Origin of the sequence: Chryseobacterium sp. CCNWLW53 (genome assembly GCF_037083525.1) — a bacterium.
Lineage (GTDB): Bacteria > Bacteroidota > Bacteroidia > Flavobacteriales > Weeksellaceae > Chryseobacterium > Chryseobacterium lathyri.
Window position 1 is genome coordinate 1 of sequence record NZ_JBAOJR010000001.1, and the last position, 230,686, is coordinate 230,686.

Here is a 230,686-nt window from a genome sequence, read left to right on the forward strand (position 1 = left end):
TTAACCGGACTGCAAAGATACAAAAAAAATTAAAACCCACAACTTTTATTTATTAAAATATTGCTAAGCTTTTTCTCCTGATTCCTGTAAGCTTTTTTAAATACTTATCGCTTATCTAAAAGCTCTTCTGCGCTACTGTTCCACTCTCGTTTTTCAGTGCGGCAAAGATAACAACTTAATATCACGCAAAACAAACTTATTTAACATAAAATTTACATACATTTTACATTGGGGATAAGTATTAATACAGTATTTTGATTATTAAGACTTTATGCACATACTGTAGTTATCCACAATCGTCGTTGAGAAAAAAATAAGAAAGTTTGGTTTAGAAAAAACGTTTAACTAATACCTTATATAGAGAGTATCCAATCAGACATCCTATAGTATCTGCTACTATATCTAAAGATTCCATGGATCTGCCTAAGCCCATTTCTTCCTGGAAGATTTCAGTAAGGAAAGCATATATAAGGATGATCTGAAAGAAATATGAAAATTTAATTTTGTGAAAAGTGGCAATGAAACAGAAACCCAACATTGCAAATATGCTCACATGCAAAACTTTATCAATACCGTCGAACATGAACCAGTATTCGTTATTTTCTTCGCCTGGTTTTAGGAGCATATAAGTAAGAAATGCCCAATAAATGGGCAAAATCTTACTAAATATTTTTGAAACCTTATCCAATGATTGCCTGGTATTCTTCTGCAGTAAGCAGTTCTGAATGATCTGCACCATCAGCAATTTCTAATTTAATGATCCATCCGTTTCCATAAGGGTCTGTATTTAACAGCTCAGGCTGATCTTCCAACTCTGAATTAAACTCAATAACTTTTCCGGCAATAGGCAGGAATAAATCTGAAACAGTTTTCACTGCTTCTACACTTCCGAAAACAGCCGCCCCTTCAAGATCATCATCTACAGTATCTACATCTACGTATACGATATCGCCCAATTCTCCCTGTGCAAAGTCTGTAATACCGATTGTAGCAACATTACCTTCAATCTTGATCCATTCGTGATCTTTAGTGTACTTTAATTCTGATGGTGTATTCATTTTAATTTTTATTTTGTACAAATGTATTCAAAATAATAAAAGGTTCAAAGAGGTAATGAATATCTTAATTAAATTTTGGAGACAAAATAAAAAATCGCTACTGAATCAACGATTGACTATTGTATAACAATTATTTTTTTTATTGCTTTTAACTCATCCATTTCTTTCATGAGCTTATCATTATTCTCCTGAAGTTTTTTAAGCTGCTTATTTTGCTCAATCGTATACAGCGTAAGTTCTTCGATTTTCTGAAGAAGCTTAATCTGAAAGTCTCCAATATTCACTCCTTCTTTTTCCATCTGTGCTGCTGATGCAATTTCAGGAAGGTGCTTTTTCTCTTTAATGTGCTTTTCTACCTCATCTAATTCCGGCAGCTTATACTCTTCATCAAAAACAAAATCAGCTGTTGATGTTAGGGTTACTTTTACTTCTTTTGCATCAAAGATATTGCATAGACCAAGCTATTCCAAAAAACGTGAATTAAAACTAAAATCCCCTTCTTTTACAGAAAGGGATTTTTATTTTAGTAATTATATATTAATTTTTTTCTTAGAAACCACCACCTGAGTCTCCAAATGTAAATGTTGCAGACAGACCGGCCCTAATGGTAGACAATGGAAATGCCGTTGATATTTTGTATTTGGAAGTCATCTGCTCATAGAATACTCTCAGGTTCAGATTTTCTGAAACGTTATAATCTGCAGAAAGCTTTATATTCATGAGTTTCTGTCCTCCGGTGATCTGTGAATCATTCAACAGGATATTCATGATGGAAGTTTTGCTGTCTCTCAGTGAAATATCTCCTCTGATGTTCAGGTCACTTCCTTTCCCCCTAGATCCTCTCGTATTGGCCATACCAAGTCTGAAGTTTTTAACGATATATCCAAGTCTTACTACATATTCCGTATTGGAGTCTTCAGTAAGAGTATGGTTGACCAATCCTAATAGCATCATCCTGTTTCTATTATACTGAAGTCCAAACTGCATATTGTTTCTCATGGTAACATCTATACCGATAAGTGGCGAGAAAGACTCCACATAACCAACCTGAGAGAATGTAAACGGATTGATGTAATCATTATTGACATCAAATGCATTTCCACCGGAAAGCCTGTTAAAGTAATCTATACTTGACTGGATACCGGTTGCCGTATAGGTCGCGGTATATCCGTGCAGGATATCAAATTTAGAGAACTGACCATTAATGATCGGAATGTTTCTTAAACCTGAATAGGTAATCTTCCAGTTTGGAATCGGAAGACCTGCTTTTTTAGCATTTCCCATCTGCCTAACAGATTTGCCTTCAACTGCCGCCCGGAATGCAGGGATCAATACATAAGCATTGGCAATACTATAATGATCTGCAAAGCCATCGCTGTTCAGTACTTCTCCTAATCCCATCTGCTGGGAAAGGATCATTGCATTTTCCCTGATTGCCTGATAAACGGCCTGGGTCTCTTTGAATGACGTTTTAAGAAGTACCACAGAGTTAGAATAAGTTACCTGATCATTCGCAAATGCATAATCATGATTTGCTGTTCCAAGGTTATTTCGGTTATTAAATCCAGACTGTGAAAAGTTTCTGTTGTAATTATGCAGTGCACTAAGATCAATTCTGAAATCATTGATAGGAACGATCTGTAAATTGGCCCTTAATTCTTTTGTTGACATTTTCACATAAGGATCGGTCATATAAGGGGAATCACTTACCCATCCATTTTCCAGCACGGTTCTTCTGATATCAGCCTGTGATCCGAAAAGGAATCCAATCGTAGGACCTCCTAATGTCTGGCCATACCCATACATATTTGGTGCTGAAAGTAAACCTGGAAGTACCGTTCCGTTATTTTCAGAATAATTAATATCTAACTGTTTGAACGATGTTAGTGCGAAAGCTGCGCTCTGCAGTATTGTCAGTTTATTTTTGAATTTATAGCTCTTATATCTATATCTTTTTTTCTCCCACTGCTGTGTATATGCGTTGTTCAATGAGTCAATTTCCTGTTTACGCTTCTGCAGTTTTGCAGAAATGTTTTTGAAATATTTAAACTGCCCGAAGAACTTCGGAATATCTGCAGTAGCCGTAGCCTGAATCACGTTTGTATTCTGACCTACGGAACCTAGGCTTCCTTCAGGACTTGAAAGAAGTGCGGTAGATCTTGCATTCCAGTTATATGTAAGTCCATACCCAACTTCTGCATCGATGAAATCTAAATACGGAAGGTACTGGAACGGCAGTTTGTAGTTTAGCTGTACTCTGTGATTGTACAATACCGGTCTACCTGCTCTGAATACATTTCCAAAGATAGATTTGTCACTCATGCCATTTACATCTACATTATCATTGAGGGTTCTTGTTGCGGAATTGATTTCTAACTTTAATGATTTTGTAAAGTTGAATCCTAAACCGTACTGCCACCCGAAGAAGAAGTTTCTGTTTTTGATCGCAGCAAAACTATCACCGGTATTTCCACTTAAGATTGCTTCTACATTTCTAAATTCAAGCTCATTGTAATTTCTGTCTACTTCAGTTCTGAAAGACAATCTTGTAGGAACCGGGTTGAAATTGAATTCTTTGATCCATCTCAGATATTTTGTAGATTTCGCCGTATCGCTAATCATTTTGTTGAATGGCTTAATTACCCACGGTTTGAAAGTATAGTTGTAATCAACATAACCTCTCAGATATTGTCTATAGTTTCTTGAAGTATAAATATCTCTGTAATAATCGTCATTATAAACTGCCGTTACGGAAACGTTCTCAATATCATAGAATTTAGGTTTCTTATTTGGATTTACCCTTTCCTTATGCATATTGACAACGCCAATACTTCTTTGCTGTGTATAAGTTCTTGCTACTTTTTTAAGCTGCTCCTTGTTAGCTGCCTTGCTGAATTCCACATCGGTATCAAGAGGGTTATATTTCGGATCCTCGATAGTTTGTGAGTAGGAATAGTTTAAAGGAATTTTCATCCCGCTTTTTTCAGGAAGGAATTTATCTACGTTTACAGCAGTATTAATACTGAATGCAGACTGTGTAGACTGGTTTCTTTCTGCCGGCTTTGAATCTATATTACCGAAACCTACGGATGTATAAGATGCACTCGTATTTACAGTAGCAAAATCTCCAAGGTTAAAGTTCAGACTTGCGTTACCTGCATATCCTCCATCATTTTCAATTTCAGAAAGACGGATCTCATTTACCCAAAGAATTCTGGTAATAGAGTTTGAACGGCTTGTATTTCTTACCCCAATCATAATGGTAGTAATATTTCCTAAACTTGGACGTCCTTTGATATAAATTCTTTTTGACTCATCTCCAAAATTAGGATCCATGATTCTGTCTACAATGTTAGATGAACTCTTATCTCTTCGAATTTTGGCATCTACAAAGTTTTGGATTTCCAGATCCACATTGTTTTCAACAGGCCAGATTTCAAAAGGTGTAGTTGCTGTCCTAGGCGTTAGCAACATTTGAGATTCATACTCATAATAGTTGTCCGTAGCATCACTTCCGAAACGGATGAAGAATTTAGATTCAGAATCGATACCCTGATATCTGTCTGTCGGGTCCTGAGCATGTACAAAAAGTTTTAGTTTTTTATATCTTCTCATATCCAGAGTAGTATTCTTGAAAACTCCTCTTGCTTCTCCGGCAAGACCGTCTATCTTCATGTAAAGTGAAGCTTCATTCTGTCTCTGTGCTCCCGCATTTCCACTCAACACCTGTCTGTCAATTCCCGGAGGCAATACATAAGGAGGCTGGTTAAGGGCATTCTCTTCAATATTTACACTTCCTACTTCGAAGTTATTATTTTGTGCTATACCTACCCCTTCCTGTTGTGAAGATACTGTAGGGCTGGCAATCTGATTTGGATATCTTCTCCAGTCTGATCTTACAAGATCCATTGTCCCGAATCTTAAAGTTGAAGTCTGCTCAAAACCTGCAAGCATTAGTCTCGCGAATCTTACATTGTTAAGCACTGATGCACTTCGTTCTCCTTCCGCATCAGTTTCTGCATATTTCGAAACAGGAATTCTGAACAGGTACCATTTCACGTCAGAAGACTGTCCGTTCTGAAAAGTGGCCTTTACAGTTTTTACATCTACGATATTGTTCTGTCCTAGGGCAAGACTCGGCTTATCTAATTTTACAACATATTCATTGTAGCTTTCTGTCTGGTCAAGGTTATAATCTTTGTTGATATCTTCTGCGTCCGGAGTCTGTGAAGCCACTTCCAATGAATTAGCCTGAGAGTTTCCTTCCGGGTTTCTGAAATATTTATATCTCTGAACAAGTGATGCCGCCTGATTACCTGTAAATTTATCTGACATGAAGAATACGAAATCATCCACAGCAGGGTCAACTAAATTGGTAACCGGGTTAACAAATGTATTTCCGAATCTCATAGATTCTTGATCTGAGCTTAAACCATCATATCCTAAATCCTGAGATCTTCTGTCATCACCTTCACTTGAAAACGCATAAAGAATTGGCGGCTGTTTCGGTTGTACTCCCCAATTGGAAGTTGTAGTAGTAGAGGGTGCTCCCGGAGTAGGAAGACCATTTTCATACTGCATTTTGCCGTCTTTCAGGATATCTTCAGAAACGTTCCCTAACTGAAGTAAAAGTCTCGCTCTATCACCTAAGACAGTTCCATCCGCATAAGGATCCATCATCCAGAATTCAACATATTCTATATTTGAATTAACGAAATTGGAAACACTGATGGGTCTCATAATTCCCGCCCATCTGGAAGCCGCTGTTTCGGAACCCGGATTAACGTTGTATGGACCTTTTTCCTGAGGATAGTAAGAAATATCTAAAGTATTGGTGAAGGTCTGCTCCCCCGCAACAAAATCTCTGTTATTATAAATTTCGGAATACTGAACTCTTCTGGATGCGTGGTTGGAAACAGACTGCGCTGTAATTCCTGCCGGTGCTCTTCCTCCTACTCCCCAGAATCTCGGATCAATATTATACCATGATAAAAGTCCTCTTCCATAACCGCTTGTCACAGCGTCATCACTAGGAGCTCCGTTAAATGGTGCCGCCAAGTTTTTCTCTGGTCTTGAAGCCAAGCTCCATGCAGTGGGTTCTTTTAAGGATATTTTAGACGTTGTCTGTTCGAAATCGTCTACATAAGATTGATCATTTGTTCCTTTATTCAATCCCGGAAGAAGATATGCCCCTTCCATTTTAAAGTTCAGGTTCGATGGAGCTTCTGTATTTACAAATGGGATCTTATCTGTAAGCCTTGTCAGGAAAGGAACCTGATTGTTGTACATCATGTTGATCCCGGCCATTGTGTTATTAACAGCTTCCTGCCCGTAGTTTACTTTCTGAGTAAGCGGAGATTCGGAATAATTAACAACTGTACCCCCTATTATAAAGTTCTCATTGAATCTTCTTTCCAGGTTTAATCCCAAGAATCTTTTTCTCTGGGTATTAAAGGTAAGCTGGTTTTCTAATGAGATATTGATAGCCTGTCCGGACTGCTTAACATTTTCATTGATGATGGTTACTGTTCCGAGCATATAATCCACAGTGTAGTCTACCCCTTCTGTCAGCTGAACACCATTCGCCGAAACTTTTACAGATCCCTGCGGAACGTTTACAGCACCAAGAGAAATCCCCTGCCCCTGTGTTCCTTTGTACCGTCCTTCTATGGTATATCTCTGGGCAAGATTGCTGGAAGATGCTACCTGCTTCTGCTGTCTGTAGAGATCTGTGAAAACAAACTGCGGATCATTCCCGACCTGTCCCTGCATAAAGCTTCCGAAAGGCTGTACTTTGGTAAAGATAATCCTACCTGTTTCCGGCCTGATCGTAATTCCGTTAACAAAGTCAAAGATACCGTCTCCCAATATACCGCTGCTGGCCTGGATGTCACCATTCATGTTGAGACGGTCCCAGTTAAGCAATTTCAGTAAATTTTTGTCCTGGACACTGGTTCCGGGAAGATAATTCACTTTACCACCGGTCTTCGGATCTCTGTAGAATACATTAAGAATAAAGCCGTCTTGCGCTACCTGCCCTGCATCTAAAGAATAGATGTTTTTCATCATCAGGTCCCACATTGGAGATTCTGTATTTACTTTATTGTTTACCCTAAGAACTTTCGTTACCAATACAGGACTTTCTTCGGAGAATTCCCCTACTTTATAAACTTTATTGGTACCATCCGTAAAGGAATAGGAAACGGCTAAAAGCTGATTCTCGTTCAGCTTTTGGTTCAATGAAATATATCCTAACTGAGGCTGTAATGTATATTCATTAGCATTCAGCCTTCTTGCTTTTGTATTAAAAATAAACTGTTCTCCGTTATCGTAAGGCTGCGCACTTCCCGGGAACATCTGCCCCTGAAAGGTTGTCGCATAATTTTTACCAGCTTCTCTTGGACCTATTGCTGCATTAATAGATGGGTATAATCCATTCTGAGAGTTGTCCGGCAATCCTGAAGCACCTTCTCCCAAATCTCGGATACCAATAATACTTTTCTGATATGCCAGGTTACTGTTCCCCTGGTCTAGTACCCAGACTTCCAGCCTGGTAATATTTACCGTGGAGTTGATCTGTGGATAATTGGCCAGTGCATTATCATAACGGTCCAGGAAGTAATGTCCCAGGAAAAAGTGTTGGTTGTCTTCGTAGTCAATAGCGTTGACTTTAAAGTTATTCATAACGCCTCCACCCTGTACTACAATATTACGGGCTTCCCCCTGTTGCTGGGAAAGAACTACTGTTCCATAGGTTTTCCCTAACTGGAATTCTGTTTTTACCCCGAATAATGACTGCGAGCCTCGGATAAGACTGGTAGAAAGCGGCATATTAACGTTACCGAATTCTATTCTTTTAATAATTTTATCTTCTCCTCCTGCACTGGGTTTGTCTACTTCACCAAGACCTTTAGTCTGAAGGTCTTTCCAGTTTCCTTTTGCCTGCCATACAAGATTCATCCTGTTTTCGAATGCAAAACCACTCTGGGTATCGTAATTGGCTTTCAACTGGAGATTCTCTCCTACTTTACCCAATAATCCAAGCTGTATCCTCTGGTCTATATCAAAGGTAAAACTGGTCCTGTTCTGTGGCAGGATCAGTGGATTATCTATTTTTTGGTACAGTCCGGCAAAATCTAAAGAGGCATATCCTGAAGGAATGATCTCTATTTTATTACTTCCGAAAATAGTTTCAAACAGCCTGTTGTTGATCATCAAAGATGGAATAAGACCTTTCTTACGGGCGTCCGTTCTATCTCTTCTGTAAAGGAGACTGTACTTATCGGATTTTTCTTTGTAGTAAGCTTTAGACTGCGTTGCGAGCATAAATTCTTTATACTCTTCCGGAGACATGGCTGTAGGAGGACCTGTATAGGTATTTCCTATTTTAGGATATACATAGTACATCCCTGTTTTTATGTCATAAAAGGCCTCATACCTTGTAGGGTCAGCCAGTTGATAATCTTTCTTTATGATCGCAGTATCACGTACCTGTTGTGCAAAGGCACTTACTGACATACACAGGAACGACAGGAACAAAAATATTTTCAGATGCTTATTATTCGCCACCAAATGTTAAATGTTTTTTAAAATTTGTTTTACCAATTCTTCTACGGAGATCTCAGGATTCTGCTTCATCATCCTGTCTGCGATCTTCTCGCTCATTCGTTTCGGAATCCCTAAAACTTCTAATGCAGATAACGATTCTTCCTTGACTTTATTATCCACAAAAGAAGAAATATTTTCTTCTCCAATACTGAATTTTTGGACTTTATCCTTTAAATCTACAATAATTCTTTCTGCAGTTTTGGCACCTATTCCTTTGGCTTTTTGAATCAGTGCACTGTTCTTGGAGAGAATGGCTGAAGCGATCTCCTCAAGGCTCAAGGTGGAAAGGAGGATAAGGGCAGAAACAGCTCCTACTCCGTTAACACTTATTAACAGATTGAACATGTCTTTTTCTGAACGAGTGTTAAATCCAAAGAGAAGATGAGCATCTTCCCGTATGATCTGCTGAGTAAATAAGAATGCCGGCTTATTCAGGGCCAGAGCCTGGGAGGTCATCAAACTGATACCTACATAGTAACCAACTCCTTGTACATTGATTACTGCGTAAGTGGGTGTAAGTTCTTGAACACTGCCTTGTAAGGAAAATATCATTATTAATTTTTAAAACTCCCAAATATAGCAATTTAAACTAATTAATATTTTCATTTCACGTGCGAATGATTTTTAACTTAAATTTTGATCGTAAATTCAAGGAATTAATATAAAAACAAAAGACTCCAAAATAGGAGCCTTCTGTTATTTTTATGATTATCAAACTGCCATTTATGGCGGCCTCAGCATTTAGCTATTTTTTTTCAGAGTTTTTCTTTTCTCTTCTCTGGGCATCAAGAACCGCCACAGTAGCTAAGTTTACAATTTCATCTACGCTTGAACGCATCTGTAAAACGTGTACAGGTTGCTTTAATCCCATCAAGATTGGTCCGATCACCTGTGCCACTTTCATTCCTCTGATGATCTTGTAAGAAAGATTGGCACTTTCAAGATTCGGGAAAACGAAAGTATTGGCAGGCGTTGTTCCTAATTTTGAGAAAGGATAATCGCTTAAATGATCTGCATTCATGGCAAAATCCGGCTGGATCTCGCCATCAACAACCATTTTTGGGTATTTCTCGTGGAGAATGCTTACTGCTTTGGCTACTTTTTTGGAAGTGTCAGAAATTGCGGCAAAGTTTTCGAAACCAAGCATGGCAATTCTAGGCTCTATTGCAAAAGATTTCACTGTGATTTCAGCCATTTTAGCAATATTCACAAGATCTTCCGCTGTAGGATTCTGATTGATGGATGTGTCAGCGAAGAAGATAGGTTTCTTTTCTGAAAGGATCATCATCATTGCTGCTATTTTGTCTACTCCTTTATCTTTTTCAATAACTTCTAAAACAGGACGGAGCACTGAAGTATAGTTTTTAGAGAAACCAACGATAAGGCCATCTGTATCTCCATGTCTCAGCATTAGCGGACCGAAATAATCTCTCTGACGCACATATCTTTTCGCTTTGTACTCATTCATCCCTTTTCTCTGACGAAGTTTCCAAAGAGTTTCTCTGTACTTTTTCCTGTTTTCTTTCTGATCGTCATCACTTGGATCTATAATCGGAATATCCAGGGTGATACCGAAACGTTCCATTTGCTCTTTGATGTATTTTTTATCTCCTAACAGACTTGGGAAAGCAATCCCTTCTTCGTAAAGAATCTGTGCGGCTTTCAATACATTATATTCTTCAGCGTTACCTAAAGTAATTCTCTTTGGATTCGATTTAGCACGGCTCTGCATCATTCTTACCAGCTTTTCATCTCTTCCCATTCTGTCCAGCAGCTGGTTTTCGTATTCTTCGAAGTCTTCGATGGTTTTTCTGGCAATACCACTTTCAATGGCTGCTTTTGCTACAGCGCTGGATACTTTCGTAATTAACCTGTTATCAAACGGCTTTGGAATAAAGTATTCTCTTCCAAATTGCAGGTTCTGAACATTATAAGCCAATATTACAGCTTCCGGTACAGGTTCTTTTGCAAGATCTGCGATAGCGTGTACAGCTGCCAGCTTCATCTCTTCGTTGATTCCTTTTGCCTGAACATCTAATGCTCCACGGAAAATATAAGGGAATCCCAATACATTGTTCACCTGGTTAGGATAATCACTTCTACCTGTTGCCATGATCACATCTTTACGGGTTTCAAGGGCAAGGTCGTAAGCAATTTCAGGATCCGGGTTTGCCAAAGCAAAAACGATAGGATTCTCATTCATGCTGGAAAGCATTTCCGGAGTCATTACGTTTCCTTTTGACAGACCGATGAAAACATCTGAACCTTTTACGGCATCTTCAAGTGTTTCGATATCTGTATTGGCAATAAAGTCAATTTTTTCAGGCGTAAGGTTTTCTCTTTTATGATTGATCACTCCTTTACTGTCACACATTAAAACATTTTCTCTTTTCAGACCCAGAGAAATATATAGATTGGTACATGCAATGGCTGCGGCTCCTGCTCCATTTACTACCATTCTCACTTCTCCGATATTTTTGCTAGCGATCTGAAGAGCATTAATCAATGCAGCAGCTGAAATAATTGCCGTTCCATGCTGGTCATCGTGCATTAAAGGAATATCCAGTTCTTCTTTAAGCTTCTGTTCGATATAGAACGCTTCAGGAGCTTTAATATCTTCAAGGTTGATTCCTCCGAATGTAGGAGCAATACCTTTTACAATCTGAATGAATTTATCCGGATCTTTTTCATCGATCTCAATATCAAAAACGTTGATATCTGCAAAGATCTTGAACAAAAGACCTTTTCCTTCCATTACCGGTTTTGAAGCTTCAGCTCCAATATCTCCAAGTCCTAATACAGCTGTTCCGTTGGAAATTACAGCTACCAGGTTTCCTTTACCTGTGTAGTCGTACACAGTTTCCGGTTTATCATGGATCTCCATACAAGGAACCGCCACCCCCGGTGAGTACGCCAATGACAGATCTCTTTGAGACGAGTGCGGTTTTGAAGGGATAACTTCGATCTTTCCTTTAGGTTCGGCTTTATGATAATCTAACGCGGCCTGATTAAAGTTCTTTTCGTCGCGGTGGGTTTTACTTGACATAGAATTTTGTTTTTTATTAAAGTATATACTTAATATGGTAGTCTACTAAACTTTCGATAGGTTTCTGGACAACGTGGCCCACATGTAAATGAAATTCTGCCGCAACAGAGCGGAGGGTACTTTCATAATAATAAGCGATAGAGCCGATGAAATTGATCTCGGCTTCTTTTGATTCCTGATATGGAATTACCTGGTATTCAAAGAAATTTTTCATTTCTTCGTACACCATATTTTTAAAGTAAGGATGTTCCTTTCTTTCGATGACAAATTTGTTGAAATCCGCCAACCAGGCATTAGGTCGCGGGCTGTGATACATGTTTTTCAATGCATCTTCAATCTTCAATCCATAGTTCTGTTCGAATTCTGTATGAAGATCTGCCGGCAATTTTTTCATAAAGTATCTGCGCACGAGCTGTTTCCCGATAGCACTTCCGCTTCCTTCGTCTCCCATAAGAAAACCCAGAGAAGGTAGTTCTATTTTAAGGTTTTTCCCGTCGAAATAGCAAGAGTTTGATCCTGTACCTAAAATACATACCACAGCTGGCTTTCCGCTATATGCGGCATAAGCTGCGGCCATAAGATCTTCTTTCACAACGATTTCTGCTTTTGTAAATATCCTTTTAAGCTCTTCTTCAATAGTTTCGCAGTTTTTTTTCACACCGCAGCCTGAGCCATAGAAGAAGATCTTGGTTATGGAATTTTTGACTAATATAAGGCTGCTGTTCTTTTCTATTTCAGGAACAATAAGTTCTCTGTTGATAAAATTGGGATTAAAGCCGATGGTTTCTGTTTTTAAAAACACTTTTTTGAAATCATCCAGTATCACCCAATCTGATTTGGTAGACCCACTATCAACAATAGCAACCATATTTTACATTTTAGTTTAAGGATGCTAAATTATGAATTTATCTTCAAATAGCGTTTAAAAACAGACTGGAAGCTTCTAATGTTTTATATCAGCTTTTTGGTTATCAAATTTGATGAGCCAGTCTTCAATTTCATCTTCCAGATAAGAGCTCTGAAGCATGATGGCGTTGATAAAATCATCAGGCACAGGTTCATTGGTAGAGTTTTCTAGGTTCCACAATTCGTCTGTCATATTTTCATATTCTGAATACACTCTTTTGAAGCGGGAATTTTCTCTCTCAAGAGCTTCAATATTTTTTTGCTGAAGCTGGAATTTTCTGTATTTGTTTTGACTTTTCATACAAATATTGTTATAATTTGGGTCGTAAAAATTATGGTAGTATGCGTTATACCGCACATTACAAGATAGAAAAAACCATCAACACAAGAAGTTGAAAATGAATTTATTATCAGGTTATAATTACATCATTCTGAATATTAAATTTAGAAATTATTTTGGTTCAAAAAAATAATTTAACAACTTTTTTCAATGTTTAACATATGCTTACCAAATTATTTTTGGCCGAAACTTTCAGATTCCTTTTAGACATCAATGTTGCTATCGCTTTTAATTTTTTTTTGAAATGATAAAAAGAAATTTCCCATTCATTATTAATAATTATAACTAATGAATATCAGACGCATGACTTTTATAACTATGTATGATACCGGAAATTAAACCGCCATATATTTCACTGAAAAAACCAATTTATTAAATCAATATTTTATTTTAAAATATTCTTTTATTCTTCCATTATTGACATATAGTTATAAATTTGCACCTCATATATATTGAATGAGAGAATTACTAATACGCCAGAAACAGGTTTTGTTCTTCATTATTGCCGGGGGGCTCAGTGCTATTGTAGAGATTGGAAGTTTCAAAGCATTCAGTACTTACCTTCCGCATGTTTTCGCCAGAGAAACCAATTTTCATGGCATTCATTATCCTTTAAGTAATATTTTCTCTACATGCTGTGGAATCATCAGCAACTATTTCCTAAGCATCTGGTTTGTCTTTGAAAGAGGAAAGCATTCCAAAAGAAAAGAGTTTGCTTATTTTATGGGAGTATCCTTCATTTCAACTTTATTAAGCTTAGGCTTTTTCCAGATTTTTTACAGCTTTATATTTAAGGACAATATCAATTTATTTTTTTATACCTTAAGCCCTGAAATGATCAGTAAGATTGCAGCAATCCTCCTGGTTTCCATACTTAATTATTCAGTGAAAAAGAAAGTAATTTTTAACGGTTAAGCAGTGACAAAAATTTTAAATTATCTCTGGAGATTATGGCTGCTGCTGCTGGCGTTTGTTTTAACGGTCACATTGGGAATCCCTGTCTATATCTTATCCTTTAATAAAAAGCATTACAAATATGCTTACAAATTTATCCGGATCTGGTGTTTTGGAATGTTTTACGGCATGGGTTTGAGGTATGATCTCACCAATCTTTCTGACCAGAAAAAAGACAAAAGTAAACCGTACGTTTTCATTTCGAACCATACTTCCATTATGGATATTATGCTTGCCTGCATCCTGATGCCCCATCATCCGATCTGTTTTGTAGGCAAAAAAGAACTTGTAAAAATTCCCATCTTCGGTACCATATATAAAAGGATATGTGTGATGGTAGACAGAGGCAGCGCAAGAAGCCGTGCAGATGTTTACAGAAGATGTGCAGAAAAGATGGAAGAAGGAAATAGTATTGCGATATTCCCAGAAGGCGGCGTTCCGGACGATACTTCTGTTATTCTTGATGAATTTAAAGACGGAGCATTTACTTTATCTTCCAAACATCACTCTCCAATTGCAGTGTACACTTTTGTAGGATTGAAAGAAATATTTCCTTTCGATAGTGCAAAAGGTTACCCGGGAAAAGTAAAAGTATATTTCAACGGAATCATGGAACCATCAGATTCTCCGAGAGATCTGAAAACAAAAGCTTACAAAGAGATAAAAAAAACATTGCTGGAACATTCTATTTAAAAGAAATAGTTATATTTGTTTGCGAAATTTTTAACAAACATGTCAAATTATTCTAAACAAACCAATTGGGGACAGTTTATTCCCTTGGTTACTGTGTTTTTTTTCTGGGGATTTGTTGCAGCAAGTAATGACATTCTCATACCAGTTTTCCAAAAAGCCTTTAAATTGACCCAAACTGAAAGTATGCTCGTACAGATTTGCTTTTATGTGGCGTACACCGTGGGCTCTTTAATTTATATGGCTGTTTCAAAAGGTTTGAAACAGGATCTTATTAATAAAATAGGTTACAAAAATGGCCTTATCTTGGGTCTTCTTATTTCGGCCTCAGGAACTTTACTGTTCTATCCGGCAGCAAATCTGGCATCGTTTCCGTTGATGATCTCCGGTTTGTTCATTGTTGGACTCGGTTTCTCATTACAACAGATTGTAGCGAATCCACTAGCTATTGAAGTGGGACCATCTGAAACAGGATCTCAGAGACTTACCATGGCGGGAGGAATCAATAACCTGGGAACAACTATAGGACCGCTTCTCGTATCATTTGCGATTTTTGGTGCTGCATCTGCAGCTAATACAGAAGCAAGTATCGAAAGCGTAAAGGTCCCTTATCTTATGCTGGGAGTTGCATTTGTGCTGGTGGCCATCATGCTTAAGTTCTCCTCTCTTCCTGCAATCACTCCTACTATTATAGAGGATACTGACGATGTGATTCCGGGAGATCACAAAACATCCGCTTTTCAATACCCTCAGTTGGTAATGGGTATGATCGCAATTTTTGTATATGTAGGCGTAGAAGTTTCTACAGCAAGTAACCTTCCTGCTTATATGGAAAAAAGCTTAGGTTTTGAAACCAAAGATGTAGCGCCTTATATTTCCTTATACTGGGCTTCATTAATGATAGGCCGTTGGACGGGTGCAGTAGAAGCATTTGACCTGAGTGCCGGATTCAAAAAGATTCTAAGATTCCTTGCCCCTTATCTTGCATTCGGTGTATTCTTATTAGTGAATGCAATTGCTAAGCATGACCTTTCACCTTTCTATGTATACGGTGCTGTTATTATTGTGATGATCATCTGTGACATTATGAGTAAAGGAAACCCGGCGAGAATGCTTTTGATTTTCTCTGTAGCAGGTATAGCCGCCTTACTGATAGGAATGTTTACAACAGGGATGGTATCAGTATACGCTTTTACCAGTGTAGGATTATTCTGTTCTACCCTCTGGCCTTGTATTTTTGCTCTTGCAATCAACGGTCTCGGAAAGCACACCAACCAAGGTTCAGGCTATCTGATCATGATGATCATGGGTGGTGGTATTGTAAGCTTTATCCAGGGATATATTGCAGATAAAACCAATATTCACTTCAGCTATATCGTAGGTGTTGTGTGTTTTGCTTATCTTGCATTCTATGCAATCCGTGTAACGGGGATCTTAAAATCCCAGGGTATTGATCTGGATAAAATCTCTAAAGGCAGTGGTCACTAATACAACAAAAATAATATATAAAAAGAGATTTTGGGCAGGTGTATTACTTGCCCAATTTCTTTTGTTCTATGGCTTCTCAAAGTCCGGAACAACGATCTATTTCTTTGAACGTTTTTTCGAATTTCAGAAAAATATCCATCAAATACTTTTCAGCTGGATTCCTTTTTCTTTCGGAGATCTTATCTATATTCTCTTGGGAATTTTTCTTTTATACTGTCTTGCTTTATGTTTTAAAAAGAAAAGCAGAAACGGGGCTATTTTGAAGCTTCTGGCTACCATTAATATCTTTTACTTCATCTACCAGGTCTTTTGGGGAATGCTTTATTTTCAGACTCCTGTCATTAAAAAACTTTCCAGCCAAAAAGAACCTGAAATTGGTAAAGCAAAAACATTAGCCCTACGCTATCTGGAAAAATGCAAAGCTACCCGACAATCCGTTCAGGAAGATAAAAACGGAATATTCATTATTACCGATCTTACCTCTATCCAGACAGAAATTTTGCATCAGCAAGCCCGGCTTCCGAAATATATTTCGGATAAAAGTGCTCCACAGATCAATGCTTTTAAACCAAGTCTTTTCAAAAGTGTGATGAATTTCACAGGAATACTGGGATATTATAACCCTTTTACAGCAGAGGCCCAATATAATGCAGAACTTCCCCATACTCTTATCCCGTTTACTTCTGCACATGAAAGTTCTCACCAGCTTGGTTTTGCCAGAGAGCAGGAAGCCAATTTCATAGGCTATCTGATTGGTGTGAATTCCAAAAATACAGATTTAAGGTACAGTACTGAATATTTTACGTTAAAAAGTCTTTTAAGGTTTATTGTTGAGGAAGACCCCGAATTTGTAAAATCAGTCCTTAAACAATATTCTCCGGCAATGAAAAGAGACCGGATGTACGAAAGGAGTTTTATTTTCAGACATCAGGGGTGGTTGGATGATTTTTTCGGGTTTACGAATAATTTGTTTTTAAAAAGCAACCAGCAAGAAGGTGCTGTTACTTATTCTTACTTCATTGATCTCTTGTTGAATTACGAAAAGTAATAAACAAACAAAAGAATCGTATCAGGCGATACGATTCTAAAAACACAAATGATGAAAAAAAATTTATTACCTTGACTTGTTCCCTCATTCAAGGCGATGTAAAAGTACAATATATTTTATAAATACAAAAACATTTCCATTGTTTTTTAAAACTTTAAGAAAACTTTATGATTTTTTAAGTTTTTTTGTGTTCAACCTTGAAAATTAGAACCTTAACAAAAATTATGATTCAGTAATCAATCAACATAAAAAGCTAAAATAGACTAATAAAAATTCACAAAACTAAACATTTGTTTAAAAATAAAGCATTCATGTTTTTGCGGTTTTTTTATAGCCATAAAATTAGAGTTATTTAATAATATTATTGAAGATTCAACTTATTTTTAATCTAGCAACAAGAAAACATTAGCACGTATCATTTTACTTTATGGTCAAACTATAATAAATAAAAAGTAAAATTAAATTTAGAAACTAAAATGAATATTTCTGTAAAATAATTATACATGATGATGAGTAAAGCGCGGATATAATCCTTACTCTGAAAAATGAGAGAAATGGAGTAAAAACCTGTTAAAACAAAAAGCAATTGAAAATTATAACTTACCTGAGTTGATAAAAAGCTGATATGAAAAACAACTAATCTTCTAAAGTACAGATACGTTCGATAATCAGAGGCGAAACATTTTTTTCTTTAACAAATTATTGATATTCAAATTAAATCCACCAAAACATCCTTATATCTCACCCTTAATAGAAAAAAAATTTGTTTTTTTAAAACATCTGCGTATTTTAGTTAAAAATATTACTATGATTTTCGACAAGCTAATTAACTATCTAAAACTTGATAAACAGGAGTTTTCTTTTCAGTTCAATTCTCATCCAAACTATCCTTCTGCGTTGGCTTTTAGTGATACGCTTAACTTTATGGGCGTAAAAAATGATGCTTATGAACTTGATAAGGAATATTGGGATGAGCTGCCGGAAGAGTTTATCGCGATCGTAGATAATTCCTTTTCTCTGGTAAAGAAATCGGGAGCCAGTTATTCGGTTTATTCTGAAAAAGCCAAAACACTCAATAAAGAAGAACTTCATAAAAAATCAACAGATTTCGTCCTACTTTTTGAAAAAACTGAAAATGCAGAAAATAAGACAGCCTTTGATTTTAAACCTCTTTTATATGTTGTTTTCGCCATCATTCTTGGCTACTCTTTTTTCACTCAAACGATATACGAGGCTCTTTTTAATATTCTTTCCCTGGCAGGTGTCTATATTTCTCTGGAGATCTTCAACCAGAAATTCGGAAATACTTCTACAGTAATCGGAAGTATTTGTGGAGATACCTCTGCCAAACAGACTACCAATTCATGTGACAAGATCATCAAGCAGGATAAAACAAGTATTTTGGGTTTAAAATTCTCAGATTTTTCTCTGATCTACTTCACAGGGCTTGCCATACTGGGGCTTTTCTTACCGGCAACAGCTTATATTGTAAAAGGATTTACACTTGTTTCCGTATTGGCCATTGCCTATTCATTATACATCCAGGCTTTTGTAGAAAAGGCTTTCTGCAGAGTATGTCTTCTGATTATTTCAATCTTGTTAGGGCAATTAGTACTTAGCATTCTGTTTTTTCAAAGTACACCGTTTAGTGTGGGAATTCTATTATTAACAGCTGTTCTGTGGATCCTTGTTTTCTCTGCTGTTTTATATTTCAGCAACATTCTTTCTCAAAAAGAAAGTCTTCAGAAATCAAATGCTAAAAACCTTAGATTTAAAAGAAATTATGAACTTTTCAAAAGCCAGCTTTTAGAAAATGAAAAAATAGAATTCCAGGATACGGAGACTTTTGTATTAGGAAATAAAAACTCTAAACTTCGTCTTTCTATTGTATCCAATCCTTATTGTGGTTTTTGTAAAGACGGCCATAAGATCATGGAAGGGCTTCTTGAAAAATATCCTGATGACATTTCTGTACAGATCCGTTTCAACTACTCTACGGAAAGAGCTGATGAGAAATACACCAAATTACTTTCAGCTTTTAAACATATTTATCACAACAAGCCTGAAAAAGAATTTTTGAAAGCTGTTGAAGAATGGTTTGAAACAAAAGATGAAAACAAGATCGTCTCTTTATCGGGATCATCTACAACAGAAGATTTAACGCCATTTATTGAAATGACCAAGGATAACAGCAACAACGATCTGAACTTCACTCCTATTTTCATTCTCAACGGGCACCAGTTTCCAGACAAATATGACCGTGAAGATATTTGGTTCTTTGTTGATGAATTAATGGAAGATGAGGACTTTCAATAAATCTTTCCGGAATTGAAAAATTCACTATCTTAGGAAAAAATAAAAGCGAATTCCAAGAGCGGAAAATAAATAACTTAGTAACCTATGAAAAGCTTAAAGAAAATCTCAAGAGAGGGCTTAAAAACCATTAAAGGAGGACTTAGACAATGTCCTCTGGATGGAAATTGTGGTGGAGATCAATGCTGTGCAAACGGTGTATGCAGATCCATAGCCGGAGCTGGTCCTAATACATATTATTGTACTCCCCCTACATTGATTGATGTTACGCCGTAAACAGGTTAATAACTTTCAACCTTAAACAAGGTTCAATAATATGAAAAATCTAAAAAAACTGTCAAGAGAAAACTTGAGAATACTTCGAGGAGGTATCACAGAGATTAGCCAAATGATTAATTAGTACAACAATGAATAAAGTAAAAATGTCGTCATATGTGGCGACATTTTATAATGAGTATAAATTTTGAAGAAATTTCCCTTTTATAAACAGCCGGATGCTAAAGACTGCGGACCAACCTGCCTTAGAATAGTAAGTAAATATTACGGCAGGAGTATCTCTCTGCAGCAGATCCGTACACTTTCTGAAACCACCCGTGAAGGAAGCAGCCTTTTGGGGCTGAGTGATGCATCCGAAAACTTAGGATTCCGTTCCCTTGGAGTCCAGATCGATTTTAATACCCTTGCAGAAGAAGTACCGTTCCCATGTATTGTCCATTGGAATAAGAACCACTTCGTTGTTGTCTATAAAATTGATAAAAATAATAAAGTCTATATTTCAGATCCGAGTTACGGACTGATTACCTATACCCGCGAAGAATTTATTAAATTATGGATTGGGGAAAATGCCAACGAAAACACAGAAGAAGGTATTGCCCTTATTCTTGAAACAACGCCCGCATTTTTTCAGACAGAGTTTGACACAACGGAAAGTAAAGCCAGCTTCTCTTTCCTTTCGAAATACCTGCTTAAGTACAAGTCACTTGTTATACAGCTTGCCGTAGGTCTTTTGGCTGGAAGTTTACTTTCGCTTATATTTCCGTTTCTTACCCAAAGTATCGTAGATGTCGGAATACAGAACCAGGATCTCAACTTTATTTATGTTGTGCTTCTTGCTCAAATTATGTTATTCCTGGGAAGAATGGGTATTGAGGTGATCCGAAGCTGGATCCTCCTTCATCTTTCCGCAAGGATTAATATTTCGATCATCTCAGATTTCTTTATCAAGCTGATGAAGCTTCCTATAAGCTTTTTCGATACGAGAATGACGGGGGATATTATGCAGAGGATTAATGACCACCACAGAATAGAACAGCTTTTGACGAGTTCCTCGTTAAATACCCTGTTTTCACTTGTCAATCTTATCATCTTCAGTATTGTACTGTTGTTCTACGATTATAGACTTTTTATCGTTTATCTTGTAGGAGCAGCATTATATATTGGATGGATCAGTTTCTTTCTTAATAAGAGAAAAGAACTGGATTATAAAAGATTCTCTCAGGTTTCACAGGAACAGAGTAAAGTAATCGAACTGATCAATGGTATGCAGGAGATTAAAATGCATAACGCGGAAAAGCAGAAGCGTTGGGATTGGGAATTTTTACAGGTAAAGCTGTTTAAAATCAGGATAAAATCCCTATCTCTGGAACAATGGCAGTCTGTAGGAGGAAATTTCATCAACCAGATGAAAGATATTCTGGTAAGTTTCCTTTCTGCAAAACTGGTTCTGAGTGGCAATCTTACCTTGGGAATGATGCTCTCGGTGCAATATATCATTGGACAGCTGAACAGCCCATTATTGCAGCTTATCGATTTTATCAAACAGACTCAGGATGCAAAAATCTCATTGGAAAGATTGGGTGAGATTCACGACAAAGAAGATGAAGAAGACAAAAATGAACAGTATGCGGGTGAAATTCCGGAGAAAGACATTGATGTCAGCAATATATCATTCAGGTACATTGGATCTGATGTTCCTGTATTTGAAGATCTCACCCTTACAATTCCCTACCAGAAAACTACAGCTATTGTAGGGGCCAGCGGAAGTGGTAAAACCACACTTCTGAAGCTTTTGATGAAATTTTACGAACCTAATTCGGGAGAAATTAAACTTGGAAATACCCAGTTAAGAAATATTTCCCCAAGATTTTGGAGAGATCATTGCGGAGTGGTAATGCAGGAAGGATATGTATTCAATGATACTATAGCCAATAATATTGCGGTAGGTGAAGATCATGTGGACAAACAGAAATTAAGAAGAGCTGTAGAAATTGCCAATATCAAAGAGTTTATTGAAAGCCTTCCGTTAAGTTATAATACAAAGATTGGAAACGAAGGTGTGGGAGTCAGCGGTGGTCAGAAACAAAGGCTTTTCATTGCCAGAGCGGTTTATAAATCGCCGGAATTTATCTTCTTTGATGAAGCTACTTCTGCTTTGGATGCCAATAATGAAAAAGTGATCATGGAGAATCTTGAACAGTTCTTTAAGGGTAAAACTGCTATCGTTATTGCTCACAGATTATCCACGGTAAAACATGCCGACAAAATCATAGTTCTGGATAAAGGTAAAGTGGTAGAAGAAGGTAACCATGCCGAATTGGTCTCTTTAAAAGGGGAATATTACAGACTGGTGAAGAATCAGCTTGAATTAGGAAATTAACAATACTCTGAAAGCACAGGGAAAATTTATCTTTGAAACATGAAAGAAGACATCTTAGACAATATTGAACTTCGTTCGGAAAGTGTTCAGGACATTCTCACGCAGCCTCCTCATTGGATGATACGCTGGGGAAACAGCATTATATTAGTTATACTTCTGCTCATCCTTGTGATGAGCTATATCATCAAATATCCGGAATTTGTTTCCGCTCCCGTTATTGTTACGTCACAAAATCCGCCTGAAAAGATAGAAGCCAGAACCAGCTCAAAAATTGAAAAGATCTTTATTAAGGATCATCAGGAGGTTAAGAAAAATGATGTATTGATGGTGATGCAGTCCACAGCAAATTATAAGGATGTTTTGGAACTGAAAAAGCTTGTAGATTCTATTGCTCCCAATCAGCTTAGCTCTTTCCCGATTGCACAGACATCCAGATTCAAACTTGGAGAATTGCAGGGTGATTACAATAGTTTCGCAAAAGCTTTTCAGGATGAGGAGCTTTTCACGAGGCTACAGCCTTATGCTCCAGAAAATATCGCAGCGAATCAAAGTATCTCAGAATACAGGGGAAGAATCGCAACTTTAAAACAACAGAAAAACCTGGAATTAGCTAAATATGAATTATCAAAAAAAAGCTATCAGAGATCTCAGGAACTTTTCAACCAGGGAGTGATAGCTTCCGTAGAACTTGAAAATGAAAAAATAAAATATCTTCAGGCACAACAAAATCTTGAAAACCTTAATATTTCCATTTCACAAATGGATGAGGGAATTTCAAATCTGAACAAAACGAAAAGCGGCACAGCTATCAATACGGAAAAAGATAAAATAACATATTCTTCGCAGACTTTACAGCTTTTTGAACAGCTTCGTAAATCTTTAAAGCAGTGGGAACAAAATTATCTTGTTATATCATCCACAGATGGTATGGCCAGTTTTCAACAGTTTTTCGGAGAAAATCAATTTGTAAAAGTAGCAGAACCCATCCTTTCCATACTTCCTACAAACAAGGAAAAACTGGTAGGAAGAATGTCTGTTCCTACCGTTAACTCAGGAAAGGTAACTACAGGCCAAAAAGTATTGATTAAACTTGATAACTACCGTTTTCAGGAATATGGTATTGTAGAAGGAAAAGTACAGAATATTTCTCTTATTCCTGATGATAAAGGAAATTACTATGTAGATATCACTCTCCCCAAGGGATTAAAAACAAGCTATAATAAGAACCTTACGTTTGATAAAGAACTCAGAGGTAATGCAGAAATCGTAACACAAGATCTACGGCTTATTGAAAGATTTTTCTATCAGATCAGAAAATTATTGGGGTACCAAAGTTAATTTGCCCTCTTACATATAAAGAAACCGCGGCTGTTGTAAGCTGCGGTTTTCTATTTATGACACTATATTAATCCGGATTAAGCTCTCAATAGACATAAAATTAAAATAATGGAAAGCTTCATGGGGACTGAATTGGTTTATAATCACTGGAAACTTATAGTAAATGGTTTTAATTCATCTTAAAAGAATATAATGATGAATTTTATTTAAAATAAAAAAAGGAAAGTAATATGTATTACTTTCCCTTTTATTGTAGCGAAGACGGGAATTGAACCCGTGACCTCAGGGTTATGAATCCTGCGCTCTAACCAACTGAGCTACCTCGCCGTTTTGGTGGTGCAAATATAGAAAATATTTGTTTACCACCAAAATTATTTTAGCTTAAAATATTCCAAAACATTGCCCACGTGGTCTGGCTTATTGATTATCTTATTGTTAGCATCTAAAATAAAATAAGTAGGAGTTGCATGTACGTTATAGGTATCTACATAACTGCTGTTCCATCCTCTTAATTCAGAATCATTGATCCAAGGAAATGCAGCAATCTTTTGAGTGTAAGAATTCTTATCCATATCTAAAGACAGCCCAATAATCTGTATATTCTTTGCTTTTAAATCATTGTATTTTGCCAGAAGCTGAGGCAGCTCGCTTTCACAATGAGAGCATGTAGATGACCAGAAAACAATTATTTTCTTATCAGCTTTCACATCATACAATGATTTTGCAGATGTATTAGCCGGTGACTGGAATTTAACATTGGGAAATGTTGCTCCCATTTCAACATTGGCATTAGATTTTAAAGTAGTCGCCAGCCTGTCAGTGATAGTGCATTTAAGGTTTTTTGCAAGCGTAAGATATTTGGTTTTGAACTCTTCCATATCGTAGGCATCAAAAATATCAATCAGCTCTGACAAAACGGTTTGCCCTCTTGGAGTTTCAACCTTTAAACGGTCTAATAGGGTATCTACAGAGCCTGCAACATTCGTATTACCACCTGAATTAAGATATGAAACCAAAACAGGCCTTAAAAGTGAGGAAGACTCAAGCATGTCATTGGATTTATCCAGGAAGTTAACAATATCGTCCTGACTGGCTTTTTTTGCAGGATCTGTGGAGCTAGACAGAAATTTACTATAGTTGGTATTATAATAAGAAATGAATGGATGCTGGGCTGCATCAATACCGCTACTCATTCCGGCAAGTCTTTCTATCTCACTTTTTAATGCTTTTCCGAACTCAGTATTATCCTTATAATATTCTTTGATCTGTGCCAATGCCGGAAGGATAAGTTCTTTTTTCTGGGATCCTTCCTGCTGTTTGCTCATCAGATCATTAACTTCATCAAGATAGATAACATCTTTGAGTTTATTATTCTGAACATCCATTTTAATGCTTACATTTTTGTTTTCCGAAACAAAGTTTACCGCATTATTTGAAGCCGGAAAATATACCTTCATCATTCCCATATAATGGTTTGGATATTTAAAGGTCCATGTATTGTTCTTGCTCTGTTCTTTAGTAACGATTATATCTTTCGATCCGTTTAATGTATATAGAATGGCATCTTGATCTTTGAATTCTGCAGGAGCCTGAATGGTAACAGTAAACTGAGCCTGCAAAGAAAATGCAGATAATACTGCAGATAATATATAAATCTTTTTCATAAAGTAAAAATAAAAAAACTCTCTGACTAATCAGAGAGTTTAATGTTATTTTAATAAAATTTTAGGCTTTTTGGCTCTTCAATTTCTTTGTATAGTATATAATAAATACAACTGCAACAATAGACAGCAGATAAACATACATGTCAATAGGCGATGCAACCCCGCCGGGTCCTACCCCGCCGGTACCACCATCTTCTGGTGCTGGCGGTATTTCGTCAGCCGCCTTGACCAGTAGGGTCCCAAAAAAGAAAAGAGCAAGTACTAGTTTATTAATAGTTTTCATAATATTTATTTTAAGATTTTAGTGTTAACAGTTTCTCCCTTATCAGAAACAATTTTTACAACATAAGAATTTTTAATTGCTCCATTAAGCTCAATTACAAAATCCGTAGATGTATCAACTGCTTTTTTAGAGATAACTAGTTTACCGCTCATATCATAAACTTCAATATCTGCTTTTTTCCAGTTTGGATCGAATCTAACAATGTAGTTGGTAATTTCTGGATTGTATACCACCATTGTTCTTGAAGGTGTAGCAACTGTTTCTTTTGCGGCTAATACCACATTGCTTGGCTCACCATAATATAAATCATAAGATGCAACAGCATTAGGTGCAATACCATCCTGTGTTGCAGGTTGTAGAGTACCGTTTGATGCTTTATAGTAAAAGCCGATACCTGCAGATAGCAAGTGAGTTCCTGCTGGAACCAACTCCCCATTTTCTCTTATTTCAAATTTGTAAGATTTTACTTTACCGGTATCGTAATTTACCAGTTTAACATTCTTACCTTTAAAGTTACTTTCATTGGCTTCATTAATGTATAACCAATATTTAGATGTGTAGTTTGTATCATAACCCCCATTTAAAGCTTCTTCAAATGTACCGATAATGTTACTTCCTGCAGTTGCCTGAACAGTAGTTGCTACAGAAGTCTGGTGACCCGTAACAGAATTAGGTGAAACTACATAATAAGTTCTTGCAACTTCTTTTCCTGAATCATCTAAGCCAATTACTCCAAGCTGTTTTACCGTACCGTCGATGCTTTTTGCAGCATTTTTAGCAGCAGTAACACTATAATCAGTAGCAGCTGCTCTAACGGTTGAGTTAAATCTTCTAAGAGTATTAAAATCCAATGTTTGGGCAGTGTTATCTCTCAATTTCAGAACGAAAGTCTGCATTGGCTTGATGATCATACCAACATCCCCAACAGGAACCCCACCTGGATTAGTATAAGTCTGAATCAATGCTCCTGTACTGTAAGCATTTCCTTGTGATCCTACAACTACAGTTCCAGGATCATATCTAACTCCCCAAATATTAGAAATGTTATTTCCATCTGTGGTTCCTCCATTTTCTAAATATCCTATTCTTGATAAATCAAGATTAGTTAAGAAAGGGTTTCCAAATTGGTAAATATTCTTACCATAAGTAAGAGTCCAAGGAGTAATTGTGGTTTCAAACTGATCCTGCAGATAAGTATTGTATCTTTCGTTGTATCCATTGATAGCCGTACCATTTGTCCCAAAATTAACATTTCCTGCATTCTGAAGAGTTGTAGCAGAAGCAAATGTCGCATAAGGACGACCATTAATAGTATGCATAGCACTACTTACATCTAAGTTGTTATTGTTAGATCCAAGCATGTAGTACGCAGAACCATTACTGGTAGTAAGGGATAAGTCCGGATAATGATCAGCTATAGCTGCAGTATTGTTCCATTTTAGAATTTCGTTTTGGCTTCTTCTTACAGTGCCAAATGTTTTACCCAATTCAGTGGATAAAGTGCTCATAGTTTTACCAAAGAATGGCAAACCAACCTGTTGATAATAATTTCCAGTACCATTCTTTTTGGTTCTGAATTCCTTACTTACAATTCCAGTAATCTGTCCTTGGCTTAAACCATCAACATATAGCTGTCCGTAAGTAGACACATCGTCAGTAGCAGTGGGAGTATTAAGTCTTAAAATAATATTTCCGCCATCGGTTTTATCTGCACCGGCAGCGTCAATTGTTTTAAAAGCATCTCCAGATACGCCTACAACCATAACGTTTCCATGGACATCCAAAAGGCCATTGCCTCTTGTTTGTACACCTCCACCGCTATAAACTAGGGTACCTTCGCTTACATACATATTAGCATTAGTGTCAACATGACATAGTATCTGCGCCTGAACAGAGTAACTAATTGCTAAAAGACCTATAGCAAATAAACTTTTTCTCATTGTATAAATTATTTGTGTGTTAATACAATCTTCACCCGCAAAGGTAAGATTTTTTTTTAAAGAAAAAAAAATATTTTATTTATTAACAAAAATATTATCTTCAGTTAATATAATTTCTTTCTCTTCACCTATTGAAAACATATAGTCTTCCAGTACTTTTTCAGTTGTTCCTCTTAAGCCTCTGGCTCCCAATCCTTTTTCGATAGTCTCTTCTACGATCTTTTCAATAGCACCATCCGTAAATACCAAATTCGTGCCATCCATTTTGAAGAGTTCTACAAACTGATTGATGATCGAGTTCTTAGGCTCCTTCATGATCCTTATCATCGTCTCTTTGGTGAGCTTATCAAGGTAGGTAATGATCGGAAATCTACCCAAAAGTTCAGGAATTAAACCAAAAGAACGAAGATCGATTGCGTTAATATGCGTCAATACATATTCATCTTCATCAGTCTTATTGATTTTTTCTGAACTGAAGCCTATGGCCTGTTTATTCATTCTTCTTTCGATGATCTCTTTAATCCCGTCAAAAGCACCTCCTGCAATAAACAGAATGTTCTGAGTATTTACCTGGATATATTTCTGATCCGGATGTTTTCTTCCTCCCTGAGGCGGAACATTCACAATACTCCCTTCTAAAAGCTTCAGCAATCCCTGCTGTACACCCTCTCCGGAAACATCTCTTGTAATACTTGGATTGTCTGATTTTCTTGCAATTTTATCGATCTCATCAATAAATACAATTCCTCTTTCAGCCTTTTCCACATCATAATCTGCAACCATCAGTAGTCTTGAAAGGATACTTTCCACATCCTCTCCTACATATCCGGCTTCCGTAAGGATAGTAGCATCTACGATACAGAAAGGAACGTTTAGCTCTCTTGCAATGGTTTTTGCCAGAAGAGTTTTTCCTGTACCGGTTTCACCTATCATAATGATATTCGATTTTTCCAGCTCTACTTCCCTGTTTTCGTCCTGAGCGTGAAGCAGTCTTTTATAATGGTTGTATACTGCGATCGAAAGCTGCTTTTTGGCCTGATCCTGCCCAATCACATATTGGTTAAGGAATTCTTTGATCACTTTCGGCTTCTTAAGTTCGTCTATATTTGCTGCAGGAGAAGATCCTGTTTTAGAAACGCTGTCTTTTACAATAACATGCGCCTGTTCGATGCAGTTCTCGCAGATAAAGCCACTCTGCCCGGAAATAAGCATTTGTACTTCATTTCTTTTTCTGCCGCAGAAAGAACATTGGTTTGAGTTCATACTATATAATATATGTTAAAGAAAATCGTAAAAAATTTCTTTTTTACGATTTTACGATTTTATGCTTCAGAATTAATAATTGAGTTTTGGATCTCTTTATATTCTTCGTCTGTTAATTTTAGTCTTTCATTTCTGAAGTTCATGTCTTCCATCTTGTTTAAAGGAATAAGATGGATGTGCGCATGGGGAACTTCAAGCCCTACTACAGCTACTCCCACTCTTACGCAGGGAACAGCATTTTTAATTTTTTTAGCGACCTGCTGGGCAAATCCCCAAAGATTTTTATATTCTTCACTTTCCAGATCAAAGATCAGATCAACTTCTTTTTTAGGAATCACCAAAGTGTGTCCTTTCACCAAAGGCATTGCATCAAGGAGCGCTATAAAATGGTCATCCTCAGCAATTTTGTATGAGGGAATTTCACCATTAATGATCTTTGTGAATATACTGCTCATTTTTTAGAAATTAAATGTTAGAATTAGAATTATTCTGGATATTGTGCTTAGATTATAGAGTGATTTCCAATACTTCGAAAGACAGTTTGTTTCCGTTTGGCAATGTAATATCTGCCGTTTCGCCTATTACTTTTCCAAGTAATCCTTTTGCAATAGGTGTATTCACAGAAATTCTTCCTGTTTTAAGGTCGCTTTCATTATCCGGTACTAATGTAAACACCTGTTCCTGATTGGTTGCATTGTTTTTAAGTTTTACAGTAGTAAGGATTGAAACCTTTGAAGTATCTAATTGACTTTCATCTATGATCTTGGAAGTTGCGATAATATCTTTAAGCTTGGAAATTCTCATTTCAAGCATCCCTTGAGCCTCTTTAGCTGCATCATATTCAGCATTTTCAGATAAATCTCCTTTATCTCTTGCTTCTGCGATTTGCTGGGTAATTTTTGGTCTTTCCACAGTTTCTAACTGTTCCAGCTCAGCTTTCATTTTCTCTTGTCCCTCCTTTGTTACATAGCTTGCCATAATTTTCAAAATTTAGGTTTGGTATAAAAAAATAATCCGACATTTGCCGGACAATGTTTTACGTGTTATAATCGTTTAACTTTTACAAATATATAAAAATTTAAATTGAAATGAAAAAAACTTTTTCAATCCTGTCTATTTTAACTTTACTGATTTTCAGCATTTTAACTATAAACTCTTGCGGAAGTAGAGAAGATACTGTCAGCTGTTTCCCGAACAATCCAGTTAATGTAACCTTAAATCTGAATTTACCTGCTTATAACAACCTCAACTATGATGGAGGCTGGATTTATGTGAATGAACAACAGTCTAGCACAAGAGGTCTGATTGTGGTCCGTGTAGGAGATACTTTCAAAGCATATGACCGGAATGCCCCTCATATTTGTCCTGATGCTAATACCACTCTTGAGGTAAAAGATAATATCAGTATTCTGTGTCCCAAAGACAATACCCGCTGGATCCTGAGAACAGGCCAGCCGGAATCAGGAGCTGCAACTTCCCTGCCTCCTAAAACATATCCTTACAATTATGATCCATCCACCAAAACTTTAAATATTTATTACTAGAAAATGAAGGTTGTTATACAAAGGGTTTCTGAGGCACATATAAAGGTAGACGGAAAGGTTGTCGGGGAAATTAAGAAAGGATTGATGCTGCTCACCGGGATTGATGAAAATGATGAAAAAGCAGATGCGGAGTGGCTTGTCCAGAAGATCTTAAATTTAAGGATTTTCGGTGATGAAGATGACAAACTTAATCTTTCTGTGAAGGATATTTCGGGAGAAATTCTGTGCATCAGCCAGTTTACATTAATTGCAGATTATAAAAAAGGCAACCGTCCTTCTTTCATTAAAGCAGCCAAGCCGGATAAAGCAATTCCTCTTTTTGATTATTTCAAAGAGGAACTGGCCAAATCAGGATTAAAAACTGAGAGTGGAATTTTCGGTGCAGATATGAAGGTTTCTCTGATCAATGATGGACCTGTAACGATTGTTATGGATTCTATCACGAAAAGCTAAAACAACAAATCATATAAAACTAAACCTTACAATTCATGTTTCCGAATCTTAAATTAACATCAGGTCTTGTCTTAACTGTTAGTATTAATTTTATCAGCTATGCCCAAACCCGTGAAGAACTTTTAAAGTCAAAACTCGATTCTGCATTCTCCCAATTGTTTAAAGCAGACGAGCCAGGTGGTGCTATTCTGATCCAGCAGGGAAATAAGGTATTGTATGAAAATTCTTTTGGGTTGGCAGACCTAAAGACAGGTGAAAAGTTTACCAGTAAAACGGTTTCCAATCTCGGCTCTATCTCCAAGACTTTTGTATCGTATGGGATTTTGATGCTTCAGGAGAAACACAGGCTTTCAACGGATGATAATCTGCTGAAATTTTTTCCGAATTTTAAAAATAAAGAACTGGCCTCTAAAATTAAACTCCGGCATCTGCTCACCCATACTTCGGGACTTCCTGATCTTAGAAACGTGGATAAGGATAGTATTTTTTATCTTACGGCAAAAGATGAAGAGAATTTCAGGCCTTTACAGTCTGCGGATTCACTGGAATTTGAGCCGGGAACAAAATTCAATTATTCAAATCCTGCTTATAATGGTCTGGCTATGGTGATTGAGAAAACAAGTGGGATGAAATGGCAACATTTTATCAATCAAAATATTTTTAAGCCAGCCGGTATGAAAGCCAGCCGTATTACAGATGGCAGCTTTCCTGATAAAAATGTAGCTCATGGCTATATCCTGAAAGATAAAGTTTACCGGGAATATGATTATGGGGAATGCCCTACTTTTACTGCTGCCGGAAACGGAGGGGTCTGGAGCTCTATTGATGACCTGAAAAAATACATTGCTGCGATTAATGAGTGCAGGTTTACTAACTGCTCCGTTATTAAAGCTTCAAAAACAGTATACAGTCCATCTGACTGGAATGGTAAAAAACCAGCCTATCATACCGGAACCTGGTTTGTACATACAGGCTTCTATGCCGATACAAAAACAGAAGAAAACGTAAGCGTCATAGAACATGCCGGTGATCAGGGTGGCTTTAAGTCGCATCTCCTCATGATTCCCGAAAGCAATATTTCTATTATCTGGCTCACCAATAATAATCAATTCATTACCGGCCCTATCCGGAGAACGCTTCTGCAACTGAAGTATATTAATTAAAATTTCATTATTTTTCTTTTAATTTGAATAAAATGAACGGAGAAAAAGATTTGGCAAAGCTTTTAAAAAGTATGAAGCCCAAGCAGAATCCCGGTGATTATGTTTTTTGTACGCTGAAAAATATAGAGAATTTTGACTTGATGAATGTTGAAATGTTCTTTAGAGAAGACGAAGGATTTACCATTATTATAAAAAAGGAGATTGCAGACAGGCTACATCTCGAATATTCTGTCATTATGTCGTGGATAACACTGACTGTACATTCTTCTCTGGAAGCAGTAGGACTAACGGCTGCTTTTTCAAAGGCTCTCTCTGAAAATAACATAAGCTGTAATGTAGTAGCCGCTTATTATCATGATCATATTTTCATCAATAAAAAAGACACCGAAAAAGCCATTGAAGTGCTAACAAAATTGTCAGAATAAATCTGATGTATATGAAATACAATTAGCCAACAAAAAAAGGCTGTTTTTTCAGACAACCTCTTATTTTACTTGCACAAAAAATTACTGCGCAGGAACGCTATTGAAATTAAGTGCTATTTTAAGTGTCATATCTGAACTTGTCTGGTTTTTCAGCTCGTACACTGTTCTTACTGTAAGGCCTGTGCTTTTTACTACCTCATCCAGATAACCTGTATCATTAAGGTCCAGATTTAAGCTGGAAGAATCTGTTGTAATATTGGAACGTGAAGCAATAAGCTTTTCACCTGTTCCATTGGACGAAACATACACTTTTACGGATTTAAGCGCACTCAGGTTTCCGCCTGAAGGAGAAGCTACAGAGATTTTAGCATCGGAGATTCTTACATCTTTGATTTTCGCATTATTATTTCCTCCAAACCAAGTCTGTACATTGGTGGCGGTAGCCGTAGAGGACACTTCTTTGTCGGCAGGCACTCCCGTAGAAACCAAAACAGTGGCTGTATAAGGGAATGTATTCTGAACCAGTGACTGTACAGTTCCACAACTTACTGCTATTGCTGAAACTGCCGCTGTCATTAAAAATATATTTTTCATAATTTTAAACTTTAGTATTAATATTGAGTTTGCAGAAATTATACCAAAATGGTCAATCTTACTCAACACTTACATTAAAACCTCCTTTCGTATTTCCAGAAGCCATATTACTTTTGCCTATGATTAGCCATACTTCGCCTTTGCCTTTGGTTTCATAGGTGATTTCTCTTCCGAATGGCCCGTCATAATCTCCGTTTGGGAGCTTAATCTGGTTGAATCTTATATTAAAGTCTTTTTCATTGGTCGAAATTGTTGCTTTAATAGTAGGTTTGTCATAATGGGTCAGTTTTAAAACCAGTTCCTGACCATCTTTTGTAAATTCTTCCCCCAATGTGAAAGGGAGCTGCGATGCATCTGCTGTTCTTATAATCTGCCCCTCTTTTTCGCTTCTCATCACGCCTTTACGCAGTACTTCTTTGGTGACAGGAGCATTGTTAATGATTGAATCTTTCTTTCTAAGGGCTGCAGAATCTTTTTTCTCTGTAGAGTCCGGCATTTCTGTGACTATAGCAGAGTCCCTGCCCGGGATTTCTGTTACAGCAGGTTCTTTTTTACATGAAATAATAATCAATGGAATTAACAATAAGGATTTTTTCATAATAATTAATCTTTTAATGTTTCAAAGTAAAGGATCTTTGAAAGGAAAGGTTTGGATTTTTCTTGTTTGGCTTTTTCCAGTACTTTCTTTTTAAGCTGCAGATCATTTTTTTCTTCTGCATATTTCAACAGTCCTCTTTCACTGAAGTTAATTTGTTCAAAGTGATAGTTTACTGCAAAATCTTTACGCTTCATATTCTGGGAGGTAATAATTCCACCCCAGTTCACATAACTGCATGCTAAAATTGTTCCATAAAAATACCAGATCATTGTATTGAACAGGAACGCATTTCTTTTTTTCTTCTGAATTTTAATGAAGGTAAGAGCCAGCCCGATGAGTGCTAACAGGAGAAAAGCAAACACGCCGAGTCTTTTGTAGGTAAACCCATAACTGATTATATATTCATAGTTTTTCAATGCTGCAGAAAATACAAGAATAGCATTCAGGATGATCCAGATCCTGGCCAGAAGCTTCATCAGCTTAGCTTTAGGATCAAAATTAAAGCCTGATTTAAAATAGAACATGATCACCAATACGGCCATAATGATAGACATGATCACAGCATTCACTCTTTCATGGGTCTCTTCTGAAAGCTGAACGGGAGTTTTTGAAATTTCATAAAACTGCTCATAATTGTAAGTAATAATAAAAAATACGAGTAAAATATTCAGGCAAAAGAAGGAAATGACGCCACTGGTTCTCTCTGCATCCAGATCAAGAAAGGAATACGTTGATTTCTGTATCTTATAATTATCCGGAAAGTTATCATCCAGCAGAGAATTCTTTTTGTATATCAACCTTTCTACTGCATAGTTCCAGTAATTGAAAGCAATAAAAAAGCCCAAAACTGAAAGAACCAGTACCTGCCATATATTAATATCCAGCTCGTAATCTCTGAAGACAGCCGCAAAATGGTCACTACCCACAGAATATATCCCGAAAAATATAGAGATAAACAATAGAGGAATAAGGATGAACGCTAAGGTTTTCTGCCATACACCTGAAATATTCTTTTTCGGCAGCCATGAATCAAAGCTGAAAAACCGGAAAAGAGCAGTAAAGCTGTTGATGATAAATACAGGAATGAGGAAAAGTATTTTCAGCTTTCTGTTTTTTGAGCGATAGCCTAATAACAGAAGGGAACTTACAACCGCCAACAGGGATGGAAAGTCTCTGAACCATGCAAAAGCAAAACTTGACAAAATACTTGTAACGAAAAGTATCAGAAAGGTTCTGGTCCTGTTTCTTTCAGGAGTTTTATACCAGGTCAGCAATGCATAAATGATACCCAGAATACCGAGATTCAGTCCCATGTCCTGATCATAGAAGACAATGACAAACAAAGCGGCTGTAAGAAATATATAATGATGTGTTTTCATGATGGAAAAGATTTGATAATTTAAAGATTCAAGAATTGAAAAATTTACAATTCGAAATTAAAGAGGATGCAGATATAGAGAATGGTGACGGGAATATTGACCAGTAGGAGCAGTACAGAATTTCCGGAGGATTTTCTATCAGGAATATTGGTCAGGAATTCTAAAAACTCATACAACAGAATAAAGATATTGACCACTGCTGCAATGATCACGAAATAGAATCCGGATATTACCAGAAAATCTGCACCCGTTATCAGATAAGATACCAGTAATAAAGTTCCTGATAAAAAAGAGATCAGAAAAGTATTTCTGCCTAGCGTACTGAATTTCAATTTATTCATGATCGATCTTTAAAATAATACCGGCGTTTCCTTCTGTTGAATATAATCCTTCAGATGGTCGAAATTCTGCCACAGCAGGCTTTCAAAATCCCAGTGATAAAATGGTCTCATGCTCTGCCCTTTTCTGTATGCTTTCATATATAGTTTCATGTATTCCGGAAGAATAAATGTTCCCAATACAACGGCTGCAAGGAGATGGGCATTGAGCTTACCGTTTCCCAGAAGCAGATATTGCATGGCGATCTCGTCTTCAAATTGGGTTCCGCATCCGGTGATCAGATGGTGTACATCATGGTTTTCCATTTTGGGAATCATTGAAAACCCATGTTTTTTATAGAATTCTCCCAGTTTTCTTCCGAGAGAATCTTCCTGAAATTTCAGCAGCTGTTCTTCGTTGAACTGCCATTGTCTTTTTTTCTTTTTAAAATATTTTCTGTAAAGTTTCTGGGTTTTATCATAGACAAAAAGCAGAAATTGAACACGTACTTTTTTCATAATGTATTATTTAAATATTAACTTAATTCCTATTAAAGCATAAAGGTATGCTAAGGGAATATTGATGAGAAGAAGACCAATAGCTTTGAGACAAGCTTTAAGTTTAGATTGGTGGCAATTCCATAAATCAATAATCCAATCACAAAGAGTAGGTTTACAATAGTTCCCCAAGTTAGGAGCATATAACCACAGGCTACAAAACCATCATTTTTTGTTATTAAATAGCCGAAAAGACAAATATTTCCTAGCAGAAAGCATAATCCGAAAATATATTTCCCGATGTTTATTATTTGATGATCTTTCATCTATATCGTATTTTAAGCTTGAGTTAAAGTAAAGACGGTAATTTCTGGACGTACCATAAATCTTATCTGGAAAGAATGGCCAATAGCTCGGTTGATGTACAGCATCCTTCCATCCTGGAGATCTATTTCCCCTGATATATACTTTTTATTTTCAACAGGAAGTACCGGCGTGACAACGCCCGGAATTCTGCATTGTCCTCCATGAGTATGGCCACTTAGTATCCAACCCTGATATCCGTTCCATATATCTCTGTCGCAGGCATCCGGATTATGGCAGAGTATAATATTGGCTTTTGCGGGATCGTAATCATTCATCACTTCCTCCGGATGGAAATTAGGCGACCACAGATCTTCAAATCCTATAAAATTCAGTTCGTGGCTTTCTTCACTGCTATTTTTAAGCATACTGATTCCAAAATCCCTGAGAATTTGACAGATATTTTCTGAGCAGATAATATCATCCCAATTCTTACCGTAGTCATGGTTTCCCAATATTCCGAAGGTTGCCTGCTTTCCGTAGACAGCATTCTTCATTACTTTTTTCAGATCTTCCTGCTCTTCTGCAGTTCCATGATTCACAAAATCTCCGGTGTAGACGACAAAATCCGGATTAAACTTTTGTGCTTTTTGAAAAGATTCGATCAGGAAATTCCAGTCGAAACGGTCTCCGACATGCAGGTCTGATATCTGCATCAGTATTTTTCCTTCCAAAGATTCGGGCAGATTCTTTATAGGTAAATTTTTCTGAACAAATTCTACCCAGAAAGGTTCTACCTGCCACGAATACAGAAAAGGGAACGCTCCCACTGCTGAAAGCTGAAAAAGCCGCTTGAGAAAATGCTTTCTTGTCATCGCTTTAGATTCTGTACAATTAATTTCCGGCGAAAGGAGTTCCGAAAATGCCTACTGCCAATTCTGCCCAGACAAGCAACAGCAGTATAAGAACGGCCCCGCCTAAAAGAATTTTATACGTTTTATTTTTAACGATACGCTGAATCAAATCGATGATAAAAGCCGTTCCAAAAAGCAAAACAGCACCGATTACAAAATCTCCCGGTGACCAGTCGAATTCTTCAGAGAACATATTCCCCAATAATGGAATGCATAATAAAACCGCTGGTGTAGCATAAATAAGAATTGTTTTTTGTTTTTGTGTCATCATTTTTTTAATTTTAAATATATAAAGTACTTTGTATTTCAAAGTTAATTTTCAAAAAAATATAGGATTTTACCTTCCTAATAATTTTTCAAGAGCATCCAGGTGTTCGTTAAAAGCTTGTCTTCCGTTCTGTGTAACACGATAAGAAGTTTTGGGCTTTTTGCCTACGAACTCTTTTTTCACTTCGATATATCCAGCTTTCTCCAAAGCATTGCTGTGGCTGGCAAGATTACCATCTGTAATTTCTAAAAGCCCCTTCATTTCTGAAAAATCAACCCAGTCGTTGACCATAAGAACGGACATTATCCCCAGTCTTACACGGCTTTCGAATTCTTTATTGAGTTGATTTATCTTTATCATAATAAGTCGCTAACTGCAGTTTTAGAGAAGCTGTTCCCACAAAAGCTGCAAATTTAATCTTTATTTATATTTTTTATGCATGATCAGGCCATACACAATATGTAAAATCCCAAAACCGATGGCCCAAAATACAAGCCCCCATCCTAAGAAGAAAAGAGAGATCAATCCCAGAACAATTTGACAATAGCCTAAATATTTAATATCCGTCAAAGTATATCTTTCTGCACTGACCAGAGCAATTCCATAAAATATCAAGGTAGCCGGCGCTATCCAAACAAATAGATGATGAAAAAGAAGTGCAAGACAGAAAATCCCACCCGTCACCAAAGGAACGGCAAAGGTTAACAGCAAACGTTTGGTTGTACTGTCCCAGATTTTTAGGCCTTTCTTTTTGCTTTTATTGGCTGTGAAAATATATCCGCTGAGTACAGCTGTCAATAAAATCACAATTCCTACGATTACAAGTTCCCGGACCAATGCCGGGCTAAAGAAATTTCTGTCGCCATCTAAGTAATCAATTCCTTCTCTTTGGAAAATAAAATAAACGTATCCTGCACCAATCAGTGCAGCCAAACCGGCAAAAACTCCGGACAGTCCGCTCAATGAAATAAATCTGGAAGACCGCTCCATCATGGAACGGATATGTGACAAGTCTTCGTGATAATTTTTCGAATCCATAAAAAGAACTTTGAATTACAAAGTTATAATTTATTTTTAATCTGCCAATTATTTTTTTACATTTTAATGATAATTTTTTCTCAGCAAATTCAATACAATTATTAACTTTAAGAAAATAGAATTGAATTAGAATCTTCAAAAGTTTTATGAACATACAAATAACCTGCTATGACCGAAATTTTGATAGACTATTCTCAAATACAATTACAGGAAAATATTTCCTTGAGTGATGCAGAGATCAAAAAAATTGAAGAAAATCAAAAAAAGCTTGCTAAATTAATACCAACAATACTGGCTTTTTGTACACTCTTTACTATGGCAATCCCTATTTTCTGTATAGAAAATTTCAGCAAATTCAAATACTATGATTATATCTTGTTTGCCGCCGGAGGATTGGCTCTGTTTGGTTTCGCTTATCTGATTTCTTTCTTAGTAACCGGCTATGACAGACGAAATTGGAAAAAAGATAAAATCCATGGAAAAAATAAATTGACAAGCATTATTATTAACCGCGACAAAACAGAGTATGGCGAATACTTAACTTTTGCCGGGAAATCAAAAAATGATAAAATAAGACTTGAAGTTGACCCAGAAGTTTATGCGCGGTATCAGAAAGGAACAAAAGTAGAAGTTACGTATTTAAAATACGGTAAAAAACTTCTTTCTATTTGGGAGTTGTGAATGATTATAAAAAAACCGCTAAAATGATTAGCGGTTTTAATATTATGTTAAGCAAAAAATTATTTTACTCTCAATTTCTCTTTAATAGATTCAATGCTTTTCTTTGCAGAATCTTCAAGAATAAGACTGGCACTCATATGAATTCTGGCAGGCATCAGCTCATTGAAATGATCCGTACCTTCCCAGGATACTTTCTTAATTAATGCTAATGCTTCACTGCTCCTCGAAGCTAAAGTCTGTAAAAATTTTTCCAGCTTGCTATCCATTTCTTCAATATTTTCAGAAACGGAATGATAAACATTGTGCTGCTCTGCCCATTCTGCGGATCTGAAATCTGCATCAATAGCCATTGCAGAGAACTGTGATTTTCCGATTTTTCTTTCTACGTAAGGCCCGATCACGAAAGGCCCGATTCCCAGATTAATTTCTGTAAGCGCTAAAGCTGAATCTTTAGTCGCAAAACAGTAATCTGCCCCACAAGCTATTCCTACTCCTCCACCGGTTGTTTTTCCCTGAACTCTTACTACCACTATTTTTCCGCAGTTTCTCATCGCATTCAGAACTTTTGCAAATCCACCGAAAAATTTCGTAGAGGCCTGCAGCTCTTCAATAGCTAAAAGCTCATCGAAGCTTGCTCCTGCGCAGAATGCTTTTTCACCATCACTTTTTACTAAAATAGCTTTTACTTCTTCTTTAGCACCCTCATCCAGAATGCTTTGGGCCAGCTTTTCTAAAATAGTTCCCGGAAGCGAGTTGCTTTTTGGGGTTCCAAAGGTAATTTCGGCGATACTGTTTTTAATTTCTGATACTACGAATTCGTTCATTTTTATTTTAATTGGATTGTTACAAAAATACTAATTACAGCTTAAACATTCCCATATATTATATCTGTTCTTTTTAGTCCCATAAATTCTCTGTGAAAAGGAAATGCAGAGATCCATTACGTAAAAATACGGACTCCCTAATTTGGTATTTTCTACTCTAGTAATGCCTTCTTATATATTGTTCCTTTGACTAATATAAACTAACAACCACAGGCGAAATCCGAAAAGCCAAAAAAGAGTAGGAAATTTTAACAACTGAAAAACTATTATCATGGAAGAGTACATTGGAATTGTAAAATTATTTGCAGGCAATTTTGCCCCTAGAGGCTGGTTGTTCTGTGATGGAAGCTTATTAAGAATTTCAACCAATTCTGCATTATTTTCAATTTTGGGAACTACTTACGGCGGTGACGGAGTCACTACTTTCGCCCTTCCCAACCTAAAAGGAAGAATGGCCATAGGAGCAGGGAATGCAAACTCTAATGAATATTATCCTCTGGGAGTCGTTGCTGGAACTACACTAAATACAATTATGGTACAGAACCTTCCAAGTATAGGTGCAGGGTTTCAACTGAAGGTAGCTAATGCCAATGCAACCGTGCCTGCTCCATCGGCTAACACCTCTATTGCCATTACAGGAAACCAGGTAGGAAGAGATTTTACGGCGATTCCAAGCTTTGTACAGGCTGATCCTGATACTACTCTTAATGCAAGATCTATCTCCTACATTGGACAGAATCTTCCGATGAATAATATGCCGCCTTATTTAGGGCTTAATTATATCATTTGTGTAGAGGGAATTTATCCTCCACGTGACTAAAAAACAACCTATTTAAAACCTAAATCATGAAAAGATCTATTTTTTTAACCATCTGTAGTCTGTTCATCTCTTTATTTTCTTTTGGACAGACCAGTACGGAGCAATTTGAAACGGAATCACACGGAAGTCCGAGTTTTACTGATAACGGAGTAATATTCAATGTTATCTCTCATGTAGGAACTTTTGATATTCAGGCTAACTACCCGGGTACTGGCTGGAATGGAACATCTGTTGACAACAGATATATTGACAACTCCAACGATGCTGCATCACCACCGTCTTTCAGCATTAAAACCACATCTAATCTGTTTAAGGTAAACCGGTTCTGGATGTATCTGTCTGCTCTTAATCTGGATCTGAGTGTATCCGGTACCCTTACCATTACGGGAAAGCTAAGCGGTATCACGAAGTTTACACAGACAAAAACGACCGGTTTTACAACATCACTGGGCTCCACTAATGGATATACTCTTATTGACATGACCAATCTGAATGGTCAGAATTATTCGAACATAATCATTGATGAGCTACGGATTACATTAGGCGGGAATTTCAGATATGCAGGACTGGATGCTTTCACATGGGTAAAAGACACGGGTATTGTACTGGCAACGAATGAAGCTGCTTCTTCACAAAAAGGTATGCGTATTTATCCTAATCCTACCAGCGGACCTTTTTCGATTACAACGGAAGATAATGTCCAAGCTAAAATTTACAGCCAAGATGGTAAACTGCTGAAAAACCTGGAAATGAAAAAAGGAGCAAATCAGACAGATATCTCGGAACTTCCGAATGGCGTTTATATCCTCAAAACTTCATCCGGATCTTCAAAGATCATCAAAAAATAAATTCCACAAGTGGTTTATACTGCGAAAAAAGATTCTAATACATAAATGAAAAATTCCCTGAATGATCAGGGAATTTTTATTTTTTCAATGCTAAAATATATTTGTCAATATACAGTTGTTTTTCTTTTGTTTTATACTGTTGAATATATCTGGGATGTTCAAGAACAGTCATCTTTTCAAATAACTGGGCCTCTTTATTCAATGCTGAAATAAATTCTGAATTCTTTTTTCCTAGCACAAAAACTTCGGAGGTGTCCACGCTCAGACTGATATGCTTCTTCAGAGAATCGATCATAAAATCTTTTACCGCTTCAAAGAGCTTTTTATCATCATAATAATTCGCATTCAGCCAGCCGGTTTTTGCTTTTCTTACAATAGCCAGCGGAAAAGGCGAATTGATATAAACATCTTTGTAGAATTCATCTGCCCCACCATATTCAGCAATCATATCATACATGAAAACCGAGGAAACTTCATGGGTGTGAGCCGATTGCATATTAATTCCACAGACAGTTTCCAGTCTTTTGGTATCAGTAAACGGAACACCTGTGACTCCTGCTCCATGTCGGCTGGGATTGATCCCGATCATGAATTTCCTTGGGCTGATATCATTGTAGTATTTGTGATAAAATTCCTCCATGACGGTCATCGTTTCAGGATTGTCCAGATACGGATTCATAGCCTCAAAGCCTTCAGGAAGGTTTCCTGAAAACAGAAGGTTTTTATTGAATTCTATGACTTTATCGGCGAACGTTTTATTCATTCTCTTCGTCTTCATCATCAGATAGTGCCAGTTCTATATCGATAAACTGGATATACAATCCGCAGATCTCTCCTTTTTCATCATACGCGAAATAGACAGGATATCCTCCGTCTCCGAAACCGCTTGCAAACATTGGAATATGATATTCTGTATTGGGAATTCTCCAATTGATCCAGTCTCCCAGTTCTCTCTGGTTTTGTGGATGTTCCTGGTAACTCTGTGCAAACTGTTCTGCAAAATAATCATCATAAACGTTTTCCACATTCACTTCAGTAAGAAACTTATCAAAATAAGGAAGTACCTCCGCATCTGTAATGCAACCCAATCCGGCATCTACCATGAATCCGAAATAATCACCTTCATTTAAATCTTCAAGATTTTCAATCCCGATAAGCGCTTCTCTGTAAAGGACAGGTTTTTCTTTGGTGAATTCCACTTTCACAGCAGCATAACGATCACCCCATTCCTCTGACTTTACCACCGCAATTTTCACAGGAAAATCTCCTTTGGGAGCCTGTACGAAATAGGGCTTTTCTCCCGCGTTCAAAAATACCAAAGGATCCCGTACGATCACTTTTCCGGATGGCAGGGAAACATTACCAATCTCCATCACCTCCATTTTTTGCTCCCGAATTTCATCCGAGGTAAAATAGGTTTCCAAATCTACAGGACAGATAAGAATATCTTTTACCTCTTCCCATTTTTGCATCCAGCTTTCGTTCATTGTTTTATTTTTTGTGATCTTAATTTAAAGTAAAAATACTTGTTTATTTATTCCCGTCAAATTCATCTTCATCTTTCAGCCCTTTTATGAAAGTTTCAAAGTCTTTGGCCAGAAATATCTTTTTATAATCATCTTCCTGATCAATGTGAACCACTTCAGGTTCGCCATCTTTTCCGCAATTGGAATAATCCAGCAAGACCATATCATGCCCAGCTGAAGGACAGTCGCAGATATAGATACCGATTGCCGGATACCCCCACTCATCGATCATGAATTGACTTCCGAGTTCTCCGCAAATGGAATAGGTTTTCTCTCTTCCGATTCCCATAATTCCGGTAATCGCAATATGATCATCCGCCCAGGAATTCTCTTCTGACGTAGGAAAGCAGGATTTTTCGACCAACCCGCCGTTCTGCAGTCTCATCAGTTCGATATAAGAAGCAGGGAGTTTGTAGCCAAGCTCTTCTTCTACGGAAGCAATGAGCTCATCATCCGGAAACGGTTCTATATAATCTCTTACGGAATAGCTGCTTTCATTCCAGAAATCCGTAAAATCAAAGTCTTTGAAAAATTGTAGTTCCATATCTTGTTTTAAATAAATGAAATTTCTGATTTTATTGTAAAAGTAACTATCATTTTTAATAAAATCTTTTTCTGAACTAAGATTTTTCATGGATTTAAAACTCGAAATCAAGATCAACAACCTTTTTATGTGATTGTATAAAATTTTCTCTGTTATCAAATAATTCAATAACCTCATCCCTTTTTAATAAAGTTTTTGAATTACTTAAAATGGATTGATAAGAGGAAAAATTATAATCTGAAAACTCATGAACTATCGAATGATTTTGCGGATTTTGATGAATATAAATCACTGCATTAATTAAATATTTATCTGATGTAATCAATTTTCTTTTAAATGGAGATTCAATAAGAGCACCATGTCTCTTATTTTCTTTATTAAAAGCCTGGGAATAAGAATTGAAAACTCTGGCAAATTGTTTTGAGAAAATATTCTGAGGAGAATGAAGGCCTATTTCAGTAGCCTTAATAGCCTTGTCAAGGTTCAGAACCTTGACAAGGCTATCTAATTCAAAATCAGATTTTATCTTAACTAAAAGATGAAAATGATTAGGCATCAGACAATAAGCATACACATCACAAACAGGAACAAGAAATTCAGACATTTTATTGAGAAAGAATAAATAATTCCGATCTGATTTAAAAATATTTTCTCCATTAATTCCACGATTATAAATATGGTAAAAACGATCTGCTTCAATTGGAGTAGTTCTAACATCTGTCATCATATTTGTGTTTTTAGTTTAACCTTATAAAGATTAAAAATATCTTTAAGTTTTAATTTTTTTTAATCCGCTTATTTCCTAACCCTTGTCAGGGTTTTCAACCTTGACAAGGGTAATTAAAATTCCCTTTCAGTAAAACCAAAAGGGACTATCAATTTATATTTTATTTTAAGAATCAGCACATATATAACATGCTCTTGGAATATCCGGCCATCTTCCAGGGAGACAACAACTTCCCGGAGGGCAAGAATTAGGCAAACAAGCCCAGTTTGGACCGGCACCTTTAACAGATCTCAATTGGTTTCTTGAAAGTTTTTTTAAATTTTTCATAGCAATTAGTTTTTAATGTTTTTCTCCTACTCTATATGCTTTTCGGATTTCGCCTATTAAAGTTACTAATTTTAATATAAACTTTATTTTAATCGGATGACTTATTAACCCTTGGCAAGGACCATTAAAAAATCCCTTTCAGTAAAAACCAAAAAGGATTATAAATTTATATTATATTTTGAATCAAATCAATCCAAACTGCTCAAAGTGGTGCGTAAAATGCTTTTTGTGCATCAGCTCCCACATTTCTTTATTCAGTTTTCCGAACACGAAGTTCATATGCTCAGCCTGTGGATTTTCTCTGTAATAGACTGTAAATCTCTGTAAGTTATCCAGGAAAGACTGCTTGGCAGCATCCAGATTTTTATGCTTTAATTCCAGTAAGGTTTCATCTTCAGCCAGGAATGGAGCAGGGAAATCTTTCGGCATTTTTCTATGGTTATAAAGAGAGTCCTGCCATTTTTCCAATTGCTCTTCCGGTGTAAAGCATTTGTCGGCTTCCGGTTCGCCTAAACTTACCAGAACTCCATGTTCCAAGTGTTCGATCATTTGCTGAGGAGACATTTCACCCCAGTTTGAGGATGTCGTTTCTGTTAAACCACCCAATATCTTCTGAACATTTTTCACATTCAGATCGATGAAAGGAGATTGTTTTGCCACCAATGTTAAGATGGTCGCTACACAAACGATCTCATCTCTCTGGTTAACAACTTCCACCAGCCATTTTACAACGCCGGAAGGAATGTTTCTTCCTTTTACGCCTCTGTTTATTTTTTCTTTTGCCGTTAAATAGACTGTGATAGTATCCCCAGCGTAAACAGGTTTAAAGAATGAACAGTTTTCCAATCCGTAGTTTGCGATAACCGGACCTTTTTTCCCTGAAACGAACAGTCCTGCTGCTGCAGAAAGGATGAAATATCCATGGGCTACTGTTTTATCGAAAATAGTTCCGGTTAAGCTTGTAGCATCGGTATGGGCATAGAAATGATCCCAAGAAACGTTGGAAAAATTAACGATATCTGCATCAGTAACCGTTCTTCCGGCCGTTTCCAATGAATCTCCTACCTCAACTTCTTCGAAATATTTCTGGAAAGGATGCTTGTCTGAGAATTTTTTCTCTGCACCCTGCTGATATACTTTTGTAATCGCCTTCAATACATCCGGAGAACCCTGAATCGCTGTTTTCTGAAGGAAGAAATGAAGACCGTTCAGTCCGCCCATTTCCTCGCCTCCACCAGCTCTACCAGGACCACCGTGCATCAGTGTAGGCAGCGGTGAACCGTGACCTGTACTTTCTTTGGCATTATCTCTGTTCAAAACAAAAATTCTACCGTGCTGGGAAGCCATTTTCCATGAAGTTTCTGCGATAAAGGTTTCGTCGTGGGAAATAATAGATCCTACCAAGCTGCCTTTTCCTCTTTTAGCAAGAGCCGCTGCCTCTTCGGCATCTTTGTAAGGCATTAACGTAGAAACCGGCCCGAACGCTTCTACATCGTGAGAGATGTTCTTCTCGAAAGGCTTATCGTTTAAGAACAGTTTCGGGCTCATGAATGCACCGTTATCATAGTCTGCATCTACAAGTTCATGTTTTCCGTCGTAAACTAATTCTGTTTCTGATTTTAGAATATTTACTTTTCTAACGACCTCATCGTACTGCTGTTTTCCTACCAGTGACCCCATTCTGGTTTCTCTGCTCAACGGATTCCCGATTTTCGTTTGATCTAAAGCTTTAGATAAGGCATTCTGAACATCTCCGATCAGGTGTTCAGGAACAATAATTCTTCTGATTGCCGTACATTTCTGACCTGCTTTTGTGGTCATTTCATTACGTACTTCTTTGATGAAGAGATCAAATTCAGGAGTTCCCGGTTTTGCATCCAGACCTAAAATCGAACAGTTCAGAGAATCTGCTTCCATATTGAAACGCACTGCATTTCCTGCGATAGAAGGCATTGATTTCAGTTTCCTTCCTGTATGGGCAGAACCTGTAAACAATACTGAATCTCCATCCTGAACATAATCCAGAATATTTCCCGGTTCACCACAAACCAATTGAAGCGCACCTTTCGGAAGTACTCCACTTTCGATCATATCCTGGAAAACAGCATTCGTCAGGTAAGAACCGTAAGGAGATGGTTTTACAATAGAAGGAACACCTGCCAACAGAGATGTTGATAATTTTTCCAACATTCCCCAAACCGGAAAGTTATAAGCATTGATCTGTATAGAAACTCCTTCGCTTGGTGTCAGAATGTGAGTTCCCAGAAAAGTTCCATTCGCGGAGATTTTCTGAGTTTCTCCATCCACCCAGAACGGAGTGTTGGGAAGCATTCTTTTTGCCAACCCGGAATAGGTAAAGAAAGTACCGAAACCTCCTTCTATATCTACCCATGAATCTGCGTGGGTAGCTCCGGTTTTATATGATAATTCGTAATATTTTTTCTTTCTTTCCAAAAGATAAAGAGCCACTTTTTTCAGCATCTCTCCTCTGTCATAAAACGTCATGGAAGAAAGGTTTTTGTAGCCTACTGTTCTTCCGTAGTCGAGAGCCTGCTCAAAATTAAGCCCTTCTGTATCTGAAACAGCAACCTGCTCGCCTGTAACGGCATTGTATAAAGGAACTCCGTTTCCGGAACCTTCTACCCATTCTCCGTAGATGTAATTTTTCAGTTTTTCCATATTATTTTAACTTTTTACCTGACTTTTATTTTTTAATAATGAGTTGTACTATTTTCCTTCCTCCCATAAACAACAACAGCAGAATAAGAGAAAAATCCAGAATCAGGAATGCATCCGCAAACAAAGTATATAAAAAATCCTTCTGTTTCAGCTTTCTGATCACCTGTTCTGATTCTACATGTTCCAGCGCATCGGAAATACCCATTGATTCCCATAACAGATAGAATCCCGCATAATTGATTCCGATAAGGGCAATCAACAGGAAAATCCAATATTTCTTTAGACGATCTGTCATTTATTTCTTTTTCTGAAGAAGTTCCAAGGCTTCTTTCAATGTATATTTTTTGTATTCGAAGCCTCCTGCATCTTTAGCGTAATCTTCGATGGTCCTGCCAAATCCTGAATTCTTTCTCAGTTCGTTGACATGCTCCGGGTCTTTTATCGGCCACACAAATGACAGAGTTTCTGTTTTCCCTTTTTTTGTTGAAAAAACTGAACGGATCTGCGTTCCATAAATCTGCTCTTTATTTTCGTACATGAGCTTTCTGTCCAGCATCATGGCATAGAGTCTGAACGGCAGTTCTTTTTCATCGGCCGCTTTTTTGATCAGAGGAAGGTACTTCTCAATTTTAGGGGAATGCTGGATCACATACCATACGGCATAATTCTCAGGTTCACCCACCATAGATTTTCCGGGATAGCCATATTTTTCAATGATCTTTTCAACTTTAACCAGATTCTTCTGATCCTGATCATCCATTAATTTGATAAGCCCCGTACTCACGTCTTCTGTAGAGAGGTTTTTCTCTTTTATGATTTCTGCCTTTCTTTCGGGTGTAATGTTGGGCTGTGTCAGCTCACGGTAGATCTGATCGTCTTTATAGATCTGCGCAAGCTCTTTTTTGAGCTCAAGGTTGAGTGGTTTTTCTTCAGTTTTCTTATCACCTCCAAACTTTAACACTTCATCCAAAGTATAATTTTTAAAAACAAAACTCTTTCCATAGAGACGCTTGGCATAACGTTCCACCGTATCTTCAAAACCGGCTTCTTTTCTGAGTTTGTTTACGTTTTTAACATCTTTAATAGGCCAGATAATAGGCTCGCTTTCTTTCTCTCCATCATAAGAAGAAAATCCCTGAGTTCCATAGATCTGTTCTTTCCCATCATCCATTAATTGTCTGTCCAGCATCATGGCATACAACCTAAACGGAATTTCTTTATGATCAGCAGCCGTTTTAATAATTGGCATATATTGATTAATTTTTGGAGAATGCTGAATAACCAACCATGTGGTTTCGTTTTCCGGCTCTCCTACCAGAGATTTTCCGGGATAGCCATATTCTGCAATAATTTTTTCAACTTTTTCAAGATTAATCTTATCCTGCTCATCCATCAGTGACCATAATCTATCCGTAATATCTTCCTTACTGATATTTTTTTCTTTCATGACCTTTTCCTTTTGCTCCTGGGAAACGTCAGACTCCATCAGCTCACGGTAGATCTGATCATCTTTTTGAATCGTGGCCAATTCATTTTTAAGCTTTACATTAATTTTCTGATCCTGCTTTTTCTGAGCATTGATCAAAACTGAAAAGAAAATGGCGAAAAATAAATATCTCATGATTCGTGTTTTGATGGTTTACTTTTTGGGCTCTTTATATGGGAATAATTTTACCAGACCTTCATACAAACTTCTGTGAAGAATGGTAGCATGATTGTCTGTTTCCATCATTTTATATTCAACAGTCCAGTTCTTTTTACCTGCCTGCTTCAATACATCATAAAGAGATCCTGCATCTTTTACCATTACAGGATGTTCGTCTTTTCCTACAGAAACGTAAATAAATTTTTTCGTATCCGGGCTTTTGGAAAGCCATTGAGGAGCCTGTTTCAATAAACTCTGATCATCCCACCACAAACTTGGGCTGATGATAAAATAATTATTGAACATTTCCGGCTTTTTGAAAAGGATTTCTGTAGCAAGAAGCCCACCCAGTGACTGTCCGAATACATATTTCTCTGTTGTTTTATACTGCTTTCCTATGTAAGGAAGTAGTTCTTTATCCAGAAAATCAATAAACTTATCTGAATGTCCTGTTGTAGGATAATCCTGCTGTAAATCTTTCATATCTGTATGAAAGGTAAAATCTTTCTTTCTGTCGATATTAGCGATTCCTACCACGATAGTTTCCGGCATGGCATACATTTGATTAAAGAACTGTACTAATCCTGAAACATGGATAAAGTCTTCATTCATTGAGCCATCCAGCAGATAGATCACCGGGTATGATTTTGTTTTATCAAAACCTTGCGGCAGATAAATGTTTAAAGTTCTGTCTTCATTTAAAATCTTAGATTTAAATGTTCTGACCTCTCCGATAGTCAACGGTTTTACTTTTTCATTCTGGGCTAAAACCATGAATTGAAAAGCAAACAGCATACTACAGGCAATGAGCATCTTTTTGATCATATTCGTTTTCATTATATCATAAAACCTTATAATTTTGAATAAGGTTTAAAAGTTTATTTTAAATCCGCCCAGATACTGTAATCCACAGTTTTGGTAGCGGTCTGTTCTACATATTCTGAGAACGGTTCACATGGCAGAATAGCTTCTTTTCCTTCTCTAGCCAGCTGTTGGTACAGCTTAGTTCCTTCTGTTTTCCAGTGGATCATTTCATCGGAAACATCACGGATGATTTTCGCAGGACTTCCTACGATCAGTTTTCTTGGTCCGCAGGTGAAATTAGCCGGAACAAAAGCCAATGCTCCAATGATGCATTCATCACCGATAACAGCTTTATCCATCACGACGGAATTCATTCCTACCAGGCAGTTTTTACCGATATGTCCGGAATGAATAATAGCTCCGTGTCCGATATGCGCTGATTCCTCAAGAATGGTTTCAATATTCGGGAACACATGCAGGGTACAATTTTCCTGAACATTGGCTCCGTCTTTAATGATAATTTTCCCCCAGTCGCCGCGGATCACCGCATTGGGTCCGATATATACTTCTTCACCGATTTCCACATTCCCAATGATGACCGCCTGCGGATGAATATAGGCAGAGGGCTTGATAATGGGACGGATACCGTGGTATGAGTAGATGTTCATAATTTTTTTATTAAAAAATTAATTTAACAATGTATCAATCTAGCAGTTTACCAATTGAAATGCTTCAACAGACTCAGCATGGCAGGAATTGTTACATTGATACATTTTTATATTGTTACATTATTGAAAAAGTTATACTTTTTCAATGACCATTGCATAGCCCTGTCCGACACCAATACAAAGGGTACACAATGCATATTTCTTATCCTGTTTCTGAAGTTCCATAGCGGCAGAACCAATGATTCTTGCTCCCGAAACTCCCAGCGGGTGACCGATGGCGATAGCTCCTCCATTTGGATTTACTCTTGAGTCATCATCTTTCAAACCTAAGCTTCTGGTCACAGCTAATGCCTGTGCTGCAAATGCTTCGTTCAGTTCAATGATATCCATATCGTCCAGGGAAAGATTTAATCTTTTTAATAGTTTCTGGGTCGCCTCTACAGGTCCGATTCCCATAATTCTTGGTTCCACACCAGCTACGGCAGATCCTAAGATCTTAGCTTTTGGTTTTAAACCATATTTTTTCACGGCTTCTTCACTGGCCAGGATAAGAGCTGCTGCTCCGTCATTCATTCCTGAAGCATTTCCTGCCGTTACGGTTCCTTCTTTTCTGAAAGCCGGACGAAGTTTTCCTAAACCTTCCATAGAAGATGTAGGTTTGATGAATTCATCCTGATCAAAAATTTTAGGCTCTCCTTTTTTCTGAGGAATTTCAACTTTTACAATTTCTTCCCCCAATCTTCCGCTTTGCTGAGCTTTTGTCGCTTTCTGCTGAGACCAAAGGGCAAATTTATCCTGATCTTCTCTACTGATATTGTGCATATCCGCTAAGTTTTCAGCGGTGTCTCCCATTCCGTCAACCCCGTACATTTCTTTCATCTTCGGATTGACAAAACGCCATCCGAAAGTGGTATCAAACATCTGGCTGTCTCTTCCGAAAGCAGCCCCCGGCTTAGACATTACGTAAGGTGAACGGGTCATATGTTCCACTCCACCGGCAATATAAATTTCACCTTCTCCGGAAGCAATGGAGCGGAAAGCATTAGCCACCGCCGACATTCCGGAAGCACAAAGTCTGTTGACCGTTTCTCCTCCAATTTTGTAAGGCAGTCCAGCCAATAAAAGCGCCATTCTCGCCACGTTACGGTTATCTTCTCCCGCCTGATTAGCGCATCCGAAAATAACGTCCTCAATTTCCTCAGCAGGAACTTCAGGATTTCTGCCCATAACTTCTTTAATAACCACTGCCGCCAGATCATCGGCTCTTACTTCTGATAATCCACCCTGTAGTTTTGAGATTGGGGTTCTGACGTAGTCTATGATGTATACGTTGTTCATTTTTATTAATTTAACAATGTATCAGTTTAACAATGTAACAATTGGATTGGTAGATTGGTACATTTTCAAATTGGTACATTTTATTTATAGTTCTGTTACTTTTTTTCCGATTTTGTAAACGGTTCCGACGAATTTTGCGATCAGCTCATTGTTTTGATTGGTGATCTTGATGTCGTAAACCGCTGTTTTTCTGGTATCATTGACCAGAATGCTTTCTGCTCTGAAAATATCACCTTCTTTTCCAGCTTTGGTAAAATTGATGATACAGTTCAGGGCAACGGCTGCGTCTCCAGAACTGTTGGACGAAAATGCCAGTGCAGAATCTGCAAAAGCAAACGTAACGCCTCCATGAACCGTTTTCAACCCATTGATCATCTCTTTCTTGATGGGCATTTCTATTAAACAATAATTTTCTTTGACTTCGATCATTTTGATATTCATCCATTGGGAAAAATAATCCTGACCTAACATATAATCTGCAACTTGTCTTGGATTCATTTTTAATTTATGCTTGTTATTTCTTCATATAATTCATCAACCAATTTGTCATAAATACTCATGGTTTTACCAAGAATTATCTGTTCATACTTAAGATGATTTTCTGAATTTGATAGATTTTGAGTTAGATAAGGAGCACTTAAATCAATACCGTTTTCATTGGCTATTTTTTTAATTAACTTTTTATATTTCTCATTAAACTTTCCTAGCAACTCAAGTCTCTCCTGCTCATCATCAGAGCAAGTTTCCTGGGTTAAATACCGTTTCTCGATTAAAAGTCTGGTCTCCAACTCAGCCTTGAATTCATCTATATTCATCATATTGACTTAATTTTATTGATTAATAATACTTTTCAAAACTTTAATTCCATTCTCATAGGATTTTTTAAAAAAGAAATTAATCAAGAAATAGATTATTATATAAAAAATAACTATCGGAAATATTAATGCTACTGCCTTTGCTCCAGTTTGAATACAATTAATAAGTACTGCAAAAACTGGAAGAATGCCCCACATATATAATAATATTCTGAATGTTCTATGAAATTTTGAACTCAACCTTATTATCGTCTCGTGTTCTTTTTGAATCAACTCGCCTTCAAAAACACACAAAATTCCTAATGGCATTTCAGCACTTATTACCTTAAAAAAGTTTTTCTCAGTATATCCTTTTAAAGATTTGTCAGTACTTCCCATCCTTAGAGAATGGCTTATCTGGCTGTTATTATTTATATTTAATAAAACCTTTTCAACAGAGTTTAAAGATTTCATTTCATCATATTTTTCAGGAAAATATTTCATATCACAATTTTCTCAACAAAGGGCTCTGTCTGTATCTTTCTTCCTGATATTCTCCGTAAAGATTTTGCAGAGTTTCAGAGATTTTTGAGTAGCCGATTTCTTTTCCCCAGCCTAGTAAGCCTTTTGGATAATTGACTCCTTTCTGCATTGCCAGCTCGATATCTTCATCGTTGGCAATTCCTAATCTTTTGGCCTCTACGGCTTCGTTGATCAACATTGAGATGATCCTTAAAAAGATCTCCTGATACAATGCATCATTTTTCTCAGCAACCGGTTTTTCTGCTCCTTCTGCGTAATCATAGAAACCTTTTCCGGTTTTTCTGCCGTGAAGTTTAGCTTCGGCCATTCTTTGCTGAAGCAGAGAAGGTTTGTATTTCGGATCGTAGAAATAGTCTTTGTAAACGGTTGTGGTTACGGCAAAATTAACGTCAACACCAATTAGGTCCATTAATTCAAATGGTCCCATTTTAAAATTTCCTAATGTTCTCATCGCTTCGTCTACCTGTTCCGGAGTTGCGACATTTTCTTCGACAATTCTCAAAGCTTCGCCATAGTAAGGACGGGCGATTCTGTTGACGATAAATCCGGGAATATCTTTAGCAATCACTGGGATTTTACCCCAATCTTTCATGAGGTTGTAGATTTTTTCCGGTAATGATTTTTCTGTTAATAAAGATGGAATCACCTCAACCAAAGGCATCAATGGTGCCGGGTTGAAAAAGTGAATTCCGATGAAACGCTCAGGTTTCTTTAATTCTGCACCAAGAGAGGTGATAGAAATGGATGACGTATTGGAACCGATGATACAGTCGTCCGAAACATAGGTTTCAAGCTCCGTAAATACTTTGGTTTTTATGTCTTTGTTTTCGATGATGGCTTCTATCACAAGATCGGAATCTTTCAGATCCTGTAAAGCTTCACCTTTAACGATATTGTTTCTGATTTCTGTGGCTTTTTCCTGAGAAATTTTAGCTTTATCCACTAATTTCTGAAGTGTTTTCTCTAAGCCTGATAGTGCTTTATCTATCTGCGGAGCATTTGCATCGAATAAAACGACTTTGCATCCCGCTGTTGCAGCCACCTGAGCAATTCCTACGCCCATGGTTCCTGCCCCAATAATTCCGATATTGTTCATGTTCTGTATTGTGTAAAATGTACAATGTAAAAAGTATGATCACAGCAATGTACTCTGTACATTGTACTTTTTACATTGTACAAAATCTTTTATTTCCCTTTATAATCAGGTTTTCTTTTCTGTAAAAAGGCGTTTACCCCTTCGATGAAATCTTCTGTCTCTGCAGCTTCCTGTTGTAGATCGCCTTCTAATTCTAATTGCTCTTTTAACGTGTTGTTATAAGATTGAGCGAAAGCTTTTTTAGTTAATCTAATAGCCGCAGTCGGCATATTTGACATTTTCTCAAGAATCTCCATAGATTTCGGAGCAAATTCTTCTTCAGTGAACACCTCAGCCACTAAGCCGTAAGATTTAGATTCTTCAGCTGATAGTCTTTTACCTGTAAATGCTAAATAATTAGCCAATTGTCTTCCCAATAATTTTGGAAGGAAATAAGTTCCACCCGTATCAGGAATGAGTCCTATATTTGAAAATGCCTGGGCAAAATAGGATTTATCTACCGCCAAAACAAAGTCACAGATCAATGCCAGCATCGCACCTGCACCTACTGCAGGGCCATTTACCAATGCCACAACAGGTTTTTTACAACGCGTAATCTCTGTTACCAGAGGATTGTAGTAGTCCACTACAATTTTTCTGATGATATCGTTATCATGGTGCTCATTGCCCTGTACGAAAGCATCATCCAGATTCTGACCGGAGCAGAAAGCTCTTCCTCTTCCTGAAATCGCCACACATCTTACTGTAGGGTCTTCGCTACATTCTTTAATGAAATCTTTAAGATCTGATAAAGATGGCTTTGTAAGCGCATTCATTGTTTCCGGCTGATTGAGGTAAGCAATTTTCAGTTTTCCGTCAAAATGCGTTTCAATATCAAGTTGTGTATACATGGTTTTAAATTTAAAATTAAATGATTAAAGAATTAAAAAATTACACTGCTCTAATTTAACAATATAAAATAATGTGGCAATCGCTGTAGTGTAACAATCTAACAGATTAATGATGCAACAAATAATTTAACAATCTAACAGTTTAACAATGTAACAATTATTCCGGCATTGGTAAACTGGTACATTGATTTATTGCTACATAATCATCAATGACATTTAAAATAATCAAACGGCTCCAGACAGTCTAAGCATTGATAAGAGGCCTTACACAAAGTAGATCCAAATCTGCTGATCTGTTTTGAATTCATAGAACCACAACGCGGACATTGTTTCGGTTTCCCGATGTGATGTTCGTCTGCTCCTTTTTCAGGAGGTGTGATTCCGTAAATACGAAGTTTTTCTCTCGCTTCATCCGTTAACCAGTCTGTAGTCCATATCGGAAACATTTTGGTTACCACTTTCGCATCCCAGCCGTTTTCCTTCATGATCTTCACAATGTCTTCTTCAATGGTGAACATGGCAGGACAGGCAGAATAAGTAGGGGTAATCGTTATTTCACAAGTATTCTCGCTGGTAACTTTTGCTTCTCTTACAATACCCAATTCCACAATATTGATTACCGGAATTTCGGGATCAGGAACTAATTCTAATATTTCTAAAGGATTTTTCATTTTTAAAATGTACCAATTTATCAATCTAACAGTCTAGCAATTAATTGTTACATTGCTAAACTGCTGGATTGTTACATTTAGAATTACCACGTACATCCCGGATACGCTCTCTGCATATACTGAAGTTCGCAAAGAATAAATCCGAAATATTCTGTATGATATCCTGTTCTGGATTTAGGCTGCATGAATGGATTTGCCGGGTATTCCAATCCATATTCTGCAAAATCTTTTTGTGTGATGGTTAAGAATTCCTTGTACAATTCGTCTCCGTCCGGAGCGATATTTAAAGCAATTAAATCATCCTCTCCTTCCACTTTCGCAAATAATCCTTTTGAATATTCCCAAATATTATCAAGAGATTTTACTAAACGTTCACGGCTTTCTTCTGTTCCCTGAGCGAAAATTTTCATCCAGGAAGAAGCGTGCGTATAATGGTATCTCACTTCTTTTAAAGATTTCTGGGCGAGTGCAGAAAGTTCTTCATCTGCGGAATTTGACAATGCCTCGTACATCAGTTTCTGATATACAGAGAATACATAAACTTTAAGAATGGTCTGCGCATAATCTTCATTAGGAAGTTCTACCCAATGTGCGTTGACGTATTCATGCTCGTATCTTAAGAAGGCTAGATCATCTTCACTTTTACCGTTATCAATAACTCTTGATGCATATACATAAAAGTTATTGGCTTGGCCAAGTTCGTCCAATGCAATGTTTGTCAATGCAATATCTTCCTCTAAATAAGGACCTTCACCACACCACGCAGACAACCTTTGTCCCATGATGAAGCTGTCATCAGCAAACTTTAATAAATAATTATATAGTGGATTCATTGTTTTATTTTTTTTGTAAAACGTAAAATGTCGGTTGTACTTTGTACTTTTTACAGCCTACCTTTTACAGAAAATTACATGTTTTTTACATCATTAGGAATATCATAGAATGTCGGGTGACGGTATAGTTTGTCATCTGCCGGGTCAAAGAAAGCTTCCTTGTCTACTCCTTCTGAAGTCACAATATACTTACTTGGAACCACCCAAACAGAAGTTCCTTCTTTTCTTCTGGTATAAACGTCTCTTGCATTCTGCAAAGCCATTTCTGCTGTTGGCGCCTGTACTATTCCTGCGTGTTTGTGAGATAATCCCGGTTTAGTCTGAATAAACACTTCCCACATATCTAAATTTGCCATAATAAAAATTAATTTAACAATGTATCAATCTAACAATTTACCAATAATGAGATTCTTCGCTTTGCTCAGAATGATCAATTGATTGTTACATTTTTACATTGGTATATTGTTACATTGAAATTTTTTGTTGTTTCTCTGCAAAAGCTATTGCTGCTTCTTTTACCCAAAGGTTTTCCTGCTGTGCTTTTACTTTGGTCTGTAATCTTTTCTTATTACAAGGTCCGTTTCCTTTTAAGATTTCCATGAATTCATCCCATGGAAGTTCTCCGAAATCGTAATGCTGTCTTTCTTCATTCCACTTCAGATCTTTATCCGGAATGGTTAATCCTAAAAATTCAGCCTGAGAAACGGTAACGTCGATAAATCTCTGACGAAGACTGTCGTTACTTTCTCTTTTTACTCTGTAATTCATTGAGATTTTAGAGTTAGGCGAGCTGTCGTCATTCGGACCAAACATCATCAAAGCTGGCCACCAGAAACGGTTTAACGAAGCCTGAGCCATTTCTTTCTGCTGTTTTGTACCACGGCAAAGTGCCATTAGAATTTCGTAGCCCTGTCTTTGGTGAAAAGATTCTTCTTTACAGATTTTCACCATCGCTCTCGAATAAGGACCGTAAGAATTCCCCATCAACATTACCTGATTCATGATTGCAGCACCATCTACCAACCAACCGATCGCGCCGATATCTGCCCAGCTCAATGTAGGATAGTTGAAAATACTTGAATATTTTGCTTTTCCTTCCAACATATCATCATAGGTTGCGTCTCTGTCCGCTCTGATGGTTCCGTTTCCTAAGGTTTCAGTTGCAGAATACAGATATAATCCGTGACCTGCTTCATCCTGAACTTTAGCTAAAAGAGCCATTTTTCTTCTCAGTGAGGGTGCTCTTGAAATCCAGTTGGCTTCCGGCAACATTCCGACAATCTCAGAATGCGCATGCTGTGAAATTTGGCGAACCAACAGTTTTCTGTAATCATCGGGCATTACATCTTTTGGTTCTACTTTATTTTCTTCGTGAACGTATTGAACAAATTTTTCTAAGTCCATAATTTTCAATTTAGCAATGTATCAGTTTAAGAATGTACCAATGATTGTTACACTGGTAAACTATTAGATTGTTACATTAATTTTACACATCATAATTAAGCATCACCACATTCGTTGTCGGGTGACATTGACACGTCAGAACATAGCCTCTGGCTACTTCGTCTTCGGTAAGCGCGAAATTTTTCTCCATGAAAACTTCTCCTTCCAGAACCTGCGCCTTACACGTACAGCAAACTCCTCCCTTACAAGCAAAAGGTACAGGAAGATTGTCTTTTAATGCTTTATCTAAGATACTCTCTTTTTTAGAATTAAGGTGGAACGAATATTCATCATCATCAATGATTACCGTCACCATACTTTCTATATTCGCAATGGCCTTGAATTCATCACTCATTTCCTCAGAATTTTCATCATCAGGAGCAGTGAAATATTCAAATAAAACCTGAATGGCAGGTACTTTTTTATCTTTCTTTAAATAATCGGAAATCCCTTTAATCATTTCCGCAGGGCCGCAGATGAAATAAGTGGCTTCTTTTACATCAATATCTGTATATCTTTCAAATAACTGCTCTAATTTTTCAGCAGAAATTCTTCCTTCAAATACAGGATCTTCATGTTTTTCACGGCTTACCAGATAAATCACCTTCAGTCTTCCGTTGAAATGCTCTACCAGTTTATCGATCTCAGCTCTTTTCATCACATGATTCATGCTTCTGTTGCTGTAGAAAAGATAAGCGCAGCTGTTCGGCTCCTGATAAAGGCTTTCTTTAATATTGGATAAAACAGGACTGATACCGCTTCCTGCCGCCAAACCCACATAGGTTTTCACATTGGTAGGGTGATAAGAAGTATTGAAACCACCCATCGGAGGCATTACTTCCAGAACCTCATCCATATGAAGGTGCTCATTGAAATACCCTGAAACCTTTCCGCCGTCCAAAAGCTTCACCAGCACTTCCAGTGTGTTGCTTTTTTCGCTCGGAGCGTTGCAGATAGAATAAGAACGTCTTTCTTCATTCCCGTTGATCATCATACGGAAATTAAGATACTGCCCCTGCTTGAACCTGAATTTATCCTTCAGCTCCTCAGGAACTTCTACCGCTACGTTTACCGCATCAGGAGTATCTTTCTGAACCTTTACCGTTTTAAGTTTATAAAATGAATTCATTATTTTTTAAGTATTCTATTAATTTTTCCGCCTTCGCACTTAGGCAGGCTGTCCTGGGCATGAATTTTTACTTTCGTGGTGATCCCTACCCTCTTTTTTATTTCGTTTTCTATGTTTTTTCCAAAGCTGCCGACAAAATTAAAATAATCATCGGTATCAGCATCTATTTTTTGAGCTTTCACCAATTCATCATCAATTTCTACGTCGATATCCAATGCTACACACATCTGCTCTTTTTCAACCGGTGTAAGATAATAGTTCGGAACTACTCCTTTTACGTGTGAAAATACCTCTTCGATCTGGCTTGGATATACATTAACCCCTCTTACGATCAGCATATCGTCTGCTCTTCCTTTGATAGGTCTCATTTTCACCATGGTTCTCTTCGCATTTTCATCATAGTAAAGACTTGTAATGTCATTCGTCCAATACCGTAAAAGCGGCATGGCTTTTTTCGTTAAAGTCGTAATAACCAGAACCCCTTCTTCCCCAAACGCAACCGGTTGTTTCGTCACCGGATCCAATATTTCAGGATAAAAATGGTCTTCCCAAATGTAAGAACCTCCTTTCTCTTCAAAATCCTCCATGGATACTCCGGGACCGATGATCTCGCTTAATCCATAGATATTCGTTGCATGAAGGCCTAATCTTTCCTCGATATGGCTTCTGATAATTTCCGTCCATGGCTCGGAGCCTAAAACAGCATATTTCAGACTGATTTCATCTGCAGAAACTCCTCTTTTCGTAAATTCATCCGCAATCGTCAATGCATAAGAAGGCGAGCAGCAGATTACTTCAGGTTTAAAATCTAAAATCAAATCAACCTGTCTGGCAGTCATTCCTCCTGAAATAGGAAGAACGCTCATCCCTAATTTTTCAGCGCCGTAATGAAGTCCCAATCCACCGGTAAAAATTCCGTATCCGTAAGCATTGTGCAGCTGCATTCCCGGTCTTGCTCCTGCTGCATATAATGATCTGGCAACTACTTCACTGAAAAGATCCACATCTTCTTTTGTGTAGCCCACCACTGTAGGTTTTCCTGTAGTTCCGCTGGAACAGTGAATTCTCTGCAGCTCATTTTTCGGAACGGTAAAAAGTCCAAACGGATAATGATCCCTCAAGTCCTGTTTGTAGGTAATCGGAAGTTTCGTGATATCTTCAATCGACCTTATATCCTGTGGAGCTATTCCTGATTCATTAAATTTCCCTCTATAAAATTCTGATCTCTCTCCAAGATAGCCGACCAAATCTGTCAACCGTTCAGACTGAAGCTGTCTCAACTGGTCGAGCTTTATATATTCAACTGAAAAATCCATATCCTACTAACTAACATTTGTTAGGTGTAAATTTAAAAAGAATTTCTATGCTGACAAAATTTTTATGACTTTTGTCATATTTTGAATGATTCTAAATAACTGAATAGGCTACAATGAGTTATTTTTCCGTAAACAGTCCCAATATTAGGGTTACATGAGAAGGCTCTTATTTGAACCATTAAGATTTTTTTAAGGAAAAATAATTAAGGAACTAGCAAAGCTATTGTCATTCATACTTGAAGAGAGTAACTATTAGGTCACGTCATTCCTGAACATCCTTGGCAAGGTTTAAAACCTTGCCAAGGATAAAAAATACGATTTTCAGCACTAAAACATTCAGCTTAAAATGTAAATCTTGTGCACAAGCTTTTGTGTCTTTTGTGGTAAAAAATTATTGCTTTTGATTTCCTAGCAAGCCATAGAGGAGCTTAGCTCTTATTTCATCTGTAATTTCAGAAGTGGATTCCGTATTTCTTTTGAACCAGAAATAGGAATTATTAAGGGTATGAAGAATAAATCTTGTCGTAAAAGTCGGTGATTTCAGTTCCCATTTTTCAGCTTCGTAGATCTCAGAAATTAACTGCTCTACCTCATCCTGATAGTTCTTTCTCAATGCTATAAATTCAGGAAGTCTTTCTTCAAGGTGTCTCCATTCATTAGAATAAATATGGGTAACATCACGATTTTGAAGAACGACGGATAAATGCTTGTCTAAAAATAAATTGAGTTTATCTTTTGGAGCAATGTCCGTATTTTTCACTTCCTGGAGTTCATCAAAAAAATCCTGTGCAATGCCAAAGCAAATCCATTCCAGAATTTCTTCCTTTGAACGGATATGAGCATACAGTGACGCAGCTTTGATATTAAGCTTTGTGGCAAGATCTCTAACCGAGCTGCCCATATATCCTTTCTCTTTGAAAAGTTCTACGGCTACGTCTAAAATTTTCTTTTGTTTTTCTTTAAGCTCCATCTGGTAAAATGCAAAAGTAATTATTCTGAGGTTAATAAATTAATTTAACACTATGATTTTAAACACAGAAGCGGGAGTTTTACTAAACGACCTTGTCAAATCAGCAATTTTTCTATTTGGAGTTTCTGGTTAAGTTTAGATAAAAAGCCTTTAAATATTAAAATCGCTCCTTCATTCCATTTTCAATTTTTCCCGAATCGGACGGTTTTTCCATTATTTCAAAGCCAATATTAAAGAATCGGAAATTTTGTCAAGTTAATTTAACGTTAAAAATAGATAATCCGGAAATTTTGTCTATGTTTTTTGTAAATTTAATAATTGAACGATTTTTGAAATACAGTAATCGATTAAATGATTAAATAACTTGATGGCATTAAGAAACCGGGCCTGAAAATTTGGTTTCTTGGTGTCTTTTTAAAACTGAATCAAAAACAAATATTACCAAAAACATAAAAAATATGAACTTAAACCAATATACTGTAAAATCACAAGAAGCCATCCAGGCAGCACAGCAGACTGCCATGGAATTTGGTAACCAAAGTATTGAGCCACAACATATACTTGAAGGAATTTTTCAGGTAGATGAAAATATTTCACCTTTCTTACTAAAAAAATCTGAAGCGGATGCCAATCTGGTAAGGGAAAGAAACAGAGAAAATATTGAGAGACTTCCAAAAGTTCAGGGAGGGAATATTTATCTTTCCCAGTCTGCGAACAAAGTTTTGCTGGACGCCCCGAATATTGCTAAAAAAATGGGCGACGAATATGTAACTATTGAGCATCTGTGGCTTTCGTTACTGGAAACCAGTTCCGAAGTATCCAAAATGCTTAAGGATATGGGCGTTACTAAAAGCCTGTTGGAAGGTGCTATCAAAGAATTAAGAAAAGGAAGCAAGGCTACTTCTGCCAGTTCGGAAGAGACTTACCAATCCTTAAATAAATATGCTAAAAACTTCAACGAATTAGCAGCGGAAGGAAAACTGGATCCGGTAATCGGGCGTGATGAAGAGATCAGAAGAGTGCTTCAGATTCTTTCGAGAAGAACTAAAAACAATCCGATCCTTATCGGGGAACCGGGTGTAGGTAAAACAGCCATTGCTGAAGGTATTGCCCACCGAATTATTTCGGGAGATATCCCTGAAAACCTGATGGACAAAACGCTGTACTCTCTGGATATGGGGGCACTAATTGCCGGAGCCAAATACAAAGGTGAATTCGAAGAACGTTTGAAATCTGTGGTGAATGAGGTGATCAAGTCTGAAGGGCAGATCATCCTATTCATTGATGAAATCCATACTCTGGTAGGCGCCGGAGGCGGTGAGGGTGCAATGGATGCAGCCAATATCCTGAAACCTGCTTTAGCAAGAGGAGAATTAAGAGCAATCGGTGCCACTACCTTGAATGAATATCAAAAATATTTTGAGAAAGATAAAGCATTGGAGAGACGTTTCCAGAAAGTAATGGTGGAAGAGCCGGATACGGAATCTGCCATTTCAATTCTTCGTGGAATTAAAGATAAATATGAGGCTCACCATAAAGTACGAATTAAAGATGAGGCGATCATTGCCGCAGTGGAAATGTCTCAGCGATATATTTCAGACCGTTTTTTACCGGATAAAGCGATTGACCTTATCGACGAAGCTTCAGCGAAGTTGAGAATGGAAATCAATTCAAAACCGGAAGAACTGGATGTACTGGACAGAAAACTGATGCAGCTGGAAATTGAATTGGCAGCTATCTCAAGAGAAGGCAACCAAACGAAAATTGATCATTTGAAAGAAGATATTTCAAAAATTTCTGAGGAAAGAAATGAGATCAACGCGAAATGGCTGAAAGAAAAACAAAAATCTGAGGATTTAACACAGATTAAAAAAGATATTGAGTCTTTGAAACTGGAAGCAGAAAAAGCCTCAAGGGCTGGAGATTATGCGAAAGTTGCAGAAATTCAATACGGAAAAATAAAGGAAAAAGAAGATGCTCTGCAGAAACTTGAACTGGAGATGCAGAACCATCAGAATGAATTAATTAAAGAGGAAGTAACTTCTGAAAACATCTCTGAAGTCATTGCAAAATGGACAGGAATTCCTGTTACCAAACTTATCCAGTCTGAAAGAGAAAAGCTTCTGAATCTTGAAACTGAGCTTCACCATCGTGTCGTTGGGCAAGATGAAGCAATAGGAGCTGTTGCAGATGCCATCAGAAGAAACAGAGCAGGATTAAGCGATGAGAAAAAACCAATCGGATCTTTCTTATTCTTAGGAACAACTGGTGTTGGTAAAACTGAGCTTGCTAAAGCTTTGGCTGAATATTTATTCGATGATGAGAATAATATGACGAGGATTGATATGAGTGAATACCAGGAAAGACACAGTGTTTCCAGACTGGTAGGTGCTCCTCCGGGATATGTAGGATATGATGAAGGCGGACAGCTGACGGAAGCAGTACGAAGAAGACCTTATTCTGTGGTTCTTCTGGATGAAATTGAAAAAGCGCATCCGGATGTTTTCAACACTTTGCTGCAGGTTTTGGATGACGGGCGCCTGACAGATAATAAAGGACGTGTGGTGAATTTTAAAAATTCAATCATCATTATGACTTCCAACTTAGGTTCGCATCTGATCCAGGAGAATTTTGAAGACATTACAGAAGAAAACCAGGACGAGATCGTCAGCAAAACCAAGGATGAAGTTTTTGATCTTCTGAAACAAACGCTCCGTCCGGAATTCCTGAACAGAATTGATGAAGTGGTATTATTCCAGCCTTTAAACAAAAAAGAGATCGGAAAAATTGTTCAGTATCAGCTGAGAGGCTATAATGATATGCTTTCCAAGCGAAACATTATCATGACCGCCACTCAGGACGCCCTGGATTACCTGATGAATAAAGGCTATGACCCTTCCTTCGGAGCAAGACCGCTGAAAAGAGTAATTCAGCAGGAAGTATTAAATAAATTGTCAAGAGAAATTCTGGCCGGAAAGGTAAATGACGGTGACAGAATCACTTTAGATTATTTTGAAGAAACAGGTTTGGTTTTCAGACCGACAGATCAGTAAAGTAGTTTTTTTCATATATATTATTTTTGTAAGTAAGTGGTGCAGCCCAATCTGCATCACTTATTTTTTTATTGACTTTTTTATCATAATCATGTGAAATATTACTACATTTATCATTCAAAAAAATTACTAACCAAAACAAAATCAGCATGAAAAAATTAAAAAGAAGTTCATTAAGAACTATTTTAGGAGGAAAAATTGACTGCAGTTGCAACATATTAATTTACCCTGACGGCTCTACCAGCGGAACGTGTGCTACAGAACATTGTTCACAGATCAACATCAATTGTGGACAGGCTGAATGCAGACCTGGTCTTATTGACTAGCCTCTAAAATAATGGTATGAAAAAGCTAAAAAGAAATGATTTAAAAAGAATCAGTGGTGGTGTATCGTCTGCAATTACAGAATGCGACATCGATATGAACTGCCCTGCAGGACTGTGCTGTTCAACAGGATATATCTGTAGGGATCCCAAAAAATATCCTTGTATTTAACTATAAGCCGGAGTAAAATCTCCGGCTTTTTTATTTATTACAGCCGTTATAAGATAGGAGTTCAAAAGTCAGTTGGACTATATTATTTTACAGCCCATATGCAATCCGTAAAAACACGGAAAATAAACAGGAAAAAACACATCCGTTTACCTTGAAATTTTTACGAGATTTGCACTACTAACTAACATTCTTTTATAAAACTAACGTTATGAAAACAAAATCTACTTATGAGGCCGGAGCAAACGAGTCTGCCTCAAGCACAAATACCATTGCTTCAGAGCTTGTTCAACAGTTAATAGGCAACTACAGAAACAATCAGATGCAGGCTGTTAATAAAGAATTAGGGATTACGGATTCTCATGCCATATGGTTTGATCTTCCTAAACTGAAAAAATTTATAGCATGTGTTGAGAATGAAGCGGCAAAAGTAAATCCTGAGGTTACTGAAGAAGATTTAGGCATCAGGTTCTATTATGCTGCCTATCCAAAAGCTGAAGACTGGGCCATTATGGAAAGTCATCCTGTAGAAAAGGAATATGCAGAAAGACATACTTTAGTAATGATCCCGACCCTGAAAAAAGCGGATGAAACAGGGGAAATGCTTAACTATGATTTCTGTCCGTTTAATTCAGAATCAGTTTTAGCTATGGCTTCAAAAACCGGACAGCCGGCTGGTCTTGAAACCCTTGCTGAAAATCACGGAACACTTTCACCACCACACGATACAAAAGCTGAACAATTCCCTTAATTCAATAATTTATTTATCTCACAACAAACATGACTGATTTTCAGAAGATACTCCAGGAGTCTCTAATCTGGGTAGAAGGACTTGCTGCCCTAATATCCATTATTTACTATAACCGTGGTAGTACAGACAGATATTGGAAATATTTTTCTTTTTATCTTATTCTTATGTTTTTGTGTGAAGTAATAGGTAAATGGGGACATCTGTTTATAGACTATGACAAACCGAAGTTTTTTAATTATTTTGTAATTCCTATTGAATTTCTTTTCTTTTACTGGCTTTATGCGGCCAAGTCACTGGGAAGGCCAAAACTTTTCTATACTTTATCATTCTTCTATTTATTGTCATTTTTACCAAGTGAAATATTTTTTACAACAAAAAAAATAATTTTCTCTTTCAACTATACATTTGGATGTCTTATGTTAATGGTGCTGGTTATTATGGAATATTATAAACAGATTAACTCCTCGGAAATATTAAATTTCAGCAGAAATAAAATGTTCTACATCAACCTAGGTGTTACATTGTTCTATATTGGAACTTTGCCATTTTGGACATTTTTCAGTCTTCTGGCCAAGTACAAAGAACTGTGGGATATGTATTTTAATTATTTTCTTATAACCGGAATTACAATGTATCTTTTATTTTCAATTTCATTTGTATGGGGAAAACGGAGCTCTTAATAACGATTATTCTATTCAACATCTTCTTTGTGTTGTTTGTCGCTGCAGTAATGGTATACATCAGAAAATACAAGCAGCGCAAAAGAGAATACATCAATGAAATTGAAGTGAAAAACGAAATCCACAAACGGGAACTCCTGGCTACACAGCTTGAGATTCAGCAGGCTACTATGCAGCAGATAGGACGTGAGCTTCATGACAATATCGGCCAAAAACTAACACTTGTGAGCCTGTATACCCAACAGTTGCTTTACGAAAACAGAGTTCCTGAAGTAAACGAGAGAATCGATCAGGTTTCTCAAATTATAAATCAGTCGCTACAAGACCTCCGAAGCCTTTCAAAAACTCTGACAGATGATAATATAAACCAGAAGGAAATCGTAACTTTGATTCAGGAAGAGGTAGATAATACCAACAGTTTCAAAAGATGCCATGTGAGTTTTGAACACAACTTTAAGCAGCTTGATCTTGGATTTGTCCACAAAAATGTGCTTCTCCGGATCATACAGGAATTTATTCAGAACAGCATCAAGCATGCAAACTGTAAAAATATTTTTATCAACCTGAATACTTCCGAGGAAGTACTCTGGGAGCTCAACCTCAGGGATGACGGTATTGGATTCGACAGCACCGAGATAAAATCCAACGGCATTGGCCTGACTAATATGAAAAACAGGGCAGCCATCATAGGTGCGGATTTCAGTCTTGAAAGTCAGAAGAATACCGGAACTACACTCAATATTATTTTAAAAAAACAGCCATGAAAAAAACAATAGTAATTGTTGATGACCATGTATTAATTGCCAAAGCTCTGGAAGGAATTATTGATAATTTTAATGAATTTGAAGTAATCTATGTGTGTGAGAATGGTAAAGATCTGATCCAGAAATTTGAAGACAACGGTGCAATCCCGGACATCATCCTTCTAGATATCAGTATGCCAATTATGGACGGCTTTGAAACCGCTGCCTGGCTCACACAGAATCATCCGGAGATTAAAGTAATGGCACTGAGCATGCAGGGCGATGACAACAGTGTCATTAAAATGATCAAAAACGGTGCAAAAGGATACTTATTAAAAAATACCCATCCTAAAGATCTGGAAACGGCATTAACAAGATTAAATTCTGACGGCTTTTTCTATCCGGAATGGGCTTCAAAAATTATATTTTCCAATCTGAACAAAGATAAGGAAGCAGAAAATACCGTAAGAATTTCGGACCGTGAAAGAGAATTCCTGAAATACACCGTCACCGAACTAAGCTATAAAGAAATTGCAGACAGAATGTGCTGCAGTCCGAGAACTGTAGAAAGCTACCGTGACCAGCTATGCGACAAATTGGACCTTAAAACACGGGTCGGCCTGGCAGTTTTTGCTATTAAAAATGGTTTTGCAGGTTAAACTAACAAAAGAAAAAGTTAAAAATATAAATCAGTTAAAATAATTAAAGTAAATATTTTTAATTAAAACAATTTTATGTGAAAAATATTTAAATTCAAATTGTAAAATTGATTAAAATTCAATTAAAAAAGCCGAAAACAAAATAATACTCAACAACTACTGCTATTTAATGGTAATTATTCAAATATGTGTGAATATTTTTGCGTATTAATTTTTTATAATATAAATTTGGAGAGCAAACCATTTACAATATATTATGAAAAAACTATTCTTCGGAGCTCTCGTTCTGGGCTTCATGTCAGCTTGTACAAGTGATAATATATCCAATCAGGAGGATATATCTCAGGATCCGGGAAATCCTTCAAGCACTATGGCTTCAAAAAGAGCCTGTCCTTCAGATATCATAAGGGAAAAGGCGCTCAAAAGCGATCCGGCATTAAGAGCCAGATTTGAAGCTAATGAGTTACAGTCTGAAAAGTTTTCAAGAGACATTATGATGGGCAAAGTGCTTGCAGATGGAACAGTGGAAATTCCGGTTGTTTTCAATGTGATCTATAACACTTCTACCCAAAATATTTCTGACGCAAGAATTGCAGAACAAATCGCAGTACTAAATGCAGACTATGGTGCTACCAATTCTGATGTAGCTAACATACCATCTGCATTTCAGCCAGCAGCAGCGGGTGATGTAAAGATCCGTTTTAAACTGGTGACAACCAACCGTAAGCAATATACAAAAACAGGCTGGAGATCCGATCTGGAAGAAATGAAAAAATCAACTACCGGAGGTATTAATGCAACTGATCCTACTAAAAACCTGAATATCTGGGTGGTTAATTCTATTCTTGATGAGAATAGCCAGCCCGGGACACTGGGATACGCTTATTATCCTGAATCTGCCGGTTTATGGTATGACGGACTTGTTATAGGCTACCAGTACATCGGAAAAACAGGTGCTTCCGCTCCATTCAATTTAGGCAGAACAGTTACGCATGAAGTAGGCCACTATTTAAACCTGCCTCACCTTTGGGGATCATCCAACACAGGCTGTCAGACAGATTATTCTAATGACACTCCTACTTCTCCGGGACCTAACTACGGAACACCATCTTATCCTTTAAACAGAGTTTGCGGAGGAGTAAGCCGGTCCCAAATGTTTATGAACTATATGGATTATGTAGATGATAAAGCTATGTTCATGTTCTCTGCCAACCAGAAAACAAGAATGCAGGCCGTAGTAGCTGCAGCCGGTCCAAGAGCTGGATTAAGATAACAATATCCAAATTAACTTAAATATAAGAGCCTGAAGTTTTCCTTCGGGCTTTTTATTTAATGATTCAGTATTTTTAGACTATGAGTTATCAGGACATATGAGTAAAATGCGGAATAAAGTATTTCTAATAAGAGAATTTGAACTTAAAACCCACTTGCTGTAATTCATATTAATAATAAACAAAATAACCTATTTCAAATTCAAAAAAATTAAAATTTTGCTATAAATTTTAAAAAAATTAAATTATTTTTCCGTCAATCATCAAATTAACATAAAATCAACACAAGTCCAAATTAGCAATAATAAGCACAACGAATTGAGTAAAATATTATTACATTAATAATAAAAATTGAAAAAGTGTTGCATAATAGTTTTTAATAATATAAATTCACACTCTGAAACTATACAAAATAACAACTTTATGAAAAAACTATTATTGGGAGCCGTTGTATTAGGCTTTATGTCGGCTTGTAACAGTGACAATATGTCAAACCAAAGCGAAAACCCTGCAAATGAAGAGGTTTCTTCGGCCGACATGTTCAAAAGGGGTTGTGCCTCTGAAGAAGTAAGACAGGAAGCATTAAATAGTGATGCTCAACTTAGACAAAAGTTTGTAACACTAGAAGCGAATACAGAAAAATTCGCTAATGAATTAAAACTTGGAAAAGTTCTGGCAGATGGTACTGTAGAAATTCCTGTTGTTGTAAATGTATTATATAAAACTACTGCAGAAAACGTATCTGACGCAAGAATCGCGGAACAAATCGATGTATTAAATGCTGATTTCACAGGAACAAATAGTGATGCCAGTAAAATCCCTGCTGAATTTCAGACTGTAAGTGCTGGTGATACGAAAGTAAAATTCAGATTGGTAAATACCATAAGAAAAGCCACAAGCAAGACAAGCTGGGCAACCAATGATGATATGAAGAAAGCATCCAAAGGAGGAATTGATGCTACAAGCCCGGCAAATTACTTAAACATCTGGGTTGTAGGTAAAATGACAAGCCAAGGAAGAACTATTCTTGGATACGCTACATTCCCCGAATCTGCAGGATTATGGAATGACGGTGTAGCCATTGCCGCTCCATATTTTGGAAAAACAGGAGCAGCTTCACCATTTAATTTAGGAAGAACCGCAACACATGAAGTAGGACATTATTTAAATCTTAGACACATCTGGGGAGATGCAAGCTGTGGTAACGATCAGGTTACAGACACTCCTACGCAGACTACTGCTAATTATGGAAAACCAACGTATCCATTATACAACACATGTAGTGGTGTTCAAAGATCTGTAATGTTTATGAATTATATGGATTATGTAGATGATGCTGCCATGTTTATGTTCTCAGCTGGACAGAAAGCAAGAGTTCAGTCGGTAATTGCTTCTACAGGAGCAAGATCCGGACTAAGACTTTATTAAAATTTAAATTGATTTCAATAAAAAGCCTGAATTTTCTGTTCAGGCTTTTCTTTTATAATGATTTCGTATTATTATCAGGGGTATAATCCATAAAAATATCTCCATCCAGCGTCACCGATTTTACTTTCTTTTTAATAGGGATCGCAAGGGCTGCATGCATCTGGTTTTTTTCCCATAAGGAAGGTGAAAAATGAAGCTTTTCCACCGATCCGTCTTCGTAATTTAAGACAGCATCAAAAGGAATTGCAAAGCCTCCAACATTATCCACATTGACTGTAAGAAGATCGTTAAGCTGTATAATGTCGGTTATTTTCAGATCAATATAATTATTGGTATAGAACCAGTTTTGGAAGAACCAATTCAGGTTTTTCCCGGAACCTGCGTTCATTGAATTAAAATAATCCCAAGGTACCGGGTGTTTTCCATTCCAGTTGTTCATATAATGCAGAAGCGCTTTTTTAAACAGTTCATCTCCTAAATAATCTTTCAATGCAAGATAAGACAGGGATGCTTTTACATAGGAATTGTTTCCGTATCCGGCTCCGCTTACCTGTGTACTCATAGTAATAACCGGCTGGTCCTGTTCTGCAGAAGGATCGTTGATCCATTTTTTGACACGGAAATTTTTATAGAATTCTTTTGCCGCGGCTTCACCGTTTTCATCAATTCCGATCAGGTATTCAAGGGTAGTTGCCCAACCTTCATCCATAAAAGCATACCGGGTTTCATTGATTCCCATATAAAAAGGGAAATAGGTATGGGCAATCTCGTGATCTGCGGTAAGCCTTGCATCACGAAGATCATCAGGAATACTTGTATCATTAATCATCATTGGGTATTCCATATCCGCATATCCCTGAATCGCAGTCATAACATTATAAGGATATTCCACGCCCGGCCATTTTTTTGAGAACCAATCCAGATTATAACGCATCCAGTCTACATATTGCTCAAAGTCTTTTGCTCCGGCTTTATATCCTGCCTGGACACTTGCTCTTTTTGTTTTTAACTGAACGCTTGCTGCATCCCAAACATAATGGCTGCTTAATGCAAAGCAAAAATCCGTAATATGATTGGCTTTGAATTTCCAGACATTCCATTTGTTCTGCCTGGTTACTTTTCCGGATTTCATTTCCTCCTCAGAAGCAATATGGATCACTTTGTCGCTTTTAAGAGAAGTTTTATATCTTTTTAAATATTCCTGCTGAAGTACTGCTTCAGGATTCAGAAAATCACCGGTAGCCCATACTACAAAATTCTTTGGTGCTAAAATGGTAAAACTGTAATCATTAAAATCATTATAAAACTCCTGTCTGTCTGAATGGGGAAGCATATCCCAGCCATTGTAATCATCATAAACGGAAATCCTCGGGAAAGAATAGGCTACATAAAAAGTTTCAGGATCTATCTGCCCTTCTCTTCCGCTCTGTATGGAAAGCGGATATTCCCATTCTATTTTCACTTCAGCTTTAGCTCCGGCCTTGAGTGCTTTATTCAGCTTTACTTTTTCTACAGTTCCCCAATCATCGCTGTTTACCATATATTTCTCACCATTGATGATCATAGATTTAATATGAAGACCTGAAGACAGGAAATCTTTGGACACAGAACCTGATCTCGGCGACTGCGGCTTATGAAGGTTATTTACAAATCTGATTGCCAGTTCATGAAGTACATCAGGGCTGTTATTGCTGTATGTGATCGTTTCTTTTCCGGAAACGGTTTTGCTTCCCGCATCCACTTTTACCTCAACATTATAAATCCCTTTATTCTGCCAATAGTTTTTGCCCGGAGCACCGGAAATATCACGGGTCCCTTTTTCATAGGCTTTCTTAATATTTCTTGGCATATACAGCTCCTGGGCAGCGATCTGCTGCATCGAAACAGTAGCTACCAGAGCATAAAGAAATTGTTTCATATCTCTAATTTTAAAAAATAAATATCAAAATTAGCGAAAATGTCACACAGAAAAGGAATTTCTTCTATAATAATGTTTTTATGGATACCAGTTCTTTATTTTTTATAAAGGCCGATGCCGAGGGCCGAAAGGTATTGAACATGTTATATAATTTCTGTAATCAATAAGTAACAGCAATCTTCTATAATCTATCCTCTTCATCTGTTTTCTTAATAGTTCTTGCATTCTTCACGGACTGGTTTCCAAAATTGAATTTAAGAGAGAGTGTGAATCCCTGAGTATCTCCGTAATCCAGAAAATAATTGTCCTGATTGGCATATTTTGTACTTACCTTCTGCCCCATGCTCCTGAAAATATCATTGAAAATAAATGAGGCTTCCAGTTTCTTATCAAAGAATTTACGGTTCATTGCAAGATAAGCAGACCATGCGCTGGAGATCGTAAAAGTTCCTTGTATCCCAGGTGAATAATACTTGTGCCCAATCTCCATTTTCCAGTCATTACTTTTATCTAAAGTAATTGCTGTTGAAACATTGGACACCCAGTTCCAGACCTTATTTTTATACAGAAGTCCATCAAGTCCTTTGAAATAATTTTCGTTGTGTTCCAGGTTTTCAGAAACGATCAATGTCCACCACGGTTTGATCTGAAAGCTTTTGTACAGACTTGCTCCAAAAGCCTGACCTTTTTCAATATTGGTAAAATAATAGATCAGATTATTCGTACTGGGTTCCTGAAATGAAATTTCCATAGACGGATAGATCTCTTTTCTATAATACAGATCCAAATTCCACCCTTTCCAGGAATACGTCAGATTGAGGTTATGAATAATGGTAGCCTTCAGTTTCGGGTCTCCCTGGTAATAGGAGAATAAATTATAATATGACTTCGCAGGATTTAGCCAGGAATAAGAAGGCCTGCTGATTCTTTTCCCGTAGGAAAACCCGAATTCATGCTTACTTTCCGTGGAATACTGAACATAAAAAGTCGGAAAAAGACTCCAGTACTTATTTTTGTTTCGTTCATAAGGTTCGGACACTACCCCTTCCAGATCCGTCATTTCAGCGCGTAGACCACCTTTAAAATTCCATTTTCCAAGATTGTAAGCCAATGACGAATAGGCAGCAAAATTATGTTCCTTGTAATCAAACAGGCTGCTTTTCTCCGGACGCAATTGAAGAGAACCGTTTTCGTTGTCGGAAAAATCCAGTCCGCTCATTGTTTTCACAAAACTGTACTTCAGTCCGGACTCAATCTCAAGCTTTTTATCTTTCCACTGATAATCAGCCTGTGTGGAATACAGCTGGACATCTGTTTTATTTTGGGTGAAAAAATTATCATCCTTTGGTGCTTCCCCTGCAAAATTCAGGTGAGTCAGTACATTTTGATATTTATCCACGTTGTTTCCGGTAAAATAACTGATCCATGAAAGGCTGCTCTTCTTATTAAGTTTTCTGTCAACCTGAAAGCTTAATGAATTATTGATCGTCCGGGACTGATGATCATTAACCGTTGTATAATCAGACTCTGCAATATCCTGACTGTTGTAGATTAATGTAGGAACGACGTAAGTTCCAAAAGACTTCGGACTGAAGTATCCTGAATAATTCAGACTCATATTTGTCAGGCTGTCAATTTCATATTCAGCATTGAAGTTGAGGGTATTCTGCGCTCTGTTCTTGTCCTTTCTGTTCATCGTACTCACCCATCTCTTCTGGCTTTCCTGATAATTCACATAATCTGTTCCCTCACGATAGTACGTTCCAAAACCTCTGTAATAACTTCCCATCAATGAAAGTTTGTCTTTCTTATAATATTGGGAGACCCCTACAACTCCTTTTGCATATTGGGTCTGAACATATTTGGAGGAAACAATTCCGCGGTAGCCTTCGATCTTATTCTTCTTCATAACAATATTCAGGACTGCACTGCCGGATGCTTCATATTTTGCTGGTGGATTGGTGATGACTTCTACCGATTTTATTTCGTCTCCCTGTGTGTTTTCAAGAAAATTTTTGAGCTCATCACCAGTCAGCATTACCTTTTTATCATTAATGGTTACCAGAATTCCCGTTCCTCCTTTGATGGCGATCACATCATTGTTTATTGTAACACTCGGCGTTTTCTTTAAAATCTCCCAGGCATTAAGAGAAGAAATATTGCTGTTTTCTACATTGAATTCCAGTCTGTCTACTTTTCTGGTGACCATCGGTTTCTGTTTGGTCATAACGACAGCTTCTATTTCCCGGGTTTCTTTCTTAAGAAAGATCTTTAAAAGTCCATTATCCTTTTGTAAACTTATTATCTTTTCAAAAGGAGTATAATCTGTTTTTTTGACTGTTATTTTCACTGAATCAACGGCTATGCCTTCTAAATGGAATTGCCCGTCTGTATCTGTTTTCAGTGTTTTGATCAGCTCATTTTTTAAATTATAAATTCCGATATCCGCAGAGGCTAGCTCTCCATTCTCAGTGTCCGTCACTGAACCTTTGATAATCTGCACCTGTGCGGACAAGAGCATTGGAAAAAACAGGAAAAGAAAAATTTTATACATAATTGATTCTGAAAAGCATGGATGTTACTCTGCTTGACGGTTCAAAATTCAGTATTTACAAAGAGAATTTCGGTTAATGGAAGGTTAATGATGGGTTAATGCCAGCAAAAGGAAAGACTAAAGTTTTATCTTTGTTTTCATGATCACCAAAAGCAAATACCTCATCCCCCTTTTTGCAGCACTGTTCCTCTTCCTGCTGGGAATACAGGTATACTTTATGTACAAGACCTATCAGGTAAAAGAACGTGAAATTTACAGAACAGTTCATGAAAAAATATCGAGTTACACCGATAAGCTGGAAGATTTGGGTGGTATCAAAAACAAAACAGATGATAGCATCCAGAAAATTCTGATTAATTATCATGACAAAAAAGTCAGTAAAAAAGATTTTCTGGAATATTTTAGAAGGAATAGGAAAGAAAATGAGGCACGTTTAAATGACTATGTGGACAACAGCTTTAAGAAAGAAGGCTACAAAATTGCTACAAAAATTGAATATACCTCTATTGTGTATCTTCCGGACGGTTCCCACCTTATCGACCGTCCACTGGTTCTTTATGAAACCACCAATAAAGTGGTCAATCCGAGAATCTCCAATACAGGGACATGGGAAACTACTTCAACCTTCTCTGCTAAAGACGGTAAACCCGGCAGAAATGATTCTTTTTTGGTCAAAAGCAACACCGGATTTGAGATCTTAAACATCAAAACGATCATATTTAAAGAACTTGCTTTACTTACGATCTGCTGTGCAGCCATTCTTCTAAGTGTTCTTTTGCTTTATATCTTTACCGTAAAAAATTTAGCCCGCCAGCAGAAACAGGTCGAAGTTCTCCACACAGTTGTGGATAATATTTCGCACGAATTCAAAACTCCGATTGCCACTTTAAAGATCGCGTCGAAAGCTTTAAAAAAGGAATGGAATCCTGAAACCCTGCCACTCATCGACCGGCAGATCAGCCGCCTTGAAAACCTGATGTTCCAGCTTCATAAAGATGAGACCTCTGAAGAGGTTCTCTCCATAAAACCTGAAGATTGGAACTTTTTTGTGCAAGATCTCGCTTTCACTTATCCTGAGACAAATTTTGAATTGACCAACCAGATTTCGGAAGAACTTCTCTTTGATAAAAATTTCATGGAAACCATTATCAAAAACCTGTGTGAGAACAGTGTAAAATATGGAGCTTCTCAGGTAAAAGTAAACCTCAGCAAAAGTTCTCAAGATCTTAAAATAGAAGTGAGTGACAACGGTTGTGGTATAGAGAAAAATGAGCTGACTCATATTTTTGAAAAGTTTTACAGAATCCAGTCAAATAATATCCATAATACTAAAGGTCTGGGGCTAGGACTTTATTTTGTAAAAAATATCATTGCAAAATATCATGGTCACATAGACGTTTCCAGCCGCCTTAAAGCTGGAACCACCTTTAAAATATCTATTCCGTATGAAAACTAAGATCCTTTTAGCCGAAGACGATCCGGATTTTGGGATGATCCTGAAGCAGTACCTGGAACTGGAAGATTTTGAAGTGGCGTGGTTTCAGAACCCGGAAGACATTGTCAGCCTTTTAAGTACAGATTTCCCTTTTCACATTGGCATTCTGGACATCATGATGCCTTCCATCGACGGTTTTTCCTTAGCGAAAATGATCCTTAAGAAGAAAAACACTTTCCCCTTACTTTTCCTGACCGCCAAGAACCAGAAAATAGACCGCCTGATGGGACTAAAGATTGGTGCAGATGATTATATTGCCAAACCATGCGATCCGGAAGAGCTGGTTTTAAGGATCAAAAATATCCTTAAAAGAACGCAGCCGGCCGTTTCACCACAAATAAAGATCGGAAACTATTTTTTAGATACTGAAAAACTTCTGCTTTCCCATCCTGAGGGAAACGTTCGCCTTACGATCCGGGAACGTGAACTTCTTCTGTATCTTCTGAAATACAATGGCACGATGATCAAAAGGGATGACATTCTGGATAATCTCTGGGAAACCAATGACTATTTTACCGGAAGAAGCCTTGATGTTTTCATCAGCCGCCTGAGAAAATATTTCATGAATGATCCTCAAATAAAAATCCAATCCCTGAGAGGAATTGGATTTGAAGTTGATTTTCCGGTAAACTGATCAGGAATTAATAAGAAAGTTCCGCCAAGACCGGAAAGTGATCCGATGGATACAGCAGATTTTCTCTTCTGTCATTAATATGTCTTTGGGATTTTATTTTGAATCCTTTTACGAAAATATAATCGATTCTGTCTTTAGGGATTTCATTCACATTGAAAGCGGTAAAGGTTCCTTTCGGCCCGTAAGGTTTTGTTTCCGAATGATAAAAGCTGTCGTTTAAATTCTGGGAAAGGATTTTTATCGGCTCCGAATCCTCTGTTAAGTTAAAATCACCGCTTAAGGTTACGGGAAGATTTTTAGGATTCATCTCTTTGACCTTCTTCAAAATAAGTTCGGAAGATTTCACTCTTGCCACATTTCCGATATGATCAAAGTGTAGATTCATGGCCAGGAATTCTTTCTTGGATTTTTTATCTCTAAAAAAAGCATAGGTACAGATTCTATTAAGAGCCGCATCCCATCCTCTGGAAGGCTTTTCCGGTGTTTCCGAAAGCCAGAATGTCCCGGAATTTACCACCTGAAGCCTGTTTGTATCATAAAAAATAGCTGAGAACTCCCCTTTTTCCTTTCCGTCATCTCTTCCTACTCCAACATAATCGTAATTCTTAAGGCCGGCTTTAATATCTTTCATCTGCTCGGGAAGCGCTTCCTGAACGCCGAAATAATCGGGATGATAATAATTTAACAGATCTACAACATCCTGTTTTCTTTCTGTCCATGCATTTTCCTTATCTGATATAACCTGCAGCCTGATATTGAAACTCATCACTTTAAGATTCTGCGAAAATCCCAGTACAAAGAACAATAGGGATACGATTGAAAATCTGAAATTCATAATCTTATTTTTAAATTAGAATCACAAAAATAGAATATCCTGATTAGAGATAATAAAAGTTGGGGATATATTATTGTTAATTTTTGGAGGGAAGCCGGAAGAAGTAATTAAAGGTTGTTTTATACCTATTTAAATTTAATCATTCTTATCAATGAACCTAATTCTCGAACGAAGAACCAATAGAGCTTCCATCTTCAGACTTCCCTCTTCCTTCCAGTTCTTTTCCAAACAAAAAAAACGAAACTTCAGATTTATGAAGTTTCGGTTTTTATAAGGTTAATATACCATTTATTCTTTGGTAAATTTATATTCTCTTCCGGCCTGTTTAAAAACAAGTCCTTTTTTATCTTTGCTAAATACCAGCGTTATTCCGGCTTCATCAAAAGTAAACTGGTTGTTTCCTGCATATTCGAGAGGGAATTCCGGCTGGTTTCCTGCTTTGGCATACAGCTGGCCATTTTTATCTGTAAAGACCAGCTTGATAGGATCACTTGTAGTCCCATATGTTCCTGCAAACTCTTTCGTATTGATTTTTTCAACTGGTTTAGTCTGTGCTGTAGGCCAGATATTATTTTTCATATTAACATCTGGAACTATAGAATCCGGATCAAGCATTACTTCACTAATTTCTTTATTTGAATTGATGTTGAACAGCCATTCTGTATTGCGCTTCCAAACCTCAACAGGAATTTTTACGACCTGTTTGGTACCGTCTTTAAATTTCACCTGAACTGCTGTAGGCATCGGAAGCTGACCAAGATTTTCAACAGTGATCTGGGCACCGTTTTTAAAATCTTCGTTAATGTATTGTACATCTTTTACAGACTGATCGATCTTCCATTTATTGATAAACCATCCTCTCCAGAACCAGTTCAGTTCTTCTCCGGAAACATTTTCCATAGTGTGGAAGAAATCCCAGGGCGTAGGATGCTTGAAAGCCCACCGGTTAATATAGGTTTTGAATGCTTTATCAAATTTTTCAGGACCTAAAATTGTCTCTCTTAAAATCTGCAGCCCCATCCCCGGCTTGAAGTAAGCCAAAACTCCTATGCTCCTTTCCTTCATATTATCCGGACCTACCATAACGGGTTCAATATTATCGCCCATCATAAAGGCTCCACTTTTGGCAATATCTTTCTTCCTGTAGTATTCTCCGTTGTTAAAAGCTTTTGTAGATAAATCATTGATAAAGGTATTGAAGCCCTCATCCATCCATGCAAACAGTCTTTCATTGGAACCTACGATCATCGGGAACCAGTTGTGCCCGAATTCGTGATCCGTAACTCCCCAAAGGTCTTCACCTGCGGAATCCATATGACAGAATACAATTCCGGGATACTCCATTCCGCCTTCATTTCCTGCCACATTGGTTGCTGCCGGATAGGTATATTCATACCATTTCTGGGAATAATGCTCAATAGCCGCTTTTGTATATTCCGTAGATCTCCCCCACGCTTTTTCCCCTGCACTTTCTGTAGGATAAGCTGATATGGCAACAGATTTTTTACCACTGGGAAGGTTTATTTTTGCAGCATCCAGAATAAATGCCGGTGACGAAGCCCATGCAAAATCGCGGGTCTGGTCAATTTTAAATTTCCATGTTTTTGTCCCTGAAGCCTGATTTTTCCCGATTTCGGATTCCGGACGGATCATAACTGTTTTATCACTGTTCCTCGCCTGCTCCCAACGGTTATTTTCTTCTTTGCTGTATACTTCTTTATAGTTCAGAAGCTCTCCGGATGCCACTACATAATGATTGGCCGGAACTGTAATATTAGCGGAAATATGACCATATTCCAGATAAAATTCTGACGCTCCAATATAAGGAAGAGTATTCCAGCCCATTACATCATCGTACACACACATCCTTGGATACCATTGAGCGACCGTAAATATTTTACCGTTTTTAGTATTTTGAACTCCCATTCTGTCTGACCCGTATTCCGGGGAAGTAAAGGAATATTCAATTTTTATTTTAGCAATACCGCCTTTAGCTTTCAGTTCTTTAGGAAGATCGATCTGCATTCTGGTATCGGTAATCGTGTATTTTACATCTTTATCATCAAGCTTTACAGATTTAATTTTATAGCCTCCATCCAGTTCTTCACCGTGAGCCCCGTTTCTGCTTCCTGATGGCGGAACAACGGCATTCCCTCGGGAATCTTTTGAGAATAAATTTTGGTCAAGCTGCAGCCATAAGAAACCTAACTGGTCGGGACTGTTATTGGTATAGGTAATTTCAGCCGTCCCGGCAATTTCATTTTTTACATCGTTAAGACTTACATTCAGATCATAATCTGCCGAGTTCTGCCAGTAAGCATGCCCCGGCTGTCCACTTGCAGAACGGGTTTCTGTACCGGTTTGGGGATAAAAGAAAGGCTTGAATGCTTCTACATAACTGTATTTCGGACTCTCCTGTGCTAAAGCAGATCCTGAGAACAAGAAGACTGCCGCTGCTGCGATAAGGCTTGGAAGTTTATAATTCATTGGAATAAGTTATACTATTTCTGTGATAAGTTATAAAAAAACCCGGAATCGTTACAAATCCGGGCCATTTTTATAAAAATTTTAATTAGTTTGTTTTTTTTGCTTTAATCATCGCTTCCAGTGCATCCCACATTTCTTTTGGAATATCTTCAAGCATATTAAATTCTCCAGCTCCCTGAAGCCATTCTCCACCATCTATGGTCACCACTTCCCCATTCATATAAGCAGAATAATCTGAAACCAGATAAGCAGCCAGGTTAGCCAGCTCCTGATGCTCTCCTACTCTTCTTAAAGGAACTTTTTTTCTCATATCGAATTTTTCCTGAAGGTCTCCAGGAAGAAGTCTGTCCCATGCTCCCTTAGTTGGAAAAGGTCCCGGCGCAATTGCGTTGAAGCGGATCCCGTATTTCGCCCACTCTACCGCTAAAGATCTGGTCATTGCCAGAACTCCTGCTTTGGCACACGCTGAAGGAACCACGTAAGCAGATCCAGTCCATGCATAGGTTGTTACAATATTTAAAACAGTCCCCGGACTTTTGGAATCGATCCAATGTTTTCCGATAGAAAGAGTACAGTTCTTCGTTCCTTTTAAAACAATATCCAAAATAGAATCAAAAGCTGAATGTGTTAATCTTTCCGTCGGAGAAATGAAGTTTCCGGCTGCATTATTCAACAGAATATCAATTCTTCCGAATTCTTTCAACGCAGCTTCTTTCATAGCTTCCACCTCATCCCAGTTTCTCACGTCACAAGCAACACACAGGACTTTTCCGCCAGTCTCCTCTTCCAGTTCTTTTGCCGTTCCCTGTAATTTTTCCAGATTACGGGAAGTGATCACCACTTTTGCTCCCAGTTCCAGAAAATATTTGGTCATTGCTTTTCCAAGGCCGCTTCCGCCTCCGGTTACAATCGCTACTTTATCCTGTAATGCGCCTTCGCGCAACATTGGCTGTGTATATAAATTCATATGATCTTATTTTTTCCTAAAAATACTAAATATTGAATGGATGCCATTGAAAATAATGGGATAAATAATAATGTTATAAATAGTTATTATACTGCTATGTTCAAAATTATAAAAAAATAACCATGTAAAGAATTACATGGTTATTTCTATAATGGCTGGCTGTAAAATTCTATTATGAAACTACTCCTTTGAAAGAAAGTGTTTTCGGGGTTTTGCTATCGCTTGTGGTAACACTCACTGTTTTCATGAATGCCCCTTTGCTCGCTGCATTATAACTTGCTTCTACAAATCCTTTTTTTCCAGGAAGAATGGGTGTTTTAGTATAATCTGCTGTTGTGCATCCGCATGAAGGAGCTACATTTTCAATAACTATAGGCTTTGAAGAGGTATTTGTAAATTCAAATCTGATCAGCTTAGGTTTTCCCTGAGGAATGGTTCCTACGTCTATAGATTCTGATTTCCATTTAATAGCATCTGCAATAGTCTTTACTATAGAATTGCTTTCAACAGGAAATACATTGGCATAAAATGGGGAGAATGCCAAAACTACTAAAAGGGCTGTAATTTTTAATTTTTTCATGAGTATAAATTTTAAGAGTTATAAAATTAAAATAGTCTGTTATTATCTTTTGATATAGCAAATGTAAAGCGGATTGACCATACAACTTGTTAATTGCTATCAAACATTTGTTAACGAGTTGTTAATGATAAAAAATTAATAGATATTTTTGGATAATATTGCTCCAGGAAATGGAAATTAAAAAACTCAATATTATTATAACGCTCGGATTCTTTGCTATCATCGGAATTATGACGGCACAGCTTTTATGGACCCGGCAGGCTTATAATCTTGAAGATAAAAAATTTAACCAGAAGGTTAATATCGCTTTACTGGAAGTTGTGGAAAAATTATCCGGAGGAAAAACTTCTTTTACCGAAAATCCTGTACAGAACATTTCTAATGATTATTATGTAGTTAATATTAATAATGAATTTCATCCTGCAGTTCTCGAGCATTATCTGAGAACAGAATTTACCCGTTTCCAAATCAATACAGATTATGTGTATGCCCTGTACAATTGCCACAGCGACAAAATGATTTATGGAAAATATATGTCGAAAAACCAGGAAGCCCCTAGTGATAAGGTTATTAATTTTCCAAAACATAAAAACCTGATCTATTATTTTTCAATCCGTTTTCCTGACAAAACAACCTATCTGATCAGTTCATTGCGGTTTTGGTACTTGCTTACACTGGCACTTTTCATCATCCTTCTTGTTTATGTTTATTCTATATACACGATTATTCAGCAAAAAAAATTCTCAGAACTGCAGAGGGATTTCATCAATAATATGACCCATGAATTCAAAACCCCTTTATCTTCAATACTCTTAGCATCAGAAGCTTTGAATAAGTATAATATGATACAGGAAAATCCCAAACTGGAAGCCTACACTTCCATCATTATCAATCAAAGCTACAAACTCAATAATCACATTGAAAAAATATTAAATATTGCGAAAAATGATGCTTCAGGACTGTCATTAAAGCCTCAGAAAATAGTACTGCTCCCATTTATCCGGGAAATTGCAGATACCCTACAGCAAAAGAATGAAAACCTCACACTCCATATAGAAATTGAAGATAACCCTTCAATTATTGCAGACGAATTTCACTTTACAAATATCATTTATAACATTTTGGATAACTCTGTTAAATATTGTGATACAAAGCCCGATATTACCATTTCATCGAATAAAGATTCAAAAGGTTTATATTTAAAGTTTAAAGATAACGGAATGGGGATTCCTGCTAAAAATATCCCTCATATTTTTGATAAGTTTTACAGGGTCAGCACAAAAAAAAATGATGAAGTCAACGGTTTTGGGCTAGGCCTATTTTATGTAAAAAAAATTGTCCAGCAGCATCAATGGAAAATTTCTGTTGAGAATAATCCGGACAAGGGAATTACCGTCACTCTGTTTTTTCCGTTTAATTTTAATAATGTAAGTAATGGAAAAATCTAAAATTTTATATGCAGAAGATGATAAAACTATAGCCTTCCTCATCCAGGACAGCCTGGAAAGCTATTATGACATAGATCATTATCCGGATGGAAAATCCGCTCTTGAGGCCTTCAACAGCCAAAATTTTGACATCTGCCTGCTGGATATTATGATGCCTGAGCTCAACGGATTTGAGCTGGCACAGCACATTCGTACTAACAACTCTGAAATTCCTATTATTTTTATTTCTGCAAAAGCCTTGAAAGAAGATAGAATCAAAGGACTCAAGATAGGCGCTGATGATTATCTGGTAAAACCGTTCAGTATAGAAGAATTAATTTTAAAGATTGAAGTTTTCCTGAAACGCAGCAGAAAAGCTGATATCTCTCCGCTAAAACACAAGGTGGGAAAATATTATTTTGACCCTAAGAACTACACTCTGCAGGATACAGGAAATACCATTACCCTTACACAAAGAGAATCTGATCTGCTCTTATATTTTATCCTTCACAAAAATACAGTTGTTAAAAGACAGGACATACTGAAAGCAATCTGGGGAGATGATGACTATTTTATGGGCCGAAGTCTGGATGTATTTATTTCCAGATTACGAAAGGTATTTGCTGACGAACACAATATAATCATTGAAAATCTACATGGAATTGGTTTCCGGTTTTCTGAAAAATAAATTAAATATACATTTGTCTTACCTATGTAAACCAAGTGCCTTTATTTATCTTTAAATAAGCAGATTGCTTTCCAAAAATATTGGTCTATCCTTATGATAATTAAACGCAAAGCAATACAAAGATTTGTAAATTATTCTTTGATTTTGATTATTTTTATCATTCGAAAATTTACTTATTCATGAAAAATTCGGGAACTTCTGTTTTTCTATTATTTTTATTATTTAGTTTAAATTTTAAAGCTCAACAATTCGAAAAGCTCTATCAATATGTAAATCCATTAATAGGAACCGAAAAAATGGGTCATACCTACCCCGGAGCTACCGTTCCTTTCGGAGCCGTACAGCTGAGTCCGGAAACTGATACGATTTCGTATGAGCTTAATGGAAAATACAACGGCGAGGTTTATAAATACTGCGCGGGATACCGTTATGAAGACAAAACCATTGTAGGTTTCAGTTCTACCCATTTCAGCGGAACCGGACATTCTGACCTCGGAGATTTTCTAATCATGCCAACCGTTGGGAAACTGCAGCTAAACCCTGGAACAGCCTCCAATCCTGAAAATGGCTACCGAAGTAGATTCTCCCATCAAAACGAAAAAGCTGAAGCCGGATATTACAAAGTAAAGCTGGATGATCATAATATTCTTGCAGAACTGACCGCCTCCACAAGAACCGGAGTTCACCGGTATACCTTCCCAAAATCTGATCAGGCCCATATCATTTTAGACCTTACCGCAGGAATTTATAATTATGAAGGCAAAAATGTATGGACTTACGTACGTGTAGAAAATAACGGTACGGTGACGGGCTACCGCCAGACCAATGGCTGGGCAAGAACCAGAACGGTTTATTTCGCGATGAAATTTTCAAAGCCTTTTAAATCATACGGGCAGAAAAACTTTGACGGGCCACAGGTGTACAAAGGCTTCTGGAGAAAATTCGATCAGAATAAAAACTTTCCTGAGATTGCCGGCAAAAACCTGAAAATGTATTTTGATTTCGATACTCAAGAGAACGAAGCTGTCGAAGTAAAGCTGGCCATTTCTCCCGTAAGCCAGACCAATGCATTAGAAAACCTTGAAAAAGAAACCGGAAACCTGTCATTTGATCAGGTAAAGGCAAAAGCCCAGGAAAACTGGAATAAAGAACTTAATAAAATTGTCATCAAAGGTTCCGAAACAGAAAAAATGAACTTTTATACAGCAATGTATCACACTTTTATCAGCCCTACCACTTACATGGATATCAATGGGGAATATAAAGGTTTAGATCAGAATATCCACAAGGCAGAAGGTTTTACCAACTATACCACTTTCTCCATCTGGGATACGTATCGCGCTCTTCATCCCTTCTTTAATATCATCCAGCCTAAACGGAATAATGATATGGTAAAATCGATGATGGCTCATTATGATCAGTTCTCCATGAAAATGCTTCCGATATGGTCCCATTATGCCAACGACAACTGGTGTATGAGTGGCTATCACAGTGTAAGTGTAGCAGCCGATGCGGTGATCAAAGGAAATTATAACGGCGATCCCAAAGAAGTATTGAAAGCATGCATTGCAACAGCTAATAAAAGAGATTATGAAGGCATCGGATATTATATAGATATGGGGTATATTCCGGCTGAAAAAAACGGAACTTCAGTTTCCAATACCCTGGAATATGCTTATGATGACTGGGCGATTGCCCAACTCGCAAAACATGTAGGCGAAACAGGAATTTATAATCAATTCATCAAACGTTCTGAAAACTGGAAAAATAATTTCGATCCTAAAGCAGGTTTCATGCGTCCCCGGTTAGCAGACGGCAGCTTTAAAAAAGATTTTAATGCGCTGAGTACTCACGGGCAGGGCTTCATTGAAGGAAATTCCTGGAACTACAGCTTTTTTGTTCCTCAAAATCCGGATGAATTAATGAAAATGATGGGCGGAAAGAAAAAATTCGCTTCAAAATTAGATGAGCTGTTCACAATGCATCTTCCCGACGAGTTTTTCGCAGACACGGAAGATATTACAAGAGAAGGAATTATCGGCGGTTATGTTCACGGAAACGAGCCGGCTCATCACGTTGCCTATTTTTACAACTGGGCTGGACAGCCCTGGAAAACCCAGGCTCAGATCCGCCGTATTCTAGAAATGCAATACAAAGCTACACCGGATGGACTTGGTGGAAATGATGATGCAGGACAGATGAGTGCATGGTATATTTTAAGCTCGCTCGGATTTTACCCTGTAGCACCCGGTTCTGAAGATTATGCGATTGGAAGTCCGGCTGTGGACCATGCAGTTCTGAATTTGGAAAACGGTAAAACGTTTGAAATTGAAGCCGTTAATCAGAGTTCAAAAAACGTGTATGTTGAAAAAATTCTGCTCAATGGCAAAGAAATAAAAAACTTCACACTGAAACATTCTGAAATTATGAATGGTGGAAAGTTGAGTTTTTATATGAGTGCTAAGGCTGGAAAATAATCCTTGCAAAATTTTGAACCTTAGGATTAATAAAAGTGTCATCCGTAATTTGCATACGATAATCATCATTTTGCATACATCGGCCTGCTAATTTCTGCTGAATTTTGTCATGTTAAAAATCAACAGAATATGAACAAAATAAAATTAGGAAATCAAGGGCTACACGTTCCGAATATCGGTTTGGGATGTATGGGCATGACAGGTTTTGAAGATGCCAATATGTATGGTAAGGCCGATGAAAAGGAAGCAATTGCAACCATTCACCGTTCTTTGGAATTGGGTGGGAATTTTCTGGACACGGCTGATTTGTATGGCCCATTTAAAAATGAACAGCTTATTGCAAAAGCCATTGGAACAGATCGTAACAAATACATCATTGCCACAAAATTTGGCTGGGAAATCGATGATAATGATAAGGTGACCTGGGCGATTAACGGAAGCAAAAATTATGTAAAAAAAGCAGTCGAGCGCTCACTTAAAAATCTTAAAACAGATTATATAGATCTTTATTACATGCACCGTTTGGATAAAAATACTCCGATTGAGGAAACGGTGGGGGCAATGAGCGATCTTGTGAAAGAAGGAAAAGTTGGCTATATCGGTTTGTCGGAAGTATCTTCAGAAACGGTAAAAAAAGCACATGCAGTTCATCCGATTACTGCTGTACAGAGTGAATTTTCTTTATTTGAAAGAACAGTAGAAGAAAAAGGTGTAATCAAAACTTTAAATGAATTGGCCATCGGTTTTGTGGCATATTCACCTTTGGGACGAGGGTTTTTATCCGGACAGATCCGTTCTGTTGATGATTTACCCGAAAATGATTTCCGTAGAGGAATTCCCCGTTTTCAGGAGCAACATTTTCATAAAAATCTTGAATTGGTGGAAGCCATTGAAAACCTTGCGAAAGAAAAGAATGTTACATCAACTCAATTGGCATTGGCATGGATCATCAGCAAAGGGATTGTACCGATTCCGGGAACTAAGCGCAGAAAATATCTTGAGCAAAATATTGAAGCTGGTACAATTGTTTTAAATGAAGCCGAACTTCAAAGAATAGAAAACATCGTACCTTTAGGAACAGATACAGGTGCTCCTTATGACGAATTCAGTATGGGACTTTTAGATTATTAAACTATAATTTACACTGATGAATACAATTTCTTCGATTTCAGCATTTCACCGGTTACTTTCGTTGCCTGAACCAAAGCATCCTTTAGTAAGTGTTATCAATTTATCCGAAAGTATTTTTTTGGAAGATGAAGTCTGGAAGGGTTTTGTTAACAGATTTTATTGTGTGGCTTTAAAAAGAGAAGTGAAAGGAAAAATAAGATACGGACAGCAGCATTATGATTATGACAAAGGAGTCTTAAGCTTTACAGCGCCCAATCAAGTCCATTATTTAGATTTGCAGAATATGGAATGTGGTTCAGGATACTTATTAATTTTCCATGAAGATTTTTTACTGAAACATCCTTTGGCAAATACAATTTCAGGTTTCGGCTTTTTCTCTTATGCTGTGAATGAAGCATTACATTTATCTGAAGATGAAGAAAATAATTTGATCGAAATTTTACAGAAAATCGATGAAGAATGTCAGTATATCGACAGACATACACAGGAAATTATTTTATCTCAAATTGAGCTGCTTCTCAGCTATTCCAACCGTTTTTACGAGCGACAGTTTATCACCCGGAAAAATAATAATCATCAGTTATTGGTAAAATTTGAGCGTTTTCTGAATAATTATTTTGATGATGAACAATCAGCAGAAAAGGGACTTTTAACCGTACATCAGATTGCAGAATCGATGAATCTTTCTCCCAATTATCTGAGTGATTTTCTGAGAATTCATACCGGACAGAATACACAGCAGCATATTCATGAAAAGCTGATTAATAAAGCAAAAGAAAAGCTTTCAAACACCGATCTTTCTGTAAGTGAGATTGCTTATATTTTAGGTTTTGAACATTCTCAATCTTTTAGTACACTTTTTAAAAAGAAAACCAAAATGTCGCCTTTGGAATTCCGACAATCTTTTAATTAAATTTAATTTCAAAGAATAAACTCTCACAGATAGAACGAATTCAGCAGATGATTGCATTAAGAAATCTACTTTATCTGCAAAATCTGCGAGAGAAAAAAACATAAAAAGACTGCTGGTTTGCAGTCTTTTTATGAATAAGTTTTGGCTAAAGCCACTTTGACTTTTCAAATTAAAAAAACGGGCTAAAGCCCGTTCCTATTTATAATTATTGTGAAAATTTTATTTCAATTTATTCCTGAACTTCAAAAAGCAATCGCTCCCCTAACTTTTCTTCCGTGATCTTTCCATAATCATAGGCAAGATGCCCATTAACAAAAGTCTGCGTCACTTTAGAGTGTAAATTCATTCCTTCCAGCGGGCTCCAACCACATTTGTAAAGAAGATTGTCTTTAGCTACAGTCCAGTCCGCATTTAAATCAACCAAAACAAGATCTGCTTTATATCCTTCTCTTACAAAACCTCTTTTCTCAATTCTGAAAAGTATTGCCGGATTGTGGCACATCTTTTCAACAATCTTTTCCAAAGAAATTTTTCCGGAGTGATAATTTTCCAGCATTACCGGTAACGAATGCTGTACCAAAGGTGCACCGGAAGGACATTTTGTATATACATTCTGTTTTTCTTCCCAGGTATGAGGGGCGTGATCCGTGGCAATGACATCTATTCTGTCATCCAGCAATGCTTCCCAAAGTCCGTCTTTATCTTTTTGAGTTTTTACTGCCGGGTTCCATTTAATTAATCCCCCTTTTGTTTCATAATCTTCATTGGTAAATGTAAGGTGATGGACACACACCTCAGCTGTAATTTTTTTATCTTTTAAAGGAATATCATTTCTGAACAGCTCCATCTCTTTTGCTGTTGAAAGATGGAATACGTGAAGTCTTGCTCCTGTTTTTTCCGCCAATTCAATTGCTTTGGAAGAAGATTTATAACACGCTTCCTCACTTCTGATCAGGTGATGGAATTTTACAGGAATATCCTCCCCGTATTCGTCAATATATTTCTGGGTATTGGCTTTGATTGTCGCTTCATCTTCACAGTGAACAGCAATCAGCATTTTTGTGCTTCCAAAGATATTCTCCAGTGTTTCAGGATTGTCTACGAGCATATTTCCCGTAGAAGAACCTAAAAATAATTTAATCCCCGGAACATTTCTGGGATTTGTTTTTAAAACTTCCTCCAGGTTATCATTTGTTCCGCCCATCATAAAACCATAGTTAGCGTATGCTTTTTGAGCCCCGATTTCATACTTATCTGCCAATAATTCCTGAGTAACAGCATTAGGAACTGTATTTGGCTGGTCTATAAAGCTTGTAACTCCTCCGGCAATGGCAGCTCTGGATTCAGTTTCAATATCTCCTTTGTGCGTCAGTCCCGGATCCCTGAAATGAACCTGATCGTCTATTACGCCTGGCAGAAGATATTTTCCGGAACCGTCAATGATCCGATCTGCTCCCTCAGAAATATTGGGGTTTATTTTAGAAATCAGGTCATTTTCTATTAAGATATCGCTTTCGAAGATCTTACCTTCGTTCACAATCTTTACATTCTTGATTAGGGTCTTCATTTTTAGTTTAGAAATTAGATGTTAGAAGTTAGAGATGTCAGAAAATTTTTAAGTCAGAAAATTATAAGTGATTGGTAAACTGCAATCACTAATTTCTAACTTCTAATATCTAACATCTACAAAAAACAAAATTAAGGTTTATGAATGAATTTTAATGTCGCTGATTATAAATCAATTTCTAAATATTTACATTTGCATAAAAATTTCACACATTGAAAAAACTTCTCAACGAGACAATTATATATGGAATTGGGGCCATTATGCCGAGGATAATTGTAGTATTGCTTAATTATTTGTTCATTAAAAATATCAACAACAGCGATTTTGCAATATTTACCAATCTTTACGCATTAATTTCATTTGTAAACATTGTTCTTTCCTTTGGCTTTGAAACTGCCTACTTCAGATTCTCATCTGATAAGGATAATGAGCAGAAAGTTTTCAACACATCATTTTGGTTTTTGACAGGACTATCAACTGTTTTTTTAATCCTCGTTTTACTGTTTAATCAACCAATTGCCAATGTTTTCGGATATGAAAAAACGCCTGAATTTATCAAATGGTTTGCATGGATTGCTTTCTTTGATAACCTTCTCGTTATTCCTCTGGCGTGGTTCAGGTTTCATAATAAACCCATAAAATATACTGCTATCCGAGTGATACAGGCTGTTTTCCAGAGTATTTTCGCAATTGCGTTATTCCTTTATATTCCGCAGGAATTTTCATTTAAATTAGGTTTAAAAGAAAAAGTTGCCTACCCTTTCTTCAGTAATTTAGCTGCAAGTGGTTTAGGATTTTTACTTGTATTACCCATTATTTTAAAGGTGAAGTTTCAGTTTTCAAGAGACCTCTTCCTTCAAATGATTAAGTATTCCTGGCCGGTAATGATAGCAGGGTTAGCCTTCATGGTGAATGAAAACTTTGATAAGTTTATTCAGAAATTTATCATTAATGATGCTGAAGCGGGAGCTTATGGAGGCTGCTATAAAATGGCTGTTCTTATGACTCTTTTTGTTACGGCCTACAGAATGGGAATTGAGCCTTTCTTCTTTAAACAAATGCAGAATGAAAATGCTAAACTCACGTATGCAAAAGTCACTGAATACTTTTCGTTTTTTGCGTCCGTAGTTGCTTTAGGAATTATTGCCAATGTTTCATGGATAAAACTGTTATTAGTTCCCAATAGCAGTTATTGGATTGCTATCAATATCATTCCCATCATTGTAATTGCCAATTTATTCTTCGGAATTTATTATAATCTTTCTACTTGGTATAAAGTAACGGACAGAACAAGAGTTGGAACTTATATTTCCTGGACCGGTGCAGTTATTACTATTGCTTTAAATTTTTTATTTCTAAAAAAATATGGTTTCATGGTATCTGCCTGGGTAACTCTGGCCGCTTATTTTATCATGATGGTTCTTTCCTATTTTTTAGGCCAAAAATACTACCCTATTCCTTACAGAATGAAAAAAATATCATTTTTCATTATCCTGTTAGCGGTTTTCAGTTATATAATTGTGGAATTATTCGATTACAATTTCTGGATCGGAAACCTTTTATTCCTTATTTATGCAGGTATCCTGATATATTCAGAAAAAGATCTGCTGTTATCAAGAATCAGGAAAAACTAATTTATGGCCTCTAATTTGATACTATTGAGTTCTTTTAAAAAAATTAAACAGAAGATTAATAAAGATGATAATTATTACGATCAGCAATGATTTTAATGATTATCTTTAGCCTAATCAAAATAACAAAATAATAAATAAACATTGTCATATCATTTATGAAAATAATTGTTCCTATGGCTGGACGTGGTTCCAGATTACGTCCACATACACTGACAGTTCCAAAACCTCTTATCCCGATTGCTGGGAAACCCATCGTACAAAGACTGGTAGAAGATATTGCTAAGGTGGCAGGTGAAAAAATTGAAGAAGTAGCATTTATCATCGGGGATTTCGGGCCGGAGATTGAAAAATCTCTTCTTCAGATAGCCGAAAAACTGGGAGCAAAAGGCAGTATATATTACCAGAATGACCCACTTGGAACAGCACATGCTATTAAATGTGCAGAGGACTCTATGCAGGGAGATGTGGTAATTGCTTTTGCAGATACTCTTTTCCGTGCAGATTTCCAGCTGGATAAAAATTCGGATGGGGTGATCTGGGTAAAAAGCGTTGAAGATCCTTCAGCTTTCGGAGTGGTAAAATTAGATAATTACGGTTTTATTACCGACTTTGTTGAAAAACCTCAAACTTTCGTTTCAGATCTTGCTATTATCGGTATTTATTACTTCAACAGTGCTGAAAAACTGATGAACGAGATCAATTATATTATGGATAATAATATAAAAAACGGTGGCGAATACCAGTTGACAACAGCATTGGAAAACCTTAGAGCAAAAGGAGCAAAATTCACTTTAGGAAAAGTGAATGACTGGATGGACTGCGGAAACAAAAATGCTACCGTAGAAACCAACAGCAAAATCCTTGAGTATGAAAGAGAAGCAATGCTTAACCATCCTGCATCAGCAGTTATTGAGAATTCATTAATCATTCAGCCTTGTTTTATCGGTGAAAACGTACAAATTTCCAACTCAAAGATTGGTCCCGGCGTTTCACTGGGAAATAATACGATCATCGTCAATTCCAATATTGAAAATTCTCTGATCCAGGAAAACACAAGAATCAACCACGGGAATCTTTCCAACTCAATGATTGGAAATTCTGCGCAGTACTTTGGAGTTTCCAGAGAGATCTCTTTGGGTGACTACTCAGTTTTAGATTTTTTATCTAAATAAGATCAGAAATAATTAATATAAAATAAGATACATCCAAACCACATAACATCTGTTGTGTGGTTTGGCGTTAATATTGCAGCGTATTTTTTTTAATCGAAAGACAAAATACATGAAAAACTGGATCCCGATACTTCTCCTGTTGCTTACCCTATCATCCTGTAAAACAAGAAATGCAGCTAAAAACAATGGCAGCAATCAGGATAGTACCGTCATAGCAGAAGACAACAGAAATCCCAAAGATGCCAATGAGCCGGTGAGAGACAAACTTACTTTCTATGAGCATGTCCTTCTTCCGCCGAAATTTGATCAGATCAAAATCAACAGTAAAGTCAATGTGGAAACCGGAAACTTTATCCCAACCCTTGATGCTGTCATTTATATTGAAAATGATAAAAAAGTATGGATGAATCTTCAGGCATTTTTATTTACCGTAGCAAGAGGTATCGCTACGCCTGAAGGGATCAAAGGGCAAGACAAAACCAGCAAGACTTACATCGATTCAGATTTTGATTATTTAAATAATTTGCTGAATGTAAATTTCATCGATTACAAATCGCTGGAAAAAATACTGATGGGAAGAACTTTTGTGAAGATTAGTGATTCCCAATATACCCTCACCAAAAACATGCAGGGCTTTAAAATGGTTTCCAATACCAATCAGAAAATTGTCACGGACCAAAAAACCAGAGAGTACAAAATTGAGCTTCAGTATGATACCAATTATGATCTGCTGAGTGTGAATTTAAAGGATGTTTTATCTCCTGATGAATTGGAAATCTCTTACAGCAACTGGGATGAATACAATGGAATCCGCCTTCCAAAAAATGTTAAAATAATTATAAAAGGTTCAAAATCTAGCCAAATTTTACTGGAAAACACGAAATTTGACTTTTCGAGGATGGAAACAGCTTATTCTGTACCATCCAGTTATAAGAAAATTGAGATTAAATGATTAAAAAATTTAGCTTTTTAATAGGTATTCTACTGTTCGGCCTGCATCAGGGACAGCAGAACAAGGAACAGCTTCAGAAACAGAATGCCGATCTTAAAAAACAAATTGTACAGATAAATACAGACCTGGCAAAAACCAGAACTGAATCTAAACTTTCAGTCGCCTATCTTAATAATGTCAATAAAAAACTAACTTTAAGAGAGAAGGTATATACCAACACTCAGAAAGAAAAAAGATTTATTGAAGATGAGATCTATCTGCGTCAGCTGGAAATCAACCGTCAAAATAAAGAACTGGCAGTTCTCAGAAAAAATTATGCTGAAGTTCTTGTCAATGCATACAAAAACAAAGGGGTACAGAACAAAGTAACCTTTATTCTTTCATCCAAAAACTTGGGTGAAGCCATCAGAAGAGTTCAGTACCTGAAACAGTACGCGGACTATCAGGATAAAAAAGCTGCAGAAATAAGCAATGCAGCCGCACAGATTAAAAAATCAATCGCACAGAAACAGAACTCTGCAAGAGAGAAAGAAAATCTTCTGGCTAACCAGCAGAAAGATCTGGCAACCATTAATGCAGAAAGAGCACAGAAAGAACAATTGCTGGCAGATTTCAAGAAAAACGAAGCCAAGCTTACTGTGGAACTTAAGCAGAAGCAGGTTCAGTCTAAGGCATTAGAAGGGCAGATCAGAGCTATCATCGCAGAAGAAATCAGAATAGCAAAAGCGGAAGAAGAAGCCAGAAGAAAAGCGGAAGCTGAAAAAATTCGTATGGCTAAAATAATTGCGGAAAGAGAAAAAGCCAGAATTGAAGCAGAGGCAAAAGCCAGAGCTGAAGCTCTTGAAAGAGAAAGAAAACTGGCAGAAATTGAAGCAAAAAAAGCCGCAGATCTAGCCGCTAAAAGAGCTGAAGAAGAGAAAAAACGTAATGAAGAGGCTGCAAGAGCAGAAGCCAGTGCAAAAGATGAAGCCAGAAGAGTGGCCGCGAAAAAAGCATCTGATGAAGCTAACGCAAGAGCAAAAGAAGCCACAGATAAACTTGTTGCCGCAAGAGCTGCAGAAGCCGCACTGAACAAGAAAAAAGAAGAAGAGAAAAAGGCCGCTGAAACTAAAGCAATGACCAGCTATGGAGTGACTACAACTCCGGGAAGCAGTTTTGCAGACAGCAGAGGAAGACTTGGATATCCTGCAGACAGAGCGGGACAGGTTACCCACCGATTCGGAAGACAGCCACACCCGGTTTTCAAAAATATTGTTGAGGAAAATACAGGGATTAAAATATCAGTTCCATCCGGCACCCGTGCAAAATCTGTATATCCGGGATCAGTCTCTTCAGTATTGGCAAATAGTGACGGAACCAAAACTGTAATGGTAAAACACGGAAACTATTTTACGATCTACTCCAACTTGGGAAGCGTAAGTGTATCCAAAGGACAGCAGGTTTCTTCCGGCACTCCTGTAGGTACGGTAGCTCAGGATTTCGACGGTTCTTATACCCTTGACTTCCAGGTATGGAACGGAAATACGCCAGTTGATCCATTAGGTTGGATTTCATATTAAAAAAAGCGTAACTTTGCAAAAATCTTAAGAGATGAACACACTAACAATACTTGCCTTATCTTGGCAGCACATCCTTATCGTAGCTATACTTTTGGTATTGCTGTTTGGAGGAAAGAAAATTCCGGAATTAATGAGAGGAGTTGGTTCAGGAATCAAAGAATTTAAAGATGCGGTGAAGGAAGAAGACAAACCAGGTTCTGAAAACAAAACCTCTTCTACCAACAATAATACTCCCAGCAACTAAAATTCTTCAGCAATAATGAATTTTACTGAGACTGCATGGAAAGTCTTCAATCAATCTATTGAAGATTATCACGTGTCCGATGACGTTAACACTCTAATTAATAACCCTTTCGAAAAAGACAGTTTGGAACGGATTTTGTATGCAAAGAACTGGATTGATACCGTTCAATGGCATTTGGAAGATATTATTAGAGATGAAAATATTGATCCTGCTGAAGCTCTTCAACTGAAGAGAACAATAGATGCATCCAACCAGAAAAGAACAGATCTGGTAGAATTTATCGACAGCTGGTTCCTTACAAAGTTTGAAAATATAACTCCCAAACCTGATGCAAAAATCAATACAGAAACACCCGCTTGGGCTGTAGACAGATTATCAATTCTTGCATTAAAGGTTTATCATATGTCATTAGAGGCCAATAGGGAATCCGCTTCTGAAGAGCACCGTGCCAACTGCCAGGCTAAACTGGATGTACTGCTTACTCAGAAAGAAGACCTGTCAACTTCTATTAATCAGTTGCTTACTGATATTGAATGCGGTAATGTTAAGATGAAAGTATACAAACAAATGAAAATGTATAACGATGATAGTCTTAACCCGATCCTTTATCAAAAGGGGCAACAGAAATGAGAAAACTATTTTTTTTTGGAGTACTACTATTAATCATAACTTCCTGCGCAACGGAGAAGCTTAATCTTTCCCCGTTGTCAAATAATTTTTATAGCGAAACTAAGGGTTCTGATTCCGACAGAGGGGCAAAAAAAGGCTTTGATATCAATATCAAAGAAAATGTAAACGCTTCTGAAATTTCAAATCTGATTTCTACTTTTCCAAAGTTTAAGAATAACAGTTTGAATGATGAAGTCACAAGCTTGAAATACAGCCTTCAGAATTATTTATATGCCATTGATGCCAACAATTCGCCGGGAAAAAGCAGAGCCATTAAAAGCTTCGAAAAATCATACAAGAAAATTCAGAAACTTAGACAGCAGCTTGGCAAAGATGATGATGAAGTTCTTAACAGATATCTAGTCCGTCTAAAAACCAATATTTCTGTAATCGAAGATTCTTTAAAAGGAAATTAAAAAACGAACCATTATTAATGATTAAAATTCAGGCAGAAGCCAATGTTCCTACGGAGCACGGCTCTTTCCGAATGATCGCTTTCTCCGAAAACGAAAACGACTGGATGCCACATATGGCCATCGTAGCAGAAAATACAGATTTTTCAAAACCGGTGAACGTACGTTTCCATTCCGAATGCATTACCGGAGAAGTTTTCCATTCAAAAAAATGTGAATGCGGACAGCAACTGGATGCCGCAATGAAATATACCCATGACCACGGAGGGATTATTGTTTATCTTCGTCAGGAAGGAAGAAATATCGGGATCATCAACAAACTCAAAGCATATTCATTGCAGGAAAAAGGTCTTGATACAGTACAGGCTAACCTGCAACTGGGACTTCCCGCTGATGACAGAAACTTTGGAGTAGCTATTGAAATCCTTAATCTTTTAGAGGTAAAAGATATTAACCTTCTGACCAACAACCCAGAAAAGGTAAAATATGTGGTAAACAGCAATATTAACCTCAATTCCAGGATTCCTCTACAGATTCCTGCCAATGAGATGAGTAAGGGCTATTTAAAAACAAAAAAAGATTTCTTTGGCCATCTTCTGGATGACAATGATAACTAATAAAAAACAAAGCTTCAGAAAATTCTGAAGCTTTTTTCATAACAAATTCCTTTGGTTAAGAAAATTAATAATACGACTGATAGATGAAGAGTAAGGCGAGATCCTTGTCAAGGTTTTAAACCTTGACAAGGATACTTTCCCGAACTCGAGGTAGTTTAAATAATACAACTATCCTATATTATGTTTTCTCTCCAACAATTTCATACTCCAGGCTTCCTTCTTGACAACATTAAAAAAATCACTTTACCCTGAACTCGGGTTAAAATACAACAAAAGCTCCGGAATTTCTCCCGGAGCTTTTTTAATAATTATAAAAAACTGAAAAGATATTTCTTAAATTAATTCACTTTGATAGTTTGCACTTTAGTGTCATCAAGATTGTAATACTTAACTACTGCGTTGTAATCACTGTAATCTACAGCCGCTTGTTTATTTTTTGCACCACCAACACCTGTCGCGCTAGCAGGAACAAGTACAATTCTAAAAGTCTGATTATTTAAATAGGTAGCAATCTCGCCAGATGTAAGATCTGTTGGCAGATTAAAATTCTCGTCATCAATTCTAATCTCTACATTTTGAGCATTAAAAACAAAATTGTAATCAAATACTCTATTTGTCGGCTTACCAGCTACATCTGGTATGTAAACAGATTTTGGAATTTGCTGCCAAACATTGCCAGAAACCAATCTATAGACTAAAACCACATCTGTACTTGGAATATTAAGTCCTTGAGAAATAGTGTAGTTACCACTACTTGAAAAAGAACCTGTAATATCTTTCATTTGTGAAATTGTATCATAATCAACAGCCTGTACAACATCATCATCATTGTCGCAGCTATAAGCAGTAAAACCTACAGCACCCAGGAATAAAAAGAGAAGTATTTTTTTCATTTTTAGAAAAGTTTAGTTATTATTTATAAAGCGTATTCAAATCATATACCAAAAATTGCAAAAACTTTGTTTTCATCATTTTTTTAATTGTATTTTTGTTCTTATTCAAAAGATCATGAAGAAATTGTTATATACTTCCCTATTTATTTTTTCATTAATAAGCTTTACAGCCCAAGCTCAGTACCAGCCCAAAAACATTTCCGAAGAAGACCTGAAAAAAGCTCATCACTGGGTGAATAAAACCTACAGATCACTTTCTCAGGATGAAAAGTTGGGGCAGCTGTTTATTGTAGCTCTTTATACGAATAAAGGTGAAGACTATATTAACCAGATCAGAAATATTGTGGTTAATGATAAGATCGGAGGATTAATCTTAATGCAGGACGACGCTGCCAGAGAAATCAACCTGGTTAATGAATTCCAGCAGAAATCAAAAATTCCGATGATGATCGGGATGGATGCAGAATGGGGCTTGTTCCAAAGAATTGCCACAGCACATAAATTTCCATGGGCGATGACCCTAGGAGCAATACAGGATAAGAACCTTATTTACCAGATGTCCGCCAAGATAGCAGAAGATTGCCACAGAATGGGGATCAACTGGGATTTCGCACCGGTTGTTGATGTAAATACCAATCCGGATAATCCTATTATCGGAAACAGAAGTTTCGGTTCAGAAGTAGATAATGTGATCAGTTCTGCATTATCTTATTCCAACGGTCTTCAGGATAATACGATTCTTGCCGCTATCAAACATTTCCCGGGACATGGCGATACCAGTACAGATTCTCACTTGGATCTGCCTGTAGTTTCGCATAGCTTAGAAAGATTAAATACTGTTGAATTGGCTCCTTTTAAAGCTTTAATGGACAAAGGAATCGGTGGTGTGATGGTAGCTCACTTATATGTGCCGAGCCTTGAATCCGGCAAAGGAATTCCTGCTTCGGTTTCTAAAAACATTATTACAGGCGTATTAAAAGATAAACTGGGCTACAAAGGTTTAATCATTACCGATGCGCTGAACATGGGTGCTGTAGCTAATAAATATAAGCCGGGGCAACTGGATGCACTTGCTTTTAAAGCTGGAAATGACATCATGCTTTTCTCTCAGGGAGTTTCGGAAGGAAAAAAATTAATTCAGAAAGCTATTGAGAACGGTGAAATTCCACAATCAAGAGTGGAAGAAAGTGTCAAGAAAATTTTACTTACAAAATATTTTTTGGGGCTTAACCAATACACTCCGAAAAATCCCGCAAATATCAACAACGACCTGAACAATGATTCTCACAAAACATTGGTACAAAATCTTTATGCCAATGCACTTACTTTATTAAAAGATGATCAAAAACTGCTTCCTGTTACTGGAAAACAGATTTATTATGTTCCGCTGGAAGAAGCACCTTATCAGACTTTCGCTAATCAGCTGGGATCAACTGTCATGATCAAAAAAGCAAATGAGATTAATACAATTCCTGCAGGTTCTACCGTAATCGTAGGATTTCACAAGGATAATTCAACAGCGTATAAACCTTATAAAATTTCGGCAGAATCTAAGAAAGTTCTTGCTGATCTTACCAAAAATCAAAAAGTTATTTTAAGTGTTTTCGGAAGCGCTTATGCTTTAAAAGACATTGATATTACAAAAGTATCTACCGTTCTTGTCGCCTATGAAAATAATGACGACTCTATGACGGCCGCAGCCAATGCTCTGAACGGAAAAACAAAAATATGGGGCAGGCTGCCTGTTCTGGTCAATGATCAACTGAAAGCAGGCATGGGGATCGATAGTGTTCCGGCTTCAGCTTCAAATACCACAGTTTTTACAACATCAAAACAACAATAATCTAATGAAAATAGGCATACTTTGCTATCCAACATACGGGGGAAGCGGAATCGTAGCAACAGAACTGGGAATGTCCCTGGCCAATAAGGGCTATGAAGTCCATTTTATAAGTTCTGCGCTCCCTGCAAGACTAGACATTACCAACCCGAACATTTTCTTTCACAGAGTGAATGTACAGACCTATCCGCTTTTCCAATATCAGCCTTATGATATTGCGCTAAGTTCGATGATCTATCGTGTAGTGAACCTTTATAAGCTTGACCTGTTACACGCTCATTATGCCATTCCATATGCCTACGCTGCATTTACTGCCAAGCAGATGCTGAAGGAGGATAATAATGATATTCCATTGGTAACTACGCTGCACGGAACAGATATTACTCTTGTGGGACAGCATCCAAGCTATAAACATGCCGTAGAATTTTCCATCAACCAGTCAGACGCTATTACTTCGGTTTCTGAAAGCCTGAAAAAGGACACCCTGCAGTTTTTCAATATCAAGAAAGAAATACAGGTGATTACCAATTTTATTGATAATTCTGAATTTGATGACTGCACAGAATGCCAGAGAACCCAGTTTGCCAATCCGGACGAAAAAATTCTGATCCATGTTTCCAATCTTCGTCCTGTAAAGCGTGTAGAGGAAGTATTGCAGATATTTAAGAGCGTTGAGAAAAAAGTAAAATCAAAACTGATCATCATCGGTGAAGGACCGGATATGGAAAAAGTGAATCAGTTTTTAGAAGAAAATCCTGAGCTTATTTCAAAAATCCGCTTATTAGGAAAAGTGAATGATCTGTATAAGATTCTGCAGCTGTCTGATGTATTTTTACTTCCTTCCGAGCAGGAAAGTTTCGGTCTGGCAGCTCTTGAGGCAATGGCAGCTTACACCCCTGTAATCAGCTCCAATGCGGGCGGAATTCCTGAAGTAAATATACAGGGTGAAACAGGATTTCTGGCTGAAATTGGAAATGTAGAGGCAATGAGCAATTACACCATCAAGCTACTAAGCAATGATGAGCTTTTAACCAAAATGAAAAAAAATGCGAAAGATCAGGCTATAAAATTCGATTTGAAAAACATTCTTCCTATATATGAAGAAATGTACAGAACGACTATAGAAAATTTCAAAAAAGAGCCGGCGAAAGTATAATATTTCTATTATATTTATCGTCACTATGACGGAAAAACTGCTTCAATATCTTTGGAACTATAAGGTTTTCAAACATTTCGACTTCAAGGATATTGAAGGGCATTCCGTTGAGATCATCAGCTTTGGAAAGTGGAACACGAATGCGGGTCCGGATTTCCTCGATGCAAAAATTAAAACAAAAGATCTGGTTATTGCCGGAAATATCGAATTGCACCTTCGAGCCTCCGACTGGGTCTTCCATAACCATTCTCAAGACCCCAATTACCAAAATATTATCCTCCACGTTGTTTACCAGAATGATGCTGAGATCGATGACCTTATCTCTAAAAACGTTCCTACACTGGAACTGAAAGACCATATTGACCAGAACATTCTCTGGAAATACGAAAAAATGATCAATGGGACTCAGTTTATTCCCTGCGAAAATATTTTTGATCCCAATAAAATTCCTCTTAGTTTTCATGAAACCAATGTTCTTAAAAAGCTGGATGAAAAGTCTCAGGAACTGGAAAAAAGCTTAGAAAAGTATAAGAACAATTTTGAAGCGGTGCTTTTTCACAGTCTCGCCTATTCTTTCGGATTAAAAGTAAATGCCCATATGTTCAGACAGATTGCTGAGTCCATAGATTTCAGTTTTGTTAACAAAATCCGCCAGAATGAATCACAGCTGGAAGCCTTATTATTTGGTATTTCAGGATGGCTAGAGCATCCAAAAGACGAAAAAATGCTAATGTGGAAAAGGGAATTTGAATTCATCAGAAAAAAGTTTAGCATACCGGATCTGACATTACATCCTAAGTTTTTAAGGCTCCGTCCGCCCAACTTCCCCACGATCCGTCTCTCCCAGCTGGCAGATCTTTACTATAGGCATCAGAATCTGTTTTCCAAGATCATTAAAGCTGATAACATAGATAAACTTTACGAAGTCTTTGAACCGGTAAAAGCTTCGGAATATTGGGATTTTCATTTTAATTTTGGGACCCTTTCAAAATTCCAGCCAAAAACATTGAGCAGGGATTTCATTGAACTGGTGATCTTAAATACAGTGCTTCCTTTAAAATATACTTATCATAAATACCATAATGATGAAACAACGGATGAGATACTGGAGCTGTACAGAAACTTGACCGCTGAAAAAAATTCTGTAACCTCCGGATGGAGAAACCTTGGACTGAAGGTTAAAAATGCACTGGAAAGCCAGAGCCTTATTTTTCATCATAAAACCTCGTGTGAAGAAAAAAATTGCTTAAATTGCGGTATTGGATTTAAACTTTTAAAAGAATCTTCAAATGTTTGATAATATCCGCCACAAAATGGAACGAGAATGGTTTGGTGTTCTTACGAGAATGGGAGCTAAACTGGGGATTCCTGTATCCAAATTAAGGATCTTCTTCATCTATTCTACTTTTGCAACTGCCGGATTTTTCTTTCTGATCTATCTCGGGCTCGCATTTACGCTTTGGATCAAAGATATTTTTATTACAAGAAGACCTAGTGTTTTTGATTTATAATTATGGAATTTTTACCGATTACTTCTGCCGAAGACTATAGAGTCCAAGACATTTATACATCTTACTCCAGCACTTTTCCTACGGATGAGCAAAGGGACTGGAAACAATTTACCGCCTTATTTTCAAACCCTCATGTAAAAGTAATTTCTGTATTTCATGAATCCCAGGCTATTGGCTATCTTATTATCTGGGAGTTGAGTTCTTATGTTTTTGTAGAACATTTTGAAGTTTTCGAGGCATTCAGAAGTCAGAAATTGGGATCACATATTACAGGGTATCTGTTTAAAAATTATCCGAGGATTATTTTAGAAATAGAACCTGATCATTTGGGTGACGATGCGAAAAGACGCTATTCTTTTTATCAGAAAAACGGATTTACCCTGATCGATGAAATGTATGTACAGCCGAGTTATGGTGAAGGGAAAAAGCCTCTTGATCTTTGGCTGCTGGCCAATTATACACCCGACGATATTAAACGTGTAAAAGATGAAATTTATGATGTTGTGTATCACTAAAATATAAAAACCGCCGGAGAATTTCCGGCGGTTTATTTTTTTGACCACCCTGTCAGGTCTTCGATCTGTCACCCCTCCGGAGGAGGGGAATAGATAGGCGATTATTTACAGAGGTTTTTAGTTGACTTCATATTCCAGTTTTATGGTAATATTGGCTTCTTTTTCTTTGGAAGAAGTATTGAATGTTCCACCGTAGGAATAATCTTCATTGGAATTGGGCTCGGTAATCTGAATAACACCCATTGTGGCCTTTTTAAGATTTCCTAGGCTGCTTCCTGAATTTTCCGCAATTTTCTCAGCTCTTTCTTTAGCATCTTTAGTTGCGCTGGCGATCATTTCCTGTTTTACTGTTGCCAGTTTGGTATAAAAATAAGATGGTGCTGAGGATGTAAATTCTATCCCCCGATTGATGATCTCTGTAATATTTCTGGACAGATTCTCAATTTTTACAACTTCTTTACTTTCAATAGATACTTTTTGGGTAAGATTATAGCCAGAGAATTCACCCTGAACATAATTCCCATTAGAATCATTATAACTTCTGAACTGTTTTTGAATATCTACAGAAGAAAACACGATTTCGTTTTGTTTAATGCCCTTTGAAACGAGATAATCATTAATCACCTTCCTGTCTATGGCCAGCTCATCATAAGCCGCTTTTAAATCGGAATTATTTTTGGAAAAACTTCCGGACCATGTGATCAGATCGGAAGTAAACTGTTTGGTGCCCAATCCTGTTACGGAAATGGTATTTTCAGATTTATTTCTGTTTTTAATAGCATTCCCTAAAAAGCCAAGCCCAAGGACAAATCCCAGTGCTCCGACTGCTACCGCAATAATATTTTTATTCATAGAAATTGTGATTGATTAATTTAAGTAAGAGTACATCAATTTTTATTCCGAATTTTAAGAATTCTTTAACATTATTGCTGTATTTTTTTCTGCTTCAATCTTTCAAGGTAAACAGGCATAGTTTCTTCCATTCTCAATAACACTCCGGATAAATTTTTTGCTTTTACATAAGTGCGCACCTGGGGTTTAGCCTCAAAGGAATACTGTATAAACTCTGAAATTCTTTCTTCCGGGATTCCCGCCTGGGTAAAGTATTCATTATCCACTCTGTTTCTTACCCATGCAATATGTTCCTGCAGATCATCATACCTGTATTGTCTTTTCTGGCGCCTTGCTTTTCCGCTTATCAGATCATAAGCTCCCTGTACATCCAGGCTCCCTAAAAGTATCGGAATAAGCACCTGCTTCACTTCTGCCGGCTTTTCCCTCATTTTCCCGACGGGTTGGGGTAAGCCTACTGCCTGGCGTACCATCTCACCTTTATCTACTTTTGAGGCCAGCCTTGAATCCGTCTCAAGATCTCCGGTTAGTTTTTTAACTACCTTTACTTCTTCAATTTCTTTTGGGATCGGAATCAGAACAACCAAAAGCTGAGAACTGAAACCATTAGCGGGAACTGTAGCAGAAACCCTCCTGAAATCTGCTTTTACAAATCTCAACTCATCATTTGGATTAGCTTCAATAGAGAACTGCCCTATAGAATTGGAATAGGTTTTTTGGTCATTAGACATGTTGATAACAATCACTGAACTTAGGTTTTCGCCACTATCATCGGTAATACGGCCCGTAACTGTCTGCTGTGAGAAAAAATTATTAAACATGAATACAAGAAGAAATGAAACTTTTCTCCAGTCATTAATGCCAATATTTCCACCTACAAAGTTCATCCTCTTATTCGTTAAGATTAAATACTGTCCAGTTTATGGGTTTTTCTGTATTCTGCAAAGGCTACTTTTAATTCATACTCTACAATATCTGCCTTAAAGTTTTTCCTGTATTTTTTTGCCATCATCCGGGTATCATTAGCATAGATTAAAAAATAATCTATCTGATCTTCATCCATGCCATATTTTCTCAGAAACTGTAAGTCTATTTCTTCCTTTACTCTTTTGATAAAATCCTGTGTTTCCGTATAATTGGCTTTGGTAATTTTAAGTTCTGTCGCTTTTTTGAACAAACCTACAGCAGCATCCAAAACTCCTAAAATACTTACCTGCCCGGCATTATAATCAGGTTTAAAGGTTTTTGAAACCGTATTATCCGGTAAAGCTTCATTCAGTGGGCTTTTCATATACTCATCCAACTCTGATCTTAAAGACACCACTTTTCTGGATTCATTAAGATGCCTGTTGTCTCTTTCCAGATTACCCGTAGGTTTATATGTGATCTTTACTTCAGGGATTTCTATTTCAGTTTTGTCAAGGCTTATTATTAAAGGAGAACTGAAATCTTCCTTCCTCATCTTTCTATCAAAACGGTAATATCCTTCTTTTACAAATCTAAGTTCATCATTTTCCGATGCTTCTATCGTAAAGTTCCCCGAAGTATCACTCAATGTGCTTTTCCTGTTGGAAACATTGATAATTAAAACCGGGTTTATATTTTTTTTGCTGTTATCTGTCACTGTTCCGGTTATCTGCTGCTGGGAAAAATATTCTGCCGAAACAAAAAAAGGAATTACGTAAAGGCTTTGTTTAATATAAGTTCTCATCTATGTTTATCTTTGAGTCTGTGGAGCGCGGTAAGAGGAAATTCTCGTCAGTACAAAACGTTGAAATCTATAAAGATCAGCATCACTGCAGAAACCATATTTCAGGATAGCTTTCCTTTCAAAGCCACCGGCCAGAACATAGCTTATAAAATGATCTATCTGAGATTTTTCAATTTTTAAATCCGTGAAGTATTCCTCACCAAGAGCTGTTTTCAGATAACTGCCAAGATCAATATCATCCCATTTGTTTTTCACTTTCCCAATAGAAAATCCCTGCCCTTTTGGCTGTACAAATTCTCCGGGTTTCGCTGCCAGTATTCTTGGGTCTGATTTCCGTGCAATATACCCGTCAATATCTTTGATTAGCTTTTCAACTTTTTTAGGTCTGTTCAGGTTTTTTGCATCTATTTTAAGATCACCGGTAATTCCCTGCTTGATTTCTACTTCGGGAATCAATATCGTGGCTCTTTCTAAAGTGATATTAATGGGAGATTCTATATTTTCCTTGGAAACTTTTTTAACGAGGCGTTCGTAGCCTGCCTTTACAAAGCGAAGTTCATCCCCTGCTCTTCCGGAAACCATAAAGTGTCCGTCCCGGTTCGTAATCGTTCTTTCATCAGTCCTGATATTAATTACAGTTACATCCGGGATTTCTGAACTATCTTCAGAAACTACTTTTCCAAAAATATAATTTTGGGCATGGGTGTTTATGAAAAAAAGAGTAGTAAGAAAAAAGAGTAGTTTAAATTTCACGGACAGTTTTTTATAGAGCAAATCTAAAATTATTTTTAAATTAAATGGTAAGTTTAACCACAGTTAACGTGTTTTAGGATTTCTTTTTGATTTTTGCTTGAGAAACTGTTAAATCGCCACTCTGAATTGTTAAAATTTCACTTAAAAATTAGCTAACTTGCAGTCTCAATTCTAAATTCAGCAATGCAAAATTCTTATACAGTGATCAATGCTTCAGCCGGGTCGGGGAAAACATATGCCCTTGTCCAGAGGCTTCTGATGATCTGTCTCCGCTACCCCAATCAACAGCAGTCGATCCGGAATATTCTCGCGCTTACTTTTACCAATAAAGCGGCCAATGAGATGAAGGAAAGAATTTTATCCTGGCTGGGAAAGTTTTCAGCGGATAATTTTGCACAAAACAGTGACCTGAAAAACATTCAGAAAGCATTTGAAGCTGATGGACTGAAAATTACGATTGACGAGCTCCATAACCGTTCCAAGAAACTGCTGGATTATGTGCTTCACAATTATTCAACGCTGAACATCGGAACAATTGACCGTTTTAATTCAAGACTGGTAAGAAGCTTTTCCTACGAATTGGGTTTAGCCAAAAACTTTAATCTTGAAATTGAAGCTGAACCGTTTCTGATCGAAGCTGTAGATAAAATGCTGGACCAAATCGGTGAGAATGAAAATATTTCCAATTCTTTCATGGATTATGTGGATTACAGTCTGGAAAATAATGAAAGGATCAATCTTAATAAAAATCTTTATGATTCTGCAAAAGAGTTTGTAAAGGATATTCACTATGAACATCTGAAAAGCAACAAAAGCTTTGATGACACGAATTACGAGAATATAAAAAATACGCTCAGAAAAGAAATTGTCCAGAATAAAAAACGGTCCGCCGAGCTTGCGGCTCAATCTATTGAGATTTTCCGGTCCAGAAATATTGATATAGAAGATTTTGCACAGGGTAAAAACGGGATCGGAGGATTTTTCACTAAGGTTCAGGATTTTTACAATCAGAAAAGACCGGGATTTCCATTTCCCACAACGCAGGAAGAATCTGTAGTCAACAATTACAGGAAGGGAGCTTCTTCGAAATCCAAAAATAAGGAACCTGAGATCTTCGAGATTCTGGACCAGCTTCTTGACAACAGAATGCAGCTGATCCTTTTATACATTGAAACCCAAAAGAAGGAAAAGATTCTATCTGCCCTTCTTCCGTTAAAGGTGAATAAAGACATTCAGGATGAATTAAAAAAAATTGAGGAAGAAAATGATCTTGTTCTGCTTTCAAAATTCAATATTCTGATCAATGAAAATCTTAAGAATGAGCCATCGGCCTTTATTTATGAAAAGGTAGGATCACAGTTTCAGCATTATTTCTTTGATGAATTTCAGGATACTTCGGAACTGCAGTGGCAGAATTTTATTCCGTTACGTGATCACAGTGTTTCTACAGAAAATACTTCTTTTACGCTTGTAGGAGATCCTAAACAGAGTATCTATAGGTTCCGGGGTGGAGAAAGTAAGCTGATGCTGGATATTATCAACAAAAAAGAATTTTCGCCAAAGGAAGCAGCTCTTCTTGTTTTAAAGGACAACTGGCGAAGTGCTAAAAATATTGTACAGTTCAATAATGAGCTGTACCGGTATCATTCGGAAGGTCTGGAGGAGGAACATCGGAATATTTTCGGGGAAGATGCTGAACAAAGTTCGAAATCCCAGATTGAAGGCCGTGTAAAAGTCAGCCTGATCGAAAATCTTACGAATGAGGATTTTTATAATGATACTTCTGAAAGAATGCGGAAGGACATTCAGGAAAGCCTGGATAATGGCTTTAAGTTTTCTGACATTACAATCTTATGCCGCGGTAATTTTGATATTTTCAGCTATTCTCAAAAACTGGGAAATCTGAAAGTGAACTACCATGGGGAAGAAACGAATATTAAAACAATTTCTGATAAAGGCCTGACACTGGAACTTTCCAATACCTTAAAGGCTGTTATTGAATTTCTTCGGTGGGAAATCAACCCTAAGAACAAGCCCAATCTGATCATGATGATGTATTATCTGAATGCTTTGGGAAGAATTCATATGGCAGATTTCACATTGGAAATGAACAAAATCCTGGAGATAGAAACGCATGAGGAAATTCTTCAGTTTATTCAGAATACCTATTCCCTGAAGCTGAAACAGGACAACTTTCCGAGGTTCAATCTGTATAATTTTGTGGAATATTACATCAATGAATTTGCTGTGGAAAACAAGGAAACAGATTTTCTTTTGAATTTCCTTGAAATGCTTTTCAACTTTACACAGAATGCCGGAGCCAGCACGAAAGAATTTTTGAAATACTGGGATGAAGAGGCTTCTGCTTATACAATCCAGGCTTCGGAAAATATTGATGCTGTGCAGATCATGACCATTCATAAATCGAAAGGACTGGAATTCCCGATTGTATTTATCCCGATGATGAATAAAAACAGGGACAATGAATTCACTAACTGGTTTGACACCAATAATGATGATGCTTTGAAATCAGTCAACATCAATCAGTTCAGCAAAAACCTTGAGGTTTATGATGAAGAAATAGAGGCATTTAATAAGAAAAATTCTTACAAAAACCTTATTGACAGATTATGTCTCCAGTATGTAGCGACTACCCGTCCTGTTGAACAGCTGTTTTTCTATCTTCAGAAAGCGAATAAAACGTCCAATAATCTTGAGCTGCTGGAATTTTTCAACGGAAAAAATACGGAAGAGTCTGATGAATTCGATCTGTATGAAGTACATCCGGAAATGCTGAAAAAGTATTCTAAAGATAAAACATCATTATTTAAGACCAAGGATATTCAGAACCTTAAAAATATCAATGAAAACAGAGCATCCATCAAGATTGCGACTCCCTCTAAAAATTACCAGGTGCGGAACGAAAAGGTAAGGATCGGGCTTTTTGTCCATGAATTACTTTCGAAAATCAATACGGAGAAAGATACAGCCAAAGTCCTGGAAAGCTATGTTCTGGACGGACAGATCACAGTGGAAGAGAAAAATGAGATTCAGGAAACTTTAGTTCAGATCATCCGAAAATATGCTGAATTTTTTGACGAGAAATGGGAAGTGATCAATGAAAAAGATATTATGATCTCAGAAAGAGGACAAAGCCATATTTTCAGGCCTGATCGTATCCTGAAGAGTGAAGAAGGCTATGTAATTGTAGATTTCAAAACGGGTGAAGAAACGGAAAAGAATCAGCAGCAAATTGAGAATTATAAACGTATTCTGGAAAGTCTGGGAAGAAAAGTACTAAAGACACAGTTGATTTACCTATAGCAGGAATCTGTATTATCTTTTCCACAAAGTTTTCCACACCAGGATGTTGATAAGTTTAAAAACAAGGCATCAATACACTGATTAACAATAGAATATAATAAATTAAAAAAATAATATTATTCACAATCGAAAGCATATCTCCAGATATTTTGTGGATAACCTGATAATGAAAATAATTCGCCCCGCCGTTCTCCGAACGGCGGGGCGAATTTTACCATATAATTTGCTTAAGCTGTTGTAGCCGGTACAAAAACTCTCTGAGACAATTCCTGATCAAAAAGATATAATGCAGATGGATTATCGCACACCATCTTGATCTTTGTAACATACTGTGAAGCGCTAGCCTCTTCTTCTACCTGCTCATTAATGAACCACTGTAGGAAAGAAGTTGTTGCAAAATCTCCTTCATCATTAGCATTTTTCACAATGTTGAAAATACTTCTGGTTACTTTTTTCTCGTGTTCCAATGCTTTTTCAAAAATATCAGTAGCGTTTTCGAACTCATGTGGAGGTTTCGCAATCTCTCCGATGATAATCTCCCCTCCTACGTCATTTAAAAAATCAAACATTTTATCCGCATGCATCAATTCTTCTTTGCTCTGAACTCTGAAGTAATTCGCAATCCCGTCAAGATCTTTTCCTGAAAACCAGGCAGACATTGAAAGATAATATTGTGCGGCATATTGTTCGTGAGCTATCTGTTCGTTAATTAACGTTGCAATTTTTTCGCTGATCATAAGTATAAATTTATAGTCAAAAATAAGGAATAAAAGCCCGAAATCAAAGGTTTTAATGAAAATTAATACAAAAAGGACGAGAGAAAACCCGTCCTTCATACATTAAAAAATCAAAATTATGAACTGTTATTTTGCTTCCTGAACCGCAGTATTCATAGGCTTTCTCATCATTTTTCTGTCCTTCATTGCCACCTTTCTCTGCTCCATTTTAGCTTTTCTGTCGGCCTGCCATTTATCATACTGATCAGGGGTCAGGATTTTTTTCATATCAGCATCCATCTGAGCTCTTTTGGCTTTCATGTCTTCCATTTTAACCTGTCTTGCTTCTTTATTTTTATCAAAGTCAGCTTTCATTTCAGACTTTCTTTTTTCATGAAGGCTTTTAATCTGCGCAACCTGAGACGCATTCAGATTAAGATCTTTCTGCATCTGATCAAGGTGCTCCTGATGTTTTTGCTGCATTTTTTGCTGCATCTCTGCTCTTCTTGCCTGTTTGTCCTGCGGAGTCGTTGTGGTCTGTTGTGCCATTGCAAAACCTCCTATTCCAATAAATGCTATTGCTAAAACTAATTTTTTCATCTTAAAAAATATTTAATTAATTGTTATACATCTTTTTGATTATTAGTTAAAAGATAAGTTAAACCGAAATATTCATAAAAAATGTTAATTTTTAATATTAAAATAATAAAAAAAGGACAGATCCTAAAATCTGCCCTTCACACCACTTAAATATAATATATGAAAATTATTATTTTATCTGTTTACCAGTCTGCCTCTGAAACCACCCCCTCTGTTTTCACTGCCGCGGTCGTTCTGTGGTCTCGGTGAATTTTCAGATCTGGAACCTCTACTGTTTCCTCTAAACCCTCCACTATTATTTTCTCTTTGTGGAGTTCTTTCCCTGTTCGCTTCATTATTTCCTCTGAAGCCTCTGTTACCACCATTATTTCCAAATCCGCCACTGTTATTTTCTCTTTGCGGAGCTCTTTCCCTGTTCGGTTCATTATTTCCTCTGAAACCTCCGTTACCACCGTTATTTCCAAATCCTCCACGTGTTCCGTTATTTTCTGAATTCCCTCTGAATCCTCCGTTATTTCTTACCCCATTATTTTCATTGCGGAAACCATTGTTCTGATCAGCCTGCTTACGGAAACCACCGGAATTATTATCTCTGGATCCTCTGAATCCATTATCAGATCTGCTGCTTCTGATTACATTAAAAGTAGGGTTGTCCATTCTTCGGAACTTCGCTCTATCTACTCTGTACACATTGATGTTTACATTCCTGTATCTCGGCATTACTGCATATCTTGGTGCATAATAGGTTCTTCTGTAATTCTGGAAGTAAACAATCGGGCTTGCTCCACGGTAATAATTGTTTTGGAAAACAACAAATACTCTTGGCCCTAAAATTCTTTCCAATGCATAGAATCTGTCATAATACCATCTGTCAGGATTGTATCTGTAAAAATTATTCCATGTAGAAAAATTCACATACAGGTTATTAAGACTTAAGATCTGATCAATCTGCCATCGGTTCAATCTGTTATCTCTGAAGAATACATTCCAGTTGATATTTACAACACTGTTTCTGTAGTCATTATAGTATCCCTGGTAATAATCGCTTGGATAATAATCCTGAGGATAGTTATAGTAATAATCGTCCGGGAAATAATTTCTGTCATCCTCATCATTATAATAGCCATCTCCATTCTGATAATATCCGTCATCTCCCCATCCGTTATTTGGATACTGCTGGGCGGAAGACAAAGCTGCCAGTCCCAAAGCAAATCCCAAAAGTATTTTTTTCATCTCTAATCGTTAATTGGTTAGTATATAGCAGAATATCTCTATTCTATCTTTTGGATATAAATAAAAAAAAGAAGTTAAATCCTAAGATGAAACTTCTTTTAATTTACTTTTAACTAATTGATAATCAAATGTTAAATTTATAATCTTCCGCTATCTTTTATCCAATAGGCTATTTTTTCATTGAAATATTTTTTATCTTTTAAGTCCTCGAGCTTTAAATGCATCCTGTAGCGCCAGTAATGTGGGAAAACTGCAGGGTTATTAATCCTCTCATTATCCATGTTCTGATTGGTCAGCTCAGGTTCCGTTGCAAGAAATTCCTGGATTGGGAAAACAGCAAGCATCGCATCAGTGTAAAGATGCTGTTTCATAATGATTTCTGCAAGATGAGAATCCATTTCGTCCGGAGCTTTTCCATACTGCACCAATTGTTGATTAAAATATTTCTGTGTCAGTGTAGGATCTTCCTTCCACCATTGTCTCAGTGTTGAGCTGTCATGTGAGGAAGCCGTTACCACATTCATATAATCAGCTTTTTTAGGATTGTAAAACGGAATATTGTCTGACGGCATTCGCTGTACTTTTAAAGCAATGATCGCCAGCTCATCCATTACAACAGGCACGCAGGCAGGAACCATGCCCAGGTCTTCACCACAGATCAGCATTTTCGTTGCATTAAGAATAACCGGCAGTTTCTCCATCGCTTTCTCGTACCATAGGTGATCCTGTCTTCTGAAGAAATAATCATGGTACAGCTCATAAATCGCCTTCCTTTCCCATTCTGAAAGATATTTATAGGAATGGGTATTAAACACATTAAATCTTGGATGATATACTGTTTCGCCATTCCTTTCTTCAGTAAGGAACAAAACATTGGCACATAAAGAGATAAGTTTTTCTTCTACAGAGCCTTTTGGGTTCTTTTTGAAAAATTCTGCCAGCTTTCTCTGGGTATCAAATTCTTCTTTGAAGGAGTATGTTCCGTCATTATTGCTGTTAATAAATTCAAAAACTTTACTGCTGTCTTCCCCGAAATATTCCCACAAAATCCTTTCATTGATGAAAGGCTTACAGTATCTGTTGAAATCAAAAGGAATATGCCTTGCTTTAAATTCATCCAGAACAACAGGAACCGCAGGATAAAAGTAGCCCAAAATCCCTTGTGTAGCAGAAATTGGCATCCTCCAGATTCTGAAAAATCCTAAGATATGATCAATTCTCATAGCATCGAAATACTGCTCAAGTGCTTTAAACCTGTTTTTCCACCAGCGGTAATCATCTTCCTTCATGGCTTCCCAGTTGTATGTTGGAAATTCCCAGTTCTGACCCAGCTCTGTAAACTGATCCGGCGGTGCTCCAGCCTGGAAATCCATTCCGAAAAGCTCAGGTTCTGTCCATGCTTCCACAGAATGTCTGTAAATACCGATCGGAAGATCTCCTTTCAAGGATACTCCTAAGCTGTGGATGTAATCTACAGCATCTTTCAGTTGTAAATGAAGCTGGTACTGCACCCAGGCATGAAGCATGGAAGCATCATAATCTTTGCTTTTTGTGGTGAAAAACTGTGAAATTTTTCCTGCAATATATTTTTTATGGGTTTTCCAGTCGTTGAAGTTCGGAGTTTTATATTTATCCCTGAGTACACAGAATGCGGCATAAGGAGTCAGCCAGTAATCGTTGTCTTTTATAAATTTTTTAAAGTTCCTGTCCTTATAAATTTTCTCTTTTCCCGCATTGAAAACTGCTTTTAAAAACTTCCATTTTCCTGCGATCATTTTTTCATAATCAATCAGGTCAAGAGCATTCAATGCCTCTTTTTCAGACTGATATTCAGAGACTAATTCTTCCGGTAAAGCAAAATCAAGATTTTCCAGGCAAATATACTGCGGATGCAAAGCATAGACAGAAACTGCCGCATAAGGATAAGAATCCGTCCAGGAATAATTGGCAGTAGTATCATTTATCGGAAGGATCTGGATAATACCCAGATTGGTTTCCTTAGTCCAGTCGGCCAGCTTTTTAAGATCGGAAAATTCTCCTACTCCAAAACCGTTCTCACTTCTTAAAGAAAATACAGGAACTGCCACACCAGCATCATGATACATCTGGTAAGACTTGAATTTAAAATAATGATTGGAAACAATCTGCAGCACATCTTTCAACTGATTAGCAACCGTAAATCTGTTTTCACCGGTTTCGACATCAATAATTTTTCCTTCTTTTTTGCTGTAGAGACAATATTTAAATTGGATAAATTCATTCTCAGGAATTTCAACGGAAGCTTCCCAAACTCCAAAATCTGTCTGTGAAAGACGGATCGCTTTATCATAATTCCAGTTCCCCAGAGAAGCTGTACTTCCGAAGAGGGCAATTTCCCAGTCGGGATTGTAAACAGGTGCTTCAATTCTGAATAAATGGGTATGCTTTTTTAAAACTGCAGCTTTTTCGGGAACAAACTGATTAAGCTTATTATAAAGGATTTTATTGTTCAAATAGTTCTCGGGGAAATTTTTATTATTCCATTCATCGAAAATAATAAACTCTTTGTAGTTATGCGGGAAATTAAGATGGTGCAGCACAAATTCTTCTCTAAGAATATTGCCTTTTTCATCTGTAAGCTGATATTTATATGAGACTGATTTTGAAAAATAATCCACTTCACATTTCCAGATGCCGTTTTCTGCATAAAACAGGGCATGAGTCTGGGCAACAGCTCCTTCCTCATCCACAATCAGGAGCAGTAAACTCTGTCCTGCCTTTGCATTATATCCTACATTAAAGTATAGCTTCATCTATATTTTTTTTATAAAAATACATTTTAATATCGAAAAACAAAACTTATTGAAGATCAAATAATCATTAAAAAACCTTTCCAAAATAACTTGAAAAGGCTTTATATTTTATTAGAGTTAAATGGAATTATATCAATTATCTAAGCTTTTATTCTGTAACAATAATTTTTTTACTTAATATTACTTTACCGGATTCATTTGTAATGCTTACAATATAAGCTCCATTGACTAAATTTTTGAGATAAACCTGCTGATTGAGCGAGCCATCTTTTACAGATAGATTCTGTTCCGTTACATTTTTCCCGGAAATATCAAAAACACTAAGTTTTAAATTTCCTTTTACAGCTTTATCATTTACACTAATGTTGATAAAGTGTTCATCTACTCTGGTCGGGTAGATATCAATATTAGCTAATGTATTTACCGAAGAAGTTCTGTCATTGGCAAAATATCTGCTTGCAAGATCATAAATATGAGGTTTTTCTCCACCGGAAAGAACCTTCGCTTGCAGGGTTAACAAATCTACTTCATATAAACTGTCTCCTTTGGCACTTGCAATAATTACTTTTCCTTTAGCATTGACAGCAGATCCATTCACTGAATAATTTTCAGGAATACCGGATATTTTACCTACAAATTTGGCTTTCAATTCTTTTGTAATTACCTTAAAAACATTTCCTGAAGCTGAAAAAACATAAAAATTATTTTCAGCATCTGCAATCATGTCACCTCCGAAACCCGTTTCAATAGCCGTAAATGAATTTTTCCCATTGGAAGCATCATCCTTAATAATCCCAAGGTCACTGACTGTATACTGACTTCCTTTTCTGCTGATTTGAAGCAGCTGTGTTCCTGCGTTATTAAGAGCATAAATATTTCCGTCATATCCTGTAGTCATTCTTGTGATGTGGGAATTGATATCACAGGAAGTTACTCTTGCCACGGTATTTTCTACCAAAGTAATTTCTTTAGTCTTGGCATTCAAAACATAAATATTTGATGAAAACATCGGCATATACACCAAATTATTGTTCAAAGGATCATAAGCCAGAGCCGCCATGGTAACTGCCTGGGAGTGGCTGTAGGAATTCTTATCCTCAGATACCTGACCTTTTCTTTCCTGAGAAAATACGTTTACCGCAGTATCCGCCGAAAACAATTTTTCTCCGGAAGCACCGCTTACCGCATCCATGGCACGGAAATCACTGAAAACTATGCTGGAAGTATCTTTTCCGGCAATAGCAAAAAAGTCCTGCTGCGCCTGGACATTAGCACCAAACACAAGCAGGAAAAGAGGGAATAAATGTTTTTTCATACAATGTAGAATTTAGATTCGTGATCATTTTATTTATAACTAAGTTACACAATTTACAAATTGAATCATAAAAAAATAATATCATTTACATAATATTTATAATCATTCAATCTAAACGTTGAAGTTCTGATAAATTATTTTTTTTTTCTTTTAAACACAAATTTCACCAATAACACTGACAGTAGCATGGGTAGTATTAGTGAAAACAATTTGTGATAGTAGTGTTTTTTTAACGTAAAGATTGATCATTAAGCTGTATATTTTAAAGAAGCAAAGATTGCCAGCTTCGCTGACATAAGTAGAGTCAGCGATTTAAATTTCAAGAAAACACAAATAAGTAAAATCTGCAAAAAATTATACCAGCAGTTAATCGTAAAAGTAGGATTGCCCGACTTCAGCAAAAAAAGAACTCCCGTCGATCACACGGATTGCAACAGATTTGTCTGCAGAATCCACGTCATCAGCGGGAGCTGTACTTATGTATTTTAGGTTAATTCAGAACGTAAGTTGTTCCGTCTCTTCCGTCTTTTAATTCAATGCCTTCAGCAAGCAGCTTATCTCTGATCTGGTCTGAAAGGTCGAAGTTTTTTGATTTTCTTGCCTGATTTCTCAGCTCTATTAAAACTTTTAAAGTTTGATCGAGTTTTTCGTTATTATTTTCTTCGATACTCTGAAGTCCTAAAACGTCAAATATAAAGGCATGTAATGTTGACTTTAAATCTTCAAGATCCTCAACAGAGATTGTTTCTTTACCATCATTTAAAGCAAAAATATATTTCACAGCTTCAAATAAATGAGCAATTAGGATCGGAGAATTGAAATCATCATTTAAAGCATCGTAACATTTATTTTTCCATTCCTGAAGATTGAATTCAGACCGTTTTTCATTATCCGGAGTAATCGAATTTAATACTTTAACAGCCTCCATTAATCTGATGAAACCTTTTTCACTGGCCATCATCGCATCGTTTGAAATATCCAGCACGCTTCTGTAATGTGCCTGCAGGAAGCAGAAACGCACAATAGAAGGATGGAAAGGTTTTTCAAAGAAATCGTTTTCCCCTGTAACCAATTGCATCGGAAGGATATAGTTCCCCGTCGATTTACTCATACGCTGAGAATTCATCGTCAGCATATTGGCATGCATCCAGTAATTAACCGGAGCCGTATCATTGCAAGCCTTCCCCTGTGCGATTTCGCATTCATGGTGCGGGAATTTCAAGTCCATTCCACCACCATGGATATCGAATTTTTCGCCTAAATATTTCGTGCTCATGGCAGTACATTCAAGGTGCCATCCCGGGAAACCTTCACCCCAAGGAGAATTCCATCTCATAATGTGAGCAGGAGATGCTTTTTTCCATAGTGCAAAATCCTGTGGATTCTTCTTTTCGCCCTGGCCGTCAAGATCACGGGTATTGGCAAAAAGCTCTTCGATATTACGTTTTGAAAGTTCACCGTAATTCAATCCTCTTTTATTGTATTCCAGAACATCAAAATATACGGAACCGTTGCTTTCATAGGCAAAACCTCTTTCAATAAGTTTCTGGGTCAATTCGATCTGCTCCACGATGTGGCCTGTCGCTGTCGGCTCAATATTGGGAGGCAATAGGTTGAACATTTCCAACACTTTGTGAAAATCGACCGTATATTTCTGTACGATTTCCATGGGTTCCAACTTTTCAAGACGCGTCTGTTTTACGAATCTGTCGTTATCTACGTTCCCATCGTCTGTAAGATGGCCTGCATCTGTAATATTCCTGACATATCTTACTTTGTACCCCAAATGCATCAGGGTACGGTATATAAAATCAAAGGAAAGAAATGTTCTTACATTTCCCAAATGCACATTGCTGTACACGGTAGGTCCGCAGACATACATTCCGACGTTTCCTTTTAAAATTGGTTTAAATATTTCTTTTTCTCCTGTAAGGGAGTTATATAGTTTTAATTGCATTTTTTTAAGTTAAAAGATTCAATGATTAAAGGATTTAAAAATTAGTTAAAATAATTCTAACCACAACAGATAATTGTCGTGAGAAAAATTTTATTTGAAACTTTTTTAAATATTACCATTATTAAATTGCTTTTAAGTGATATTGCAGATGATCAATATAATCCTGAATAATGTATTCCAAAGTAAAGGTTTGAGGAACTGTTTTTGTTGTATCACAAGTTCTTTTCAAAGCTTCGTCAGGAATATTTTCCACAGTATGAACAATCTGAAAATTCAAAGATTTCCAAAGGCTGATCACTTCCGAAACCGGAATATCCTGATAATTCTGCGCTTTTACCCAAAAGTCCTGATCGTATACAATAGTATCATTTTCTTTGTATTGTGTTACCACAAATCTTCTGATATTGGTAAGAGCACTATCGCAAAGATGGCCTAAAATTTCTTTTTTGGACCACTTTTCCGGTGAAATTTTATAGGACCATTCTTCTTCTGAAATTGTTTCAAATCTCTGAAGTTCGGCATTAACAATATTTTTTAGAATCTGATAGTCCATTTATTAATAATCAAGTTTAGCATGACTTCCCACATAATGCAGGAATTCCTGTCTGGTGATCGGGTTGGTTCTGAAAATACCACTCAATTCTGCCGTAATGGTAGAACTTGCTGTATCTTTTATTCCTCTGCAGTTGACGCATAAATGCTTGGCATCAATAATACAGGCTACATCTTTTGTACCCAATGCTTCTTTCAGGGCATCTACGATCTGCATGGTCAGTCTTTCCTGAACCTGTGGTCTTTTTGCATAATAATCCACAATTCTGTTGATCTTGGAAAGGCCAATCACTTCGCCGTTTGAAATATAGGCAACATGTGCTCTTCCGATGATCGGCAGAAAGTGGTGTTCGCAGAAAGAATATACCGTAATATCTTTTTCCACCAGCATCTGGCGGTATTTATATTTATTGGAGAACGTGGAAATTCCCGGCTTATTTTCAGGAAGAAGCCCTCCAAAAATTTCATTAACATACATTTTGGCAACACGCCTTGGTGAATCTTTTAAAGAATCATCCGTCATATCCATCCCCAGTGTTTCCATAATCTCACCGAAAAGTTCGGTAATTTTTTCTATTTTTTCCTGTGGCGATTTATCAAAAGCATCTTTCCTAATAGGCGTATGTTCTTTTCCTGTGAAAATATCATCGTCGTTATCGGTAAAATCAACCATTTTTATTTAATTTGCAACAAAAATACGGATAAAATCTGTTCATCAATTTCATTTTGGACGAAAAACATTATCCTTTCTCAACTTAGCCTTATGATTATTGTCGAAGAAGTACAGAGTGACAACCAGAAAAAGAAATTTTTAGAATTTCCTGCCCAACTTTACCGGCATGACAAAAGCTATATAAGACCCAGAAATCAGGACATCGAAGAGATTTTTGATCCTGAAAAGAATAAATCTTTCGTGAATGGCGAATGTGCCCGGTTCTTATTTAAAAACAAAGAGAATGAAATAGTAGGGAAAGTGGCCGTGTTCATGTCTACTCTTTATGAGCAGAAACAACCCACCGGCGGAATTGGTTTTTTCGACTGTATCAATGATCAGAAAACAGCGGATTTTATTTTTGACCACTGCAAACACTGGCTTCAGGAAAGAGGCATGGAAGCTATGGACGGTCCTATTAATTTCGGGGAACGGGATAAGTTCTGGGGACTTCTGACGGAAGGTTTTGCTGAACCGCTTTTCGGAATGAATTACAATTTTCCATATTACAAAGACCTGTTTGAAAATTATGGCTTCAAAGTATATTTTGAACAGCTCTGTTTTTCAAGACCGATTTTTGCAGAGGTTTCAAGGATCTTTACCCTAATGCATACCAAGCACAGCAGAAACCCGGCCATCTCTGCAAGACCGATGAAAAAGAATGATCTACCTAAGTTTGCAAAAGATTTTACAGAAATATATAATCAGGCATGGGCTGTCCATGGCGAAGGCAAGCAGCTGGAAGAAGCAAAGGTCCTCAAAATGTTCAGAACCATGAAACCTATCATCAATGAGCATATTTCCTGGTTTGTGTATGAAAATCAAAAACCGATTGCCATGTGGATGAATCTTCCGGATGTGAACCAGTGGTTCAAATATCTGAACGGTAAATTCGGGATTGTTGAAAAGCTTAAATTTTTGTGGATAAAGCAATTCAAAAAGAATGAAAAAATGGTGGGACTGGTATTTGGTGTTGTTCCGGAATGGCAGAAGAAAGGTATTGACGGCTATATGATCTGGGAAGGAACGCAGCACCTGAGAAAGCATACGGATTTTAAAACTACGGAGCTCCAGTGGATCGGAGATTTTAATCCTAAAATGATAAAAATAGCTGAGAGTCTTGACACGACTGTGACCAGAAAACTGGCTACATACCGGTATTTATTTGACCGCACTAGAGAGTTTGAAAGACATCCTATCCTTTAAATAAAAAACCCTGCTATTGATAGCAGGGCTCCTTTCATTTTTGATACTCTATTAGAATAGCTCTCCGGCTACTTTTTTAATATTATCACTTTTTCCCATGGAGTAAAAGTGCAACACAGGAACTCCAAAATCAAGCAATTCTTTGCATTGGGCAATAGCCCACTCGATCCCGATCTGTTTTACCGCTTCATTATTTTTAGCATTTTCCACTTCGTTGATCAGCTCTTCAGGAAGATCTATTTTGAAAACCTGTGGCAGGATCTTCAGGTGCTTTTTGGTCGCAATAGGTTTAATTCCCGGGATAATAGGAACGGTAATTCCCATTTCTCTGGCCTTCGTCACAAATTCAATAAATCTTTTATTGTCAAAAAACATTTGAGTAACGATATAATCTGCTCCGGCATCTACTTTTTCTTTCAGCCATTTCAGGTCATAATTCATGGAAGGTGCTTCCATATGTTTTTCCGGATAACCGGCTACTCCTATGCAGAATTTATTAAGCTCATCACAAGCCTTCTCATCATTGTGGAGGTATTTTCCTCTTCCCAGATCATTAATCTGATGAACGAGATCCATAGCACTGGCATGACCTCCCGGTGTTGGCTCAAAGTATTGATGCCCTTTCATGGCATCGCCTCTCAGGGCCATTATATTGTCTATTCCCAGGTACATACAATCTACCAGAAGATATTCGGTTTCTTCTTTGGTGAAGCCTCCGCAAAGGAGATGGGGAACGGTATCTACATTATATTTATGCTGGATGGCGGCACAAATACCTAAGGTTCCGGGACGCATTCTGGTGATCCGGCGTTCCATCAGCCCATTTCCTTTATCAATATAAATATATTCTTCCCTTGAGGTAGTTACATCTATAAAAGGGGGCTTAAACTCCATAAGCGGATCTATGTTGGTATACAGATCTTCAATTCCGATCCCCTTTTGGGGCGGAACCACTTCTAAAGAGAATAAGGTTTTGCCATTTGCATTTTTTATGTGTTCAGTGATCTTCATTTTATAGTTTAGTTATATTTTTAGCTTTTAAAGAAGTGCCTGTTGATATTTTTTAATCTGCTAAATTGGGTGACAACCACTTTCTTGCTTCCTGAATGCTACAGCCTCTTCTTTCTGCATAATCTTTTAGCTGGTCTTCGGTTATTTTTCCAAGGCCAAAATATTTAGCATGCGGGCTTCCGAAATAATATCCGGAAACGGAGGCCGTTGGGAACATTGCCAGACTTTCGGTAAGAAAAACTCCGGTGTTCTCTTCTACTTTTAAAAGATCCCAGATGGTCTTCTTTTCCAGGTGGTCCGGACATGCGGGATATCCGGGTGCAGGACGGACTCCTTTGTATTTTTCTGCGATCAGATCTTCATTGCTTAAATTTTCCTGGTTGGCATAGCCCCAATATTCTGTTCTTACTTTTTTATGTAAAAATTCTGCAAAAGCTTCTGCGAATCTGTCAGCCAAAGCTTTTACCATGATGGCATTGTAATCATCATTGGCTTTTTCATATTCTTCTGCAAGTTCGTCTGTACCGAAGCCTGTAGTTACACAGAAAGCTCCTACATAATCTGTTTTACCGGAAGCCTGAGGGGCAATAAAGTCACTTAATGCTAAATATTCTTTTCCTTTTGAACGCTGAGCCTGTTGTCTTAAGGTTAAGAATCTGGCCTGTTCTTCATTATTTTCGTCAAAGATTAAGATATCATCAGTATCATTGGAGTTGGCCTTGAAAATTCCGAAGATGGCTTTTGCTTTCAGCAGTTTTTCATCAAGGATTCTTTTTAAAATAACCTGGGCATCTTTAAACAATTCTTTAGCCTGGGCTCCTACCACCTCATCTTCTAAAATATTCGGATATTTCCCGTGAAGGTCCCAGCTTCTGAAGAATGGCGACCAGTCAACAAACGGAAGTAATTCATTCAGATCCTGATCTTCTATTACGGTTACACCTAAATTATTCGGCGTAAAAATATCCTCGTTTTCCCAATCAATGCTGAAATGATTCTTTCTAGCTTCTTCAATGGAAACATAGTCTTTATCAATTTGTCTGTTCAGAAACTTCTCACGGAAATCAGAGTATTCGTCTTTCAAGTCTGAAACATAATCTTTGTTTCTGTCGCCTAACAAGGAGCTCACTACGTTTACCGCCCTTGAGGCATCATTAACGTGAACTACTGCATTTTTATATTTTAAATCGATTTTCACAGCGGTGTGGGCTTTTGATGTGGTTGCACCGCCAATCAACAGAGGAAAATTAAGGTTTTGTCTTTCCAATTCAGAAGCGATATATACCATCTCATCAAGACTTGGTGTGATCAATCCGCTTAATCCGATAACATCAACTTTCTGTTCGATAGCCGTCTGAATAATTTTCTCTGCAGGCACCATAACTCCAAGGTCTACAATTTCATAATTGTTACAGCCCAATACCACACTTACGATGTTTTTTCCAATATCATGAACATCACCTTTTACCGTCGCCATCAGAATTTTTCCGTTAGCTGGCCTTGTGCCGTCTTTTTCGGCTTCAATAAAAGGCTGCAGATATGCCACTGCTCTTTTCATTACCCTTGCAGATTTTACCACCTGTGGAAGGAACATTTTCCCACTTCCGAAAAGGTCTCCCACAACGCCCATTCCGGTCATAAGATTAACTTCAATAACATGCAATGGTTTTGCGGCCTGTTTTCTGGCCTCTTCTACATCTTCTTCAATAAAACGGTCGATTCCTTTTACCAAAGCATGGGTAATTCTATCCTGTAAAGGCCTTGTTCGCCATTCGAGATCTTCAACGATTTCTTTTTTGACGGATTTATTTTTTTCGGAATACTCCAGAAGTCTTTCTGTAGCATCCTCTCTTTTATCAAGGATCACATCTTCCACAAGCTCCAGAAGCTCTTTATTGATCTCATCATATACTTCCAGCATGGAAGGGTTCACAATACCAATATTCATTCCGGCCTGAATGGCATGGTAAAGGAATACGGAGTGCATGGCTTCTCTTACGGTATCATTTCCACGGAATGAAAACGAAACATTACTTACACCACCACTTACAGAAGCATAGGGAAGATTCTGTCTTACCCATTTGGTGGCTTCAATGAAATCGATAGCGTTTCTTCTATGTTCTTCCATTCCTGTTGCCACAGGGAAAATATTCAGGTCGAAAATAATGTCTTCAGCAGGAAAACCAACTTGATTAACCAAAATATCATACGACCGTTTTGAAATCTCAAGCCTGCGATCATAATTGTCTGCCTGTCCTGATTCATCAAATGCCATTACAATGACTGCAGCACCGTATCTTTTTACGGCTTTGGCCTGCTTGATAAATTCTTCTTCACCACCCTTGAGACTGATGGAATTGACGACACATTTACCCTGTGCCACCTGAAGGCCGGCTTCCAGGATCTCCCATTTGGAAGAGTCAATCATGATGGGAATTCTTGAGATATCAGGTTCTGAAGCAATTAAATTCAGAAATTTGATCATAGAAGCTTTTCCATCGATTAATCCGTCATCGAAATTGACATCAAGAATCTGTGCGCCACCTTCTACCTGATGGCGGGCAATATCAAGTGCTTCAGAGAATTTCTCCTCTTTGATCAGTCTTAAAAATTTTTTGGAGCCGGCAACATTGGTTCTCTCACCAACATTGATGAAATTACTTTCCGGCGTTATAATAAGAGGCTCAAGGCCCGACAATCTTAAATATTTCATTAATTTTTATTCTTCTAAAATATAATAGGCGTTGTTTGCATTCTGCCGCAGCAGATCTACATGCTTGCCTAAAGCAGTAAAAATTGGAAATCTTTTATAAGCTAAGTTGTGTTCTTTTGCAAATTCTTCGATCTCTTCTGTGATCTCGTTATAATACATATAGCTGTAATTCGGAAAAAGATGATGGGCCACATGAAAATTAAAATTCCCCAAAATATTTCTCACCAGCCAGTTATTTTCTTTTAAATCATTGGTTACCTCAAACTGGTGACTGAGCCAGCTGAACGGAAGCCCATTCTTTGAATCCAGTTTTGGGAAAGCATTATCAGGAAGCGGATGCAGAGGCAATAATACAAAGAGCGCAAAAATGCTCGCCGCAATGATCTGAAGGCCCCATGCTCCTAAAGCCAAGCCTATGGATACTTTAAAGAACAGGATAGGCACTACGATCTGATAAAAGAAATAGAACAGCTTGTAAATGACCATTTTTATTTTTTCAACGAAGGGAATGGAACCCTGGGTCTTTAAAATTACTCTTTCTTTATCAAAAAAATCTCTGAAATCCCTGATAAACATCCAATTGAACAGGTAAAGAGGGTATACCAGGAAGAAAAACCTGTGCTGGAATTTCTGCACACCTTTTGCCTTAACCCATGGAACTATTAAAAGCAGACCGCTCTGCTCTATATCCGTATCCCATCCATCCACATTCGGGTAGGCATGATGACTGGCAATATGCCTCTTTTTCCAGATGTATGAATTCGCTCCTACAAAGTCAAAAATATGCAGTACCAGCAAGTTCAGTCTTTTACTTTTATAAATGTTATTGTGAGCTGCTTCATGGATCAGGTTTAAATAAATAAGTACCAAGGAGATTCCCATTAAAACAAAGCTTCCGATATATATCCAGGGTTTGTCAGCATTAAATAAAGCAAAGAAATACAACGCAAAATAGACCAAAGGCAGAATAACCGCTTTGATCTGAATATAGATGTCCCTGTTTTCGGGAATTTGTTCTAAACGCTGATTCACTTTCTTTCTCAGTTCATTAAAAAGTCTTATATCCTCTGAATTTTTCAAGTAACTTGGCTTTTCCATAATGTTAAATTTTGTGACTCATTTAAAGATAACATTTATAATCAAGCACTTACTCCATATTTTAATTAAAAAAATCTATTAAATCATGCAAATTTTTTCAATTTTCTTGGAGCATATTCTGCTACCAGATCTGCAATGGCTTTGATGTGGTCCGGCGTGGTTCCGCAGCATCCGCCTATAATATTGATCAATCCCTTCTCTACATATTCTTTAATCTGTCTTGCCATATCTTCCGGTGTCTCATCATATTTTCCGAAAGCATTCGGAAGTCCGGCATTCGGATAGGCTGAAACATAAAATTCTGAATTATGGGCTAATGTTTCCAGATACGGCGTCAGCTGATCAGCACCAAGGGCACAGTTGAAACCGACACTCAGCAAATTTAAATGTGATACTGAGATCAGGAATGCCTCTGCCGTCTGTCCACTCAAAGTTCTTCCTGAAGCATCTGTAATGGTACCGGAAACCATGATTGGAATTTTTATATTCCTTTCTTCCTGAATCTCATCAATCGCGAAAAGAGCTGCTTTTGCATTCAGGGTATCGAAGATGGTTTCTACCAGAAGAATGTCCGAACCACCATCAAGCAAAGCTTCACACTGTTGTTTGTAGGCTAGTCTTAATCCTTCAAAAGTGATTGCTCTGTATCCCGGATCATTTACATCCGGACTTAAGCTTGCCGTTCTGTTGGTTGGACCAATTGACCCTGCTACAAATCTTGGTTTGTCGGGATTCTTAGCGGTAAACTCATCACAGGCTTTTCTTGCGATTTTTGCTGATTCGTAATTCAGTTCGTACACCAATTCTTCCATATGATAATCTGCCATAGCGATTGTTGTTCCTGAGAAAGTGTTGGTTTCGATAATATCAGCTCCTGCTTCCAGATATTTTTTATGAACTTCTTCAATTGCCTGAGGCTGGGTCAAAGAAAGCAGATCGTTATTTCCTTTTACCGGATGTTCCCAGTCTTTGAAACGTTCGCCACGATAATCTTCTTCTTCAAACTTGTAACGCTGAAGCATAGTTCCCATGGCGCCGTCAAGAATTAATATTCTCTCGGATATTGCCTGGTATAGTTGTTCTGAATTTTTCATTGTATAAATTTTGGCTGAAGCCATTTAAGTTATTTCATTAAACATATATTGAATTAATCCAGGGCTTGCTTTAAATCTGCTATGATATCATCCACATGCTCAAGACCTACCGAACAGCGTACCAGACCTGCGGTAATACCTACTTCGTTTCTTTCCTCATCGGTCAGTTTTGAATGGGTAGTTGATGCCGGATGGGTTACAATCGTTCTTGTATCTCCTAAATTGGCAGAAAGCGAGCACAATTTTATTTTATCCAGGAAGTTTCTTCCCCCTTCTATTCCGCCTTTAATTTCAAAAGCTACGATATTTCCACCCAACTTCATCTGTTTTTTAGCAATTTCATAACTTGGATGGGATTTCAGGAAAGGATATTTTACCAATTCTACATTGGGATGGCTCTCTAAAAACTCAGCCACCTTCAAGGCATTCTCACAATGTTTTTCAACACGGATAGCCAATGTTTCAAGACTTTTTGACAATACCCACGCATTGAAAGGTGACATCGCCGGTCCGGTATTTCTTGCAAAAAGATAAATCTCTCTTATAAGGTCGGCTTTTCCTACAGCTACTCCACCTAATACTCTTCCCTGGCCGTCAATAAGTTTTGTTGCAGAATGTACAACAACATCTGCCCCGTATTTAATGGGCTGTTGCAGATAAGGCGTTGCAAAGCAGTTATCTACAATAAAGATTAGGTTATGTTTTTTTGCAATCTGCCCAAAAAACTCCAGATCCAGAATCTCAATAGCCGGATTGGTTGGAGTTTCGAGATACAAAATTTTTGTATTAGGCTTAATATACTGCTCTACATTTTCCGCATCTCCAGCTTTAAAATAAGTGGTTTCGATATTCCATTTCGGGAAATACTTGGTAAACAAGGTATGTGTAGATCCGAACACCGACTGGCAGCTGACAATATGATCACCGGCATTCAATAAAGCCGCAAATGTTGAATAAATGGCAGCCATTCCCGTTGCAAATGCATACCCGGCTTCTGCGCCTTCCATTATTGCAATCTTATCAGTGAACTCTGTCACATTAGGGTTTGAAAAACGGCTGTACAGGTTTTTAGGTTTTTCTTCAGCGAAGCTTGCTCTCATATCTTCTGCATCCTGAAATATAAAACTGGATGTAAGATATAATGGTGTTGTATGTTCATCAAACTGGGTTCTTTCAGTCTGGGTTCTTATCGCTGATGTTTCAAAATTTTCCATATAGTTTTAAAATGTAGCAATGTATCAGTTTAACAATGTAACAATGAGATCATTGGTAAATTAGTACATTGTTAAATTGTTATATTAAATTATTATTTCGTTTCACTTACTCTTAAAATATCTCCGAAAACTCCTCTTGCTGTTACTTGGGCCCCGGCTCCGGCTCCCATGATCACGATTGGGTTTTCGCCATAGCTTTCTGTATAGATCTCAAAAATAGAATCTGAACCTTTCAGCTGACCTAATGCAGAGGTACCCGGTACAGAAACCAATTTCACATCAAGCTGACCTTTGTCTTTCTGAAGATCGCCATGAAGATCGCCCACATAACGAAGCACATGTCCTGGCTCCTGGCCCTCTTTAATTTTCCGATATTCTTCATCCAGCTCATCCAGTCTTGAGATAAATTCGTTTTTATCTACGGACAAAAGGTTTTCAGGAATTAAATTTTGAATATTGATATCCTGGAATTCATTGATCAGATCTAATTCCCTGGCCAGAATCAGAAGTTTCCTTGCGACATCATTTCCGGAAAGGTCTTCACGCGGATCGGGTTCTGTATATCCTTTTTCCATCGCCTCTCCAATAATGGTTGAGAATTTATCGTTTCTCACAGAGAAATTATTAAAAATATAGCTCAATGATCCGGAGAATACTCCTTTTATTCTGGTAATATTTTCTCCTGAAAGGTGTAATAGTTTTATGGTATCAATCAATGGAAGGCCTGCTCCTACATTGGTTTCATAGAGATAACGTCTGTTATTTTTGCTCAACGTATATCTTAGTTTACGGTATTCTTCTATTGGAAGAGTATTGAAAATTTTGTTGGATGAAACCAGATCAAAACCGTTTTCAGCCAGTGCATGGTAATTTTTCACAAAATCTTTGCTTGCCGTATTATCTACCACGATCAGGTTTTCCAGCTGGTTTTCTTTTGAGAAGTTGATTAATTCCTCAACATTTGACGGATGTTCTGCTGTTAAAACCTCATCATTCCAATTTGTATTAAAACCTTTTTTATTGAATGCAATTTTTCTTGAATTGGCTACTGCAACCACTTTAAGATCTATTTTTTTACGTCTTTTGATTTCTTCAGAAGATTGTAAAACCTGCTCTATTAAAGTCTTGCCTACATTTCCGTGACCAATGATTGCCAAGTGAACGGTCTTAGGCTTTTTGAAAATTTCGGATTCAATGATATTCTTCGTTTTCTCATCCTGGGAAGAGGTAACGACAATATTCACTCTCTTTTCGGCCGCAACCTGGTTGAGAAGAAGTGGAAAGACATTATTTCTGGCTAATTCTGCAAGTACTTTATTGAAATCTTCCGCCACAAACCCAAGTACGGAAACATTATTGATGCTGTAAATCTGTGAAACCTTTCCTGATTTCCTTTCTGCTTCAAACTCATCGATCAGGCAAGTCACTGCTTTTTCTGCATCGGCCTCATTTACCAGAATAGATATTCCGTTTTCAATAGCCTGTTGGGAGATCACTCCTACACTGATGCGCGCCAAAGTAAGCGCTTTAAAAATTCTTCCGTCGATCCCGATTTCACCCAGGAAATCTTCTCCTTCAAATTTGATGATTGATCTGTTCTTTAAAAACTTTATTTCGTTAGCATTTCTCATTCTACAAAATATTTTTTATGATAGTATTTAATTGTTCGTATTCCATTAGGAAGGCATCATGCCCGTGAATTGACTGTATTTCATGATAGAAAACCTCTTTCTTTTTCTCTTTCAGCTGATCAAAGCACATTCGAATTTCTGAAGCGGGAAAAAATAAATCTGTATCTACTGCAATTAAGTGCATTCGGGCACTGATTTTTGTTAACTGCTCTTCTTCAGTGTTCATATTCATCAGCAAGTGATTCATCAGTTTATAGGATTTTAAACTAAATCTTTCGTTTAATGAATTTCCGTGATAAACCAGCCAATCTTCGGACTCTAACCGCTGATTTTTTTGATCGTATCTATTTTGAAATCTGTCATTTAAGGACTGAGGTGTTCTGTAACACAGCATAGCATGAATTCTTGCTTTCTGCAGGGGCTCATCATTTCCGTTCAGTAAAAATTTCTGAACCAGACACTGCGCATGAAGCCAGTCGTGCGTTTTAAAATCGCAGGCAATAGGAATGAAGATCTCCGCCAACTGTGGTTGCTTGGCAAGCATTTCCCACGCAATCCCTCCTCCGAGTGAACCTCCGATAATGGCATACAGATTTTTGATATGTAAAGCTTCAAGCCCTTTCAGGAATATTTCTGCAATATCTGAAGGCGTGAAGTCTTCGTATTCGTCAATTAAAAAATGATCATATCCGTTTCCGGGAATATTGAAACACAGAACGGTATATTGAGTCGTATCAATAACCTGATTTTCACCGATCAGCTTTTTCCACCATCCTTTTTCACCGGAAACATTTGAATTTCCGGTTAAAGCATGATTTACCAATATAACAGGTGCTGTAAACAAGTCTTTCCCGAAGATCTGATAAGTCAACGGGATATGGTATTCCTTCTGGGAATAGGTACGATACGAAAGATTAATATAGTTTAGTTCTGTTTTCAATTCTATTATTTTAATACAATTGAAAATGCCACAGGAATGGCTGAAAAGAACTTCAGTAAGTTATCTGTCCAAAATAAATTGGTAGAACGTAGCACCTTCTCTGCTTGCACAAAGGGTTGCTAAGGTTTCATAGGGTCTAATCCCTCAACCTTTCTTGATAACATTTTCAATATTTGAATGAACGCTCGGCAAAGATAAGTCTTTTCTTTTAAATTTTAAAAGAAAAAATATTTAATATTAAAAAACCGTGTAATAATAAGTGTTTCAAGGCTATGTTAATAATTCTTCAGGCGGAAGGAATTGGAATTATTTTTCAAAAAAACTAACTTCGTACTTGAAAAGTGATGAAATATGACTGTTGAAAAAGAAAGATTACAAGATTCTAAATGGAAAAACTGGGGTCCATACGTCAGCAACCGGCAATGGGGAAATGTACGCGAAGACTACAGCCCGAACGGAAATGCCTGGCATTACGCCAACCATAATAATGCAGAAAGTTATGCCTACCGATGGGGCGAGGAAGGGATCGCTGGAATCTCCGATGTAAAGCAGATTTTCTGTTTTGCCTTTTCCTTTTGGAACAAAAAAGATAAAATTGTAAAAGAGCGCTTTTTTGGTTTAAGCAATCCTCAGGGTAATCACGGAGAGGATATCAAAGAACTCTTTTATTACTTAGATAATACACCTACCCACAGCTATATGAAAATGGTGTATAAATATCCGATCAATGCATTTCCTTACGATGATCTTGTTGCAGAAAATGGTAGGAGAAGCAAAAAGGAACCTGAATATGAGATATTTGATACGGGAATTTTTAATAACGATGAATATTTCGATATTTTCATTGAATATTGTAAGGGAGACCACAATGATATTCTTGCAAGAGTAACAGTTCACAACAGAAGCCGGCAGGATGCTCCCATCGTTATAGCTCCAACCGCCTGGTTCCGAAATAACTGGAAATGGGGTTACAATACATATAAGGGCCAAATGAATGCTTCCTATGACGGATGTATTGATATTAATCACGACAGCATTTCGATCAAAAAACTCTATTCAAGAAATCTTGCGGCTAAAAGTACTTTCTGTGAAAATGAAACCAATACCCCAAAATTATATGGAGCTCCTTATCCGGGAAACACCTATTTTAAAGATGGAATAAATGATCATATCATTTATGGAAGTAATACGGTAAATCCTGAAAAAAGGGGTACCAAAGCATCTTTTATTATTGATGAAATGATTGGAGCGGGACAGTCCAAAATTTTTGATTTCAGGCTATGTCCCGATGAAACAGATGAACCTTTTGATCAATTTGATGAGATCTTCAATACCAGAATTGCCGAGACGGATGAGTTCTACAATGAGATTCAGAGCGAAACGACGAATGAGGATGAAAGGAATGTTCAACGGCAGGCGTTTGCAGGGCTTCTTTGGAACAAACAGTTCTATCATTATAATGTAGGAAAGTGGCTGAAGGGCGATCCGAACTACGAAGCTCCCAGAAACTTCAATGAATATGTTAGAAATACGGAATGGAACCATCTTCACAATAAGGATATCATTTCCATGCCTGATAAATGGGAATACCCTTGGTATGCAACGTGGGATCTGGCGTTTCACTGCGTTCCTTTTTCTATCATCGACGGAGAGTTTGCCAAAGGGCAGCTTCTGCTTTTAACAAAGGAATGGTATATGCATCCGAATGGGCAGCTGCCTGCTTATGAATGGAACCTGAGCGACGTAAATCCACCGGTACATGCATGGTCATGCTTCCGTGTTTTTAAGATTGATGAAAAGCAAAATGGCAAACCTGATCTTTTATTCCTTGAAAAGGTTTTCCAGAAACTCCTTCTGAATTTTACATGGTGGGTGAATCGAAAGGATAAAAGCGGTAACAATATTTTTGGCGGCGGATTCCTTGGTCTGGATAACATTGGTGCTTTTGACCGTAATATGGAGCTGAAGGATGGGCAACATCTTGAACAGGCTGACGGAACAAGCTGGATGGCTATGTACGCTCTTAATATGATGCGGATTGCTATGGAGCTTGCTCAGTACTATCAGGTATACGAAGATATGGCCATCAAGTTTTTTGAACATTATCTGTATATCGCAGAAGCTATGGAAAATCTGGGTGAAGGCAAGGAAGGTTTATGGAATGAAGAGGACGGCTTTTTCTATGACGTGCTGCAGCTTGGTAACGGGGATAGTGTTTCTTTAAAATTGAGAAGCATCGTAGGATTAATCCCGATGTTTGCCGTAGAAATTGTAGATCATAAATTACTGGAAAAAATGCCTAATTTTCAGGCAAGAATGGACTGGGTATTAAAAAACAAACCTGAACTTACGAAGCTGGTTTCCCACTGGGACGAGGAAGGACAAGGCAGAAAGCACCTGATGAGCATTTTGCGTAAGAACAGACTGACAAAGGTTTTGAGAAGGATGCTTGATGAGAACGAATTTCTGAGCTCCTATGGGATCCGTGCCATGTCAAAAGTATATGAGGAAAATCCGTTTGTATTCTCAGTTCACGGAACGGAAAATGTAGTGTATTATACGCCTGCAGAAAGTGATAGCCGGATGTTCGGTGGCAACAGTAACTGGAGAGGACCTATCTGGTTTCCAATCAATTTCCTGATCGTGGAAAGTTTACAGCGTTTTCATTTTTATTATGGCAACAGCTTAAAGGTAGAATTCCCTACCGGAAGTGGTGAGAAAAAAAACCTGGATGAAGTGGCACAGAATATCAGCAAAAGATTATGTTCGCTGTTTTTAAAGGATGAAGATGGGCAGAGACCTTTTAACGGAGGTAATGCCAAGTTTAACTATGATGAACATTTTAAAGATTATATTACTTTCTTTGAATATTTCCATGGAGACAACGGCCGGGGCGTAGGAGCCTCCCACCAGACAGGATGGACGGCAACAGTTGCCAAGCTTATGAAACCTAGAATGACTATATAAATGTAGCGGCCGGCCCATTTGGGCCGGCCGCTACATTTATATAGTCAATTAAAAAATATTTAAACTTTCTCTCCGTTCACCAAAACTTCATATCCGATTTCTACATTCGGTTCCAGAGTTTTTGATACGGAACAGTATTTTTCAAAAGACAGCTGGGCTGCTTTTAATGCCTTTTTAGGATCTATGTTCCCTTCTAAAAGAAATTTTACTTTGATAGATTTAAATGGCTTTGCATCTTCTACAGGAACTCTTTCTCCTTCTACTTCTGCCTGGAAACCTGTGATTTCCTGACGCTGTTTTTTCAGGATAGCCACTACGTCTATTCCACTGCATCCGGCTACGGCCATAAGTACACTTTCCATTGGGGAAACCCCTTTAGCTCCAGGCTGTGAGGTATTGTCCAGAAGAATTGAATTCCCCTGGGAATTGGTACATTCAAATAAAAAGTCGTCGTTTATTCTGTTGAGTGTTATTTTCATTGTACGGATTTATATTTCAGTATTTTTCAATATTCTTATTCAAATATAAAAAACTTTATGCATTAAGCCCCAGGCTAAGACATGATATCAACTATAGCCTGAAAAAGATTATCCGGATTTTCCGCAATTCGGTTACACATGTACAAATACCATTCGTCGCCATACACAATATATTGTCTGCATGGGTAGCCTTCTTTATGGATTTCATCCAATAGGCCTTCCTGTATTCCCAGTAACATTTCAAATTCATACTTAGATTTTGGAACATCATACTTTACAATGAGCTCTTTAACTCTATTTTGAATTTTATCATGATGCGTAGCAATAGAGCATCTTCTATTTTTAAGGAAAAGAGTTTCAATATATTTAATATATAGATCATCTAAGTGTTCTCCTCTCTCTACAGCATGTCCGGGAGGAACAGCAAACGCACCTTTTACAATTCTTATTTTCCCTTGTGTTTCATTTAATATTCGTTCAAGGTCTTTTGGAGTACGGTTTAAATAAGCCTGAAGAGTAATTCCCACATTTGAAAAATCAGGAGATATTTTACAAAAGGTATTAATAATATCATCTGTTCTTTCAACTCCTTCTGCGCTGATCACCACTTCAATATCCTTTTTGTGAGCTGATTCTGCTAGTGATACCAAATTACTATAAGCCATATCCTTATCAATGGCAAGCCCAATATGTGATAAATCCAAAGAAATGATAGAATCAATGTTCTCTTCTTTCACTTGGTTGATCAAATTAAGGAAATGTTGAGTTACCGATTCTGATTCTTCCACTGAACGGGTACTTTCTCCCATAAACTCTAGTGAAGTAGGAAGCCCTTTCTCATTAATTCTTTTAGCAGTTGCTATAGCTTCTTCTATCTTCTCACCTCCGATATATCTTTTAGCTGCTTTCAACAGTAATTTAAAGAGCTCAGGATTATTAAGAATATATTCTTTTGCACCTTCATTTAATGCTGCTATTTTTAACAGCGCACCTGCTCTTTCTCTCGGCTTTAGTTCCATTATTTTTTTATTTGTCTTTAAACTGTTTTTATAAAATTCCTCTCGCTTTTATCTCAAGATATTTATTGATAACGTCAATATTTAAATTTTCAGGAAGAGTATAAACGGTGTAGATCCCATATTTCCGAAGTTCCTGAATGATCAGTTTCTTTTCAAACTCAAACTTTTCAGCAATAATCTCGTCATAAATTTCCTGCATGCTTTCAGGATTTTTATGAATAAGGGTCTGGAGTTCTGAATTTTTAAAAAATACGACAACCAACAGATGATTTTTAGCAATACCACGGAGGTATTTCAGTTGCCGGTTTAATCCGTCAAGGGTTTCAAAATTGGTAAAAAGCAACACAAGGCTTCTCTGGTTCAGAGAATATTTTACATCCTGATACAGACGGTTAAAATCACTTTCAAAAAAGTCAGTTTTAATATTATATAGTGCTTCTGAGATCTTTTTCAGCTGTCCGGATTTGTTTTCAGCAGCGATTTTATTTTCAGTCTTTTTTGAGAAGGTCATCATTCCGGCACGATCGCCTTTCTTCAGGATAATATGGGAAAGAGCCATAGCTGCATTGATGGAGTAATCAAGCAGACTCAATCCATTAAAAGGCATTTTCATCGTTCTTCCTTTATCAATCAGGATAAAGATACGCTGTGATTTTTCATCCTGAAACTGATTGACCATCAACCGGTTCGTTTTAGAGGTGGCTTTCCAGTTGATCGTTCTGATATCATCGCCGGGAACATATTCTTTGATCTGCTCAAATTCCATGGTATGTCCCAGTTTTCTGATCTTTTTGATCCCTCCCAGCATAAATTCGCTTTGCAGCGCCATCAGCTCATACTTTCTGAGATGAACAAAAGACGGGTAAGCGGGCAGCACAGCATCTTTCTGGAAATTAAACCTTCTGGCAACAAAGCCTAATGGTGAAGAAGCATAAACATTCAGATTTCCGAAACTGTATTCTCCTCTTTCTTTAGGCTCCAGGCTATACTGGAAATAGGTATTCTTACCTGATTCAATATTTTTTATAATCAAAAAGTCCCGTTTCTGGAACTGGAACGGAATTTCATCAATGATCTTCGTGCTGATCTTAAAACCGTAATTATTTTTAATATCGATTTTTACAAAATTTTCATCTCCGTTGGAAAGCTTCTCCGGCAGTATTCTTTGGGCAAGCAAGGCATTTTTCTGATTAAACAGTAAAAGATAATCTACCATTGCCGCAAGAAAGCATAGCAGCAATAGAATATGAGCCGCCCACATCAGAACCGGAAAGAAAAAAGCAAGGACATACACTATCCCCACTCCGATGAGCGAAAAGAAAAATCGTGTATTGATGTATAGGTTTTTCATTTTTTGTAAGGGATTAGGGGATAGGATTTAGGGAATAGGCATTCAACTGTGATAAATAATATCTGTTTTTGACCTAATCCCTATGATCTACCTCGGAATCTCTATTCCCTCTAAGATCTGGCGTATAATTTCATCTGCAGTAAGACCTTCCATTTCTCTTTCCGGAGAAACGATTACTCTATGTCTTAATACCGCATAGCTTGCCTCTTTGATATCTTCAGGGGTTACAAAGTCTCTTCCTCTAAGCGCTGCGAAAGATTTGGAAGCGGTAAGCAGGGCCAATGAAGCTCTTGGAGAAGCACCCAGATACAGGAACTGGTTTTCTCTCGTATTGACTATAATTTTGGCAATATATTCCATAAGCTGAGACTCTACGATGATCTCTTTTACCAAGTGCTGATAGCTTTTCAGCTGCTCAGCAGTAATAACACGGTTGATGCCTTCGGTTTTATCTTCTTTTTTGCTTTCGTGCTGGTTTCTGATGATGGCGATTTCCTGTTCAAGATTTGGATATCCAACATTGATTTTGAAGAGAAAACGGTCCAGCTGTGCTTCGGGAAGCCTGTAGGTCCCTTCATGCTCTATAGGGTTCTGGGTGGCCACTACCAGGAATGGCTCATCCATAATATAGCGGGTTCCGTCCATGGTGATCTGTCTTTCTTCCATCACCTCGAACAATGCCGCCTGGGTTTTCGCCGGCGATCTGTTGATCTCATCAATTAATATGAAACTGGAAAAGATAGGCCCTTTTTTAAATTCAAATTCAGAGTTTTTTACATTGAAAACAGAGGTTCCCAGAATATCGGAAGGCATAAGATCGGGCGTAAACTGGATTCTGCTGAAGCCCACATCAATAGTTTTTGCCAGAAGCTTGGCTGTAATGGTCTTTGCCACCCCGGGAACACCTTCAATCAACACGTGTCCGTTTGATAAAAGGGCTGCAATAAGATGTTCTACCATACTTTCCTGTCCGACAATAACTTTGGCTATTTCAGTTTTTACTTTGTCTAAACTGGCACGCAGCTCAATCATATCAATTCGTGACTGAAACTGATCTTCTGTTTTATTTAGATTAATAGAATTTTGATTCTCTACATTCTGGTTTTCAAAATTTTCCATAATTATATTTTTTTCAAGATAACAATGTAACCGTTTAACAACGCTGCAATTTTATCATGACTGATATTTCTGCTATACTCTACTGTACATTATTACATTACTAAATTGTTATATTTATTTAAGTATTTCATCAAGAAGTTTATTCATTCTCACAAGATCTTCTTTCATGACACTTGCATAAGGATCCTGCCCTTTTCTGATCAGGTCTATAGCTTCATCAATCATTTCTATTGGTTTCCCTGTCTTTAAATGAAGTTTTTTAGCAAATTCACCATCCAGATTCTGAGTATCAATCAACAGGTCCATTCTTATTTTATTCAGGAAATACTGGGCTTTTTTGGCCATCATATCATGAAAATTTCCTTCCTGAAGATAAAGATTTCCAATGCTTTTTACAAAATCTACTGAAGTATTTTTCAACGGCTCCAGAACCGGGACTATCCGCTGCTTTCTTTTTGCATTGAAGAAAATAAACAGTACAAGCCCGCCTAAAAAGACCCACCAGGCATATTTCAATGCAGGATTGGACAGAACAAATCTCATGAAGAAACGTGAAACTTTGGTGTCGTTATCCACAAACCAGATGGTTTCCCTATCCTGAAGATACGAAAAAACATCCTGTGTATATTTTAGGCTCCCAGGTTTTAAAAGATAATAATTGGTGAGGAAAAGCGGTTCACTGTGCACATAGATCGTTCCTTTTCCAAAGCTTATCTTAATGAAATTTGCCTGGTCCGAATTGTTTTTTTCCACTGTTTTACCCAGCACTTCCACTTTAGGCTTAATGTATGAAAATCCTCTGCCCGACGGAAATTTATCTAATTTAATAAAATCATTCTGATATTCTTTATCCGTAAGCTTCAGTACATTTTCCTCTTCAAAAGAAATATCCGAGCTATGATAGCCAATACTGTCTGAAATATCTTTTGAAACCCGGCTCATCAAAATCATTGCATCTGAACCGTTTGATACCTGGTCCAGGATTTTCTTCCAGGATTCTTTATCCAGATCTTTTTCTATGACAATGATATTATGTGGGGCCTTTTTTCTCTGGTTATAATAATCGTAAGGGGTTTCTTCTGTTTTTCTCAGGTTATTTTTAAACAAATCTTTGGCTTCATTATTAAAAACAAAGAGGCCAAATGGTGACTTTTCATTGATATTAAAATTTTTACGCCAGTCTGTTGTTTCTTTTTTATTGACTTCAAGCAACGCCAGAATAAGCATCACAACGATGAATATCACAGCATATATTTTGAAGGTTTTTTTCATGGTTAATTGTTTAATTATGGCTTAAATGTCTGGTATTGATCTTTAAATTTCAGGTAAGCCTGTTCATCAATGGTGAATTCTCCATACCAAACATAATCAAAGATATAAGACAGTCCGGAGAAATCATTTTTTAGGTGTTCCGTTTTAAGTTCCATTACATAATCCTTATTGGTCTTTTCAGGATTCCAGTTGATATGCTTTTTATCGCTTAGTTTTTTCAGGATAAAGAGAAACTGGTAACGAACCGCTGAACGGTAATCACCTTTACTTTCAAATTTTGCAATGCTTTCGGGAAAATTGATCTCGTGGATATTTTCAGGAAGCTCCTGTGCATTAATATCCACTTTTTTATTTTTTTTGCCAAAGAAAAAGTTTCCGTCTTTACCCATTAAATATTTAATGATAAAATAAAGAAGGAATCCTACCAGAATAATCGCAAAAAGACGAATAAGAATGGTCGTTATTTTTGCAGAATTGGTAAAAACGGTTTCTCCAAAAATACTTTGCAGTATCTTATCTATTCTCCTCATCAGTTTCTGGAAAAAAGACTCTTTCGGCTTCGAAACCGAATAATCAAATTCTTTTCCTTTATATCTTGACTGAATATTCTCTTTGAATTTCTTTGGATAAATCTGGTTTTCTGAAACCGGTTTTCTGATCAGTACAGAGTCTGCCCTGAGCATATTTCTGTAATGTCCGGTTCCCAGAGAATCTACTATATAATCTTCTACCGTTGCAGGCTCATTGTGATCCTGTGCATGAACAGGAGCAATGGAGAAAAAAAGCAGCAGAAAAAAAAGAAGTTTATTCATTAATACCTATGGTTTCTATTTCTTCAAGTTCAACTTTCTGGTGAAGATCGGTTCTGCTGTCATAATACATTAATCCAGCATTGATATACATCAGATTGGAAAGGAGTAACGATGCAAGCATTGAAAATCCATAGAATATAAAGAAAATGATTCCTAATGCTCCTGTAAAAGGATTTTCTTCAAAACTTCCATTCGGAGCGGATGTCAGAAGTGATCCGTAAATAAAGAACATGGGAATAAGTGTAAATACTGACGTTATCATGTACATAATAATAAACATGATAATAGATGCTCCCCAATATTTCCAGTATGGAGATTTTTCGCTCCCGTTCGGATAGGAAAACTGGGATCTTATGGAATAACTCAGGCTTTCTATAAAGCCTCTTTTTGTATTAAAATAATCATACATCAGAAACGCCGAAACGTTGAATGCTGTAGGATAAACAAGCAGCATCAGAAAAAAACCAATGATAATGAGCATCAATACATAAGAAAAACCCACCACAATCATCATTATGGGAAGTACAATAAACAGCATTCCTATGCACATTTTAGCAATTCTTCCTGCATTTCGCTTAAAATCACCCAGGATTTCGTCTGTTTTTATCTTTTGGGCTCCTTCAGTAATCCTTTTCAGGTAGAAAACCGGATACAGATAATTGACTATTCCCAAAAGGACAAACAGTACAAAAACCAATATTCCGGCAACGATCAGCATTCCTGCATTCTCTGAGAAATACCTTTCAAAATAATAGCTTTCGCCACTGATATTGGAGCCGATAAGCTGTCCGAAAATTTCTCTAAAGCCGAAAATCACTACAGCAATTGTTAAGATTAACAGCAGCCCGTTGATCAGGATATAGTTTTTGAAATAGTTTTTCCCGTATAATTTGAAAAAATTAAAGCTGTCACTGATGAAAGCTCCAAATTCTCTTTTTTTATAAAACTGCATCATGGGTATGATTATTAATTTTTTTATAGACCACCGAAGGATAAACAAAGTAGTAAAATCCTATAATGGCAAGTGAACTGATTATTATGGCTAAATTTACCCCCAGCGGCATTTTCAAAGCATGTCTTGTTACATAACCTTCGATAACTCCTGCACAAATGGTAAACGGAATGGTGCTGAGGAAGATCTTAAAAGAATCTTTAAACCCTTTTTTAAAGGAATTGAATCTTGAAAATGTTCTCGGAAACAGAATGCTTGCTCCCAGGATCAAACCACACATGGCTTCTACAACCATTGCAAAGATCTCGAAAACACCGTGAAGCCAGATTCCTCTTGCACTGTCTTTCAAAGCACCGTAATCATAGAAAAAATACTGAAAGGATCCCAGCATAACACTGTTGGAAAGCAGGGCAAACAATGTCCCTACTCCTCCCATAATCCCATAGATATATAATTTTGCCCCTACTCCAATGTTGTTGAAAATGATGCCAATTGTGCTTCCCCATGTAGAACCACTCTGGTAGACTCCTACAGCATTACCTTTTTTAATGTTCTCTATAGTCTCATTAACATAATTTTCTCCAAGAATGATATTCGCAAAGTCTTTATCATACGCTCCGGAAAGCACACCGATTGAGGTAAACAGAATAAAAAACAGAAAAGCATACATAAGATATCTTCTGTAATGGTGTACCAATAAGGGAACTTCTGTCCTGAAGAAATAAATGAATCTGTTTTCTTCTACCCTTTTGGTTTTATAGATCTTCTGAAATATCTGCGAAGACAGATGATTCAGATATACTGTCGTATTGCTTTTAGGATAATAGGTCTGTGCAAATGAAAGATCATTGATCAGGTTGATGTACAGCGAAGACAGGTCATCAGGATTTTTTTTTATTTTCCCTTGAATAACCTGTTCAATTCCCAACCATTTTTCTTTATTTTGTTTAATGAAATAAACTTCTCTCATAATTGTAAGGCTAAAATAATAAAAATTATGTCTCAAATTGCGATAAATACCTCACAAAATGTAAATATTAACTTTAATATTGCCAGCGTTGGGGAAAGAATGCTTGCCTTCATTATCGATCTTCTGATAAAGGTTGCTTATGTCGTCATTATATTTTATCTTTTCTTCAATATTTTTGATCTCGGGTATTTATTGGCAGGGCTAGATCAATGGTCCGTCATGGCGGTTTATATTGTTCTTACATTTCCGGTTTATATTTATCCCGTTGTTTTAGAAAGCCTGATGGAAGGACAGACTCCCGGGAAAAAACTGATGAAAATCCGGGTCGTAAAAATTGATGGTTACCAGGCTAGTTTTGGGGATTACCTGATCCGTTGGGTCTTCAGACTGATCGATACTTCAGCAGCCGGTGTTGTCGGCCTGATCTCCATGATTGTTTCTAAAAACAACCAGCGCCTGGGCGATATTGCTTCCGGTACTGCTGTGATTTCACTGAAGAATAACATCAATATTTCCCATACCATCTTAGAGAATATTCATGAAGGCTATATTCCGTCATTCCCCCAGGTCATTGCATTAAGCGATAATGATATGCGGATCATCAAGGATAACTATACCAAGGCTCTGAAGGTAGACGACCGCCAAATCATCAGCCGGCTTTCGGATAAGATCAAAAGTATCTTAAAACTGGAAATAGATCCGAGAAAGATGACGGAAAGACAGTTTATCAACGTGGTGATTAAGGACTATAACTACTATACTGGGAAAGACAACTGATATTTCAATGGTCAATTTTGCTTCGCAAGTGAATAGTCCAATTAGTAATGTTAAAAAAATACTTTCTGTGCTTAATAAAGTTTAAAAAATTGACCGCGAATCAAATTCACAATTGACAATTCACCATCAACAATTATCTGTCGGTGCAATTTTTGCATCTTTAAAACAAAGCTTTGAATTATGAGATTTGAAAACAATAAATCAGGAAACGGCGGTGTTCTAACATTGAACAATGAAATAAAAGAAGTCGGAAGGCTTACCTATACTATTTTTCCGGAAGAAAATAAGTTTATTATCTCTTTTGTATTAGTTCATCCGGAATTTGAAGGTCGCGGAATGGGAAAATATTTAGTTGAAGAAGCTATAAAATTTGCTCGGGAAAATAATTGGAAAGTATATCCTCACTGTTCTTACGCAAGAGCCGTGATGACAAGAATGAGTGATGTAGATGATGTTTTTTTAAAGAATTAAAACTTCATTGACCAGGATTTCTTCAATATCATCAGGATAATCTACTTTTAAATGATGATCTGAAGCCACCCATTCCATAATTTCCTGAAGATTTAAGATTTTAGAATTCGGAATTCCCATAAGATTTAAAGCACTGGCATTACATTCCTGTTCATACTGGTTATGAATAGGGATCACAAACAGTTTTTTATCCAGAAAAAGGGCTTCTGCAGGAGTCTCAAAACCGGCATTGCATAAAATACCGTCACAGCTCTCAAAATATTTCAGATACTCTACCTCGTCAATAGGAAAAACTTCTACATTTTTAACTTTAACCTGTATTTTGCTGTGCTTGGAAAATACTTTCCACTGCACAGGAATCTGTTTTAGAACTTTGATGATATTCTCATCTGCAAAACTGGGAAGATAAACAAGATAATATCCTTTTTTATCCGGATTGAGGTTCCGGATTTTATGTCTGATTACCGGTTTTTTAATTTGTGGATGATAATTTTCAAAATGAAACCCTATCTTCCTTTCACTCGGAACATAATATTTCAGGATCAGCTCACCCAGAAAATCTTTTTTTTCAGGCTTAGGCGTTTCAGGAAAGCTCATGGAAGCCTGATGACTCAATTCAATCATTGGAAGCTTTTTCAATTTACTGGCCCAACCAGTCAGAGGTTCGTAATCATTAATGATCAGATCATATTGTGAAAGGTCCAATTCATGGATTGTTTTTGCAGCTTCAAGAAATTTATTCTCGGTAAACGTTTTGCGGTAGGATAAGCCTCCTGTTTTGTTATAAAGAAGGGAAATCCCCCTATGTTGGAAATTAATGTCAAAACCAGCCTTTAACTGCGACTGATGACCACTGATCAATGTATCAACCGAGGCATATTTTTTGAGAATGGGGATTATTTCCTGCGCTCTGGCAATATGTCCGTTCCCAGTCCCTTGAAATGCATACAGTACTTTCATTTAAGAAAAATTAGTTACTATTTTCAGAAGCTCGGAACTGTCCATGTCCTGGATTTCTTCTACTTCATCGTCTTTAAGTGAATCTTTGTGGTCGTCATAATAGAATATTTTCCATTCTTTATCATGATATTCGAGAGCTGAGAGATTTTCGATCCAGTCCCCTGAGTTCAGATAAGTACAGGATCCTTTTTTAGTGACGACTTCGCGGATCTGAGGCTGATGGATATGCCCGCAGATTACATAATCATAATGATTGTCAATGGCTAATTCGGAAGCAGTCAATTCGAAGTCGCCGATATATTTAACTGCCTTTTTTACATTGTTTTTGATCTTCTTGGAAAATGAATATTTCTCTCTGCCCATTTTCTCTAAAAACCAATTGACAACATTATTAATGACAATCAGGAGATCATAACCTTTTCCGCCAAGCTTTGCGATCCATTTGGAATGCTGGACAGAAGCATCAAAAACATCTCCGTGAAATATCCAGGTTTTCTTTTGATCAATATCAAGACAGATTTTATTGCAGACCTTCAGTTTCCCCAGTTCAAAATCAGTAAACTTACGGAACATCTCATCATGGTTACCTGTAATATAGTAGACCTGTGTATTTTTAGTAGCTAATGAAAGAATCTTTTTGATCACTTTCAAATGAGGTTTAGGGAAGTAAGACTTTTTAAACTGCCAGATATCAATGATATCACCATTCAAAACTAACGTTTTAGGCTGAATGGAATTCAGATACCGCAGCAGTTCTTTAGCCTTACATCCATAAGTTCCCAAATGAACATCCGATATAACAACTAATTCAACGTTTCTTTTCATAGTTTTATACAAAGAAACTAATTGAAAGTTAACTGTATATGAATGCTATATTATTTTTACAGTGAGTTCATTAGCTCATCTGTGATTTCCATATTGTGATAAACGTTCTGCACATCATCATCATCTTCGAAACGCTCAAGCATTTTCATATTGGCTTTGAACTGCTCTTCATTTACTTCTTTGGTGTTATTCGGAATTCTCTGAAGTTCTGCACTCTTTGCCTCAATTCCCAATTCGTCTAATTTATGAGACAATGAACCAAAATCTTCAAAAGCTGTAGTGATCATTACTTCATCCTCATCTTTTTCCACATCTTCAGCACCTCCGTCAATCATTTCCATTTCAAAATCATCCCAATCCATTTTAATCTGAGCCAAATCCAGGCTGAAAATTCCTTTTCTGTCGAAGATAAAAGCTAATTCACCATTCTTACCAAGGTTACCATCAAACTTGTTGAAAATTGCTCTTACATTGGCAACAGTTCTCGTTGTATTGTTGGTTGTACACTCAACAAAAAAAGCAACACCGCCTTGTCCGTACCCTTCGTAAGTAACTTCTTCGTAGTTTTCCGCATCAGCGCCACTTGCTTTTTTGATGGCTCTTTCTACGTTGTCTTTGGGCATATTCGCACCCTTGGCATTCTGGATACATCTTCTTAAAGCTGGGTTGGCTTCAGGATCTGTTCCTCCGGCTTTTACTGCCAGTGCAATATCTTTACCGATTTTAGAGAATGTTTTGGCCATTTTATCCCATCTGGCCATTTTAGAAGCTTTTCTATATTCAAATGCTCTTCCCATTTTAATTTTTAAATTTCAACAAAATTAACTAAAAGTCAACAAAAAAAAAATACCCCCAAAAAAATTGGAGGTATTTATTATTTAGAAAAATTAATTATTTTTTCTTTTTAACTACTTTTTTCTTAGTAGTTTTTTTCTTAGCTACCGCTTTTTTTACTGGAGCATCTTCGTAATCTTTTTTCTTGATTGCGTTCCACTCGTCAGCATTTTCAATAGCTTTCACAACTACTTTTCTGTCAACTTGTCTTTCAGCGTCAGAAGCTTTTTCAGAAACTGTAGCTTTAGACTCACCAACACCGATTGATTTAAGAGCGTTAGCATCTACACCTCTTGCATCTAAAGCAGCAACTACTGAAGCAGCTCTTTCTCTAGATAATTTCAAGTTGTAAGCTTCAGAACCTTTAGCATCGGTTCTACCTTCTAATAAATAGTTACCTCCATCTTTCTTAATGATTTCAGCAGCTTTATCTAATGCTCCTTTAGATTCAGGCTTAATTGTAGCTTTATTGAAGTCAAAGTATACACTTCTGAATTCAGTTTCAACTTCTTCAGCTGTTTTGCTCTTAGGCTTAGGACATCCGTTGTATTCTGGAAGACCTGGAACTGTAGGACAAGCGTCATCTTTATCTAAGATTCCGTCACCGTCTGTATCTGGCCAAGGACAACCGTTGTTTTCAGCAGGACCTGCAACTGTAGGACAAGCATCATCTTTATCGATAACACCATCACCATCTGTATCTGGCCAAGGACAACCGTTGTTTTCAACTGGACCAGCTACTTCTGGACATTGATCGTCTTTATCTGGAACTCCGTCACCGTCAGTATCAGGACATCCTTGGAATTCTGGTAAACCAGGAGTATCTGGACAAAGGTCATCTTTATCTAGGATACCATCCTTATCTCTATCTCTGTTACCGAATCTGAATAAGATTGATGCAGAAGCTTGCCAGAAGTTAGCAACTGTAGATTTATCACCTGGAGTTGATACATAATCTCCCTGAACACCAAGACCGAAGTTCTTAGTTACCCAGAAGTTAGCACCAGCACCTGTAGAAACTGTAAAGTGGTTAGCCTTACCGTTTTCGTTACCACCATCTCCGTTAGCAACAAGCTCTCCTTTGTAGTCATATCTAGGGAAAGAAAGAGCAGTGTAGTCATGTCTTAGATAGTTAGCACCAACTCTCAAATATGGATCGAACCAAGATTCTTCATCCCATAAAAGACCAGCTGCTTTAGCTTGGAAACCAAGACCTGTCATTAGGAAAAATTCTTTTCCCATGTTAAATCTCTTGTTATCTACATTACCTACGGAAGTCTGCCAGTCGATAACTAAACCTTTACCGATGTTTCTCGCAACTGTTAATTTAGATAATGGAGGTGTAATAGAGAAGTTGTTCATATTGAACATTCTCTTTGTTAGATTATTAGCAGAGAACGTATTACTGAAGTCTGTTTGGATTGCCTTGTGGTTTTCTGCATGAGCACCAACCCCGATCAACCACGGATTGTTGGTAGTCTGCGCGAAAACAGTAGAGGCTACAGTAAGCGCCAATGCTGAAATTCCTAATTTTAGATTTTTCATAGAATTAAATGATTAAATAATTGATAATGCAAAATAAATATAATTTTTCTTTATATACAAAGTTTTTTGAATGATTTTTAACTTTTCTTTAATATTCTGTCCAGGTTACGTTTATTTTCTCTATCTTTTATCGCCTCCCTTTTATCAAAGAGTTTTTTTCCTCTAGCAAGCGCAATGAGGACCTTTGCTTTACCCTTGTCTGTGATATATAGCTTAAGAGGTATAATTGTGTTTCCTGCATCCTTTAACTTTTTTTCAAGTTTCTGCAATTCTTTTTTGTGCAACAGCAATTTCCGTTCCCTTTTTGTTTTGTGATTGTAAAAAGTTCCCAATTTATACTCATCAATCATCATATTAATAATGTATAATTCCCCATCAATAAACTGACAGAAAGATTCTGTAATGGATGCTTTGGATGAGCGTAAAGATTTTATTTCTGTACCCGTCAGAACCATCCCTGCTTCAAATTCTTCAAGGATTTCGTATTCAAAACGGGCTCTTCTGTTTAATATACTTACTGTTTTTTCGATCTTCATTGTAAAAAATTCGTGATTATACTGATGGGTTACGTTCAATCTTCTCATTAAATCGCCCCTTTGGGACTTCTCCCTATTTATTTTGTTAATGAAATATAGAAAAAATACCCCATATTTAAAAACTTGACTATTACATTATTACGAAATACCCAAATTCTTTTCGTAATTTTGCGCCAAATTTACAAAACTATATGTTAACAGTATCTAACTTATCTTTACAATTCGGGAAAAGAGTTCTTTTTGACGAGGTAAATATTATGTTTACCAAAGGAAACTGCTACGGGATTATCGGAGCAAACGGTGCGGGGAAATCTACATTCCTTAAAATATTAACAGGAAAGCAGGATCCTACTACAGGGCATGTATCTTTGGAGCCGGGGAAAAGAATGTCAGTTTTGGAGCAGGATCACTTTGCTTATGATCAATTTACTGTTCTTGAGGCTGTTTTAAGAGGAAATAAGAAATTATACGAAATAAAAGAAGAAATGGATTCTTTATATGCTAAAGAAGACTTTTCTGATGAAGACGGAATCAAAGCAGGTGAGCTGGGTGTAATCTATGATGAAATGGGTGGATGGACTGCAGAATCTGATGCGCAGACGATGCTTTCAAATGTTGGGATTAAAGATGATATGCACTGGCAGATGATGAGCGAACTTGAGAACAAGGACAAGGTAAAGGTTCTTTTGGCTCAGGCTCTTTTCGGAAATCCGGATGTACTGATCCTGGATGAACCTACGAATGACCTTGACATTGATACGATCTCTTGGTTGGAAGATTTTCTTGCTGATTATGAGAACACGGTAATCGTTGTTTCTCACGACCGTCACTTCCTGGATACGGTTTGTACGCACATCGGAGATTTGGATTATGCAAAACTTAACCTTTATACAGGTAACTATACTTTCTGGTACCAGGCTTCTCAGCTTGCCACAAGACAGAGAGCTCAGGCTAATAAGAAAGCGGAAGAAAAGAAGAAAGAACTTCAGGACTTCATCGCAAGATTCAGCTCTAACGTTGCAAAGGCAAAACAGGCTACAGCCAGAAAGAAAATGATCGATAAACTGAATATCGATGATATCAAACCTTCTTCAAGAAGATATCCAGCCATTATTTTCGAAATGGAAAGAGAGGCAGGAGATCAGATTCTAGATGTAAAAGGTCTTGAGAAAACAAAAGACGGAGAACTTCTATTCTCAAACATTGATTTAAACCTTAAGAAAGGTGATAAAGTTGCTGTGTTGTCTAAAAACTCTTTAGCGATCACAGAATTTTTTGAGATTCTTGCAGGAAATGTTCAGGCAGATAAAGGAACAGTGGCTTGGGGAGTTACCACAAACCAATCTCATATGCCTTTAGATAACACCAATTTCTTCCAGGAAGATTTAAGCCTGGTTGACTGGTTAAGACAATTCACCAAAAATGATGAAGAGCGTCATGAAGAATTTGTAAGAGGATTCTTGGGAAGAATGCTTTTCTCTGGTGATGAAGCTTTAAAATCCTGTAAAGTACTTTCAGGAGGGGAAAAAATGAGATGCATGTTCAGCAGAATGATGCTTCAGAAAGCCAATGTTTTATTATTGGATGAACCTACCAACCACCTTGACCTTGAAAGTATCACGACCTTGAACAACTCATTGTCTAACTTCAAAGGAAATCTTTTATTAGCGTCTCATGACCACGAAATGCTTCAAACAGTCTGTAACAGAATCATTGAACTGACTCCTTCAGGAATTATTGACAGAGAAATGACTTACGATGAATATCTTGCAGACAAAAAAGTAAAAGAAATCAGAGAAAAAATGTATTCTTAATTCTTTAAGACCATATTAAAACTCAATATAAGTAAAATTCCTCAAAGTTGTCTTTGAGGAATTTTTATTTTAATTGAAGATTGTATTATTTGGTAAGCTTCGTTTTAGGAATAGTAATTGTTCCCGGATCTTTCCATAAACCGTCTTTTTCAGCTCTCTTCTTAATCGCCTGAGCTCTTTTTTCACTGTCAGGGTGAGAGTTGAACATTTTCTGAAAACCAGTCTGAGTGCTTCCTTCCGAAAGCAAAGCCAGTTTTTTGAATGCTGAATACGCCCCTACTACGTTATAGTTATTAGTTTTCATAAAATCATAAGAGTAAGTATCTGCCTCTGATTCCTGTTTCTTGCTGTGTGAAGCATCCAGAAAAGCATTGGCCATCTGCCCTATCTGACTATCATTTAACGTTGCCACAGCTCCTGATGCTGATGATGCCGCATCCAGTGCTGCTGCCTTCAGGTAAGCAGATTTAATAGCGTCTTTGGTGTCCTGATTCTTTACGTGTCCTATTTCATGTCCGATTACTGCTAATAATTCATCATCCGTCATGATATCCATTAACGAAGAAAATACACGAACACTTCCGTCTGCACAGGCAAAAGCATTGATATCCTTTACTTTATAAACTTTATAATTTAAAGCAAGTCCGTCCTGAGATTTATGTTTTCCGAAAAGCTTGTTAAGTCTTACTGTATAAGGATCTTTAGGTCCTGCAACCGGATTGTTCTTATCCATCCAGTCAACCGATTCTTTTGACAGTTTTACTGCGTCTTCATTGGTAAAGGTAAGGGCTTTTGCTCCTTTAGAAACAACGCCTGCAGCTTTTCCAAGATTAATTTTCTGTGCTGATACAGCATTCATAGCGCCTAAGAATAAAAGGCAGAGTGTAATTTTTTTCATGATTATTTTAATTTGGACCGCGAAGATAGATATTTTTTTCAACAATCAGTAAGTCAAGTTCAACCTTAATCATTTCAAAATGCTATTTTTTTTCCTTATTTTTGTGAAATGAGTCAGAAATGGATTTACAAGCCCGAACCCGATGAGGAAGTTGTGGACAGATTAAGTTCGTCACTTGGTTTTGGTACTTTTGAATCTAAGCTCCTCGTTCTAAGGGGAATTGACAATTATCAAAAGGCCAGAGAATTTTTTAAGCCCAACCTCAACGATATACACAGCCCATTTTTAATGGCAGATATGCAGAAAGCTGTAGAACGTATCGCAACTGCAATTGAAAATGGCGAGAAAATACTGGTGTACGGAGATTACGATGTAGACGGAACTACGGCTGTTGCTTTGATGTACCTTTACCTCAGCAAAATTGTTGAGAAGAAATATCTAGATTATTATATTCCCGACAGGAATTCTGAAGGATACGGAATTTCTACCGAGGGTATTGATTTTGCCAAAGAAAACGGTTTTTCCCTGATCATCGCTCTAGACTGTGGTATCAAGGCGACCGACATGGTACAATATGCCCAGGACAAAGGTATTGATTTTATTATCTGCGACCATCACCTTCCGGGTGAAGAGATCCCTAATGCAGTAGCTGTTCTGGATCCGAAAAGAAACGACTGCAGATATCCGTTTAAAGAACTTTCAGGATGTGGTGTGGGCTTTAAGCTCTGCCAGGGACTGAATACCATCTATAAAATTCCTGAAGCCGAACTGTTTGAGCTAACTGATCTTCTGGCTATTTCTATAGCAGCAGATATTGTCTCAATGACCGGAGAAAACCGGGTTTTAGCTAAAATGGGATTAAAAGTTCTCAGAAAAACAAGAAATCTTGGATTAAGATTATTGATTCCTGAAGATAAGCTTTCTCATTTTGAAATTTCAAATATTGTCTTTGAAATTGCTCCGAAAATCAATGCTGCGGGAAGAATTTCCCAGGGAAAGGCAGCGGTAGAGTTGATGGTTTCTGATAACCTGAAACATGCCAATCAGATCGTCAGCGATATTATGGACCTTAATGACGAAAGACGTGAGCTTGATATGAATTCCACGCTTTCTGCTTTGAACCAGATTATTGAATCCCAGCAGCAAACAAAATATTCCACCATTGTTTATCATCCTGAATGGAATAAAGGTGTGATCGGTATTGTGGCATCAAGACTTATTGAGACTTATTATAAGCCTACTTTGGTATTTACTGACGGTAATAATGGGGAAATGGTAGCTTCTGCAAGATCGGTTTCTGATTTTGATGTTCATGAAGCGCTTGATATGTGTTCTGAATATTTCCTGAAATTCGGTGGACATCATGCCGCTGCAGGACTTTCGATGGAAAAGGATAAATTTGAGGCTTTCAAAATAAAATTTGAGAAAATAGTTTCTGAAAAGATTCAGGAACACCAGCAGGAACCTTCTATCACGATAGATTCTGAGATCAAAGTGGATGAGATTAACAGGGAATTCATCAACTTCCATAGAAAACTGGCACCATTCGGTCCTCATAATATGAAGCCTATTCTTACCCTGACTGACCAAAAACTGTCCGGATATGTAAAAACAATGGGAAAAGACAACAATCACCTGAAATTTTACATCAAGCAGGAATCTACGGGTAGAAATATAGAATGTGTAGGCTTTAAGCTTGGGCAGTATGTGGAAGATTTTAAAAATAAAAAGTTTGATCTTGCCTTTACCTTAGAAGAAAACCATTGGAAAGGAAATGTAACCCATTATTTGAATATAAAAGATGTAAAGTTCAGGGACTAGCCACAGCTGCTATCTGTTACTTACCATCTGCTACCTGCAATCCATGAAAAAAATCGGCTTATTTTTTGGTTCTTTCAATCCGATCCATATCGGACATTTAATTCTGGCTAATTACATTCTGGAAAATTCCGACATGGATGAACTGTGGTTCGTTGTAAGTCCGCAGAATCCTTTTAAAGATAAAAAATCGCTGCTGAAAGATCATAACCGGTTGGATATGGTGCAGCTCGCGGTAAAAAGCTATCCTAAAATGAGAGCTTCTAATGTCGAGTTTTCACTTCCAAAACCGAGTTATACCATTGACACACTGACTTATCTTCATGAAAAGTATCCTGATTATTCTTTCAGTTTAATCATGGGTGAAGATAATCTGAGCAGTCTTCATAAATGGAAAAATTCTGAACTTCTGATTAAAAATCATCATATCATTGTATATCCAAGGGTTTTTGAAGGAGAAAAGAAAGATTCTGAATATCTTCAGCATGAAAATATTTCGGTTATTAAGGCTCCGGTTATTGAACTTTCTGCTACGGAGATCAGAAATATGATCAAGGAGGGAAAAAATGTACGCCCAATGCTCCCTCCGGAAGTGTTTGAATATTTGGACGGAAGCAGTTTTTATAAGTAATTTTGCAATTAAGAAGTTAAAAGCCAGACTTTAGAAGTTATTTAGGTACAATACAATCTAGTTTTCGACTTTTAATTCTTACCTTATACTTACCATATGAATTTCATCGAAAAGTTTTTCTCAAAATATCCTCAGGAAAAAGTCATTAAATGGTTTAAGCAAATCTGTTTGGCAGAAGCCGTTTCATGGTTTTTTCTATTTACCGCAATGACCTGGATACGTATTGATCCTGAAGGTGTTGTCCCAATCGTATATATCAGTACTATTGGTGGTATTCACGGATTATTTTTTACACTTTACCTGATCTTTCTACCTGTAATAAGAAAAATATACACGTGGGATGACGAAGACAGTGTCTTTGCATTAATTTCCGCGTTTTTCCCTTTTGCTACCATCTGGATAGACAAAAAACTAGCCCGTTTTGACAGAGAATAACAGTGTGATATAAAAAAAGGACCAAAATGGCCCTTTTTTATTTAAGTTACTTTTAGATGATTAAAGATCTCTTAGAACATGTCCGTTTGCTATGAAAGTATGACTTCCGTTCGTATCCGTATAAGTTCCGTTAACCGTAAAATCAATATACGCTCCTACTGCTCCGAAATTAGTCACCTGAACCACTACATTTCCTGTAGTAGGATTGAAATATCCTCCTGAAAACTCAAAAGTATAATCTGTAGTAAAGCTTCCCGGAACCCCAAGCATATTATTTTGAATCATATAGAAAGAATTTCCGGCAGGTGATGCAGAATTAATTCGTAATTGTTTTGCCGGCATATTGGGAGAAGTTGGAGTAAGACCAGACCATTGAGCATACATACTTCCCAAAACGTACTTCACATTTTGATTATCAATTTTATAACTGATAAATTCATTAACCGAATTACAAACCGAAAGATTGCTAAAATTCATAACCGGTAAATTAGCTGTAAAAGGAATTTCTCCTGAAGTCTGCAAATTAGTATAATCATAGCCTTCCAAAATAAATTGTGGATTAGCTGTACATGAGTAAACATTAAATGAAAAAGCACCTGTACTGCTTACCGGAACTGACGTGTACTGAAAATAGTTGGTTCCGGCCGCAGGTCTCAAAAGCACATAACCATCCGTAACATCAGTATTGGCACAGGTTTTCAAATTTCCCTGTATTATATACTGATTTCCTGTAGATGTTACTGTAATATCAGGCAGCGTCATGGTACTTCCCGCTACTACTGGTGCTACATTTGCAGTATAAACCATCGTGCTACATACATCATACACTTTAAGAATAAGAGTTTCATTTGCAGGAATAATTCCTGTAACTGTGCCCAAATTATCTGTCATTCCATAGGTTTCATAGGTCTGGCTGCTTCTTTTTAAACTCACCTTTGTATTAACCATTGGCAACCCCGCAGGATTTTTCACCGTTACTTTCAGGATAGCCTGGGGAAACTGCGCATCGCAATTCCACCAGGAGAAATGACTTACTGTTCCTACATAAGTATTTCCAACCTTCGTTGCAGAACCTTCTTCCTTCCACATTCCCGTATTTTCATCGTATGACCATAGCGGAATTGTGTTCGGAGACATTGAAGTTTGTGAAGCATCAATGGGAACTGTCATTTCAGCAGTATGCCCGTTTGCAATCTGTAATTTTTGTCCTGAACTCCCTGTAAGCTGAACATGCACCATTCCAAAGGTTTCCATGATTCTTGCATTTCCTCCGGAGTTGGTTGCCAGGAGAGAACCGGGCATTAATTCGGTCAGATACTGATTGGATGATGCTAAATGATACAATGCAACATTTACACTTCCGCTGTAAGCATTTCCGTTTGTATCTTTAAAACTTCCGTCGAATTTTACTTTTGTTCCGTTAGGTAAAGAAACCGTAGAAGTGGTTCCTGAATTAATACTTGCCTTTATGGTTGCAGGGATCATCATAATATTTACACGGTTTATTCCACTCGTAGGAACCATTACTCTTGAGCCGTCTACAAATCCGGATTTTGTTACTTTCACCAGGGCAAAGTTTTCCTTCACCTCTGCATTTTTAAAAGTAAAAAAACCTTTGAAATTGGTTTGAACCGTACTCGATCCGATTGTTACCGTTGCTCCGCTTACAGGATTTCCACCTGTATCAAGCACTACTCCCTGAAAGTTTCTCTGTACTGTACTTCCAAAATTAAAATTAGATTCAGGGGTTGGGTTACTGTCATCAATGTCTATATATGTTTCATTTTTACATGAAAATAGCAACAATAATAACAACAATAAAGGATAAAATTTTCTCATATGTTATTAATTTTTAGTTTACACTAAATTAATCATAAAATAGATACATCCATCTTTTATTAAATTTTTCATCATACTTTTTTTAAAATCTGATTAATTTTCAATCTCTGATGTAACAAAATTCCATATTGAATTGTCTAATTATGTAGAAACTCAAAAGTATTTTAAATTTTAATTCAAAATTTTAATTACTATAAATCAACAAGTTAAATGTAAGTTAAAAATATTTTAAGTACTTTGTATTGCATGATACTGTTTTTATTATATATCTTTGCTATGTTAAATAATAACAGATACAAGCTATTAAACCACAAAAAAAATAATGACCATGAAAACTCATATTCTAATTGCCGCCTTATTTTTCAGCGGACTGGCAGCTGCCCAGCAATCAAAGGATACTCTGAAAGTAAAAAATATTGAAGCTGTGAATATCAAGAAGCAGGTTTTCAAAAAGCAAAGTGACCGTTTCATATATGATGTAGCTTCTTCTCCTATTGCAAAGGGAACCAATACGTTCAATCTTTTGAAACAAACTCCAATGATCTCAAGCATTGACGGAAAATCTCTTAAGATTATGGGAAAATCTGATGTGGTGATCTACATCAACAATAAAAAGTCCAATATGGATGCTGAAGCTCTGATCGAAATGCTGAAGGGAACTCCATCTGAAGATATCCAGAAAATTGAAGTAATTACAACACCGGGAAGTGAATACCAGGTAGAATCCAATGAAGGGGTGATCAATATTGTGATGAAAAAGAAGAAAAATGACGGCTACAACGGAACCCTGAAAATGAACAATGAACAGGCTTATTACAATAATCCTTCTGCAGGTGCTTCTTTCAATTTCAGAAAAAACAAATGGTCTGTGAATTCAAATTTCAATACGGGAAGCTGGACAGACCGCGAAAGGTATACTTTATCGAACGGAGATTCCACTTTCAGAAATGAATCTTTGGGATATAATGATGATCCGAATAAGAATGTGGGTGGAAGTGTGAATATCGATTACGAGATCAATAAGAATCACAGTTTAGGTTTTACCTACAACATGAGATATAATAAGAGTTTCAATTCAATTCTTGATGTAACGAACTGGCAAAACGGCGCACTTGTTAACAGAACCGTCAACAATGAGAACGCACAGACAAGAAATCACTCTTTCAATCTGAATTATGAAATCAAAACAGATTCCATCGGAAGCAAACTTACTTCGAATGTTTCTTATTTATGGTTCAACAGGGACAAAATGAGTACAAATGAAAGTTTCCCACTCAATAATGATAAGAAGAATAAGTACAGTGCACTGCAGCAGTCAGTTCCTCAGATCATTAATAATTATGCTGCGAACATCGACTACCTGAAAAAGACGGCAAAAGGCAACACATGGCTGATGGGAGTAAGCTACAACCACACCAATACGGATAATGATACGAGACAGGATGATATTGAAAATGGAGTGATCATCAATAATGAGAATCAGACCAATCATTTCATTTATAAAGAAAGAATCCTGGGTGCGTATCTTACGTATGAAAGAAAGCTAAGCGAAAAATTTTCAGGGAAAATAGGAACGCGTTATGAAATGACCAGAAGCAGCGGCGAAATTCTTGGTAAAACAAGCTTTGACAGAAATTATAACAACCTGCTTCCCTATCTTAATTTAAATTATGCCATCAGTTCAGATCATAATCTTACCTATAGTTTTTCAAGCAGGATCAGAAGGCCAAGGTTTTGGGAACTGAATCCATCTAGAACATATTTCACGCCTAATAACTATACACAGAACAATCCTTTCGTACTGGCTTCTAAATTTTACAATCAGGAACTCAGCTATATGTACAAAAATGCTTTTTTTGCCAACCTGAGCTTCAATTATGTAAAAGATGCTTCCAACCAAATACCACTGCAGGGAACTGTAACCGGACCGGAAAAGGATGAAAATGGAAACACGGTAATTGTTACCAGAAGGTTTTTAAGATATATAAGAACGAACTATGGTGACAACAAACAGTTTGGACTAACCTTAGGAATGAACAAATCCTGGTTCAAGGAAATCTGGACAACCAATTATTCGGTAAACCTGGGATATAACATCTATAAAGGTTCGGTAACGGAAGATCCTACCTCGGTTCCGGTTGCAGGCCAGACAGAAGTAGTTGAACCTTATGTAATCAATTTCAAAAACTTCAACATATCCGGTAATATCAATAATACGGTACGTCTTTCTTCAAATAAGGACTGGTTTTTAGGAGTTAATTATTACTATGGCAGCAAAGTAAAAATTGAAAGCGGAACATTAGGCGTAAGACAGAGCTTTGATGTGAGCTTAAAAAAGATCATGGGCAACTGGACCTTCGTAGCGGAAGTGTATGATGTATTTAACCAAAACTATAACAGCATACAGGGAATACAGCCTAACGGAAGCTATAATAACGTAGTCAATTTCGAATATCCAAGAATCCTGAACATCGGGGTAACCTACAATTTCGGAAACCAGAAACTGAAAAAGGCAAGAGAAATGAAATCGGCCAACGATGCGATAAAGTCAAGAACTTAAGTTTTATAAAAAATTACAATTACCACAAACCACCACAACCACTCCGTTTCAAAACGGTATTTAAATAGAAGAATCATGAAAAAGATCATTATACTGGCAGCAGCTATCTCAGGAAGCGTAGTTTTTGCCCAGGAAAAGAAATCCGATACGGTAAAAACGAAATCTATAGAAGGCATTACACTTACAAAACAGGTTTTTAAGAAACAGAGTGACCGTTTTGTATATGATGTTGCAGCATCTCCGGTTGCCAAAGGAAACACCACTTTTGATCTGCTAAAGCAGACTCCGCTTCTGTCTTCAACGGATGATAAGACGTTAAAGATTGCAGGAAAAAACAATGCCCTGATCTATATCAACGGAAGAAAAACCAATATGGATTCTGAATCCCTGGTTCAGTTCCTGAAAAATACGCCGGCAGAAAATATCCAGAAAATAGAAGTGATTACGGTTCCCGGAAGTGAGTTTCAGGTGGAATCTTCAGATGGGATCATCAATATCGTTTTAAAGAAAAAAATGAGCGACGGCTTGAGCGGAAATATGAGGATGGCCAATTCACAAAACAAATACAATGCAAGCTCTGCAGCCTTTTCCATCAATTACAGGAAGGATAAGCTGGGAATCAGCGCCAATCTTAACGGCGGTGAAAATATAGAGGCTCAGACCTATACTTTAAGAAACGGAAACAGCCTTTCTTCCAACGAATCTAAAGGAGACATCAATGACCCGAATAAAAATTTAGGCGGTTACCTCAACGTTGATTATCAGCTTACAGAAAACAGCAATCTGGCACTAACATGGAATACCTGGGCCAACAGAAGCTATAATTCTACTGTAGATCTGTACAATACCATTCGTTCCTATGATGCAGACAGCAAAGATTATATTTTTAATTACAGCAATTCAAAAAATAACGAGAATACCCGTTCTTATAACAATTCATTAAATCTGAACTATGAGCTTAAAACAGATTCTTTGGGAAGTAAGTTAAACCTTAATGCAGCCTACCTGAATTATAAGAGATTCCAGTATACTGATAACAGGACTCTTCTTCCAGATGCTTCCGGAAATTATTCTTTGCCGGGCAAGCAGGTGATCCAGGATCTGCCTCAGATTATTAATAACTTTTCGGGAATGGCCGATTATATTCAAAAGTTCAAGAATGATTTCACTGTATCCGTGGGAGGTAATTATAACAAAACCAAAACAGACAACGATACTAAAAATTACACCTACGAATTCGATAAAAAGGGTCAACTGATAAAACAAAAACCGGAACCGAATCATTTTATCTATGATGAAAGTATTTACGGTGTTTATTTAACACTTGAAAAAAAGTTCTCTGATAAGTTTTCGGGAAAAGTAGGAACCAGATATGAAATCACACACAGTTTAGGAACTTCTGATAACGCTCCTACTGCCGATCTGAAAAGAATTGAGAGAAACTACAACAATCTTTTACCTTATCTGAGCCTGAATTATGCCATCAATGATAAAAACAATATTTCATATGCATTTTCAAGCAGAATGAGAAGACCGAGCTTCTGGGAAATAAACCCGGTAAGGAATATTTTGACTGAGGATAATTATACACAGAACAATCCTTTTGTAAAAGCGTCTTCCACTTACAACCAGGAACTTACGTATATGTATAAAAATTCATATTTCCTGATTTTAAATCATTCCTACTTTAAAGACGTAATTACACAGGTTCCGCTGCAGAGAGACATTCTGAAACCGAGAATTGACGCACAGGGAAATCCTGTCCCTGGCCCAAATGGACAGCCAATTATGGATCCTTACACCCAATTGAGGTACATCCGTACCAATTTTGGAGATAAGCAGGAGATGTCTGCAATGGTGGGAATACAAAAATCCCTTTTCAAACAATACTGGACAACTAACTTTAATATTGGCGTACAGCATAATATCAACAACGGAAGTTTAAGTATAGATCCTACTTCGGGAGATGTTTTCCCAACTTATGAAAACAAAAGAAAATCAACGAGCATTGTTATTCAAACCAACAACACGATTCGTCTGGATAAAAAGAAAACATGGTTTGCCGGAGTTAATTACTTCTTTGTAGATAAGCAGCAGATCGAGCTTGGAGTATTGCGAAATCTTATGAGCCTGGATTTGAGTCTTAAAAAAATCTGGAACGACTGGACATTTGCCCTGAATGTAAATGATGTCTTAAATACAAATATCATTGAAATTGAAGATTACCAGGACAACGGAAACTACAACTATATCCACCAGAACCGATACAACAGAGGCATGACGTTAAGCATTACCTACAATTTCGGAAACCAGAAAGTGAAAAAGGTAAGAGACATCGAAGGAGCTTCTGACGCCATTAAAAGCAGAACAAGATAGAACTATCATTTCTTCATATCAATTATTTTGTGGTAAGATCCGTCGGAATTTCCGGCGGGTTTTTCTATCTTTATGATTATGGATAAAAGTTTTGTGATTATTCTGTATTTTTTTTCGATATCCCTTCTTTGGACCGGCTGCAAAGAAAAAACAGTGACTTTGGCTAAAGATATCAGTTTTGAAAAAGAAGAAAATATCCGGTACGGAAATGATCCTGAACAGAAGCTGGATCTTTATACTCCTAAAAATAGAGGCTCAATAAAGGGGATCTTTGTCATCATTCATGGTGGAGGCTGGCGAGGCGGAGATAAATCCCAGCTTACTTTCTTTACCCTTTCTATGATGAAAAAATTTCCTGATTATGCCTTTGCCAATATGAATTACAGATTGGCAGACAATCATTCCTTTATCCTTCCTAATCAAACAAAAGACATTGATAATGCCTTAGATTTATTAGTTAAAAAATCTGTGGAAATGAAGTTTACGCCTGAATTTATTTTGCTTGGAAACAGCGCAGGTGCCCATTTATCAATGTTATACGGTTATAATAGGATTTTCGACCATAAACATAGAAAAAAAGTGAAGACAATTGTCAATATTGTAGGACCTGCAGATTTAAATAGTGCAGATTTCAGGAAATATTTTGACTATTCTTTTGTCGAAAAACATATGATAGATTCCTCAAAGCCAACTCCAACAGATATTACCCATCAAGATATTCCGAATCCTATTTTCTGGATTAATGAAACCTCTCCACCTACCATTTCTTATTATGGAAACAGGGATCAGGTCATTCCTATATCTCAAGAGAGAAAATTAGATTCTGCTTTGATTCAGAATAAAGTAAGACATGAAACTTATGAATTCAATGGCGGTCATCTGGACTGGGACAAGGCTCCGAATGATGAGTTCTTGATTAATAAAATTGCCGCTTTTCTTAAACAAACTGATAAAAAATAAACGCTTTGAGAATTTCAAAGCGTTTATTTTTCTACTCAGACTTTACAATTTCTGTTCTTTCCGAAACTCCATTCGAATTGAAAGCTTCGATCTGAAAATAATATGAATCGGTCCGGTCGGCTCCGGTGAAGAAATATTCATTCTTTCCATAAACCATAATGCTTCCATACAATTTATCCGGAGATTTTCCCCAATAGATCACATATCCGTCTGCATCCTGATTCTGCTGCCATTTCATCCAGATACTTCTTCTTTCACCGTATTTTTTAGGATCAGCTCTTAAAGGAACAAATCCTTCTACTTTCTTTGGTCTTTCACCTGCTCCTTTTCCAAATACTCTGAAACCACTTAATGCAAATTTTCCGGTAGGCATTTTCAGGTTTTCCATTTTAAGGAACCTTGTCTTAACTGGTTTTTCAAGCTCCACATAATCGTGGGGAACATCCTTGGTATTTTTACTTTTATCTACAACAACATTCCACTTCTTTCCATCATTCGAGCCATAGATTTTATATTGATGCATTTTGCCCAATGTTTTCCCTAAAAATTCAACATCCTGATCTGCGTAATTGATCTGGATCGCATTGATCGTTGACACCTCGCCAAGATCTGTCTGAAACCACTCTCCGGAGTTTCCTGTTTTTGCACTCCAATAGGTCTTGATATCTTCATCTACCGCTAGATTCGGCTGATAACCGCCTAAAGTAGATGAAACCTGAACTGGCTTATTATAATTCAGCAGCATCCAGCCTGCGAAAAGGCCCTTTGAGAAATCTTTACCCTGCGCATACTGCGGAAGATAGGTTGGGTAATCTCCGTAAGCGGTATTCGTGTACATTACATCATCTTTGTCAAATCCTGCCGGCCAGATTCCTAGGCGTCTTTCAAAATTATTTTTAGTGGAAATAAAGATGGTTGACACATGCCACCAATTTTTGTAGTTGTCCTCAAAAGTGGCTCCGTGTCCTGCTCCTCTTGCAAAACCTCCGGGTTTATAGGAAAACGGATTGTGCTGCTGGTACTCAAAGCCTTCCAGAGGATTTTTGCTGACATAAACGCCATCGGAATATCCGCTGAATTCGGTAGCCGGAGCTCCATACTGCATATAATATTTTCCGTTGTGTTTAGTCATCCATGCTCCTTCTACAAATGGCTGCAGGAAAACATTGTCATTATATTCCCCGAACCTTTCCCAACCGTGATCTTCAGGCTTCAGTTTTATAATAGGTTTTACAAAGCCTTCTGACTGCAGGTTTTTAACCTTCACTTCAGTCCCCAGAAGCGGCCACTCGTTGCTGGATCCCCAGTAGAGATACAGCTTATTTTTGTCCTCATCATAATGGAATGTAGGATCCCAAGCGCCTACTTTCAAAGTATCTACAGCAATTTTCCAGTCGTCTTTGGTAGGATTGGTACTTTTCCAGATCGGGAAATCCTGTTCCCAGGTAGATCCGTAAACGTAAAGAGTGTCTTTCATTGCCCAAACAGCCGGAGCATTCAGGTCATGAATATATTTATTGTCTCTCAGGAATTTCCTCTTCACAAACTTCCAGTCCAGCATATCATCGCTGTACCAGTATCCTTCCTGGTTGGTAGAAAAAAGAAATAACTTATTTTTAAAATTAACGATCACCGGATCGGCGGTAGCACGGTGTTTTCCCTGTTTTGAGAAAGCTTCAAATGGCGTATAACCATAATCAATGTTAATTGGGTTACAGAATGTTTTCTGCTGGGCACCAACGAATATTCCCAACAGAACAGTGAATGATAAAAAGTACTGCTGTATCTTCATAGCTTTTTGCTTAAGCGACAAATTTAGGTAACTTTTTTTGGTTTCCTCCAAATAAAACCGTCAAGGAGATAATGAGACAGCTGAGGAACAACCAGAATAGGAACCAAAAACTGAAGGAAATTTTCCGAAACCCGGAAATCCAGTGAAAAATGTTCATTCCAGACCAGCACTTCCCACAAAAATTCTTCGAAGAATGCAAATCCCAGGATTACTCCAATAAATAGAAATATTCCGAGGACCGATTTAAAAATAGAAAGCTTGTCCAGCTGATGGTTTTCTTTCTGCCGGATTTCCCGGATGTAGACCAGTGCAATGTATGGAATCCCATGCGAAATGACGTTCAGAAAAGTAAAGACCAAATCATTGTTGAAATAGACGATTCCAAAGTACCATGAAAGATAGGTTCCCGCTATCAGAGCTATTTTAGGAATATTGAAATTTCCAGTTTTAAAGACTTCAAAAACCGTTTTTAAAATCCAAACCATCAATATGACAACGTAAATTATAGTAATGGGTTCGGTATAATCCGGCAGATTTTTAAGCCAGTCAAATTCATTTTCTACAAACCATGTAAAAGCACGTGGAGTCTTAAACCAATACAGCATAGGATAAACTGTAGCAGAATAAACAGCGACCTCATCTATCCTTTTGCTCCAGTTATTAAGTTCAAAACGGGCGTAAATCCTCATAAAGCCGTACTGTTGACGGATAAAATGAAAAACAGCTGCCAACGCAAGGCCAGACCAGAACACCAGGCTGCCGAACTGGAACAGGGCCACCCCAAAAAGCCAGCTCAGGACAGGAATTCCCCAATACAGAAGTTTCCTCTTCTGCACTTCTCCCTTTACAAAATAGGTTTTGAACAAAGTGGAATAAACATGCGCTACATCTACAAAAACAATAAGAAAAAGCCATGTGTAAAAGGAATGATTGTTTTCAAGCCCCTGAATCTGTTTCTGAAAGAGAAAAATAACGACCAGGATCAGGAAAGGCGGAGATAAAATGAACCACCAGTCTGTTTTTGCATTATGTATCCAAGGCTGTTTCATATCATCTGTTGTGCTGTTCTTAGTCCCTGATAAAAAGCTTCTTCAAAAATAGAAATCCCTGAAAGATCTGTATGGGCAAAGAAAATTTTCCCATCAATGGGTTCTTTTGCCTTTTGGGTTTCTTCGCCAAAAATCTGGTCGGGTACCGGAGCTATCATAGCATGTCCTATTTTGTGAAAATCCATCTCTAAAATAAAATCTTCAATCAGCGGATGGGCTTTCTTTAAATCATCTAAAACTAAAGTTTTAAGCTCACTTTCTTTCATGGAATACAGCTTACGTCTTGCTTTTCTACAGTCGCTGCTGGAAAAACTCCTGTAATAGGTGATCACTTTCTCTCCTATGATCTGCTCAACGTTCTGATGCTGGTCAAAAATATAGCCCAGTCCCGCAGAACCATAGATGACATTATCCCACGCCAGTTCTTCATCACCTCCAAACTCATTCTTTAACGTAATAGTCGTCAAAAGCCAGGGAACATAATTGAATGATGTTGCCTTTTTTCTGCTAAAAATTCTCTCGGCAACAAACTGAGGACCTGTAAACAGTACTTTTTCAGCAGTGATTTTCACTGTCTTTTTTTTAAGGTTATCAAAGCTTAAAACCTCAACTTTATCATTTATATTGACTTCAAAAACCAAATGACCGGACTTATGTTTCCCGTCCGTAAATTTTGAGAGATGTTTGGCTAGTCTTGCATTTCCCTCCGGCCATGTAAAGACCTGATCTTTATATTTTCGACTCCAGTTATTTTTTCTTCCCGCAAAATAATGGATTCCTGCCCAGGCAGAAACAAAATCAATTCCTAATCCATAATCGTCTCTGCAGGAATAATCCAATAGCCAAAGCAATTCTTCCGATGTATAATGATGCTCTTTCAGCCAGTCTTTAAAAATGATCTTTTCTAGTTTTCCAGCATCATTTTCTATGCTTGAGTCGTGGACGGGAATAGCAAACCAGTATTTTCCATGTGCATCTTTTTTCTGGCGGAAATCATCTATTGTTTTAAAGAAACGGTCAAATTCTTTCTGTACTTCTGCATCAGTTCCTTTCTGCGGAACAATATCATTCTGCCATACATTTTTGTAAAACAGTCTTTCCTGCTGTGGAAAAGTCATCTGATATTCATCCAGAACAGGGTCTCCGTTTTCGTCATCTCCCTGGTAGATTCCACAGTCCTTTAAAAAATCAATGAGTTCAGTATTTTCTTTATTGGGAAGGGGCAGATAATGTGAACCCAAAGGAAATTTTGAAAATTGATTCTGTCCGTTTGAAGAATTTCCGCCCAACCTGTTCTCCATTTCAAGCAGAAGATAATCATTTTGATTGTTCTGGCTTAAAAACCGGCATGCAGAAAGCCCGGAGATTCCGCCTCCGACGATGAGATATTTCGTGTAGATTTCTTCTGAAAATTTTGGAAAATCTTTGGCCCACAGCTTGTGTCCGAGAACATGATTGGTTCCGGTAATTTTAAGCATCAGAGATCTTCCTTTCTTTCTGCAGTACTGCAGAAAAGGAAGCATAAGGCTGCCTAGAAAAACTGTTGTAAGAAAATCTTTCCTACTGTACTTTCCTCCACTCTTCATCGAAATAACGGACTAATATCTGGTTATCCAGACGGTTAACTTCTACATCATTCACTTTCATGTCTTTGCTGAAATAAGAAAGCTGGGAAAAATTATAATCGTAATATTTTAAATTGGGAATCTTTCTATAGATCCTATTATTTACAGGTTCAAATGAAGCCATTGAAAACCCCCATTCTCCAAATGACGGCACATAGGTATGGTATGCTGAAGTAAATGGAAATATCTGATTGATCGTTTTTTCTATACACCAGAAAGATTTCGGAGCAAAATATGGAGATGTGGTCTGGACAACAATTTTCGTATCGGAACCAGCCAGTCTTTCCAGTTCTTTGTAAAACTGCAATGAATAGAGTTTTCCTAAACTGTAATTGGAAGGATCAGGAAAATCAATAATGATTACATTGAACTTCTGTCTGTTCTCTTTGACCCAAACGTACGCATCTTTGTTGATGATTTTGATTTTCGGATCAGATAAAGAACTATGGTTTAAGGTACGCATGGTTTCATTGGTTTTGAAGAAATCGGTCATTTCTCCGTCAAGGTCAACAAGGGTAATATTTTTTACTTCTCTATATTTCAGGACTTCACGTGCAGCAAACCCATCCCCACCACCCAAGATCAGGATATTCTCAATATTTTTTGCCATAGACATCGCTGGGTGCACCAACGCTTCATGATAACGGTATTCATCTGTGGAGGAAAACTGAAGGTTATTATTCAGGTACAGCCGAAATTCATGGTTATTTCTCGTGAGAACAATTCTCTGGTAGGGCGAGCTTTTGGTATAGACCACATTTTCACCGTAGAGTTTTTCTTCTGAATACGACAAAATCTTATCTGAAAAGATAAAAAGGGCAAGAAGAAATGTAAAAGCCCCAATGGATTTTATCTTTAAAGAAAGTGGTTTCGAAAGTTCTTTTTTAATATAAAAACATAAGAATATGGCGATAGAAACATTAATCAATCCAAAAAACAAAGGTGTTTTTACAATTCCCAGGTTCGGAATAAGCACGAGAGGAAACAGTATTGAGGCCAGTAATGCTCCAATATAATCAAAGGCAAAAACGTTTGATACTAAGTCTTTAAACCCTATTCTGTCTTTTAGGATATTCATCAAGAGTGGAATTTCCACCCCGACCAGACATCCGGTAAAGAAAACAAAAAGGTAAAGCACTGCCTCAAAATGGGCCAGGGTATTAAACAGGATAAATAAAACAACTGAACTTACCCCACCGACAATTCCCACAAGGATTTCGATCTCTACAAATTTATCGATGAGATTTCCTTTGATAAATTTGGCAAAATATGACCCTACCCCCATTGAAAAGAGATAAACGCCAATGATGAAAGAAAACTGTTTGACAGAATCTCCCAAAAGATAACTTGCCAATGCACCGGCCACCAGTTCATAGATGAGCCCGCACGTTGCAATGACAAAAACCGAGAACATTAAAAGCAGCTCAAGAGGAATCCTCTTCTTATCCATGAATCGCAGCACTTATGATCATTGAAATTCCTATGATAAATGCTCCGAAAACAATCGCTAACGCTATATTTTTATTTTGTGAGATCTCATGCCATGTTTTTTCCGGGGTCAGTTTTTCGATAATGAAATAGCAAACCAAAAGAATGGCTATTCCTAAAATTGAGTATAACACAGAGTTGAATATCGGCAGTAGATTAATGTTATCCATAGTTTATATTTTTTATTTGTGGTAGTATCTGTAAAATCCTCTTCCTGTGGAGTGATTTCTGGTGGTTCCGTCCCGGTAGGTTTCTGTTTTGGCACAGTCGCAGAACTTATTTCCTGTAAAAGTAAGATAAACAAACCAGCTCAGAAAAAAGCCTCCGATAAGTAACAGTATCCAATTGGTCCTGATGTAGTGGGTTATTTTGTCCATATCTTAATGGGTAGGATAAGGTGAATTGGAACTGTTTTTCCATTTATTGAGTTCAAAAATGCGTCTTCCCACAAAGCTGACCGCTATGAAGGTTAGTGACAAAATGATTACAATAGCGAAATTCCAAAATGATACCGGTTGCCATGCGGCCTTGATTTTTACAGAGCTGTTTCTTTCATATTTTTCCGGGTAGCCGGTTTCCAGGCTCATATTGGTAAGGACAGAGTCCAATTTTTTAATTTCCAACGGCTTTTCTGTCAGCTTATTTATTCCGCTAATTTCGTTTTTCAGTATTTCTTTTTCGGTATAGATGCTGATGCTTTTGTCTTTATTGTTCCGCATATAGAAATTTCCCAGGTCATTTTTAATCACTGAAAAATCTCCATTCTGTAGCTGATAGCCTGATTTGAAAGGATCTGCCGCTCCTCCTTCTTTTTCTGCAGAAATCAGGAAATGGTAGTTTCCGGGCGCTACACCACAAAAATTAAATTCTTCACTCTGGCTTCCTTCGCTCCAGCTTTCTCCGTCTTCATAGCCGGAATATCTTTCTATATCTTTAGAGGTATAAGCTATTTCATTAGTCTTTTCATTAACAAGGCTTACGCCTACATTTGCCCAGGAGTTGTCTACTTCAGAGTAGGCATTCACTTCTAACGGAGCGGAAGCTCCTGAAAGGTTGAAACTTTTGCTTACCAGCTCTTTTTCATTTAAATCAGCAAATTTGATTTCCTGTTCAAAAAGGGTCTTATTAGTTCTTGATATTACCACATACAGCTGGATCAGACAGATTAGTAAAGCTGAAACTCCGATAATGTTGATCACTTGCCTTACATCAAAGAAAAAAGGCTCTACAATTCCTATCCCTGAATAATCGGGGAGTTCTTTTAAGCCGAAAGCTTTTTTGATGGTGTATTTTGAGATATGATTTCCCTTAAAGAACTGTACTGAATTTCCACATTCTTCCCGTGAGATCATCTCGGTGCCGTTTACGTATTCTTTATATTTGGCAAGTTTAAAATCTATTTTATCTTCAAAAAAACCAGCTGCGGAATGAATACTGCAGGGTGTGGTTTCATACCATCTATACTTCCGCCCATCAGCAGTTTCTGCATAATGCTTAAAGTCTTTAAATGCTGAATCCAGCAAGTGGAGAAGTACCCAATGTCCATCACTTTCGCTTAAGTATACATTATTTCCGGATGGACCTTTCAGTGCATATTCCCGCCAGAAAATATTTTCTCCATATTTTTTAACAACAATATTAATCACATAGTATTCTGTCCCATAGATCGTTCCTTTCTGTCCGACTTCCAGGACTACATTTTCTACAGGCTTTTTAATGATTTTCCGAGAAGCATTTTTTTCTATTCCGATAAGGGAAGCACATGAACGGCATATGTATTCTTCAACAGAAAAATCTATTGCCAGTTCATTATTTTTTTCACAGACGGGACAAACGTAATACATTTTTTAACGGTGAATTTTGTGTTTTTGAATGACATCAGCATTGAAATACTGAACAATTTCATCTGCGATCTGCTCTACTTTCTGGGTATTATCCTGGGTATAGTTGCACAGAAAAACATCAAATGTAAGCTGTTTAAACTCTGGCCAGGTATGTATACAGAGATGGGATTCCTTAAGACACACGGCAGCAGTGAAGCTCTGGTTGTCAAAGACATGATCTGTAATTCCAACAATTTCCACTTCTTTAGTTTCTAAAATGGATTCTGTATATTTCAAAAAGCGACTGCAGTCTAATAACAAATCTTCTGACTGTGTTTCCAAAGTCAGAAGAATATGCAGACCTTTGCTTGATAATGGTTTCAATTATTTTTTTCGTAAATATATTATTTTTTCGGAAGGAAAACCTCAGCAAGCATACATCTGGCGCTTCCTCCTCCATTCACTTCGATGGTATTCAGATCTGAGTAAATGATCTCACAGTATTTTTCTATGGCAGCAACCTGTTCAGGTGTTAAGGACTGATAGGCCGTCTGGCTCATCACCAAAAACTTCTGGCCGTCTTTATTCTGAACCTGAAGCATATTTCCTGCAAACTGCTGCATCTGCTCTTCTGAAATTTCGATGATCTCTTTTCTGGAATTTTTGATGGTTTCAATAACCTTTTCTCTTTCCAGCTCATTATCGATACAATCAAGGCATATGACTACAAATTTATCTGCCACACACATCATAACATTGGTATGGTAAATTGGAAGCCTCTCTGTGCCTACAGTTTGATAAGAATGGAAAACTATAGGGGTAAATCCATATTTCTCACAAAATTCTCTGAATAAATTTTCGTCAAGTCTTAGAGAAACCGAACCATAAGCGATTTTATTATCGTGGTCAAAGATCATACTTCCTGTCCCTTCCAGGAAGTGACCCTGAGTTTCAGGCAATGACCAGTCGTCAATTTCAGCAACTTCAAAGCCTTGATTTTTGATACTCTCAATAATATCCTCCCTTCTCTCTACTCTTCTGTTTGAAGCAAACATCGGATATAGGACAACTTTGCCATCTTTATGAAAGCTTACCCAGTTATTCGGAAAAATAGAATCCGGAGTATGAGGATCCAGGGTATCTTTTATAGTAATCACATTTATCCCTTTGTTTCTCAGTGTTCCAACAAAAGTGTTGAATTCTGCCAAAGCTTTAGACTGAATATCAGCCCCTTTCTGTTCAACCTGAAAGTAATTATTTTCTGCCGTTTCCGCATTATAGCCGAACGCAATCGGCTCTATCATTAATACTGTATCTGTTGTTTGCATTGTTTTTGATTTAAAAATTAAAACATTGAAAAGATTAAAAGATTCAGAAACCATTCTAATCTTCACATCAATCTACTCCCTTACCAGTGGCATTGTGGAGCACCTCAAGAGGCCACCCATTTTAGAAATCTCTCTGTAAGGAATTTCTTCTACGGTCATTCCCCATTCGTTTCTCAGGTGATTGTTCATTCTTGTAAATGTTTTGTCTGAGACAACAACTTCGGGAGAAATAGAAAAGATATTCGGGAACATTTCAAACATTTCTTCATCATTAAGGTGGAAACAGTTCTCTTCTCCGAAGATATCAATGATCAGGCGGTAATCGCTTTCGTCCACGAATCCGTTTTTATAGATCAGGCATTTATCTTTTCCCACCGGATTGAATGTGCAGTCCAAATGTAGGATCCCTTCAAACGGAATTTTATCATTTTTCTTTAATTCCAGATCGATGATTCTTTTCTTCGGAAAATATTCTTTCAGAATTTCAATAGCATATTCATTGGTTCTCGCTGTTTTATAGTTTCTGTAATCTTCGCTGAAACATGTTCCTATAAAAAGAAAATCGTCCCATACAATAACGTCACCGCCTTCAATGTGTGCAGTTTCCGGAAGATTGATAATTTTTCTCCACGCTACTTTTTCAAAAACTTTCTTGTAAGCATCCTGCTCATCAGCTCTGTCAGCGATCACATTTGAGATGATCATTTTATCGTCAATCACAAAAGCCACATCTCTTGCGAAAACTTGGTTATAATCTTTGATAATGCTTGGACGAAGGACTTCTACATCATATTTCTTCAATACAGCTTCAAAAGCATTCATTTCGTTGATAATATCCTCTTCTTTAGGATACATATTGTGTTCGATGGAGTAATATGACTTGGCGTCATAGCTCTCCTCCAGTGTGGGAACGGCTCCCATTGAATTAGGCTGTCCTAGAACAACTGATTTCAGCCTGCCCGTTTCGTTTTTAATGTTTAGTTTCATAAAGATTTATGCAATACTACAAATATAAGTAAAGGTCTCTATCTGGAAAACTTTTGATTTGTTTTATGCATCAAATTTGATTTTAATGCTGCTTATATTCGGCCTTATGCCTTATATTCCTGTATTAAATTGTAAATACAACCCAATAGTCCCTTTATATTTCCAACATAATTCATCTACAACTGACTATTTTTCATCTACATAAGAAACAAAAAATAATATATTTTATAAAATAAATTCATATCTTAGTGATATAATTTCAATGGAATTATAAAAATTAAAATTTAACTATTAACATCAAAAATCAAAATCATGAACAAGAAAAGCCCGGTGCTTAAAAATGCACAAAAATTAGGAAGAAACGAGCAGAAATTAATCACAGGAGGAGGGATAACCAGACCCAGATACTGCTGCGAGTGGGATGACAACGGAAACTGTACCATTTGGACGTGTGGTAACTGTGTTTGTCCATAATTAAAGAAATAACAACCCTGCTTTTGATAAGCAGGGTTTCTTTTTATCGCGCCCTATTTTCTTCTTCTGTTTTCAGAAGTTCCTTGGCTTGGTATTTCGAACTTCCAAAGCTGTATCCTACCGAAAAAATCAGACGGCTGCTGTCCCACCAATGAGTAAGACGGTTGTCCATAATTTGCTTATGCCTGAATTCCAAACGCTGATCATAAGAATCAAAAATATTGTTATAGCTTATTTTTGTATTCAATGTGTTGTTAAACCATGACTTCTGCACAGACAGATCTACTGTATACCTTGGTTTGATAATGTATAGGCTGTTTCCGGTTTTGGATTCATAATTTGCAAATAGATTAACGGTATAACCTTTTGGCAATGAGAAAACCTGATTTATCCGTATTTCATAATTATACACTTTTAAAGCAAACACCTCACCCAGATACGGTCTGAACTCATCGTTATAGTATCCCGCAAGCTGGCTGGTGATATTCCACCAGTTTGTCAGTTTCACAGGAAAACTGGTTTCTATAGAAGCAAATTTGCGGTAAGGAAGATTGGTTCCAAGATATTCCAGGACATTGGTTTTGGGATTGTAAAGCGGATACCGGGTCATCACATCTTTTTCTTTTCCTGCTGTAAAACTGGTCACCCAATTCTTATAGCGGTACGTAAGTTTGATCTGGCTGGTGAAAGAAGGCTGCAGATAAGGATTCCCGATCCAATAATTCAGCGGGCTGAAATAAACCCGGAACGGATTGAGCTGGGAAAACACAGGTCGTGTTATTTTTCTGCTGTACGAAAGTGACAGTTCATTAGATTTATTGAATGTATAGGTTGTACTAAAAGACGGCAGCCATTCGAGATAATTTCTTGACACCACAGAATCTTTGGTAACAGCATCCGAAATACTCTCGGTATTTTCAAACCTTAGTCCTGCATTCACCTGAAGCTTTCCAAATTTCTGTCTGTATGAAACATAACCGGCCCATATTTGCTCTTTGTAAGAAAACATATTGCTACGCTCCGGATCAAAGATAAAACGGTCATCAACAGACAGCGTATCGTAGCGGATATTATTATAGGTATTGGAATGGCTGTATTTCATTCCGGCTTCGAGGTCAGCATTTCCTATCTTTTGGGAAATGTCGATTTGTGCGGTCTGGATATCAATTTTATTAAGCAGGTCAGATTTCCAGTAGGATAAAAGTTGAGAGGTTGGTTTATCTTTATTGATAAAATCGTCCTTCTGCTTATTTCTGACGGAAAGATAATTACCTAAAAAATTCAGTTTAAAACCTTTATTTTGAAATGAATAATCTGCAGTTACCCCATAATTTTCCTGGGAATAATTTGTAGGGTTTTCACTTTCGGTGTTAAAGATCAGCTGTGAACCTTCTTTATTGGTAGTGTATAGTGAACCTGAACGGACCCGGTCACTGGTTCTGAAATTCCCTCTTAAACTTATGCCTAATCTATTCTTATCATTGATCCTGAAATCTGCTCCGGTCTGAATGCCATTTACCTTTCCTTCATCTTCCTGATACGTATTGGTTTGCATGACATTGGTATTGGCAAGCTTCTGTAGTGCATTATAGCGATAGGTAGAAATACCATTATTGTAACTGGCCTGCAAGCTGTATGCTGTCTTTTCTGTATTATAAGAAAGGTTTAAAGAGTTTTCTCTGTAGCTGAACTTATTGACATAGGTATTTCCACTGTAATGTCCTTTCCAGCCAAGGTTTCCGTTTCTTTTTAGTCTGATATCGATAATTCCTTTAAACTCTGCATCAAATTTGGAAGAAGGGTTGGCATTCACTTCAACAGATTCTACCATTTCCGGCGGTAATGAACGAAGATAGGCCTGAAGTTCCTGGCTGCTCATGGTGACTGGCTTCCCGTCAATAAATATGGCAGGAGTAATTCTTCCGCCAATAAAAATACCGCCTTCCTGATCTATGGAAACGCCCGGTGTTTTTCTTAAAACCTCAAGAAGGTTCGCAGAGGTCTTGAAATCTTTATTTCCGGAAACACTCATTACGACATTTCCGTCATTGAGCCTGATACTTCTGGCCGTTGAACGGATCACTACTTCAGAAATATTTTCAGAAACAGGTTTCAATTCAATCAAAGAAATATCTTCTACAGTATTAAATTCTTCCGTTTCATATTCATTTTTCCGGACCACAAAGTAAGCATCAAGAGCTACATTATCAAGCCGGAAAAAACCTAAGGAATCCGTCTGAACTTTTTGAATGATGCTCCGGTCTGATTTATTTAACATAGAAACTTCAGCCTGAGAAACAGCTGTCTTGGTCTCTGAATCCAAAATTTTCCCCTGTATTGTTTCCTGAGCTTTTCCAAAGAAGGAAAGGAATAATAGCAACAGAAAAAACCATAATCTGATATTCATAAATTTTAATTTTATGAAACCAAAAGTAGCAGGCTATTGAAAAAATAAGGTTTTGAAGTTTAAATTCCGCAGTACGAAATTATAATTCTGAACTTTGAAACCTAGATTCAGAAGGGGTTTGTGACTGCTTGTATAAAAGCGGTGTGGTATTTTTAATTTTTTTGAATGTGGAAAAGAAAGTAGACTTAGAATTAAACCCAACTTCATAACCGATCTCTTCGATCTTGAGGAAGGAGCCGATTTCTATTTTTTGACAGGCTTCGTTGATCCTGTATTCATTGATGTAAGTTGAAAAGCTTTTACCGAGATTATCATTCAGCAATTGGGAAAGCTGATGGGCAGACATATTCATTTTAACTGCCAGATCGCTTAATTTCAGGTTTGGATTTTTATATAATTCTTCGGAATTCATCAGCCGTTCAAGTTTTGAAACAAAACTGTCTGCAAGTTCTTCTGAAATCTTTTTATTGGTATATTTAGGAATCTCTTTTACAGAATCCTCATTCTTTTTACTGAAAAGAATTAAAAAATTCGCATACAGCACAAATGAGAATACAAGACTTCCGCCTGCACAATACACCTGTACCCAGCCTGTAGAAATTAACTGATACGCCAGGAAAATGATCACATTGCTGATAAGTACCGGAAGGATAAATTTATTGGGATTTCTCGCTGTCTGTTTTGAAGAAATATAATACTGATATACAGCAAGCAAGACAAACACTGACCAAACTGTATAAATAAAGGTTCCGAAATATTTATCCCAACTAACCGGAAAAAACAAATACAGCAATCCTACACCTCCAAGAACCAATGTCAATACTCCGAAAAACGCTCTGCATTCCTTTAAATCAAATTCTTCTTTCTGGAATGATGATCTGATGTAATAATATAAAGCCGGCCCTGTGAAAAATAGCGCAGACATCCCAAGGTGCGGAATGATTCGCGGCCAGTCCGGATAGAAATAGATACAAACGGAAATCCCCACTCTGATGCTTAAAGTCAATAAAATTAAGCCTAAAAAGAAATCCGGAATGTTTTTAAGTTTTTTGACAAACAGAAGATAGACCCCGAGCAGCAACCCATTAAAGGCTCCTACCGCACTGAAGAAAAATAACATCTGCTGTCCGAAAGTCATTATATTGATTTATTTTCTTGATAAATTCCTATCATTCCGGCTTAAACCAAAACTAATTGAAAGTGATCACTTTATGAAGGTAAATTTAATAAAATTATTGTCTTCAAATTGATATATATAACAAAAGATTCACTTTAAATTTTGTATTTTTAAACTCTTCTTAAATTAATGAAAAAACCTGATCAATCTCTTTACAATATATGTATTGCTTCAATAAAAAGAAAGACAATAAAACCTTACGATTTCAAATGGGCTCAGTTTTATGATTCAGATTCCAATCCAAAATTATTATTTCAAAATTTTCCAATTGATTTTGAGAAAGAAGAACTAATCATTTGTTCTGTTATTATTGATTCTGACAACTACAGTATTTTAACAACACGAAAACTAGTAACAAACAATAAAGGAAATATAGAATTCGGAAACCTGATAAACGCTAAAAACAAATGGTATGGAGAATTCAAAAGCAAAACTGATCAATATGCTTTAGGTGAAGTGGAACTAGTGACAGGCGAAAGATTACCCTATTTTATAGAAACAGACAAAGCATCCATGATTATGATTTATGGCATAAATACTTTAATAGATATTACTAAGGAACCTTAACAGCAAATCAGCGATTAAAATAAAAAATCCCAAAGCAAGCTTTGGGATTTTGTTTATGATAAAAACAGGGGTTATCTGTTTGTAATATCGATATAATCTCTTTTTTGAGCACCCTGGTAAACCTGTCTTGGTCTTCCGATAGGATCTCCTTTCAGTCTCATTTCTTTCCACTGAGAAATCCATCCCGGAAGTCTTCCCAAAGCAAACATTACGGTGAACATTTCTGTAGGAATTCCCAGTGCTCTGTAGATAATACCTGAATAGAAGTCTACGTTTGGATATAGTTTTCTTTCTACGAAGTACTCATCTTCAAGCGCTACTTTTTCTAACTGCATTGCAATGTCAAGAGCTTTATCCTGGATACCTAATGCATTAAGGATATCGTCAGCAGCTTTTTTAATGATCTTCGCTCTTGGATCAAAGTTTTTATACACTCTGTGTCCGAAGCCCATTAGACGGAAGCTGTCGTTTTTATCTTTTGCTTTCGCTACCCATTTATTAACATCTCCTCCATCTTTGTCGATCAACTCAAGCATTTCGATAACAGCCTGGTTAGCACCTCCGTGAAGAGGTCCCCAAAGTGCAGAAACACCGGCAGAAATAGAAGCAAAAAGACCTGTATGAGCAGATCCTACCATTCTTACTGTAGAAGTAGAACAGTTTTGTTCGTGGTCAGCATGAAGGATTAATAATTTATCAAGAGCGTCTACAATAACTGGATTTACTTCAAATTCCTCGTTAGGTAATCTGAATGCCATTTTGTAGAAGTTTTCTACATAGTTCAGGCTGTTGTCTCCGTGGTTAAGCGGAAGCCCCTGAGTTTTTCTGTAGGTCCATGCGCAAAGGTGAGAGAATTTAGCAATCATCAATTCTGCCGCGTGGTCCATTTCTTCTTTAGAGTTTACGTTAACGGCTTTAGGGTTAAAAGCTGTTAAAGCGGAAGTTAAAGAAGACAAAACTCCCATAGGATGAGCAGAACGAGGAAAAACATCAATGATCTTTTTCATTTCATCTGCTATAAAGTTATATTTTTTAATATTATTGTTGAAGGAAACAAATTGGTCCTGAGTAGGTAATTCACCATGTAATAAAAGGTACATTACCTCTGAAAAGTTAGATTTCTCAGCAATCTGCTCGATTGGATAACCTCTGTAGAATAATTCTCCTTTATCTCCGTCTAAGTAAGTGATGTCGCTAATAGTAGCTCCGGTATTTTTGTACCCTAAATCCAGAGTGATTAAACCTGTCTGGTCTCTTAATTTTGAAATATCAATTCCTCTGTCTCCGATAGTACTATCCACAATTGGATATTCATATGAATTACCGTCATAATTCAATATTACTTTGTTGTCTGACATTTATTTATTTTTTTTTAAATATACTACTTATTACAAAATACGGCAAACAAAAATTATCGCTTGCCGTTATTTATAAATTCAATTATCTTTTAATTTTAAATGCATCTAAACCTGGGAAAAAAGCCGTATCACCCAATGCTTCCTCAATTCTTAAAAGCTGGTTATACTTCGCCATTCTGTCTGATCTTGAAGCAGATCCGGTTTTGATCTGTCCGCAATTCATAGCTACTGCCAAATCAGCAATTGTGGAATCTTCGGTTTCTCCTGATCTGTGAGACATTACTGAAGTAAATTTGTTATTCTGAGCCATTTGTACAGCATCCATTGTTTCGGAAAGAGAACCAATCTGGTTTACTTTTACAAGGATTGAGTTGGCAATACCTTCTTTTACTCCTCTTGACAATCTTTCTACATTGGTTACGAATAAATCATCACCCACAAGCTGTACTCTGTCTCCGATTTTATCAGTAAGCATTTTCCATCCTTCCCAGTCGTTTTCCTGCATTCCGTCTTCGATGGAGATGATAGGATATTTAGCTGCTAATTCAGCAAGGTAAGAAACCTGCTCGCTGCTGGAGAACTGAGCGGCATCCGGGGTCTGGAATTTTCTGTAGTCGTAAATTCCGTCTTTGTAAAATTCTGAAGCGGCACAGTCAAGCGCCAACATGATATCGTCACCTGGCTTATAGCCTGCTTTTTCAATAGCCTGAAGCAATGTATCCAAAGCATCTTCAGTTCCTTTGAAAGTAGGTGCGAAACCTCCTTCGTCCCCTACTGCTGTAGAAAGACCTCTTGAATGAAGAATAGATTTCAGGTTGTGGAAAATTTCAGTTCCTTTTCTCAATGCATCAGAGAAAGATTCTGCTTTTACCGGCATTACCATGAATTCCTGGAACGCGATAGGAGCATCGGAGTGAGATCCTCCGTTGATGACATTCATCATTGGAACAGGAAGTGTATTGGCATTAACTCCTCCTACATATTTGTATAACGGTATTCTTAGTTCAGCAGCAGCAGCTTTAGCTACAGCCAAAGAAACTCCTAAAATTGCATTGGCCCCAAGGTTTCCTTTGTTGGCTGTTCCGTCAAGATCAATCATGATCTGATCAATAAAGTTCTGCTCAAAAACCGGCTGTCCGATTAAGTTTTCTGCAATTACTTCTTTTACATTTTCAACAGCTTTCAGGACTCCTTTACCCATATAATCTGAACCACCGTCACGTAATTCCACTGCCTCATGTTCACCTGTAGATGCTCCGGAAGGTACGGCAGCACGTCCCATGGCCCCGCTTTCTGTAAATACATCTACTTCAATGGTAGGATTACCTCTGGAATCCAAAATTTGTCTCGCTTCTATGAAAGAAATTGCACTCATATTGTTTAGTTTTGAACCATCCGCAAAAGCTTCAAGTTGTTTATTATTAAAAATTATACTTATTACAAATTTAATGAAAAAACTAACCTGATGAAAAAAGTAGGCTTTAATATTTGGTAATACATCCAAATTTATCAACGTTTTTTATGACATTGAGAGATTATAGTTTAATTTTCCATTTAAATGAGATTTTACCTGTCAGAAACAGCATGTTTTCTTTGTTCTGCAATATTTTTTTTATTGTTTTTTGCCTTCTTGAAGACAAAGGTTCTATGTATGTTTTCCGGATCTTATACTGTAGTTCTGAAAAGTATCTGTGTTCCTGATCCTTCAGATAAGATTTGACATTCGCCATTCTGTTCCTGCATCCGCCGTTTCATATTCCGGAGCCCGTTCCCTTCTGCATTTTCATAACTGATCCCGACTCCGTTATCAGAGATTTTCATGATAAATTCTTTATCTTTTTGAACAAAAGAAAGTTTCAACTGATTGGATTGACTGTGTTTATAAGCATTATTCAGAGCCTCTTTTAAGCATAAAAACATATTCCGTCTCAGTTCTGTAGAAATTGGTGTTTCAGATATAATATCTTCGCTTTCTGACGAAAGCTTAATTTTTGTTTTTTTCAGAAAGTTACCGGTATATTGTATGGCATAGTCTATAAAGCTTCCCAGAGTATCATTTCCTGAGTTCAGGCTCCAGAGCATTTCGCGCATGGATAGGTTCATTTCTTCTGAGGTTTTCAGCAGCTCATCGATATCATTCTGCAGATCTCCGTCTTCCGCTTTCTGCTTCAAGAATTCTGCCTGAAGTTTTAATGCTGAAATTCCGGCTCCGAGATCGTCATGCATATCGTGGGAAATACGTTCCCTTTCCTGTTCTATAGATTTTTGCTTTTCGAGTTCTTTTTGAAGAAGCTGGTTTTGATGCTCTGCTTCTTTAAGTTGCTGTTCTTTAAGATACAAAAGCTGTTTTTTATTATACATTAAAACAACAAAAATAATGAAAGCAATGAATAGCATTATTACAATAACTGCAATAATGTAAGTGAGTTTTATTCTATCCAAATCATTCATTTCTATCTTAATTCAATTCCAAACGTTTATTTTCTGCAAAAAATACCTCTCAGGAATAATGCATAGCAAAAAATGGTAATTCCTTGATAAAAATAATTTATACCTTGGAAAAAAACACTGTCTTTTTCGGCAAAAAATAATGATGGGATAATTCGCATTAAAAATACAGCACTCCACAATAAAAGTCCAGCACAAAACCAGAATTTCTGTTTATTGTAGATTGAAATTTCATTAGGATTTTTAATTTGCCACATCATCCATCCTAAGCTAAGAAAAACATAAACAAAACTTTGTATTACCGGTAATAAATTTTCATCTCCAATACTATTCTTTATAAGCAGGCAGGTAATGACTATAAATAAAAGAATGTATCTATTATAATGTAATGTAAAAAGTTCTTTATAATAAAATATAAAGAACAGAATATAAAAAATCTTAGTGTATTTATAAATGCCACCATCAAATATTCCCATGAATATCAGAATTTCTGATAAAAAAACAATCACAAAGTATAAATACAAGAATCTTTGTCTTGCTGCTTTATTTATAACTGAAAAAGCAAGACAAAGAAAAGTTAGAATTAAATAGAATATATACATATTTAGCAGCCTGGCGGCTTTAAACAAAAATCATCAGAAAAAACGATTGGAGGATTTTTAAGAGCTTTGTTGGGACTTAATTCCATCAAACACATAATTAAGGTTAGATGGTGCATTTTACTTTTCTTATTGCTGTTAACATTGTTATTCGTTAATACCCCAGGTAAAAAAGATAAAGTATGTTTTGTTGGCTCATATTGGCTAAAGTCAGCATACGGTATTAATATTTCAGTAGTATTACCATACGTTTTATCCCCTGACTGTTCAGAGTCTACCAATCCTGTCTTAGCTTTTGTCATTTCATCATAAATACCGGTTTTGAAGACATTATCCATTTCTTTAAATACTTTCTCATCAACCTGCTTAATAGCATTTTCTGTAATAATGTATTTGTTATTATTTGAGTCGGCAAAAAGAATTTCCAAATGATTTTCTCTTGTAGTAAGAATTAGCCGTATCGAGTCATTATTCTTCACCATCTTTTTCATTTCCTCTCCTACACTGGGAGCTATATCAAAAGAATATGGGTATTTTTTTCCCAATCCTAAATGTGGTTTATATGTAGTTGAATATTTCCCATAATACTTATCTACATCCGTATCCGGTATTGTTGTTAATATGGTTTGTAAGCTTAGAAAATCGAATTTCTTTATATATATACTATCTCCATTAGAATCAACAGGAGCAGCATTAGCTTTTTGATCCGGCTGGTCTAAAGCTCTATCCTTTATTTCTCCGGTCTTATCCTTCCTGCAACTTATCAAAAACAACATTAAAGTTATTAGATAAATAATTCTTAATAGTTTAATTGTTCTCATGTCTCTTAGTTTTTAAAATGGTTAAATTTATTTATTGCTTCTACCTTATTGCTCACGTGCAGCTTTCTGTAGATATTTCCTACATGTTTTTTTACAGTGTCTATACTGATGAACTTTCTGTCGGCAATTTCTTTGTAAAGGAGTCCCTGTGAAAGGAGCTCGAGAATTTCTTTTTCACGTTCTGTGAGGTCATCAAAATCTTTAATTTCGGGAAGTTTTTTTTCAAAATGACTTAAGACTCTGCGGGCGATGGACAGGCTCATGGGGGCACCGCCGTTATATACATCGCGGATGGAAGAAAGGATCTTGTCCATGCTTTCACCTTTGATGAGATATCCCATGGCTCCTGCTTTTAATGAATTAAAGATCTTTTCATCATCTTCAAAACTGGTACACATGATGAACTGTGTCTTTGTCATTTCTTTTCTGAGCTTTTCAATGATTTCGATACCCAGCATATCCTGCAGTTGGATATCCATCATAACAACATCTGGGGAAATACCGGGAAGATTATTCAGGGCTTCCTTTCCATTAAAGAACTGGGCAGTCACGTGCATATCCTGCTGGTAATTGATGACCTTCTTCAACGCGTTGTTGTAGTTCTTTTCGTCTTCTACTATGGCGATAGAAATGCTCATTGTTTTTTGTTTAAGACAAATTTCGCAAGAAAACAAGGCGGAATCAATTACACTTTTGTGTAATTTAGTGGCTTGAGTTCAGGGTTATTGGTTTGTTTTTTGTTTCTATTAAATTTAGTTAAAATTCTATTACAATAGAAAAACAATTAACCCTACACAATAAAAAAATAAATATCATGAGAAAAAGCCTTTTAATAGCAGTTTCAGCTGTGGCATTATTATTAACCAGCTGCAAAAAAAGTGAAAGCGGAAACAAAAGCGTAATTAAAATTGACAGTTCAGAAACGGTGATCACCGACAACAATGGGAAAATTGATTCTGTAACCCAAAGTTCTTCAACAACTGAAGTGAACGGTCAGAAGACAGAGAAAACAGATTTCGTTTACAAGGCTACAGACGGAACATTAGTAAAAGTAGTATTCAAAAATGATTCTAAGGAAAATACTGTAGCGATCACCAGCAACAAAAAGACATTTACATTACCTAAAACAGACACAAAAGACGGTGAGGTCATCTACAAAAAAGATGATATGACTGCCAGGGTAAAAGGTGATAGTCTTCATCTGGAACAAGGAAATAATGTGATTGAATTGAAGAGAACGAAAATTTAAACCGAGATAAACTCCGGAATCGGGGTTTAGAAAATAATGGTGAATGTGATACTGAATTGTCAATGGTGAATATTGAACTCACTTCATTGCTGAAATAAATTTACTGTTCTTCGCAGAAGCCGGCAAATAAAAAAGCCATCCAGAATCTGGATGGCTTTTCAATTATATCTGAATGAATATTATTCTTCAGTTTTCTCTTCTGCAGAGTCAGCTGCCTGAGCCTTAGGCTCTTCAGTTTTCTCTTCTGCTTTTGGAGCTTCAGCTACTACAGCTTCAGCTTTTTTTGCAGTTGCAGATCTTCTGCTTCTTCTTGTAGCTTTTTTCTCCTCAGCATTAGGATTGTAAAGTTCGTTGAAATCAACCAGCTCAATAAGAGCCATGTCAGCAGCATCACCTTGTCTGAAACCAGTCTTGATGATTCTTGTATAACCGCCGTTTCTTTCTGCGATTTTAGGAGCTACTGATCTGAAAAGTTCAGCAACCGCCTCTTTACTTTGAAGATATGAAAAAACAATTCTTCTATTGTGTGTAGTATCTTCTTTTGCCTTTGTTAATAGAGGTTCAACATATACTCTTAAAGCCTTAGCTTTAGCTACAGTAGTGTTGATTCTTTTATGCTCAATTAGAGAACAAGCCATATTAGAAAGTAAAGCACTTCTATGAGAAGCTGTTCTTCCTAAGTGATTGAATTTTTTACCGTGTCTCATTATTAATTATTTATCAGCGTCTAACTTATATTTTGCAACGTCGAAACCGAAGTTAAGACCTTTTGAATGCACTAATTCTTCTAGTTCTGTCAAAGATTTTTTACCAAAATTTCTGAATTTCATCAAATCAGACTTACTGTAAGAAACCAGTTCTCCAAGAGTTTCTACTTCAGCTGCTTTCAGACAGTTAAGGGCTCTTACAGAAAGATCCATATCTGCTAATTTAGACTTAAGTAATTGTCTTGTATGAAGTGTTTCTTCGTCATATTGGATAGATGCTTTTACAGCTTCAGTTTCAAGAGTTATTCTCTCATCAGAGAACAACATGAAGTGATAAATTAATATCTTAGAAGCTTCAGTTAAAGCATTTTGAGGACTGATGGAACCATCAGTTTCTATATCTAATACAAGTTTTTCGTAGTCTGTTTTTTGCTCTACACGATAATTTTCAATGCTGTATTGTACTTTCTTAATTGGCGTGAAAATAGAGTCAATAGCAATAGTACCTACAGGTGCATTGTTTGACTTATTCTGTTCTGAAGGAACATACCCTCTTCCTTTTTCTATATTGAAAGTAATTTCGAAAGTTACATCACTGTTTAGGTTGCAGATCAAAAGGTCCGGGTTCAGCACCTCAAATCCGTTGATAGACTTTCCTAAATCACCAGCAGTAATAACTGTTTGACCTGAAACTTTAGCAATTACCTGCTCGTTGGCCTGGCCTTCTGCTGAAGCTTTTAATCTTACCTGCTTAAGGTTAAGAATAATTTCGGTAACGTCTTCGATTACTCCTGGAATAGTTGAAAATTCGTGCTCTACACCTTCTATTTTGATAGATGAAATAGCATATCCTTCCAGAGAAGAAAGCAACACTCTTCTCAAAGCATTACCGATTGTAAGCCCGAAACCTGGTTCTAATGGTCTGAATTCGAATTGACCTTTAAATTCATCAGAGTTAAGTAAAATTACTTTATCGGGTTTTATGAATTGTAAAATTGCCATATTATTGGGTTGAGCAAAAATTTGATTAAAAAATTATTTAGAGTAAAGTTCGACGATAAGCTGTTCCTTGATGTCCTCCGGAATCTGGATTCTTTCAGGAGCAGAAACGAAAGTACCTTCTTTCTTCTCATCGTTGAATTGTAACCACTCATAATTAGCTTTAGAAGCTAATGAATCAGTAACAACCTCAAGAGATTTAGATTTCTCTCTTACAGCGATCACATCACCTGCTTTTACTAAATAAGAAGGAATGTTAAGGATCTCCCCATTCACAGTGATGTGTCTGTGAGAAGTTAACTGTCTAGCAGCAGATCTTGTTTTAGCAAAACCTAATCTGAATACTACGTTATCCAATCTTGATTCACAAAGCTGTAATAGAACTTCACCTGTTACACCTTTACTTCTGTGTGCTTTTTCAAATAAGTTAGCAAACTGCTTTTCTAAAATACCATAAGTATATTTAGCTTTTTGCTTTTCAGCTAGCTGAATTGCATATTCAGATTTTTTAGCACCTCTTCTTTTGTTAGGACCGTGTTGTCCTGGCGGTTGGTTTTTTCTTCTTTCGAAGTTTTTGTCATCTCCGTAGATTGCAGCACCAAACTTTCTAGCAATCTTAGTTTTAGGTCCAATATATCTTGCCATAATGGGTAAATTCTAAAAATTAAACTCTTCTTCTTTTCGGTGGTCTACATCCATTGTGCGGCATAGGAGTCACATCAATGATTTCGCTAACTTCAATACCTGAATTGTGGATTGTTCTGATTGCAGATTCTCTACCTGCACCAGGACCTTTCACATACACCTTTACTCTTCTTAATCCAGCTTCGTGAGCAACATTAGAGCAATTTTCAGCCGCCATTTGAGCAGCAAATGGAGTATTCTTTTTAGAACCTCTGAAACCCATTTTACCGGCAGAAGCCCAAGAGATAACTTCTCCGCTTTTATTTGTTAAAGAAATGATGATGTTATTGAAAGAAGCCTGAATGTGCGCTTCACCAATAGCTTCAACTTTTACTTTTCTTTTTTTAACTACTTTAGTTTGTTTTGCCATAATTCCTAACGATTATTTACTTGCCTTTTTCTTGTTAGCAACAGTTTTTCTCTTTCCTTTACGGGTTCTAGAGTTGTTTTTCGTTCTCTGGCCTCTTAAAGGTAGTCCTAGTCTGTGACGTATTCCTCGTTGGCATCCTATGTCCATCAATCTCTTGATGTTCAATTGCACTTCAGATCTTAATTCTCCTTCTACTTTTATGTTTTCAGAGATATATGTTCTGATTGCAGCCAATTCATCGTCATTCCATTCGTTGACTTTCTTGTCTTCGCTGATACCGGCAGCTTTAAGGATTTCGGAAGAAGTACTTCTTCCAACTCCGTAGATGTAAGTTAAACCGATAACACCTCTTTTGTTTTTTGGTAAATCAATACCTGCAATTCTCGCCATAATTTAATGTTAGCCTTGTCTTTGTTTAAATTTTGGGTTCTTCTTGTTGATTACGAATAGTACACCTTTTCTGCGTACAATCTTGCAATCAGCGCTTCTTTTTTTAATTGATGCTCTAACTTTCATTTGAAATATTTATTTTTTTTACTGACCAATGAATCTTACGATTTCATTTTGATAGTATTTATTTTTCAACAAGAGCCAAATGGAACATACATTCCATTTGGCGTTTGTCTTAATATCTAAATGTGATTCTCCCTTTCGATAAATCATAGGGAGACATTTCTAGTTTTACCTTGTCTCCAGGTAAAAGTTTAATATAATGCATTCTCATTTTACCGGAAATATGAGCGATAAGTATATGCCCATTCTCCAGCTCTACACGGAACTGGGCGTTGGAAAGAGCTTCCGTGATAACGCCGTCTTGTTCAATATGTTTTTGTTTCGCCATAAATTAATATCCAGTCGTTCTTGATAATTTAGACTGCATTAAGCCATCATAGTGATGATTCAGCAGATATGTATTAATCTGTTGAACGGTATCTAAAATAACTCCAACCATAATCAATAGTGATGTTCCCCCGAAAAATAGGGCGAACGCATCTGTCTGAACAAAGCTTCCATGCACTATTGCTGGAAGGACTGCAAAGATAGACAAAAATATTGCACCTGGCAAGGTAATTTTTGATAAAATATCATCTAAATAATCAGCTGTTTCTTTACCGGGTCTTACTTTCGGTACTAAACCTCCATTTCTCTTCAAATCATCAGCCATTTGGTTTACCGGAATCGTAATTGCAGTATAGAAGAATGAGAAGATAATAATTAATAGCGCGAACAATACATTGTACTGCCAGCTAAAAACATTCTTGAAACCTGCAAGAAAAGTATTGGACTCATCGAATTTCGTTAATAGTCCTGGTACGAACATCAATGCCTGAGCAAAGATAATCGGCATTACACCAGCAGCATTTACTTTCAATGGGATCCATTGTCTTGCTCCCTGCATAAGATTTCTGTTTACACCTCCTCTTGCTTGAGCTCTGCTTACATACTGAATTGGAATTTTTCTGACAGCAACAGATAATACTACTGCTAAAAGAACTACCAGCATCCAGAATATTACTTCTATAAGGATCATGATAGATCCCATTCCTCCTTTTCCGTTCTGCACGGCCATTTCCTGTACGAATGCTTCAGGTAATCTTGATAGGATCCCCACCATAATAAGGATGGAAATACCGTTTCCGATACCTTTGTCGGTGATTTTCTCACCTAACCACATTGCGAACACTGAACCGGCAACCAAAATTACAATACTTGGTAACCAGAACATGATAGAATTTGGCTCTACATAGTATGCAGAAGAGAACTGAGCATACGGTAAGAATAATTGAGTAATAGACGTTAAATAAGAAGGAGCTTGTACAAGACAAACACCAATCGTTAACCATCTAGTAATTTGATTCAATGTATTTCTACCAGACTCTCCATCCTTCTGAAGTTTCTGAAGATAAGGAATAGCCATCCCCATCAACTGAACAATAATAGAAGCAGAAATATAAGGCATGATTCCCAACGCCATTACGGAAGCGTGGCTGAAAGCCCCCCCCGTAAACGACGAAAGCAAGCCAAGGAGACCTGCTCCTTGCTTGTTACCGCCTTGATTTTTATAATGCTCTAAGAGATCTCCCACTTCTGCAAGGTTAATTGCGGGAAGTGAGATATAAGATGCGAATCTATACACAAGGATAATACCTAACGTAAAGAGAATTTTATCTCTTAATTCCTTTAGGCTCCAAATATTTTTAAGGGTTTGTATAAATTCTTTCATTAGTAAGTATTATAAGGTAATTGCTTTTCCACCTGCTTTAGCAATAAGCTCTTCAGCAGATTTAGTGAACTTGTCAGCAGAGATTGAAACCGCAGATTTCAATTCTCCTCTACCCATAATTTTCACTAATTCGTTTTTAGAAACTAAACCGTTTTCTACTAAAACTTCTTTCGTGATATCTCCAGTAATGGATTTGTTCTCGATTAAAATTTGGATAGTATCAAGGTTTACTCCTCTAAACTCTTTTCTGTTTACGTTTTTGAAACCGAATTTAGGTAATCTCCTTTGTAAAGGCATCTGTCCACCTTCGAAACCGATTTTCTGAGAATAACCAGCTCTAGCTTTCTGACCTTTATGACCTTTCGTAGCAGTACCTCCTTTTCCTGTACCCTGACCTCTACCAATTCTTTTTGAATTGAAAGTAGATCCTGCAGCAGGTTTTATGTTATTTAAATTCATTTTAATTTCTTTTGTTAAAAATTATTTTTGAACTTCAAGTAAATGACTAACTGCAGCTATCATTCCTAAGATAGAAGGAGTAGCTTCGTGTTCTACAACTTGGTGAAGTTTCTTAAATCCTAATGCTTCAAGCGTTCTCTTTTGGGTTTTTGTTCTTCCAATAGCGCTTCTTACTTGCTTTACTTTGATTGTTGCCATTGTTCTAATATTAACCGTTAAACACTTTACTTAAAGAAACTCCTCTCATTCTAGCGATCTCTTCAGGTCTTCTGATATCCAATAACGCTTTGAAAGTAGCTTTCACCACGTTGTGAGGGTTAGAAGATCCTTTAGATTTTGAAAGGATATCGTGAATACCAGCAGACTCCAATACCGCTCTTACCGCACCACCGGCGATAAGTCCTGTACCGTGAGAAGCAGGTCTTAAGAAGATATCTGCACCACCGTATCTGGCAGTAGTCTGGTGAGGGATTGTGTGGTTCATTACAGGAACTTTCACAAGGTTTTTCTTAGCATCTTCAACAGCTTTAGCAATTGCAGAAGCTACTTCTTTAGATTTTCCAAGACCGTGACCGATTACTCCGTCTTCGTTTCCTACTACAACGATAGCAGAAAATCCGAAAGCTCTACCTCCTTTGGTTACTTTTGTTACTCTGTTAACAGCTACGAGACGATCTTTTAATTCTAATCCTCCCGGTTTTACTCTTTCTATATTATCTAGTCCTAACATATTTTCCGAAATTTTATGATTAGAATTTAAGTCCTCCTTCTCTCGCTCCATCAGCAAGAGCTTTCACTCTTCCGTGGTAAACGAAACCGTTTCTGTCAAATACAATACTTTCGATTCCTGCAGCGATAGCTTTGGCAGCAATAGCTTTACCAACAGCAGCAGAAACTTCAGTCTTGGTACCATTAGCATCAACACCTTTCTCTCTTGAAGAAGCGGCAACTAAAGTTGTACCATTTTTATCATCGATTAACTGAGCGTAAATTTCCTTATTACTTTTATATACAGATAATCTTGGCAATTCAGAAGATCCAGAGATTTTTCCTCTTACTCTTCTTTTTATTCTTATTCTTTTTTCTAATTTACTTAATGCCATAATACTTATAATTTATTAAGCAGATTTACCAGCTTTACGTCTAACAATTTCTCCAAGGAATCTTACACCTTTTCCTTTGTAAGGCTCAGGCTTTCTGAAAGAACGAATCTTTGCAGCTACCATTCCTAGAAGTTGGTTGTCATGAGACGCTAAAGTAATAATTGGGTTTTTACCTTTTTCAGTCAATGTATCTACTTTTACTTCGCTTGGAAGTTCTAATACGATACCGTGAGAGAATCCTAAAGCTAACTCAAGTTTTTGACCTGTGTGTGAAGCTCTGTATCCTACCCCTACTAGTTCCAGTTTCTTTTCGAAACCTGTATTAACACCAGTGATCATGTTGTTGATCAACGCTCTGTATAGACCGTGAAGTGCTTTGTGTTGTTTAGACTCAGATGGTCTGTTAACGTTAAGTTCACCATCTTTCTGTTCTAAAGTAATTCCTGCTGTAAGCTCCTGAGAAAGTTCTCCTTTAGGACCTTTAACTGTTACAACACCGTTATTTTCAGTGACAGTAACTCCAGCTGGAATTGTTATAATTGCTTTACCAATTCTTGACATTTTCCTCTGATTAAAAATTAATAAACATAGCAGATTACTTCACCGCCTACTTTCTCTTCTCTAGCCTTCTTGTCAGTCATTACTCCTTTAGAAGTAGAGATAACAGCTATACCCAAACCGTTCAGTACTCTTGGAAGTTCAGTAGAACCTTTGTACTGTCTTAAACCTGGTCTAGAAGCTCTTTGAATAGACTTGATAGCCGGTTTGTTAGTTTGCTTGTCATACTTTAAAGCGATTTTGATCACTCCTTGAACAGCGTTATCTTCAAACTTGTAGTTTAAGATATACCCTTGGTCAAATAAGATCTTAGTAATCTCCTTTTTGATTTTCGATGCAGGAATTTCCACCACTTTGTGGCCTGCGCTTTGTGCGTTCCTTACTCTTGTTAGGAAATCTGAAATTGGATCTGTTACCATTTTTCTATTTTAAAATTATTGGTTAAAGACAATCAGTATTGAAAGGACTTGAAGATTAAAATATCAGACTTCAGAAAATCTTGGGTCTGATATTTTTATTCTTTAGTATCCAGACAACTTAATTGTCCCGATTAATTAGTAATTATTACCAACTGGCTTTTCTTACTCCCGGGATAAGACCGTTGTTTGCCATTTCTCTGAAAGTTACTCTGGAAATACCAAACGTTCTCATGTATCCTCTAGGTCTACCTGTTAGTTTACATCTGTTGTGTAATCTTACAGGAGAAGCATTTTTAGGTAATTTCTGAAGTCCTTCATAATCACCAGCTTCTTTTAAAGCTTTTCTTTTGTCAGCGTATTTAGCAACTAGTGCTTCTCTTTTGCGCTCACGCGCTTTCATTGATTCTTTAGCCATCTCTTAGTTCTTTTTGAATGGTAAACCGAAGTGAGTTAATAATGCTTTAGCTTCTTTATCTGTTTTCGCAGTTGTAACGAAAGTGATGTCCATCCCCTGGATTTTTTTCACTTTGTCAATTACGATTTCAGGGAAGATAATCTGCTCAGTAATACCTAAGTTGTAATTACCTCTACCATCGAACCCGTCTGCTTTGATACCAGAGAAATCTCTGATACGTGGTAAAGCAGAAGAAGTAAGTCTGTCTAAGAATTCATACATTTTATGAGCTCTCAATGTTACTTTAGCACCTACAGGCATACCTTTTCTCAGTTTGAAAGCTGCTTCGTCTTTCTTAGAGATAGTACCTACTGCTTTCTGGCCAGTAATCATTGTTAATTCTTCTACAGCATAATCAATGATTTTCTTGTCTGCAGTGGCATCACCTAATCCTTGAGATAGGATGATTTTTTCCAATTTAGGTACCTGCATTACAGATTTGTACCCAAATTCTTCCATCATTGCAGGAACAATTTTCTCTCTGTATATATTTTTGGGTCTTGCTATAAATTCCATGTGTTAATTCAAATTATAAAGTTTCACCCGTTTTTCTATCGATTCTTACTTTCTTATCTCCATCGATTTTGTAACCGATTTTGATAGCTTTTCCGTCTTTACCAACTAGGGCTACATTTGAGATATGGATAGAAGCTTCCTTTTCAGTAATCCCACCTTGAGGGTTAGAAGCTGAAGGCTTAACGTGTTTTTTAACGATGTTAAGTCCTGCAACGATTACTCTAGGGTCTTTTCCTTCTTTCTTGATCACTTCAATAACTTCACCAGTCTTACCTTTGATATCTTTCTTACCAGTAGTAATGATGACGTTATCTCCTCTTTTTATTTTTAACTTTGACATTTTCTTTTAAAAATTTTAAAAATTAAAGTACTTCAGGAGCTAATGAAATGATTTTCATATATTCTTTGTCTCTCAACTCACGAGCAACCGGTCCGAAAACACGTGTTCCTCTCATTTCTCCCGCTGCGTTTAGTAATACACAAGCATTGTCTTCGAATTTGATGTATGAACCATCTTTTCTTCTAACTGCTTTTTTAGTTCTTACTACTACAGCTTTAGATACCTGACCTTTTTTAGCATTTCCTGATGGTGTAGAATCCTTGATAGTAACAACGATTTTATCACCAACTGAAGCATATCTTCTTCTGGTTCCTCCCAGAACTCTAATAACTAGTACTTCTTTTGCACCTGTGTTATCAGCAACTTTTAATCTTGATTCTGTTTGTAACATTATTACTTAGCTTTTTCAATGATTCTTACTAATCTCCATCTCTTGCTCTTGCTCAAAGGTCTAGTTTCTTGGATAAGAACTGTATCACCTTCTGTGCATTCGTTGTTTTCGTCGTGTGCAGTATATTTTTTCGTTTTTAATACGAATTTACCGTACATCGGGTGTTTCACTCTCGTAGTCTCACTTACAACAATGGTCTTTTCCATTTTATTGCTGGAAACTATTCCGATTCTTTCTTTTCTTAAGTTTCTTTCCATAATGTATGAAAATCTTATTGTTGTTTAGTGGTTAACTCAGTGTTTAGTCTAGCGATCGATCTTCTCAAATCTCTGATTTGAATCGGGTTTTCAATTGGACTGATCTTGTGAGCCAATTTCAGTTTTGAATATTGAGTTTTCAATTCAGCAAGTTTTGCTTGAATATCACCCGCGCTTAAATTTTTAATATCAGCTTGTTTCATTGTATCAAAGATTATAGAGGTTTAACAAAATCGTTAGCAACTACGAATTTAGTAACTACCGGTAATTTCTGTGCAGCAAGTCTTAAAGCTTCCTTAGCGATTTCGTAAGATACTCCTCCGATTTCGAACATAATTTTACCTGGTTTTACTACAGCTACCCAATATTCCACAGCACCTTTACCTTTACCCATACGAACTTCGGCTGGTTTTTTAGTAATTGGCTTATCCGGGAAGATTTTGATCCATAGCTGACCTTCTCTCTTCATATATCTTGTCGCAGCGATACGAGCAGCTTCGATTTGTCTTGCAGTGATCCAAGCACCTTCTATAGCTTTGATTCCAAAAGTTCCGTAAGCCAGTTGATTACCTCTTTGAGCAATCCCCTTCATCTTCATCTTGTGAACTCTACGGAATTTGGTTCTTTTTGGTTGTAACATAATTTCTAAATTTTAGATTTTAGATTTTAGATTTTAGATTTTTTATATTTTAAAAAAGTAACGGTAATTTAAAATTCAAAATTTCTAACCTAAAATTTTTAATTATTATTGTTATTATTGTTATTTTTTCTAGGTCTTCTGTTGTCTCTGTCTCCTCTGTTTCCGCCTCCTGAAGGACCTCCTTTTTTCTGTTGTCCCACTAGTGGAGAAAGATCTCTTTTACCGTAAACCTCTCCTTTCATGATCCAAACTTTTACTCCTAGTCTACCATAAGTAGTATGAGCTTCAGCCCAGTGATAATCAATATCAGCTCTGAAAGTAGACAAAGGAATTCTTCCGTCTTTGAAAGATTCGCTTCTTGCCATTTCAGCTCCGTTCAATCTACCAGAGATTTGAACTTTGATACCTTCAGCACCCATTCTCATTGTACTAGCCATTGCCATTTTAACAGCTCTTCTGTAAGAAATTCTGTTTTCAATTTGCTTAGAGATGCTGTCAGCCACTAATACTGCATCAAGTTCAGGTCTTTTGATTTCGAAAATATTGATTTGAATATCCTTACCTGTAAGTTTCTTCAATTCTTCTTTCAATTTATCAACTTCCTGACCTCCTTTACCGATGATAAGTCCCGGTCTAGCAGTAGTGATCGTCACTGTTACTAATTTTAGTGTTCTTTCAATATAAATTTTTGAAATCCCACCTTTAGATAATCTAGCCTCAAGGTATCTTCTGATTTTGTAGTCTTCCGCGATTCTGTCTCCATAATCGTTTCCGCCAAACCAGTTAGAATCCCATCCTCTGATGATACCTAATCTGTTACCAATTGGATTTGTCTTCTGTCCCATACCTTGATTAATTTTCTTTATTACCTAAGATTAATGTAACGTGGTTAGATCTTTTTCTGATTCTATACCCTCTACCTTGCGGAGCTGGTCTTAGTCTCTTCAATTGTCTTGCACTATCCACGAAGATTTCTTTAATGATAAGGTTTGCTTCTTCAATATCAGCACCTTCATTTTTAGTCTGCCAGTTTGCCATAGCAGAAAGAAGTAATTTCTCTAATTTGTTAGAGGCTTCTTTTTTAGAATATTTTAGGATATAAAGAGCTTTATCTACCTGCTCTCCTCTAATGATATCAGCAACTAATCTCATTTTTCTTGGAGATGATGGGCAGTCATTTAATGAAGCTTTTACAACGTCTTTGTTAGCTTCTTTTCTTGCGATTGAACTATCTTGTTTTCTTGATCCCATGATTATCTGCTTCCTTTATTTTTGTTACCACCATGACCTCTGAAAGATCTTGTTGGAGAAAATTCGCCTAACTTGTGACCTACCATGTTTTCTGTAACATAAACAGGGATAAAAGATTTCCCGTTGTGTACTGCAATAGTTTGTCCTACGAAGTCTGGAGAGATCATCGATGCTCTAGACCAAGTTTTAATAACTGTCTTCTTACCAGACTCTATGTTTGTCTGAACCTTCTTATCTAAAGTATGATGAATGAATGGTCCTTTTTTAAGTGATCTTGCCATAATTATTTTCTTTTAGATATGATATGACGGTTAGACGCTTTGTTTTTCTTTCTGGTTTTGTAACCTTTAGCCGGCATACCGTTTCTAGATCTTGGGTGACCTCCAGAAGAACGTCCTTCACCACCTCCCATTGGGTGATCTACAGGGTTCATTACTACCGGTCTAGTTCTAGGTCTTCTACCTAACCATCTGCTTCTACCAGCCTTACCTGAAACAGTTAACTGATGATCAGAGTTAGAAACAGATCCAATCATTGCATAACATTCAGTAAGGATCATTCTGGATTCTCCTGAAGGCAATTTGATGATAGCATATTTTCCGTCTCTTGAAGTTAATTGAGCTGAAGAACCAGCACTTCTTGCTAAAATAGCACCTTGTCCAGGCTTCATTTCAACACAAGAAATTACAGTACCCAATGGAATATTTTTCAATTTCATTGCGTTACCTACGTTTGGTTCAACGCTTTCTCCTGAAACTACTTTCTGATCTACTTTGATACCGTTTGGAGCGATGATGTATCTCTTCTCTCCATCTGCGTACTCTAATAAAGCGATAAATGCAGTTCTGTTTGGATCATATTCTACAGTTTTTACCGTTGCTTCAACATCATGCTTGTTTCTTTTGAAGTCGATAATTCTGTATTTCTTTTTGTGTCCACCTCCGGTGTAACGCATGGTCATTTTACCAGTTTGGTTACGTCCACCTGACTTACTAATACCAACTGTTAGAGATTTCTCTGGTTTGTTGGTAGTAATTTCCTCAAAATTGTTTACAATTCTGAATCTCTGTCCTGGGGTGATAGGTTTTAATTTTCTAACAGACATTACTATTATTTATAATTAATAATTAATTTACAGCAAAAATATCGATAACTTCACCTTCAACAAGCTTGATTACCGCCTTTTTCAATTTGTTTGTCTTCCCTACTTGAAGACCTTTTTTAGTGTATTTTGAAGAAACCTTCGGAGCATAAATCATTGTGTTAACGTCTGCTACTTTTACACCGTAAGCTGCTTCAACAGCTTTTTTAATCTGGATCTTATTAGCCTTAGGATCTACTAAGAAAGAATAAGAACCTCTTAAATCTGTAAGGTAATTAGCCTTTTCTGAGATAACTGGTTTAATAATAAGTGACATGATTTATTTCTTTAAATTTTCCTGGAATTTTTCAACTGCACCTTCTAAGAATACGATCTCACCTGCATTCATTAAGTCATATGAACTAATTTCGTTGAAGTTCATTACTTTAGTTTTAGGTAAGTTTCTTGAAGATAAATACACATTCTTGTTAGCTTCAGGAAGAACAAATAGAGACTTCTTATCGTTCAATGCCAATGCATTTAGGATCGTGATGAAATCTTTAGTTTTAGGAGCGTTTAAGCTCATATCTTCCATTACTCTGATGCTGTTGTCTCTCATTTTCTGAGATAAAACAGATTTTTTAGCTAATCTCTTAAGAGCTTTGTTCAATTTGAATCTGTAGTCTCTTGGTTTTGGTCCGAATACTCTACCTCCACCTCTGAAAGTTGGAGATTTGATATCACCATATCTAGCAGAACCAGATCCTTTTTGCTTCTTAAGTTTTTTAGTAGAAGCAGTAATTTCGCTTCTTTCTTTTGATTTATGAGTCCCTTGTCTCTGTGCTGCAAGATACTGTTTAACTTCTAAGTAAACCGCGTGCTGATTTGGCTCAATTCCGAATACTGATTCGTCTAGAGTTACTTTTCTTCCGGTCTCTTTTCCTGATGTATTTAATACTACTAGTTCCATTTTCTGATAATTACATAAGAATTTTTAGCTCCCGGAACAGCACCTTTTACCACTAAAAGATTTTGTTCTTGATCCACTTTTAATACTTGAAGGTTTTGTACAGTTACCTGCTTACCTCCCATTCTACCCGCCATTCTCATTCCTTTGAATACTCTTGAAGGATCCGATCCAGCACCGATAGAACCTGGAGCTCTAAGTCTGTTGTGCTGACCATGAGTAGCTTGCATTACACCTCCAAAGCCATGTCTTTTAACAACACCCTGGAAACCTTTACCTTTTGAAGTTCCTGTTACGTCAACATACTCTCCTTCAGAGAATAAATCAACTTTTACTTCTTCTCCTACTTTTACTTCGTCTACGAATTCTCTGTAGAATTCTACCAACTTAGCTTTTGGAGCAGAACCAGCCTTTTTGAAATGGCCAGCTAACGCTTTACCTACGTTCTTTTCACTCTTGTCATCGAAACCTAACTGAACTGACTTGTAGCCGTCCTTTTCTATGGTTCTGACCTGTAAAACCGAGCATGGACCAGCCTGAATAACTGTACAAGGAATATTCTTTCCTTCTTCGTTAAACAAAGACGTCATACCGATTTTTTTACCAATAATACCTGACATTGTTTATATTAAATAAAATTTATCTTTCTAATTTCCACATTTTTAGGAGGTCTGAAGTAATTTCTACTTTTGATATAGGCATACTACGCCCCTAAAATGGAGTGTGCAAATTTATGAATATTTTTATAACTGACAAATATTTAGAGTAAAATATTTTGATTTTTAATCAATTAGCGATTTCGAATTAAAAACTATCCGAAATTTTGAAAATACTCTTTGAAGTTCAAAAGAAAATCATTAATATATTTTTTTCCAATATCTGATTTTCTTACTACCAGGTAATGCTTTCTTTTCAAGCCCTTACTTCCGATTTTTTTAAACTTCAATTCATCAGATAGCTTAAATGACTTTAATGCCCATTTTGGCATACAGGTAATCCCTATGTTAGCTTGTACCATTTCCAAAGTAACTTCCGTTAAGGGAACCGAAGAAATTTTCGCCGGAACTATTCCGTTTGGATTCAGAAATTCCTCATAAACAGAAACTGTTTTTAGCGGAAAAGAATGAATAATTAAATGAACATCCAGAAAATCATCAGCAGTCAGGTATTCCGAATCATTCAGAAGATTCTCCTGATGAAGGACAGCAAAAATTTCATCCTCGAAAATCTCAATGCTTACCAATTCTTTATTGCTGGAAGGCATTGAAGTAACGACTGCAATGTCAATTTCATTGGATATTACTTTTAAAACAGGCTTATGAGTAGCCTCTAATACCAAATCCACCTCAATTTCAGGATATAACACTTTCATTTTTTGAATAAATAATGGCAATCCCTGATAGAATGAATAACATTCCGTACTGATTTTGATTGTACCTGCTGCTCCAGCTCTTATCTGCTGAATAGCATTTAGACCGTTACCAATACTATCCATTACCGTACAGGCAGTTTTGTAAAGCACATTTCCCTCTTCAGTTAATTCCCATTTGTTCCGTGTTCTGTAAAACACCTTAAAACCAAGCTGGATTTCCAGATCCTTAAGCTGATGACTTAATGCAGACTGCGTCAAAAAAAGTTTTTCAGAAGAACCGGCAATACTTCCCTCTTCCGCAATTGTTTTAATAAGCTTTAAAAACTTGATTTCCATACTGCAAAGTTAACAATATACCGAAAAACAATATCTGAAAATATTTCAATTAAAGCTGTAAAGCATTCAGTTTCAATCTTAGGAAAAAAAGAAGCCTGGGTATAGTTTTGCACTATAAACAATTTAAAAATTATGCAAGAACAAATTGAATTCTACCAGAAAAAATTAATGTATGAAATGGACCCCTCAGACTTATATGATGCATTTCAAAACAGTACAGATTATGTAGCAGTAGATACCAGAAGGTCAGATGGCTATAGCAAAGAACACATTCCATCCGCAATTAATCTTCCTCATCGGGAAATGACAGAAGAGAATACCCAGCATCTTGACAAATCAAAAATATACGTCTGCTATTGTGATGGGATCGGATGTAACGCCTCTACAAAAGGAGCTTTAAAAATGACTCTATTAGGATTTAAAGTCCTTGAATTAATGGGAGGAATTGAATGGTGGAAGTTCGATGGCTATGCTACAGAAGGAACTAATCCTACAAATGGCTCCACATTCGTATGTGCCTGTTAAATTATTAATTAAGAAATATGAAAATAAGATTTGCCGAGAAAAAAGACCTGAGCTCCATTATTGAACTGTGTAAAACCCATGCTCTGTATGAAAGAAGCTCTTTTAAGGAAGAAAACAAAAAGGAACTGCTTTCTAAATATATCCTTGATCCGGATTCAAATATAAAATGTCTGATCGCCAAGTCCGGCACTGAAATAATAGGATATGCAACCTTTTTCAAGCAGTTTTCAACCTGGGATGCCAGCTATTATATGTATGTTGACTGCTTATTCCTAAAAGAGAATGCAAGAGGAAACGGAACAGGAAAGCAAATAATGGAATTAATAAGAGCCTGCTCAAAAGAAGAAGGCTGCTCGATAATCCAATGGCAAACCCCGAGCTTCAATACAAGGGCCATTAAATTCTACACATTGCTTGGAGCGGAAAGCAAAAACAAAGAAAGATTTTTCTGGAACGTATAAGCCTACTAATTTTCAATTTAAAATAGGGACTTTCTGAAACCAGACTGTCTCTATTTTAAATATTTATTATTTGATAAACTAAATGAAACCTATTTTACAATGACCGTAACCCCCCTTTCCTCCAACGCAGATTTATCTTCCTCTCCAATCCCGTTATCCGTAATCAGATAATCAACTTTATCCAGAGGAGCAATTTTGCCAAACCCTTTTTTATTCAGTTTTGAAGAATCACCGAGAATGACCACTTTTTCGGAGCATTCTATCATAAGTTGATTCAGATGGGCTTCAGCAGCATTTGAAGTACTGATTCCAAAATCAATGTCAATCCCATCCACTCCCAGAAAAAGTTTATTACAGGAAAACTGCTTGAGAATTCCTTCAGAAATGGAACCTACAATGGAAGTCGAACTTTTCCGGACTTCGCCACCCAACTGTATGATATTAATATTAGGATTATTACATAGCTCAATAGCCACCCTTAAAGAAGAGGTTAAAACCGTAAGAGATCCAAAGTTCACCAGCATTCTCGCTAAATAATGCATCGTAGTCCCTGAAGCTAAAATAATACAGTCATTCTCCTGGATAAGCTTTAAAGCTGCTTTCGCAATATTCTGCTTAGCTTCTACATTGATGTTTTCCTTTTCATCTACATTTCTTTCATAAGCATATCTTACATGCTTACTTGCCCCACCATGGTTTCGGAAAAGCAAGCCCAGGCTTTCGAGATAATTCAGATCCTTTCGGACCGTAACCGACGAAACATTGAACTTCTCACACAGATCCTGTACAAGAACATGCCCCTTTTCATCCAGTTCCTTTAATATATCATCGTGCCTTGGTATTAACTTTTCCATTCTGATTCTTTCATCAAAAATACCATTTTTTTTCGAGACCGATAAAATTTCATTTGTTTTCTTTTTAGTTTCATTTTTAATTTATACATTTGAAAACGAAACATAAACGAAACATTTATGAAACGAAACGAAGAAATTAATAAATTATCCAGTGTTCAGGAATGGGACTTCATCATTATCGGAGGTGGAGCCAGCGGCCTGGGTTCAGCATTGGATGCAACCAGCAGAGGATTCAAAACCCTGCTTCTTGAATCCCACGATTTTGCCAAAGCAACATCCAGCCGAAGCACCAAACTGGTACATGGTGGCGTAAGATATCTTGCACAGGGAGATATAGGACTTGTAAAAGAAGCTCTGAAAGAAAGAGGACTTTTGGCCCAAAACGCAGCACACGTAGTAAAAAACCAGTCATTTATTATTCCTAATTATACTTGGTGGGGAGGTATTTATTATAAAATAGGATTATCTATTTATGACTTCCTTGCCGGAAAGCTTAGTCTTGGAAAAACAAAATACATCAGCAAATCCAAAACGGTTGAAAAATTGCCAACCATTGAACAGCATAACCTTGCAAGTGGCGTGGTATATCAAGACGGGCAATTTGATGATGCAAGATTAGCAATCAATTTAACCCAGACTCTGATCGAAAAAGGAGGTAGTGCAGTTAATTATATGAAAGTAACCGGTCTTCTGAAAAATGATTCCGGAAAAATAAACGGAGTTAAAGCAGAAGATCAGTTTACCAACCAGCAGTACGAGCTTCGTGCGAAAGCAGTTATCAATGCAACAGGGGTATTCACGAATGACATTTTGAATATGAACAATCCTAAGCATGGTAAATTTGTAGTTCCAAGCCAGGGTATCCATTTAGTATTGGATAAATCATTCCTGAAAAGTGACGATGCGATTATGATTCCAAAAACATCAGACGGCAGGGTTCTTTTTGTTGTTCCATGGCACGACAGAGCATTGGTAGGAACTACAGATACCCTTCTGGAAAGCCCAAGCTTTGAGCCGCACGCGTTGGAATCTGAAATTAATTTTGTTTTAAACACAGCAAGACAATATTTAGCGAAGAAGCCAACCAGAGAAGATGTAAAATCGATGTTTGCAGGATTAAGACCTCTTGCCGCTCCAAAAGAAGGAGGCAAAAGCACTAAGGAAGTTTCCCGCAGCCACAAAGTCATTGCTTCCGATACAGGATTGGTTTCCATCATCGGCGGAAAATGGACCACTTACCGTAAAATGGCGGAAGATACTATTGATAAAGCTGTAGAGATCCTTCATTTAAATGGAGGACCTTCTCAAACAGAAAATATGTCTATTCATGGTAATATGAAAGCAGAACTTGTAGACCGCACCAGTCATCTGTATGTTTACGGATCCGATATTCCAGCCATAAAATCATTGCAGAGCAGTGATCCTCAATATTCTCAAAAGATTCATCCTGACCATGCTTTTACTATTGCAGAAGCAGTCTGGGCCATAAGATACGAAATGGCGGAAACCATTGAAGACATTCTCGCCAGAAGAGTCCGTCTTTTATTTTTAGATGCAAGAGCTGCGATCGACAGTGCACATACTATTGCACAGCTTATTGCCAAAGAAAAAGGATATTCTCAGGAATGGGCCACTGAACAGGAAAAAGAATTTATTGAATTAGCACAAGGGTATTTATTAACCCCTTACTCTCCCAAAACTATTACTCATAATTAAAACTTTGCAGTATGAAGGAAAAATTGATTCTCGCTTTAGACCAGGGTACAACTTCTTCTAGAGCCATCTTATTCAATCACAGCGGAGCTATCGAATATATCTCCCAGAAAAATTTTGAACAAATCTACCCTACTCCGGGATGGGTAGAGCATGATCCGAACGAAATATGGTCATCCCAGATATCCGTTGCCGCAGAAGTTATCGCCAAAGCAGGCATTTCCGGGCTGGAAGTAGCTGCCATCGGTATCACCAATCAACGTGAAACAACCGTTGTCTGGGATAAAGAAACCGGTGAACCTATTTACAATGCTATTGTCTGGCAGGACAGAAGAACTTCTAAGTACTGTGATGAATTAAAAGAGCAGGGGCATGCCGAAATCATCAAAGAGAAAACCGGACTTGTCCTGGATGCCTATTTTTCAGCAACCAAACTAAAATGGATCCTGGATCACGTAGAAGGAGCAAGGGAAAAAGCAGCAGAAGGAAAATTATGTTTCGGAACCGTTGACACATGGCTTATCTGGAAGCTTACGCGCGGAAAAATGTTCATCACCGATGTTTCCAATGCCAGCAGAACCATGCTTCTGAATATTCATACCTTAGAATGGGATCAGGATCTTCTGGATCTGTTTGATATTCCAAAATCTGTTCTTCCTGAAGTAAAACAGAGCAGTGAGATCTATGGAGAAACTGCAACCACTTTATTTTCTACAAAAATACCAATTGCAGGGATTGCAGGAGACCAGCAGGCCGCCTTATTCGGACAGATGTGTATTACTCCCGGAATGGTAAAGAATACGTATGGAACAGGATGTTTCCTATTAATGAATACAGGAACAGAAGCTGTTTCTTCTAAAAACAACCTGTTAACAACAGTGGCATGGAAGATCAATGGAGAAGTAAATTATGCCCTTGAAGGAAGTGTATTTGTAGGCGGAGCAGCGATACAGTGGCTGAGAGACGGGCTGAAACTTATCCGCTCCGCAGAAGAAGTGAATGATCTGGCAGCAAGTGTTGAAGATAACGGAGGTGTTTACTTTGTGCCTGCACTTACCGGATTAGGAGCACCGTATTGGGACCAGTACGCAAGAGGAACTATTGTAGGAGTAACCCGGGGAACAACTGATGGACACATTGCAAGGGCAACTTTGGAAGGAATAGCATTCCAGGTGTACGATATTGTAAAATCCATGGAAGCAGATTCCGGAACACCCAGTATGGAACTCAGAGTAGATGGCGGAGCTTCTGCAAGTGATCTTCTGATGCAGATACAGTCTGACCTTTTCGGTTTTAAGATCACAAGACCAAAAACGCTTGAGACCACAGCTTTAGGGGCAGCCTATCTTGCAGGTTTAGCAGTAGGATATTGGAAGGATATTAATGAAATACAATCTCAATGGGTTGTAGACGAGGATTTCCATCCAAAAGTGGATAAAGAAAAAGCAGATAACATGATTCATTTCTGGAACAAAGCTGTAAAACGTTCCCAAAGCTGGATCGAAGATTAATCCTTAATATTAAAAAAACTACTCATGACCCCATTTACCGCAGAACTTGTAGGAACAATGCTTCTTATATTATTAGGCAACGGTGTTGTAGCCAATGTTGTCTTAAAGGATACTAAAGGAAATAATTCAGGATGGATCGTCATTACGACAGCCTGGGCACTGGCAGTTTTTGTCGGTGTCACCGTTGCCGGTCCGGCAAGTGGTGCCCATCTGAACCCGGCTGTAACGATCGGACTGGCAGTTGCAGGAAAATTCTCGTGGGACTTGGTTCCATCTTATATTGCTGCACAGCTGCTCGGTGGAATGCTGGGAGCTTTCCTGGTCTGGCTTTTTAACAAAGACCATTTTGCCATTACGGAAGATGAAGGCGCAAAGCTTGCCTGTTTCAGTACCGGGCCGGCTATCAGGAACACATTTTCCAATTTAATCAGTGAGATTATCGGAACGTTTGTACTGGTATTTGTCATCTTTCATTTTTCGGACCCTAGCATTTCTCTGAATGCGGATCCGACCGCTAAAGTAGGACTCGGTTCTGTAGGAGCTCTTCCTGTTACCTTACTGGTTTGGGCCATTGGCTTATCACTGGGTGGAACAACCGGTTATGCCATCAATCCTGCAAGAGATTTGGCTCCAAGGATTATGCATGCAGTACTTCCAGTAAAAGGCAGCAGTGACTGGGGATACGCATGGATCCCAGTTGCCGGACCCATTCTGGGCGCTGTTATCGCTGCCGTTCTTTTTGGAATAATACATTAAAAAATACCCGATGAAAATTTTAAAAATTGCATGCCTGATTATTTTGGGCACAGGAAAACTATTCTCTCAGGAGAGCGAGGAACCTAAGGAGAGCAACAGGCTGGACTTTACCGCCAATATTCAGAATAATCACTTATGGAGAGGCCTTATCATTACTGATAAACCTGTAGTGATGGGAAATCTTTCTTACGCTCTGGATTCTGAAAAGAAATGGAAGATTGGTATTTGGGGCGCCTCGGCATTAGCTGACGATAAAGACGGCACCCATTATAAGGAGATCAACTACTACATCCAATACTCCCATAACCGTTTTTATATTGGATTGTGGGATTTGTATAATTCCAGAAACATTAATACCGCTGTAGCCGCAGACGACATTTTCAGTTACTCACAGAGAAGAACTGCCCACATCATTGACCTTAGGACCAATTATACTTTCGGACCATCATTCCCATTGAATATTGAAGCGGATATCATGCTGTACGGAGGAGCCAATGCGGGCGAAGTGGTTCTGGAATCTGATGGAAGCTATAAGAAAAATAGATACTCTACCTATATTCAGGCGAGCTATCCGGTTATCGCCGGGGAGAAAGTGAATCTGGATGCGTTTATTGGTGCTGGGTTTGCCCTCAACGACAAACATTTCCTCTATGGCAATGGTGAAAACAGCTTTGATATCGTTAATGTAGGAGTAAAAGCAGGTAAGACCATTAAAATTACGGAACATTACAGTCTGCCGGTTTCTATGATGGCGATGTGGAATCCTTCCAATAAATACGCAAGAATTCAGTTGGCAGCGACTGTTTTCTAATCTAACTTTTAAATCAATGATAAAGACCATTCCTATTTGGAGTGGTTTTTCTGTTTTTAACTGATTAAATATTTAACCACAAAAGTCATTTAAACACTTAAGTTATTTTAATCAACAAGCTTTGTGAATATAAGTACTTAAGCTTTACGAAAATCTCAGATTTTCTTTATGTGAATCTCATTCATCAAGAATCTTTTGTGGCTTTTGTGGTTAAAAAGATCCTATAAATGCCCTAAATAAGCAATCTCCGGGTTTTTACGGTTTAATTTTTGATTAAATATTTTTACTTTTGAAAAAAAATATATGAAAAAGATTTTAAGTTTAGTGATCTTGTGCATCAGCATTTTATCCTTTGCTCAGACAAAAGCACCGTTTGTAGGCTACAGAAGCTTTAATATCATTGAAGGATTCAGCGGATCGGGAACCCCATCTTATTATTTGGATGTAAAGAAAAACGGTGATGTTTATTTCGGATTTGTTCAGGTAAATCAGGCGGACAGCACTGAAACCACCGAGGAAGTAAATGCCGGAAAATACAATCCAAAAGTAATGAAGGTAGATTTCAAAACATACGGTGAAAATTTTTATGTGAAATTCGATAAGGATAACATCTACCTGACGGATAAAAAAGGAAACATTAAGAAATCTGAAGACTGCTGCTCCAGCATGGAAAGCGGAACACAGGATATCTGTTCCTGCGAAAGCAAACTGTATAAACGATGAAAGTATTAAAGGTCCTGCTTGTCCTGCTTCTCATTGTTTCGTGCAGCAGGAAAAAGAACCATCCTTATACTTTTTATTACTGGAAAACAAATCTTAAGCTGGATCAGGAAGAGAAAAAAGCTTTAGACAAGGGTCAAGTTCCCTATCTGTACACCAGATTTTTTGACATAGATAAATCCGGCGGACAATTTCAGCCGGTTGCTGTTATAACCAAAGACAGGAGTTTTCAGACAGATAAGCAAATCGTGCCGACTGTTTTTATCACGAACCAGTCCATGTATCATATTTCTACGGAAGAGATCAGGTTTCTTGCAAAAAACATTCATAATCTGATTCAGAAGAAAGCCAAAGAATATGATTTAAAGATTCATAATGAAATTCAGATTGACTGTGACTGGACAGCCGGAACCAGGAATGATTATTTTAAATTTTTAAAGGAGCTGAAAAGAGTTTCCGGAAAAGAGATCACCTGTACCCTACGCCTTCATCAGGTTAAAGACAAAGGTCAGACCGGAGTACCACCGGTAGAAAAAGTCTACCTGATGTGCTACTCTACTTCTTCACCACTGGAGAACTCCAACAAAAATTCTATTCTGGACGTGACGGTTTTAAAAAGCTACCTTTCCAAACTGGAGGATTATCCTGTTAAAAAAATTGAAGTAGCACTGCCGATTTACTCCTGGGGAATTGTTACCAATCATCTTGAAAAGCATAAGCTCATTAATGCTTTATCCAGAAAAGACCTTAAAAACCCCGGATTTAAAAAGATCTCGGATAATGAAGTTGAAATCACCAGAGACGGTTTCTATTTCGGAAGTTTTCTAAGTAAAGGATTCAGGATAAAGGTTGAAGAAATATCAGATGACCAGCTTCAGGATGTTACCCGTTTTCTGGAGAAAAAAATACATGATTTTAATATAATTTATTATCAATTAGATAGTAAATTTGTAAGTAACAGGAATTTCTAAATTTATGGTTCTGCTGATTGAGCAGATCATGGAGCTTTAAACCTGTTGAAACTGAATTACAAAATAAAAACACCTATCAACTATATGAAAAAGTATATTCTTTCAATGGCGGTTCTATCGCTGTTTTACACCAAATCTGACGCCTGCGCGTGGTCAGACCCGGATTATGAATATTTCAATCTTTTTACACAAAGCATTATAAAGGATAAATCTTATCTGCCCTTCCTGCTCACTTATTCTAACAGGTTTTACGGAGACTACAAAGGCAACCCGATTCCTGACGACAATATTGAAACGTGGAAAAAGTTTTTCAACAACCAACTGAACTACGCGGAAACAGAAAACCTGGTATACAAGATCAGCATGAGCGATCTTAATGCTTTGAAAAACGGAGCACCAACAAATCCTTTGCTACAGAAACTGGGAACAGGATTCTACCAAAAGTACAGAGAAGGCATCGATTATTTAATTGAAGCCAAGTATCTGGAACCTTATATGAGCATTAATTATGTTGAAAGTCCTGACTCATTTTACAGCTATGGTCCTTCAAAAAAGCAAAATGCTACATCCATTGATTACGCCAAGACAGTCAATGCACTGACTTCTCTATACAATGCAGCAAGAAATCCGGAGATCAAGCAGCGTTACGGATATCAGCTGGTACGTTTCAATCATTACACCAGAAACTATGACGCTGCCCTGGAGGCTTTCAGAACGTACATAGAACCGATCAAGCAGAAAGGTACGGTATATTTTATGGCCCTTGACCAGCTTGCCGGTGCCCAGAGAGGAAAGGAAATGAACGCTGATGCGAACTGGAACTTCTTCCAGGTTTTCATGAACAGCAAAGACCGTAAGGAATCTGCTTTTGTCTCGATGAAACTTTCGGATACAGCTTCTTTCAGCAATATTATGAAGAGGGCTGGCACCAATGATGAAAAGAATATGGCTTACTTCTTATTGGGCTATGAAGGCTTTACGAATCCCATTCCTATCATGGAAAAGATGTATGACATTAATCCGGATTCTGAGATCCTTAAAGTAATGGCGGTAAGAAGTATCAACGAGCTGGAAAGAAGTTATCTGCCAATCTATTATTATACTTCGGATGCTTCCGACAATGTGTACATGCAGAAGGGAAATGCTGATGACCATGACACAACTTCCAAGGATGCAAAGGCAGAACCTGCTGAAGTAAAAAAAGAAGAAAAGCTTTCATTCTGGCAGAAGATTGTAAGATTCTTCAAAAACCTTTTCGGAGGATCAAAGTCCGACAGCGTGGCTGGAGAAAAGAATGATCAGAGCGATGATGAACTGCTGAACAACCCGGACAGAATTCCTTTCTATACAAAAACAGGTTACGGATACGACGAAAAGACCAAAGATTACCTGGACGACCTGGAAAAATTCACAGAAAAAACTAAAAAAGTATCTAAGGATGAATACTGGCAGATAGCAGATGCTTATCTTAAGTTTTTGAAAAAAGATTACAAAGGAAGCTCGGAGATTCTGGAGGATATCAAAACAACAAACCCGGAATATCTTGAAGAAATAAAAAGAATGAAGGTTTTGAATGATATTGTTTCGCATCCTAAGATCGATGCGGAATTTGAGGATCATCTGATGAAAGACTATGCTGATTATTTTGTAAAGAAAGAAGTGAAAAAAGACAGTACTGCCGTATCTGATTATGATTATTATGGAGAAACTCCATCTACGGCAGATTTCCTTAAAGATGTTCTTGCCAACCGCTATTTCCTGCAGGGAGAAGACGGAAAATCGTTCCTGATGAGCAATAAGCTTTCGGATCTTCAGTATAACCCGAATTCCAGTCTGGTAAAAAGTGTTGAAGACTTTTACAAAAAACCGAATAAGACTCAGTTTGAACAGCAGATCATCGCCAAGAATATGGACAATGTAGGCAATATAGATGCTTTCTTCAGCATGATCTATGGTGACAGAGCCATGAAGCAGGCAGATTTTGAAAAGGCTAAATCTTATTATGAAAAAGCCCAGGGATTTGCTGGAATTCCAAGAATGAATTATGACTGGACGGATAAAGGTGAAAAAATTACTCCGAAGCAGTATGCAGCCGGCGAATATAATGGATTCAGGGATATTTCGAATCTTGTTTTCGGACACAATGTATGGGAAAGTTTTGGAAGTCCTGAAACTGAAAGTATGGAAGCCGAAGATTATTCTGCATTTCCTTTCATTAAAGCCAGCATGAATAAACTGGAACTGGCGGATGCGCTGATCCAGCTTAAAAAAATCGGTAGCGGAACAGATGAAAAGGCAGCAAAAGCCAGCCAGCTTATCGGAAACCTATTGTACAACACTTCCAGCTTAGGATATTACCGCCAGTTGTTTGTGATGGACATTGATAACACCAACGGCGGAAAGTACGATTTCTGGAATACGGACAGAAAAAATCCTTATAAATATTATTATAAGAACTTCCTTTATACCACTTATGTGGAGCCGGATAATTTTGACCTCGCGATCAATTATTACCAAAAGACCCTGAAGCTATCGAAAGACAAAGAACAGAGAGCAAGAGTCCTTTTCCAGATGGCCAGCGCGGAGCAAGGAAAGTATTATCAGTATGAGGCAAAAAATGCAGCAAAAATCAGCTATTCGGATCCTCAGTATTCTGAAAAGGAACAGGCGCACCAGACTGAACTTGATAATATCAGGAATCAGAAATACAGAACGTATTTTGCGCAGTTGAAGTCCCAATATGCAGATTCGGAAACCATGAAGAGCCTGTCGGGAAGCTGCAGCTACTTCGGGTATTTCCTGAAAAGATAATATTTAACATATACAAAAAAGAAAAAGGAATCATTACGATTCCTTTTTTTCTTGCTGTTTCTGAAGCCATTCCTCATGCTTTGTTTTAAAGATATCATGTTTGTAGTTCTGATTTCTTTTAGCTGCATCTATTGAGTGCGAGGTATGGATATCGTTGTCTTCTTCCGCAAAATCGGCTAACTTTTCATAATAGCAGTGAAGCTGGTCCAGTTCTTTTTCCGTAAGGTCTTCTATATCCACAATTCTGTTGCTGGCTTTTTCATTAGCCGCAAGAAGCTCATTAAGCTTAATTTGTATGGCTTTGGAATCTTTGTTCTGGGCTTTCTGAATTAAAAAGACCATTAAGAAAGTGATAATGGTAGTACCGGTATTAATGACCAGCTGCCAGGTTTCAGAATAATCAAAAATAGGTCCTGAAGCTGCCCATACTACAACAATAAGTACGGCTCCGATAAATGCATATGAACTTCCTGTAAATTTGGTTGCCCAATCTGAAAACTTCTCAAAGAGATTATTGTTCTTATGACTCATACTATCAATTCTTTTAAATAATAAATTTATAGAATTAACTTGAATCGGAAGTAAAGAAACTTGGGAAACAGTGGAAAAGAATGAAAAATTTAACCGGATTATTGATCCTGCTTTACTTTTCATCTTTCAGGTGCCTTAAATAAGATTGAATGGTTTAAAAAAACAAAAACATTAAGACAGAAGGACTGCCTTAATGTTTTCTAATTAAAATTTGATATGAATGAATGTTTATTATTTTTTTCCGAAGGGTATTTCTTCAGATTGAATGGCTTTTGTACTGACTGAAGGTAAATCTTTTCCGAAGCGGATCTTCTTTATACCGGGCATCCCATTATTCCAGGTATTCTGCGGCCAGCCATTATTCATATGGTTGGCTTTATAGAAATCCCTGAATTCTTTTTCATATATGGATTTTAGTTCTTCGTCGGAAAGCTCTGCTTCGGAACGGCATGATACGAATAGTGTTCCAAAAGCAAAAGCCAAAAATATTTTTTTTATATTTTTCATAAGATTAGAATTTGTAGTTTACCTGTACTGCAAAATTTCTAGGCTGGATCTGATCGATGTACCCTCCTCTGAAGTACGAACTGTATCCCACAGAATCGAAAATGTTGTTGAAGAATACTCTTAGCCCCAAACCATTTTTAAGGGTGTACCCTGCCTGTGCATCTATTGTAGTATATTCCGGCATATCAAAAGGCTTATCTCCAGCTTTTACGCTGTTAAGATGGCCTGCTGTAAATGTCTTCTGAGTCCATTCATCCACAGGCCTTTTCCCTACATAATAGATTCCTGCTCCCACATCCAGACCCGTTAATGCTCCTGTTATAAATTTATAGTTCAACCATCCGTTTGCGGTGTGCTTCGGGGCATTCATTGGCGCAGAACCATTGATATAGGCAGGACTCTCCTGATACTGGGCATCCAGATATGCCCATCCGGACATTACCTGAAGGTTAGGAAGAATTCTTCCGATCAACTCTACTTCCATTCCTTTTCTTCTCAGGTTACCGGCAAGTCCGTAAAGGATATTATTTTTATCATCTTTTATTGGCTGATAATTTTTATCAAGGATCTGGAATGAAAGATTATCTGTGTTAATATCAAATAAAGTAACATTAAATCTCAATCTTTCATTGAACCAGTCAGATTTGATTCCGGCTTCCCACTGCTTTGTATGCGATGCTCCTACTTTTCCACCTGCCTGAAGGATATTATTAGAAGCTCTTAAAGAGGTAGTCGTGGTGTAGGATCCGAAAATATTGATATTCTGAATCGGTGAAACGATCACTCCAAAAGATGGGTTCCATGTATCTACCGTTTCATTAGAAGACCCGTTCAGTCTGCTGTACCTGATTCCCAAATGGGCTTTCACATATTTGCTGATTGACATTACATCCTGAGCCATAGCACCAATGCTTGGTGTAAGGACAGGGTTTGAACGCCCAAGATTTTTATAAATTACATTGACAGGAACTTGGTTCGGGATATTTCCGTTGACAACATCGAAAATATCAAGAGGATTGGCACCATACGTTATAGAACCAATTTTTGTTGGGCGGGCAGTAATTAAATTTTCAGGGGCAATGGAATTTTTATAGGCTTCATAGGTGACGGTTGATGTTTCCGTTTCCCTCCAGTCAAATCCAACCTGGAAAGTATGATTGATGAATCCTGTTTTCACCTGCTCACCAATGAAATCCAACTGCAATACTTTATTGATATCTTCTCCCTGAGATTTCCCGATAGTATGCTGCCGGATATTATAATTCGTTTCGTTAGTCGGTAATGATATGGAAGAGGCTTCACTGTCTGAACTGCTTGTAGAATTAATAAATGCAGCTCTTACTTTTAGTTTATCATTAAGCTTACGAACCACTGTTGTGGCAAAATTAAAGGTCTCTGTTTTTGAATAGTCAGAAGTATATCCTAAAAACTTCCCTTTCGGCATATGGTATAATGCTTCCACATCACCCGGTGCTGTATTAATGGTTCCTCTGTCAGGAGTACGATTATCATGAAGATAGTCCATCTCTACATTAATTTCTGTTTTATCATCCGGGCGATAAGATACGGATGGATTGATGTAAATTCTCTCTCCTTCAACATGAGATCTGAAAGAATTATTTTTCTGATAAGCTCCATTAAACCTTACAGCTACTTTACCCTGAGAATCCAAAACTCTCTGAAAATCTACTGTAGGTCTGTAAAAATCCCAGCTTCCGTAGCGGAAACCTACACTGGTCTGATCTATGAACTGTGGTCTTTTGGTTACTACATTAATCACACCTCCTGCTGAGCCCAAACCGTTTCCTATTCCCTGGCTCACGGCTGCTGATCCTTTAATAACCTGAATGCTTTCAACACCCTGCATATCTGTGATCATTCCTGCTGTACGGAAATCCGAATCCATCTGAACTCCGTTTTTCAATACAGGCACTCCTCGATACCCTCTGATAGACATACTTTCACTTCCTCCTCCATAGCTTGAGAACAGGGTTACGCCTGGTACATTTTTAGCAACATCAGTTACTGTAAGGGCTCCCAACTCTTCAATGGCTTTATGGGAGATCACTGAAATACTCTGGATCTGATCTCTGGTTTTCAAGGGAAGCCTTGTAATAGCTTCTAAGCCTACCGGCTGTTTCTTTTTTTCACCAAATAATTCTACTTCATCAATCTCTTTTGATTTTTTAATAGAATCATTCACTTGCTGTGCGTTTACAAAAATCCCACCCAATACAAGCAAAGAAAAGGATACTACTTTATTCATCTGATAATTTTTTACGAAATTATTATTTTTATTAATTCTAAATAAATAAATCAAGCTGACATATCTCACCCGGATATGACTAAGCATTATCAGATCATAAATGAGCCCAGAGCTGTTATAGGGATATTTTAAGGATCCTGGAGCATCATTAAAAGGAACAGGGAAAAGTAGACTTATCTCTATAAAGAGCTAAATGATGAAAAGGTGTGATTTTAATAGTTTTTATTTTATAACCAAGCAGTTTTATATTCAATATTCAAAAAAAAATCCGTTCCTAAAAAGGAACGGATTCTATAATCATTGCAAAGTATGCAATTATCACACTTTAATTTCAACGTCTACACCGCTTGGTAACTCTAATTTCATTAGAGCATCAACAGTTTTAGAAGAAGAAGAGTAGATATCCATCAGTCTCTTGTGAGCTGATAATTGGAACTGCTCTCTAGCTTTCTTGTTTACGTGTGGAGATCTCAACACCGTGAAGATTCTCTTATTTGTTGGCAATGGAATTGGTCCGTTTACAACAGCACCAGTAGCCTTTACCGTTTTTACGATTTTCTCAGCAGACTTGTCTACCAAGTTGTAATCGTAAGATTTTAGTTTTATTCTGATTCTTTGTGACATTTCTTTAGTTTAAAAAATTAACCTTTTGCTTTAGCAATGATTTCTTCAGCAACGTTTTGTGGAGTAGCCTGGTATTTCTCTAATTCCATAGAAGAAGTAGCTCTTCCTGATGAAAGTGTTCTTAGAGTGGTTACATATCCAAACATTTCAGAAAGTGGAACAGAACCTTTAATTACAACAGCTCCGTTTTTCTCTTCCTGACCACTGATGGTACCTCTTCTCTTGTTAAGGTCACCAATGATATTACCCATATATTCTTCCGGAGTTACAACCTCCAGTTTCATAATAGGCTCCATGATTACTGGCTTAGCAGCACGTCCCGCTTCTTTAAATCCTAATTTAGCAGCCATTTCAAAAGAAAGTGCATCAGAATCCACTGCGTGGAAAGATCCGTCTTTAAGAACTACTTTAATACCTTCAACTTCGAAACCAGCCAAAGGACCGTTTTTCATTGCAGCTTTAAAGCCTTTTTCAATAGCAGGAACAAATTCTCTAGGAACGTTACCACCTTTGATCTCGTTAATAAATTCTAAACCTATTTTACCTTCGTCAGCTGGTCCAAGTTCGAATACGATATCCGCAAATTTACCTTTACCACCAGATTGTTTTTTGTAAACTTCTCTGTGCTGAGCAACTTTTGTAAGATTTTCTTTGTATTCTACCTGCGGCTGACCTTGGTTTACTTCTACTTTGAACTCTCTTCTCATACGATCTACAATGATATCCAAGTGAAGCTCACCCATACCAGAGATAATCGTTTGTCCTGAAGCCTCGTCTGTTCTAACCGTAAATGTTGGATCTTCTTCAGCTAATTTAGCTAGAGCGTTACCCATTTTATCCTGGTCAGCTTTAGTTTTAGGCTCAACAGCGATACCAATTACCGGATCAGGGAAAACCATCGATTCTAGAACGATTGGGTTTTTCTCGTCACACATTGTATCACCTGTTTTGATAGATTTGAAACCTACCGCTGCACCAATATCTCCTGCTTCAATATATTCTACAGGATTTTGCTTGTTAGCGTGCATCTGATAGATTCTTGAGATTCTTTCTTTATCACCTGAACGGGTGTTCAAGATATAAGAACCTGCATCTAGTCTTCCAGAGTATGCTCTGAAGAATGCTAATCTTCCCACGAACGGGTCAGTAGCAATCTTAAATGCTAGAGCCGAGAAAGGCTCGTTTACGTCTGGTTTTCTTGTAATTTCAGCGTCAGTTCTAGGGTCAGTACCTTTGATATCATCTTTGTCCAATGGTGAAGGCAAATATTTACATACTGCATCCAGCATAAACTGTACTCCTTTATTTTTGAATGAAGAACCACAAGTCATTGGGATAATAGATAAATCAATAGTAGCTTTTCTTAGAGCTTCGTTGATTTCGTCTTCAGAGATTGAATCCGGATCTTCGAAGAATTTCTCCATCAAAGTCTCATCGTAGTCAGCAACAGCTTCTACTAATTTCTCTCTGTATTCAAGAACTTCATCTTTCATGTCTTCCGGAATTGGAACTACCTCGAAAGTAGCACCTTGTCCAGCTTCATCCCAGATGATCGCTCTGTTTTTAATTAAGTCTACAACACCTTTGAAATCTTCTTCAGCACCGATTGGTAAAACGATTGGAACTGCATTAGATCCTAACATTTCTTTTACTTGTTTTACAACGTTCAAGAAGTCAGCACCCTGTCTGTCCATTTTGTTTACGAATCCCATTCTCGCTACTTTGTAGTTGTCAGCAAGTCTCCAGTTTGTTTCAGACTGAGGCTCTACTCCATCTACTGCAGAGAATAAGAATACCAATCCATCCAATACTCTCAAAGATCTGTTTACTTCTACAGTGAAGTCAACGTGTCCCGGTGTATCGATGATGTTGAAGTGGTAAGGTTTAGTTTCAGCTACAGGCTTCCCTTGATCAGTTGGGAAGTTCCAAGAACAAGTAGTTGCAGCAGAAGTAATAGTAATACCTCTTTCTGCTTCCTGCTCCATCCAGTCCATTGTAGAAGCACCATCGTGAACTTCACCAATTTTGTGGTTTACTCCTGTATAGAATAAAATCCTTTCTGTAGTGGTAGTTTTACCAGCATCAATGTGTGCGGCAATACCAATATTTCTTGTAAATTTAAGATCTCTACTCATTTCTAATTAGAATTTAAAGTGTGAGAAAGCCTTGTTAGCTTCCGCCATTTTGTGAGTATCAGATTTCTTTTTGTAAGCAGCCCCTTCTTCTCTGGAAGCAGCTACTACTTCATTAGCTAATTTCAAAGCCATAGACTTATCATTTCTAGCTTTTGAATATTTGATTAACCATTTCATTGCCATAGAAATTTTTCTATCAGCTCTGATTGGCATAGGGATTTGGAAGTTAGCTCCACCTACTCTTCTAGAACGTACTTCTACGTGAGGCATTACATTAGTAAGTGCATCTTTCCAGATTTCAAGTGCAGTTTTTTCGTTATCTCCTTTTTTAGTTTCTACGATATCTAATGCATCATAGAAAATTTTGAATGCGATTGACTTTTTACCGTCAAGCATCAGGTTGTTTACGAATCTAGTTACCAATTGATCATTAAACTTCGGATCTGGTAACAACGGTCTTTTTTTCGCTTTTGTCTTTCTCATTGCTTCTGTACCTTATTTAATGATTATTTTTTCTTTCCTTTTGCTGGTGCAGCAGCTGCCTGACCTGGCTTAGGTCTCTTAGCTCCATACTTCGATCTTCTCTGTGTTCTTCCATTTACACCTGCAGTGTCTAATGCACCTCTTACGATGTGGTAACGTACTCCCGGTAGGTCTTTCACCCTTCCGCCTCTTACCAATACTATCGAGTGCTCTTGAAGATTATGTCCTTCGCCCGGGATGTAGGCGTTGACTTCTTTCCCGTTAGAAAGTCTTACCCTTGCAACTTTTCTAAGTGCAGAGTTAGGTTTCTTAGGAGTGGTAGTATATACTCTCGTACATACACCTCGTCTTTGTGGACAAGAATCAAGGGCAGCCGATTTGCTCTTCTTGGCAAGCGTGGCTCTTCCTTTTCTTACTAATTGTTGAATAGTAGGCATTTAATTGCTTTTTATTTTAGGGTGCAAAAATAGGAATATTTTTTTAATTAACAAACACTTAGATGTAAATAACATTTCTTACTAAAAATTAATTAACAGCTAGTTACGTTTAATCCATCAATATGACCGTTACATTTTTATCCCAGTTGAAATTCCTTATATTTTGCTGTAGCTGCTGAAAATTATCTCTATTAATAGAATATATAGATACCTCCAGCCTGGCAACAGTTACCTTATTTTTAATCTTCAGAACGGCTGCTTTTTTCCAATTTCCCGGGATATGTCCCTGAAACCATCCATCATATACTACTGCTATATCATATTTGTTTTTCAGACAGTAATGGGTAAGAAAATCTTCAAACTTATGATCAAAAGTTTTTCTGTTTTCATTAAAAACAATTGTCTCTTCAGAACCTAAACCGATAATATCCAACAAATGAATATCGGTATAGTAGCTAATAGCCCCAATATCATTGGCCACTACTTTAGAGTTATTATAATAAGTATGTAAAAATCTCGCAGACTGTATCTGCTGTTCATAAATATTTTTCCCTCCATTATCAATTACCTGATGAGCGATCCAGCCTTTATAAATTAAAAGGAGAATATTCATGGCAATCAGTATGCTGATAAGAATTTCTGTTCTGCAATACTTTTTAAAATCCAAGAAAAGATCTTTAACCTTTGGAATAAGCGCCATTGAAAATCCCACAAGAAGATAAGCTTCATAGCGAAAGAGTCCTTTAAAATCTGCAAACATGGAATGACAGATCGTCGTTAAAGAAAATATAATAAGAAAAAAATTATTCTCAACAGCCTCCCGGAACGTTTTACTTTTTAAATCTCTACCTATAAAGATGGTACATAATAAAAGAGGAAACAGACCTATTTTATAAAAGCTGATATTCAATAAAAAATTATCACGCACAATAGCTTTAAGCTGAATCAGGAAATGTGAATCGAAACTCAGTTTTGTTCCTTTTACCACCACAGAATTGGGAAAGAAGTAGCCAGACTGCTGATTATTAAAATAACAAAAAATAAGAATCGGGATAAAGCCAGCCAGCAGCACTCCAACAGCGTCCTTCCATTTTTTAAGTAAGATCAGAACAAAAGCCATTACTGTAAAATAAAACATACTTTCAAAGCGCGTTAGCCCCATCAATAGAATGGTACCATAAAAACCAACAAGTGCCCATTTATTTTTATGCCACCGGAAAAAACAAAAGATATTTACTACAAAAAGAAATACTTGAAAGATATGTTCCATCCCCGCAAGCAATTGTAAATGAAGAACAGCAAAAAATAACGTGAAGATTACCGCTAAAAATGTCTTTTTTATATCATTAAAAATATCTCCATAATATTGGGTCAGAAAATAAATAATCCCAACACTGAAAACAGCATTAAAATACAGCGGAATCTGATCATTATTCCCAACTATTTTAATTAGAACACTGATGATAAATGTAAATAATGGCGAGGAAGAGGCGGAAGAAAACTTATATTCTGTAATTCCCCAGACATTGTGGAGCGCAAAATTTTTCGCCACTGCTAAATGAATATAGGCATCATCCAAAAGATAAATATAATGACCTCCTGTTTTTGAAACCGAGTTTATATAGTATGATAAACACACCGTAAAAAAAACAGCAAACGATATAAAAAAATTTCTTAGTCCTATATTTCGGAATGACTGCATTTTTAAGATCAATTATAAAAATATCAAAGATAAGTATCATCAATCGTAAACCTGTGTTTTCGGCATAATATTTTCTAAATTTGTTAGCATAAAAAATAAACATATGAAAAATGCAAGCATTATCGGCCTGAAAGAAGCTGACTGTAAGAATATTTCAGAAAAATTAAATATTCTTTTAGCCAATTATTCAATATTTTATCAAAACACAAGAGGTTCACACTGGAATATCAAAGGAGATCAGTTCTTTACCCTCCACCCTAAATTTGAGGAGCTGTACAACAGCCTTGTATTGAAGATCGATGAGATCGCAGAAAGAATCCTTACACTAGGTGCCACCCCAGCCCACAACTACTCAGACTATTTAAAAGTAGCCACCATTAAAGAAAGTAAGGAAGTAACAGATGCCCATAAAAGTGTTGAGCTTATTCTGAATTCTTTCAAAGTAGTAATCGATCTGCAGAGAGAGCTTCTGGACATTACAGATGCCGCAGGAGATGAAGGAACCAATTCTCAGATGAGCGACTACATTACTGAACAGGAAAAAGAAGTATGGATGTACAATTCCTATTTAGGAAAGTAACCTGCAAAAATCAACTGATTAAAAAAATCGTCTTACATTTAGGCGATTTTTATTTTAAATAACTATATTTGCGTTAAAATTACACATATTATGCACGACGTTCGATTAAACTCTATTCTGGATAACGATTTCTATAAAATAACGATGCAAAATGCAGTGGTAAAATTATTTCCAAGCTCCATTGTAAAATATGAATTCATCAACAGAGGAAAGCATCAGTTTCCGGAAGGTTTTGATGTTGCCTTAAAAGAAGCGGTCAATAAAATGGCAGAATTAAAGCTGACCAAGGAGGAAAAAAAATTCATGGCAAGAACCTGTCCATATATAGATCTCCCTTATCTGGATTTCTTAGAAGGTTATCATTATGATCCGTCTGAAGTAAAAATACGCCAGGAAGGCAGTGAGCTTTCCGTAACCGTTGAAGGACTTTGGTACAGAACCATTCTTTGGGAAGTTCCTCTTCTTGCTTTAATCAGCGAGCTTCATTATGAAATGAATCATATGGAAAGAGATTCCAATGAGATCGTTATGAACAGAACACTGGAAAAAGCAGATTCACTGGCGAGATTAGGGGTAAATTTCGCAGAATTCGGAACCAGAAGAAGACATTCTTATAAGGTACAGAATCTGGTAATGGAAGCTTTAACGCATAGTAAAGAATCAACTTTTATTGGAAGTTCCAATGTTCATTTTGCCATGAAATACGGAGTGAAACCAATTGGTACCCATGCGCACGAATGGTTTATGTTCCATGCCGCTGAATATGGATTCAAAATGGCCAATGAAATGGCCCTTGAGCATTGGGTGGATGTTTACAGAGGCGATCTTGGAGTCGCACTTTCAGATACCTATACTACCGATGTTTTCTTCCAGCAGTTCGATAAGAAATTTGCCAAACTGTTTGACGGCGTACGTCATGACAGCGGTGACCCATTGGAATTTGCAGATAAAACAATAGCCCACTACATCAATAACGGGATCAACCCTCTATTTAAATACATTATCTTCTCGGATGCTTTGAACCTGGAAAAAGTAGAAGAAATCACCAATTACTGCAGAGGAAAGATAGGCGTATCGTTCGGGATTGGGACCAACCTTACCAATGACGTCGGGTTAAAACCAATGAATATCGTCATGAAACTGATCGGAGTACAAGCACCGAATAAGGAATGGATTGCTACAGTAAAACTTTCCGATGAGCATGGTAAATATACCGGCGATCCTAAAATGATTGAGCTTGCTAAAGAATTTTTAAGAATAAAAGATTAAATTTAGATATCAGATGATGGACATCAGATTTCAGATATTTTACTTATAATTAAGCATTACTATGAAATTAAAAATTTATTTATCCCTCACTCTTTTAGTGGCAGCTTTATCTTTTGCCCAGGAAAAGAAAACAGAAAAACCAAAATTCAACCAGGAATTGGCAACATCTCTCGGTGCTGATAAATACGGAATGAAACCCTATACGATCGTGATGCTCACTACCGGCCCTACAAAAGTTGATGACAAAGCCAAGATGGGAGAACTGATGAAAGGCCATATGGCAAACATCGGAAAGCTGGCTGACGAAGGAAGAATTGTGGTGGCCGGACCTTTCCTTGAACAAAACAAAGAAAACTACCGCGGTATGTTTATTTTCAATACAAAATCCAAAGAAGAAGCCGAGCAATGGGTAAAAACTGATCCTGCAGTACAGGCCGGGGTCTTCGGCTATGAAATCTTCCCCTGGTACGGATCTGCCGCATTGCCTTTGTATTTAAAACATCACGGAGAAATATCTAAAGAGAATCCATAGAAAACATTTTTCTTTAAACATCTATCTAAAATAAATCATTATGTAACTCCATCGTGATTTATTTTTTTATTATCTTAGAGGTTCATTTTCAGATTAATACAAATTAAAACCATCAAAAAATTAATTCCATGAAAAAAATGAACGTATCAAAACTTTCGAGAACAGAACTGAAAGAAGTATTCGGCGGAAATTTATATCCGGCACAATGCCCGGGAGGATGCCCTGGTGAAGCCATGATCAGATGTCCTGACGGCACCACCACTATGACTAATTATATATGTATGGGTGGAAGATGCGAAGTAGCCGCAATGTGTAAACCATTGGTTCTTGAACCTTTTCCAGATCCGATTACCATCACTCCATAATCTGATCAACAAATATAAAGTGAGTCTTCCGGACTCACTTTTTTATCATATTTAATAAGCAGAAACATTCTATCTCTCAAAATGAAAAGAAACCTTAGCATCTTGTTTTTATTTTATCTAAGTATTTTTTGTACAGCTCAAAATAAAAAACACCCTGAAATCATTAATTCAGGATATAAGGGAAAAATACGTTCACTTACAATCAAAATATACAGCGATTCCATAAAAGATAAACCTGCTGATTCCTTAATCTCTGTGAAAACCCGTTATTATAATGAAGATGGAAATGCTACAAAAGAATCATATCAAAGCAATAAAGACCGGCAAATTACCGAGTATGAGTTTAAAAACGGTTTAAAAACAGGGTATTCTTTAAGCAGAGATGGAGAAGTCAGGCTCAGAGCAAAAATTACTCATCAAAAGGGCGGATATCTCATCGACCTGTATGACTTACAGAACAGGCTGGTATCAAAAGATAAATATAGGTATAATGAACTTTTAAGAATAAAAAGCAACGAACGCATGATTTATGACAATCAGAGCGGTCAACTTAAAAGCCATTCATTTGTCGATTATTATTACAATGAAGAAGGATTTATTTCAGGGTATGATGTAAAAGATCTATTGAGTGCCCAAACCATTGCTTACAGATTTCAGACATCTCATAAAGACAAGCACAAAAATCCCGATAAATTAATCTTATTAAAAAATAATCTGCCTTTCCAGATTCATATGATAGATATTGAATATTATAAATAATAACTACCAACCCATTCTAAAAAATTTTAACGGTTTCCCGTAAAAGAAATCAATTTTTCTTTTTGTAATTTTGAAACATGGAGATGACCTATTTACTTATTGGATTTATTACCGGCGGAATTCTGGGAGCCGTTATTTTATATTTTGTTTTAAAATCGTCTACGGTTTCAAGAAATTCTTATGATGAACTGAATAATCTGCATATCAAAAATCATTCAGACCTGGAAAATCTTAATCTGAAAGTCCAGGAGCTGAGCCAAAATATCAACAAAGAAAAGGAGCAGAACCAGCAGCAGACCGACCTGTTGAATGATCTGAAAAATGAATACGCAAAAATTTCTGCCGAACACGCTTCTTTAAATGCACAATTTTCAGAGCAGAAACAGCTTAATGCAAAGCAAACCTCGCAAATAGAAACTCTTATCTCGGAGAAGCAGCATATTTTTGCTAAAAATTCTGAACTCTCTGCTAAAAATGACAGCCTACAACAGTCTCTTGATAACCAAAAGGAAGAAATCACCAAGATTCAGGAAGAATCCAAACTTCAGTTTGAAAATCTGGCCAACAAAATTTTAGAGGAAAAGACGGAAAAGTTCACGACTTTAAATCAAAATAATTTAAAAAACATTCTTGAACCTTTCCAGGAAAAGATCACCGACCTTAAAAACAGAGTAAATGAAGCCTATGAAAAGGAAAATAAGGAACGTTTCTCTCTGGCAGAAAAAGTAAAAGAGCTTGCTGAGCTGAATCAGCAGATTTCAGAAGACGCGAAAAAGCTGACAAGAGCTTTAAAAGGAGAAAGCAAAACCCAAGGGAACTGGGGAGAAATGATCCTTGAAAGTATTCTTGAAAAATCCGGGCTTGTAAAAGGAAGAGAATATTTCCTTGAGCATGAACTTCGCGATGAAGACAACAAAGCGCTGTTTTCCGAATTTTCCGGTAAAAAAATGCGTCCTGATGCTGTCATAAAATATCCGGATGAAAGAAATGTAATCATAGACTCTAAAGTTTCTCTGACAGCCTTTACAGAATTGGTGGATGAGAATGACCAGGATGTTTATGCGATGAAGCTTAACCAGCATTTGGGGTCTATCAAAAATCACATCCTTCAGCTGAGCCAGAAGGCCTATGATGATTATGGAAAGTCCTTGGATTTCGTCATGATGTTCATTCCCAGTGAACCAGCTTATATTGCCGCTATGCAGGCAGACCAGAACCTTTGGAACTTTGCTTATGAAAGAAGAATCCTTCTGCTGAACCCGAGCAACCTGATTACTTCATTAAAGCTTATTGCAGATCTATGGAAACGTGAGTACCAGAACAGAAACTCTATGGAAATCGCTGATCGTGGAGCAAAGCTGTATGATAAATTCGTTGGATTTGTCGAAAACCTTGAGAAAGTCGGGAAAAATCTTGATCAGGCTAAAAATGTATACAACGATGCTTACAAGCAGCTCTCTACAGGAAACGACAACCTGGTCATCCAGACGCAGAAACTGAAATCTTTAGGAATCAAGAACAAGAAAGACCTGCCTCAAAGCCTTATTGACAACGGTAACTTTCTGGAAACGGAAAACTAATGACTTGAAAAGAATCATATCATTTTAATCATCAGCGTTGTTATTTTTGCGATATCCCTGGTACTGCCCGCAGTTTCCCAAAAAAGGCGTGAATGCCAATTGTTAAGTAATTTTAAAAATTAAATTCCAAAGATTATTATATGTTTTCCTTTGCAGCATATTCTTATCCAAAATCTGAATCTTATAAGGAGATCCTGCTTTCATCAATTACTGCCGGCCTTTTAATCTATATATTCCTGATTGTTTTTCAGCCTTTTGGAACGGAAAACTTCCGGCATCAGTATAAATACCTGTTGCTTTTCCCTTACTCCATTATATTTGGATCAGCTTTTTTTGCTGCAGAACTTAGTATTATTCGTTTCAGAGACTGGAACATCGGCTCCGAATTGCTGAAGATGGCAGGTATTCTTCTTTCAGCCTCTATCCTATCTTATTTTTACAATACTTTGTTCATAAGTCATGTTACGCTGAGCTTTAGCAACTATCTCTATATGTTTCTGTATTGTCTGGCCCTGGGAATTCCAATTTCAACTATTTATATATTGTCGAGGTATATCTATTTAAAAACAATCCACGAAAAAACTGCAGAAGAGGTTTCCCAGCAGCTTGCAGGTCATGCTAATTCAATCGTTGCCACACTCAATAAAGTATTGAATATATCTGCAAATAATACGGATTTGCAGATTCATGAAGAGAACTTCATCTGTGCACAGTCTATGGAAAACTACTGTTCGATCTATTTTTCGGAAAATGGGCAGGTAAAAAAACTTGTAGTCAGAATAAGCCTCTCAAACCTTTTGAATCAGATTCAGACAGATTCTGTAAAAAGATGTCACCGCTCCTATATTGTTAATTTAAATCAGGTCAAAAGTCTTAAAGGAAATGCACAGGGCTACAGACTTTTTCTTTCTGATGATTTTGAGATCCCCGTTTCAAGAAGCTTTATTTCGTTGATTATTCCAAAATTAAGACCTTTAAAAGTCTGATATTTGCTATCCGTCACATTCTTTTGTCATTCATCACTTTCATTTGACCAGCCTTACTGTAATCTTCATTTTTGTTCAAAATTATAAGCAATGAACAAAACTATTTCCTTCTTCTTCTTTTTTATTCTGGGGTTTTCTGTCTACTATTTCGTTGATCTTTTTTATTTTAAAAGTATTCAGATTTTCGTTAAAGAATTATCCGGAAGCAGAGCTGTCGCCCATGTTGCAGCATACTGTATCACAATGCTCCCACTTATCATTACTTTAAAAATCATATTCCCGGAGAAGAATATTACCACCCTTTTTTCAATCAACAAACCCATTCTAAAAGGTTTTTCCATAGCTTTTATGGGCACACTTCCCATGCTAGCCGGCTATTTTATCTATTTTAAGCTGGTACAAAGTATTAGTTTTCAATCCCTCTTCATTAACAGCATTTCATCCCCTTTTTTTGAAGAACTTATTTTCAGAGCATTTCTTATAGGGATTCTATACAGATTTACCAGGCTGGGATTTATTACTTCTGCTTTATTCGGATCATTATTGTTTGCCCATGTGCATTTATACCAGGGCAGCAGCTTCACAGAGCTTACTGAAATATTTCTCATTACCTTTTTAGGTTCAGTCTTCTTTTCATGGGTTTATTTTGAAACTGATTTTAATCTTTGGACAGCAATTTTTCTTCATCTTTTCATGAATCTCTACTGGGAAATATTTAATGTTTCAGAAAATGTTTCAGGCAATATGTATGGAAATTTATTTAAAATTTTATCCATTTTGCTCATCATAGCTCTGGTTATCTACAATAAATGCAGGAATAAAATACCATTTCAAATTACTGGAAAAAACCTTTTCATTAAAACCAGGCAGACGTAATCACAAATTTTACATAATTTTGTAGCATGTTGATAGAAAGTTTTCAAAACGATAAAATAAAAAACATCACCAAGCTTCTGGCTGATAATAGGTTTCGTAAAAAATCAAAAGTTTTTGTGGTTGAAGGACAGCAGGAAAATGAAAGAGCTTTGCAGTATGATTTCGAACCTGTCGAGTTTTTTATCTGTGAAAATATCTTTAAAGGAAAACTTCCGGAAGGCAGGATCCATTATGTAAGTGAAAAGGTATATGAAAAAATAGCGTATAGGGGGAGCTCTGAAGGAATTATCGGAATTTATAAAACTAAAGAAAATCTCCTTTCATCATTTATTCCCAAAGAAAATTCTACCATCATCATTGTAGAAGGTGTAGAAAAACCCGGTAACCTTGGCGCAATCCTGAGAAGCTGCGAGGCTTTCGGAGTTGATGCTCTAATTGTTGCAGATGGAAAAGCTGACTTCTATAATCCTAATGTGATACGCTCAAGTGTGGGATGTCTCTTCGGAATGGAAGTGTATGATGCTGAAAATGAAGAAACCTTTGAATTCTTACAGAAAAACAATTTCAATATTTATACTACTCTTATGGATGAGACCGCTGAAGATCTTTATAAAAGAGATTTCAAACAGCGTTCTGCCGTTTTATTCGGAACCGAGCATTCCGGATTAAGTAATTTCTGGGTTGGAAAAGGAAAAAATACGCTGATTCCGATGGCAGGAAGTATTGACTCTTTGAACCTGAGCAATGCAGTAGCCATTACCTGTTATGAGTCGTTGAGACAAAAGAAGGGGTAAGACTTTAGTATTTAGCCCGATGAGATTGTTTTGCCTTCGGCTCGCAATGACAGAGAGGTTAAGGTATAAAGCATAAAAAAACCGTCTCACAGGGTGAAACGGTTCTTTTATTGTTAAGCTTATGCTAGAATTATTTCTTAGCAGCGTCTTTAACTTCTTTAGCAGCATCTTTTGCAGCACCTTTAGCAGCATCAGCAGCACCTTTAGCAGCGTCAGCAGCAGCTTCAGTTGTAGCTTTAGCAGCATCAGCACCAGCAGCAGTTGTAGCAGCAGCAGCATCTTTAGTAGCATCAACAGCAACGTTAGCAGCTGAATCAATTACTTTAGCAGCAGAATCAGTAACTACAGCAGCAGAATCAGCTACGTTAGCAGCAGCAGAATCAGTTGCTCCTTCAGTAGAAGTAGCTTCAGTTTTTTTACAAGCAACTAGAGAGATTGCAGCGATAGCAGCTACGAATAACGACTTTTTCATAATAAATTAAATTTAATTTTGTTAATATTGTTTTTTATAAATTTCTTCTGTTCTGTTATTTGAACAAGACAAAGGTAGACCAGATACAAAAGTTGTTTATGAAAAATAATTGTAATACCTTTGTAAAATAGTTTTACAAAAAAACAATACTGATAATCAACAATTTAATTATTTAATAAAATTGACAGATTTAGATCTATTACATTTTGAACAGCTAAAAAAAGATGTTCAGACTGAATTTTTAAAAGAATCCAACTCTTCCCATGATGATATTTCAAAATGGAAAGGGATAGATATTATATATTTCCAGGAAGACCTTCGCAAAAAAGCTAAAGGCAACATCAGTGAAAAATCATTTTACACTTATTTCAAAACTTCTCCGGTCACCAAATTACCTAGGATCGATATGCTCAATTTATTGAGTATTTATGCAGGATACGACTCATGGTACGACTTCAAGAAACAACATCTTTTTGCAGGAGAATTACTGCAGGAAAATGAAGATCTTGAACAGGAAGAAATCATAGAATTAGAAAAAACAGTTTCTTCGGCTCCTGAATTACCAAAAACTGAATACCAGCCTCAGGAAAATATTGATTTACAAAAATCAAATACTGAAAATCAAACAGTTAAACAAAATACATCAACAGCTACCCAAACAGAAATACAACCATCTGCAGCAAGAAAAAATTTGCTTAAAAAAAATGCCTGGGCTATCGTTACTTCAATTTTAATTGCCATTACCGGAGTTTTAGGATTTAAAGATCAAATATTTTCGAAAACTTACAAATACTGTTTTATTGATAAAGACCGAGGTGTTTCTGTCATCAATACTCTTGAAATAAAGATAATCAAAACAAATGAATCTCCGCTTCTCTATAAATTAAAGCCTGGGGAATGCTTTTATTATTCTACTAAGGATAAAAACATCAAAATGCAGATCAGCGCTCCTTTCTATGAATACCTGGAAGTCAACAGGAATCTGGAAAATGCTCCGGATGAGGAAATGATTGAACTGAAACCGGATGACTACAAGATGGCTGCCTATTACTTCTCCATTAAAGATGTAAAAGGAGGTAATCCTGAAGAACAGGTAGCCCTGATCAAACAGAAAAGAAATCAACTGGAAAACCTGATCAGCAACAGTGCGGTTATCTATCAGGTATACGACAATAAAACGTATGGTATAGAAAGGCTTGACAAGCAAAAATACATTACGCTGGTAACAACACCTACTACCTCTCTGAAAAACCTTAATGTTATAGAGATGAAAAAGGACAGTAAAGGAAAAATAATATCTATTAAATTTAAAATCGCATCCACAGATGAAGAAAATAAATAAGTTTTTAATTTTCACAGTACTTTTTTTAGCATTTATTTCCTGTAATAATAAAAAGACGGAAGTAAGTGATCTGGATAAATTAAGAAACAGCACCAACGTAAAAAGCTATCCTGCCGTACAAATGGACAGCATGCAGGCGATTAATTCCATCACCAAGCAGAAAGTACAGGAACTTCTTGATCTTTCTACATTATACCTGTCTGGAAATAGGAATACAGAGATTGACACAGTGATCTATTCACAGATGGAAAGCTATTTTCATAAACCCGATTCTACTACATTCAAAAAACTGTTTCACGAGCTGGACAGCCTTAAAGTAAAATCGGTGAAAGTAAATAATCTGAATGTTTACAAAGAATTCTATAAAAAGGATACTTTAGATTATGCGAAATTCAATCTGGAATATTTTGATTCAAAAAATAAATCCCTGGGAACTTTTGAGAAAAATGCTCAATATATTTTGCTTTCTACCCCAATGATCAAAAAAGAATTCAAATTTTATTTCTTAGATTTTTACTCAGATCCGTTAAAGAAAGACAGTACATCAGTAGGTGTCACCAAATAGTCCAGCGGAATATCATTTTCCCAGACATCATCAATATTTTCATCGGGGTTAAAGTAATTAACTCCGATTTTTTTTGTTTCAGAAGGAATCATTTCAAAAAAAGCATCGTAAAATCCTTTTCCGTAGCCTACTCTGTTTCCTTTTTTATCACAATACAGCAATGGCGTAATCACCCAGTTAAAATCTAAAATGCCGGAATCTTCATTAGAAACAGGCTCGGAAATACCCCAATGATTCGTTTCGAATTTTGTATCCTTAAAAATCTCTACGGATATTAATTTCGCATCGACAATTTTAGGCACAAAAACTCTGATATTCCGGCTTAAAAAATAGTTAATGAATAGTTGAGTATCTATTTCCTTAAACTTTTCGATCGAAATGAAAATGTGGACATTCTGACCTGAAACCGGTTTAAAAAAATCAACAAAGTTTTCAAAAATCTTTTCAGATAACAAGAAAGCCTCATCAGTTGACAAGGCTTTTCTTTTCTGCATATATTTTTTTCTAAGTTCTGCTTTTAACATCTTTATCAGGCGTTTTACAACTTAAAGAATTTTATATATTTTATCTGATAAACGAACTCTGAAAGGAAGTTCAAAAGTGATCTGATCTCCTTTTTTTGCCGTTTCACAGGGACCTCCGTTTGCAAAAAGTTCAGTAATGGTCAATTCCTGCTCACCAGTGGTCGGGCCTGAAATCAATACCTTATCACCTACTGAAAGTTCTTTGTTTTCAATTAAAAACTGTCCGATTTTCGATTTTGTATAATAATGTTCTGCCTTTCCAACCAATACTTTCTTGATGGCAATTTTTTGACGGATATTCTTTGTTTCAGCTTTTGCTAAAGGCTTATCAGGAAGGTCACCTGATTTTTTAAATTTCAGTGCATCAGATTTTCCTTTTCTGAAAACTTTATTTCCTACCTGTAATCCCTTTCTTAATTTCAACTGCTCTTCCAAAGGCAAATGTATGATTTCCAAACATTCTGTAGAGCAGCAGTTTTCCATCACAGCTTTACATTCATCACATTGAATAAATAATAAATGGCAGGCATCGTTAGCACAGTTCGTATGATTGTCACAAGGCTTTCCACACTGGTGGCACTGCGCAATAATATCATCTGTAATCCTTTCCCCTAACCGGTGGTCAAATACAAAGTTCTTTCCAATAAATTTACTTTTTATCCCTTCTTCTTTAATCTGTCGGGTATATTCAATGATTCCGCCTTCTAATTGGAAAACATTTTTAAAACCCTGATGCTTGAAGTAAGCGCTGGCTTTTTCACAACGAATTCCACCTGTACAATACATTAACAGGTTTTTATCTTCTTTAAAATCCTGTAACTGCTCGTTGATAATCGGTAAACTTTCTCTGAAATTTTCCACATCAGGAGTAATAGCCCCTTCAAAGTGACCTACTTCACTTTCGTAGTGATTTCTAAAATCAACAACAATTGTATTCGGATCTTCAAGCAAATTATTAAATTCCTGAGCCTTTAAATGAATTCCTTTATTGGTAACATCAAAAGTATCATCGTTCAAACCATCTGCAACAATTTTATGTCTGACTTTTATGGTCAGTTTTAAAAAAGAGTAATCATCTTGCTCAACCGCTACATTTAAACGGATTCCTTTCATAAAGTCATAAGCCTCCAGCGTATTGCGAAAAGCCTCAAATTGATCCGCGGGAACACTCATCTGAGCATTAATACCTTCATGGGCAACATAGATACGGCCAAGAGCATCAAGGGCATTCCAGGCTATAAATAATTCGTCGCGAAATTTTTTGGGATCTTCAATTTTGGCATACGCATAGAAAGACAACGTAAGGCGTTCCTTACCAGCTTCATCAATAAGTTGAGCTCTTTCTTCTGCGCTTAAGGTGTTATACAGTTGCATGCTATAAACGTTTTAAGTGAGAAAAATATTTTTGCAAATATAATCATTTTTCATTTGAATAGGATGTACATGTGAGCAGTAATAAAGAGTATGAGAATGGCTATGAATGATTTTGGATTAATTGTTGTACCTTAAAAACATAATTTATTTCCTTCCGGCCTGCAAAATGTGACATTTTTTCTTTAATAATTTTTTAAGTTTAGTTAATACACCTTTTAAAATTATGACATAATGTATAAAATGATATAATAGCAGTTAAATTTTAGTTAAAATTGAAACATAGCATGTTAATTGCTTACTTATTTAGCATTAAATTTGTTTGCGAGAAAACAAGAAATAACAATCAATAAATAAAAAAGAAAGATATACAATGAAGAGTACTTTAAAAAAACTATTACCATTTGCAGTAGTGGGAATTGTCTCAGGAGCTACTACCGTTGGGACACTACAATACTTCGGTCAGCATTCCAATAACGGTGACCAGTCTTACTTCACAGCAGCAGCCCCTAATGCCTCATTTGTAGGAATGAATACCGGAGCTGTAGGCGATGATTTTGTAAAGGCTTCAAAAACTACAGTTCCGGCTGTTGTTACCATCAAAAATTACCAGAGCAGATCAACGAGCAGAGCTTCAGAGCAGGATCTGTTTGATTTCTTCTTCGGAGATCCTTTCGGAGGAAGAGGACAACAGAGACAGAAGCAGCAGGCTCCGGACAATATGCCATCAGGGATGGGATCCGGTGTAATCATTTCACCGGACGGATATATCATCTCCAACAATCACGTTGTTGCGGGAGCCAATAAACTGGAAGTGGTCTTAAGCAACAAAAAGTCTTACATCGCTACCCTTGTGGGAACTGATCCAAACACGGATATTTCTTTACTTAAGATTGAAGAGAAAGGACTTCCTTATTTAAATTTTGCCAATTCAGACAATATTGAGGTTGGGCAATGGGTACTTGCAGTAGGAAATCCACTGGGATTGAACTCTACTGTTACAGCAGGTATTGTCTCTGCTAAAGGCAGGGGAATTGGCATCCTGGGAGGCCAGGGCAAAGCTACCAATCCTATTGAAAGCTTTATCCAGACTGACGCAGCGATTAACCCTGGTAACTCAGGAGGAGCCCTTGTTAACGTCAATGGTGATCTAATCGGGATCAATTCTGCAATCCAGTCTACTACAGGATATTACCAGGGTTACGGATTTGCTGTTCCGGCTAATTTAGCAAGAAAAATTGTTGAAGATATCAAGAAATTCGGAATCGTACAGAGAGGATTCTTAGGAGTTTCATCATTAGACCTTTCTAATGACCAGCAGGTAGCTGCTTACAACCAGCAGTATAAAACAAACATCAAAGCAGGTTCAGGAGTTTATGTAACCGGATTCGGGGATAACAGCGGTGCTGAAGATGCAGGTCTGAAAAAAGGAGATATCATTACTAAAATAGACACTTATGATATTACGGACTTCGCCGACCTTTCCATGTCTATCGGAAGTAAGCGTCCGGGTGATAAGGTTCAGGTAACTTATCTGAGAAACGGTAAGCCAAACACAACTACGGTGACCCTTAAAGACCAGAAAGGAGGAACAACCACCCGTACTAAAGATGATTTAAGCGTAACGGAAAAAATAGGAGCAGATTTTGATCCTCTTAATGAAAAGTTTAAAACAGAATATGGGCTGAACAGCGGAGTCGTTGCTAAAAATGTAAGCGAAGGAAGCGAGATGGCTAAAATCGGAATCGTGGACAACTAT

The 230,686-nt window shown here is 37.1% G+C and carries 227 protein-coding genes, 1 tRNA gene, 1 pseudogene and 1 riboswitch (1 of these 230 cut by a window edge); of the genes and pseudogenes, 80 read left to right on the forward strand and 149 right to left on the reverse strand.

The window, feature by feature from the left end; genetic code table 11:
- Positions 1 to 328: 328 nt before the first annotated feature.
- The 8 genes and pseudogenes from V6R96_RS00005 to V6R96_RS00040 form a co-directional block, all read right to left on the reverse strand.
- Positions 329 to 739: a VanZ family protein gene (locus V6R96_RS00005; protein WP_336377631.1), complete on the reverse strand. Its 411-nt coding sequence runs from the start codon at positions 737 to 739 to the stop codon at positions 329 to 331.
- The gene (gcvH, locus tag V6R96_RS00010; RefSeq protein ID WP_111957411.1) at positions 681 to 1,058 is read right to left on the reverse strand and encodes a glycine cleavage system protein GcvH; all 378 of its coding nucleotides are present in this window, start codon (positions 1,056 to 1,058) and stop codon (positions 681 to 683) included. Before gcvH ends, V6R96_RS00005 begins: the two co-directional genes overlap by 59 nt.
- A 116-nt stretch (positions 1,059 to 1,174) precedes the next feature.
- A pseudogene (locus V6R96_RS00015) lies at positions 1,175 to 1,501 on the reverse strand (hypothetical protein); the annotation flags it as partial.
- Between the two features lie 106 nt (positions 1,502 to 1,607).
- The gene (sprA, locus tag V6R96_RS00020; RefSeq protein ID WP_336378181.1) at positions 1,608 to 8,576 is read right to left on the reverse strand and encodes a cell surface protein SprA; all 6,969 of its coding nucleotides are present in this window, start codon (positions 8,574 to 8,576) and stop codon (positions 1,608 to 1,610) included.
- A gap of 57 nt (positions 8,577 to 8,633) precedes the next feature.
- The gene (gene ruvA, locus V6R96_RS00025) at positions 8,634 to 9,218 is read right to left on the reverse strand and encodes a Holliday junction branch migration protein RuvA (RefSeq protein ID WP_111957407.1); all 585 of its coding nucleotides are present in this window, start codon (positions 9,216 to 9,218) and stop codon (positions 8,634 to 8,636) included.
- A 193-nt stretch (positions 9,219 to 9,411) separates the two neighbouring features.
- Positions 9,412 to 11,712 (reverse strand): NADP-dependent malic enzyme, encoded by a 2,301-nt coding sequence (locus tag V6R96_RS00030; RefSeq protein WP_111957405.1) that lies wholly within the window; start codon positions 11,710 to 11,712, stop codon positions 9,412 to 9,414.
- A 16-nt stretch (positions 11,713 to 11,728) separates the two neighbouring features.
- A complete protein-coding gene (locus tag V6R96_RS00035; RefSeq protein ID WP_336377632.1) occupies positions 11,729 to 12,580 on the reverse strand; it encodes a BadF/BadG/BcrA/BcrD ATPase family protein in 852 nt (283 codons plus the stop codon).
- Positions 12,581 to 12,655: 75 nt separating this feature from the next.
- Complete coding sequence (locus V6R96_RS00040; protein WP_111957401.1) at positions 12,656 to 12,919, reverse strand: hypothetical protein; 264 nt, start codon at positions 12,917 to 12,919, stop codon at positions 12,656 to 12,658.
- 495 nt (positions 12,920 to 13,414) lie between these two features.
- Between V6R96_RS00040 and V6R96_RS00045 the strand changes: the two genes are divergently transcribed.
- The 9 genes from V6R96_RS00045 to V6R96_RS00080 all read left to right on the forward strand — a co-directional run bounded on the left by V6R96_RS00045 (position 13,415) and on the right by V6R96_RS00080 (position 23,445).
- On the forward strand, positions 13,415 to 13,873 hold the full coding sequence (locus V6R96_RS00045; protein WP_111957399.1) for a GtrA family protein: 459 nt from the start codon (positions 13,415 to 13,417) through the stop codon (positions 13,871 to 13,873).
- A 3-nt stretch (positions 13,874 to 13,876) separates the two neighbouring features.
- Positions 13,877 to 14,605: a lysophospholipid acyltransferase family protein gene (locus tag V6R96_RS00050; protein WP_336377633.1), complete on the forward strand. Its 729-nt coding sequence runs from the start codon at positions 13,877 to 13,879 to the stop codon at positions 14,603 to 14,605.
- 39 nt (positions 14,606 to 14,644) lie between these two features.
- The gene (locus V6R96_RS00055) at positions 14,645 to 16,090 is read left to right on the forward strand and encodes an MFS transporter (protein ID WP_111957395.1); all 1,446 of its coding nucleotides are present in this window, start codon (positions 14,645 to 14,647) and stop codon (positions 16,088 to 16,090) included.
- Positions 16,053 to 17,138 carry a DUF3810 domain-containing protein gene (locus V6R96_RS00060; RefSeq protein WP_336377634.1) on the forward strand — a complete coding sequence of 362 codons (1,086 nt, stop codon included), beginning with the start codon at positions 16,053 to 16,055 and terminating at the stop codon, positions 17,136 to 17,138. Before V6R96_RS00055 ends, V6R96_RS00060 begins: the two co-directional genes overlap by 38 nt.
- A gap of 807 nt (positions 17,139 to 17,945) precedes the next feature.
- Complete coding sequence (locus V6R96_RS00065; RefSeq protein WP_336377635.1) at positions 17,946 to 19,454, forward strand: vitamin K epoxide reductase family protein; 1,509 nt, start codon at positions 17,946 to 17,948, stop codon at positions 19,452 to 19,454.
- Positions 19,455 to 19,538: 84 nt separating this feature from the next.
- Entirely contained in the window at positions 19,539 to 19,727 is a 189-nt protein-coding gene (locus V6R96_RS00070) for a bacteriocin-like protein (RefSeq protein ID WP_223558330.1), read from the forward strand.
- 40 nt (positions 19,728 to 19,767) lie between these two features.
- Entirely contained in the window at positions 19,768 to 19,851 is an 84-nt protein-coding gene (locus V6R96_RS20715) for a bacteriocin-like protein (protein ID WP_407934742.1), read from the forward strand.
- Positions 19,852 to 19,914: 63 nt separating this feature from the next.
- Positions 19,915 to 22,107: a peptidase domain-containing ABC transporter gene (locus V6R96_RS00075; protein WP_223558329.1), complete on the forward strand. Its 2,193-nt coding sequence runs from the start codon at positions 19,915 to 19,917 to the stop codon at positions 22,105 to 22,107.
- Positions 22,108 to 22,146: 39 nt separating this feature from the next.
- Entirely contained in the window at positions 22,147 to 23,445 is a 1,299-nt protein-coding gene (locus V6R96_RS00080) for an HlyD family efflux transporter periplasmic adaptor subunit (protein WP_336377636.1), read from the forward strand.
- A 253-nt stretch (positions 23,446 to 23,698) separates the two neighbouring features.
- On the opposite strand, the gene V6R96_RS00085 is transcribed toward V6R96_RS00080, so the two are convergent.
- From V6R96_RS00085 to greA, 7 genes are all read right to left on the reverse strand, one after another.
- A tRNA-Met gene (locus V6R96_RS00085) sits at positions 23,699 to 23,772 on the reverse strand.
- Between the two features lie 44 nt (positions 23,773 to 23,816).
- On the reverse strand, positions 23,817 to 25,109 hold the full coding sequence (locus tag V6R96_RS00090) for a TlpA disulfide reductase family protein (protein ID WP_336377637.1): 1,293 nt from the start codon (positions 25,107 to 25,109) through the stop codon (positions 23,817 to 23,819).
- Between the two features lie 61 nt (positions 25,110 to 25,170).
- Positions 25,171 to 25,392: a signal peptidase gene (locus tag V6R96_RS00095; protein ID WP_174772331.1), complete on the reverse strand. Its 222-nt coding sequence runs from the start codon at positions 25,390 to 25,392 to the stop codon at positions 25,171 to 25,173.
- Positions 25,393 to 25,397: 5 nt separating this feature from the next.
- Positions 25,398 to 27,332: a T9SS type A sorting domain-containing protein gene (locus tag V6R96_RS00100; RefSeq protein WP_111957379.1), complete on the reverse strand. Its 1,935-nt coding sequence runs from the start codon at positions 27,330 to 27,332 to the stop codon at positions 25,398 to 25,400.
- A gap of 75 nt (positions 27,333 to 27,407) precedes the next feature.
- Positions 27,408 to 28,595: an ATP-dependent Clp protease ATP-binding subunit ClpX gene (clpX, locus tag V6R96_RS00105; RefSeq protein WP_111957377.1), complete on the reverse strand. Its 1,188-nt coding sequence runs from the start codon at positions 28,593 to 28,595 to the stop codon at positions 27,408 to 27,410.
- A 59-nt stretch (positions 28,596 to 28,654) separates the two neighbouring features.
- Positions 28,655 to 29,050, reverse strand: coding sequence for an HIT family protein (locus tag V6R96_RS00110; RefSeq protein ID WP_111957375.1), 396 nt, complete (start codon positions 29,048 to 29,050; stop codon positions 28,655 to 28,657).
- A gap of 52 nt (positions 29,051 to 29,102) precedes the next feature.
- Positions 29,103 to 29,573 (reverse strand): transcription elongation factor GreA, encoded by a 471-nt coding sequence (gene greA / locus V6R96_RS00115; protein ID WP_111957373.1) that lies wholly within the window; start codon positions 29,571 to 29,573, stop codon positions 29,103 to 29,105.
- Between the two features lie 110 nt (positions 29,574 to 29,683).
- On the opposite strand from greA, the gene V6R96_RS00120 reads away from it, so the two are divergent.
- The 4 genes from V6R96_RS00120 to V6R96_RS00135 are packed head-to-tail and all read left to right on the forward strand — an operon-like array spanning position 29,684 to position 32,180.
- Positions 29,684 to 30,139, forward strand: a complete 456-nt coding sequence (locus tag V6R96_RS00120) for a hypothetical protein (RefSeq protein ID WP_111957371.1) — start codon at positions 29,684 to 29,686, stop codon at positions 30,137 to 30,139.
- A gap of 3 nt (positions 30,140 to 30,142) precedes the next feature.
- Positions 30,143 to 30,592, forward strand: coding sequence for a D-aminoacyl-tRNA deacylase (gene dtd / locus V6R96_RS00125; protein ID WP_336377638.1), 450 nt, complete (start codon positions 30,143 to 30,145; stop codon positions 30,590 to 30,592).
- 35 nt (positions 30,593 to 30,627) lie between these two features.
- Positions 30,628 to 31,755 carry a serine hydrolase domain-containing protein gene (locus V6R96_RS00130; RefSeq protein ID WP_336377639.1) on the forward strand — a complete coding sequence of 376 codons (1,128 nt, stop codon included), beginning with the start codon at positions 30,628 to 30,630 and terminating at the stop codon, positions 31,753 to 31,755.
- A 32-nt stretch (positions 31,756 to 31,787) separates the two neighbouring features.
- Positions 31,788 to 32,180, forward strand: coding sequence for an ACT domain-containing protein (locus tag V6R96_RS00135; RefSeq protein ID WP_111957365.1), 393 nt, complete (start codon positions 31,788 to 31,790; stop codon positions 32,178 to 32,180).
- A gap of 81 nt (positions 32,181 to 32,261) precedes the next feature.
- On the opposite strand, the gene V6R96_RS00140 is transcribed toward V6R96_RS00135, so the two are convergent.
- The 9 genes from V6R96_RS00140 to V6R96_RS00180 all read right to left on the reverse strand — a co-directional run bounded on the left by V6R96_RS00140 (position 32,262) and on the right by V6R96_RS00180 (position 38,089).
- On the reverse strand, positions 32,262 to 32,774 hold the full coding sequence (locus tag V6R96_RS00140; RefSeq protein ID WP_111957363.1) for a hypothetical protein: 513 nt from the start codon (positions 32,772 to 32,774) through the stop codon (positions 32,262 to 32,264).
- Positions 32,775 to 32,832: 58 nt separating this feature from the next.
- On the reverse strand, positions 32,833 to 33,372 hold the full coding sequence (locus tag V6R96_RS00145) for a hypothetical protein (RefSeq protein WP_336377640.1): 540 nt from the start codon (positions 33,370 to 33,372) through the stop codon (positions 32,833 to 32,835).
- Between the two features lie 5 nt (positions 33,373 to 33,377).
- On the reverse strand, positions 33,378 to 34,751 hold the full coding sequence (locus tag V6R96_RS00150; protein ID WP_336377641.1) for a DUF4153 domain-containing protein: 1,374 nt from the start codon (positions 34,749 to 34,751) through the stop codon (positions 33,378 to 33,380).
- Between the two features lie 44 nt (positions 34,752 to 34,795).
- Positions 34,796 to 35,092, reverse strand: a complete 297-nt coding sequence (locus tag V6R96_RS00155) for a hypothetical protein (RefSeq protein ID WP_336377642.1) — start codon at positions 35,090 to 35,092, stop codon at positions 34,796 to 34,798.
- A 9-nt stretch (positions 35,093 to 35,101) separates the two neighbouring features.
- Positions 35,102 to 35,587 carry a Coq4 family protein gene (locus tag V6R96_RS00160; protein WP_111957355.1) on the reverse strand — a complete coding sequence of 162 codons (486 nt, stop codon included), beginning with the start codon at positions 35,585 to 35,587 and terminating at the stop codon, positions 35,102 to 35,104.
- Between the two features lie 317 nt (positions 35,588 to 35,904).
- Entirely contained in the window at positions 35,905 to 36,744 is an 840-nt protein-coding gene (locus tag V6R96_RS00165) for a metallophosphoesterase (protein WP_336377643.1), read from the reverse strand.
- A gap of 19 nt (positions 36,745 to 36,763) precedes the next feature.
- Positions 36,764 to 37,054, reverse strand: coding sequence for a hypothetical protein (locus V6R96_RS00170; RefSeq protein WP_336377644.1), 291 nt, complete (start codon positions 37,052 to 37,054; stop codon positions 36,764 to 36,766).
- Between the two features lie 66 nt (positions 37,055 to 37,120).
- The gene (locus V6R96_RS00175; protein WP_223558318.1) at positions 37,121 to 37,411 is read right to left on the reverse strand and encodes a transcriptional regulator; all 291 of its coding nucleotides are present in this window, start codon (positions 37,409 to 37,411) and stop codon (positions 37,121 to 37,123) included.
- Positions 37,412 to 37,471: 60 nt separating this feature from the next.
- On the reverse strand, positions 37,472 to 38,089 hold the full coding sequence (locus V6R96_RS00180; RefSeq protein WP_336377645.1) for a hypothetical protein: 618 nt from the start codon (positions 38,087 to 38,089) through the stop codon (positions 37,472 to 37,474).
- A gap of 168 nt (positions 38,090 to 38,257) precedes the next feature.
- Between V6R96_RS00180 and V6R96_RS00185 the strand changes: the two genes are divergently transcribed.
- On the forward strand, positions 38,258 to 38,770 hold the full coding sequence (locus V6R96_RS00185) for a hypothetical protein (protein WP_336377646.1): 513 nt from the start codon (positions 38,258 to 38,260) through the stop codon (positions 38,768 to 38,770).
- Positions 38,771 to 38,829: 59 nt separating this feature from the next.
- On the opposite strand, the gene V6R96_RS00190 is transcribed toward V6R96_RS00185, so the two are convergent.
- Positions 38,830 to 39,594, reverse strand: a complete 765-nt coding sequence (locus V6R96_RS00190; RefSeq protein ID WP_336377647.1) for an enoyl-CoA hydratase/isomerase family protein — start codon at positions 39,592 to 39,594, stop codon at positions 38,830 to 38,832.
- Between the two features lie 271 nt (positions 39,595 to 39,865).
- Between V6R96_RS00190 and V6R96_RS00195 the strand changes: the two genes are divergently transcribed.
- Both V6R96_RS00195 and V6R96_RS00200 read left to right on the forward strand, forming a co-directional pair.
- Positions 39,866 to 40,414, forward strand: coding sequence for a phage tail protein (locus V6R96_RS00195; protein WP_111957337.1), 549 nt, complete (start codon positions 39,866 to 39,868; stop codon positions 40,412 to 40,414).
- Between the two features lie 26 nt (positions 40,415 to 40,440).
- Positions 40,441 to 41,262: a T9SS type A sorting domain-containing protein gene (locus V6R96_RS00200; RefSeq protein ID WP_336377648.1), complete on the forward strand. Its 822-nt coding sequence runs from the start codon at positions 40,441 to 40,443 to the stop codon at positions 41,260 to 41,262.
- 76 nt (positions 41,263 to 41,338) lie between these two features.
- Here V6R96_RS00200 and V6R96_RS00205 read toward each other — a convergent pair whose 3' ends face one another.
- The 23 genes from V6R96_RS00205 to V6R96_RS00310 form a co-directional block, all read right to left on the reverse strand.
- Complete coding sequence (locus tag V6R96_RS00205) at positions 41,339 to 42,025, reverse strand: SMUG2 DNA glycosylase family protein (protein ID WP_336377649.1); 687 nt, start codon at positions 42,023 to 42,025, stop codon at positions 41,339 to 41,341.
- On the reverse strand, positions 42,018 to 42,749 hold the full coding sequence (locus tag V6R96_RS00210) for a DUF4241 domain-containing protein (RefSeq protein ID WP_336377650.1): 732 nt from the start codon (positions 42,747 to 42,749) through the stop codon (positions 42,018 to 42,020). The genes V6R96_RS00205 and V6R96_RS00210 overlap by 8 nt, the downstream gene beginning before the upstream one ends.
- A gap of 43 nt (positions 42,750 to 42,792) precedes the next feature.
- Positions 42,793 to 43,332, reverse strand: a complete 540-nt coding sequence (locus V6R96_RS00215; protein ID WP_336377651.1) for an SMI1/KNR4 family protein — start codon at positions 43,330 to 43,332, stop codon at positions 42,793 to 42,795.
- A 94-nt stretch (positions 43,333 to 43,426) separates the two neighbouring features.
- Positions 43,427 to 44,059 carry a transposase gene (locus tag V6R96_RS00220; RefSeq protein ID WP_336377652.1) on the reverse strand — a complete coding sequence of 211 codons (633 nt, stop codon included), beginning with the start codon at positions 44,057 to 44,059 and terminating at the stop codon, positions 43,427 to 43,429.
- Between the two features lie 165 nt (positions 44,060 to 44,224).
- Positions 44,225 to 44,386, reverse strand: a complete 162-nt coding sequence (locus tag V6R96_RS20720; RefSeq protein WP_157967948.1) for a bacteriocin-like protein — start codon at positions 44,384 to 44,386, stop codon at positions 44,225 to 44,227.
- A gap of 183 nt (positions 44,387 to 44,569) precedes the next feature.
- Entirely contained in the window at positions 44,570 to 47,065 is a 2,496-nt protein-coding gene (gene paaZ / locus V6R96_RS00225) for a phenylacetic acid degradation bifunctional protein PaaZ (RefSeq protein WP_336377653.1), read from the reverse strand.
- 25 nt (positions 47,066 to 47,090) lie between these two features.
- On the reverse strand, positions 47,091 to 47,360 hold the full coding sequence (locus tag V6R96_RS00230; protein ID WP_336377654.1) for a hypothetical protein: 270 nt from the start codon (positions 47,358 to 47,360) through the stop codon (positions 47,091 to 47,093).
- On the reverse strand, positions 47,361 to 48,686 hold the full coding sequence (locus V6R96_RS00235) for a DUF6624 domain-containing protein (protein WP_336377655.1): 1,326 nt from the start codon (positions 48,684 to 48,686) through the stop codon (positions 47,361 to 47,363).
- 18 nt (positions 48,687 to 48,704) lie between these two features.
- Complete coding sequence (locus V6R96_RS00240) at positions 48,705 to 49,547, reverse strand: alpha/beta hydrolase-fold protein (protein WP_336377656.1); 843 nt, start codon at positions 49,545 to 49,547, stop codon at positions 48,705 to 48,707.
- Positions 49,548 to 49,588: 41 nt separating this feature from the next.
- The gene (locus V6R96_RS00245; RefSeq protein ID WP_034725774.1) at positions 49,589 to 50,182 is read right to left on the reverse strand and encodes a transferase hexapeptide repeat family protein; all 594 of its coding nucleotides are present in this window, start codon (positions 50,180 to 50,182) and stop codon (positions 49,589 to 49,591) included.
- A gap of 132 nt (positions 50,183 to 50,314) precedes the next feature.
- Complete coding sequence (gene pcaF, locus V6R96_RS00250) at positions 50,315 to 51,520, reverse strand: 3-oxoadipyl-CoA thiolase (RefSeq protein WP_336377657.1); 1,206 nt, start codon at positions 51,518 to 51,520, stop codon at positions 50,315 to 50,317.
- Between the two features lie 84 nt (positions 51,521 to 51,604).
- The gene (locus tag V6R96_RS00255; RefSeq protein WP_336377658.1) at positions 51,605 to 52,018 is read right to left on the reverse strand and encodes a hotdog fold thioesterase; all 414 of its coding nucleotides are present in this window, start codon (positions 52,016 to 52,018) and stop codon (positions 51,605 to 51,607) included.
- Between the two features lie 2 nt (positions 52,019 to 52,020).
- Positions 52,021 to 52,338: a hypothetical protein gene (locus V6R96_RS00260; RefSeq protein WP_223558305.1), complete on the reverse strand. Its 318-nt coding sequence runs from the start codon at positions 52,336 to 52,338 to the stop codon at positions 52,021 to 52,023.
- A gap of 12 nt (positions 52,339 to 52,350) precedes the next feature.
- The gene (locus tag V6R96_RS00265) at positions 52,351 to 52,818 is read right to left on the reverse strand and encodes a hypothetical protein (RefSeq protein ID WP_223558304.1); all 468 of its coding nucleotides are present in this window, start codon (positions 52,816 to 52,818) and stop codon (positions 52,351 to 52,353) included.
- Between the two features lies 1 nt (position 52,819).
- Complete coding sequence (locus V6R96_RS00270; RefSeq protein ID WP_223558303.1) at positions 52,820 to 53,953, reverse strand: 3-hydroxyacyl-CoA dehydrogenase NAD-binding domain-containing protein; 1,134 nt, start codon at positions 53,951 to 53,953, stop codon at positions 52,820 to 52,822.
- Positions 53,954 to 54,042: 89 nt separating this feature from the next.
- A complete protein-coding gene (locus tag V6R96_RS00275; RefSeq protein ID WP_111957315.1) occupies positions 54,043 to 54,843 on the reverse strand; it encodes an enoyl-CoA hydratase/isomerase family protein in 801 nt (266 codons plus the stop codon).
- A 206-nt stretch (positions 54,844 to 55,049) separates the two neighbouring features.
- Positions 55,050 to 55,514 carry a 1,2-phenylacetyl-CoA epoxidase subunit PaaD gene (paaD, locus tag V6R96_RS00280; RefSeq protein ID WP_223558301.1) on the reverse strand — a complete coding sequence of 155 codons (465 nt, stop codon included), beginning with the start codon at positions 55,512 to 55,514 and terminating at the stop codon, positions 55,050 to 55,052.
- An 83-nt stretch (positions 55,515 to 55,597) separates the two neighbouring features.
- Positions 55,598 to 56,347: a 1,2-phenylacetyl-CoA epoxidase subunit PaaC gene (gene paaC / locus V6R96_RS00285; protein WP_336377659.1), complete on the reverse strand. Its 750-nt coding sequence runs from the start codon at positions 56,345 to 56,347 to the stop codon at positions 55,598 to 55,600.
- Between the two features lie 74 nt (positions 56,348 to 56,421).
- Positions 56,422 to 56,703: a 1,2-phenylacetyl-CoA epoxidase subunit PaaB gene (gene paaB, locus V6R96_RS00290; RefSeq protein WP_034725794.1), complete on the reverse strand. Its 282-nt coding sequence runs from the start codon at positions 56,701 to 56,703 to the stop codon at positions 56,422 to 56,424.
- Between the two features lie 109 nt (positions 56,704 to 56,812).
- Positions 56,813 to 57,751, reverse strand: coding sequence for a 1,2-phenylacetyl-CoA epoxidase subunit PaaA (paaA, locus tag V6R96_RS00295; RefSeq protein WP_336377660.1), 939 nt, complete (start codon positions 57,749 to 57,751; stop codon positions 56,813 to 56,815).
- Between the two features lie 82 nt (positions 57,752 to 57,833).
- On the reverse strand, positions 57,834 to 58,919 hold the full coding sequence (locus tag V6R96_RS00300; RefSeq protein ID WP_111957305.1) for a 2Fe-2S iron-sulfur cluster-binding protein: 1,086 nt from the start codon (positions 58,917 to 58,919) through the stop codon (positions 57,834 to 57,836).
- Complete coding sequence (locus V6R96_RS00305) at positions 58,919 to 60,235, reverse strand: AMP-binding protein (protein ID WP_336377661.1); 1,317 nt, start codon at positions 60,233 to 60,235, stop codon at positions 58,919 to 58,921. Before V6R96_RS00305 ends, V6R96_RS00300 begins: the two co-directional genes overlap by 1 nt.
- A 391-nt stretch (positions 60,236 to 60,626) precedes the next feature.
- A complete protein-coding gene (locus V6R96_RS00310; RefSeq protein ID WP_223558297.1) occupies positions 60,627 to 61,205 on the reverse strand; it encodes a TetR/AcrR family transcriptional regulator in 579 nt (192 codons plus the stop codon).
- A gap of 458 nt (positions 61,206 to 61,663) precedes the next feature.
- Here V6R96_RS00310 and clpB point away from each other — a divergent pair, with 458 nt between their 5' ends.
- The 8 genes from clpB to V6R96_RS00350 all read left to right on the forward strand — a co-directional run bounded on the left by clpB (position 61,664) and on the right by V6R96_RS00350 (position 70,282).
- On the forward strand, positions 61,664 to 64,258 hold the full coding sequence (gene clpB, locus V6R96_RS00315) for an ATP-dependent chaperone ClpB (RefSeq protein ID WP_336377662.1): 2,595 nt from the start codon (positions 61,664 to 61,666) through the stop codon (positions 64,256 to 64,258).
- Between the two features lie 149 nt (positions 64,259 to 64,407).
- Entirely contained in the window at positions 64,408 to 64,584 is a 177-nt protein-coding gene (locus V6R96_RS00320; RefSeq protein WP_167409422.1) for a hypothetical protein, read from the forward strand.
- Positions 64,585 to 64,600: 16 nt separating this feature from the next.
- Entirely contained in the window at positions 64,601 to 64,753 is a 153-nt protein-coding gene (locus V6R96_RS00325; RefSeq protein WP_157963381.1) for a hypothetical protein, read from the forward strand.
- Positions 64,754 to 64,961: 208 nt separating this feature from the next.
- Positions 64,962 to 65,501, forward strand: coding sequence for a hypothetical protein (locus tag V6R96_RS00330; RefSeq protein ID WP_336377663.1), 540 nt, complete (start codon positions 64,962 to 64,964; stop codon positions 65,499 to 65,501).
- Between the two features lie 658 nt (positions 65,502 to 66,159).
- The gene (locus V6R96_RS00335; protein WP_336377665.1) at positions 66,160 to 66,945 is read left to right on the forward strand and encodes a histidine kinase; all 786 of its coding nucleotides are present in this window, start codon (positions 66,160 to 66,162) and stop codon (positions 66,943 to 66,945) included.
- Positions 66,942 to 67,583 carry a response regulator transcription factor gene (locus tag V6R96_RS00340; RefSeq protein ID WP_111957291.1) on the forward strand — a complete coding sequence of 214 codons (642 nt, stop codon included), beginning with the start codon at positions 66,942 to 66,944 and terminating at the stop codon, positions 67,581 to 67,583. The genes V6R96_RS00335 and V6R96_RS00340 overlap by 4 nt, the downstream gene beginning before the upstream one ends.
- Before the next feature lie 256 nt (positions 67,584 to 67,839).
- On the forward strand, positions 67,840 to 68,856 hold the full coding sequence (locus V6R96_RS00345; RefSeq protein WP_111957289.1) for a zinc metalloprotease: 1,017 nt from the start codon (positions 67,840 to 67,842) through the stop codon (positions 68,854 to 68,856).
- Between the two features lie 421 nt (positions 68,857 to 69,277).
- Positions 69,278 to 70,282 (forward strand): zinc metalloprotease, encoded by a 1,005-nt coding sequence (locus V6R96_RS00350; RefSeq protein ID WP_336377666.1) that lies wholly within the window; start codon positions 69,278 to 69,280, stop codon positions 70,280 to 70,282.
- A 52-nt stretch (positions 70,283 to 70,334) separates the two neighbouring features.
- Here the strand turns inward: V6R96_RS00350 and V6R96_RS00355 are convergent, their stop codons facing one another.
- Positions 70,335 to 72,200, reverse strand: coding sequence for a M1 family metallopeptidase (locus tag V6R96_RS00355; protein ID WP_336377667.1), 1,866 nt, complete (start codon positions 72,198 to 72,200; stop codon positions 70,335 to 70,337).
- Between the two features lie 181 nt (positions 72,201 to 72,381).
- On the reverse strand, positions 72,382 to 74,754 hold the full coding sequence (locus V6R96_RS00360) for an outer membrane beta-barrel family protein (RefSeq protein WP_336377668.1): 2,373 nt from the start codon (positions 74,752 to 74,754) through the stop codon (positions 72,382 to 72,384).
- A gap of 139 nt (positions 74,755 to 74,893) precedes the next feature.
- Between V6R96_RS00360 and V6R96_RS00365 the strand changes: the two genes are divergently transcribed.
- Complete coding sequence (locus V6R96_RS00365; RefSeq protein WP_336377669.1) at positions 74,894 to 76,210, forward strand: HAMP domain-containing sensor histidine kinase; 1,317 nt, start codon at positions 74,894 to 74,896, stop codon at positions 76,208 to 76,210.
- Positions 76,200 to 76,883: a response regulator transcription factor gene (locus tag V6R96_RS00370; protein WP_336377670.1), complete on the forward strand. Its 684-nt coding sequence runs from the start codon at positions 76,200 to 76,202 to the stop codon at positions 76,881 to 76,883. The genes V6R96_RS00365 and V6R96_RS00370 overlap by 11 nt, the downstream gene beginning before the upstream one ends.
- Before the next feature lie 7 nt (positions 76,884 to 76,890).
- On the opposite strand, the gene V6R96_RS00375 is transcribed toward V6R96_RS00370, so the two are convergent.
- From V6R96_RS00375 to V6R96_RS00390, 4 genes are all read right to left on the reverse strand, one after another.
- Positions 76,891 to 77,718 carry an endonuclease/exonuclease/phosphatase family protein gene (locus V6R96_RS00375; protein WP_336377671.1) on the reverse strand — a complete coding sequence of 276 codons (828 nt, stop codon included), beginning with the start codon at positions 77,716 to 77,718 and terminating at the stop codon, positions 76,891 to 76,893.
- A 288-nt stretch (positions 77,719 to 78,006) separates the two neighbouring features.
- Positions 78,007 to 80,205: a M1 family metallopeptidase gene (locus V6R96_RS00380; RefSeq protein ID WP_336377672.1), complete on the reverse strand. Its 2,199-nt coding sequence runs from the start codon at positions 80,203 to 80,205 to the stop codon at positions 78,007 to 78,009.
- Between the two features lie 85 nt (positions 80,206 to 80,290).
- On the reverse strand, positions 80,291 to 81,172 hold the full coding sequence (locus V6R96_RS00385) for an SDR family oxidoreductase (protein WP_034703011.1): 882 nt from the start codon (positions 81,170 to 81,172) through the stop codon (positions 80,291 to 80,293).
- Positions 81,173 to 81,344: 172 nt separating this feature from the next.
- Entirely contained in the window at positions 81,345 to 81,752 is a 408-nt protein-coding gene (locus tag V6R96_RS00390; RefSeq protein ID WP_336377673.1) for a DUF1573 domain-containing protein, read from the reverse strand.
- A 170-nt stretch (positions 81,753 to 81,922) separates the two neighbouring features.
- Here V6R96_RS00390 and V6R96_RS00395 point away from each other — a divergent pair, with 170 nt between their 5' ends.
- From V6R96_RS00395 to V6R96_RS00415, 5 genes are all read left to right on the forward strand, one after another.
- Complete coding sequence (locus V6R96_RS00395) at positions 81,923 to 83,200, forward strand: HAMP domain-containing sensor histidine kinase (protein ID WP_336377674.1); 1,278 nt, start codon at positions 81,923 to 81,925, stop codon at positions 83,198 to 83,200.
- Positions 83,187 to 83,867: a response regulator transcription factor gene (locus V6R96_RS00400; RefSeq protein ID WP_111957267.1), complete on the forward strand. Its 681-nt coding sequence runs from the start codon at positions 83,187 to 83,189 to the stop codon at positions 83,865 to 83,867. Before V6R96_RS00395 ends, V6R96_RS00400 begins: the two co-directional genes overlap by 14 nt.
- A 179-nt stretch (positions 83,868 to 84,046) precedes the next feature.
- A complete protein-coding gene (locus tag V6R96_RS00405) occupies positions 84,047 to 86,344 on the forward strand; it encodes a GH92 family glycosyl hydrolase (RefSeq protein ID WP_336377675.1) in 2,298 nt (765 codons plus the stop codon).
- A gap of 129 nt (positions 86,345 to 86,473) precedes the next feature.
- Positions 86,474 to 87,475 carry an aldo/keto reductase gene (locus V6R96_RS00410; RefSeq protein ID WP_336377676.1) on the forward strand — a complete coding sequence of 334 codons (1,002 nt, stop codon included), beginning with the start codon at positions 86,474 to 86,476 and terminating at the stop codon, positions 87,473 to 87,475.
- Positions 87,476 to 87,491: 16 nt separating this feature from the next.
- A complete protein-coding gene (locus tag V6R96_RS00415; RefSeq protein ID WP_111957261.1) occupies positions 87,492 to 88,388 on the forward strand; it encodes an AraC family transcriptional regulator in 897 nt (298 codons plus the stop codon).
- Positions 88,389 to 88,617: 229 nt separating this feature from the next.
- Here V6R96_RS00415 and V6R96_RS00420 read toward each other — a convergent pair whose 3' ends face one another.
- Complete coding sequence (locus tag V6R96_RS00420) at positions 88,618 to 89,955, reverse strand: dihydroorotase (RefSeq protein WP_336377677.1); 1,338 nt, start codon at positions 89,953 to 89,955, stop codon at positions 88,618 to 88,620.
- Between the two features lie 212 nt (positions 89,956 to 90,167).
- Between V6R96_RS00420 and V6R96_RS00425 the strand changes: the two genes are divergently transcribed.
- From V6R96_RS00425 to ribA, 8 genes are all read left to right on the forward strand, one after another.
- Complete coding sequence (locus V6R96_RS00425; RefSeq protein ID WP_111957259.1) at positions 90,168 to 91,589, forward strand: lipopolysaccharide biosynthesis protein; 1,422 nt, start codon at positions 90,168 to 90,170, stop codon at positions 91,587 to 91,589.
- Positions 91,590 to 91,744: 155 nt separating this feature from the next.
- A complete protein-coding gene (locus V6R96_RS00430) occupies positions 91,745 to 92,761 on the forward strand; it encodes a sugar phosphate nucleotidyltransferase (protein ID WP_111957258.1) in 1,017 nt (338 codons plus the stop codon).
- A 109-nt stretch (positions 92,762 to 92,870) separates the two neighbouring features.
- On the forward strand, positions 92,871 to 93,713 hold the full coding sequence (locus V6R96_RS00435; RefSeq protein ID WP_336377678.1) for a DUF4292 domain-containing protein: 843 nt from the start codon (positions 92,871 to 92,873) through the stop codon (positions 93,711 to 93,713).
- The gene (locus V6R96_RS00440) at positions 93,710 to 95,272 is read left to right on the forward strand and encodes a peptidoglycan DD-metalloendopeptidase family protein (RefSeq protein WP_111957256.1); all 1,563 of its coding nucleotides are present in this window, start codon (positions 93,710 to 93,712) and stop codon (positions 95,270 to 95,272) included. Before V6R96_RS00435 ends, V6R96_RS00440 begins: the two co-directional genes overlap by 4 nt.
- A 31-nt stretch (positions 95,273 to 95,303) precedes the next feature.
- Positions 95,304 to 95,516, forward strand: a complete 213-nt coding sequence (locus V6R96_RS00445; protein WP_111957255.1) for a twin-arginine translocase TatA/TatE family subunit — start codon at positions 95,304 to 95,306, stop codon at positions 95,514 to 95,516.
- Between the two features lie 15 nt (positions 95,517 to 95,531).
- Positions 95,532 to 96,146, forward strand: coding sequence for a DUF4254 domain-containing protein (locus V6R96_RS00450; protein WP_111957254.1), 615 nt, complete (start codon positions 95,532 to 95,534; stop codon positions 96,144 to 96,146).
- Positions 96,143 to 96,601: a hypothetical protein gene (locus tag V6R96_RS00455; protein ID WP_111957253.1), complete on the forward strand. Its 459-nt coding sequence runs from the start codon at positions 96,143 to 96,145 to the stop codon at positions 96,599 to 96,601. The genes V6R96_RS00450 and V6R96_RS00455 overlap by 4 nt, the downstream gene beginning before the upstream one ends.
- A 17-nt stretch (positions 96,602 to 96,618) precedes the next feature.
- The gene (gene ribA / locus V6R96_RS00460; protein WP_111957252.1) at positions 96,619 to 97,215 is read left to right on the forward strand and encodes a GTP cyclohydrolase II; all 597 of its coding nucleotides are present in this window, start codon (positions 96,619 to 96,621) and stop codon (positions 97,213 to 97,215) included.
- 338 nt (positions 97,216 to 97,553) lie between these two features.
- Here the strand turns inward: ribA and V6R96_RS00465 are convergent, their stop codons facing one another.
- Entirely contained in the window at positions 97,554 to 98,108 is a 555-nt protein-coding gene (locus V6R96_RS00465) for a hypothetical protein (protein WP_111957250.1), read from the reverse strand.
- A 115-nt stretch (positions 98,109 to 98,223) separates the two neighbouring features.
- On the opposite strand from V6R96_RS00465, the gene V6R96_RS00470 reads away from it, so the two are divergent.
- Genes V6R96_RS00470 through V6R96_RS00490 form a run of 5 tightly spaced genes read left to right on the forward strand, consistent with a single transcriptional unit; the run spans position 98,224 to position 103,130 of the window.
- Positions 98,224 to 99,951, forward strand: a complete 1,728-nt coding sequence (locus tag V6R96_RS00470; protein ID WP_336377679.1) for a glycoside hydrolase family 3 N-terminal domain-containing protein — start codon at positions 98,224 to 98,226, stop codon at positions 99,949 to 99,951.
- A gap of 4 nt (positions 99,952 to 99,955) precedes the next feature.
- Positions 99,956 to 101,104, forward strand: coding sequence for an N-acetyl-alpha-D-glucosaminyl L-malate synthase BshA (gene bshA, locus V6R96_RS00475; RefSeq protein ID WP_111957246.1), 1,149 nt, complete (start codon positions 99,956 to 99,958; stop codon positions 101,102 to 101,104).
- A 25-nt stretch (positions 101,105 to 101,129) separates the two neighbouring features.
- A complete protein-coding gene (locus V6R96_RS00480) occupies positions 101,130 to 102,401 on the forward strand; it encodes a DUF2851 family protein (protein ID WP_336377680.1) in 1,272 nt (423 codons plus the stop codon).
- Complete coding sequence (locus tag V6R96_RS00485) at positions 102,394 to 102,615, forward strand: PspC family transcriptional regulator (protein ID WP_034702977.1); 222 nt, start codon at positions 102,394 to 102,396, stop codon at positions 102,613 to 102,615. The genes V6R96_RS00480 and V6R96_RS00485 overlap by 8 nt, the downstream gene beginning before the upstream one ends.
- 2 nt (positions 102,616 to 102,617) lie before the next feature.
- Positions 102,618 to 103,130 carry a GNAT family N-acetyltransferase gene (locus V6R96_RS00490; RefSeq protein WP_336377681.1) on the forward strand — a complete coding sequence of 171 codons (513 nt, stop codon included), beginning with the start codon at positions 102,618 to 102,620 and terminating at the stop codon, positions 103,128 to 103,130.
- A 117-nt stretch (positions 103,131 to 103,247) separates the two neighbouring features.
- Here the strand turns inward: V6R96_RS00490 and V6R96_RS00495 are convergent, their stop codons facing one another.
- From V6R96_RS00495 to V6R96_RS00510, 4 genes are all read right to left on the reverse strand, one after another.
- Entirely contained in the window at positions 103,248 to 103,982 is a 735-nt protein-coding gene (locus V6R96_RS00495; RefSeq protein ID WP_111957240.1) for an SIMPL domain-containing protein, read from the reverse strand.
- A 71-nt stretch (positions 103,983 to 104,053) separates the two neighbouring features.
- Positions 104,054 to 104,869: a carboxypeptidase-like regulatory domain-containing protein gene (locus tag V6R96_RS00500; RefSeq protein ID WP_336377682.1), complete on the reverse strand. Its 816-nt coding sequence runs from the start codon at positions 104,867 to 104,869 to the stop codon at positions 104,054 to 104,056.
- Positions 104,870 to 104,886: 17 nt separating this feature from the next.
- Entirely contained in the window at positions 104,887 to 105,693 is an 807-nt protein-coding gene (locus V6R96_RS00505) for a hypothetical protein (RefSeq protein WP_336377683.1), read from the reverse strand.
- Between the two features lie 6 nt (positions 105,694 to 105,699).
- The gene (locus V6R96_RS00510) at positions 105,700 to 106,446 is read right to left on the reverse strand and encodes a carboxypeptidase-like regulatory domain-containing protein (RefSeq protein ID WP_336377684.1); all 747 of its coding nucleotides are present in this window, start codon (positions 106,444 to 106,446) and stop codon (positions 105,700 to 105,702) included.
- 168 nt (positions 106,447 to 106,614) lie between these two features.
- Here V6R96_RS00510 and V6R96_RS00515 point away from each other — a divergent pair, with 168 nt between their 5' ends.
- Positions 106,615 to 109,770: a UvrD-helicase domain-containing protein gene (locus V6R96_RS00515; RefSeq protein WP_336378182.1), complete on the forward strand. Its 3,156-nt coding sequence runs from the start codon at positions 106,615 to 106,617 to the stop codon at positions 109,768 to 109,770.
- 227 nt (positions 109,771 to 109,997) lie between these two features.
- Here V6R96_RS00515 and V6R96_RS00520 read toward each other — a convergent pair whose 3' ends face one another.
- From V6R96_RS00520 to folE, 8 genes are all read right to left on the reverse strand, one after another.
- Positions 109,998 to 110,507, reverse strand: coding sequence for a ferritin (locus V6R96_RS00520; protein ID WP_223558274.1), 510 nt, complete (start codon positions 110,505 to 110,507; stop codon positions 109,998 to 110,000).
- A 126-nt stretch (positions 110,508 to 110,633) separates the two neighbouring features.
- Positions 110,634 to 111,086 carry a hypothetical protein gene (locus V6R96_RS00525; RefSeq protein ID WP_336377685.1) on the reverse strand — a complete coding sequence of 151 codons (453 nt, stop codon included), beginning with the start codon at positions 111,084 to 111,086 and terminating at the stop codon, positions 110,634 to 110,636.
- A 174-nt stretch (positions 111,087 to 111,260) separates the two neighbouring features.
- Positions 111,261 to 112,319, reverse strand: a complete 1,059-nt coding sequence (locus V6R96_RS00530) for a hypothetical protein (protein WP_336377686.1) — start codon at positions 112,317 to 112,319, stop codon at positions 111,261 to 111,263.
- Positions 112,320 to 112,456: 137 nt separating this feature from the next.
- On the reverse strand, positions 112,457 to 115,111 hold the full coding sequence (locus V6R96_RS00535) for a 4-alpha-glucanotransferase (protein WP_336377687.1): 2,655 nt from the start codon (positions 115,109 to 115,111) through the stop codon (positions 112,457 to 112,459).
- Positions 115,112 to 115,259: 148 nt separating this feature from the next.
- Positions 115,260 to 116,426, reverse strand: a complete 1,167-nt coding sequence (locus V6R96_RS00540; protein ID WP_336377688.1) for a T9SS type A sorting domain-containing protein — start codon at positions 116,424 to 116,426, stop codon at positions 115,260 to 115,262.
- Between the two features lie 490 nt (positions 116,427 to 116,916).
- On the reverse strand, positions 116,917 to 118,383 hold the full coding sequence (gene cysS, locus V6R96_RS00545; protein WP_336377689.1) for a cysteine--tRNA ligase: 1,467 nt from the start codon (positions 118,381 to 118,383) through the stop codon (positions 116,917 to 116,919).
- A 121-nt stretch (positions 118,384 to 118,504) separates the two neighbouring features.
- The gene (locus tag V6R96_RS00550) at positions 118,505 to 118,936 is read right to left on the reverse strand and encodes a DinB family protein (RefSeq protein ID WP_336377690.1); all 432 of its coding nucleotides are present in this window, start codon (positions 118,934 to 118,936) and stop codon (positions 118,505 to 118,507) included.
- Positions 118,937 to 118,939: 3 nt separating this feature from the next.
- Positions 118,940 to 119,608, reverse strand: coding sequence for a GTP cyclohydrolase I FolE (folE, locus tag V6R96_RS00555; RefSeq protein ID WP_047376638.1), 669 nt, complete (start codon positions 119,606 to 119,608; stop codon positions 118,940 to 118,942).
- A 90-nt stretch (positions 119,609 to 119,698) separates the two neighbouring features.
- Here folE and V6R96_RS00560 point away from each other — a divergent pair, with 90 nt between their 5' ends.
- The gene (locus tag V6R96_RS00560; protein WP_336377691.1) at positions 119,699 to 120,853 is read left to right on the forward strand and encodes a hypothetical protein; all 1,155 of its coding nucleotides are present in this window, start codon (positions 119,699 to 119,701) and stop codon (positions 120,851 to 120,853) included.
- Between the two features lie 51 nt (positions 120,854 to 120,904).
- Here V6R96_RS00560 and metF read toward each other — a convergent pair whose 3' ends face one another.
- The 7 genes from metF to V6R96_RS00595 all read right to left on the reverse strand — a co-directional run bounded on the left by metF (position 120,905) and on the right by V6R96_RS00595 (position 130,554).
- The gene (metF, locus tag V6R96_RS00565; RefSeq protein WP_111957203.1) at positions 120,905 to 121,864 is read right to left on the reverse strand and encodes a methylenetetrahydrofolate reductase [NAD(P)H]; all 960 of its coding nucleotides are present in this window, start codon (positions 121,862 to 121,864) and stop codon (positions 120,905 to 120,907) included.
- Between the two features lie 52 nt (positions 121,865 to 121,916).
- Positions 121,917 to 124,577 (reverse strand): methionine synthase, encoded by a 2,661-nt coding sequence (metH, locus tag V6R96_RS00570; RefSeq protein ID WP_336377692.1) that lies wholly within the window; start codon positions 124,575 to 124,577, stop codon positions 121,917 to 121,919.
- Positions 124,578 to 124,583: 6 nt separating this feature from the next.
- Positions 124,584 to 125,675 (reverse strand): fatty acid desaturase, encoded by a 1,092-nt coding sequence (locus V6R96_RS00575; protein ID WP_336377693.1) that lies wholly within the window; start codon positions 125,673 to 125,675, stop codon positions 124,584 to 124,586.
- A gap of 83 nt (positions 125,676 to 125,758) precedes the next feature.
- Positions 125,759 to 126,769 carry a homocysteine S-methyltransferase family protein gene (locus V6R96_RS00580; RefSeq protein WP_111957427.1) on the reverse strand — a complete coding sequence of 337 codons (1,011 nt, stop codon included), beginning with the start codon at positions 126,767 to 126,769 and terminating at the stop codon, positions 125,759 to 125,761.
- 53 nt (positions 126,770 to 126,822) lie between these two features.
- Positions 126,823 to 127,983: an O-succinylhomoserine sulfhydrylase gene (locus V6R96_RS00585; protein WP_111957194.1), complete on the reverse strand. Its 1,161-nt coding sequence runs from the start codon at positions 127,981 to 127,983 to the stop codon at positions 126,823 to 126,825.
- Between the two features lie 92 nt (positions 127,984 to 128,075).
- Positions 128,076 to 129,614, reverse strand: coding sequence for an ACT domain-containing protein (locus V6R96_RS00590; RefSeq protein ID WP_336377694.1), 1,539 nt, complete (start codon positions 129,612 to 129,614; stop codon positions 128,076 to 128,078).
- A 1-nt stretch (position 129,615) separates the two neighbouring features.
- A complete protein-coding gene (locus tag V6R96_RS00595) occupies positions 129,616 to 130,554 on the reverse strand; it encodes an alpha/beta fold hydrolase (protein ID WP_336377695.1) in 939 nt (312 codons plus the stop codon).
- A gap of 57 nt (positions 130,555 to 130,611) precedes the next feature.
- A riboswitch (SAM riboswitch) is annotated at positions 130,612 to 130,718 on the reverse strand.
- Positions 130,719 to 130,905: 187 nt separating this feature from the next.
- Here V6R96_RS00595 and V6R96_RS00600 point away from each other — a divergent pair.
- Positions 130,906 to 133,521 carry an MGH1-like glycoside hydrolase domain-containing protein gene (locus V6R96_RS00600; protein ID WP_336377696.1) on the forward strand — a complete coding sequence of 872 codons (2,616 nt, stop codon included), beginning with the start codon at positions 130,906 to 130,908 and terminating at the stop codon, positions 133,519 to 133,521.
- A 59-nt stretch (positions 133,522 to 133,580) separates the two neighbouring features.
- Here the strand turns inward: V6R96_RS00600 and V6R96_RS00605 are convergent, their stop codons facing one another.
- From V6R96_RS00605 to V6R96_RS00640, 8 genes are all read right to left on the reverse strand, one after another.
- Complete coding sequence (locus tag V6R96_RS00605) at positions 133,581 to 134,000, reverse strand: OsmC family protein (RefSeq protein ID WP_111957185.1); 420 nt, start codon at positions 133,998 to 134,000, stop codon at positions 133,581 to 133,583.
- 74 nt (positions 134,001 to 134,074) lie between these two features.
- Positions 134,075 to 135,019 carry a proline dehydrogenase family protein gene (locus V6R96_RS00610; RefSeq protein WP_336377697.1) on the reverse strand — a complete coding sequence of 315 codons (945 nt, stop codon included), beginning with the start codon at positions 135,017 to 135,019 and terminating at the stop codon, positions 134,075 to 134,077.
- 28 nt (positions 135,020 to 135,047) lie between these two features.
- The gene (locus tag V6R96_RS00615; protein WP_111957181.1) at positions 135,048 to 136,370 is read right to left on the reverse strand and encodes a DUF58 domain-containing protein; all 1,323 of its coding nucleotides are present in this window, start codon (positions 136,368 to 136,370) and stop codon (positions 135,048 to 135,050) included.
- An 87-nt stretch (positions 136,371 to 136,457) separates the two neighbouring features.
- Positions 136,458 to 137,489, reverse strand: a complete 1,032-nt coding sequence (locus tag V6R96_RS00620) for a MoxR family ATPase (protein WP_373865968.1) — start codon at positions 137,487 to 137,489, stop codon at positions 136,458 to 136,460.
- Between the two features lie 114 nt (positions 137,490 to 137,603).
- On the reverse strand, positions 137,604 to 138,761 hold the full coding sequence (locus V6R96_RS00625) for a hypothetical protein (RefSeq protein WP_336377698.1): 1,158 nt from the start codon (positions 138,759 to 138,761) through the stop codon (positions 137,604 to 137,606).
- Between the two features lie 14 nt (positions 138,762 to 138,775).
- Positions 138,776 to 139,573, reverse strand: coding sequence for a DUF4129 domain-containing protein (locus V6R96_RS00630; protein ID WP_336377699.1), 798 nt, complete (start codon positions 139,571 to 139,573; stop codon positions 138,776 to 138,778).
- Positions 139,566 to 140,528: a DUF4013 domain-containing protein gene (locus tag V6R96_RS00635; RefSeq protein WP_336377700.1), complete on the reverse strand. Its 963-nt coding sequence runs from the start codon at positions 140,526 to 140,528 to the stop codon at positions 139,566 to 139,568. Before V6R96_RS00635 ends, V6R96_RS00630 begins: the two co-directional genes overlap by 8 nt.
- The gene (locus V6R96_RS00640) at positions 140,512 to 141,495 is read right to left on the reverse strand and encodes a stage II sporulation protein M (protein WP_336377701.1); all 984 of its coding nucleotides are present in this window, start codon (positions 141,493 to 141,495) and stop codon (positions 140,512 to 140,514) included. The genes V6R96_RS00635 and V6R96_RS00640 overlap by 17 nt, the downstream gene beginning before the upstream one ends.
- Before the next feature lie 27 nt (positions 141,496 to 141,522).
- On the opposite strand from V6R96_RS00640, the gene V6R96_RS00645 reads away from it, so the two are divergent.
- Complete coding sequence (locus V6R96_RS00645) at positions 141,523 to 142,272, forward strand: RDD family protein (RefSeq protein ID WP_223558257.1); 750 nt, start codon at positions 141,523 to 141,525, stop codon at positions 142,270 to 142,272.
- A 180-nt stretch (positions 142,273 to 142,452) separates the two neighbouring features.
- Positions 142,453 to 142,743, forward strand: a complete 291-nt coding sequence (locus V6R96_RS00650; protein WP_223558256.1) for a GNAT family N-acetyltransferase — start codon at positions 142,453 to 142,455, stop codon at positions 142,741 to 142,743.
- On the opposite strand, the gene V6R96_RS00655 is transcribed toward V6R96_RS00650, so the two are convergent.
- The 5 genes from V6R96_RS00655 to smpB form a co-directional block, all read right to left on the reverse strand.
- Positions 142,732 to 143,703, reverse strand: a complete 972-nt coding sequence (locus V6R96_RS00655) for a glycosyltransferase family protein (protein ID WP_336377702.1) — start codon at positions 143,701 to 143,703, stop codon at positions 142,732 to 142,734. The two genes, V6R96_RS00650 and V6R96_RS00655, sit on opposite strands and share 12 nt — an antisense overlap.
- Positions 143,704 to 144,528 (reverse strand): UDP-2,3-diacylglucosamine diphosphatase, encoded by an 825-nt coding sequence (locus V6R96_RS00660; RefSeq protein ID WP_336377703.1) that lies wholly within the window; start codon positions 144,526 to 144,528, stop codon positions 143,704 to 143,706. It lies immediately after the preceding gene.
- Positions 144,529 to 144,584: 56 nt separating this feature from the next.
- Positions 144,585 to 145,325, reverse strand: coding sequence for a YebC/PmpR family DNA-binding transcriptional regulator (locus V6R96_RS00665; RefSeq protein WP_111957162.1), 741 nt, complete (start codon positions 145,323 to 145,325; stop codon positions 144,585 to 144,587).
- A gap of 94 nt (positions 145,326 to 145,419) precedes the next feature.
- Entirely contained in the window at positions 145,420 to 146,907 is a 1,488-nt protein-coding gene (locus V6R96_RS00670) for an OmpA family protein (RefSeq protein ID WP_336377704.1), read from the reverse strand.
- 77 nt (positions 146,908 to 146,984) lie between these two features.
- On the reverse strand, positions 146,985 to 147,443 hold the full coding sequence (smpB, locus tag V6R96_RS00675; RefSeq protein ID WP_111957158.1) for an SsrA-binding protein SmpB: 459 nt from the start codon (positions 147,441 to 147,443) through the stop codon (positions 146,985 to 146,987).
- A gap of 191 nt (positions 147,444 to 147,634) precedes the next feature.
- On the opposite strand from smpB, the gene V6R96_RS00680 reads away from it, so the two are divergent.
- Positions 147,635 to 149,257 (forward strand): ABC-F family ATP-binding cassette domain-containing protein, encoded by a 1,623-nt coding sequence (locus V6R96_RS00680; protein WP_111957156.1) that lies wholly within the window; start codon positions 147,635 to 147,637, stop codon positions 149,255 to 149,257.
- A gap of 85 nt (positions 149,258 to 149,342) precedes the next feature.
- Here V6R96_RS00680 and V6R96_RS00685 read toward each other — a convergent pair whose 3' ends face one another.
- A complete protein-coding gene (locus V6R96_RS00685; protein WP_336377705.1) occupies positions 149,343 to 150,155 on the reverse strand; it encodes a M48 family metallopeptidase in 813 nt (270 codons plus the stop codon).
- Positions 150,156 to 150,263: 108 nt separating this feature from the next.
- Between V6R96_RS00685 and recJ the strand changes: the two genes are divergently transcribed.
- The 3 genes from recJ (at position 150,264) to V6R96_RS00700 (ending at position 153,039) form a co-directional block, all read left to right on the forward strand.
- Positions 150,264 to 151,976 carry a single-stranded-DNA-specific exonuclease RecJ gene (gene recJ, locus V6R96_RS00690; protein ID WP_111957152.1) on the forward strand — a complete coding sequence of 571 codons (1,713 nt, stop codon included), beginning with the start codon at positions 150,264 to 150,266 and terminating at the stop codon, positions 151,974 to 151,976.
- 43 nt (positions 151,977 to 152,019) lie between these two features.
- Positions 152,020 to 152,604 carry a nicotinate (nicotinamide) nucleotide adenylyltransferase gene (gene nadD, locus V6R96_RS00695; RefSeq protein WP_336377706.1) on the forward strand — a complete coding sequence of 195 codons (585 nt, stop codon included), beginning with the start codon at positions 152,020 to 152,022 and terminating at the stop codon, positions 152,602 to 152,604.
- 96 nt (positions 152,605 to 152,700) lie between these two features.
- Positions 152,701 to 153,039: a DUF3817 domain-containing protein gene (locus V6R96_RS00700; RefSeq protein WP_336377707.1), complete on the forward strand. Its 339-nt coding sequence runs from the start codon at positions 152,701 to 152,703 to the stop codon at positions 153,037 to 153,039.
- 60 nt (positions 153,040 to 153,099) lie between these two features.
- Here V6R96_RS00700 and V6R96_RS00705 read toward each other — a convergent pair whose 3' ends face one another.
- Entirely contained in the window at positions 153,100 to 154,878 is a 1,779-nt protein-coding gene (locus V6R96_RS00705; protein ID WP_336377708.1) for a carboxypeptidase-like regulatory domain-containing protein, read from the reverse strand.
- A 328-nt stretch (positions 154,879 to 155,206) separates the two neighbouring features.
- Between V6R96_RS00705 and V6R96_RS00710 the strand changes: the two genes are divergently transcribed.
- From V6R96_RS00710 to V6R96_RS00720, 3 genes are all read left to right on the forward strand, one after another.
- Positions 155,207 to 157,438 carry an outer membrane beta-barrel family protein gene (locus V6R96_RS00710; protein ID WP_111957423.1) on the forward strand — a complete coding sequence of 744 codons (2,232 nt, stop codon included), beginning with the start codon at positions 155,207 to 155,209 and terminating at the stop codon, positions 157,436 to 157,438.
- 75 nt (positions 157,439 to 157,513) lie between these two features.
- Positions 157,514 to 159,814, forward strand: a complete 2,301-nt coding sequence (locus tag V6R96_RS00715) for an outer membrane beta-barrel family protein (RefSeq protein WP_336377709.1) — start codon at positions 157,514 to 157,516, stop codon at positions 159,812 to 159,814.
- A 78-nt stretch (positions 159,815 to 159,892) separates the two neighbouring features.
- Positions 159,893 to 160,774, forward strand: coding sequence for an alpha/beta hydrolase (locus tag V6R96_RS00720; RefSeq protein ID WP_336389741.1), 882 nt, complete (start codon positions 159,893 to 159,895; stop codon positions 160,772 to 160,774).
- A gap of 31 nt (positions 160,775 to 160,805) precedes the next feature.
- Here the strand turns inward: V6R96_RS00720 and V6R96_RS00725 are convergent, their stop codons facing one another.
- From V6R96_RS00725 to V6R96_RS00770, 10 genes are all read right to left on the reverse strand, one after another.
- Entirely contained in the window at positions 160,806 to 162,566 is a 1,761-nt protein-coding gene (locus tag V6R96_RS00725; RefSeq protein WP_336377710.1) for a discoidin domain-containing protein, read from the reverse strand.
- Between the two features lie 23 nt (positions 162,567 to 162,589).
- The gene (locus V6R96_RS00730; protein ID WP_336377711.1) at positions 162,590 to 163,615 is read right to left on the reverse strand and encodes a hypothetical protein; all 1,026 of its coding nucleotides are present in this window, start codon (positions 163,613 to 163,615) and stop codon (positions 162,590 to 162,592) included.
- Positions 163,612 to 165,201: an NAD(P)-binding protein gene (locus V6R96_RS00735; protein ID WP_336377712.1), complete on the reverse strand. Its 1,590-nt coding sequence runs from the start codon at positions 165,199 to 165,201 to the stop codon at positions 163,612 to 163,614. The genes V6R96_RS00730 and V6R96_RS00735 overlap by 4 nt, the downstream gene beginning before the upstream one ends.
- On the reverse strand, positions 165,176 to 166,690 hold the full coding sequence (locus tag V6R96_RS00740; protein ID WP_336377713.1) for a polyamine aminopropyltransferase: 1,515 nt from the start codon (positions 166,688 to 166,690) through the stop codon (positions 165,176 to 165,178). The genes V6R96_RS00735 and V6R96_RS00740 overlap by 26 nt, the downstream gene beginning before the upstream one ends.
- The gene (locus V6R96_RS00745; RefSeq protein WP_111957131.1) at positions 166,683 to 166,898 is read right to left on the reverse strand and encodes a DUF350 domain-containing protein; all 216 of its coding nucleotides are present in this window, start codon (positions 166,896 to 166,898) and stop codon (positions 166,683 to 166,685) included. Before V6R96_RS00745 ends, V6R96_RS00740 begins: the two co-directional genes overlap by 8 nt.
- Before the next feature lie 12 nt (positions 166,899 to 166,910).
- Complete coding sequence (locus V6R96_RS00750; RefSeq protein WP_223558244.1) at positions 166,911 to 167,105, reverse strand: hypothetical protein; 195 nt, start codon at positions 167,103 to 167,105, stop codon at positions 166,911 to 166,913.
- 3 nt (positions 167,106 to 167,108) lie between these two features.
- Positions 167,109 to 168,572: a DUF4178 domain-containing protein gene (locus V6R96_RS00755; protein WP_336377714.1), complete on the reverse strand. Its 1,464-nt coding sequence runs from the start codon at positions 168,570 to 168,572 to the stop codon at positions 167,109 to 167,111.
- A 3-nt stretch (positions 168,573 to 168,575) separates the two neighbouring features.
- Positions 168,576 to 168,935, reverse strand: a complete 360-nt coding sequence (locus V6R96_RS00760; protein WP_111957127.1) for an S-adenosylmethionine decarboxylase family protein — start codon at positions 168,933 to 168,935, stop codon at positions 168,576 to 168,578.
- Between the two features lie 20 nt (positions 168,936 to 168,955).
- Positions 168,956 to 169,879 carry a citrulline utilization hydrolase CtlX gene (gene ctlX, locus V6R96_RS00765; RefSeq protein WP_336377715.1) on the reverse strand — a complete coding sequence of 308 codons (924 nt, stop codon included), beginning with the start codon at positions 169,877 to 169,879 and terminating at the stop codon, positions 168,956 to 168,958.
- Positions 169,880 to 169,951: 72 nt separating this feature from the next.
- Entirely contained in the window at positions 169,952 to 170,866 is a 915-nt protein-coding gene (locus V6R96_RS00770) for a dimethylarginine dimethylaminohydrolase family protein (RefSeq protein WP_223558243.1), read from the reverse strand.
- 312 nt (positions 170,867 to 171,178) lie between these two features.
- On the opposite strand from V6R96_RS00770, the gene V6R96_RS00775 reads away from it, so the two are divergent.
- Positions 171,179 to 171,340, forward strand: coding sequence for a hypothetical protein (locus V6R96_RS00775; RefSeq protein WP_157963380.1), 162 nt, complete (start codon positions 171,179 to 171,181; stop codon positions 171,338 to 171,340).
- 43 nt (positions 171,341 to 171,383) lie between these two features.
- On the opposite strand, the gene V6R96_RS00780 is transcribed toward V6R96_RS00775, so the two are convergent.
- Positions 171,384 to 173,747: a TonB-dependent receptor domain-containing protein gene (locus V6R96_RS00780; RefSeq protein WP_336377716.1), complete on the reverse strand. Its 2,364-nt coding sequence runs from the start codon at positions 173,745 to 173,747 to the stop codon at positions 171,384 to 171,386.
- A 79-nt stretch (positions 173,748 to 173,826) separates the two neighbouring features.
- Positions 173,827 to 174,885, reverse strand: coding sequence for a helix-turn-helix transcriptional regulator (locus V6R96_RS00785; protein WP_336377717.1), 1,059 nt, complete (start codon positions 174,883 to 174,885; stop codon positions 173,827 to 173,829).
- Positions 174,886 to 175,053: 168 nt separating this feature from the next.
- On the opposite strand from V6R96_RS00785, the gene V6R96_RS00790 reads away from it, so the two are divergent.
- Complete coding sequence (locus tag V6R96_RS00790) at positions 175,054 to 175,491, forward strand: hypothetical protein (RefSeq protein WP_336377718.1); 438 nt, start codon at positions 175,054 to 175,056, stop codon at positions 175,489 to 175,491.
- 71 nt (positions 175,492 to 175,562) lie between these two features.
- Here V6R96_RS00790 and V6R96_RS00795 read toward each other — a convergent pair whose 3' ends face one another.
- The 6 genes from V6R96_RS00795 to V6R96_RS00820 all read right to left on the reverse strand — a co-directional run bounded on the left by V6R96_RS00795 (position 175,563) and on the right by V6R96_RS00820 (position 181,355).
- On the reverse strand, positions 175,563 to 176,849 hold the full coding sequence (locus V6R96_RS00795) for a citrate synthase (RefSeq protein WP_111957117.1): 1,287 nt from the start codon (positions 176,847 to 176,849) through the stop codon (positions 175,563 to 175,565).
- An 82-nt stretch (positions 176,850 to 176,931) separates the two neighbouring features.
- Positions 176,932 to 178,224: a phosphopyruvate hydratase gene (gene eno / locus V6R96_RS00800; protein ID WP_111957115.1), complete on the reverse strand. Its 1,293-nt coding sequence runs from the start codon at positions 178,222 to 178,224 to the stop codon at positions 176,932 to 176,934.
- A 290-nt stretch (positions 178,225 to 178,514) separates the two neighbouring features.
- Positions 178,515 to 179,291: a histidine kinase gene (locus tag V6R96_RS00805; RefSeq protein ID WP_336377719.1), complete on the reverse strand. Its 777-nt coding sequence runs from the start codon at positions 179,289 to 179,291 to the stop codon at positions 178,515 to 178,517.
- Positions 179,292 to 179,326: 35 nt separating this feature from the next.
- Positions 179,327 to 179,773: a hypothetical protein gene (locus tag V6R96_RS00810; protein ID WP_111957111.1), complete on the reverse strand. Its 447-nt coding sequence runs from the start codon at positions 179,771 to 179,773 to the stop codon at positions 179,327 to 179,329.
- 128 nt (positions 179,774 to 179,901) lie between these two features.
- A complete protein-coding gene (locus V6R96_RS00815; protein ID WP_336377720.1) occupies positions 179,902 to 180,717 on the reverse strand; it encodes a hypothetical protein in 816 nt (271 codons plus the stop codon).
- A gap of 5 nt (positions 180,718 to 180,722) precedes the next feature.
- Positions 180,723 to 181,355 (reverse strand): response regulator transcription factor, encoded by a 633-nt coding sequence (locus tag V6R96_RS00820; protein WP_111957107.1) that lies wholly within the window; start codon positions 181,353 to 181,355, stop codon positions 180,723 to 180,725.
- A 176-nt stretch (positions 181,356 to 181,531) separates the two neighbouring features.
- On the opposite strand from V6R96_RS00820, the gene V6R96_RS00825 reads away from it, so the two are divergent.
- A complete protein-coding gene (locus V6R96_RS00825; RefSeq protein ID WP_336377721.1) occupies positions 181,532 to 181,966 on the forward strand; it encodes a hypothetical protein in 435 nt (144 codons plus the stop codon).
- Between the two features lie 179 nt (positions 181,967 to 182,145).
- Here the strand turns inward: V6R96_RS00825 and rplQ are convergent, their stop codons facing one another.
- The 29 genes from rplQ to V6R96_RS00970 all read right to left on the reverse strand — a co-directional run bounded on the left by rplQ (position 182,146) and on the right by V6R96_RS00970 (position 197,094).
- Positions 182,146 to 182,673, reverse strand: a complete 528-nt coding sequence (gene rplQ, locus V6R96_RS00830; protein ID WP_111957103.1) for a 50S ribosomal protein L17 — start codon at positions 182,671 to 182,673, stop codon at positions 182,146 to 182,148.
- A gap of 6 nt (positions 182,674 to 182,679) precedes the next feature.
- The gene (locus V6R96_RS00835; RefSeq protein WP_034725969.1) at positions 182,680 to 183,675 is read right to left on the reverse strand and encodes a DNA-directed RNA polymerase subunit alpha; all 996 of its coding nucleotides are present in this window, start codon (positions 183,673 to 183,675) and stop codon (positions 182,680 to 182,682) included.
- Between the two features lie 33 nt (positions 183,676 to 183,708).
- Entirely contained in the window at positions 183,709 to 184,317 is a 609-nt protein-coding gene (rpsD, locus tag V6R96_RS00840) for a 30S ribosomal protein S4 (RefSeq protein ID WP_111957101.1), read from the reverse strand.
- Between the two features lie 19 nt (positions 184,318 to 184,336).
- Positions 184,337 to 184,726 (reverse strand): 30S ribosomal protein S11, encoded by a 390-nt coding sequence (rpsK, locus tag V6R96_RS00845; RefSeq protein WP_027387198.1) that lies wholly within the window; start codon positions 184,724 to 184,726, stop codon positions 184,337 to 184,339.
- Positions 184,727 to 184,738: 12 nt separating this feature from the next.
- On the reverse strand, positions 184,739 to 185,116 hold the full coding sequence (rpsM, locus tag V6R96_RS00850) for a 30S ribosomal protein S13 (RefSeq protein WP_040993540.1): 378 nt from the start codon (positions 185,114 to 185,116) through the stop codon (positions 184,739 to 184,741).
- Between the two features lie 9 nt (positions 185,117 to 185,125).
- On the reverse strand, positions 185,126 to 185,242 hold the full coding sequence (gene rpmJ / locus V6R96_RS00855) for a 50S ribosomal protein L36 (protein ID WP_007839480.1): 117 nt from the start codon (positions 185,240 to 185,242) through the stop codon (positions 185,126 to 185,128).
- 109 nt (positions 185,243 to 185,351) lie between these two features.
- A complete protein-coding gene (gene infA / locus V6R96_RS00860) occupies positions 185,352 to 185,567 on the reverse strand; it encodes a translation initiation factor IF-1 (protein WP_027381317.1) in 216 nt (71 codons plus the stop codon).
- Positions 185,568 to 185,570: 3 nt separating this feature from the next.
- Positions 185,571 to 186,950 (reverse strand): preprotein translocase subunit SecY, encoded by a 1,380-nt coding sequence (gene secY / locus V6R96_RS00865; RefSeq protein ID WP_034725974.1) that lies wholly within the window; start codon positions 186,948 to 186,950, stop codon positions 185,571 to 185,573.
- Positions 186,951 to 186,959: 9 nt separating this feature from the next.
- Entirely contained in the window at positions 186,960 to 187,409 is a 450-nt protein-coding gene (gene rplO, locus V6R96_RS00870; protein ID WP_111957099.1) for a 50S ribosomal protein L15, read from the reverse strand.
- A 21-nt stretch (positions 187,410 to 187,430) separates the two neighbouring features.
- The gene (gene rpmD / locus V6R96_RS00875; RefSeq protein ID WP_007839493.1) at positions 187,431 to 187,607 is read right to left on the reverse strand and encodes a 50S ribosomal protein L30; all 177 of its coding nucleotides are present in this window, start codon (positions 187,605 to 187,607) and stop codon (positions 187,431 to 187,433) included.
- 10 nt (positions 187,608 to 187,617) lie between these two features.
- Positions 187,618 to 188,139, reverse strand: a complete 522-nt coding sequence (rpsE, locus tag V6R96_RS00880) for a 30S ribosomal protein S5 (protein ID WP_034703137.1) — start codon at positions 188,137 to 188,139, stop codon at positions 187,618 to 187,620.
- A gap of 19 nt (positions 188,140 to 188,158) precedes the next feature.
- Complete coding sequence (gene rplR / locus V6R96_RS00885; protein ID WP_111957097.1) at positions 188,159 to 188,512, reverse strand: 50S ribosomal protein L18; 354 nt, start codon at positions 188,510 to 188,512, stop codon at positions 188,159 to 188,161.
- Between the two features lie 15 nt (positions 188,513 to 188,527).
- Positions 188,528 to 189,073, reverse strand: a complete 546-nt coding sequence (rplF, locus tag V6R96_RS00890; RefSeq protein ID WP_111957095.1) for a 50S ribosomal protein L6 — start codon at positions 189,071 to 189,073, stop codon at positions 188,528 to 188,530.
- Between the two features lie 17 nt (positions 189,074 to 189,090).
- Positions 189,091 to 189,489: a 30S ribosomal protein S8 gene (gene rpsH, locus V6R96_RS00895; RefSeq protein WP_111957093.1), complete on the reverse strand. Its 399-nt coding sequence runs from the start codon at positions 189,487 to 189,489 to the stop codon at positions 189,091 to 189,093.
- 145 nt (positions 189,490 to 189,634) lie between these two features.
- Complete coding sequence (rpsN, locus tag V6R96_RS00900) at positions 189,635 to 189,904, reverse strand: 30S ribosomal protein S14 (RefSeq protein ID WP_047376574.1); 270 nt, start codon at positions 189,902 to 189,904, stop codon at positions 189,635 to 189,637.
- Positions 189,905 to 189,907: 3 nt separating this feature from the next.
- Positions 189,908 to 190,459 carry a 50S ribosomal protein L5 gene (gene rplE, locus V6R96_RS00905; protein WP_111957091.1) on the reverse strand — a complete coding sequence of 184 codons (552 nt, stop codon included), beginning with the start codon at positions 190,457 to 190,459 and terminating at the stop codon, positions 189,908 to 189,910.
- Between the two features lie 13 nt (positions 190,460 to 190,472).
- Positions 190,473 to 190,799 (reverse strand): 50S ribosomal protein L24, encoded by a 327-nt coding sequence (rplX, locus tag V6R96_RS00910; protein ID WP_111957089.1) that lies wholly within the window; start codon positions 190,797 to 190,799, stop codon positions 190,473 to 190,475.
- A 22-nt stretch (positions 190,800 to 190,821) separates the two neighbouring features.
- Positions 190,822 to 191,190, reverse strand: a complete 369-nt coding sequence (rplN, locus tag V6R96_RS00915; protein ID WP_007839504.1) for a 50S ribosomal protein L14 — start codon at positions 191,188 to 191,190, stop codon at positions 190,822 to 190,824.
- Between the two features lie 2 nt (positions 191,191 to 191,192).
- Positions 191,193 to 191,450 (reverse strand): 30S ribosomal protein S17, encoded by a 258-nt coding sequence (rpsQ, locus tag V6R96_RS00920; protein WP_053073319.1) that lies wholly within the window; start codon positions 191,448 to 191,450, stop codon positions 191,193 to 191,195.
- A gap of 11 nt (positions 191,451 to 191,461) precedes the next feature.
- Entirely contained in the window at positions 191,462 to 191,650 is a 189-nt protein-coding gene (gene rpmC / locus V6R96_RS00925; RefSeq protein WP_034725985.1) for a 50S ribosomal protein L29, read from the reverse strand.
- Between the two features lie 11 nt (positions 191,651 to 191,661).
- Entirely contained in the window at positions 191,662 to 192,087 is a 426-nt protein-coding gene (gene rplP, locus V6R96_RS00930; RefSeq protein WP_034738777.1) for a 50S ribosomal protein L16, read from the reverse strand.
- A 98-nt stretch (positions 192,088 to 192,185) separates the two neighbouring features.
- The gene (gene rpsC, locus V6R96_RS00935; protein ID WP_111957087.1) at positions 192,186 to 192,932 is read right to left on the reverse strand and encodes a 30S ribosomal protein S3; all 747 of its coding nucleotides are present in this window, start codon (positions 192,930 to 192,932) and stop codon (positions 192,186 to 192,188) included.
- 7 nt (positions 192,933 to 192,939) lie between these two features.
- Entirely contained in the window at positions 192,940 to 193,338 is a 399-nt protein-coding gene (gene rplV / locus V6R96_RS00940; RefSeq protein ID WP_111957085.1) for a 50S ribosomal protein L22, read from the reverse strand.
- 2 nt (positions 193,339 to 193,340) lie between these two features.
- Positions 193,341 to 193,619: a 30S ribosomal protein S19 gene (gene rpsS, locus V6R96_RS00945; RefSeq protein ID WP_034702850.1), complete on the reverse strand. Its 279-nt coding sequence runs from the start codon at positions 193,617 to 193,619 to the stop codon at positions 193,341 to 193,343.
- 2 nt (positions 193,620 to 193,621) lie between these two features.
- Positions 193,622 to 194,443 (reverse strand): 50S ribosomal protein L2, encoded by an 822-nt coding sequence (rplB, locus tag V6R96_RS00950; RefSeq protein ID WP_111957083.1) that lies wholly within the window; start codon positions 194,441 to 194,443, stop codon positions 193,622 to 193,624.
- A 22-nt stretch (positions 194,444 to 194,465) separates the two neighbouring features.
- Complete coding sequence (rplW, locus tag V6R96_RS00955) at positions 194,466 to 194,756, reverse strand: 50S ribosomal protein L23 (protein WP_034702844.1); 291 nt, start codon at positions 194,754 to 194,756, stop codon at positions 194,466 to 194,468.
- Positions 194,757 to 194,759: 3 nt separating this feature from the next.
- Positions 194,760 to 195,389 (reverse strand): 50S ribosomal protein L4, encoded by a 630-nt coding sequence (gene rplD / locus V6R96_RS00960; protein WP_111957081.1) that lies wholly within the window; start codon positions 195,387 to 195,389, stop codon positions 194,760 to 194,762.
- Positions 195,380 to 196,006: a 50S ribosomal protein L3 gene (gene rplC / locus V6R96_RS00965; protein ID WP_034678007.1), complete on the reverse strand. Its 627-nt coding sequence runs from the start codon at positions 196,004 to 196,006 to the stop codon at positions 195,380 to 195,382. Before rplC ends, rplD begins: the two co-directional genes overlap by 10 nt.
- A gap of 191 nt (positions 196,007 to 196,197) precedes the next feature.
- Positions 196,198 to 197,094 carry a LysR family transcriptional regulator gene (locus tag V6R96_RS00970; protein WP_336377722.1) on the reverse strand — a complete coding sequence of 299 codons (897 nt, stop codon included), beginning with the start codon at positions 197,092 to 197,094 and terminating at the stop codon, positions 196,198 to 196,200.
- Between the two features lie 132 nt (positions 197,095 to 197,226).
- Between V6R96_RS00970 and V6R96_RS00975 the strand changes: the two genes are divergently transcribed.
- On the forward strand, positions 197,227 to 197,619 hold the full coding sequence (locus V6R96_RS00975; protein WP_336377723.1) for a rhodanese-like domain-containing protein: 393 nt from the start codon (positions 197,227 to 197,229) through the stop codon (positions 197,617 to 197,619).
- A gap of 17 nt (positions 197,620 to 197,636) precedes the next feature.
- Entirely contained in the window at positions 197,637 to 198,080 is a 444-nt protein-coding gene (locus tag V6R96_RS00980) for a GNAT family N-acetyltransferase (protein WP_223558236.1), read from the forward strand.
- 89 nt (positions 198,081 to 198,169) lie between these two features.
- Here the strand turns inward: V6R96_RS00980 and V6R96_RS00985 are convergent, their stop codons facing one another.
- Positions 198,170 to 198,934: a DeoR/GlpR family DNA-binding transcription regulator gene (locus V6R96_RS00985; protein WP_336377724.1), complete on the reverse strand. Its 765-nt coding sequence runs from the start codon at positions 198,932 to 198,934 to the stop codon at positions 198,170 to 198,172.
- A gap of 117 nt (positions 198,935 to 199,051) precedes the next feature.
- On the opposite strand from V6R96_RS00985, the gene V6R96_RS00990 reads away from it, so the two are divergent.
- The 7 genes from V6R96_RS00990 to V6R96_RS01020 all read left to right on the forward strand — a co-directional run bounded on the left by V6R96_RS00990 (position 199,052) and on the right by V6R96_RS01020 (position 208,227).
- Entirely contained in the window at positions 199,052 to 200,650 is a 1,599-nt protein-coding gene (locus V6R96_RS00990) for a glycerol-3-phosphate dehydrogenase/oxidase (RefSeq protein WP_336377725.1), read from the forward strand.
- A gap of 11 nt (positions 200,651 to 200,661) precedes the next feature.
- Entirely contained in the window at positions 200,662 to 202,158 is a 1,497-nt protein-coding gene (glpK, locus tag V6R96_RS00995) for a glycerol kinase GlpK (protein ID WP_336377726.1), read from the forward strand.
- Between the two features lie 24 nt (positions 202,159 to 202,182).
- Positions 202,183 to 202,914 carry an MIP/aquaporin family protein gene (locus V6R96_RS01000; protein ID WP_223558233.1) on the forward strand — a complete coding sequence of 244 codons (732 nt, stop codon included), beginning with the start codon at positions 202,183 to 202,185 and terminating at the stop codon, positions 202,912 to 202,914.
- 10 nt (positions 202,915 to 202,924) lie between these two features.
- Complete coding sequence (locus V6R96_RS01005) at positions 202,925 to 203,725, forward strand: hypothetical protein (protein ID WP_223558232.1); 801 nt, start codon at positions 202,925 to 202,927, stop codon at positions 203,723 to 203,725.
- Between the two features lie 303 nt (positions 203,726 to 204,028).
- Positions 204,029 to 204,448 (forward strand): hypothetical protein, encoded by a 420-nt coding sequence (locus V6R96_RS01010; protein WP_336377727.1) that lies wholly within the window; start codon positions 204,029 to 204,031, stop codon positions 204,446 to 204,448.
- Entirely contained in the window at positions 204,445 to 205,416 is a 972-nt protein-coding gene (locus V6R96_RS01015; protein ID WP_336377728.1) for a hypothetical protein, read from the forward strand. The genes V6R96_RS01010 and V6R96_RS01015 overlap by 4 nt, the downstream gene beginning before the upstream one ends.
- 84 nt (positions 205,417 to 205,500) lie before the next feature.
- Complete coding sequence (locus V6R96_RS01020) at positions 205,501 to 208,227, forward strand: hypothetical protein (RefSeq protein WP_336377729.1); 2,727 nt, start codon at positions 205,501 to 205,503, stop codon at positions 208,225 to 208,227.
- A 33-nt stretch (positions 208,228 to 208,260) separates the two neighbouring features.
- On the opposite strand, the gene V6R96_RS01025 is transcribed toward V6R96_RS01020, so the two are convergent.
- The 8 genes from V6R96_RS01025 to V6R96_RS01060 all read right to left on the reverse strand — a co-directional run bounded on the left by V6R96_RS01025 (position 208,261) and on the right by V6R96_RS01060 (position 216,912).
- Positions 208,261 to 208,758, reverse strand: a complete 498-nt coding sequence (locus V6R96_RS01025; protein WP_111957058.1) for a low affinity iron permease family protein — start codon at positions 208,756 to 208,758, stop codon at positions 208,261 to 208,263.
- Between the two features lie 231 nt (positions 208,759 to 208,989).
- Positions 208,990 to 209,265, reverse strand: a complete 276-nt coding sequence (locus V6R96_RS01030; protein ID WP_336377730.1) for a hypothetical protein — start codon at positions 209,263 to 209,265, stop codon at positions 208,990 to 208,992.
- A 4-nt stretch (positions 209,266 to 209,269) separates the two neighbouring features.
- The gene (locus tag V6R96_RS01035) at positions 209,270 to 211,531 is read right to left on the reverse strand and encodes a TonB-dependent siderophore receptor (RefSeq protein ID WP_336377731.1); all 2,262 of its coding nucleotides are present in this window, start codon (positions 211,529 to 211,531) and stop codon (positions 209,270 to 209,272) included.
- A 318-nt stretch (positions 211,532 to 211,849) separates the two neighbouring features.
- Positions 211,850 to 212,155 (reverse strand): 30S ribosomal protein S10, encoded by a 306-nt coding sequence (rpsJ, locus tag V6R96_RS01040; protein ID WP_002661363.1) that lies wholly within the window; start codon positions 212,153 to 212,155, stop codon positions 211,850 to 211,852.
- Positions 212,156 to 212,172: 17 nt separating this feature from the next.
- Positions 212,173 to 214,290 (reverse strand): elongation factor G, encoded by a 2,118-nt coding sequence (gene fusA / locus V6R96_RS01045; RefSeq protein ID WP_111957054.1) that lies wholly within the window; start codon positions 214,288 to 214,290, stop codon positions 212,173 to 212,175.
- A gap of 6 nt (positions 214,291 to 214,296) precedes the next feature.
- Positions 214,297 to 214,773 (reverse strand): 30S ribosomal protein S7, encoded by a 477-nt coding sequence (rpsG, locus tag V6R96_RS01050; protein WP_007839548.1) that lies wholly within the window; start codon positions 214,771 to 214,773, stop codon positions 214,297 to 214,299.
- A 23-nt stretch (positions 214,774 to 214,796) separates the two neighbouring features.
- Entirely contained in the window at positions 214,797 to 215,210 is a 414-nt protein-coding gene (rpsL, locus tag V6R96_RS01055) for a 30S ribosomal protein S12 (RefSeq protein WP_002983146.1), read from the reverse strand.
- 109 nt (positions 215,211 to 215,319) lie between these two features.
- Positions 215,320 to 216,912: a hypothetical protein gene (locus tag V6R96_RS01060; RefSeq protein WP_336377732.1), complete on the reverse strand. Its 1,593-nt coding sequence runs from the start codon at positions 216,910 to 216,912 to the stop codon at positions 215,320 to 215,322.
- A gap of 103 nt (positions 216,913 to 217,015) precedes the next feature.
- Between V6R96_RS01060 and V6R96_RS01065 the strand changes: the two genes are divergently transcribed.
- The 9 genes from V6R96_RS01065 to V6R96_RS01105 all read left to right on the forward strand — a co-directional run bounded on the left by V6R96_RS01065 (position 217,016) and on the right by V6R96_RS01105 (position 224,653).
- Positions 217,016 to 217,492: a Dps family protein gene (locus tag V6R96_RS01065; RefSeq protein WP_111957050.1), complete on the forward strand. Its 477-nt coding sequence runs from the start codon at positions 217,016 to 217,018 to the stop codon at positions 217,490 to 217,492.
- A 90-nt stretch (positions 217,493 to 217,582) separates the two neighbouring features.
- Positions 217,583 to 218,761 carry a nicotinate phosphoribosyltransferase gene (pncB, locus tag V6R96_RS01070; RefSeq protein ID WP_223558225.1) on the forward strand — a complete coding sequence of 393 codons (1,179 nt, stop codon included), beginning with the start codon at positions 217,583 to 217,585 and terminating at the stop codon, positions 218,759 to 218,761.
- A gap of 61 nt (positions 218,762 to 218,822) precedes the next feature.
- Positions 218,823 to 219,293: a YciI family protein gene (locus V6R96_RS01075; RefSeq protein ID WP_336377733.1), complete on the forward strand. Its 471-nt coding sequence runs from the start codon at positions 218,823 to 218,825 to the stop codon at positions 219,291 to 219,293.
- Positions 219,294 to 219,421: 128 nt separating this feature from the next.
- The gene (locus V6R96_RS01080; protein WP_336377734.1) at positions 219,422 to 219,658 is read left to right on the forward strand and encodes a hypothetical protein; all 237 of its coding nucleotides are present in this window, start codon (positions 219,422 to 219,424) and stop codon (positions 219,656 to 219,658) included.
- 81 nt (positions 219,659 to 219,739) lie between these two features.
- Positions 219,740 to 220,417 carry a hypothetical protein gene (locus V6R96_RS01085; protein WP_336377735.1) on the forward strand — a complete coding sequence of 226 codons (678 nt, stop codon included), beginning with the start codon at positions 219,740 to 219,742 and terminating at the stop codon, positions 220,415 to 220,417.
- A 77-nt stretch (positions 220,418 to 220,494) separates the two neighbouring features.
- Positions 220,495 to 221,997 carry a DNA recombination protein RmuC gene (gene rmuC / locus V6R96_RS01090; RefSeq protein WP_407934739.1) on the forward strand — a complete coding sequence of 501 codons (1,503 nt, stop codon included), beginning with the start codon at positions 220,495 to 220,497 and terminating at the stop codon, positions 221,995 to 221,997.
- A 140-nt stretch (positions 221,998 to 222,137) separates the two neighbouring features.
- Positions 222,138 to 222,983, forward strand: a complete 846-nt coding sequence (locus tag V6R96_RS01095; protein ID WP_336377737.1) for a LytTR family DNA-binding domain-containing protein — start codon at positions 222,138 to 222,140, stop codon at positions 222,981 to 222,983.
- 90 nt (positions 222,984 to 223,073) lie between these two features.
- Entirely contained in the window at positions 223,074 to 223,859 is a 786-nt protein-coding gene (locus tag V6R96_RS01100) for a CPBP family intramembrane glutamic endopeptidase (RefSeq protein WP_336377738.1), read from the forward strand.
- A 26-nt stretch (positions 223,860 to 223,885) separates the two neighbouring features.
- Positions 223,886 to 224,653, forward strand: a complete 768-nt coding sequence (locus tag V6R96_RS01105; RefSeq protein WP_336377739.1) for an RNA methyltransferase — start codon at positions 223,886 to 223,888, stop codon at positions 224,651 to 224,653.
- A 130-nt stretch (positions 224,654 to 224,783) separates the two neighbouring features.
- On the opposite strand, the gene V6R96_RS01110 is transcribed toward V6R96_RS01105, so the two are convergent.
- Entirely contained in the window at positions 224,784 to 225,125 is a 342-nt protein-coding gene (locus V6R96_RS01110; protein ID WP_111957032.1) for a hypothetical protein, read from the reverse strand.
- A gap of 181 nt (positions 225,126 to 225,306) precedes the next feature.
- Here V6R96_RS01110 and V6R96_RS01115 point away from each other — a divergent pair, with 181 nt between their 5' ends.
- Positions 225,307 to 226,467, forward strand: a complete 1,161-nt coding sequence (locus V6R96_RS01115) for a hypothetical protein (RefSeq protein WP_336377740.1) — start codon at positions 225,307 to 225,309, stop codon at positions 226,465 to 226,467.
- Positions 226,451 to 227,032 carry a hypothetical protein gene (locus V6R96_RS01120; protein ID WP_336377741.1) on the forward strand — a complete coding sequence of 194 codons (582 nt, stop codon included), beginning with the start codon at positions 226,451 to 226,453 and terminating at the stop codon, positions 227,030 to 227,032. Before V6R96_RS01115 ends, V6R96_RS01120 begins: the two co-directional genes overlap by 17 nt.
- Here the strand turns inward: V6R96_RS01120 and V6R96_RS01125 are convergent.
- Together V6R96_RS01125 and V6R96_RS01130 are read right to left on the reverse strand one after the other, a co-directional pair.
- Positions 226,981 to 227,556, reverse strand: coding sequence for a 5-formyltetrahydrofolate cyclo-ligase (locus tag V6R96_RS01125; RefSeq protein WP_336377742.1), 576 nt, complete (start codon positions 227,554 to 227,556; stop codon positions 226,981 to 226,983). The genes V6R96_RS01120 and V6R96_RS01125 overlap by 52 nt on opposite strands.
- Before the next feature lie 21 nt (positions 227,557 to 227,577).
- A complete protein-coding gene (locus V6R96_RS01130; RefSeq protein ID WP_336377743.1) occupies positions 227,578 to 228,930 on the reverse strand; it encodes a rhodanese-related sulfurtransferase in 1,353 nt (450 codons plus the stop codon).
- A 370-nt stretch (positions 228,931 to 229,300) separates the two neighbouring features.
- Here V6R96_RS01130 and V6R96_RS01135 point away from each other — a divergent pair, with 370 nt between their 5' ends.
- Positions 229,301 to 230,686, forward strand: partial view of a trypsin-like peptidase domain-containing protein gene (locus V6R96_RS01135; RefSeq protein WP_111957022.1) — the 5' portion only. 141 nt of this gene lie beyond the right edge of the window; only the first 1,386 of its 1,527 coding nucleotides appear in the window; its start codon is at positions 229,301 to 229,303; its stop codon lies beyond the right edge, outside the window.

What these genes read in the sequence shown, in the direction of transcription:
- V6R96_RS00005 (WP_336377631.1), bottom strand. Translation starts at nt 739, where the DNA reads ATGGTGCAGATCATTCAGAACTGCTTACTGCAGAAGAATACCAGGCAA.
- gcvH (WP_111957411.1), bottom strand. Translation starts at nt 1,058, where the DNA reads ATGAATACACCATCAGAATTAAAGTACACTAAAGATCACGAATGGATC.
- sprA (WP_336378181.1), bottom strand. Translation starts at nt 8,576, where the DNA reads ATGTCAGTAAGTGCCTTTGCACAACAGGTACGTGATACTGCGATCATA.
- ruvA (WP_111957407.1), bottom strand. Translation starts at nt 9,218, where the DNA reads ATGATATTTTCCTTACAAGGCAGTGTTCAAGAACTTACACCCACTTAC.
- V6R96_RS00030 (WP_111957405.1), bottom strand. Translation starts at nt 11,712, where the DNA reads ATGTCAAGTAAAACCCACCGCGACGAAAAGAACTTTAATCAGGCCGCG.
- V6R96_RS00035 (WP_336377632.1), bottom strand. Translation starts at nt 12,580, where the DNA reads ATGGTTGCTATTGTTGATAGTGGGTCTACCAAATCAGATTGGGTGATA.
- V6R96_RS00040 (WP_111957401.1), bottom strand. Translation starts at nt 12,919, where the DNA reads ATGAAAAGTCAAAACAAATACAGAAAATTCCAGCTTCAGCAAAAAAAT.
- V6R96_RS00045 (WP_111957399.1), top strand. Translation starts at nt 13,415, where the DNA reads ATGAGAGAATTACTAATACGCCAGAAACAGGTTTTGTTCTTCATTATT.
- V6R96_RS00055 (WP_111957395.1), top strand. Translation starts at nt 14,645, where the DNA reads ATGTCAAATTATTCTAAACAAACCAATTGGGGACAGTTTATTCCCTTG.
- V6R96_RS00065 (WP_336377635.1), top strand. Translation starts at nt 17,946, where the DNA reads ATGATTTTCGACAAGCTAATTAACTATCTAAAACTTGATAAACAGGAG.
- V6R96_RS00070 (WP_223558330.1), top strand. Translation starts at nt 19,539, where the DNA reads ATGAAAAGCTTAAAGAAAATCTCAAGAGAGGGCTTAAAAACCATTAAA.
- V6R96_RS20715 (WP_407934742.1), top strand. Translation starts at nt 19,768, where the DNA reads ATGAAAAATCTAAAAAAACTGTCAAGAGAAAACTTGAGAATACTTCGA.
- V6R96_RS00080 (WP_336377636.1), top strand. Translation starts at nt 22,147, where the DNA reads ATGAAAGAAGACATCTTAGACAATATTGAACTTCGTTCGGAAAGTGTT.
- V6R96_RS00090 (WP_336377637.1), bottom strand. Translation starts at nt 25,109, where the DNA reads ATGAAAAAGATTTATATATTATCTGCAGTATTATCTGCATTTTCTTTG.
- V6R96_RS00095 (WP_174772331.1), bottom strand. Translation starts at nt 25,392, where the DNA reads ATGAAAACTATTAATAAACTAGTACTTGCTCTTTTCTTTTTTGGGACC.
- V6R96_RS00100 (WP_111957379.1), bottom strand. Translation starts at nt 27,332, where the DNA reads ATGAGAAAAAGTTTATTTGCTATAGGTCTTTTAGCAATTAGTTACTCT.
- clpX (WP_111957377.1), bottom strand. Translation starts at nt 28,595, where the DNA reads ATGAACTCAAACCAATGTTCTTTCTGCGGCAGAAAAAGAAATGAAGTA.
- V6R96_RS00110 (WP_111957375.1), bottom strand. Translation starts at nt 29,050, where the DNA reads ATGAGCAGTATATTCACAAAGATCATTAATGGTGAAATTCCCTCATAC.
- greA (WP_111957373.1), bottom strand. Translation starts at nt 29,573, where the DNA reads ATGGCAAGCTATGTAACAAAGGAGGGACAAGAGAAAATGAAAGCTGAG.
- V6R96_RS00120 (WP_111957371.1), top strand. Translation starts at nt 29,684, where the DNA reads ATGAAAAAAACTTTTTCAATCCTGTCTATTTTAACTTTACTGATTTTC.
- dtd (WP_336377638.1), top strand. Translation starts at nt 30,143, where the DNA reads ATGAAGGTTGTTATACAAAGGGTTTCTGAGGCACATATAAAGGTAGAC.
- V6R96_RS00130 (WP_336377639.1), top strand. Translation starts at nt 30,628, where the DNA reads ATGTTTCCGAATCTTAAATTAACATCAGGTCTTGTCTTAACTGTTAGT.
- V6R96_RS00135 (WP_111957365.1), top strand. Translation starts at nt 31,788, where the DNA reads ATGAACGGAGAAAAAGATTTGGCAAAGCTTTTAAAAAGTATGAAGCCC.
- V6R96_RS00140 (WP_111957363.1), bottom strand. Translation starts at nt 32,774, where the DNA reads ATGAAAAATATATTTTTAATGACAGCGGCAGTTTCAGCAATAGCAGTA.
- V6R96_RS00145 (WP_336377640.1), bottom strand. Translation starts at nt 33,372, where the DNA reads ATGAAAAAATCCTTATTGTTAATTCCATTGATTATTATTTCATGTAAA.
- V6R96_RS00150 (WP_336377641.1), bottom strand. Translation starts at nt 34,751, where the DNA reads ATGAAAACACATCATTATATATTTCTTACAGCCGCTTTGTTTGTCATT.
- V6R96_RS00155 (WP_336377642.1), bottom strand. Translation starts at nt 35,092, where the DNA reads ATGAATAAATTGAAATTCAGTACGCTAGGCAGAAATACTTTTCTGATC.
- V6R96_RS00160 (WP_111957355.1), bottom strand. Translation starts at nt 35,587, where the DNA reads ATGAAAAAAGTACGTGTTCAATTTCTGCTTTTTGTCTATGATAAAACC.
- V6R96_RS00165 (WP_336377643.1), bottom strand. Translation starts at nt 36,744, where the DNA reads ATGACAAGAAAGCATTTTCTCAAGCGGCTTTTTCAGCTTTCAGCAGTG.
- V6R96_RS00170 (WP_336377644.1), bottom strand. Translation starts at nt 37,054, where the DNA reads ATGATGACACAAAAACAAAAAACAATTCTTATTTATGCTACACCAGCG.
- V6R96_RS00175 (WP_223558318.1), bottom strand. Translation starts at nt 37,411, where the DNA reads ATGATAAAGATAAATCAACTCAATAAAGAATTCGAAAGCCGTGTAAGA.
- V6R96_RS00180 (WP_336377645.1), bottom strand. Translation starts at nt 38,089, where the DNA reads ATGGATTCGAAAAATTATCACGAAGACTTGTCACATATCCGTTCCATG.
- V6R96_RS00185 (WP_336377646.1), top strand. Translation starts at nt 38,258, where the DNA reads ATGACCGAAATTTTGATAGACTATTCTCAAATACAATTACAGGAAAAT.
- V6R96_RS00190 (WP_336377647.1), bottom strand. Translation starts at nt 39,594, where the DNA reads ATGAACGAATTCGTAGTATCAGAAATTAAAAACAGTATCGCCGAAATT.
- V6R96_RS00195 (WP_111957337.1), top strand. Translation starts at nt 39,866, where the DNA reads ATGGAAGAGTACATTGGAATTGTAAAATTATTTGCAGGCAATTTTGCC.
- V6R96_RS00200 (WP_336377648.1), top strand. Translation starts at nt 40,441, where the DNA reads ATGAAAAGATCTATTTTTTTAACCATCTGTAGTCTGTTCATCTCTTTA.
- V6R96_RS00205 (WP_336377649.1), bottom strand. Translation starts at nt 42,025, where the DNA reads ATGAATAAAACGTTCGCCGATAAAGTCATAGAATTCAATAAAAACCTT.
- V6R96_RS00210 (WP_336377650.1), bottom strand. Translation starts at nt 42,749, where the DNA reads ATGAACGAAAGCTGGATGCAAAAATGGGAAGAGGTAAAAGATATTCTT.
- V6R96_RS00215 (WP_336377651.1), bottom strand. Translation starts at nt 43,332, where the DNA reads ATGGAACTACAATTTTTCAAAGACTTTGATTTTACGGATTTCTGGAAT.
- V6R96_RS00220 (WP_336377652.1), bottom strand. Translation starts at nt 44,059, where the DNA reads ATGATGACAGATGTTAGAACTACTCCAATTGAAGCAGATCGTTTTTAC.
- V6R96_RS20720 (WP_157967948.1), bottom strand. Translation starts at nt 44,386, where the DNA reads ATGAAAAATTTAAAAAAACTTTCAAGAAACCAATTGAGATCTGTTAAA.
- paaZ (WP_336377653.1), bottom strand. Translation starts at nt 47,065, where the DNA reads ATGGAAAAACTGAAAAATTACATCTACGGAGAATGGGTAGAAGGTTCC.
- V6R96_RS00230 (WP_336377654.1), bottom strand. Translation starts at nt 47,360, where the DNA reads ATGACAGATCGTCTAAAGAAATATTGGATTTTCCTGTTGATTGCCCTT.
- V6R96_RS00235 (WP_336377655.1), bottom strand. Translation starts at nt 48,686, where the DNA reads ATGAGATATTTATTTTTCGCCATTTTCTTTTCAGTTTTGATCAATGCT.
- V6R96_RS00240 (WP_336377656.1), bottom strand. Translation starts at nt 49,547, where the DNA reads ATGAAAACGAATATGATCAAAAAGATGCTCATTGCCTGTAGTATGCTG.
- V6R96_RS00245 (WP_034725774.1), bottom strand. Translation starts at nt 50,182, where the DNA reads ATGAACATCTACTCATACCACGGTATCCGTCCCATTATCAAGCCCTCT.
- pcaF (WP_336377657.1), bottom strand. Translation starts at nt 51,520, where the DNA reads ATGAACAACGTATACATCATAGACTACGTCAGAACCCCAATCTCAAAA.
- V6R96_RS00255 (WP_336377658.1), bottom strand. Translation starts at nt 52,018, where the DNA reads ATGAATCCAAGACAAGTTGCAGATTATATGTTAGGTCAGGATTATTTT.
- V6R96_RS00260 (WP_223558305.1), bottom strand. Translation starts at nt 52,338, where the DNA reads ATGATGAATATAGATGAATTCAAGGCTGAGTTGGAGACCAGACTTTTA.
- V6R96_RS00265 (WP_223558304.1), bottom strand. Translation starts at nt 52,818, where the DNA reads ATGAAATATTTTCCTGAAAAATATGATGAAATGAAATCTTTAAACTCT.
- V6R96_RS00270 (WP_223558303.1), bottom strand. Translation starts at nt 53,953, where the DNA reads ATGAACAATATCGGAATTATTGGGGCAGGAACCATGGGCGTAGGAATT.
- V6R96_RS00275 (WP_111957315.1), bottom strand. Translation starts at nt 54,843, where the DNA reads ATGTATACACAACTTGATATTGAAACGCATTTTGACGGAAAACTGAAA.
- paaD (WP_223558301.1), bottom strand. Translation starts at nt 55,514, where the DNA reads ATGAAAAATCCTTTAGAAATATTAGAATTAGTTCCTGATCCCGAAATT.
- paaC (WP_336377659.1), bottom strand. Translation starts at nt 56,347, where the DNA reads ATGAATCCACTATATAATTATTTATTAAAGTTTGCTGATGACAGCTTC.
- paaB (WP_034725794.1), bottom strand. Translation starts at nt 56,703, where the DNA reads ATGGCAAATTTAGATATGTGGGAAGTGTTTATTCAGACTAAACCGGGA.
- paaA (WP_336377660.1), bottom strand. Translation starts at nt 57,751, where the DNA reads ATGGACTTAGAAAAATTTGTTCAATACGTTCACGAAGAAAATAAAGTA.
- V6R96_RS00300 (WP_111957305.1), bottom strand. Translation starts at nt 58,919, where the DNA reads ATGAATTCATTTTATAAACTTAAAACGGTAAAGGTTCAGAAAGATACT.
- V6R96_RS00305 (WP_336377661.1), bottom strand. Translation starts at nt 60,235, where the DNA reads ATGGATTTTTCAGTTGAATATATAAAGCTCGACCAGTTGAGACAGCTT.
- V6R96_RS00310 (WP_223558297.1), bottom strand. Translation starts at nt 61,205, where the DNA reads ATGGAGCTTAAAGAAAAACAAAAGAAAATTTTAGACGTAGCCGTAGAA.
- clpB (WP_336377662.1), top strand. Translation starts at nt 61,664, where the DNA reads ATGAACTTAAACCAATATACTGTAAAATCACAAGAAGCCATCCAGGCA.
- V6R96_RS00320 (WP_167409422.1), top strand. Translation starts at nt 64,408, where the DNA reads ATGAAAAAATTAAAAAGAAGTTCATTAAGAACTATTTTAGGAGGAAAA.
- V6R96_RS00325 (WP_157963381.1), top strand. Translation starts at nt 64,601, where the DNA reads ATGAAAAAGCTAAAAAGAAATGATTTAAAAAGAATCAGTGGTGGTGTA.
- V6R96_RS00330 (WP_336377663.1), top strand. Translation starts at nt 64,962, where the DNA reads ATGAAAACAAAATCTACTTATGAGGCCGGAGCAAACGAGTCTGCCTCA.
- V6R96_RS00335 (WP_336377665.1), top strand. Translation starts at nt 66,160, where the DNA reads ATGGGGAAAACGGAGCTCTTAATAACGATTATTCTATTCAACATCTTC.
- V6R96_RS00340 (WP_111957291.1), top strand. Translation starts at nt 66,942, where the DNA reads ATGAAAAAAACAATAGTAATTGTTGATGACCATGTATTAATTGCCAAA.
- V6R96_RS00345 (WP_111957289.1), top strand. Translation starts at nt 67,840, where the DNA reads ATGAAAAAACTATTCTTCGGAGCTCTCGTTCTGGGCTTCATGTCAGCT.
- V6R96_RS00350 (WP_336377666.1), top strand. Translation starts at nt 69,278, where the DNA reads ATGAAAAAACTATTATTGGGAGCCGTTGTATTAGGCTTTATGTCGGCT.
- V6R96_RS00355 (WP_336377667.1), bottom strand. Translation starts at nt 72,200, where the DNA reads ATGAAACAATTTCTTTATGCTCTGGTAGCTACTGTTTCGATGCAGCAG.
- V6R96_RS00360 (WP_336377668.1), bottom strand. Translation starts at nt 74,754, where the DNA reads ATGTATAAAATTTTTCTTTTCCTGTTTTTTCCAATGCTCTTGTCCGCA.
- V6R96_RS00365 (WP_336377669.1), top strand. Translation starts at nt 74,894, where the DNA reads ATGATCACCAAAAGCAAATACCTCATCCCCCTTTTTGCAGCACTGTTC.
- V6R96_RS00370 (WP_336377670.1), top strand. Translation starts at nt 76,200, where the DNA reads ATGAAAACTAAGATCCTTTTAGCCGAAGACGATCCGGATTTTGGGATG.
- V6R96_RS00375 (WP_336377671.1), bottom strand. Translation starts at nt 77,718, where the DNA reads ATGAATTTCAGATTTTCAATCGTATCCCTATTGTTCTTTGTACTGGGA.
- V6R96_RS00380 (WP_336377672.1), bottom strand. Translation starts at nt 80,205, where the DNA reads ATGAATTATAAACTTCCAAGCCTTATCGCAGCAGCGGCAGTCTTCTTG.
- V6R96_RS00385 (WP_034703011.1), bottom strand. Translation starts at nt 81,172, where the DNA reads ATGAATTTATATACACAGCCAATGTTGCGCGAAGGCGCATTACAGGAT.
- V6R96_RS00390 (WP_336377673.1), bottom strand. Translation starts at nt 81,752, where the DNA reads ATGAAAAAATTAAAAATTACAGCCCTTTTAGTAGTTTTGGCATTCTCC.
- V6R96_RS00395 (WP_336377674.1), top strand. Translation starts at nt 81,923, where the DNA reads ATGGAAATTAAAAAACTCAATATTATTATAACGCTCGGATTCTTTGCT.
- V6R96_RS00400 (WP_111957267.1), top strand. Translation starts at nt 83,187, where the DNA reads ATGGAAAAATCTAAAATTTTATATGCAGAAGATGATAAAACTATAGCC.
- V6R96_RS00405 (WP_336377675.1), top strand. Translation starts at nt 84,047, where the DNA reads ATGAAAAATTCGGGAACTTCTGTTTTTCTATTATTTTTATTATTTAGT.
- V6R96_RS00410 (WP_336377676.1), top strand. Translation starts at nt 86,474, where the DNA reads ATGAACAAAATAAAATTAGGAAATCAAGGGCTACACGTTCCGAATATC.
- V6R96_RS00415 (WP_111957261.1), top strand. Translation starts at nt 87,492, where the DNA reads ATGAATACAATTTCTTCGATTTCAGCATTTCACCGGTTACTTTCGTTG.
- V6R96_RS00420 (WP_336377677.1), bottom strand. Translation starts at nt 89,955, where the DNA reads ATGAAGACCCTAATCAAGAATGTAAAGATTGTGAACGAAGGTAAGATC.
- V6R96_RS00430 (WP_111957258.1), top strand. Translation starts at nt 91,745, where the DNA reads ATGAAAATAATTGTTCCTATGGCTGGACGTGGTTCCAGATTACGTCCA.
- V6R96_RS00435 (WP_336377678.1), top strand. Translation starts at nt 92,871, where the DNA reads ATGAAAAACTGGATCCCGATACTTCTCCTGTTGCTTACCCTATCATCC.
- V6R96_RS00440 (WP_111957256.1), top strand. Translation starts at nt 93,710, where the DNA reads ATGATTAAAAAATTTAGCTTTTTAATAGGTATTCTACTGTTCGGCCTG.
- V6R96_RS00445 (WP_111957255.1), top strand. Translation starts at nt 95,304, where the DNA reads ATGAACACACTAACAATACTTGCCTTATCTTGGCAGCACATCCTTATC.
- V6R96_RS00450 (WP_111957254.1), top strand. Translation starts at nt 95,532, where the DNA reads ATGAATTTTACTGAGACTGCATGGAAAGTCTTCAATCAATCTATTGAA.
- V6R96_RS00455 (WP_111957253.1), top strand. Translation starts at nt 96,143, where the DNA reads ATGAGAAAACTATTTTTTTTTGGAGTACTACTATTAATCATAACTTCC.
- ribA (WP_111957252.1), top strand. Translation starts at nt 96,619, where the DNA reads ATGATTAAAATTCAGGCAGAAGCCAATGTTCCTACGGAGCACGGCTCT.
- V6R96_RS00465 (WP_111957250.1), bottom strand. Translation starts at nt 98,108, where the DNA reads ATGAAAAAAATACTTCTCTTTTTATTCCTGGGTGCTGTAGGTTTTACT.
- V6R96_RS00470 (WP_336377679.1), top strand. Translation starts at nt 98,224, where the DNA reads ATGAAGAAATTGTTATATACTTCCCTATTTATTTTTTCATTAATAAGC.
- bshA (WP_111957246.1), top strand. Translation starts at nt 99,956, where the DNA reads ATGAAAATAGGCATACTTTGCTATCCAACATACGGGGGAAGCGGAATC.
- V6R96_RS00480 (WP_336377680.1), top strand. Translation starts at nt 101,130, where the DNA reads ATGACGGAAAAACTGCTTCAATATCTTTGGAACTATAAGGTTTTCAAA.
- V6R96_RS00485 (WP_034702977.1), top strand. Translation starts at nt 102,394, where the DNA reads ATGTTTGATAATATCCGCCACAAAATGGAACGAGAATGGTTTGGTGTT.
- V6R96_RS00490 (WP_336377681.1), top strand. Translation starts at nt 102,618, where the DNA reads ATGGAATTTTTACCGATTACTTCTGCCGAAGACTATAGAGTCCAAGAC.
- V6R96_RS00495 (WP_111957240.1), bottom strand. Translation starts at nt 103,982, where the DNA reads ATGAATAAAAATATTATTGCGGTAGCAGTCGGAGCACTGGGATTTGTC.
- V6R96_RS00500 (WP_336377682.1), bottom strand. Translation starts at nt 104,869, where the DNA reads ATGAACTTTGTAGGTGGAAATATTGGCATTAATGACTGGAGAAAAGTT.
- V6R96_RS00505 (WP_336377683.1), bottom strand. Translation starts at nt 105,693, where the DNA reads ATGAGAACTTATATTAAACAAAGCCTTTACGTAATTCCTTTTTTTGTT.
- V6R96_RS00520 (WP_223558274.1), bottom strand. Translation starts at nt 110,507, where the DNA reads ATGATCAGCGAAAAAATTGCAACGTTAATTAACGAACAGATAGCTCAC.
- V6R96_RS00525 (WP_336377685.1), bottom strand. Translation starts at nt 111,086, where the DNA reads ATGAAAAAATTAGTTTTAGCAATAGCATTTATTGGAATAGGAGGTTTT.
- V6R96_RS00530 (WP_336377686.1), bottom strand. Translation starts at nt 112,319, where the DNA reads ATGAAAAAAATACTTTTGGGATTTGCTTTGGGACTGGCAGCTTTGTCT.
- V6R96_RS00535 (WP_336377687.1), bottom strand. Translation starts at nt 115,111, where the DNA reads ATGAAGCTATACTTTAATGTAGGATATAATGCAAAGGCAGGACAGAGT.
- V6R96_RS00540 (WP_336377688.1), bottom strand. Translation starts at nt 116,426, where the DNA reads ATGAAAAAACATTTATTCCCTCTTTTCCTGCTTGTGTTTGGTGCTAAT.
- cysS (WP_336377689.1), bottom strand. Translation starts at nt 118,383, where the DNA reads ATGCAATTAAAACTATATAACTCCCTTACAGGAGAAAAAGAAATATTT.
- V6R96_RS00550 (WP_336377690.1), bottom strand. Translation starts at nt 118,936, where the DNA reads ATGGACTATCAGATTCTAAAAAATATTGTTAATGCCGAACTTCAGAGA.
- folE (WP_047376638.1), bottom strand. Translation starts at nt 119,608, where the DNA reads ATGGTTGATTTTACCGATAACGACGATGATATTTTCACAGGAAAAGAA.
- V6R96_RS00560 (WP_336377691.1), top strand. Translation starts at nt 119,699, where the DNA reads ATGATTATTGTCGAAGAAGTACAGAGTGACAACCAGAAAAAGAAATTT.
- metF (WP_111957203.1), bottom strand. Translation starts at nt 121,864, where the DNA reads ATGAAGATCACTGAACACATAAAAAATGCAAATGGCAAAACCTTATTC.
- metH (WP_336377692.1), bottom strand. Translation starts at nt 124,577, where the DNA reads ATGAAATATTTAAGATTGTCGGGCCTTGAGCCTCTTATTATAACGCCG.
- V6R96_RS00575 (WP_336377693.1), bottom strand. Translation starts at nt 125,675, where the DNA reads ATGGAAAAGCCAAGTTACTTGAAAAATTCAGAGGATATAAGACTTTTT.
- V6R96_RS00580 (WP_111957427.1), bottom strand. Translation starts at nt 126,769, where the DNA reads ATGAAAAATTCAGAACAACTATACCAGGCAATATCCGAGAGAATATTA.
- V6R96_RS00585 (WP_111957194.1), bottom strand. Translation starts at nt 127,983, where the DNA reads ATGGAAAATTTTGAAACATCAGCGATAAGAACCCAGACTGAAAGAACC.
- V6R96_RS00590 (WP_336377694.1), bottom strand. Translation starts at nt 129,614, where the DNA reads ATGAGAAATGCTAACGAAATAAAGTTTTTAAAGAACAGATCAATCATC.
- V6R96_RS00600 (WP_336377696.1), top strand. Translation starts at nt 130,906, where the DNA reads ATGACTGTTGAAAAAGAAAGATTACAAGATTCTAAATGGAAAAACTGG.
- V6R96_RS00605 (WP_111957185.1), bottom strand. Translation starts at nt 134,000, where the DNA reads ATGAAAATAACACTCAACAGAATAAACGACGACTTTTTATTTGAATGT.
- V6R96_RS00610 (WP_336377697.1), bottom strand. Translation starts at nt 135,019, where the DNA reads ATGGAACTAAAGCCGAGAGAAAGAGCAGGTGCGCTGTTAAAAATAGCA.
- V6R96_RS00615 (WP_111957181.1), bottom strand. Translation starts at nt 136,370, where the DNA reads ATGAAAAACCTATACATCAATACACGATTTTTCTTTTCGCTCATCGGA.
- V6R96_RS00620 (WP_373865968.1), bottom strand. Translation starts at nt 137,489, where the DNA reads ATGGAAAATTTTGAAAACCAGAATGTAGAGAATCAAAATTCTATTAAT.
- V6R96_RS00625 (WP_336377698.1), bottom strand. Translation starts at nt 138,761, where the DNA reads ATGAAAAAAACCTTCAAAATATATGCTGTGATATTCATCGTTGTGATG.
- V6R96_RS00630 (WP_336377699.1), bottom strand. Translation starts at nt 139,573, where the DNA reads ATGAATAAACTTCTTTTTTTTCTGCTGCTTTTTTTCTCCATTGCTCCT.
- V6R96_RS00635 (WP_336377700.1), bottom strand. Translation starts at nt 140,528, where the DNA reads ATGATGCAGTTTTATAAAAAAAGAGAATTTGGAGCTTTCATCAGTGAC.
- V6R96_RS00640 (WP_336377701.1), bottom strand. Translation starts at nt 141,495, where the DNA reads ATGAGAGAAGTTTATTTCATTAAACAAAATAAAGAAAAATGGTTGGGA.
- V6R96_RS00645 (WP_223558257.1), top strand. Translation starts at nt 141,523, where the DNA reads ATGTCTCAAATTGCGATAAATACCTCACAAAATGTAAATATTAACTTT.
- V6R96_RS00650 (WP_223558256.1), top strand. Translation starts at nt 142,453, where the DNA reads ATGAGATTTGAAAACAATAAATCAGGAAACGGCGGTGTTCTAACATTG.
- V6R96_RS00655 (WP_336377702.1), bottom strand. Translation starts at nt 143,703, where the DNA reads ATGAAAGTACTGTATGCATTTCAAGGGACTGGGAACGGACATATTGCC.
- V6R96_RS00660 (WP_336377703.1), bottom strand. Translation starts at nt 144,528, where the DNA reads ATGAAAAGAAACGTTGAATTAGTTGTTATATCGGATGTTCATTTGGGA.
- V6R96_RS00665 (WP_111957162.1), bottom strand. Translation starts at nt 145,325, where the DNA reads ATGGGAAGAGCATTTGAATATAGAAAAGCTTCTAAAATGGCCAGATGG.
- V6R96_RS00670 (WP_336377704.1), bottom strand. Translation starts at nt 146,907, where the DNA reads ATGAAAAATCTAAAATTAGGAATTTCAGCATTGGCGCTTACTGTAGCC.
- smpB (WP_111957158.1), bottom strand. Translation starts at nt 147,443, where the DNA reads ATGAAGATCGAAAAAACAGTAAGTATATTAAACAGAAGAGCCCGTTTT.
- V6R96_RS00680 (WP_111957156.1), top strand. Translation starts at nt 147,635, where the DNA reads ATGTTAACAGTATCTAACTTATCTTTACAATTCGGGAAAAGAGTTCTT.
- V6R96_RS00685 (WP_336377705.1), bottom strand. Translation starts at nt 150,155, where the DNA reads ATGAAAAAAATTACACTCTGCCTTTTATTCTTAGGCGCTATGAATGCT.
- recJ (WP_111957152.1), top strand. Translation starts at nt 150,264, where the DNA reads ATGAGTCAGAAATGGATTTACAAGCCCGAACCCGATGAGGAAGTTGTG.
- nadD (WP_336377706.1), top strand. Translation starts at nt 152,020, where the DNA reads ATGAAAAAAATCGGCTTATTTTTTGGTTCTTTCAATCCGATCCATATC.
- V6R96_RS00700 (WP_336377707.1), top strand. Translation starts at nt 152,701, where the DNA reads ATGAATTTCATCGAAAAGTTTTTCTCAAAATATCCTCAGGAAAAAGTC.
- V6R96_RS00705 (WP_336377708.1), bottom strand. Translation starts at nt 154,878, where the DNA reads ATGAGAAAATTTTATCCTTTATTGTTGTTATTATTGTTGCTATTTTCA.
- V6R96_RS00710 (WP_111957423.1), top strand. Translation starts at nt 155,207, where the DNA reads ATGAAAACTCATATTCTAATTGCCGCCTTATTTTTCAGCGGACTGGCA.
- V6R96_RS00715 (WP_336377709.1), top strand. Translation starts at nt 157,514, where the DNA reads ATGAAAAAGATCATTATACTGGCAGCAGCTATCTCAGGAAGCGTAGTT.
- V6R96_RS00720 (WP_336389741.1), top strand. Translation starts at nt 159,893, where the DNA reads ATGGATAAAAGTTTTGTGATTATTCTGTATTTTTTTTCGATATCCCTT.
- V6R96_RS00725 (WP_336377710.1), bottom strand. Translation starts at nt 162,566, where the DNA reads ATGAAGATACAGCAGTACTTTTTATCATTCACTGTTCTGTTGGGAATA.
- V6R96_RS00730 (WP_336377711.1), bottom strand. Translation starts at nt 163,615, where the DNA reads ATGAAACAGCCTTGGATACATAATGCAAAAACAGACTGGTGGTTCATT.
- V6R96_RS00735 (WP_336377712.1), bottom strand. Translation starts at nt 165,201, where the DNA reads ATGAAGAGTGGAGGAAAGTACAGTAGGAAAGATTTTCTTACAACAGTT.
- V6R96_RS00740 (WP_336377713.1), bottom strand. Translation starts at nt 166,690, where the DNA reads ATGGATAAGAAGAGGATTCCTCTTGAGCTGCTTTTAATGTTCTCGGTT.
- V6R96_RS00745 (WP_111957131.1), bottom strand. Translation starts at nt 166,898, where the DNA reads ATGGATAACATTAATCTACTGCCGATATTCAACTCTGTGTTATACTCA.
- V6R96_RS00750 (WP_223558244.1), bottom strand. Translation starts at nt 167,105, where the DNA reads ATGGACAAAATAACCCACTACATCAGGACCAATTGGATACTGTTACTT.
- V6R96_RS00755 (WP_336377714.1), bottom strand. Translation starts at nt 168,572, where the DNA reads ATGTATTACGTTTGTCCCGTCTGTGAAAAAAATAATGAACTGGCAATA.
- ctlX (WP_336377715.1), bottom strand. Translation starts at nt 169,879, where the DNA reads ATGCAAACAACAGATACAGTATTAATGATAGAGCCGATTGCGTTCGGC.
- V6R96_RS00770 (WP_223558243.1), bottom strand. Translation starts at nt 170,866, where the DNA reads ATGAAACTAAACATTAAAAACGAAACGGGCAGGCTGAAATCAGTTGTT.
- V6R96_RS00775 (WP_157963380.1), top strand. Translation starts at nt 171,179, where the DNA reads ATGAACAAGAAAAGCCCGGTGCTTAAAAATGCACAAAAATTAGGAAGA.
- V6R96_RS00780 (WP_336377716.1), bottom strand. Translation starts at nt 173,747, where the DNA reads ATGAATATCAGATTATGGTTTTTTCTGTTGCTATTATTCCTTTCCTTC.
- V6R96_RS00785 (WP_336377717.1), bottom strand. Translation starts at nt 174,885, where the DNA reads ATGACTTTCGGACAGCAGATGTTATTTTTCTTCAGTGCGGTAGGAGCC.
- V6R96_RS00790 (WP_336377718.1), top strand. Translation starts at nt 175,054, where the DNA reads ATGAAAAAACCTGATCAATCTCTTTACAATATATGTATTGCTTCAATA.
- V6R96_RS00795 (WP_111957117.1), bottom strand. Translation starts at nt 176,849, where the DNA reads ATGTCAGACAACAAAGTAATATTGAATTATGACGGTAATTCATATGAA.
- eno (WP_111957115.1), bottom strand. Translation starts at nt 178,224, where the DNA reads ATGAGTGCAATTTCTTTCATAGAAGCGAGACAAATTTTGGATTCCAGA.
- V6R96_RS00810 (WP_111957111.1), bottom strand. Translation starts at nt 179,773, where the DNA reads ATGGGAATATTTGATGGTGGCATTTATAAATACACTAAGATTTTTTAT.
- V6R96_RS00815 (WP_336377720.1), bottom strand. Translation starts at nt 180,717, where the DNA reads ATGAGAACAATTAAACTATTAAGAATTATTTATCTAATAACTTTAATG.
- V6R96_RS00820 (WP_111957107.1), bottom strand. Translation starts at nt 181,355, where the DNA reads ATGAGCATTTCTATCGCCATAGTAGAAGACGAAAAGAACTACAACAAC.
- V6R96_RS00825 (WP_336377721.1), top strand. Translation starts at nt 181,532, where the DNA reads ATGAGAAAAAGCCTTTTAATAGCAGTTTCAGCTGTGGCATTATTATTA.
- rplQ (WP_111957103.1), bottom strand. Translation starts at nt 182,673, where the DNA reads ATGAGACACGGTAAAAAATTCAATCACTTAGGAAGAACAGCTTCTCAT.
- V6R96_RS00835 (WP_034725969.1), bottom strand. Translation starts at nt 183,675, where the DNA reads ATGGCAATTTTACAATTCATAAAACCCGATAAAGTAATTTTACTTAAC.
- rpsD (WP_111957101.1), bottom strand. Translation starts at nt 184,317, where the DNA reads ATGGCAAGATATATTGGACCTAAAACTAAGATTGCTAGAAAGTTTGGT.
- rpsK (WP_027387198.1), bottom strand. Translation starts at nt 184,726, where the DNA reads ATGGCAAAACAAACTAAAGTAGTTAAAAAAAGAAAAGTAAAAGTTGAA.
- rpsM (WP_040993540.1), bottom strand. Translation starts at nt 185,116, where the DNA reads ATGGCGAGAATTGCAGGTATTGATTTACCAAAAAACAAAAGAGGTGTT.
- rpmJ (WP_007839480.1), bottom strand. Translation starts at nt 185,242, where the DNA reads ATGAAAGTTAGAGCATCAATTAAAAAAAGAAGCGCTGATTGCAAGATT.
- infA (WP_027381317.1), bottom strand. Translation starts at nt 185,567, where the DNA reads ATGGCGAAACAAAAACATATTGAACAAGACGGCGTTATCACGGAAGCT.
- secY (WP_034725974.1), bottom strand. Translation starts at nt 186,950, where the DNA reads ATGAAAGAATTTATACAAACCCTTAAAAATATTTGGAGCCTAAAGGAA.
- rplO (WP_111957099.1), bottom strand. Translation starts at nt 187,409, where the DNA reads ATGAATTTAAATAACATAAAACCTGCTGCAGGATCTACTTTCAATTCA.
- rpmD (WP_007839493.1), bottom strand. Translation starts at nt 187,607, where the DNA reads ATGGCAACAATCAAAGTAAAGCAAGTAAGAAGCGCTATTGGAAGAACA.
- rpsE (WP_034703137.1), bottom strand. Translation starts at nt 188,139, where the DNA reads ATGTTAGGACTAGATAATATAGAAAGAGTAAAACCGGGAGGATTAGAA.
- rplR (WP_111957097.1), bottom strand. Translation starts at nt 188,512, where the DNA reads ATGGCATTAAGTAAATTAGAAAAAAGAATAAGAATAAAAAGAAGAGTA.
- rplF (WP_111957095.1), bottom strand. Translation starts at nt 189,073, where the DNA reads ATGTCAAGAATTGGTAAAGCAATTATAACAATTCCAGCTGGAGTTACT.
- rpsH (WP_111957093.1), bottom strand. Translation starts at nt 189,489, where the DNA reads ATGGTAACAGATCCAATTTCAGATTTCCTAACAAGAGTAAGGAACGCA.
- rpsN (WP_047376574.1), bottom strand. Translation starts at nt 189,904, where the DNA reads ATGGCTAAAGAATCAATGAAAGCGCGTGAGCGCAAAAGAGAAGCACTA.
- rplE (WP_111957091.1), bottom strand. Translation starts at nt 190,459, where the DNA reads ATGGAATTTATAGCAAGACCCAAAAATATATACAGAGAGAAAATTGTT.
- rplX (WP_111957089.1), bottom strand. Translation starts at nt 190,799, where the DNA reads ATGTCAAAGTTAAAAATAAAAAGAGGAGATAACGTCATCATTACTACT.
- rplN (WP_007839504.1), bottom strand. Translation starts at nt 191,190, where the DNA reads ATGTTACAAACAGAATCAAGATTAAAAGTTGCTGATAACACAGGTGCA.
- rpmC (WP_034725985.1), bottom strand. Translation starts at nt 191,650, where the DNA reads ATGAAACAAGCTGATATTAAAAATTTAAGCGCGGGTGATATTCAAGCA.
- rplP (WP_034738777.1), bottom strand. Translation starts at nt 192,087, where the DNA reads ATGTTACAACCAAAAAGAACCAAATTCCGTAGAGTTCACAAGATGAAG.
- rpsC (WP_111957087.1), bottom strand. Translation starts at nt 192,932, where the DNA reads ATGGGACAGAAGACAAATCCAATTGGTAACAGATTAGGTATCATCAGA.
- rplV (WP_111957085.1), bottom strand. Translation starts at nt 193,338, where the DNA reads ATGGGATCAAGAAAACAAGATAGTTCAATCGCAAGAAAAGAAGCTAAC.
- rpsS (WP_034702850.1), bottom strand. Translation starts at nt 193,619, where the DNA reads ATGGCAAGATCACTTAAAAAAGGACCATTCATTCATCATACTTTAGAT.
- rplB (WP_111957083.1), bottom strand. Translation starts at nt 194,443, where the DNA reads ATGTCTGTTAGAAAATTAAAACCTATCACCCCAGGACAGAGATTCAGA.
- rplW (WP_034702844.1), bottom strand. Translation starts at nt 194,756, where the DNA reads ATGTCACTTATTATTAAACCAGTTATCTCAGAAAAGGCTAATTACCTT.
- rplD (WP_111957081.1), bottom strand. Translation starts at nt 195,389, where the DNA reads ATGGAACTAGTAGTATTAAATACATCAGGAAAAGAGACCGGAAGAAAA.
- rplC (WP_034678007.1), bottom strand. Translation starts at nt 196,006, where the DNA reads ATGTCAGGTATTATTGGTAAAAAAATCGGTATGACGTCTTTGTTTAAC.
- V6R96_RS00970 (WP_336377722.1), bottom strand. Translation starts at nt 197,094, where the DNA reads ATGGAAATCAAGTTTTTAAAGCTTATTAAAACAATTGCGGAAGAGGGA.
- V6R96_RS00975 (WP_336377723.1), top strand. Translation starts at nt 197,227, where the DNA reads ATGCAAGAACAAATTGAATTCTACCAGAAAAAATTAATGTATGAAATG.
- V6R96_RS00980 (WP_223558236.1), top strand. Translation starts at nt 197,637, where the DNA reads ATGAAAATAAGATTTGCCGAGAAAAAAGACCTGAGCTCCATTATTGAA.
- V6R96_RS00985 (WP_336377724.1), bottom strand. Translation starts at nt 198,934, where the DNA reads ATGGAAAAGTTAATACCAAGGCACGATGATATATTAAAGGAACTGGAT.
- V6R96_RS00990 (WP_336377725.1), top strand. Translation starts at nt 199,052, where the DNA reads ATGAAACGAAACGAAGAAATTAATAAATTATCCAGTGTTCAGGAATGG.
- glpK (WP_336377726.1), top strand. Translation starts at nt 200,662, where the DNA reads ATGAAGGAAAAATTGATTCTCGCTTTAGACCAGGGTACAACTTCTTCT.
- V6R96_RS01000 (WP_223558233.1), top strand. Translation starts at nt 202,183, where the DNA reads ATGACCCCATTTACCGCAGAACTTGTAGGAACAATGCTTCTTATATTA.
- V6R96_RS01005 (WP_223558232.1), top strand. Translation starts at nt 202,925, where the DNA reads ATGAAAATTTTAAAAATTGCATGCCTGATTATTTTGGGCACAGGAAAA.
- V6R96_RS01010 (WP_336377727.1), top strand. Translation starts at nt 204,029, where the DNA reads ATGAAAAAGATTTTAAGTTTAGTGATCTTGTGCATCAGCATTTTATCC.
- V6R96_RS01015 (WP_336377728.1), top strand. Translation starts at nt 204,445, where the DNA reads ATGAAAGTATTAAAGGTCCTGCTTGTCCTGCTTCTCATTGTTTCGTGC.
- V6R96_RS01020 (WP_336377729.1), top strand. Translation starts at nt 205,501, where the DNA reads ATGAAAAAGTATATTCTTTCAATGGCGGTTCTATCGCTGTTTTACACC.
- V6R96_RS01025 (WP_111957058.1), bottom strand. Translation starts at nt 208,758, where the DNA reads ATGAGTCATAAGAACAATAATCTCTTTGAGAAGTTTTCAGATTGGGCA.
- V6R96_RS01030 (WP_336377730.1), bottom strand. Translation starts at nt 209,265, where the DNA reads ATGAAAAATATAAAAAAAATATTTTTGGCTTTTGCTTTTGGAACACTA.
- V6R96_RS01035 (WP_336377731.1), bottom strand. Translation starts at nt 211,531, where the DNA reads ATGAATAAAGTAGTATCCTTTTCTTTGCTTGTATTGGGTGGGATTTTT.
- rpsJ (WP_002661363.1), bottom strand. Translation starts at nt 212,155, where the DNA reads ATGTCACAAAGAATCAGAATAAAACTAAAATCTTACGATTACAACTTG.
- fusA (WP_111957054.1), bottom strand. Translation starts at nt 214,290, where the DNA reads ATGAGTAGAGATCTTAAATTTACAAGAAATATTGGTATTGCCGCACAC.
- rpsG (WP_007839548.1), bottom strand. Translation starts at nt 214,773, where the DNA reads ATGAGAAAGACAAAAGCGAAAAAAAGACCGTTGTTACCAGATCCGAAG.
- rpsL (WP_002983146.1), bottom strand. Translation starts at nt 215,210, where the DNA reads ATGCCTACTATTCAACAATTAGTAAGAAAAGGAAGAGCCACGCTTGCC.
- V6R96_RS01060 (WP_336377732.1), bottom strand. Translation starts at nt 216,912, where the DNA reads ATGCAGTCATTCCGAAATATAGGACTAAGAAATTTTTTTATATCGTTT.
- V6R96_RS01065 (WP_111957050.1), top strand. Translation starts at nt 217,016, where the DNA reads ATGAAAAATGCAAGCATTATCGGCCTGAAAGAAGCTGACTGTAAGAAT.
- pncB (WP_223558225.1), top strand. Translation starts at nt 217,583, where the DNA reads ATGCACGACGTTCGATTAAACTCTATTCTGGATAACGATTTCTATAAA.
- V6R96_RS01075 (WP_336377733.1), top strand. Translation starts at nt 218,823, where the DNA reads ATGAAATTAAAAATTTATTTATCCCTCACTCTTTTAGTGGCAGCTTTA.
- V6R96_RS01080 (WP_336377734.1), top strand. Translation starts at nt 219,422, where the DNA reads ATGAAAAAAATGAACGTATCAAAACTTTCGAGAACAGAACTGAAAGAA.
- V6R96_RS01085 (WP_336377735.1), top strand. Translation starts at nt 219,740, where the DNA reads ATGAAAAGAAACCTTAGCATCTTGTTTTTATTTTATCTAAGTATTTTT.
- rmuC (WP_407934739.1), top strand. Translation starts at nt 220,495, where the DNA reads ATGGAGATGACCTATTTACTTATTGGATTTATTACCGGCGGAATTCTG.
- V6R96_RS01095 (WP_336377737.1), top strand. Translation starts at nt 222,138, where the DNA reads ATGTTTTCCTTTGCAGCATATTCTTATCCAAAATCTGAATCTTATAAG.
- V6R96_RS01100 (WP_336377738.1), top strand. Translation starts at nt 223,074, where the DNA reads ATGAACAAAACTATTTCCTTCTTCTTCTTTTTTATTCTGGGGTTTTCT.
- V6R96_RS01105 (WP_336377739.1), top strand. Translation starts at nt 223,886, where the DNA reads ATGTTGATAGAAAGTTTTCAAAACGATAAAATAAAAAACATCACCAAG.
- V6R96_RS01110 (WP_111957032.1), bottom strand. Translation starts at nt 225,125, where the DNA reads ATGAAAAAGTCGTTATTCGTAGCTGCTATCGCTGCAATCTCTCTAGTT.
- V6R96_RS01120 (WP_336377741.1), top strand. Translation starts at nt 226,451, where the DNA reads ATGAAGAAAATAAATAAGTTTTTAATTTTCACAGTACTTTTTTTAGCA.
- V6R96_RS01125 (WP_336377742.1), bottom strand. Translation starts at nt 227,556, where the DNA reads ATGTTAAAAGCAGAACTTAGAAAAAAATATATGCAGAAAAGAAAAGCC.
- V6R96_RS01130 (WP_336377743.1), bottom strand. Translation starts at nt 228,930, where the DNA reads ATGCAACTGTATAACACCTTAAGCGCAGAAGAAAGAGCTCAACTTATT.